Source organism: Nonomuraea fuscirosea (genome assembly GCF_035917475.1).
Classification (GTDB): Bacteria; Actinomycetota; Actinomycetes; order Streptosporangiales; family Streptosporangiaceae; genus Nonomuraea; species Nonomuraea fuscirosea.
In genome coordinates this window covers 6,873,653-7,104,338 of sequence record NZ_CP109074.1, presented here as the reverse complement: position 1 = coordinate 7,104,338, position 230,686 = coordinate 6,873,653, and the positions used below count along the sequence as shown (strand labels likewise).

The 230,686-nt window shown below is 72.8% G+C and carries 195 protein-coding genes and 1 pseudogene (2 of these 196 cut by a window edge); 91 read left to right on the top strand and 105 right to left on the bottom strand.

The annotated features are described in order from the left end of the window. Positions 1-599 carry the 3' portion of a GlxA family transcriptional regulator gene (locus OIE67_RS32460; RefSeq protein ID WP_326627610.1) on the top strand. Its footprint begins 367 nt before the window's first position, so only the last 599 of its 966 coding nucleotides appear in the window; its start codon lies beyond the left edge, outside the window; the stop codon is at positions 597-599. Beyond that, the gene (locus OIE67_RS32455) at positions 596-1,201 is read left to right on the top strand and encodes a DJ-1/PfpI family protein (protein WP_326627608.1); all 606 of its coding nucleotides are present in this window, start codon (positions 596-598) and stop codon (positions 1,199-1,201) included. The genes OIE67_RS32460 and OIE67_RS32455 overlap by 4 nt, the downstream gene beginning before the upstream one ends. Before the next feature lie 29 nt (positions 1,202-1,230). Here OIE67_RS32455 and OIE67_RS32450 read toward each other — a convergent pair whose 3' ends face one another. Then, positions 1,231-1,665: a MarR family winged helix-turn-helix transcriptional regulator gene (locus OIE67_RS32450; RefSeq protein ID WP_326627606.1), complete on the bottom strand. Its 435-nt coding sequence runs from the start codon at positions 1,663-1,665 to the stop codon at positions 1,231-1,233. 51 nt (positions 1,666-1,716) lie between these two features. Between OIE67_RS32450 and OIE67_RS32445 the strand changes: the two genes are divergently transcribed. Continuing rightward, the gene (locus tag OIE67_RS32445) at positions 1,717-2,124 is read left to right on the top strand and encodes an NUDIX hydrolase (protein WP_326627604.1); all 408 of its coding nucleotides are present in this window, start codon (positions 1,717-1,719) and stop codon (positions 2,122-2,124) included. Positions 2,125-2,131: 7 nt separating this feature from the next. Here the strand turns inward: OIE67_RS32445 and OIE67_RS32440 are convergent, their stop codons facing one another. The 4 genes from OIE67_RS32440 to OIE67_RS32425 form a co-directional block, all read right to left on the bottom strand. Continuing rightward, positions 2,132-3,127, bottom strand: coding sequence for a hypothetical protein (locus OIE67_RS32440; RefSeq protein ID WP_326627602.1), 996 nt, complete (start codon positions 3,125-3,127; stop codon positions 2,132-2,134). Between the two features lie 160 nt (positions 3,128-3,287). Next, positions 3,288-3,440 (bottom strand): hypothetical protein, encoded by a 153-nt coding sequence (locus OIE67_RS32435; RefSeq protein ID WP_326627600.1) that lies wholly within the window; start codon positions 3,438-3,440, stop codon positions 3,288-3,290. A gap of 140 nt (positions 3,441-3,580) precedes the next feature. Beyond that, positions 3,581-3,928 carry an STAS domain-containing protein gene (locus OIE67_RS32430; RefSeq protein ID WP_181307957.1) on the bottom strand — a complete coding sequence of 116 codons (348 nt, stop codon included), beginning with the start codon at positions 3,926-3,928 and terminating at the stop codon, positions 3,581-3,583. 217 nt (positions 3,929-4,145) lie between these two features. Further along, positions 4,146-5,777: a serine/threonine-protein kinase gene (locus OIE67_RS32425; protein ID WP_326627597.1), complete on the bottom strand. Its 1,632-nt coding sequence runs from the start codon at positions 5,775-5,777 to the stop codon at positions 4,146-4,148. A 285-nt stretch (positions 5,778-6,062) separates the two neighbouring features. On the opposite strand from OIE67_RS32425, the gene OIE67_RS32420 reads away from it, so the two are divergent. Both OIE67_RS32420 and OIE67_RS32415 read left to right on the top strand, forming a co-directional pair. Continuing rightward, positions 6,063-6,794, top strand: coding sequence for an FHA domain-containing protein (locus tag OIE67_RS32420; protein ID WP_326627596.1), 732 nt, complete (start codon positions 6,063-6,065; stop codon positions 6,792-6,794). A 62-nt stretch (positions 6,795-6,856) separates the two neighbouring features. Beyond that, on the top strand, positions 6,857-7,597 hold the full coding sequence (locus OIE67_RS32415) for a phosphatase PAP2 family protein (RefSeq protein WP_326627594.1): 741 nt from the start codon (positions 6,857-6,859) through the stop codon (positions 7,595-7,597). 15 nt (positions 7,598-7,612) lie between these two features. On the opposite strand, the gene OIE67_RS32410 is transcribed toward OIE67_RS32415, so the two are convergent. Further along, entirely contained in the window at positions 7,613-8,587 is a 975-nt protein-coding gene (locus tag OIE67_RS32410; protein WP_326627592.1) for an NAD(P)-dependent alcohol dehydrogenase, read from the bottom strand. A 57-nt stretch (positions 8,588-8,644) separates the two neighbouring features. Continuing rightward, the gene (locus OIE67_RS32405) at positions 8,645-10,222 is read right to left on the bottom strand and encodes an IclR family transcriptional regulator domain-containing protein (protein ID WP_326627590.1); all 1,578 of its coding nucleotides are present in this window, start codon (positions 10,220-10,222) and stop codon (positions 8,645-8,647) included. 72 nt (positions 10,223-10,294) lie between these two features. Here OIE67_RS32405 and OIE67_RS32400 point away from each other — a divergent pair, with 72 nt between their 5' ends. The 8 genes from OIE67_RS32400 to OIE67_RS32365 all read left to right on the top strand — a co-directional run bounded on the left by OIE67_RS32400 (position 10,295) and on the right by OIE67_RS32365 (position 17,327). Further along, a complete protein-coding gene (locus OIE67_RS32400; protein ID WP_326627589.1) occupies positions 10,295-11,074 on the top strand; it encodes a CoA transferase subunit A in 780 nt (259 codons plus the stop codon). Then, entirely contained in the window at positions 11,071-11,700 is a 630-nt protein-coding gene (locus tag OIE67_RS32395) for a CoA transferase subunit B (RefSeq protein ID WP_326627587.1), read from the top strand. Before OIE67_RS32400 ends, OIE67_RS32395 begins: the two co-directional genes overlap by 4 nt. Before the next feature lie 46 nt (positions 11,701-11,746). Further along, entirely contained in the window at positions 11,747-12,895 is a 1,149-nt protein-coding gene (locus OIE67_RS32390) for a thiolase family protein (protein ID WP_326627585.1), read from the top strand. 4 nt (positions 12,896-12,899) lie between these two features. Continuing rightward, complete coding sequence (gene pcaH, locus OIE67_RS32385; RefSeq protein WP_326627583.1) at positions 12,900-13,640, top strand: protocatechuate 3,4-dioxygenase subunit beta; 741 nt, start codon at positions 12,900-12,902, stop codon at positions 13,638-13,640. After that, positions 13,637-14,161, top strand: a complete 525-nt coding sequence (pcaG, locus tag OIE67_RS32380; RefSeq protein WP_326627581.1) for a protocatechuate 3,4-dioxygenase subunit alpha — start codon at positions 13,637-13,639, stop codon at positions 14,159-14,161. Before pcaH ends, pcaG begins: the two co-directional genes overlap by 4 nt. Beyond that, positions 14,148-15,443 carry a 3-carboxy-cis,cis-muconate cycloisomerase gene (gene pcaB, locus OIE67_RS32375; RefSeq protein WP_326627579.1) on the top strand — a complete coding sequence of 432 codons (1,296 nt, stop codon included), beginning with the start codon at positions 14,148-14,150 and terminating at the stop codon, positions 15,441-15,443. The genes pcaG and pcaB overlap by 14 nt, the downstream gene beginning before the upstream one ends. Further along, on the top strand, positions 15,443-16,600 hold the full coding sequence (pcaDC, locus tag OIE67_RS32370; RefSeq protein ID WP_326627577.1) for a bifunctional 3-oxoadipate enol-lactonase/4-carboxymuconolactone decarboxylase PcaDC: 1,158 nt from the start codon (positions 15,443-15,445) through the stop codon (positions 16,598-16,600). Before pcaB ends, pcaDC begins: the two co-directional genes overlap by 1 nt. A gap of 70 nt (positions 16,601-16,670) precedes the next feature. After that, positions 16,671-17,327 (top strand): TetR/AcrR family transcriptional regulator, encoded by a 657-nt coding sequence (locus OIE67_RS32365; RefSeq protein WP_326627575.1) that lies wholly within the window; start codon positions 16,671-16,673, stop codon positions 17,325-17,327. 7 nt (positions 17,328-17,334) lie between these two features. Here OIE67_RS32365 and OIE67_RS32360 read toward each other — a convergent pair whose 3' ends face one another. Together OIE67_RS32360 and OIE67_RS32355 are read right to left on the bottom strand one after the other, a co-directional pair. After that, positions 17,335-18,486: an acyltransferase family protein gene (locus OIE67_RS32360; RefSeq protein ID WP_326627573.1), complete on the bottom strand. Its 1,152-nt coding sequence runs from the start codon at positions 18,484-18,486 to the stop codon at positions 17,335-17,337. A gap of 69 nt (positions 18,487-18,555) precedes the next feature. After that, positions 18,556-19,131 carry a TetR family transcriptional regulator gene (locus tag OIE67_RS32355; protein WP_326627570.1) on the bottom strand — a complete coding sequence of 192 codons (576 nt, stop codon included), beginning with the start codon at positions 19,129-19,131 and terminating at the stop codon, positions 18,556-18,558. Between the two features lie 36 nt (positions 19,132-19,167). Between OIE67_RS32355 and OIE67_RS32350 the strand changes: the two genes are divergently transcribed. After that, positions 19,168-20,070, top strand: a complete 903-nt coding sequence (locus OIE67_RS32350) for an SDR family NAD(P)-dependent oxidoreductase (RefSeq protein ID WP_326627568.1) — start codon at positions 19,168-19,170, stop codon at positions 20,068-20,070. Between the two features lie 73 nt (positions 20,071-20,143). Then, entirely contained in the window at positions 20,144-20,692 is a 549-nt protein-coding gene (locus tag OIE67_RS32345; protein ID WP_326627566.1) for a hypothetical protein, read from the top strand. A gap of 8 nt (positions 20,693-20,700) precedes the next feature. Here the strand turns inward: OIE67_RS32345 and OIE67_RS32340 are convergent, their stop codons facing one another. From OIE67_RS32340 to OIE67_RS32310, 7 genes are all read right to left on the bottom strand, one after another. Further along, positions 20,701-21,717: an ABC transporter ATP-binding protein gene (locus OIE67_RS32340; protein WP_326627564.1), complete on the bottom strand. Its 1,017-nt coding sequence runs from the start codon at positions 21,715-21,717 to the stop codon at positions 20,701-20,703. Beyond that, a complete protein-coding gene (locus tag OIE67_RS32335; protein ID WP_326627562.1) occupies positions 21,714-22,715 on the bottom strand; it encodes an ABC transporter ATP-binding protein in 1,002 nt (333 codons plus the stop codon). The genes OIE67_RS32340 and OIE67_RS32335 overlap by 4 nt, the downstream gene beginning before the upstream one ends. Beyond that, positions 22,712-23,623 carry an ABC transporter permease gene (locus tag OIE67_RS32330; RefSeq protein WP_326627560.1) on the bottom strand — a complete coding sequence of 304 codons (912 nt, stop codon included), beginning with the start codon at positions 23,621-23,623 and terminating at the stop codon, positions 22,712-22,714. The genes OIE67_RS32335 and OIE67_RS32330 overlap by 4 nt, the downstream gene beginning before the upstream one ends. Beyond that, positions 23,589-24,518, bottom strand: a complete 930-nt coding sequence (locus tag OIE67_RS32325; protein ID WP_326627558.1) for an ABC transporter permease — start codon at positions 24,516-24,518, stop codon at positions 23,589-23,591. The genes OIE67_RS32330 and OIE67_RS32325 overlap by 35 nt, the downstream gene beginning before the upstream one ends. A 9-nt stretch (positions 24,519-24,527) precedes the next feature. Then, positions 24,528-26,111, bottom strand: coding sequence for a peptide ABC transporter substrate-binding protein (locus OIE67_RS32320; RefSeq protein WP_326627556.1), 1,584 nt, complete (start codon positions 26,109-26,111; stop codon positions 24,528-24,530). 135 nt (positions 26,112-26,246) lie between these two features. Beyond that, positions 26,247-27,689, bottom strand: coding sequence for an amidohydrolase (locus OIE67_RS32315; RefSeq protein WP_326627554.1), 1,443 nt, complete (start codon positions 27,687-27,689; stop codon positions 26,247-26,249). 125 nt (positions 27,690-27,814) lie between these two features. Beyond that, on the bottom strand, positions 27,815-29,467 hold the full coding sequence (locus OIE67_RS32310) for a PucR family transcriptional regulator (RefSeq protein ID WP_326627552.1): 1,653 nt from the start codon (positions 29,465-29,467) through the stop codon (positions 27,815-27,817). Positions 29,468-29,586: 119 nt separating this feature from the next. On the opposite strand from OIE67_RS32310, the gene OIE67_RS32305 reads away from it, so the two are divergent. After that, positions 29,587-30,948 (top strand): M14 family zinc carboxypeptidase, encoded by a 1,362-nt coding sequence (locus OIE67_RS32305; protein WP_326627550.1) that lies wholly within the window; start codon positions 29,587-29,589, stop codon positions 30,946-30,948. A 35-nt stretch (positions 30,949-30,983) separates the two neighbouring features. On the opposite strand, the gene OIE67_RS32300 is transcribed toward OIE67_RS32305, so the two are convergent. Then, positions 30,984-32,201, bottom strand: a complete 1,218-nt coding sequence (locus OIE67_RS32300) for an MFS transporter (protein ID WP_326627548.1) — start codon at positions 32,199-32,201, stop codon at positions 30,984-30,986. Between the two features lie 174 nt (positions 32,202-32,375). Here OIE67_RS32300 and OIE67_RS32295 point away from each other — a divergent pair, with 174 nt between their 5' ends. From OIE67_RS32295 to OIE67_RS32280, 4 genes are all read left to right on the top strand, one after another. Beyond that, positions 32,376-33,026 carry a TetR/AcrR family transcriptional regulator gene (locus tag OIE67_RS32295; protein ID WP_326627546.1) on the top strand — a complete coding sequence of 217 codons (651 nt, stop codon included), beginning with the start codon at positions 32,376-32,378 and terminating at the stop codon, positions 33,024-33,026. An 87-nt stretch (positions 33,027-33,113) separates the two neighbouring features. Further along, positions 33,114-34,697, top strand: a complete 1,584-nt coding sequence (locus tag OIE67_RS32290; RefSeq protein ID WP_326627544.1) for an ABC-F family ATP-binding cassette domain-containing protein — start codon at positions 33,114-33,116, stop codon at positions 34,695-34,697. Between the two features lie 22 nt (positions 34,698-34,719). After that, positions 34,720-34,905, top strand: coding sequence for a hypothetical protein (locus OIE67_RS32285; RefSeq protein ID WP_326627542.1), 186 nt, complete (start codon positions 34,720-34,722; stop codon positions 34,903-34,905). A 145-nt stretch (positions 34,906-35,050) separates the two neighbouring features. Then, positions 35,051-35,512, top strand: coding sequence for a proteasome activator (locus OIE67_RS32280; protein WP_326627540.1), 462 nt, complete (start codon positions 35,051-35,053; stop codon positions 35,510-35,512). 49 nt (positions 35,513-35,561) lie between these two features. On the opposite strand, the gene OIE67_RS32275 is transcribed toward OIE67_RS32280, so the two are convergent. Continuing rightward, positions 35,562-36,422, bottom strand: coding sequence for an SDR family NAD(P)-dependent oxidoreductase (locus OIE67_RS32275; RefSeq protein WP_326627539.1), 861 nt, complete (start codon positions 36,420-36,422; stop codon positions 35,562-35,564). 72 nt (positions 36,423-36,494) lie between these two features. Between OIE67_RS32275 and OIE67_RS32270 the strand changes: the two genes are divergently transcribed. Beyond that, positions 36,495-37,424, top strand: a complete 930-nt coding sequence (locus OIE67_RS32270) for a LysR family transcriptional regulator (protein ID WP_326627537.1) — start codon at positions 36,495-36,497, stop codon at positions 37,422-37,424. Here OIE67_RS32270 and OIE67_RS32265 read toward each other — a convergent pair. From OIE67_RS32265 to OIE67_RS55590, 5 genes are all read right to left on the bottom strand, one after another. After that, positions 37,414-38,013, bottom strand: coding sequence for a GTP-binding protein (locus OIE67_RS32265; protein ID WP_326627535.1), 600 nt, complete (start codon positions 38,011-38,013; stop codon positions 37,414-37,416). The two genes, OIE67_RS32270 and OIE67_RS32265, sit on opposite strands and share 11 nt — an antisense overlap. After that, complete coding sequence (locus OIE67_RS32260) at positions 37,994-38,344, bottom strand: DUF742 domain-containing protein (RefSeq protein ID WP_219912082.1); 351 nt, start codon at positions 38,342-38,344, stop codon at positions 37,994-37,996. Before OIE67_RS32260 ends, OIE67_RS32265 begins: the two co-directional genes overlap by 20 nt. Next, positions 38,341-38,766, bottom strand: a complete 426-nt coding sequence (locus OIE67_RS32255) for a roadblock/LC7 domain-containing protein (RefSeq protein WP_106245737.1) — start codon at positions 38,764-38,766, stop codon at positions 38,341-38,343. The genes OIE67_RS32260 and OIE67_RS32255 overlap by 4 nt, the downstream gene beginning before the upstream one ends. Next, positions 38,759-41,359, bottom strand: a complete 2,601-nt coding sequence (locus OIE67_RS32250) for a sensor histidine kinase (RefSeq protein WP_326627531.1) — start codon at positions 41,357-41,359, stop codon at positions 38,759-38,761. Before OIE67_RS32250 ends, OIE67_RS32255 begins: the two co-directional genes overlap by 8 nt. Positions 41,360-41,670: 311 nt before the next feature. After that, positions 41,671-41,937 (bottom strand): hypothetical protein, encoded by a 267-nt coding sequence (locus OIE67_RS55590; protein ID WP_364679458.1) that lies wholly within the window; start codon positions 41,935-41,937, stop codon positions 41,671-41,673. Between OIE67_RS55590 and OIE67_RS55585 the strand changes: the two genes are divergently transcribed. Genes OIE67_RS55585 through OIE67_RS55575 form a run of 3 tightly spaced genes read left to right on the top strand, consistent with a single transcriptional unit; the run spans position 41,930 to position 43,231 of the window. Then, positions 41,930-42,778: a calcium-binding protein gene (locus OIE67_RS55585; protein WP_407674766.1), complete on the top strand. Its 849-nt coding sequence runs from the start codon at positions 41,930-41,932 to the stop codon at positions 42,776-42,778. The two genes, OIE67_RS55590 and OIE67_RS55585, sit on opposite strands and share 8 nt — an antisense overlap. A 21-nt stretch (positions 42,779-42,799) precedes the next feature. Continuing rightward, positions 42,800-43,090 (top strand): hypothetical protein, encoded by a 291-nt coding sequence (locus OIE67_RS55580; RefSeq protein WP_407674765.1) that lies wholly within the window; start codon positions 42,800-42,802, stop codon positions 43,088-43,090. 12 nt (positions 43,091-43,102) lie between these two features. Further along, the gene (locus tag OIE67_RS55575; protein ID WP_364679449.1) at positions 43,103-43,231 is read left to right on the top strand and encodes a hypothetical protein; all 129 of its coding nucleotides are present in this window, start codon (positions 43,103-43,105) and stop codon (positions 43,229-43,231) included. A gap of 103 nt (positions 43,232-43,334) precedes the next feature. Here the strand turns inward: OIE67_RS55575 and OIE67_RS32240 are convergent, their stop codons facing one another. The 14 genes from OIE67_RS32240 to OIE67_RS32175 form a co-directional block, all read right to left on the bottom strand. Then, positions 43,335-44,339 (bottom strand): hypothetical protein, encoded by a 1,005-nt coding sequence (locus OIE67_RS32240; protein WP_106245732.1) that lies wholly within the window; start codon positions 44,337-44,339, stop codon positions 43,335-43,337. Next, on the bottom strand, positions 44,336-45,340 hold the full coding sequence (locus OIE67_RS32235; protein ID WP_326627527.1) for a protein kinase family protein: 1,005 nt from the start codon (positions 45,338-45,340) through the stop codon (positions 44,336-44,338). Before OIE67_RS32235 ends, OIE67_RS32240 begins: the two co-directional genes overlap by 4 nt. Beyond that, the gene (locus OIE67_RS32230; RefSeq protein WP_326627525.1) at positions 45,324-47,159 is read right to left on the bottom strand and encodes a hypothetical protein; all 1,836 of its coding nucleotides are present in this window, start codon (positions 47,157-47,159) and stop codon (positions 45,324-45,326) included. Before OIE67_RS32230 ends, OIE67_RS32235 begins: the two co-directional genes overlap by 17 nt. A 2-nt stretch (positions 47,160-47,161) precedes the next feature. Further along, entirely contained in the window at positions 47,162-50,275 is a 3,114-nt protein-coding gene (locus tag OIE67_RS32225; RefSeq protein WP_326627523.1) for a tubulin-like doman-containing protein, read from the bottom strand. 7 nt (positions 50,276-50,282) lie between these two features. Beyond that, positions 50,283-52,517, bottom strand: a complete 2,235-nt coding sequence (locus OIE67_RS32220) for a VWA domain-containing protein (RefSeq protein WP_326627520.1) — start codon at positions 52,515-52,517, stop codon at positions 50,283-50,285. A 272-nt stretch (positions 52,518-52,789) separates the two neighbouring features. After that, the gene (locus tag OIE67_RS32215; RefSeq protein WP_326627519.1) at positions 52,790-55,489 is read right to left on the bottom strand and encodes an MGH1-like glycoside hydrolase domain-containing protein; all 2,700 of its coding nucleotides are present in this window, start codon (positions 55,487-55,489) and stop codon (positions 52,790-52,792) included. 124 nt (positions 55,490-55,613) lie between these two features. After that, positions 55,614-56,357 (bottom strand): YoaK family protein, encoded by a 744-nt coding sequence (locus OIE67_RS32210; RefSeq protein ID WP_326627517.1) that lies wholly within the window; start codon positions 56,355-56,357, stop codon positions 55,614-55,616. A gap of 78 nt (positions 56,358-56,435) precedes the next feature. Then, positions 56,436-58,100, bottom strand: a complete 1,665-nt coding sequence (locus tag OIE67_RS32205) for a glycosyltransferase family 2 protein (protein WP_326627515.1) — start codon at positions 58,098-58,100, stop codon at positions 56,436-56,438. Positions 58,101-58,354: 254 nt separating this feature from the next. Continuing rightward, complete coding sequence (locus OIE67_RS32200; protein WP_326627513.1) at positions 58,355-59,068, bottom strand: TetR family transcriptional regulator; 714 nt, start codon at positions 59,066-59,068, stop codon at positions 58,355-58,357. Positions 59,069-59,206: 138 nt separating this feature from the next. Then, positions 59,207-60,412 carry a cytochrome P450 gene (locus OIE67_RS32195; protein WP_326627511.1) on the bottom strand — a complete coding sequence of 402 codons (1,206 nt, stop codon included), beginning with the start codon at positions 60,410-60,412 and terminating at the stop codon, positions 59,207-59,209. A gap of 175 nt (positions 60,413-60,587) precedes the next feature. After that, positions 60,588-61,424, bottom strand: coding sequence for a pectate lyase (locus OIE67_RS32190; RefSeq protein ID WP_326627509.1), 837 nt, complete (start codon positions 61,422-61,424; stop codon positions 60,588-60,590). 236 nt (positions 61,425-61,660) lie between these two features. Then, a complete protein-coding gene (locus OIE67_RS32185) occupies positions 61,661-61,861 on the bottom strand; it encodes a ferredoxin (RefSeq protein ID WP_106245718.1) in 201 nt (66 codons plus the stop codon). A gap of 28 nt (positions 61,862-61,889) precedes the next feature. Continuing rightward, complete coding sequence (locus OIE67_RS32180; RefSeq protein ID WP_326627505.1) at positions 61,890-63,101, bottom strand: cytochrome P450; 1,212 nt, start codon at positions 63,099-63,101, stop codon at positions 61,890-61,892. Positions 63,102-63,144: 43 nt separating this feature from the next. Then, entirely contained in the window at positions 63,145-64,338 is a 1,194-nt protein-coding gene (locus tag OIE67_RS32175) for an NAD(P)/FAD-dependent oxidoreductase (protein WP_326627503.1), read from the bottom strand. A 140-nt stretch (positions 64,339-64,478) separates the two neighbouring features. On the opposite strand from OIE67_RS32175, the gene OIE67_RS32170 reads away from it, so the two are divergent. Next, entirely contained in the window at positions 64,479-65,153 is a 675-nt protein-coding gene (locus OIE67_RS32170) for a TetR/AcrR family transcriptional regulator (protein ID WP_326627501.1), read from the top strand. Here the strand turns inward: OIE67_RS32170 and OIE67_RS32165 are convergent. The 3 genes from OIE67_RS32165 to OIE67_RS32155 form a co-directional block, all read right to left on the bottom strand. Next, entirely contained in the window at positions 65,110-66,903 is a 1,794-nt protein-coding gene (locus OIE67_RS32165) for an HAL/PAL/TAL family ammonia-lyase (RefSeq protein ID WP_326627499.1), read from the bottom strand. The genes OIE67_RS32170 and OIE67_RS32165 overlap by 44 nt on opposite strands. A gap of 210 nt (positions 66,904-67,113) precedes the next feature. After that, entirely contained in the window at positions 67,114-68,862 is a 1,749-nt protein-coding gene (locus tag OIE67_RS32160) for a DJ-1/PfpI family protein (RefSeq protein ID WP_326627497.1), read from the bottom strand. Positions 68,863-69,022: 160 nt separating this feature from the next. Continuing rightward, positions 69,023-72,100, bottom strand: coding sequence for a helix-turn-helix transcriptional regulator (locus tag OIE67_RS32155; protein WP_326627494.1), 3,078 nt, complete (start codon positions 72,098-72,100; stop codon positions 69,023-69,025). Between the two features lie 157 nt (positions 72,101-72,257). Between OIE67_RS32155 and OIE67_RS32150 the strand changes: the two genes are divergently transcribed. Then, complete coding sequence (locus tag OIE67_RS32150; RefSeq protein WP_326627493.1) at positions 72,258-72,878, top strand: SDR family oxidoreductase; 621 nt, start codon at positions 72,258-72,260, stop codon at positions 72,876-72,878. A gap of 57 nt (positions 72,879-72,935) precedes the next feature. Here OIE67_RS32150 and OIE67_RS32145 read toward each other — a convergent pair whose 3' ends face one another. Then, positions 72,936-73,526 (bottom strand): hypothetical protein, encoded by a 591-nt coding sequence (locus OIE67_RS32145; protein ID WP_326627490.1) that lies wholly within the window; start codon positions 73,524-73,526, stop codon positions 72,936-72,938. After that, positions 73,523-74,026: a hypothetical protein gene (locus OIE67_RS32140; RefSeq protein ID WP_326627489.1), complete on the bottom strand. Its 504-nt coding sequence runs from the start codon at positions 74,024-74,026 to the stop codon at positions 73,523-73,525. Before OIE67_RS32140 ends, OIE67_RS32145 begins: the two co-directional genes overlap by 4 nt. A gap of 178 nt (positions 74,027-74,204) precedes the next feature. On the opposite strand from OIE67_RS32140, the gene OIE67_RS32135 reads away from it, so the two are divergent. Then, positions 74,205-75,032: an alpha/beta fold hydrolase gene (locus OIE67_RS32135; RefSeq protein ID WP_326627488.1), complete on the top strand. Its 828-nt coding sequence runs from the start codon at positions 74,205-74,207 to the stop codon at positions 75,030-75,032. A gap of 17 nt (positions 75,033-75,049) precedes the next feature. Here the strand turns inward: OIE67_RS32135 and OIE67_RS32130 are convergent, their stop codons facing one another. From OIE67_RS32130 to OIE67_RS32115, 4 genes are all read right to left on the bottom strand, one after another. Then, positions 75,050-77,131 (bottom strand): iron ABC transporter permease, encoded by a 2,082-nt coding sequence (locus OIE67_RS32130; RefSeq protein WP_326627486.1) that lies wholly within the window; start codon positions 77,129-77,131, stop codon positions 75,050-75,052. After that, positions 77,128-78,120 carry an ABC transporter substrate-binding protein gene (locus tag OIE67_RS32125; RefSeq protein ID WP_326627484.1) on the bottom strand — a complete coding sequence of 331 codons (993 nt, stop codon included), beginning with the start codon at positions 78,118-78,120 and terminating at the stop codon, positions 77,128-77,130. Before OIE67_RS32125 ends, OIE67_RS32130 begins: the two co-directional genes overlap by 4 nt. Before the next feature lie 11 nt (positions 78,121-78,131). Then, positions 78,132-78,968, bottom strand: a complete 837-nt coding sequence (locus OIE67_RS32120; RefSeq protein ID WP_326627482.1) for an ABC transporter ATP-binding protein — start codon at positions 78,966-78,968, stop codon at positions 78,132-78,134. A gap of 215 nt (positions 78,969-79,183) precedes the next feature. Then, positions 79,184-79,327, bottom strand: a complete 144-nt coding sequence (locus OIE67_RS32115) for a hypothetical protein (RefSeq protein ID WP_181307945.1) — start codon at positions 79,325-79,327, stop codon at positions 79,184-79,186. 144 nt (positions 79,328-79,471) lie between these two features. On the opposite strand from OIE67_RS32115, the gene OIE67_RS32110 reads away from it, so the two are divergent. Both OIE67_RS32110 and OIE67_RS32105 read left to right on the top strand, forming a co-directional pair. Beyond that, entirely contained in the window at positions 79,472-80,371 is a 900-nt protein-coding gene (locus OIE67_RS32110; RefSeq protein WP_326627479.1) for a CHRD domain-containing protein, read from the top strand. Positions 80,372-80,539: 168 nt separating this feature from the next. Beyond that, positions 80,540-81,856, top strand: coding sequence for an FG-GAP repeat domain-containing protein (locus tag OIE67_RS32105; RefSeq protein WP_326627478.1), 1,317 nt, complete (start codon positions 80,540-80,542; stop codon positions 81,854-81,856). 117 nt (positions 81,857-81,973) lie between these two features. Here the strand turns inward: OIE67_RS32105 and OIE67_RS32100 are convergent, their stop codons facing one another. Then, positions 81,974-82,756, bottom strand: coding sequence for a class II aldolase/adducin family protein (locus OIE67_RS32100; protein ID WP_326627476.1), 783 nt, complete (start codon positions 82,754-82,756; stop codon positions 81,974-81,976). Positions 82,757-82,875: 119 nt separating this feature from the next. Next, positions 82,876-83,457 carry a TetR/AcrR family transcriptional regulator gene (locus OIE67_RS32095; RefSeq protein ID WP_326627474.1) on the bottom strand — a complete coding sequence of 194 codons (582 nt, stop codon included), beginning with the start codon at positions 83,455-83,457 and terminating at the stop codon, positions 82,876-82,878. A 151-nt stretch (positions 83,458-83,608) separates the two neighbouring features. Here OIE67_RS32095 and OIE67_RS32090 point away from each other — a divergent pair, with 151 nt between their 5' ends. Beyond that, positions 83,609-85,159, top strand: coding sequence for an MDR family MFS transporter (locus OIE67_RS32090; protein WP_326645526.1), 1,551 nt, complete (start codon positions 83,609-83,611; stop codon positions 85,157-85,159). 166 nt (positions 85,160-85,325) lie between these two features. Here OIE67_RS32090 and OIE67_RS32085 read toward each other — a convergent pair whose 3' ends face one another. Beyond that, entirely contained in the window at positions 85,326-86,933 is a 1,608-nt protein-coding gene (locus OIE67_RS32085; protein ID WP_326627472.1) for an amidohydrolase, read from the bottom strand. A gap of 92 nt (positions 86,934-87,025) precedes the next feature. After that, positions 87,026-87,823, bottom strand: coding sequence for an isocitrate lyase/PEP mutase family protein (locus tag OIE67_RS32080; protein WP_326627471.1), 798 nt, complete (start codon positions 87,821-87,823; stop codon positions 87,026-87,028). Between the two features lie 189 nt (positions 87,824-88,012). Between OIE67_RS32080 and OIE67_RS32075 the strand changes: the two genes are divergently transcribed. Further along, positions 88,013-89,161 carry a glycosyltransferase gene (locus OIE67_RS32075; RefSeq protein WP_326627470.1) on the top strand — a complete coding sequence of 383 codons (1,149 nt, stop codon included), beginning with the start codon at positions 88,013-88,015 and terminating at the stop codon, positions 89,159-89,161. Here OIE67_RS32075 and OIE67_RS32070 read toward each other — a convergent pair. Next, positions 89,125-89,328: pseudogene (locus OIE67_RS32070) on the bottom strand (hypothetical protein); the annotation flags it as partial. The gene OIE67_RS32075 and the pseudogene OIE67_RS32070 overlap by 37 nt on opposite strands. A gap of 7 nt (positions 89,329-89,335) precedes the next feature. Further along, positions 89,336-90,283, bottom strand: a complete 948-nt coding sequence (locus OIE67_RS32065; protein WP_326627468.1) for an iron-containing redox enzyme family protein — start codon at positions 90,281-90,283, stop codon at positions 89,336-89,338. A gap of 311 nt (positions 90,284-90,594) precedes the next feature. Between OIE67_RS32065 and OIE67_RS32060 the strand changes: the two genes are divergently transcribed. Next, positions 90,595-90,789 carry a hypothetical protein gene (locus tag OIE67_RS32060; protein WP_326627467.1) on the top strand — a complete coding sequence of 65 codons (195 nt, stop codon included), beginning with the start codon at positions 90,595-90,597 and terminating at the stop codon, positions 90,787-90,789. 313 nt (positions 90,790-91,102) lie between these two features. Here OIE67_RS32060 and OIE67_RS32055 read toward each other — a convergent pair whose 3' ends face one another. From OIE67_RS32055 to OIE67_RS32045, 3 genes are all read right to left on the bottom strand, one after another. Beyond that, complete coding sequence (locus tag OIE67_RS32055) at positions 91,103-92,101, bottom strand: NAD-dependent epimerase/dehydratase family protein (RefSeq protein ID WP_326627465.1); 999 nt, start codon at positions 92,099-92,101, stop codon at positions 91,103-91,105. A gap of 162 nt (positions 92,102-92,263) precedes the next feature. After that, complete coding sequence (locus tag OIE67_RS32050; RefSeq protein WP_326627463.1) at positions 92,264-93,538, bottom strand: DUF3500 domain-containing protein; 1,275 nt, start codon at positions 93,536-93,538, stop codon at positions 92,264-92,266. A 136-nt stretch (positions 93,539-93,674) separates the two neighbouring features. After that, complete coding sequence (locus OIE67_RS32045; protein WP_326627461.1) at positions 93,675-95,162, bottom strand: helix-turn-helix domain-containing protein; 1,488 nt, start codon at positions 95,160-95,162, stop codon at positions 93,675-93,677. 73 nt (positions 95,163-95,235) lie between these two features. On the opposite strand from OIE67_RS32045, the gene OIE67_RS32040 reads away from it, so the two are divergent. The 15 genes from OIE67_RS32040 to OIE67_RS31970 all read left to right on the top strand — a co-directional run bounded on the left by OIE67_RS32040 (position 95,236) and on the right by OIE67_RS31970 (position 116,245). Continuing rightward, on the top strand, positions 95,236-96,447 hold the full coding sequence (locus OIE67_RS32040) for a DUF917 domain-containing protein (RefSeq protein WP_326627460.1): 1,212 nt from the start codon (positions 95,236-95,238) through the stop codon (positions 96,445-96,447). Between the two features lie 34 nt (positions 96,448-96,481). Beyond that, the gene (locus tag OIE67_RS32035; protein ID WP_326627458.1) at positions 96,482-98,059 is read left to right on the top strand and encodes a hydantoinase/oxoprolinase family protein; all 1,578 of its coding nucleotides are present in this window, start codon (positions 96,482-96,484) and stop codon (positions 98,057-98,059) included. Continuing rightward, positions 98,056-99,663, top strand: coding sequence for an ABC transporter substrate-binding protein (locus tag OIE67_RS32030; protein WP_326627456.1), 1,608 nt, complete (start codon positions 98,056-98,058; stop codon positions 99,661-99,663). Before OIE67_RS32035 ends, OIE67_RS32030 begins: the two co-directional genes overlap by 4 nt. Before the next feature lie 4 nt (positions 99,664-99,667). Further along, entirely contained in the window at positions 99,668-100,714 is a 1,047-nt protein-coding gene (locus OIE67_RS32025) for an ABC transporter permease (protein WP_106245675.1), read from the top strand. Between the two features lie 4 nt (positions 100,715-100,718). After that, positions 100,719-102,443: a dipeptide/oligopeptide/nickel ABC transporter permease/ATP-binding protein gene (locus OIE67_RS32020; RefSeq protein ID WP_326627453.1), complete on the top strand. Its 1,725-nt coding sequence runs from the start codon at positions 100,719-100,721 to the stop codon at positions 102,441-102,443. Beyond that, positions 102,440-103,231: an ABC transporter ATP-binding protein gene (locus tag OIE67_RS32015; RefSeq protein ID WP_326627451.1), complete on the top strand. Its 792-nt coding sequence runs from the start codon at positions 102,440-102,442 to the stop codon at positions 103,229-103,231. The genes OIE67_RS32020 and OIE67_RS32015 overlap by 4 nt, the downstream gene beginning before the upstream one ends. A 58-nt stretch (positions 103,232-103,289) precedes the next feature. After that, positions 103,290-105,314 (top strand): helix-turn-helix domain-containing protein, encoded by a 2,025-nt coding sequence (locus tag OIE67_RS32010; protein WP_326627449.1) that lies wholly within the window; start codon positions 103,290-103,292, stop codon positions 105,312-105,314. A gap of 104 nt (positions 105,315-105,418) precedes the next feature. Beyond that, the gene (locus OIE67_RS32005; protein WP_326627447.1) at positions 105,419-106,690 is read left to right on the top strand and encodes a hydroxymethylglutaryl-CoA reductase, degradative; all 1,272 of its coding nucleotides are present in this window, start codon (positions 105,419-105,421) and stop codon (positions 106,688-106,690) included. Next, positions 106,687-107,664 carry a hydroxymethylglutaryl-CoA lyase gene (locus OIE67_RS32000; RefSeq protein WP_326627445.1) on the top strand — a complete coding sequence of 326 codons (978 nt, stop codon included), beginning with the start codon at positions 106,687-106,689 and terminating at the stop codon, positions 107,662-107,664. Before OIE67_RS32005 ends, OIE67_RS32000 begins: the two co-directional genes overlap by 4 nt. 23 nt (positions 107,665-107,687) lie before the next feature. After that, complete coding sequence (locus OIE67_RS31995) at positions 107,688-108,926, top strand: CaiB/BaiF CoA transferase family protein (RefSeq protein ID WP_326627443.1); 1,239 nt, start codon at positions 107,688-107,690, stop codon at positions 108,924-108,926. Positions 108,927-108,976: 50 nt separating this feature from the next. Then, complete coding sequence (locus tag OIE67_RS31990) at positions 108,977-110,497, top strand: amidohydrolase (protein WP_326627441.1); 1,521 nt, start codon at positions 108,977-108,979, stop codon at positions 110,495-110,497. A gap of 99 nt (positions 110,498-110,596) precedes the next feature. Beyond that, on the top strand, positions 110,597-111,403 hold the full coding sequence (locus OIE67_RS31985; protein ID WP_326627439.1) for an FAS1-like dehydratase domain-containing protein: 807 nt from the start codon (positions 110,597-110,599) through the stop codon (positions 111,401-111,403). Positions 111,404-111,532: 129 nt separating this feature from the next. Further along, complete coding sequence (locus OIE67_RS31980) at positions 111,533-112,381, top strand: fumarylacetoacetate hydrolase family protein (RefSeq protein WP_326627437.1); 849 nt, start codon at positions 111,533-111,535, stop codon at positions 112,379-112,381. Continuing rightward, entirely contained in the window at positions 112,382-113,395 is a 1,014-nt protein-coding gene (locus OIE67_RS31975; RefSeq protein ID WP_326627435.1) for a zinc-dependent alcohol dehydrogenase, read from the top strand. A gap of 78 nt (positions 113,396-113,473) precedes the next feature. Next, the gene (locus OIE67_RS31970) at positions 113,474-116,245 is read left to right on the top strand and encodes an FAD-binding and (Fe-S)-binding domain-containing protein (protein ID WP_326627434.1); all 2,772 of its coding nucleotides are present in this window, start codon (positions 113,474-113,476) and stop codon (positions 116,243-116,245) included. A gap of 66 nt (positions 116,246-116,311) precedes the next feature. On the opposite strand, the gene OIE67_RS31965 is transcribed toward OIE67_RS31970, so the two are convergent. Further along, complete coding sequence (locus OIE67_RS31965) at positions 116,312-117,100, bottom strand: MOSC domain-containing protein (protein ID WP_326627432.1); 789 nt, start codon at positions 117,098-117,100, stop codon at positions 116,312-116,314. 121 nt (positions 117,101-117,221) lie between these two features. Beyond that, positions 117,222-118,355: an FAD-dependent oxidoreductase gene (locus tag OIE67_RS31960; protein ID WP_326627430.1), complete on the bottom strand. Its 1,134-nt coding sequence runs from the start codon at positions 118,353-118,355 to the stop codon at positions 117,222-117,224. 114 nt (positions 118,356-118,469) lie between these two features. Between OIE67_RS31960 and OIE67_RS31955 the strand changes: the two genes are divergently transcribed. Continuing rightward, complete coding sequence (locus OIE67_RS31955) at positions 118,470-118,895, top strand: MerR family DNA-binding transcriptional regulator (protein ID WP_106245653.1); 426 nt, start codon at positions 118,470-118,472, stop codon at positions 118,893-118,895. Here OIE67_RS31955 and OIE67_RS31950 read toward each other — a convergent pair whose 3' ends face one another. After that, on the bottom strand, positions 118,896-120,380 hold the full coding sequence (locus tag OIE67_RS31950; RefSeq protein WP_326627428.1) for a glutamine synthetase family protein: 1,485 nt from the start codon (positions 120,378-120,380) through the stop codon (positions 118,896-118,898). A 151-nt stretch (positions 120,381-120,531) separates the two neighbouring features. On the opposite strand from OIE67_RS31950, the gene OIE67_RS31945 reads away from it, so the two are divergent. The 3 genes from OIE67_RS31945 to OIE67_RS31935 are packed head-to-tail and all read left to right on the top strand — an operon-like array spanning position 120,532 to position 124,819. After that, complete coding sequence (locus OIE67_RS31945; RefSeq protein ID WP_326627426.1) at positions 120,532-121,134, top strand: TetR/AcrR family transcriptional regulator; 603 nt, start codon at positions 120,532-120,534, stop codon at positions 121,132-121,134. After that, positions 121,134-122,870 (top strand): ABC transporter ATP-binding protein, encoded by a 1,737-nt coding sequence (locus tag OIE67_RS31940; protein WP_326627424.1) that lies wholly within the window; start codon positions 121,134-121,136, stop codon positions 122,868-122,870. Before OIE67_RS31945 ends, OIE67_RS31940 begins: the two co-directional genes overlap by 1 nt. Then, positions 122,867-124,819, top strand: coding sequence for an ABC transporter ATP-binding protein (locus tag OIE67_RS31935; protein WP_326627422.1), 1,953 nt, complete (start codon positions 122,867-122,869; stop codon positions 124,817-124,819). The genes OIE67_RS31940 and OIE67_RS31935 overlap by 4 nt, the downstream gene beginning before the upstream one ends. Before the next feature lie 95 nt (positions 124,820-124,914). Here the strand turns inward: OIE67_RS31935 and OIE67_RS31930 are convergent, their stop codons facing one another. After that, positions 124,915-125,952 (bottom strand): zinc-binding alcohol dehydrogenase family protein, encoded by a 1,038-nt coding sequence (locus OIE67_RS31930; RefSeq protein ID WP_326627420.1) that lies wholly within the window; start codon positions 125,950-125,952, stop codon positions 124,915-124,917. Between the two features lie 186 nt (positions 125,953-126,138). On the opposite strand from OIE67_RS31930, the gene OIE67_RS31925 reads away from it, so the two are divergent. After that, on the top strand, positions 126,139-126,378 hold the full coding sequence (locus tag OIE67_RS31925; protein WP_326627418.1) for a hypothetical protein: 240 nt from the start codon (positions 126,139-126,141) through the stop codon (positions 126,376-126,378). A gap of 88 nt (positions 126,379-126,466) precedes the next feature. Continuing rightward, positions 126,467-127,804 (top strand): hypothetical protein, encoded by a 1,338-nt coding sequence (locus OIE67_RS31920; RefSeq protein WP_326627417.1) that lies wholly within the window; start codon positions 126,467-126,469, stop codon positions 127,802-127,804. 59 nt (positions 127,805-127,863) lie between these two features. Here the strand turns inward: OIE67_RS31920 and OIE67_RS31915 are convergent, their stop codons facing one another. The 3 genes from OIE67_RS31915 to OIE67_RS31905 form a co-directional block, all read right to left on the bottom strand. Next, on the bottom strand, positions 127,864-129,780 hold the full coding sequence (locus OIE67_RS31915; protein ID WP_326627415.1) for a glucuronyl esterase domain-containing protein: 1,917 nt from the start codon (positions 129,778-129,780) through the stop codon (positions 127,864-127,866). Between the two features lie 179 nt (positions 129,781-129,959). Further along, complete coding sequence (locus OIE67_RS31910) at positions 129,960-131,171, bottom strand: cytochrome P450 (protein WP_326627413.1); 1,212 nt, start codon at positions 131,169-131,171, stop codon at positions 129,960-129,962. A gap of 66 nt (positions 131,172-131,237) precedes the next feature. After that, positions 131,238-132,671 (bottom strand): MFS transporter, encoded by a 1,434-nt coding sequence (locus OIE67_RS31905; RefSeq protein WP_326627410.1) that lies wholly within the window; start codon positions 132,669-132,671, stop codon positions 131,238-131,240. 121 nt (positions 132,672-132,792) lie between these two features. Here OIE67_RS31905 and OIE67_RS31900 point away from each other — a divergent pair, with 121 nt between their 5' ends. The 3 genes from OIE67_RS31900 (at position 132,793) to OIE67_RS31890 (ending at position 137,190) form a co-directional block, all read left to right on the top strand. Next, positions 132,793-133,401 carry a TetR/AcrR family transcriptional regulator gene (locus OIE67_RS31900; RefSeq protein ID WP_326627408.1) on the top strand — a complete coding sequence of 203 codons (609 nt, stop codon included), beginning with the start codon at positions 132,793-132,795 and terminating at the stop codon, positions 133,399-133,401. A 181-nt stretch (positions 133,402-133,582) separates the two neighbouring features. Beyond that, positions 133,583-136,153, top strand: coding sequence for a glycoside hydrolase family 2 protein (locus OIE67_RS31895; RefSeq protein ID WP_326627406.1), 2,571 nt, complete (start codon positions 133,583-133,585; stop codon positions 136,151-136,153). Further along, positions 136,150-137,190, top strand: a complete 1,041-nt coding sequence (locus OIE67_RS31890) for a LacI family DNA-binding transcriptional regulator (RefSeq protein ID WP_326627404.1) — start codon at positions 136,150-136,152, stop codon at positions 137,188-137,190. The genes OIE67_RS31895 and OIE67_RS31890 overlap by 4 nt, the downstream gene beginning before the upstream one ends. 78 nt (positions 137,191-137,268) lie before the next feature. On the opposite strand, the gene OIE67_RS31885 is transcribed toward OIE67_RS31890, so the two are convergent. From OIE67_RS31885 to OIE67_RS31875, 3 genes are all read right to left on the bottom strand, one after another. Next, the gene (locus OIE67_RS31885; RefSeq protein WP_326627402.1) at positions 137,269-138,048 is read right to left on the bottom strand and encodes an LLM class flavin-dependent oxidoreductase; all 780 of its coding nucleotides are present in this window, start codon (positions 138,046-138,048) and stop codon (positions 137,269-137,271) included. A 220-nt stretch (positions 138,049-138,268) separates the two neighbouring features. Next, entirely contained in the window at positions 138,269-138,724 is a 456-nt protein-coding gene (locus OIE67_RS31880; RefSeq protein ID WP_326627400.1) for a hypothetical protein, read from the bottom strand. A gap of 113 nt (positions 138,725-138,837) precedes the next feature. Further along, positions 138,838-139,770 (bottom strand): LysR family transcriptional regulator, encoded by a 933-nt coding sequence (locus tag OIE67_RS31875; protein ID WP_326627398.1) that lies wholly within the window; start codon positions 139,768-139,770, stop codon positions 138,838-138,840. Between the two features lie 93 nt (positions 139,771-139,863). Here OIE67_RS31875 and OIE67_RS31870 point away from each other — a divergent pair, with 93 nt between their 5' ends. Then, positions 139,864-141,171 (top strand): FAD-binding oxidoreductase, encoded by a 1,308-nt coding sequence (locus OIE67_RS31870; RefSeq protein ID WP_326627396.1) that lies wholly within the window; start codon positions 139,864-139,866, stop codon positions 141,169-141,171. 186 nt (positions 141,172-141,357) lie between these two features. Further along, positions 141,358-142,824, top strand: coding sequence for a serine/threonine-protein kinase (locus OIE67_RS31865; RefSeq protein ID WP_326627394.1), 1,467 nt, complete (start codon positions 141,358-141,360; stop codon positions 142,822-142,824). A gap of 54 nt (positions 142,825-142,878) precedes the next feature. Here OIE67_RS31865 and OIE67_RS31860 read toward each other — a convergent pair whose 3' ends face one another. Continuing rightward, the gene (locus OIE67_RS31860; RefSeq protein WP_326627392.1) at positions 142,879-143,202 is read right to left on the bottom strand and encodes a DUF3817 domain-containing protein; all 324 of its coding nucleotides are present in this window, start codon (positions 143,200-143,202) and stop codon (positions 142,879-142,881) included. Between the two features lie 153 nt (positions 143,203-143,355). Between OIE67_RS31860 and OIE67_RS31855 the strand changes: the two genes are divergently transcribed. After that, positions 143,356-144,255 (top strand): DUF817 domain-containing protein, encoded by a 900-nt coding sequence (locus OIE67_RS31855; RefSeq protein ID WP_326627390.1) that lies wholly within the window; start codon positions 143,356-143,358, stop codon positions 144,253-144,255. A gap of 92 nt (positions 144,256-144,347) precedes the next feature. Here OIE67_RS31855 and OIE67_RS31850 read toward each other — a convergent pair whose 3' ends face one another. After that, positions 144,348-145,301 (bottom strand): DUF3500 domain-containing protein, encoded by a 954-nt coding sequence (locus OIE67_RS31850; RefSeq protein ID WP_326627388.1) that lies wholly within the window; start codon positions 145,299-145,301, stop codon positions 144,348-144,350. A gap of 174 nt (positions 145,302-145,475) precedes the next feature. Between OIE67_RS31850 and OIE67_RS31845 the strand changes: the two genes are divergently transcribed. Next, positions 145,476-146,483 (top strand): LacI family DNA-binding transcriptional regulator, encoded by a 1,008-nt coding sequence (locus tag OIE67_RS31845; RefSeq protein WP_326627386.1) that lies wholly within the window; start codon positions 145,476-145,478, stop codon positions 146,481-146,483. 313 nt (positions 146,484-146,796) lie between these two features. Beyond that, the gene (locus OIE67_RS31840; protein ID WP_326627384.1) at positions 146,797-147,141 is read left to right on the top strand and encodes a hypothetical protein; all 345 of its coding nucleotides are present in this window, start codon (positions 146,797-146,799) and stop codon (positions 147,139-147,141) included. A gap of 139 nt (positions 147,142-147,280) precedes the next feature. On the opposite strand, the gene OIE67_RS31835 is transcribed toward OIE67_RS31840, so the two are convergent. Both OIE67_RS31835 and OIE67_RS31830 read right to left on the bottom strand, forming a co-directional pair. Continuing rightward, complete coding sequence (locus tag OIE67_RS31835; RefSeq protein ID WP_326645523.1) at positions 147,281-147,847, bottom strand: STAS domain-containing protein; 567 nt, start codon at positions 147,845-147,847, stop codon at positions 147,281-147,283. Continuing rightward, positions 147,847-150,675, bottom strand: coding sequence for an AfsR/SARP family transcriptional regulator (locus tag OIE67_RS31830; protein WP_326627382.1), 2,829 nt, complete (start codon positions 150,673-150,675; stop codon positions 147,847-147,849). The genes OIE67_RS31835 and OIE67_RS31830 overlap by 1 nt, the downstream gene beginning before the upstream one ends. 295 nt (positions 150,676-150,970) lie before the next feature. Here OIE67_RS31830 and OIE67_RS31825 point away from each other — a divergent pair, with 295 nt between their 5' ends. Further along, entirely contained in the window at positions 150,971-151,945 is a 975-nt protein-coding gene (locus OIE67_RS31825) for a M23 family metallopeptidase (RefSeq protein ID WP_326627380.1), read from the top strand. Positions 151,946-152,029: 84 nt separating this feature from the next. Beyond that, complete coding sequence (locus OIE67_RS31820) at positions 152,030-153,466, top strand: N-acetylmuramoyl-L-alanine amidase (RefSeq protein ID WP_326627378.1); 1,437 nt, start codon at positions 152,030-152,032, stop codon at positions 153,464-153,466. Between the two features lie 180 nt (positions 153,467-153,646). Here the strand turns inward: OIE67_RS31820 and OIE67_RS31815 are convergent, their stop codons facing one another. Together OIE67_RS31815 and OIE67_RS31810 are read right to left on the bottom strand one after the other, a co-directional pair. Further along, positions 153,647-153,772 (bottom strand): hypothetical protein, encoded by a 126-nt coding sequence (locus tag OIE67_RS31815; protein ID WP_281262627.1) that lies wholly within the window; start codon positions 153,770-153,772, stop codon positions 153,647-153,649. A gap of 347 nt (positions 153,773-154,119) precedes the next feature. Continuing rightward, positions 154,120-154,326 carry a cold-shock protein gene (locus OIE67_RS31810; protein ID WP_106245888.1) on the bottom strand — a complete coding sequence of 69 codons (207 nt, stop codon included), beginning with the start codon at positions 154,324-154,326 and terminating at the stop codon, positions 154,120-154,122. Between the two features lie 369 nt (positions 154,327-154,695). Between OIE67_RS31810 and OIE67_RS31805 the strand changes: the two genes are divergently transcribed. From OIE67_RS31805 to OIE67_RS31795, 3 genes are all read left to right on the top strand, one after another. Further along, positions 154,696-155,538: an SAM-dependent methyltransferase gene (locus tag OIE67_RS31805; RefSeq protein WP_326627372.1), complete on the top strand. Its 843-nt coding sequence runs from the start codon at positions 154,696-154,698 to the stop codon at positions 155,536-155,538. Positions 155,539-155,668: 130 nt separating this feature from the next. After that, positions 155,669-157,012: a cytochrome ubiquinol oxidase subunit I gene (locus OIE67_RS31800; RefSeq protein ID WP_326627370.1), complete on the top strand. Its 1,344-nt coding sequence runs from the start codon at positions 155,669-155,671 to the stop codon at positions 157,010-157,012. After that, the gene (locus tag OIE67_RS31795) at positions 157,005-158,234 is read left to right on the top strand and encodes a cytochrome d ubiquinol oxidase subunit II (RefSeq protein ID WP_326627368.1); all 1,230 of its coding nucleotides are present in this window, start codon (positions 157,005-157,007) and stop codon (positions 158,232-158,234) included. Before OIE67_RS31800 ends, OIE67_RS31795 begins: the two co-directional genes overlap by 8 nt. 16 nt (positions 158,235-158,250) lie before the next feature. Here OIE67_RS31795 and OIE67_RS31790 read toward each other — a convergent pair whose 3' ends face one another. From OIE67_RS31790 to OIE67_RS31780, 3 genes are all read right to left on the bottom strand, one after another. Next, positions 158,251-160,617: an FdhF/YdeP family oxidoreductase gene (locus tag OIE67_RS31790; protein ID WP_326627366.1), complete on the bottom strand. Its 2,367-nt coding sequence runs from the start codon at positions 160,615-160,617 to the stop codon at positions 158,251-158,253. Positions 160,618-160,794: 177 nt separating this feature from the next. Further along, entirely contained in the window at positions 160,795-161,412 is a 618-nt protein-coding gene (locus tag OIE67_RS31785; protein ID WP_106245608.1) for a VOC family protein, read from the bottom strand. Between the two features lie 46 nt (positions 161,413-161,458). Continuing rightward, positions 161,459-161,815 carry a VOC family protein gene (locus tag OIE67_RS31780; RefSeq protein WP_326627362.1) on the bottom strand — a complete coding sequence of 119 codons (357 nt, stop codon included), beginning with the start codon at positions 161,813-161,815 and terminating at the stop codon, positions 161,459-161,461. A gap of 280 nt (positions 161,816-162,095) precedes the next feature. Between OIE67_RS31780 and OIE67_RS31775 the strand changes: the two genes are divergently transcribed. The 4 genes from OIE67_RS31775 (at position 162,096) to OIE67_RS31760 (ending at position 167,890) form a co-directional block, all read left to right on the top strand. Then, positions 162,096-165,521, top strand: a complete 3,426-nt coding sequence (locus OIE67_RS31775) for a LuxR C-terminal-related transcriptional regulator (protein ID WP_326627360.1) — start codon at positions 162,096-162,098, stop codon at positions 165,519-165,521. A gap of 22 nt (positions 165,522-165,543) precedes the next feature. Then, positions 165,544-166,650, top strand: a complete 1,107-nt coding sequence (locus tag OIE67_RS31770; RefSeq protein WP_326627358.1) for an ROK family protein — start codon at positions 165,544-165,546, stop codon at positions 166,648-166,650. A 20-nt stretch (positions 166,651-166,670) separates the two neighbouring features. Next, the gene (locus tag OIE67_RS31765; protein ID WP_326627356.1) at positions 166,671-167,390 is read left to right on the top strand and encodes an N-acetylmannosamine-6-phosphate 2-epimerase; all 720 of its coding nucleotides are present in this window, start codon (positions 166,671-166,673) and stop codon (positions 167,388-167,390) included. Positions 167,391-167,482: 92 nt separating this feature from the next. Next, positions 167,483-167,890, top strand: a complete 408-nt coding sequence (locus OIE67_RS31760) for a DUF488 domain-containing protein (RefSeq protein ID WP_326627355.1) — start codon at positions 167,483-167,485, stop codon at positions 167,888-167,890. Between the two features lie 62 nt (positions 167,891-167,952). Here the strand turns inward: OIE67_RS31760 and OIE67_RS31755 are convergent, their stop codons facing one another. Further along, positions 167,953-168,897, bottom strand: a complete 945-nt coding sequence (locus OIE67_RS31755) for an alpha/beta fold hydrolase (protein WP_326627353.1) — start codon at positions 168,895-168,897, stop codon at positions 167,953-167,955. Between the two features lie 171 nt (positions 168,898-169,068). On the opposite strand from OIE67_RS31755, the gene OIE67_RS31750 reads away from it, so the two are divergent. Beyond that, entirely contained in the window at positions 169,069-170,019 is a 951-nt protein-coding gene (locus tag OIE67_RS31750; RefSeq protein WP_326627351.1) for a helix-turn-helix transcriptional regulator, read from the top strand. Between the two features lie 104 nt (positions 170,020-170,123). On the opposite strand, the gene OIE67_RS31745 is transcribed toward OIE67_RS31750, so the two are convergent. From OIE67_RS31745 to OIE67_RS31725, 5 genes are all read right to left on the bottom strand, one after another. Beyond that, on the bottom strand, positions 170,124-170,912 hold the full coding sequence (locus OIE67_RS31745; RefSeq protein ID WP_326627348.1) for an SDR family NAD(P)-dependent oxidoreductase: 789 nt from the start codon (positions 170,910-170,912) through the stop codon (positions 170,124-170,126). Continuing rightward, complete coding sequence (locus OIE67_RS31740; protein ID WP_326627346.1) at positions 170,909-171,583, bottom strand: VC0807 family protein; 675 nt, start codon at positions 171,581-171,583, stop codon at positions 170,909-170,911. The genes OIE67_RS31745 and OIE67_RS31740 overlap by 4 nt, the downstream gene beginning before the upstream one ends. Before the next feature lie 40 nt (positions 171,584-171,623). Beyond that, the gene (locus tag OIE67_RS31735) at positions 171,624-172,256 is read right to left on the bottom strand and encodes a TetR/AcrR family transcriptional regulator (protein WP_326627344.1); all 633 of its coding nucleotides are present in this window, start codon (positions 172,254-172,256) and stop codon (positions 171,624-171,626) included. 115 nt (positions 172,257-172,371) lie between these two features. Next, positions 172,372-173,304, bottom strand: coding sequence for a LysR family transcriptional regulator (locus OIE67_RS31730; RefSeq protein ID WP_326627343.1), 933 nt, complete (start codon positions 173,302-173,304; stop codon positions 172,372-172,374). A 96-nt stretch (positions 173,305-173,400) separates the two neighbouring features. After that, positions 173,401-173,883 (bottom strand): cation:proton antiporter regulatory subunit, encoded by a 483-nt coding sequence (locus OIE67_RS31725; RefSeq protein WP_326627341.1) that lies wholly within the window; start codon positions 173,881-173,883, stop codon positions 173,401-173,403. A gap of 254 nt (positions 173,884-174,137) precedes the next feature. On the opposite strand from OIE67_RS31725, the gene OIE67_RS31720 reads away from it, so the two are divergent. Then, positions 174,138-175,886 (top strand): potassium/proton antiporter, encoded by a 1,749-nt coding sequence (locus OIE67_RS31720; RefSeq protein WP_326627339.1) that lies wholly within the window; start codon positions 174,138-174,140, stop codon positions 175,884-175,886. 18 nt (positions 175,887-175,904) lie between these two features. On the opposite strand, the gene OIE67_RS31715 is transcribed toward OIE67_RS31720, so the two are convergent. Then, the gene (locus tag OIE67_RS31715; RefSeq protein WP_326627337.1) at positions 175,905-176,279 is read right to left on the bottom strand and encodes a hypothetical protein; all 375 of its coding nucleotides are present in this window, start codon (positions 176,277-176,279) and stop codon (positions 175,905-175,907) included. Between the two features lie 567 nt (positions 176,280-176,846). Here OIE67_RS31715 and OIE67_RS31710 point away from each other — a divergent pair. Continuing rightward, positions 176,847-179,294: an ATP-binding protein gene (locus OIE67_RS31710; protein WP_326627335.1), complete on the top strand. Its 2,448-nt coding sequence runs from the start codon at positions 176,847-176,849 to the stop codon at positions 179,292-179,294. 265 nt (positions 179,295-179,559) lie between these two features. On the opposite strand, the gene OIE67_RS31705 is transcribed toward OIE67_RS31710, so the two are convergent. The 3 genes from OIE67_RS31705 to OIE67_RS31695 all read right to left on the bottom strand — a co-directional run bounded on the left by OIE67_RS31705 (position 179,560) and on the right by OIE67_RS31695 (position 181,938). Next, positions 179,560-180,210, bottom strand: coding sequence for a hemerythrin domain-containing protein (locus OIE67_RS31705; protein ID WP_326627333.1), 651 nt, complete (start codon positions 180,208-180,210; stop codon positions 179,560-179,562). Continuing rightward, the gene (locus tag OIE67_RS31700) at positions 180,207-181,076 is read right to left on the bottom strand and encodes an SDR family oxidoreductase (protein ID WP_326627332.1); all 870 of its coding nucleotides are present in this window, start codon (positions 181,074-181,076) and stop codon (positions 180,207-180,209) included. The genes OIE67_RS31705 and OIE67_RS31700 overlap by 4 nt, the downstream gene beginning before the upstream one ends. An 88-nt stretch (positions 181,077-181,164) precedes the next feature. After that, positions 181,165-181,938, bottom strand: a complete 774-nt coding sequence (locus tag OIE67_RS31695) for an SDR family NAD(P)-dependent oxidoreductase (RefSeq protein ID WP_326627330.1) — start codon at positions 181,936-181,938, stop codon at positions 181,165-181,167. Positions 181,939-182,237: 299 nt separating this feature from the next. Between OIE67_RS31695 and OIE67_RS31690 the strand changes: the two genes are divergently transcribed. Continuing rightward, positions 182,238-182,681: a MarR family winged helix-turn-helix transcriptional regulator gene (locus tag OIE67_RS31690; protein WP_326627328.1), complete on the top strand. Its 444-nt coding sequence runs from the start codon at positions 182,238-182,240 to the stop codon at positions 182,679-182,681. A 784-nt stretch (positions 182,682-183,465) separates the two neighbouring features. Here the strand turns inward: OIE67_RS31690 and OIE67_RS31685 are convergent. The 3 genes from OIE67_RS31685 to OIE67_RS31675 all read right to left on the bottom strand — a co-directional run bounded on the left by OIE67_RS31685 (position 183,466) and on the right by OIE67_RS31675 (position 187,588). Further along, positions 183,466-183,903 (bottom strand): hypothetical protein, encoded by a 438-nt coding sequence (locus tag OIE67_RS31685; RefSeq protein ID WP_326627326.1) that lies wholly within the window; start codon positions 183,901-183,903, stop codon positions 183,466-183,468. A gap of 133 nt (positions 183,904-184,036) precedes the next feature. Continuing rightward, positions 184,037-185,575: a pectate lyase family protein gene (locus tag OIE67_RS31680; protein WP_326627324.1), complete on the bottom strand. Its 1,539-nt coding sequence runs from the start codon at positions 185,573-185,575 to the stop codon at positions 184,037-184,039. A gap of 414 nt (positions 185,576-185,989) precedes the next feature. After that, positions 185,990-187,588: an ATP-binding protein gene (locus tag OIE67_RS31675; RefSeq protein ID WP_326627323.1), complete on the bottom strand. Its 1,599-nt coding sequence runs from the start codon at positions 187,586-187,588 to the stop codon at positions 185,990-185,992. Between the two features lie 234 nt (positions 187,589-187,822). Between OIE67_RS31675 and OIE67_RS31670 the strand changes: the two genes are divergently transcribed. From OIE67_RS31670 to OIE67_RS31655, 4 genes are all read left to right on the top strand, one after another. Next, positions 187,823-188,398, top strand: coding sequence for a hypothetical protein (locus OIE67_RS31670; protein ID WP_326627321.1), 576 nt, complete (start codon positions 187,823-187,825; stop codon positions 188,396-188,398). Between the two features lie 126 nt (positions 188,399-188,524). Then, positions 188,525-191,134 carry a rifamycin-inactivating phosphotransferase gene (gene rph, locus OIE67_RS31665; RefSeq protein WP_326627319.1) on the top strand — a complete coding sequence of 870 codons (2,610 nt, stop codon included), beginning with the start codon at positions 188,525-188,527 and terminating at the stop codon, positions 191,132-191,134. Positions 191,135-191,300: 166 nt separating this feature from the next. After that, on the top strand, positions 191,301-192,521 hold the full coding sequence (locus OIE67_RS31660) for a site-2 protease family protein (protein WP_326627317.1): 1,221 nt from the start codon (positions 191,301-191,303) through the stop codon (positions 192,519-192,521). 53 nt (positions 192,522-192,574) lie between these two features. Continuing rightward, on the top strand, positions 192,575-193,834 hold the full coding sequence (locus tag OIE67_RS31655) for a cytochrome P450 (RefSeq protein WP_326627315.1): 1,260 nt from the start codon (positions 192,575-192,577) through the stop codon (positions 193,832-193,834). A 12-nt stretch (positions 193,835-193,846) separates the two neighbouring features. On the opposite strand, the gene OIE67_RS31650 is transcribed toward OIE67_RS31655, so the two are convergent. The 5 genes from OIE67_RS31650 to OIE67_RS31630 form a co-directional block, all read right to left on the bottom strand. Next, the gene (locus OIE67_RS31650) at positions 193,847-194,065 is read right to left on the bottom strand and encodes a cold-shock protein (RefSeq protein WP_326627313.1); all 219 of its coding nucleotides are present in this window, start codon (positions 194,063-194,065) and stop codon (positions 193,847-193,849) included. A gap of 17 nt (positions 194,066-194,082) precedes the next feature. Then, a complete protein-coding gene (locus OIE67_RS31645) occupies positions 194,083-195,201 on the bottom strand; it encodes a DUF917 domain-containing protein (protein ID WP_326627311.1) in 1,119 nt (372 codons plus the stop codon). Beyond that, positions 195,186-196,781: a hydantoinase/oxoprolinase family protein gene (locus OIE67_RS31640; protein ID WP_326627309.1), complete on the bottom strand. Its 1,596-nt coding sequence runs from the start codon at positions 196,779-196,781 to the stop codon at positions 195,186-195,188. The genes OIE67_RS31645 and OIE67_RS31640 overlap by 16 nt, the downstream gene beginning before the upstream one ends. Positions 196,782-196,817: 36 nt before the next feature. Further along, positions 196,818-198,143, bottom strand: a complete 1,326-nt coding sequence (locus OIE67_RS31635) for a purine-cytosine permease family protein (protein WP_326627307.1) — start codon at positions 198,141-198,143, stop codon at positions 196,818-196,820. Between the two features lie 143 nt (positions 198,144-198,286). Next, on the bottom strand, positions 198,287-199,678 hold the full coding sequence (locus OIE67_RS31630; protein ID WP_326627305.1) for an MGH1-like glycoside hydrolase domain-containing protein: 1,392 nt from the start codon (positions 199,676-199,678) through the stop codon (positions 198,287-198,289). Positions 199,679-200,090: 412 nt separating this feature from the next. Between OIE67_RS31630 and OIE67_RS31625 the strand changes: the two genes are divergently transcribed. From OIE67_RS31625 to OIE67_RS31615, 3 genes are all read left to right on the top strand, one after another. Further along, positions 200,091-201,197 carry a Zn-dependent alcohol dehydrogenase gene (locus OIE67_RS31625; RefSeq protein ID WP_326627303.1) on the top strand — a complete coding sequence of 369 codons (1,107 nt, stop codon included), beginning with the start codon at positions 200,091-200,093 and terminating at the stop codon, positions 201,195-201,197. Further along, positions 201,194-202,003: an SDR family NAD(P)-dependent oxidoreductase gene (locus tag OIE67_RS31620; protein WP_326627301.1), complete on the top strand. Its 810-nt coding sequence runs from the start codon at positions 201,194-201,196 to the stop codon at positions 202,001-202,003. The genes OIE67_RS31625 and OIE67_RS31620 overlap by 4 nt, the downstream gene beginning before the upstream one ends. 162 nt (positions 202,004-202,165) lie before the next feature. Further along, positions 202,166-203,200 carry a LacI family DNA-binding transcriptional regulator gene (locus OIE67_RS31615; RefSeq protein WP_106245878.1) on the top strand — a complete coding sequence of 345 codons (1,035 nt, stop codon included), beginning with the start codon at positions 202,166-202,168 and terminating at the stop codon, positions 203,198-203,200. A gap of 4 nt (positions 203,201-203,204) precedes the next feature. Here OIE67_RS31615 and OIE67_RS31610 read toward each other — a convergent pair whose 3' ends face one another. From OIE67_RS31610 to OIE67_RS31595, 4 genes are read right to left on the bottom strand one after another with little or no spacing between them, the layout of a single operon-like run. Beyond that, positions 203,205-204,149, bottom strand: a complete 945-nt coding sequence (locus OIE67_RS31610) for an ABC transporter ATP-binding protein (protein ID WP_326627297.1) — start codon at positions 204,147-204,149, stop codon at positions 203,205-203,207. A 43-nt stretch (positions 204,150-204,192) separates the two neighbouring features. Next, positions 204,193-206,094 (bottom strand): dipeptide/oligopeptide/nickel ABC transporter permease/ATP-binding protein, encoded by a 1,902-nt coding sequence (locus OIE67_RS31605; protein ID WP_326627295.1) that lies wholly within the window; start codon positions 206,092-206,094, stop codon positions 204,193-204,195. Positions 206,095-206,096: 2 nt separating this feature from the next. Next, entirely contained in the window at positions 206,097-207,134 is a 1,038-nt protein-coding gene (locus tag OIE67_RS31600; RefSeq protein ID WP_326627293.1) for an ABC transporter permease, read from the bottom strand. 5 nt (positions 207,135-207,139) lie between these two features. Next, positions 207,140-208,729 (bottom strand): ABC transporter substrate-binding protein, encoded by a 1,590-nt coding sequence (locus OIE67_RS31595; protein ID WP_326627291.1) that lies wholly within the window; start codon positions 208,727-208,729, stop codon positions 207,140-207,142. Positions 208,730-209,099: 370 nt separating this feature from the next. Here OIE67_RS31595 and OIE67_RS31590 point away from each other — a divergent pair, with 370 nt between their 5' ends. From OIE67_RS31590 to OIE67_RS31575, 4 genes are all read left to right on the top strand, one after another. Further along, on the top strand, positions 209,100-209,897 hold the full coding sequence (locus OIE67_RS31590) for an RraA family protein (RefSeq protein WP_326627289.1): 798 nt from the start codon (positions 209,100-209,102) through the stop codon (positions 209,895-209,897). 29 nt (positions 209,898-209,926) lie between these two features. After that, complete coding sequence (locus tag OIE67_RS31585; protein WP_326627287.1) at positions 209,927-211,084, top strand: mandelate racemase/muconate lactonizing enzyme family protein; 1,158 nt, start codon at positions 209,927-209,929, stop codon at positions 211,082-211,084. 99 nt (positions 211,085-211,183) lie between these two features. After that, positions 211,184-212,122: an aldo/keto reductase gene (locus OIE67_RS31580; protein ID WP_326627284.1), complete on the top strand. Its 939-nt coding sequence runs from the start codon at positions 211,184-211,186 to the stop codon at positions 212,120-212,122. Beyond that, positions 212,119-213,123, top strand: coding sequence for a Gfo/Idh/MocA family protein (locus OIE67_RS31575; RefSeq protein WP_326627283.1), 1,005 nt, complete (start codon positions 212,119-212,121; stop codon positions 213,121-213,123). The genes OIE67_RS31580 and OIE67_RS31575 overlap by 4 nt, the downstream gene beginning before the upstream one ends. 144 nt (positions 213,124-213,267) lie before the next feature. Here the strand turns inward: OIE67_RS31575 and OIE67_RS31570 are convergent, their stop codons facing one another. Both OIE67_RS31570 and OIE67_RS31565 read right to left on the bottom strand, forming a co-directional pair. Further along, entirely contained in the window at positions 213,268-215,589 is a 2,322-nt protein-coding gene (locus OIE67_RS31570) for a beta-glucosidase family protein (RefSeq protein WP_326627281.1), read from the bottom strand. Positions 215,590-215,619: 30 nt separating this feature from the next. After that, a complete protein-coding gene (locus tag OIE67_RS31565; RefSeq protein ID WP_106245550.1) occupies positions 215,620-216,639 on the bottom strand; it encodes an NAD-dependent epimerase/dehydratase family protein in 1,020 nt (339 codons plus the stop codon). Positions 216,640-216,942: 303 nt separating this feature from the next. Between OIE67_RS31565 and OIE67_RS31560 the strand changes: the two genes are divergently transcribed. Further along, complete coding sequence (locus OIE67_RS31560; RefSeq protein ID WP_326627280.1) at positions 216,943-217,815, top strand: NAD-dependent epimerase/dehydratase family protein; 873 nt, start codon at positions 216,943-216,945, stop codon at positions 217,813-217,815. A 77-nt stretch (positions 217,816-217,892) separates the two neighbouring features. Here the strand turns inward: OIE67_RS31560 and OIE67_RS31555 are convergent, their stop codons facing one another. Then, a complete protein-coding gene (locus tag OIE67_RS31555; RefSeq protein WP_326627279.1) occupies positions 217,893-218,999 on the bottom strand; it encodes a LacI family DNA-binding transcriptional regulator in 1,107 nt (368 codons plus the stop codon). Positions 219,000-219,433: 434 nt separating this feature from the next. Between OIE67_RS31555 and OIE67_RS31550 the strand changes: the two genes are divergently transcribed. Genes OIE67_RS31550 through OIE67_RS31535 form a run of 4 tightly spaced genes read left to right on the top strand, consistent with a single transcriptional unit; the run spans position 219,434 to position 223,924 of the window. Beyond that, a complete protein-coding gene (locus OIE67_RS31550; protein ID WP_326627277.1) occupies positions 219,434-220,810 on the top strand; it encodes an ABC transporter substrate-binding protein in 1,377 nt (458 codons plus the stop codon). A 15-nt stretch (positions 220,811-220,825) separates the two neighbouring features. Further along, entirely contained in the window at positions 220,826-221,764 is a 939-nt protein-coding gene (locus tag OIE67_RS31545; RefSeq protein ID WP_106245546.1) for a carbohydrate ABC transporter permease, read from the top strand. Then, positions 221,748-222,545: a carbohydrate ABC transporter permease gene (locus OIE67_RS31540; RefSeq protein WP_219912071.1), complete on the top strand. Its 798-nt coding sequence runs from the start codon at positions 221,748-221,750 to the stop codon at positions 222,543-222,545. Before OIE67_RS31545 ends, OIE67_RS31540 begins: the two co-directional genes overlap by 17 nt. A gap of 8 nt (positions 222,546-222,553) precedes the next feature. After that, entirely contained in the window at positions 222,554-223,924 is a 1,371-nt protein-coding gene (locus OIE67_RS31535) for a glycoside hydrolase family 5 protein (RefSeq protein ID WP_326627274.1), read from the top strand. On the opposite strand, the gene OIE67_RS31530 is transcribed toward OIE67_RS31535, so the two are convergent. Genes OIE67_RS31530 through OIE67_RS31505 form a run of 6 tightly spaced genes read right to left on the bottom strand, consistent with a single transcriptional unit; the run spans position 223,911 to position 230,465 of the window. Beyond that, positions 223,911-224,966 carry an ADP-ribosylglycohydrolase family protein gene (locus tag OIE67_RS31530; RefSeq protein WP_326627273.1) on the bottom strand — a complete coding sequence of 352 codons (1,056 nt, stop codon included), beginning with the start codon at positions 224,964-224,966 and terminating at the stop codon, positions 223,911-223,913. The genes OIE67_RS31535 and OIE67_RS31530 overlap by 14 nt on opposite strands. Then, positions 224,966-225,970: a carbohydrate kinase family protein gene (locus tag OIE67_RS31525; RefSeq protein WP_326627271.1), complete on the bottom strand. Its 1,005-nt coding sequence runs from the start codon at positions 225,968-225,970 to the stop codon at positions 224,966-224,968. The genes OIE67_RS31530 and OIE67_RS31525 overlap by 1 nt, the downstream gene beginning before the upstream one ends. Continuing rightward, positions 225,967-226,950: an ABC transporter permease gene (locus tag OIE67_RS31520; protein ID WP_326627269.1), complete on the bottom strand. Its 984-nt coding sequence runs from the start codon at positions 226,948-226,950 to the stop codon at positions 225,967-225,969. The genes OIE67_RS31525 and OIE67_RS31520 overlap by 4 nt, the downstream gene beginning before the upstream one ends. Continuing rightward, positions 226,947-227,933: an ABC transporter permease gene (locus OIE67_RS31515; RefSeq protein ID WP_106245537.1), complete on the bottom strand. Its 987-nt coding sequence runs from the start codon at positions 227,931-227,933 to the stop codon at positions 226,947-226,949. Before OIE67_RS31515 ends, OIE67_RS31520 begins: the two co-directional genes overlap by 4 nt. Continuing rightward, on the bottom strand, positions 227,930-229,426 hold the full coding sequence (locus OIE67_RS31510; RefSeq protein WP_326627266.1) for a sugar ABC transporter ATP-binding protein: 1,497 nt from the start codon (positions 229,424-229,426) through the stop codon (positions 227,930-227,932). Before OIE67_RS31510 ends, OIE67_RS31515 begins: the two co-directional genes overlap by 4 nt. 7 nt (positions 229,427-229,433) lie before the next feature. Then, entirely contained in the window at positions 229,434-230,465 is a 1,032-nt protein-coding gene (locus OIE67_RS31505) for an autoinducer 2 ABC transporter substrate-binding protein (protein ID WP_326627264.1), read from the bottom strand. A gap of 194 nt (positions 230,466-230,659) precedes the next feature. Here OIE67_RS31505 and OIE67_RS31500 point away from each other — a divergent pair, with 194 nt between their 5' ends. Next, a protein-coding gene (locus OIE67_RS31500; protein WP_106245532.1) for a GntR family transcriptional regulator crosses the window boundary here: on the top strand, positions 230,660-230,686 show its 5' portion. It continues 687 nt past the right edge of the window; 27 of the gene's 714 nt are visible here — the first part of the coding sequence; it begins with the start codon at positions 230,660-230,662; its stop codon lies beyond the right edge, outside the window.

The following is a 230,686-nucleotide window of genomic DNA, read 5'->3' as shown; positions in this document are numbered from 1 at the left end:
CCCACTGGGCCCGAGCGGAACGCCTGGCGGCGGAGCACCCCGAGGTCACCGTCGACAGCGACCCGATCTTCGTCAGGGACGGGCGCGTCTGGTCGTCGGCCGGCGTGACCGCCGGCATGGACCTCGCCCTCGCCCTGGTGGAGGACGACCTCGGCCGCGACGTCGCGCACGGCGTGGCCAGGCGGCTGGTCCTCTTCCTGCGCAGGCCGGGCAGCCAGTCGCAGTTCGGCGTGGGGTTGTGGTCCAGGCAGCCGGCCAGCGACCCCGTCCGTGCCGCCGTGTCGTCCATCCACGCCGACCCCGGCGCCAGGCACGACATCAGGGATCTCGCCCTGCGGGCCGGCATCAGCCCACGCCACCTGCAGCGCCGCTTCACCGCCGAACTCGGCGTCCCGCCCGGCTCGTACGTCGAGCGGGTCCGGGTCGAGGCGGCCCAGCGCGCGCTCGCCGAGGGCGACGACCCGGTCGAGGCCATCGCCCGCCGCTGCGGCTTCGGCACCGCCGAGACCCTGCGCCGGACGTTTCACCGCCGGGTCGGCATCACCCCCTCCGACTACCGGGACCGATTCCACTCCACCGCCATGGGAGGCGACCTGTGACCACGTACGGACTGCTCATCTTCGACGGGGCGGAAGAGCTCGACTTCGTCGGCCCCTGGGAGGTCTTCACCGTCTCCGCGCGGCTGCGCGAGGGCGGCGACACGGCGGTGCTGATCGCCGAGGACCCCGGCCCCGTGCGCTGCGCCAAGGGCATGCGCGTGCTGCCCGACCACACCCTCGACGACCATCCGCCCTTGGACGTGCTGCTCGTCCCCGGCGGGCGCGGCACGCGCGCGGTCGAGGCGGACCATCCTGACGTCGTCGCCTGGATCGCCAAGACCGGGGCCCAGGCGACCTGGGTGACGAGCGTCTGCACCGGCACGTTCCTGCTGTACGCCGCCGGGCTCGCCCGCGGGCGGCGGGTGGCCACGCACTGGAGCCGCGAGGACGACCTCGAAGCACGCGGTGACGTCACGGTCGTGCGGGACGCCCGGTATGTCGTGGACGGCAGCCTGCTCACCAGCCAGGGCATCTCGGCCGGCATCGACAGCGCGCTCTGGCTCACCGGCCGCCTGCACGGCCGCGAGCACGCCCGCGCCGTGCGCCGCGTCATGCAGTACGACCCCGCGCCGCCGTACCTCGCCGACGAGCCGCTCGCCTGAACCGGTATGGCGGGATGCTCCTGTTGATGTCAGAGGGTGAAGGCGGCGCGGATCGTCTCGCCGACCTGGCGCTGGATCGGATCGGCCGCGGCCCCGAACATCAGCTCGTCCACCCGCCCCACCGCCTCCTTGGCGGCGCTGAGCAGCCGCGCCCCCTCAGGCGTGATCTCGATCGTGGAGGCGGAGCCCGCGCGCGCGGTGTTGTCGCGCACCAGCCCCGCGCCGGCCAGCGACTTCACCGCCGCGTGCACGCTCTGCACCGTGATGCCCGACATCCGCGCCAGATCGCTGAACGAGACGCCGGGCACCGCCGCGATGTGCCCGAGCAGCCCCAGCCGCCGCACCGTGAGATCGAGCGGCGCGAGCGCGGCGTTGAGCTCGGTCTCGATCCGCCGCGCCAGCGTGAGCACCACGATGGACGCACTCGTAGCGGGCGGCCCCGGCCGGCCGTTGTCGACACTCACTCCCCAAGTCTCCCGCACTCGCCGGCATCGTCGCGGATAGGGTGCCGAGCCATGGCGAACGATGACAGAGTGCGGGAGAAGGTGGCCTGGGTCCTGCTGCGCGATCATCGGGTGCTGATGACGCGCAGCCGGGGCCGCGACGTGTTCTTCTTCCCCGGCGGGATGCGCGAGCCGGGCGAGTCGGACGGCCAGACCCTCGTGCGCGAGATCGACGAGGAACTGCTCACGGCGATCGACGCCGGTTCCATGGTGCACGTCGGAACCTTCGAGGTCCCGGCCGGCCATCCGGAGCGCGGGCCCTTCCGGATGATCTGCTACACCGCCGGCCACCGGGGCCCGCTCACTCCGTCCATGGAGGTCGAGGAGACGGCCTGGTTCGGCTACGCCGACCGGCACCGGGTGTCCTACGTCGACGCTCTCGTCTTTCAGGCCCTCCACGACGACGGGCGGCTGTGGTGAGGGTGGGTCAGGAGCCGGTGGAGCCGAGGTAGCCGGCGGTTTCCGAGGGGACACGGATGGGGCCGGACTTGGGGACGACGGCGAGGTAGAAGGCGGCGGAGGATACCGTGACCCGCTTGGTGTAGCGCCTGCCGTGGGTGACGGCGGCCGTCGGACGGTCGGTGAAGGAGAGCTGGCCGGCGCCGGGCCGGGCCACGAAGCGCTCCTTCGAGGTGACCCCGTACCAGACGAGGGCGCCCCCGGCGGCCGTCTTCAGCGCGTACGGCCCCGACGCCGGCCGGCACTGCCGGGTCATCGTCCACTGCCCGCGCGCCTTCTCCCGCAGGGCCAGCTTGGCCCGGCCGAGCCGGCGCGGCATGGCGTCCGACCGGAACAGGCGGCGGGCGCGTTCGTCCTGGTCGAGGGTGGCCTCCACGCGGGCGTGCGCACGCACGATCTCCTGCGGGGAGGCGGCCAGCCCGCCGCGTTCCCCGCCGGCCGGCACGGTCGCCAGCCCGTGCTCGTCGCGGGCCGCGACCGGCGGCCTGGCCCCGGATGTCGTGCCGGACACCGCCACCACCTTCCAGCCGGCGGACGTCTGCTGGAAGATGAGCTGGTTCCACCCTTTCTCGCCCTTGCGGGCGAAGTCGGCCATGAACCACGGCGGGTTCGCCGCCCCCTTGGCGGGGATCGCGAAGCGCGGCTTGACGATGGCGGCGTGCGAGGTGCGGACGCTCTCGCCGAGCATGCCGCGCAGCCGGCTGTTCGCCTTGTCGATCCGGGCGGCCAGTCCCGCCTCGACCGCGCCGTAGTCGGTGCCGCCCGCCAGTTCCGCCCGCTTGACGCCGGCGTCCCAGCGTTTGAGGAGGTCCTTGGCCTGCGCGACGGTCACCACCCCTGTGGGTCGCGCGAGCTGAGCCGCGGCGGGCCGCTCACCGCCCGGCCCGCTGCAGGCGGAGGCGAGGGCGGAGGCGGCGGCGAGGGCGAGCGCCAGGGGGGCGAGAGTGAGCCGGCGGATGGTCATCGTGGTCTCCGGGGGTGCCGATTTTCACGATGTACGCGCCCGCGTCCGGAGCGGGTTCACGCCATACCGGTTCGGTCACCTTGCCCCCGCGCCACGTCACGCCGCTGGTCCGGGACGGCGTCAGCCGGTGATGAAGGAGCGCAGCAGGGAGAAGAACCGGTCACCCTCGGTGGCCGCGGGCCAGGCGATCGTGCCCGGGGCCGCCGTGCAGCAGCAGGAGGGTCGGCTTGTCCCGCATCGCGTAGCCGTCGGGCTCCAGGGCGGTGCCTTCGACGTCCACGTACAGGGAGGTGCCGTTCCCTTGAACACGCATGGGGGCCTGCTCCAGTCGGTCGGGCGCTCGGCCGAACTTTCAAGATCAGTCTGGCCGGGCCCTGGCGGAGCACACCATGAAGAGCTCCCCCTTGGCGATGGCAGGGACAGCCTTACCTTCGCGGGGCTCGCGACCGCCGGTCAGGAGCCGGCGGAGGTGTCGCAGAGGGAGAAGCGTTTGTCCAGGCCCGTCAGGCGCAGCAGCCGGGTGATCCGCGGTTGCGCCCCGCTCAGGCTGAAGGTCCCGCCGGCCGCCTCGACGGTGTTGGCGGCCCAGATCAGCGTGTTCAGCCCCGAGGAGTCGCAGAAGGGGACGTCCTGCAGATCGACGACCACGAGGGGCGGCCGGATGCACTCCATGGCGTGGGTGAGCCCGTCTCGGAACTCTCCCATCGTGGACAGGTCCAGCTCTCCCGCGGGACTCAGCACAGCCGTGTTGTCACGCTGAGTGACGATCCAGGAGAAGCCGGTACGGTCGGCGCTCGCCATTCCACCCCTCCGTTCCTGGTGGTTCGCCGTCTTTATCATTGCATAGTGCAATAGAACTGGGAACCCGCGCGCGAGCCTGTAGGAGCATGTCGCGAAGGTGTGTGGACAACTGTGCCCAATATAGAGCGAGCTGAAGCCCTTGCAGAGTACTCATGCTTTCGGTCGCTCCCGCCCGGTGTCCGAATCCGGCCACCGCACCCGTTGACCGAGCACGTCCTCACGAAGGCTCGTAGTCGCGCATGTATCGGGCGACCTTGGCGGTGTAGCCGCGCCACTTCGGCGGGACACCGCCGGCCCGCTTGACCGGGTCGACGCCGCTGCGGAAGAGCGCGGCCAGGTTCATCGCCGGATCGCCTGGTACGTCGGCGACCCGCGGGCCCAGCCGGCACATGAACCGCCCCATGGACTGGATCGACAGCCGCGGGTCGAACGGCGGCGTCGGCATCGGGCTCTGCAGGCCGCCGGGCTGCCAGTGCCACAGCACCCTGGGCGTCCACCTGGCGATGCCGAACTCGTCGTTCGCCGGATCGGAGAGCGCGGCGTCGAAGCCGGACTCCGCCTTGAGCATCGCGGCGATCAGGGCCGGGCTCAGGCCCGGCAGGCTGCAGTACGTGCCCGCCTCGACGATCAGCGCCCGGTACCGATCCGGCACGTCGGAGCCCGGACGCAGCCAGCGGCCGGTGTCCGCGCCGGTGGAGGACGGGGTCGCGGTGGCGCCGGGGGAGGGGGTGCCGCCGGGCCGCTGGGCCAGCGTGACACCCACGGTGGTGGCGGCGGCCAGGACCGCGGTCAGCACCGCGACGCCTCCGACGAGCAGGTTGCGCCGCCTCTTCCCGGCCCACGCGCCATCGCCGGATGCCCCGCCGCCAGATGCCCTGTCACCGGATGCCCTGTCACCGGGTGCGCTGTCACCGGGTGCCCCGTCACCGGATGTGCCGTCAGCAGATGTCCTGCCGTTTGGTGTGCCGTCGTCCGGCGGCCGGTCGCCGGGTGGCTGGTGCCCTGGTTGCTCACGTTCGTCGGCTTCCTCCGGCCGCTCGGCGTCCGGCGCCGCGGGGAGGAGAGGCGTGGGGGACGCCAATGCCGCCGCATAAGCGGCGGCGTCCGGATAGCGCGACCGCCGGTCCGGGGCCAGCGCGGCCATCACGGCCACGTCCACCGCCTCAGGCACCTCGGGCCGCAGCGCGCTGGGCGGCACCCGTAGCTCCGGCTTGGCCGGGACCGTGCCGGTGAGCAGGCGGTACGTCAGCGCGCCGAGCCCGTGCACGTCGGCCCGCGCGTCCGGCGCCCCGTCGAAGTAGAGCTGCTCGGGCGCCTGGTAGCCCGGTGACCCCGCCGGCATCGTCAGCCCGCTGAGATGGTCGGTGGACCGCGCGATCCCGAGATCGGCCACCATCACCCGCTCCCCGCCCTGGGGCCGCGAGCAGAACAGCACGTTCGACGGTTTCAGGTCGCGGTGCACGACCCCGATGCTGTGCAGCACCGCGACGGCCTGGCAGATCTCGCCCATGAGGGCCAGCGCCTCGCCGACCGGGAGCGGCGGGCCGGTCAGCCGCTCGCCCAGGGTGCCGCGGTCGGCGTACGTCATCACGAAGTACGGCCGCCCGTCGTCCAGCTCACCCACGTCGTAGACCTGCACGAGCAGGTGGGAGTCGGCCCGGCGCAGCAGCCGCGCCTCCTGGAGGAACCGTTCGCGCACGCCGGCCTGACGGGACCAGTTGTCCGCGAGGATCTTGACCGCCACGGACGAGCGCAACTCCTCGTCGTGCGCGAGATGGACGGAGGCGAACCCCCCGACCCCGATGAGCTGCTCGATCCGGTAGCGGCCCGCGTGGGTTGGAGCCGTCATCCCCCTCATCATGGTCGATCACCGTGGATCCGTCCACGCGCCCTGGCAGCTACCAGGTTACGGAAACGGCCGCAGGACGGGACGATCGAGGCAGAGCGCCCGGTATCGGGAGGGAAGTCACATGGCCGACAACGACTGGGGTCATGTCGGGAAGAACGACCGCCGCGGGGGCGGAAACGACCGGCCGGCCGCCGCGCCGCGAGAGCGCTCGCGGCCGGACGGCCGGTCGTTGCCGGTCTGATCTTCCTGGACACCTTCGGGAGCGTACGAGTAGGGTCACGCGCGATGTCGCACAGCACGATCTTGATCCAGATGGCGGCGGCGCCCACGGACGCCCGGCCCTACTCGCTGGAGCTCGCGCCGGGTGAGCAGGCGTTCTTCGGGCGTGGGGCGCCCAACGCGCCCGTCGACCTGCTGCTCGACGACCCCGCCGTGTCCCGGCGGGCCGGCCGGATCACCGCCGTGGCCGACTACTGGATGCTGTCCAACCTCAGCACCTTCAAGACGTACGTGGTGGAGAACCCCGAGGGCGGCGGGGAGTTCGTCAAGGTGCCGCCGGGGCGGATGGGGGCGCCGATCCCGTTCGAGTTCTCCCGGGTGATGCTGCCCGCCGTGGACGGCACGGTGTCGTTCCTGGTGTTCGCGCCGCGGCACGTGCATGTGCCGCCGGGCAGCGCGGACGGCGGCGCGGTCACGCAGGTGGCCTACCCCCTCGACCAGAACGCCAAATACTTCCGCATCCTGGTCGCGCTGTGCGAGCCGCGCCTGCGCGACCCCTCGACCTCGCGCATCCCGACGGTCCCCGAGATCATGGAACGGCTGCCGGACCTGGGGCTGAGCCGGACCGCGATCGGGTTCCACATCGGCTACCTGGCCGAGAAGAAGCTGCACGTCAAGAGCCCGCAGAGCGGTGAGGGCAAGGCCGACTGGCAGCGCCACGCGCTCGTCTCGCTCGCTCTCAGGTTCGACCTCGTCACCAGCGACCACCTGGCGCTCCTGCCGGTACCCGGCCGCTGAAGGGCTGGTTCGCCGGCGTCCGGGCAGGCATCAACGCCGCCCGCCTGGGTAGCCGAGCGCGGATGCGTTTCGAGGAGGGGAGGTCGCGGCTCCCGGCCCACGCGCTGGGACCGCGGCTGACCCTGGCCGCTCTCGCCGCCGCGCTCGTCATGATCCCGTTCAGCCTGCTGCTGGTCGTGGCGAAGCTGCCGCTCAACGCGCTGGACGCGGGCGTCGCGGCGGAACTGCACGCGTACGCGCTGGCCAACCCGGACGTGACCCGGGTGCTCATCGTGTGGACGGACCTGTTCGGGCCGTGGCCGTGGCGGATCGCCGTGGCCGCGTACGCGGTCCGGCTGCTGCGCAGGGGCGCGCCGCGGACCGCTCTCTGGGCGGTCACCACCGTGACCGTGAGCGGGCTGCTCGCCTTCGCGATCAAGGTCGTCGTCGCCCGTGCCCGCCCGCGCCTGCCCGACCCCGTCGCGCTCGCCCCCGGCGACTCCTTCCCGTCGGGCCACGCGGCCGGCGTGACGGCCGGCGCGGGCGTGATCGTGCTGCTCATGCTGCCCTCGCTGCCCCGATGGGGGCGGTGGGTGGCCTGGGCGGTCGCCGCGTTCCTGGTGCTTTCGGTGGGTTACACGCGGATCGCGCTCGGCGTGCACTGGGTGAGCGACGTGGTCGCCGGGACCGTGCTGGGAGCCGCGGTGCTCGCCGCCACGGTGGCGGGCTTCGAGGCGTGGCGCCGGGACCAGGGTCACCGGCGCGGCTCGCCGGTCACCGAGGGCGTGGCGCCCGAGTCGGTACGGGCGGGCCATGAGCGCTGAGCGCGTACGCGCGTGCTATTCCTCAGGATGCGACACGGTGATCACCACGTTGCCGACCTTCCGCCCCGACTCGACGTACCGGTGGGCCTCGAGGATCTCGTCCAGCGGGTAGCGCCGGTCGATCACCGGCCGGAACGTCCCCGCCTCGATCAGCTCCTTGAAGTACTCCGCCATCCCCGGATCGTCCTTCGGGATGGGGAAGACCACCCGTCTGCCGCCGAACAGCGGGGTGACCAGCGCCAGGAGCAGGTTCTGCGCCCCCGGCCCCACGTCGGAGGCGACGAAGATCCCGCGTGGCTTGAGCAGCCGCCGGCACCGCCCGAACGTGGTCTTGCCGACCGCGTCGATGACGGCGTCGTAGGTGCGCTCGTCCTGGGTGAAGTCCGTGGCCGTGTAGTCCACGACCCGGTCGGCTCCCAGGCCGGCGACCAGGTCGAGGTGCTCGGTCGCGCAGACGGCGGTCACGTCCGCGCCCTCGTTCTTCAGCAGCTGCACCGCCGCCGACCCGATGGCGCCGGTCGCGCCGTAGACGAGCACGGACTGCCCGGCGCCGATCCGCGCCGACCTGATGACGTTGAGCGCGTAGTGCGACCCCTCCGTGCCGGGCACGACCTCCTCGTACGTGAACCCCTCGGGCACGAGCGCCAGCGCGACCTTCGGAGAGGCCGTCATGTACTGGGCGTGCGCCCCGAACCCGTCGTCGTTGTAGCCGAAGACCCGGTCGCCGGGCTTGACGGCGGTGACGTCGCGGCCCACCGCCTCGACCTCGCCGGCGAACTCGGTGCCGAGGATCGTCACCTTCGGCGTGATAAGGCCGGTGAAGAATCTCCAGATGAAGGGCTTGGCCGCGCGTAACGCGCAGTCCGTGCGGTTGACCGTCGTCGCGTGCACCTTGACGAGCACGTCGCCGTCCCTGACGACCGGCCGATCCACTTCAGCGATGCTCACCACTTCTGGCGGGCCGTATTCGGCGCGCACTGCGGCTTTCATGCCCGGGATACTAGCCAGCGTGCGGCCGTCCGGCGGCGGTCCGGCGATCCCGGATCCTCACTCGTCCGCCGCCGCCCGCGTGTGGGCCAGGTCGGCCTCCATCCTGGCCGCCGTCTCCCTGAGAGCGGGCAGCACGTCGTTCATGAGGGCGGCGGGGGTGGCGCGGCCGGCGTGGGTGGCGACGTTCACCGCCGCGACGACGCGCCCGGTCCGATCCCGTACGGGGACCGCGATCGACCGGACGCCCTCCTCCAGCTCCTGGTCCACCAGCGCGTACCCGTCGGCCGCCGCCCGGCGCAGCAGCGCCCGCAGCTCGGAGCGCGAGGTGACGGTCCTGGCCGACAGGCGGCGCGGCACGATCGACGCCAGCCGCTCCTCGGGCAGCTCGGCCAGGAGCACCCGGCCCATGGAGGTCGCGTACGCGGGCAGCCGCGTGCCCACGGTGAGGTTGACGCTCATGAGGCTCACGGTCTGGACCCTGGCCACGTACACGACGTCGTCGCCCGACAGCACCGCCACCGACGCCGACTCGCGGACCCGGGCCACCAGGTCGGCCAGGTGCGGCTGGACGATCTCGCCGAACGTCAGCCCGGACAGGTGCGCGTAGCCGAACTCCAGCACGCGGGGGAGCAGCGCGAACCGGGCGCCGCCGGTGGCGGTGGCGTAGCCGAGGCGTTCCAGGGTCTGCACCGCCCGCCGTACGCTCGCCCGGGGCAGGCCCGTGACCTTGGCGCAGTCCGCGAGCGTCAGCCCGCCGCGCGCCGACCCGAGCGCGACCAGCACCGCGAGCCCGCGCGCCAGCGACTGCAGGAACCCCATGCCGAGCTGCCGCTTGGCGGCCTGCGCACCGTCCGCCGCCTCGCGGCCGGGATCGAGGCGCGGCGGAGGCAGGGATGAGCGGTCGCGCAGGGTCGTCTCCATCTCCTCGACCGTCCGGCGCAGCGCGGGCAGGCAGTGGTCGCGCAGCCCGGCCGCCGTGTGCCTGCTGGTGTGGCTCACGACGCTGATCGCGCAGACCGCCGCGCCGCGGCCGTCCCGTACGGGCACCGCCACCGCGATCAGCCCCGGCTCGATGAGCTGGTCGTCCTCGGCCCACGGCGCGTCCGGATCGAGCAGCGCCAGCCCGGCCGCGCACCGGTCGACCGGCAGCACGTCGCCCACGCGGAAGCTGACCGACATGGTCCGCCGCCGGGTGACCTGCACCACGAAACGCACCTCGTCGCCGTCCCGTACGGCCAGCGACACGGACTCGTCCAGCTCCTCGGCCAGCCGTACGGCCGCCGGGGCGAGGGCGTCGCGCAGCCCGTCGCCGGCCAGGTACGCCTCGCCCAGCTCCATCAGGCGCGGGGCCAGCCGCACCTCGCGGCCGTCCGTGCGCAGGTAACCGAGGTGGACGAGCGTGCCGACGACCCGGTCCACCGTGGACCTGGCCAGCCCGGTCGCGCGGGCCAGATCCGTCGCGCGGGCGGGCCTGGCCGGGTCGGCGGCCACGGTGCGCAGCACGGCCAGCCCGCGCTCCAGCGTCCCGGCCGCTTCCACCGGCTGCTCCACCGGCTGCTCCAACGTCTCCTCCATGGGTTCCTCCGCCTGTACGGCCGCCGGGGCGTCGGGGACGACCTTTGACAGGCGAGCCACCCGGTACACATACTGAAGGCAATAATAGTGAACAAAAGTTCGCAGAGCGAACACGGTCTCGATCGGAGCGTCGTGCGGAGAGACAAGGTGCTCGCCACGGCCGCGGAGGCGCTGGCCGGCGTGCACGACGGAGCGTCGTTCGCCGTCGGCGGCTTCGGCCTCAGCGGCATCCCCAACGTGCTGATCCAAGCCCTCTACGACACCGGCGTGCGCCGCATCGGCGTCGTGTCCAACAACTGCGGCGTGGACGGCGGCGGCCTGGGCGTCCTGCTGGCGGCCGGGCGCATCGCCCACGTCACCGCCTCCTACATCGGTGACAACAAGGAGTTCGCCCGCCAATACCTGGCCGGCGAGCTGACGGTCGAGCTCACCCCGCAGGGCAGCCTGGCCGAGCGGCTGCGTGCGGGCGGCAGCGGCATCCCCGCCTTCTACACCCCGGCGGGCGTCGGCACGCCCATCGCCGACGGCGGCCTGCCGCTGCGGCACAACCCCGACGGCAGCGTCGCGCTCGCCTCGCCGCCCAAGGAGGTGCGCGAGTTCGACGGCCGCGAATACGTGCTCGAACACGGCATCCGCACCGACTTCGCCCTCGTCCGCGCGGCCAGGGGAGACCGGCACGGCAACCTCGTCTTCCACAAGGCCGCCAGGAACTTCAACCCCCTCGCGGCCCTGGCCGGGCGGATCACGATCGCCGAGGTCGAGGAGCTGACCGAGCTGGACCCCGACGAGGTGCACCTGCCCGGCGTCTTCGTCCAGCGGGTCATCGCCCTCACCCCCGAACAGGCCGCCGACAAATCCATCGAGAAGCGCACGATCACCCCATCGCCCGCACCAGGGACGGACTCCCGATGAGCTGGACCCGTGACGAGATGGTCGCCAGGGCCGCCGCCGAGCTGCGCGACGGCGACTACGTCAACCTGGGCATCGGCCTGCCCACCCGCATCCCCGGCCACCTGCCGCCCGGTGTGGACGTGGTCCTCCACTCCGAGAACGGCATCCTCGGCGTCGGCCCGTACCCGGCCGAGGACGAGGTCGACCCCGACCTGATCAACGCCGGCAAGGAGACCGTCACCGTGCTCCCCGGCGCGTCGTTCTTCGACTCCTCGCTGTCGTTCGGCATGATCCGCGGCGGTCACATCGACGTGGCGGTGCTCGGCGCGATGCAGGTCTCGGCTCGCGGTGACCTGGCCAACTGGATGGTCCCCGGCCGGCTGGTGAAAGGCATGGGCGGGGCCATGGACCTCGTGCACGGCGCCCGCAAGGTCATCGTGATCATGGAGCACAACGCCAAGGACGGCTCCGCGAAGATCGTCGAGGAGTGCTCGCTGCCGCTGACGGGGAAGGAATGCGTCCACCGGATCATCACCGACCTCGGGGTCCTCGACGTCACCGAGCAGGGGCTCACGCTCGTGGAACGCGCGCCGGGCGTGACCCTGGACGAACTGCGCGACCACACCGACGCGGAGGTGCGGGCGTGAGCGCGCAGGCGACGCGCGACCGTACCGACGCGGAGGTCATCGCGACATGAGAGACGTCTACATCGCCGACGCCGTACGCACGCCGTTCGGCCGCTACGGCGGCGCCCTGTCCGGGATCCGCCCGGACGACCTGGCCGCGCACGTCGTCTCGGCGCTGACCGAGCGCAACGAGCTGGAGGCCGTGGACGAGGTCGTGCTCGGCAACGCCAACGGCGCCGGCGAGGAGAACCGCAACGTCGCCCGCATGGCCGCCATCCTCGCCGGCCTGCCGATCACCACGCCCGGCGTGACCGTGAACCGGCTGTGCGGCTCCGGCATGGAGGCCGTCATCCAGGCCTACCGGGCCATCGCGCTCGGCGACGCCTCGGCCGTGATCGCCGGCGGCGTGGAGTCGATGACCCGCGCGCCGTGGGTGCTGCCCAAGCCGGAACGCGCCTTCCCGGCCGGCGGCCAGGAGCTGGTCTCCACGACGCTCGGCTGGCGGCTGGTCAATCCGGCCATGCCCGCCCAGCACACGGTCGCGCTCGGCGAGGGCGCCGAGCTGATCGCCGACAAGCACGGCATCACCCGCCCGGAGCAGGACGCGTTCGCGCTGGCCAGCCACCAGAAGGCGGCCAAGGCGTCGCTCGAACGGGAGATCGTCCCGATCGCGTCCGTCACCCGCGACGAGGGCATCCGCCACGACACCTCCCTGGAGGCGCTGGCCAAGCTCAAGCCCGCCTTCCGCAAGGACGGCGGCACCGTCACCGCGGGCAACTCCTCCCCGCTGAACGACGGCGCGGCGGCGCTGCTGCTGACCGACGAGGCGGGGCTGCGCGGCCGCGAGCCCCTGGCCAGGATCGTGGCCAGCGGGGTCAGCGCGCTGGAGCCGCGCTACTTCGGCCTCGGCCCCGTCGAGGCGGCGAACCGGGCGCTGGCCAAGGCGGGCCGGCGGTTCGGCGACCTGGCCACCGCCGAGCTGAACGAGGCGTTCGCCGCGCAGGTGCTCGGGTGCCTGGCCGAACTGCCCGACCTCGACCCGGCCATCGTCAACCCCGACGGCGGCGCCATCGCGATCGGCCATCCGCTCGGCGCCTCGGGAGCCCGCGTGACCGGCGCGGTGGCCCACCGGCTGGCCGCCGCCGGCTCGGGCACCGGGCTCGCCTGCCTCTGCATCGGCGTCGGTCAAGGGCTGGCCGTCGTACTCGAAAGGTAGCGGAATGTCTGAACCCCTCCAGCAGTCCGACATCGACCAGGAGATCGCCGCGCTCGCGGGCACGGCGGCCGACCATCCCGCGCGGGACTACACCCCCTACCGCAGCACCCGGCTCCGGCACCCCCGGCAGCCGCTGGTGCCCATCAAGGACCCCGAGGCCGTCGAACTGTCGGGGCCCGTCTTCGGCGTCACCGACGTCACGCCGACGGACAACGACCTCACCAAGCAGCACATGGGCGAGCCGCTCGGCGAGCGGATCACCGTACAGGGGCGCGTGCTCGACCGCGACGGCCGGCCGGTGCGCAACCAGCTCGTCGAGGTCTGGCAGGCCAACGCCTCCGGACGCTACCTGCACCAGCGTGACGACCACCCCGCGCCGCTCGACCCCAACTTCACCGGTGTCGGCCGCTGCCTGACCGGCGACGACGGCTCCTACCGGTTCACCACGATCAAGCCCGGCGCCTATCCGTGGCGTAACCACGTCAACGCCTGGCGGCCGGCGCACATCCACTTCTCGCTGTTCGGGTCCTCGTTCACCCAGCGCCTCGTCACCCAGATGTACTTTCCCGGCGATCCGCTGTTCCCGTACGACCCGATCCTGCAGTCGGTGACCGACGAGAGCGCCAGGCAGCGGCTGATCGCCTCGTACGCGCACGAGCTGTCGGTGCCCGAGTTCTCGCTCGGCTACCGGTGGGACATCGTCCTCGACGGACCCGCCGCGACCTGGATGGAGGAAGGCCGTTGAACCCCACCCCCTCACAGACCGTGGGCCCGTTCTACGGGTACGCGCTGCCGTTCCCCGGCGGCGGCGACATCGCGCTCGGCGGGATCGCCGTCCACGGCTACGTCTACGACGGCGCGGGAGAGCCCGTGCCCGACGCGCTGCTCGAGTTCTGGCAGGCCGACTCACGGGGACAGGTGCGTGGCGCGCCCGGCTCGCTGCGCCGCGACCCGACCAGCGGCGCCGTGCTCGGCCGCGACGGCGTCACCTTCACCGGCTTCGGCCGCGTCGCCACCGATCGGGACGGGCACTGGACCCTGCGTACGGTCGAGCCGGCGAACGGGTACATCAGCGTGTGCGTGTTCGCGCGCGGGCTGCTGCGTCATCTCTACACCCGCATCTACCTCGGGCGGGACGCCTTCCTCGACTCGCTTCCGCCGGAGCGCCGGCAGACGCTGGTGGCGGCGGAGGAACGGGAAGGGGTACGCCGCTTCGACATCCACCTGCAAGGAGAGAAGGAGACGGTCTTCCTTGACTTCGGCTGACCCCGGTCCGCACCCCGCCACTCCTGGCGGCGGAGGGACGGGGGGAGACGGCTCGTCCGCGAGCGCGGGAGCGGGGCGCGACGTGGCCTGCGCGAGCGCGGGGGCGGATCTCGGGTTGCTCTCACCGATGCGGGGCGGGGCCGAGGCGACCGGGGACGCCGCCGTGCTGCGGGCCATGCTGGACGCCGAGGCCGCGCTGACCCGGGCGCAGGCGGCGCTCGGGCTCGTCCCGCCCGAGGCGGCGGAGGCGGTGACGGCCGCCGCCCGCGCGGAGGCGTTCTGCCTGGAGGACCTGGTGGTGCGGGCGCGCTCCGGCGGCAACCCCGTCATCCCCCTCGTGGCCGACCTCCGCGCGGTGGCCGCTCCTTTCGGGGAGTACGTCCATCGTGGTGCGACAAGTCAGGACATTGTGGATACGGCCCTCATGCTCGTGGCGTACCGCGCGCTGGGGCCCGTGCTGGCCGATCTGGAACGGACGACCGGCCGGCTCGCCGCGCTGGCCGCCGAGCACCGCGACACCCCCATGGCCGCCAGGACGCTCACCCAGCAGGCCGTCCCCACGACGTTCGGGCTGAAGGCGGCGGGCTGGCACCGGCTGGCCGGCGACGCCCGCATCCGTCTCACCGCCGCCCGCCGCTCCCTCCCGGCGCAGCTCGGCGGCGCCGCGGGCACCCTCGCCGCCTTCCGACCCGCCCAGGAACCGGTGCCGGAAGCGGTGGAGGTGGCGTTGCGGTTGCCCGGACGGTTCGCGGCCGAGCTGGGGCTGGCCGAGCCGCTGCTGCCCTGGCACGTCCTGCGCACGCCGATCGCGGACCTGGCCGGGGCGCTGGCGTTCACCGCGGGAGCGCTGGGCAAGCTCGCGGCCGACGTGCTGGTCCTGTCGCGGACCGAGATCGGCGAGCTCTCCGAGGGTGTCGGCGGCGGCTCGTCGTCCATGCCGCACAAGCACAACCCGGTCCGGGCCACGATGATCGCCGCCACCGCCCGCCAGGTGCCCGCGCTCGCCGCCATCCTGTACGGCTCGCTCGCCGCCGAGGACGAGCGCCCCTCCGGGGCCTGGCACGCCGAATGGCAGCCGCTGCGCGAGGCGTTGCGCCTGGTCGCGGGCGCCGCGGGAGACGCCGCCGAACTGGTCGCCGACCTGCGCGTGCACCCCGAACGCATGCGCGCGAACCTGACCGTCACGGGGGACGCCGCCCCGGCCCCCGCCCTCGTGGACCGCGCCCTCGCCGCCTTTCCTCCATCCCCACCGGCTCCCTACCAGGACGAGGCACCTCACTGATGCTGCACTACCGGCTGGACGGCCCCGAGCAGGGGCAGCCGCTCATCCTCGGACCGTCGCTCGGCACCTCCCTGCGCCTGTGGCAGCCGCAGCTCCAGGCGCTCGCCCGCACCTTCAGAGTGCTCAGGTACGACCTGCCCGGCCACGGCGACTCGCCCGCCGACGGCAAGGCGAGCACCGTCGACGACCTGGCGGAGCTGGTCCTGGAGGTGGCCGCCGCCGAGGGCATGGACGGCTTCCACTACGCCGGGGTCTCGATCGGCGGCGCGATCGGCGCCACGCTGGCGCTCCGGCATCCGGGACGGCTGCGTTCCCTGACCCTGATCTGCTCCAGCGCTCGCTTCGGCGACCCGCGCGCGTGGCAGGAGCGAGCCGCCCTGGTCCGCACCCAGGGCACCGCGCCGCTGCTGGAAACCGCCCCAGGCCGCTGGTTCGCCCACACGCCTGACCCCGGCCTCCCGAACGACCGATCTCCGAACGGCGAGCCCAGGACCGGCCGGACTCTGCGGGGCGAGCTGCTCGGCGACCTGGCCGCCGCCGACCCCGCCGGGTACGCCGCCTGCTGCGACGCGCTCGGGGCTTACGACCTGCGTGCCGACCTGGGGGCCGTCACCGTGCCGACCCTGGTCGTGGCCGGGCGCGAGGACCCGGCGACCCCGCCGCCGCACGCCAGGGAGCTGGCCGACGGCATTCCCGGCGCCACCCTCGTGGAGCTCCCGGCCGCCGCGCACCTGGCGAACGTGGACCAGCCGGCCCACGTCACCCAGGCCCTGCTCACCCACCTGCCCGGCCCCACCGGCACGCAGGTTCGGCGCGAAGTGCTCGGCGACGCCCACGTCGACCGCGCCGCGGCCCGGACGACCGGCTTCACCAGGGACTTCCAGGACTTCATCACCCGCTACGCCTGGGGCGAGATCTGGACCCGTCCGGGGCTCGACCGCCGTACCCGCAGCTGTGTCACGCTCACCGCGCTGGTCGCCCGCGGGCACCTCGACGAGCTGGCCATGCACGTGCGCGCGGCCCTGCGCAACGGGCTCACCCCCGACGAGATCGGCGAGGTGCTGCTGCAGAGCGCCGTCTACTGCGGGGTCCCGGCCGCCAACGCCGCGTTCGCCGTCGCCCAGCGCGTGCTGACGGAGCTGGAGCAGGAACCCTGAGCAGCGGGAACGGGGCCGGCGCCGGCGGCCGGCTCGCCGTCAGGCCCGCGGGCGGATCTATGATGAGCCAATGACCTCGCCCCCCGCCGCCGCCGAACGCCAGCGGGACGCCGACCGGACCAAAGCGGAGATCCTGGAGGTCGCGCAGCGCGAGTTCGCCCGCGAGGGCTACGCGGGCGCGCGGGTCGACGAGATCGCGGCCCGCATGCGCACCACCAAGCGGATGATCTACTACTACTTCGGCAGCAAGGAGCGGCTCTACATCGCCGTGCTGGAGAAGGTGTACGCCGAGGTGCGCGCCGCGGAGCGCACGGTGGACGTGGAGCACCTGGCGCCGGTCGAGGCCATCCGCACGCTGGCCGAGCTGACCTTCGACCACCACGACGCGCACCGCGAGTTCATCCAGCTCGTCGCGATCGAGAACGTGCACCGCGCCGAGCACATCCGCAAGTCCGAGGTGCTGGCCAACCTGGGCACGCCGGTGCTCGACCTGATCGAGCGCATCCTGGACGCGGGGCAGGCGTCGGGCGACTTCGTCACCGAGGCCGACGCGATCGACGTGCACATGATGATCAGCGCGTTCTGCGTGTTCAGGGTGGCCAACCAGCACACGTTCGGCGCGCTGTTCGGGCGCGACATGACCGCCGCCGAGCACCGGGCCCGGCAGCGGCGCATGGTCGGCGAGATGGTCGTCGGCTACCTCAGCGGCAAGGGCGCCCGCTCCTGAGCGGCGCTTACCGCGGTGGTGGGGGTGAGGCTTCGGCCGGGTCGCCGCGCCCGCTCGCGATCAGCCGCCTGCCCAGCCGCTGGGCCGGAAGCTCGATCACCCGGTAGGTCAGCAGGCTGAGCGGGATCAGCACGAGGAGGTAGACCGGCAGGTTCGGGCTCGCGTACAGCAGCAGCGGATGCAGCAGATACAGGGAGAAGCTGATCACGCCGAGGCCCGCCAGCCAGCGCGGGAAGCGCCGCCGGCGCAGCGCGTACGCCAGCGCGAACGCGCCGAAGGCCAGCACGATCGCCGGCGCCCAGGCGGGATCGGCCTTGGCGGGCAGCCCGCAGCCGAGCGCCGCGGCCACCGCGACCGTGGCGGCCGGCCGGGAGATCGTCCCCTGCTCCGCGCGGTACACCGCCGTCCCCGCGAACATCGTGGCCAGGATGATCACTCCCTGCCAGGTGCCGCCCCTGCTGCCCAGGATCACCAGCGCCAGTGCCAGCAGGCCGCCCGCGAGCGCGCCCGCCGTACGCGCGGTGCCGCGGCCCAGCACGGTCAGCGCGACGGCCGCGACCACCGCGAGACCGAGCAGCGCGGCGGCCAGATCGGCCCCGCCGCCGATCGCGGCCCTCGGTAGCAGCAGGCCGATCGGCACGGCCAGCAGGGCCAGGACGATCGCGATCCCCGCCGACCTGTGCGCCTGCCGCACCGCGAACAACGCGACGCACAGCAGGTAGAAGGCCATCTCGTACGACAGCGTCCACGTCACACTGATGACCGCGGGCAGGTTCAGCAGTTCCTGCAGCATGGTCAGGTTGCCTAAGGCGACGAGCAGCGGCGGACGCTCGCCGAGCCCAGGAGGCGCGGGCAGCACGCCCGCCGCGACGAGCAGGAACGCCAGGCAGAACGCGGTCAGCAGCAGCGGCAGCAGCCGGAAGGCACGCCCGGTCCAGAAGGCGCGCAGGTCGCCGCGCCGTTCCAGGGAGGCGGGGATGATGTAGCCGCTGACCAGGAAGAACACGAACACGCCCCACGTGCCGAGATCGATCCTGCGATCCACCTCCGCCCAGACGCCCGGGATGAACGTCCATCCGGCGTGGTGCATGGTGACGGCCAGCGCTGCCGGTCCCCGCAGGGCGTCCAGCCAGGCCAGCCGGGCGGGGGCCAGAAGCATCTGCCGCAGTGTACGGCATTACCGACATAGCGCGGCTTGGCCCGTCCACCGGCGGGAATCCGCCCGAGATCAGGAGCCGGCGCAGGCGGGGCGGAGCCGGTCGAACGCGGTGTCCACCAGCTTCAGCCGCTCGTCCTCCGCGCCGCCGGTGCGGAGCCATTCGCGCGCCGCGCAGTCGATGGCGGTCGCGGCGGCCGAGGTCAGCAGGTCGACGGCGAAGGCGTCGAGCTCGGTGCGCTCGGCCAGCGCCTCGGCGATCCGTCCCCGCGCCTCCTCGCGCTTCTGCTGGAACCGGGCCCGCAGCGCGGGCGTGCTCTCGATCACCCGCAGGGCGGCCCTGCTCCCGGCGTCGATCCGGGCCACCCATTCGCGCAGCACCGCGTGCAGGCACTCCCAGGCCGGCTCGCCCGCCGGGCGGCCGGTGATCTGCTCGGCGATGTCGTCGCCCATGAGCCGCACGCCGCCGAACACGGCGTCCTCCTTCGCCGGGAAGTAGCGGAAGAAGCTGCGCTTGGACACCCCGGCCGCTCTGGCGATGTCGTCCACCGTGACGTCGTCGAAGCCGCGTTCGGTGAACAGCTCCAGCGCCACGGCGGCCAGTTCGGCCTGGACGGCCCGACGGGTGCGTTCTCTCAGCCCTGCCATGCGCCCGAGTGTACCGACTGGCATATAGTGACGTTCATGGCATCGAGTGACATGAATGGCAGAGTGGCCCTCATCACCGGCGGCACCGGGGGGATCGGCATGGAGACCGCCCGCGAGCTGGCCCGGCGGGGAGCGTCGGTCGTGCTCGCCGGGCGCGATCGCCGGCGCGCGGCCCAGGCCGTCCGCGAGATCGGCGACAGCGCGGGGCACGACAGGGTGGACGCCGTCACCGCCGACGTCACCGCGCTCGACGGGCTGCGCCACCTCGCCGCGGCGGTGGCCGGCCGGTACGACCGGCTGGACGTGCTGGTCAACAACGTCGGCGTCAACCCGCCCGGCCGCCGCCTGACCCCCGACGGCGTGGAACTGATGTTCGCGGCGCACGTGCTGGCCCCGTACGCGCTGACCCGGCTGCTGCTGCCGCTTCTGCGGCGCGCGCCCGCCGCCCGGGTGGTCAACCTGACCGGCGGCATCCCCGGAGGGCCCATCGACCACGGCAACCTGCAAGGGGAGCGCCGCCTGCGCGGCTGGACCTTCAGCCACTACAACCACACCAAGACCATGACGATGGCGCTGACGATCCGTCTCGCCCGTGAGCTGGCCGAATCGGGAGTGACGGCGAACGTGGTCTATCCGGGCCACGGCTACACGCCGATGAACCGGGACACGCCGATCCGGGCGTTCCCGTACCTCTACCGGCCGGTCGCGCCGCTGATCCTGAAGGTCGTCGCGCCCCTGCTGCTGTCCGATCTGACCAGGTCCGCCCGGTCCAGCGTGTACGCGGCCACGAGCGCCGAGCTGGACGGGGTGAGCGGCGAGTACGTCGACGACCGGTGCCGCAGGAAGCCGTGGCCCGCGAGCGCGCTGGACCCGGCCCATCAGGACGCCGTCTGGGACCTGTGCGCCCGGATCTCCGGGCTCGACAGCCAACCCCTGTGAAATACCAGGTTTCGGTAAAGTCCGGTCTCTTCTATCTTTACCGTGACCGAAGGTCGCGAAGGAGATGTTGACTGTGCAGAGACTTCCCCACCGTACTTCCCTGCGCGCGGGCGTCGTCGCGGCGGTCGCGCTGGCCGGTGGCCTGATCACCACCGCCCCGGCCGGCGCCGCCCCCACGACGGCCGGCCTGAGCGCGGCCACCTCGGTGACCGTCCAGGCCGAGAGCGCGGCGGCCGCCCGCCCGGCCAACGGCCGGATCCTCTACCACCGCCTCGGCGGCGGGGTGAACCAGCTCAAGATCAAGAACGGCACGTCGCGGGACGGCGTCGTCGCCCTGGTCAGGGGCAGGACCAAGGCGATCAGCATCTACGTGCGCGCCAAGTCCACCGCCACCGTCAGGGACGTCAGGGACGGCACGTACCGGATCTACTTCACCACCGGCTCCCGGTTCAGCGTCTCCAAGGGCAGGTTCGCCCGCAACCCCGTCTACCAGCGCTTCAACGACCGGCTGCGGTTCCGTTCGCCCGGCAGGCAGTACACCATCTACACCCTGACCCTGCACCCGGTCCGCGGCGGCAAGGCGCGGACCACCGGCGTCAACCCGAAGGACTTCCCCGCGTAGATCCGCCCTCAGGGCCCGTCACCACCGGGGTGGCGGGCCAGGTGGCAGGAGACCAGGTGCCCGGCCCCGGCGACGGGCTCCAGCACGGGCGCGGAACGCGCGCAGCCGTCCTCCGCCATGAAGCAGCGCGGATGGAACGAACAGCCGGACGGCGGGTCCACGGGGCTGGGCGGCTCCCCGTCGAGGACGATCTCCTGCCGGGTGCCGCGCGCCGCCGGGTCCGGCACGGGCGCCGCCGACAGCAGGGCCCGCGTGTAGGGATGCGCCGCCGACTCGTACACCTCGGCCTCAGACCCGGTCTCGACCACCTTGCCCAGGTACATGACGGCCACCCGGTCGGCCAGGTGCCGCACCACGCTCAGGTCGTGCGCGATGAACACGTACGCCAGCGAGAACCGCTCGCGCAGCTCCTCCAGCAGGTTGACGATCTGCGCCTGCACGGACACGTCGAGCGCGGACACGGGCTCGTCGCACACCAGCACCTCGGGCCGCAGCGCGAGCGCGCGGGCGATGCCGACCCGCTGCCGCTGCCCGCCGGACAGCTCGTGCGGATAGCGGCCGCCGTGGTCGGGGTTGAGCCCGACCGCCTCCAGCAGCTCGCGCACGAGCCGGTCCCGGTCGCCGCGCGGGGCCAGGTCCGGGTTGACGTCGTACGGCTCGCGCACGGTGGCGGCGACGGTCATGCGCGGATCGAGCGAGGTGTACGGATCCTGGAAGATGAGCTGCACGTGCCGCCTGGCCCGGCGCAGCTCCCCGCCGCGCAGGTCGTGCAGTGACCGGCCGAGCACGGTGACCCGGCCGGACGTGGGCCGTTCGTGCGCGGTCAGCAGCTTGGCCAGGGTGGACTTGCCGCAGCCCGACTCGCCGACGATGCCGAGCGTCTCGCCCCTGCGCAGCTCCAGCGACACCCCGTCCACGGCTTTGAGCAGGCCCACGGTCCGCCGCAGCGCGCCCTGCCTGACGGGGAAGTGCTTGACCAGGTCACGCACGTCGAGCACCGTCTCGCGTTCGGCAGCCGTCGTCATGGCGTGGTCACCCGCTCCCATTCGTGGCAGGCCGTGAGCCGGCCAGGACCGATCTCCCGCGCGGGCGGCTGCTGCCCGCACGCGTCGCCGGCGTAGCCGCAGCGCGGCCGGAACCGGCACCCGGGCTCGGGCCGGCCCGGATCCGGCGGCGCGCCCGGGATGACGGCCAGCCGCCGTCCCCGCAGCTCGGGCCGGGGGATCGCGCCGAGCAGCGCCTCCGTGTACGGGTGCGCCGGCCGCGCGTACACCTCGGCCGCCGCGCCCTGCTCGACCACCCGCCCCGCGTACATGACGGCGACCCGGTCGGCGATGTCGGCGACCACGCCCATGTCGTGCGTGATGAGCACCAGGGCGGTGCCGTGCTCGCGCTGGAGCTCGCCGAGCAGCCGGATGATCTGCGCCTGGACGGTCACGTCGAGCGCGGTCGTCGGCTCGTCGGCGATGATCACCTGCGGGTTCAGCGCGATGGCCAGCCCGATGCCCACACGCTGGCGCATCCCGCCGGAGAACTGATGCGGGTAGTCGCGGGCCCGCCGCGCCGCGGACGGGATGCGGACGAGGTCGAGCACTTCGACGGCCCGCCTGGCCGCCTCCTTGCGGGACAGCCCCTGGTGCGCCCGGAACAGCTCGGCGATCTGGTAGCCGACGCTGAGCACCGGGTTGAGCGCCGACAGCGCGTCCTGGAAGACCATGGCGATCGTGGTGCCGCGCAGCCGCCGCCGTTCCTCCTCGGCCAGCGTGAGCAGGTCGACCCCGCGCAGCCGCGCGGACCCGGCCGTGACGGCGCCGCGCGGCGGCCGGACCAGCCCCATGATCGCGCGGGCGGTCACGCTCTTGCCGCTGCCCGACTCGCCGAGCACGGCCAGCGTCTGGCCGCCGTCCACCTCGTAGCCGACGCCGTCGACCACCGTGGTGGCGCCGAAGCGCACGCGCAGGTCCGAGACGGCCAGCAGAGGGGCGGCGGCGTCGTAGCCGGGCAGGGATTCCAGACGGGTCACGGGCGGGCCACCTCCTGGCGCAGGCGGGGGTCGAAGGCGTCGCGGAGCGAGTCGCCGAGCAGGACGAAGCTGAGCACGGTGACGGTGAGGAAGATCGACGGGAAGATCAGCAGGTGCGGGGAGGTGACGAAGTACTGCTGCGCGGTGTTGAGCTGCACACCCCACGAGATCGCCGGGGTCTGCAGCCCGACGCCGAGGAACGTCAGCGCCGACTCCGAGGCGATCACGCCGCCCACGTTGAGCCCGGTGAGCACGGCGACGGGGCCGAGCGCGTTCGGCAGGACGTGGCGCAGCAGGATCCGGGCGGTGCCGGCGCCGACGCCGCGGGCGGCGGCCACGTACTCGCTGGTGGCGGTCTCCAGCACCGAGCCGCGCATGACGCGGGCCAGCACCGGCCAGCCGAACAGGATCAGCACCGCCGACACCGTCCATTCGTTGTGCGTGCTGGCCGCCTGGAGCAGCACGATCATGCCGACGAGCGCGGGGAAGCCGAAGAACACGTCCATCACCCGGCTGATCACCGCGTCCACCCAGCCCCTGAAGTAGCCGGCCAGGCTGCCCAGCACCACGGCGACGACGATCATGCCGGCCGTGACGAGCAGCGCGATGAGGACGGAGGAACGGGCGCCGTACACGACGTTGCTGTAGAGGTCGCAGCCCTGGATGTCGAAGCCGAACGGATGCCCGGGGGCGGGCGGCAGGCCGCTGTTCACCAGGTCGCACTTGCGCGGGTCCCCGCTGCCGAACCAGCCGGCGAACGCCTGCGGCACCGCCGCCATCGCGCAGACGACCAGCGCGATGGCGCTGGAGATCGCGAAGGCGGGGCGGCGGCGCAGCTTGGCGAGCAGGCCCGGCCGGGCGGCGGGCGGGGCCTCAGCCGAGGCGGATGCGAGGGTCGAGGATGCCATAGAGAAGGTCCACCAAGAGGTTCACCAGCAGGAAGACGAGGACGAGCAGGGTTCCCACGCCCACGACGACCGGCCCGTCGTGCTGCGGGATCGCCGTGAAGATCTGGTAGCCGAGGCCCGGCAGGTTGAAGATGCCCTCGATCAGCACGGTCCCGCTGAGCAGGTAGCCGAGGCTCACGCCGAGCAGCGACACGACGGGGATCAGCGAGTTGCGCACCACGTGCCTGATCACCACCGCGCGCGGGCGCAGGCCCTTGGCGGTCGCCGTGTCCACGTGGTCGGCGTTCAGGTTGTCCAGCACGCTCGTCCTGGTCAGCCTGGCCACCTGCGGCAGGCCGTAGAGGGCGAGGACCAGGCCGGGCATGACGTACGCCAGCGGCCAGCCCGCGTCCGTGCCCGAGACCGGCAGCCAGCCCAGGTTGACCCCCAGCACGATCTGCGCGACGTAGGCCACCACGAAGAACGGCACGCCCATGACGACCGTGGTGCCGCCCAGGACGAGAGCGTCGGCGAGCCGGCCGCGCCGCAGCCCGGCCACGGTGCCGAGCAGCACGCCCAGGACCGTCATGAACAGCCACGCCGTCACGCCGAGCTGGAACGTCACCGGCCAGCTCGCCGCGATGACCTCGGAGACCGGCCGGCCGGCGAAGCTCATGCCGAGGTCGCCGGAGAGCAGGCCCTTGAGGTAGCTCCCGTACTGCACGAGCAGCGGGTCGTCCAGGTGGAACCGCTCACGCAGCGCCTGCTCGACCGAGGGCGACAGCGCCCTGTTGGGCCCGGCCAGGGCCTGGATCGGGTCGCCGGGCAGGGCGTAGACGGCCAGGTAGATGAGGAAGGTGGTGCCCAGCAGCACGGGGAGCGCCATGAGCAGCCGGTGCAGCGCGTACTTCCCCACGTCCCCGCCTCAGCCGACCTTGACCGCGGACAGGACCGCGGCGCCGAGGAACTCCGGCTTCACGCCGCTCACCCTGGTGGAGTAGGCCAGGCCGCCCACGGGCTGGAACAGCGGTGTGAGCGGAAGCCCGTCCATCGCGAGCTTGGCCGCCTGCTGGGTCAGGCCCATCGCCTCGTCCTGGCCCGCCTTCGCCGCCCCGGCCATCAGCTTGGCGAACTCGGGGCTGTCGTAGCCGGTCACGTTGGACGCCGAGGTCTTGGTGAACAGCTGGTCGGCCAGCGCGTACAGGTGGGGGTAGCCGGCGCCCATGTAGAGCAGCACCGGGCCGTCGATCTTCTTGGCCGCCAGGTTCGGGTAGAGCTGGTCGACGGGCTGGGTCTGCGTCGTCACCGCCTCGATGCCGAGGTTGGCCCGCAGCTGGTTGCCGACCGCCTCCAGCACCACCGTGTTCACCGGGTCCTGGTAGGTCCACAGCTTGAGCGGGCCGCTCCAGCCGCCGGCCTCCGCCAGCAGCGCCTTGGCCTTGGCCGGGTCGTACGAGCAGGCCGCGCAGTCGGCCGCGCCGCCGCCCGGCACGCTCGCCCCCGCCAGCCCCGTGGCGGGCTGGCCGAAGCCGCGCAGCAGCGACTTGACGATGGTCTCGCGGTCGATGGCGTGCGCGAACGCCTGGCGTACCTTCACGTCGGAGAAGCGCTTGTCCCACAGCGGGAAGCCCAGGTAGATCACCGCGGGGAACGGCACGCGCACCAGCCGGTCCTTGAACCGGGCGGCGGCGTCGGTGAGGTTGTTGCCGGTGACCAGGCTGACGTCGAGCGCGCCCGCCTGCAGGTCGCGGTAGGAGGCGGCCTCGTCCTGGTACGACTTGACCTCGATCCGGTCCGCGTTGCCCGCCTGCCCCTGGTAGGCGCCGAACTTGCGCAGCGCGACCTTCGTCACGCCGGCCGCCAGCCCCTCGCCGTCCAGCTGGTACGGCCCGTTGCCGATCGGCTTGCGGTCGAAGCCGGGCAGGTCCGCGAAGGCCGCCTTCGGCATGGGGGCGAACGCCGTCTGGGCCAGCACGTACGGCAGCAGCGACAGCGGCTTGGTCAGCGTGATCTTCAGCGTGGCCGGGTCGGCCACCTCGACCCCGGACAGCGTCTTCTCAGACGGTTTCCCGTCGGCCGGGTTCAGCTCGGCGTAGCCCTTGAACGGCGCGAACATGAAGTTGTTCTCGAAGGCGTTGGGGGCGTACGCCGTCGCGTTCCACGAGTCGGCGAACGACTGCGCGGTGACCTGCTCGCCGTTGTGGAACGTCCACCCCGGCTTGATCTTGACCGTCCAGGTCACGTTGTCGTCGGTCTCGATCGACTCGGCCACGGCGTTCACCGCCTTGCCGCTGGTCGCGTCCACCGTGGTCAGCGGCGTGAACAGGGCGTAGTCCACGTTGCTGGCGACCGACCTGCCGGGCGTCAGGTGGGACAGGAAGTAGGTGGTGACGCCGACCGAGAAGGATTTCTCCCCCTGCGGGGTGCCGGCTCCGCCGGAGCCGCCGGACGAACAGGCCGTCAGCGCGACGGCCAGCGCGGCGGCTCCCAGGACTTTCTTGACGGACACCTGCTTGACACCTCCGAGGATGGGGGCCGTGCTTGGGGACGAGCGTCCCACAGCACTGCCGGGTGTTCATTGTCGGGAAGGTTCAACCGGGCGGCGCGGCTTTGTGAGCTGGAACAGCGCCGTCAACCCCGTGTTTCACAGGTGTTGCCGGTAGGTCCACCGCCCGCCGAGCAGCGTGCCCAGCACCTCCACGCCGCGCAGCGCGGCCGGGTCCGCCGCGGCGGGTTCACCGGCGGTGATCACCAGGTCCGCCGGGTCGCCCGCCCGGATCCCGCGCCGTCCCCTGGCCGCGGCCGCGAGCGCGTCGGGCAGCGAGATGGCCTGCTCCGGATGCCAGGGCGCGCGCTCGTCGTCGGTCCTGGCGACCGCGGCGGCCACGCCGTCCCACGGGTCGAGCGGCGCGACCGGCGCGTCGGAGCCCAGTTCGAGCGTGGCGCCGGCGGCCAGCAGGCCGGCGTAGGCGAAGGCGCGGCCGGTCCGGCCCGGCCAGTGCAGCTCGGCCACCTCCCGGTCGTCGGGCGCGTGCGCGGGCTGGACGCCGGCGACCAGCCCCGGCCTGGCGAACCTGGCGAAGTCGCCCGGCCGCAGCAGCTGCGCGTGCTCGATCCGGCCGGGGCAGCCGACCCGCTCGAACGCGTCCAGTGCGATGCTGGTGGCCAGGTCGCCGATCGCGTGCACGGCCGGCCGCAGGCCGTGCGCCCAGGCCAGGCCCATCGTGCCCGCCAGCTCCTCCGGCGGCGTCTCCAGCAGGCCGCGAGCCCCGGTGCCCGGGTACGGGTCGTCGCAGTAGGCCGTCCTGGTGTTGAGCGAGCCGTCCACGAAGATCTTCACCGGACCCACCTCCAGCAGCCCCCCTGACCCGGCGACCGGCTCCCCGGTGCGCAGCCCGCGCCCGACGGCCTCCTCCAGCCGGTCCTTCGGGATCGAGCAGGCGACCCGCACGTCCACCCGCTGCTCGGCGACCCGGCGGCTCCAGTCGGTGACGTTGTCGGCGAACTCGAAGTCGAGCACGCCGACCACGCCCCGCGCCGCCGCGGCCGTGGTCGCCTCGGCCACCCACCGGTCCAGCTCCCGCTCGGGCGGCAGCGGCAGCGCGGCCATCGCCTCGTAGCACTCGTGCTCGCGCAGCACGCCCGTCTCGTGCTCGCCCCTGCCGATGGAGGCCAGCGCGGCCGGGCTGAACCAGCCCGTGTGCAGGTCGTTGCTGAGCAGGACGATGGGCCGGCCCGGCGCGGCGGCCTCCAGCAGCGACTTGTGCGGCGCGTCCGGCCACAGGCCGTCGCGGAAGCCGTAGCCGGTGGTGCAGCCTTCGTGCGGGACGACCAGCTCGACGGCCTCCTTCGCGGTACGGGCGCCGCTGACGTCCACCCGGCGCCGCGTCTGCGCCCATTGCAGCATGTGCACGTGCGCGTCCCACAGGCCGGGCAGCAGCGTGCCGCCCGCCACGTCGACCGACTCGGCGGGCATCCCCGTGGTCACCTCTGTGGCCACCTCGGCGATCCGGCCGTCGGAGATCAGGACGTTGCGGATGGGGCCGCCCAGGCCGATCCGCGCGTTGCGCAGCAGCAGTGAAGGCATGCGACGAACGCTAGAGGGCGGGACGGAGCGCCCTCATCGTCGAAACCGGACATCTCACCCGCCGCCCGTTGTGGGCCGCCACAGCCCTCCGCTCACGGCCCGCCACCGCTCTCCGCTCCCGGGCGTCACAGCTCGCCGCGCAGGCGCAGCAGGCTCAGCTGGAGCCAGATCACCAGCCGTTCTGCCGGGTCGGCCAGATCGACCTCGAACAGCTCCTGCAGCCGGCGCACCCGGTAGCGCAGCGTGTTCTCGTGCACCGACAGCTCGGCCGCCGCCCTGGCCGCCTCGCCGAACGCGTCCAGGTAGGCCAGCAGGGTGACGGCGTGCGTGGTGGACTGGGTCCGGTCGGAGTCGAGCATGCGGCGTACTGGGAGCAGCAGCTGCTCGGCGGCCACGCCGCCGCGCTCGGCCAGGTCGTGCAGGGCGACGCGGCTGCGTACCTGCTCGTCCGTGGCGACCGCCGCCGAGGCGGCCGAGGTCTCGGCGAGCACGCGCAGGACGCGCTCGGCCAGCCTGCTGGAGGAACGCGCCTCGCCCAGGCCGGCGACCACGGGGCCGAGGCCGGCGTGCAGCGGGATGCGCATGGACTTGCGCACCGCCTCGGCCGCGCCGGTCGCCACCCGTACCAGCCGGTCGGCGGGGGTGCCCGGCGGGACGGGCAGCAGCGCGTACACCCGGCCCCAGCTCGTCGTGCACACGGCCTGCGGATGCCAGGACTCGCAGCTCAGGCTGACCAGGTCGGCGATGCTGGCCAGCGCGGTCCCCGCCTCGGCGGCCTGCCCGTGCACGGGCGCGAAGGCCACGATGCACACCGGAGACCCGGCCGGCAGGCCCAGGCGTACGGCCGCCGCCGACTCGCTGGTGGCGCCGTCGAGCAGAGTGCGCAGCGTCTCGGAGCTGTGCCAGCGCTGCGGGTTGCTGGGGATGCGGGCGCGCAGCAGGTGCAGCGCCGCCGTCCGCCCCGCGTCCTCCAGCAGCCGTACGGCGTCGGGCACCAGCGGCGGATCGCCGTCCAGCATCCAGATGAACCCGAGCAGCTGCGGCCCCGCCTGCACCGCCGTCGCGAGGCGGCGCATGTGCCCGGGACCCATGCTCTCGAAGCGCACGGGCACCCCGGCCTTGAAGACGCGGGTGTACTCGCTGCGGTTGGTCGGCCGCTGCGGCGTCTTGCGCCCGAGGATGCCGAGCCGGCGGATCTCGTCGATCTGCTGGCCGGGCAGGTTGGAGTAGGCCAGGACGTGACCTTGCGGATCCTCGATGCTGGTGGCTCCGCCGATCGTCGCGGCGATGGCGTTGGCCAGCGCGAACAGGTCGCCGATGGCGACGCTGGAGTACGTGGTGGCGGGGGCGCCCGGGCCGGAGACCGCCGCCGTGAGCAGCGCGTCGAGCTGACGCCAGGGCAGGTCCTCCGGCGCGATGAGCAGCGCGATGCCGGCCGCCCGCGCCGACTCGATGAGCGGGGCCAGGTCGGCGCCCCGGTCCTTGACGACCACGGCGTGGTATTCGAGGCGGGCCGCCCGGCGCAGCAGGTCGTGGGTGGCCGGGTCGGCCACCCGCGCGCCCACGGCGAGCAGCACGCAGCCGGGCCGCTCGTCGAGCGGGTCGTCGGGGTCGTGCACGATGGGCTCGCCGAGCGTGATCGCGGCCCCGTCGGGCACGTAGGCGGCGGAGAGCGCGTCGCCGCCCAGGGTTTCGAGCACCAGTTTCAGCGGCGGGTGGTACGGGATCGTCATCGAGGCGTCGGGCACCGGACCAGCAGACAGGTCAAATACCGACATTCCACTCCTTATCGCGACGAGCGCCCTTATTCAACCATTGACGGTGGCCACAAGGAGCAGGGCCTGACCTTGAGCTTCTCCACGATGCCGACCGTCGCCGGACATGCCCACACTGGGATGTGCTCGACCGCCTTGATGAAGAACTCGACACCGTTCCCGACTTCGACCGGTTCGCCACTGTGGACGAGGTGCATCACCGCCTCGCCGGGCTCGCCGCCGACCACCCGGACGTGGCCACGCTACGCCGGATCGGCACCTCCCGCCTCGGCGACCCCATGCTCTGCCTCACCGTCGGTGACGGACCCCGCCATGCCATCGTGGCCGCCGGGCCGCACCCCAACGAGCCCATCGGCGGCCTGACCGTCACTCACCTGGCCGGCCGCCTGTGCCGGGACGCGGAGCTGCGCCGCGCCACCGGCTGCACCTGGCACATCGTGGGCTGCCTCGACCCGGACGGCACCCGGCTGAACGAGGGCTGGTTCGCCGGGCCCTTCACCAAGACCCACTACGGCAGGCACTTCTACCGGCCGGCCGGTGACGAGCAGGTCGAGTGGACGTTCCCGTTCGCGTACAAGAGGGCCTATTTCGACCGCGTGCTCCCCGAGACGCTGGCGTTGATGCGGCTGATCGACGACGTCCGGCCCGCGTTCATGACCACCCTGCACAACGGCGAGTCCGGCGGCGTCTTCTACTACCTCAACCGCCCGGAGCCCGAGCTCCAGGACGTGCTCAAGACCCTGCCCGGCCGGTACGGCGTCCCGCTGCACGCGGGGGAGCCCGAGCACCCGTCGGTCAAGCAACTGGAGCAGGCCGTCTACCTGACTCCCGCGATGGAGGACGCCTACGACTACTTCGAGGCGCTCGGGCAGGACCCCGTCGAGCACATCGGTGGCGCGGCCAGCGACTCCTACATCAAGAAGTACGGCACGCTGGGCCTGACGGCCGAGATCCCCTACTGGACCGACGCCGCCGCCGACGACACGAGCCCGACCTCCACCCGCTACCGCGACCTGCTGCACGCGCACGCGGACGAGCTGCGCGGCACCTCCGACGTGCTCGAACGGGTGCTGTCGGCGGTCTCGCCCGACCTGGTCACCGGCTCGCCGTTCCTGCGCGCCAGCCGGTCCTTCATCCCCATGGTGGCCGGGATGGCCGACACCCACAGCGGCCGGGCCGGGGCGCCCGAGCACGATCGGCCCGCCACGGTCGCCGAGCTGGCCTCCTGCCGGGACACCGTGCACAGCGTCCGGCTGCGCTTCGGCGGCATGCTGCTGCGCGCCCTGGAGGGCGAGCTCGCCGTGGGCAACGCCACCAGGGCCGTCCGTGAGGGGGCGCGGGAGCTGGCGGAGACGTACGGGCGGTGGTGCGCGGAGGCCGAGGCGGGCGCGGCCGACGAGACGATCCCGATCCGGCACCTGGTGGCCATCCAGTACGGCGCCGTCCTGGCCGGCGCGGACCGTGCGGTACACGGGCCCAGCTAGCCGGGGGAGCCGGATACAGCTGACGTGCCGTCAGGTCAACGGGTGTCGCTGAGCTCCTCGTCGGCTCGGCGGCCAGGCCGTGGGCTGACGGCGCCACGGCCGGCGATCACGGCGGCTGCGCAGAGTGCGACCGCGCCGGAGACGACGAACGCGGCGGTGTATCCCGATGGTGCCGGCGGCTGTCTGGGGCCGGTCGCCGACGACACGAGCACGGTGGCGAGCACAGAGCCGACGGCGCCGCCCACAGTGCGCAGGATGGTGTTGACTCTCGTGGCCGCGCCCGTCTCCTCCTGGCCGGCGGCCTCGATGACCAGGCCGCCGAGCGAGGCGAGGCGAGGCCGTAGGCCAGACCCGGAAGAGCGCACCAGACGAGCAGTTCCGCGATGTGCTCGGGCAGCAGGCCAAGACCGCCCAGAGCGATCGCGGCCAGGACCGCGCCCATCTGGAAAGCGGCCTTCGCGTGCAGGGAACGGATGATCCGAGCGGCGAGCGGCGCCGCGACGAGCATGCAGACGGCCATCGGGACCATCAGGAGGCCGGTCCGGGCCGGGGAGTAGCCGAAGCCGTACCCGAGGGCGGTGGGCGTCTGGACGAACGACGGCAGGACGGTGACCGCCGCGAACATCCCCACGGCCACGACTGGCGAGCAGGAGGGCGACCAGCGCGCCCGCGAGCAGGGCCGCTCCCCCCAGGTCGACCCGGCCGGCGCGCGCGGGGGAGGTGGACGGCGAGGGCACGCGGACCATTGCGGCCAGGGCGAGCATGGCCAGCACGGCAACGAGCCAGAAGAGCGTCGCGGGACCGGTGACATCGGCGAGCGGACCGGCGGCGACCATGCCGAGCGCCCCGCCGAAGCCGAACATCGTGCTGAGTGCCGCGATGACGCCGCCCAGCCGCTCGGCGGGAACCGTCTGGCGGGCCAGCCCGAAGGCGCAGGGGAAGACCCCGCCGGACAGCCCCTGGAGAACCCGGCCCGTCACGACTCCTGGGTACGAGCCCAGCGGCGTGCTCACCGCGGCCACCACCGAGCCGACCAGCAGGAACGCGAGACCGATGACGAGGAGACGACGGTGGCCGAACTGGTCACCGAGCCGCCCGGCCACCGGAGTCGCCACCGCGGAGGCGAGCATGAAGGCGGTCAGAAGCCAGGTGGCACCTGTCGCGGACACGTCGAGCGTGCGCGTGAACACCGGCAGCACGGCGAGCACGATCGTCTGCGCGACGGCCACGCCGCAGGTCGCGAGCAGCAACACCGGCGTCCCACCTCCGGCCGGCCGGAGCGCGCCGCCCCGCCGGAGCGGCCATCGTGCGAGCGCGTGGTCGGTGGTTCGACTCACTGGTCTCTCCGCACTGCGGAATAAGGGTCCTGACTTATCAATGACCATCGGTCACTAATAAGAACGGGGCGGATTCGTAGACTGGGGTTCGTGGAAGCGAGGACACCCAGGCTCGGCCGCCCCGCGCGACTGAGCCGTGAGCAGATCGTGGAGGCAGCGCTCGGCTGCGACCTGCGGACCGTGACCATGCGCGACATCGCCGAGCGACTCGGTGTCTCCCACTCGGCCCTCTACCGCTGGGTGGGCAATCGCGAAGAGCTCCTCGACCTCGTCGGCGAGGTCGTCGTCGAGCGCATCCTCCCGACGGCCGATCCCACCGCCGGAACCTGGCGGGAGTGGCTGTCGGACCTCGCCTGGCGGATGCACGATCAGTTCCTCGCCGTGCCCGGCTACGCAGTCCACGTGGCGATGCCGCACCGCCACAACCCGCACGCCTTCGGCCGGCTGCGCGGCCGCGTCGTCTCGGCGTTCAAGCTCGCCGGCGTCTCCGACGACATGGCCGAGCAGAGCTGGCACATCTTCGGGCCGGGCATCGTGCAGTGGCTCGCAGCTCAGCAGATGGGCCACGACATCGGCCCGGACGCACCCCGCTTCGACCTCTTCCTCGACGTGCTGCTGCGCGGGCTGCCGGCACGGGAGCCCGGTTCGTCCGGGCGCGGCCAGCGGGGAACGGCTGGGGGCTCAGCCGGGGATCCCGGCGGATATTCCGTGGCGCGCGGTCGCGGCCCGTCCGTACACTGACGGCATGTCTACGCCCCGAACCTCCTAGCCAGGACACACGCCTCCCCGCCACCCGTGTGTCCGCTAGCAGTTCCGGAGCGAAATCCCATGCTGACCTTCCGTGACGTCGCCGTGCGCGCCGGCGCCGGCCTCCTCATGTCGGGCGTCACCGCCCACGTCGCCCCCGGCGACCGCGTCGGCCTCGTCGGCCGCAACGGCGCCGGCAAGACCACCCTGATGCAGATCATCGCCGGGCGGCTCCAGCCCGCGGACGGCGAGATCGTGCGTACCGGCCCGATCGGCTACCTGCCGCAGGACCCGGCCGCCGCCGACCCCGCCCGCACGGTCATCGACCGCGTCATGTCCGCCCGCGGCCTCGACCTGGCCCTGCGCGACCTGCGCGCCGCCGAGACCGCGCTGGCCGAGTCGGGCGACGAGCGCTCGATGGCCCGCTACGCCGCCGCCGAGGCCGAGTTCCAGGCCCGGGGCGGATACGCGGCCGAGGCGGGCGCCGCCCGGGTGGCCGCCGGGCTCGGCCTGCCCGAGCGCGTACTCGACCAGCGGCTGGGTACGCTGTCCGGCGGCCAGCGGCGGCGGGTCGAGCTGGCCAGGGTGCTCTTCGGCGAGCCCGGCGTCCTGCTGCTCGACGAGCCCACCAACCACCTGGACGGCGGCTCCGTCGCCTGGCTGCGCTCGTACCTGACGGGCTACTCCGGCGGGCTGGTGCTGATCAGCCACGACACCGGCCTGCTGGCCGACGTGATCAACCGGGTCTGGCACGTGGAGCAGGGCGCGCTGGAGGTGCACAACACCGGCTGGCACGCGTACCTGGCCGACCGCGAGGCCGACGAGCGGCGCAGGACGCGGCTGCGGGCCGCCGCCGAGCGCAAGGCCGCCGCGCTGCGCACGCAGGCCGACCGCATGCGCGCCAGGTCCGCCACCGCGGTCCGGGCCAGGGACATGGCCCGCCGGGCCGACCGCATGCTCGCCGGCACCCAGCCGGCACGCCGCGCCGAGAAGGTGGCCCGCGTCCGGCTGCCCGACCCGGCCCCCAGCGGCAGGATGCCGCTCGGCGCGATCAGCCTGACCAAGTCGTACGGGGGCCGTCCGGTGCTGGACGGCATCGACCTGGCCGTCGACCGGGGCAGCAGGCTCGTCGTCCTCGGCCCCAACGGCGCGGGCAAGACCACCCTGCTCAAGCTGCTGGCCGGGCACGAGCGGCCCGACTCGGGGCGGGTCGTGCCCGGCCACGGGCTGCGGCTCGGCTATTTCGCCCAGGAGCACGACACCCTGGACCCCGCCCACACGGTCGGCCGGCACCTGACCGAGGCCGCCCCGCAGTTGAGCGACGGGGAGGTCAGGACGGTGCTGGGGTCGTTCCTGTTCGGGGGCGACGACGTGGACAAACCCGTCGGGGTGCTGTCGGGCGGGGAGAAGACCCGGCTGGCGCTGGCCGGGCTGGTCAGCTCCCGGGCCAACGTGCTGCTGCTCGACGAGCCCACCAACAACCTCGACCCGGCGTCGAAGGCGGAGGTGCTGGCCGCCGTGGGCGCCTACCGCGGAGCCGTGGTCATGGTCACGCACGACCCCGAGACCGTGGCGGCGCTGCGGCCCGACCGGGTGCTGCTGCTGCCCGACGGGCTGGAAGACCTGTGGAACGACGGCTACACCGACCTGATCGGCCTCACCTGAGCCCACGCCCGCGCTCCCGCCGGTGGCTGACGTCCGGCGGGAACAGGACGGCGGCGTGACGGTCCTGCTCGCCACCGGCACCGTGAGGCAGGTGGCGCCCACCTGCCTCACGGACGCCGGCGGGGCGGGACCGGACAGGGTCGGCCGGCTGGAGTCCGGGCGAGCCGGGCGCGCGGGCATCAGGGGCGACGCCCGCCGCCTCGGCTGACGGAGGCCGGCGCTCGCCCGGCGGGCGCCCACAGCGGGAGCGGGAGGTGTCCCCGGGATCGCGCCGCCTGCGTGAGCTGGGCGTACGTGGGCAGGGTCCTTCATGACCGCGCTCTCGAGCGATCAGCGACCCACAGGACGCCGACATGACTTCAGCACCTGTTCCCCGCCCGCCGGACGGGCCCGCCGGGCCCGCCCGGCCCACCGATGCGCGCGCGGCCGTGGAGGCCGAGCTCGGGCGCGTGAAGGAGCCGGCCAGGCTGCTGCGCGTGAGCACCATGGCGCGCTCGCTGCTGGACGAGGCCCGCGGGCTCTCTCTCGACGAGCACGCCCGCGACCAGTTGCGGCACATCCACGCGCGGGTGGTCGAGGAGATCGGCGGGGCGGTCGCGCCGGAGCTGAGGGACGAGCTCGAACGCCTGCTGCCGCCGCCGTCCGAGGTGCTCAGCCAGGCGGAGATCCGGATCGCGCAGAGCCAGCTCGTCGGATGGCTGGAGGGCGTCTTCCAGGGCATCAAGATCGGAATGAGCTTCCAGCAACTCGCCGGCCCTCCACCCACCGGCCCCCAGGACCGCCCACCGGGCCCGGGCACCGGCCCCTACCTGTGAGCGGCGCCGGCTCGGCGGCCGCGGGGGCGTGGTGGAGCCGTTCCACGGCTCAGGGGCTCCAGGGCAGGGCCTTGCCGTAGCGGACGAGCTGGCCGTAGTGGGCCGGATCGACCGGGTCCAGGGCCAGGTCGAGCAGGGGCCCGGCGGCCCGGGCGGGGGAGGCGGCGGCGGAGACGTCCCACCACAGGCCCGAGGTCGGCGTGTTGATCATGCCGGGGCAGACGGCGGCCACCAGGATGCCCCGCCGGGCGTCCTCGTCGCGACGCAGGCCGGCCAGGGCCCGTACGGCGGCCACCTGGGCGACCTTGGCGGGGATGTTGACGAAGGCGGGCCACGCGCCGGCCCGCGCGCTCCCGTCCTTGACGGCGTCACGCCAGGCCGCCACCTGCTTGTCCACCTCCTCCAGCGACGTCAGCCCGTCGAAGTGGCGGTGCAGCACGGGCGCCAGGTGGTGCAGCGTGCCCAGGGAGCTGGCCACCACGATCAGCCGCCCGCCGTCCCGCACCAGGGGGCCGAAGGCGCGCAGCAGCCGGGTGGTGCCGAAGTTGCTCACCTCGGTGTACTCGTCCATCAGCGTGCGCGGGTCGTCGTCGGGGCCGATGCGCATGACGGCGTTGCCGAACACGACGTCCACGCCGCCGTGCCGGTCCCTGAGCCGGTCGGCCAGCCGCGCGGCCGTGTCCTGCCCGGTGACGTCGAACAGCTCGCCGCGCACCCGAGCCCCCGTACCGACCTCCTCGGAGAGGCGCTCGGCGGCCGCGGCGACCCGGCCGGCGTCGCGGCCGGTCAGGTAGACGGTGTCGGCCGGGGTCAGGCGGCGGGCCAGCCCTTCGACCAGGGCCAGGCCGAGGCCCTGCGTCGCGCCGGTGACCAGCGCGACTTTGGGGTGATCCGTTGTGGTTCGCGTCATGGTGGACAAGCTAAGGACGTCCGAGGGCATGCGTCCAACGAAAGTTCGTCACCTGTGGTATGCGTAATCGTCATGGCCCTCACCGATGCCCCGCTCACCGCCCTGCGTGTGTTCCGCGAGGTGGCCGAGCGCGGCACGCTCACCGAGGCGGCCTCCGCCCTCGGCTACACGCAGTCCGCCGTCTCCCGCCAGATCTCCTCGCTCGAACGCGCCGCGGGCGCATCGCTGCTCGAACGCCGCCACGACGGCGTCCGGCTGACCCCGGCGGGCCGGGTCGTGCTGCGGCACGCGGCCGTGGTGGTCGACCAGGTCGACGCGGGCGCACGCGAGCTGGCCGGGCTGCCCGACGATCCCGGCACGGTCCGCCTCGGCTGGTTCGCCAGCGCGGGCGCCGTCCTGGTGCCCCGCGCGCTCGCCGCCCTGCGTGAGAGCCATCCCGGGATCACCGTCACCACGCGGGAGGGCGGCACGCCCGCGCTCGTCCGCGCCCTGCGCGCCGGCGCGCTCGACCTGGCGCTGCTCGGCTCCGCGCCGCCGTTCCGGCCGCCGGACGCCGAGACGCCCGCGCTGGAGGTGCGTACGCTCGCCGAGCGTGCCCTGCGGGTGGCCGTTCCTGAGGGCCATCCTCTCGCCCGCGGCGACTACATCGACGCCGCCGACCTGCACGGGCAGCGCTGGATCGCCGGTCCAGGCAGCGCCGCCACCGGTGGGGCGGGCGACAGCACCGGCATGGGCGCGTGGCCGGGGCTGGACGAGCGCCCGGAGATCGCCCATTCCGCCCGCGACTGGCTGGCCAAGCTCAGCCTCGTGGCGGCCGGCTGCGGGCTGACCACCGTGCCCGCCATGCTCGCCGCCGTCGTGCCGCCCGGTGTCCGGGTCCTGCCCGTACGCGGCGGGCCGAAGGAGCAGCGCCGTCTCCTGCTGGCCAGGCTGCCGGGCCCGCTGCCCGAACCCGTCGCCCGGCTCACCCAGGCACTGCGCGCCGCCGCCCTCAGCCGCTGACCCCCGCTCCGAGGCCCTTCACCGCGTACGTGACCAGCGTCGTGAGCACGTCACGGACCGACGCGCGCTGCCGTACGTCGCACAGCACGATCGGGATGTTCTCGTTCAGCCCCAGCGCCCGCCGTACCTTGGCCGGATCGTAGCGGCGGGCGCCGTCGAAGCAGTTCACCGCCACCACGAACGGGATCCCGCGCTGCTCGAAGTAGTCCACCGCCGGGAAGCAGTCCTGCAGCCGCCGCGTGTCGGCGAGCACGACCGCGCCGAGCGCGCCCAGCGCCAGCTCGTCCCACATGAACCAGAACCGGTCCTGCCCCGGCGTACCGAACAGGTACAGCCACAGCCCTTCCCGGATGGTGATGCGGCCGAAGTCCAGCGCGACCGTCGTGGTGGTCTTCGACTCCACGCCCGAGGTGTCGTCCACGCCGATGCCCCGGTCGCTCAGCAGTTCCTCCGTGTGCAGCGGCCGGATCTCGCTGATCGTGCCGACCAGGGTCGTCTTGCCGACGCCGAAACCGCCCGCGATGAGGATCTTGATGGCCAAGGCCGAGGCGACCGCGGTCGTCCCCGGCTCAGAGGCTGCGTAGTCCATGCAGCACTTCCCTGTAGATGCGTTCATCGATCGTCTGGGCGGCGGGGCGCGGGCGGTCGATGGTGACCAGCCCCTCGCCCCGCAGGTCGCCCAGGATGACCCGGGTGATGTTCAGCGGCAGCCGAAGATGCGCCGCGACATCCGCGACAGGTGTCGGCCTGCGGCACAGGGCCAGCACGGCGCGATGCTCGGGGATCAGGTCCGTGGGATCGCCGGCCTCGGCGGCCGTCGTGACGATGGCCACCAGGTCGAACGCCTCCCCCTGCGGCCGCGCCCGGCCGCCGGTCAGCCCGAAGAGCCGGATCAGCGGCCCTGGATCCTCCCCACTCACGGTCTCACGCCGTTCCAGGCCGGTGCCGGTGCCGCTCCCCTCGGATGCGCGGAAAGGTGCTCGCCGACCCGCTTGACCATCAGGGCCATCTCGTACGTGACCATGCCCAGCTCGGCGTCGGCCGTGGCGATCACGGCCAGCCGGGCGCCCTGACCCGCGGCGGTGACGAACAGGAAGCCCTCGTCCATCTCGATGATCGTCTGCCGTACGCCGCCCATGCCGAAGTGCCGGCCCGCTCCCATGGCGAGGCTGTGGCTGCCGGCGGAGATGGCGGACAGGTGCTCGGCGTCCTCCCTGGTCAGCGCGCGGGAGCTGCCCATGGACAGCCCGTCGGCGGACAGCACGATGGCGTGCCGGACACCGGGGACGCGCTGGATGAGGTCGTCGAGCAGCCAGCTCAGTTCACTTCTGGGGTCAGGCATCGGGTTGGTCGTCCTTTCCGTTCCGCATGTCTCGCTCCTGCTTGGCCTGGCGGCGCCCTTGCTGCCAGCCGCGTTGCATGGACGACATGAGCTGTGCGAGCTCCTCAGGCGAGCGTCCGGCCCTGGCCCCGCGCTCGGGGCGGGCGTCGACGCGCAACTGGGGAGCGAGGCTTGCCTGCGGGATCCGCATCGGCAGGCCGTCGAGATCTTCGTCCGCCTCCTGCGCCGGAACGGTGACGCTCCAGCCGGTGGGCGGCCCTGCGGGCCTGGAGGAACCGTTGTCTCCAGGTCCGCCTTGAGGGGGTACGGTGCCGTTCCCCTGGCCCCGGGCGTGCGCGGGCCTGCGCGGGGGCTCGGCGCCGTTGCCGGGAGCCGGGCCGCGTACGGGCGCCGGGCCGGTCGGGGGCGGCGCCGCGGCGCTCGCCGGGCGGGGCCGGTCGGAGGTGGCCGGCGGTTCGGTGCGCATCGGGTCGGTGGCCCGGAGCGGGTCGGCGGCGCGCAGGGCGTCGGCGACGCTGATCGGGCCGGTGGTGAGCACCGGGTCGGGCTCCGCCGGATGCGGCGGGTTCGCCGGAGCCGCCTCGAACCAGGTCGCGCGGTCCGGCTCGGGCGCGATCGTCACCCCGCGCCCCCGCCCGTCGGACGGCGCCATGCTCAGCGCCCGCACCGGCCGGCCGGTGCCGGGAGCGGCGGCGATGGCCGGCGGCTCGGCACCCGCCAGCAGGGTAGCGGGAAGGAGCACGATCGCGGTGGTCCCGTCGTACGGGGACCGCCGCAGCACGATCTTGATCCCGTGCCGGGCCGCGAGCCGGGACACCACGAACAGCCCGAGCCGGTCGGTGTCGGCCAGGTCGAACTCGGGCACGTCGGACAGCCGCGCGTTCAGCTCGCTGAGCACGGCGTCGTTGAGGCCCAGGCCCCGGTCCTCGACCTCCAGGGCCAGCCCGTTGGCCGCCGTCACGCCACGCACGTGCACGGTCGTGTTGGGCGGGGAGAAGACGGTCGCGTTCTCCACCAGCTCGGCGATGAGGTGGATGACGTCGGTGACCGCCGCGCCGAGCAACAGCGGCGCGTTCGGCATGGGGGTGACCGTGACGCGGGTGTAGTCCTCGACCTCCAGCACGGCCGCGCGCACCACGTCGAACACCGGCACGGGGTCGCGCCAGCGGCGGGCGGGGGAGGAGTCGGACATGATGATCAGGTTCTCCGCGTGCCGGCGCATGCGAGTGGTCAGGTGGTCGAGCTTGAACAGGTCCTCCAGCACCTGCGGCTCGTCCACCCGCCGCTCCATGGTGTCCAGGAGCGCGAGCTGGCGGTGCAGCAGCGCCTGGTTGCGCCGGGCGAGGTTGAGGAAGACCTGGCCGACGCCCTTGCGCAGGGCGGCCTGGCCCACGGCCGCCTCGACCGCGGTGCGGCGTACGGCGGAGAAGGCGTGCACCACCCGGTCGACCTCGGCGGTCTCGGCCGGTGGCAGGCCGGGCGCCTCGGTGGCCGGGTCGACGTCCTCGCCCCGGCGCAGCCGCTCGACCAGCCGCGGCAGCCGCTGCTCGGCCAGCTCCACCGCCGAGCCCTGCAGCCGCATGAGCTCGTCGATCAGCGAGCGCCCGAACCGGTACGACAGCGCCAGCGACGCGACGACCACGGCCAGCCCGATCAGCAGCACGATGCCGATCCGCCAGTACGCCCCGGTCTTCTGCGACTGCGCATCGGCCGCTACCCTGGCCAGCTCGGTCTGGGTGTCGCGGTTGATGCCGCCGATGATCGCCTCGGTGTCCCTGCGCCACGCGGCGGGATCGACCGGCGGAGCCCCGTCGGTGTCCCAGCTGAACAGGATGTCCTCGATCGCGACCAGCCGCTTGTACGGCTCGCTGGCCACCAGCCGGTCGTAGTCGGCGCGCAGCTCGGGCCCCGCGTCGCGCTCGGCGTTGGCGAAGACGAGCCGGCGGGCGGTCGTCGCGGCCACGAACGCGCCACGGTCGGCGGGGGTCATGTTGCGGTGCACGATCGTGGAGGTGAGCACGGCGTGCTCGCGGCCGAGGTACTCCGACGTGGCGGAGAAGGCGGCCATGCCGCGCACCCCGCGGAAGGACGACACGTCGCTCAGCGCGTCGCGGTCGGTGAACTGGCGGTTGGCGGTGGCGATCAGGTTGTCGTACGCCTGGATGATCGTCAGCGGCGGCGCCAGCACGCCTCCGTCGGCCGAGGCCCGCAGCGCCTGCAGCCCGTCGAGCGCCTGCACCATGTTCTGGACCTGGGCTGTGGTCTCGCTGTCGTCACCGTCCACGTCCACGGTCGCGATGATCTCGCGCAGCCGTGTCACCTGGGTGTCGGTGATCCGCCGCTGGTCGGCCAGCGGCCGGAAGTCCGCGGTGCCGTCCGGCGCCTCCGCCGACAGCTGCCGCTCCTTCTGCAGCTCGACGATCAGTTGCAGCACCGGCGATCCGATGGCCTCCCACCGGTCCTGGTTCTGCGACACCGTGATGATCTCTTCGACGCTGGAGTAGGCGATGAACCCCCAGAGGGCCACCATGGAGACCAGCGGAAGCAGGAGAATCCTGAGCAGCTTCGTACGGATCGGCGGGGGCGAGCTCATCCTTGTGTCCAATTCTCGACATGGTGACGCGCGTCGCTGGGCGGTCGTGAACCTTGGAACCGCCCCCCGAGGTTGCCCGCCACGACCGAGTGCGCCTGTGGTTGCTCCACTATGCCTACGGGGCAGATGTACTTCAAGGTAGAGATGCGAAGATTCATCGCGAATGGTGGGTTGACTCTTTGTCAACATACGGTTCGTGACCGTAACTGCCCATCTCTCACCGACAGTGACGATATTTGAAGATTCACAGGCAGGCGCTCAGCCCCGTGACCGCCCGCCGCCGCGCGGGAATCGGGCCGGCCGGAACCTTTTCAGCGGAAGAACAGGATCACGATCTGGAGAACGAGCACGAGCGCCAGCGCCACCGCGACCACGAGCCACCGGGGTTCGCGCCAGTCGGACCCGCCGCGGCCCTTCTTCGGCGGGGTGTCCGGGGCCAGCAGCTCGCGCAGGATCGGGTTGATGTGACCGTCGGGCAGCAGGCGCTCCAGATCGGGGATCAGGTCGGGGATCCGGTTGCGCACCTCCGAGGGCTGGCGGGTGGCGGTCCAGACGCGGACGTCCCGCAGGATGTCCATGGCCTCCTTGGCGGTCCCCGCCTCGGCCAGGTCCTCCTGGAACAGCTCGAAGACGTCACGCGCGGCGGACGCCGCCGCCCGCCCCGCCCTCGGCCGCTGCTCCCGCGATGACGTCGGCTGCGACTTCTGCGCGGCCTGCTGCGGCTGGGCGTCGCCGGGCTGGGCGGCTCGCGCGGGCTGGGACCGCGCGGCCGCGGGCCGGGACGCCGGCTGCGCGGGCGAGGACGACGGGGGTGACGGAGCGGCCGAAGGGGTCGAAGAGGGCGTGCCGCCAGCGGCGGGGGTGCGCGTCGCCGGGTACGGGCTCTCGCGCGCCGGCGGCCGGGGAGCCCACGTGTCCTCAGGCGCCGCCCCACCTACGGGCTCAGCCGGCGTGGCCCGGCTCGCCGGTGCCGCCGCCTCAGACCGGCTCACGGGCGCGGCCGGTTCAGACCGGCTCACGGATGCCGCCGGTCGAGACCGGCTCACAGGCGGTGCGGGCTCGGACCGGCTCACGGGCGTGGTCGGTTCGGCCCGGTTCGCGGGCGGCGCAGGCTCAGGCCGGCTCGCGGGCGTCGTCGGCTCGTACGTGACGTTCTCCAGCAGCCGGATGCGCTCCTCCACCGGCGTCCCGTCGGTGATCCCCGCGCTCCTGACCACCGCCACCAGCTGCTTGCGCGCGTACGCCGCCACCGCCATGGCCGCGATGTCCCCGTACCTGTCGGCCTGGTCCGGCGCCCGCAGATCGACCCGGGCCCGGCGCGAGGCGCGCGACGACGGCCCCGGCCACCCCTGGAGGAAGACGACCTCGGCCCCCTGCTGCAGATCGTCGCTCTCGTACGTGGAGAACGTCTCGGGATAGTGCCCCAGCAGCAGGTCCAGAATGTCCACCAGCCCCCACAGCTGCACGACGGAGTCACCGCCCGACGCCACCGACAGGGCGGTCCTGCCCCGGGAGCGCAGCGCCTCGGAGACGATCGGCGCGAGCGCCGCCGCCCCGGCCCGCGCCTGCCGGTCGAGCGCCGCCCCCGCCTCGGAGTACGGCTCGATCATCCGGGCCAGGTCGAGCGGCACGTCGTCGTCGGGCAGCAGCGAGGACCAGCCGGGGGCCAGCGCGAGCGCCTGGCGCACGTTCGGCATCGGCGAGGGGAGCGAGGCCGAGCCGCCGAGGTAGGCCCGCACCTGGATGGTCCGCCTGCTGTCCGACCCGCCGGTCCGCGTGCGGGCGAGCACCACCACCCGGCCGTCCACCACGAGCCGGCAGATGCTGACGCCCGGCGCGGGCCCGGGGTCGAGCCAGGGCCCGAGCTGGTGATACCAGCCTCCGGTCTCCGGCAGGGAGGAGCGGACGGGACCGAGGCCCGTGCGCTTGTTGTCCCATTCGAACTGGATCCAGTCGATGCTCGAATAACGCCCCATCATGTCCCCACCTCGGGATAGCCGCGCAGGACGCCGGTCATGGCGAAGAGCGAGATCAGGGGCGCCAGGACCCGACGCGGGCGCACACCCCTGGGGAAGCGCCCGTCGGCCGCGGCGCCTCCCGTGGCCGAGACGAAGTGCAGGGTGCACTTGCGGCACTTGTCGTACGGGCTCAGCCACGCCTGCGCGCCCCGCCGGTGCAGGAAGGCGTAGACGTCCCTGCTCTCCTTCAGGACGTCGGCCGGGTCGAGCCGGTCGGGGTCGCCGTACAACCAGGTGTCGACCGGATCCTGGAAACGCACGGCGTCGCTCTTGGTGACCGCGATGACGGCGGGCACGTCGAGCCGCCCGCCGGTCTTGGGCAGCCGGTCGAGCACGGCGCGGAAGGAGTCGTCGCCCAGCCTGGCCGACCGGGTGGCGGCGTCGATCACGAAGAGCAGCCCGCCGAGCGCGGGCACGAACCTGGTCGCCTCGTGCGCGGTGCTGCGCAACTGCTCGCCGGCGATGTCGAAGAAGGCCACCGCCGTGGTGTGCTGGCCGTCGTTGACCAGCAGCGCGTCCACGGGTTCCGCGGTGGACCTGTGGGCGGTGCGCGACAGGGCCTCCCGCTCGACGACCAGCGGGTTGACGTAGGAGTCGACGTACTGGGCGTGCCGCTCGATGTCCACGGCGTCCGTGGTCAGCCCGTACGGGCGCAGCCCGCCCTGCTCGATGGCCCCGATCATCGAGGCCAGCAGGTGCGTCTTGCCCGTCTCCGGCCCGCCGACCAGGCCGATCACCAGCGGGCGGCCGTGCCGGACGTAGGTGTAGGGCAGGTGGTGTTCGAGGCCGGGGTCGGCGACGGGGGCGGGGCAGCGGACGTGGGCGGCCCGCAGCAGGTCCTCGCGCCGGGCCCCGGTCACGTTCGCCAGCGAGAGCGGCTGGTACCGGCCCGCCGGGGTGCGCTCGTAGAGCTCGTCCTCGCTCCAGTCGAACTCGTGCAGGCAGATCGGGCAGAGGATCACCGGTTCACCAGCCAGAGGACGAGGAGCAGGACGAGCAGCACGGCCAGGGGCAGCCAGCGGGTCAGCCAGGTGCGCCGCGGCTCCTCCCCGGCCGGAGCCGGGGGCGGTTGGACGCGGGTGCGGTCGTTCCCGGCGGTCTCACCGGTGGCGGCGGGGTCGCGCCTGGCCTCGCGGGCCCGGTCGAAGGCGGCCCGGCCCTCCTCCAGCGCCAGGTCCTGCTCGACGGGGATCGACTGCATCGGGTCGGGCGCCCGCAGCCGGCCCAGCACCTCGCCCGCCGTGGGAGGGGCGCCGGAGAAGACGTCGTGGAGGGGCTGCAGCGCCGGGGCGGCGGCGAGGTCGGGCCGGTCGGCGACCTCGCGGCCGGTGATCGTCCGGTAGAGCACCATGCCCGCGCTCCAGAGGTCGTCGGAGGTGGAGGCCACGCCCACGCCCTCGCGCTGCGCGGGGGAGGCGTAGGGCGCCTCGCCCAGCCGCAGCCGCCGGCTGCCGGCCAGGGTGGCGTGGCTGAGATCGGTGAGCTGCACGGTGGTCCCGTCCCAGCGCACGGTGGCCGGCTCGATCCGCCGGTGCACGATGCCGCAGGCCGACAGGATGCGTACGGCGCGGAAGAGGCTGACCTGCAGTCCCCGCTGCTCGGCGATCAGCAGCGCGCCGGAGAACCGGGTGACCGGCTCGCCCCTGCGGTCCGACAGGAGCACGAACGGCTCCTCCGCGTCGAGGCTGTAGCCCAGCAGCCGGGGCAGCTCGGGCGGGTAGTCCCTGCGCAGCCGGGTGAGCAGCCTGGCGCCCATGCGGGCCTCGTTCTCCAGCAGGTCGTAGAGGTATTCGCGCTCGCGGCCCTCGGCCCGCGGGACCCGCCGCTGCACGAGGCGGGTGCCCTGGACGACGAGGGTGAGCCGGCGTTCGAACGGGTCGTGCCACGGCTCCGCCTCGACCTCCCAGGTCACCGGATCGCCCTCGGGGGTGTTGAAGCTCAGCGGCTCAGGTTCCATCCCCACTCCAGTTCTCCTCCACCGTCCCCGGCCGCAGCGGCACCAGCCGCAGGGTGCCGGCGTACTGGCCGGACCTGGTCCACACGACGCCGGGTGGGTTGCCCTGGCCCCTGACGGCCCTGGGCGCGAACCGCACCGCGGACGCCTGCCGGAGCAGCACCGCGAGGTCGCGGTCGCCGCACAGCTGCAACATCTGGCCGCCCGGCTGCGCCCTGAGCGCCCGCACCACCTGCTGGGACTGCCGCCACACCGCGTCCACGAGCTCCTGGCGGCCCGCGTCGCCGGTGCCGAAGTCGGGCCGCTCCTGCACGCCCCGGTGGACCAGGTGGTAGCGGTACTGCCGCAGCGTCTCGTCGATCCGGCGATCAAGGCCCACCTGGACGTCGCGGTAGTCGCCGTGCTCAAGGGCGGTCCAGCCGGGCTCCAGCCAGCCCGTCACCGCGTCGAGCAGGTCACCGGTGATCACCTCGCGCAGCTGGCCGCCCCGGTCGCGCAGGCGCACGGTGACCTCCTCGTCCAGCGCCGGGCTGGCCGCGGCCTGGCCGGCCTCGGCCCGGCTCCAGTTCGTCAGCGTCCCCGCCACCTGCGCGCAGGCGTCGTTCAGCGCCGCCGCCAGGGTGCGGGCGGCGTCGGAGGTGTGCGTACGGGCCCCGCCGAGCATCCATTCGCTGGCCGCCACCCGTTCCAGGCGTGAGCGCAGCTCGTCCAGCGCCGTACGGGCCGGGCCGAGCGCCAGCTGCTCGCGCCACCACGCCCGCGACCGCCGCCAGAAGACGAACCGGTCGAGCAGCGTGGCGGGGAAGTCGGCCGGCGCGTGCAGCGCGTTGAGCAGCTCGTCGGGGCAGATCCGCCACAGGTCGGCGACGAAGGCGGCGCTGCCGATCGGCGCGCTGTGGTCGGCCAGCAGGCGCAGCCGGGACACCAGCCGGGTCAGGCTCCTGCGCTCGGCCAGCGCCGACTCCACGTCCGCGCGCAGCTCGGCGACGATCTCGGTGGCGCCCATGCCGGCCGGGGTGGCGAACTTGACGCCGTGCATGGCCAGCGTCTCCTTCGCGCCCTCGTCGGAGTGGTCGATGTCGGCGAACAGCCGCGCGACGGTGTCGCGGAACTCGGCCAGCGCCTTGCCCGCCGCGATCACCTCGCCGGCGATGGCCGCCCGCGCGGGGGCGGGGCTGAAGTAGGTCAGCTCCTCCAGTGCCCTGGCCGCCCGGTCGATCTGCTCGGCCGCGCGGCGGTGCATCCGGTCGAGCGGGCCGTCGGGGATGAGCGGGTCGAGCACGTCGGCGGGCAGGTCCACGGTGCCGCTGAGCACCGGCAGCGCGGTGGCCAGCGGCGAGCTGAAGCCGGCGGTGTCCTGCTGGGCGGGCCCGTGGAAGCGTTCCGAGACCTCGCGGAACGCCTGGGAGAGCACCTCGGGGTCGATCCGCCCGGCCACGATGCGCCATCCCGGGGAGGCGGTGCCGTACGGGATGTCGCCCAGCCCCGCGACCACCTCGTCGAACACCTCCGGCTGGCTGAGCAGGTCGATGAGGATGGCCTCGGAGCTGACCTCCGGCCCGAGCGCGGCCTCGCCGGTGTCGGCGTCCCAGAGGATGCCGCGCGGGTCGCCCACCCACAGCACCCGCCGGCGCTCGCCGTCCAGCGCCGGCGGCAGCCGCAGCCGCGGCCCCACCGCCACGACGAGCACCGCCCGGACCAGGCGCGAGCTGAACAGGTCCTGGAGCACCTGCTGCCCGGCGGCCAGCCGTTCGGTGTCGGCGACCACCAGGACCCGGGCGCCGAGCCGGTCCGGCTCACCCTTGCGCAGGTCGAGCACGACGACCATGCTCACTCCTCCACGAGCGCGTCCAGGTCGCGCAGGTTGTAGGCGACGGCCTCGGCGACCCGCTCGAACGGCAGGTCCAGCGCGGCAGGCAGGGTGTGCGCCCAGAAGGCGATGAGCTGGTCGGCCCGGTTGCGGGCGCCCGAGGGCAGCTTCGGCGCCATGATCTCCAGCAGGCCGAGCTGGTCCGCGGCCATGCGGGTGACCTCGTGGTAGAGCGGATGCGGCACGCTGAGCGAACCGGCCAGGCCGTTCGGGGTGGCGTCCATGAGCTGCGCGCTGACCAGGCTGCGGAACTCCTCGTCGCCGCCGAGCACCCACTGCTCGTACGCCCGCAGCATGCTCGGCCACGAGGACGCCTTGCCGTACCCGGTCAAGGGCAGCGTCATCGAGCCGCCCTCGATGTCGATCCTGATCCGCGACGGCGAGCTCGGCTCGCCCTCCGCCACGCTGACCTGCCCGTTCCACAGCAGGCAGAGCAGCCGGTGCAGGATGCGCACGCGGTGCTCCTCGGTGGTGGCGAGATAGCCGAAGTCGTAGCCGAGCCGCTGGCGCCACTTGAGGTAGTCCTGCGGGCGCTCGTCGTGCAGCGCCTCGGCCCAGCTGGCCAGCACCTCGCGCAGCTCGCGCACCTGGGTGACGCTCATCGAGGTGCGCAGCTGCACCACCGTGACCGAGTCGGCGTCGATGTTGCGGAAGTCGGGCGTGCCCGGCAGGTCGATCCGGTCGCGCAGGAACCGCTCCAGGTCCAGGTCCTTGCCCGGGGCCGGGTAGGAGACCAGCACCTTCAGCTCACCCGTGCCGTCGGGGGTGAAGCCGCCCGGCACCAGGTCGGCCAGCTTGAGCTGGAACTGCCGCACCTGCGGGTCGTCGCCGCCGCCCGTGGCGGCCTGGGCCAGGATGTCGGCCAGCGAGGGCAGCAGCGGCTGCTCGCCCAGCGCGGCGGCCTCGTCGCGGTCCTTGAACAGCTTCTTGACCTCCAGCTTGAGCCGCTCGCGCACCCAGTTGAGCGCGTCGGCCGGCTTGCCCGTACGCCAGGCCAGGTCGTAGGCGTGCCGCCAGCCCTCGGGGCCGAGCAGCGCGTTGACCACGCCGGCCTCCGTGTCGGTCGGGCGCAGGATCTGCCGGGCGACGAAGACGTCCACGAAGCGGCGCACGACCGCGTCGTAGAACGCCTCCGCCCCGGCGGGCGGCAGCAGGTGGTAGACGCCTACGCGCGTCTCGTACAGCTCGCCCGCCCGGCGGGCGAACCGCTCGGGGTCGTTCTCCGCGTGCTCCGCGAAAACCTGGGTGAACTCGCGCACCTCGCGCAGGAGCTGCTTGCGCCGCGGCTCCCAGCGGGGCATCTGGTCGGCCCAGGCCCGGTGCCAGAGCGCCTGGCTGCTCCACAGGTACCAGGCGTCCTGACCGGCGAGCCAGGCCTGCACCACGGGGTCGGACCACTGCACCTTGCGCAGCAGCCGGTCGCGCATCGGCCCGGGCTGCGGGGGAGCCTCGCTCATGCCCTCGAACGGCTTGCGCGGCTGCGCCCTGCGGTGGTCGAGCAGCCCGGCGAAGCCCAGCCGGTCGGCCTCGTGCACGTCGCCGGGCAGGCCGACCACCACGCGCCGCAGCCGGAACGGGTCGACGTGGCCGAGCCCCTCCATCGCGCCCCTGCGCACGTCCATCTCCTGGGCCATGACCGGGACGCTGCGGCTGAGCGCCCGTTCGAGGGAGACGAGGTTGTCCTGCATCTCCCGCATCCGGTTGGCCAGCGACTTCTGGATGTCGGCCGCGCCCGTGGCCGGGCGGGCCTCGGGCGGCGGCAGCGGCGCGCGGGTGTGCAGCGGCTCCAGGTTGGTGGTGGTGAACAGGCGGCGGATCTCGTCCACGTTGGTCTCGGCGGCGCCCGGCGGCACCGCGTCGAGCTGCGTCACCGCGCGGGCCAGCAGCCGCGAGCTGACCAGGTCGGCCAGCTCCTCCACGGGCACGGTCATGGAGGAGACGAAGGCCGTCGAGACGCCCCGGTTGCCGATGCCGGAGGCGGCGGGCACGTCGCGCTCGACGGCGCGGTTGATGAAGTCGTCGGCGAAGGACGACTCTCCCCGGTCCTCCATGCCGCCGGCGCTCTCGCCCGCGGTGCTCGGCCGGGTGCCGGCCAGCGAGACGACCAGCGAGGCGATCGAGCGGTGCAGGTCGTCGCGCTGCACGCCGGGCGGCATCGTGAACAGGAACGCGGTCTGCACCGTGCCGGTCGCCAGCCGTACGTCACCCCTGGTGGGGTAGCGCACGCCCAGCTCGCCGACGATGCCCTGCTCGTCCACCTGCGTGCCCGCGTGCGGCGCGTTCTGGTCGTCCACCAGCCGGAACAGGTCCAGCAGGCTCGAACCGGCGTTGAGCCTGGCCCGGCGCCCGCCACCCTTGCCCTCGGTGAACGCCGACGGCATGACGACCAGCGGGTGGATGCGCGCCCTGATGCCGCTGCGGGCGAAGGCGTCGCCGATGAGGTGCAGGTAGTCGTAGAAGATGCCGCTGCCGGTGCCGCCCGCGACCGAGTAGGCCACGAACACGTCACAGCGCCGCCGCAGCCGGCCGCCGAGCGCGGCCAGCTCGCCGCCGGAGTTGCTGATCGCGCCGATGGCGTCCTCGACGCCCTGGACCACCGGCCCGGTGCCGTGCCGCATCCGCTCGAACAGGGCCGCCCTGGCCACCGTGGGCAACTGGCCCGCGCCCCGCATCAGCGGCGCCACCAGCGGCTCCTGCTCACGCGGCGGCAGCCAGTCCTTCACGTGGTCGCCCAGCGTGGCCCGCAGGCTGCGGGCCACCTCCGGATAGGAGTCGAACTTCGGCACCACGTCGTGGATCAGATGGGCGGTGCGGGCCGCCGCCGGGAACTCCTTCTCGGTCGGCACCACCCGCCGCCGGGTGCGGTTCAGCTCGTCCTCGTTGAGGTCGACGTAGACGAACTGCAGGCAGGAGGGCAGCTCGTACGGCTGGTAGTTCTGCCAGCTGAAGTTCCTGATCAGGTCCATGCCGTCAGGGCCGCACAACTCGTCGCGCAGCCAGCGTTCCAACTCCACCCCGACCCGGCAGCCGGTGCCGCCGAGCCCTACGAACATCATCGGATCGAAGATCCTCATGCGCCCCTCACAACAGGTCGTCGCCTGGCATCGGTCTGTGGGTCCTGCTCGGCTGCGGCTCGGCCGGCCCGTACGCGGGTTGCTCGCCGCCCTTGGCCCGGCCGTCGTCCACGCCCAGGTAGAGGTGGTCGGTCAGGGCGATCGGCCGGCCGGGGATGAGCGGGTCGAGCCGCCGCCCCGAAGGGTCGGTCACCAGCACCGACCTGCCCTCCCCCCGGCGCACGGAGTAGCCGGTGCCGTACGTGTGCACCAGCCGCCTGTCGGTGACGTCGAAGCCGAACTCGGGGCCCGAGCCGAGCGGCGCCTGCAGCCGGCTGATGTGCGGCTCGCCCGGACGGTCGAACAGGTACAGCGTCAGCTCGCTCGGGTCGGCGGCCCGCTGCCGCCGGCGCCGCCTGATCATCAGGAACAGCAGCCCGGCGGCCACCACGACGAGGAGGATGAGCAGCGCCTGGAGCGCCCGCAGCCACATCGGCGTGGGCCGCTGGACCTCGACCTTCACGAAGTCCTCCGCGACCACCTGCCCGGCCGCGTCCACCACCTGCACCTGGCCGCCGACCTGCCCCTCGGCCGCCTCAGAGCCGACCCGGAGGGTGAAGGCGTGCTCGGAGGTGCCCGCGGGCGCCTGGAGCTCCTGGGCCGACAGGCTCACGGTGCCGGGGGTGTCGAGCAGCCGCAGGCCGAGCCGCGCGGGCTCGCCGTCGTTGGTGACGCCGACGGTGCCGGAGACCTCGCCGCCCGGCTCGACGACGGCCGCTTCGAGCCGCACCTGGCCGCGCAGCCGGTCGGCCGGCCCGGCGATCCGGGTCTCGTAAGGACGCTCGTCGCCCGCCACGCCCGGCCCGGTCACCTTGCCCAGGAAGGACAGCGTGCCGGTGGCCGTTGCCGGGACGGCGACCCGGCCGGAGAACTCGCCGTCGTCCTTGGCCCGGTCGGCGCCGTCGCCCGTGTCGCCGAGCGCGATCGGCGTCTCCTGGAAGCCCTCGCCGGTGAGCCCGGCGGTGAAGCGCAGGCCCGCGAGCGCCGCCGGGTCGGAGATCGTGCCCGTCCTGGTCTGCAGCCGCAGCCGCACGGTCACCTGCTCGCCAGGACGCGGCCGCGGGTTGCTCAGCGAGATCGAGGCACGCAGCGCGCCCTGCCACACGACGGTCGCGCTGACGTCCTGGCGGTCGACGCCCGGCGGCGACTTCAGCTGGATGCGCCACTGGCCGGGCACCGGGTTGCGGATGCGCAGCGACTCGACCGGGCCGGCCTCGCCCGCGGCCTGGAAGGTCGACTCGTTCTGCTCGCCCTGCTTGGGCACCTGGGTGCCCTCGGGGTCGAAGTAGGTGACCTGAATCCGCCGGTCGCGCTTGACCACCACGATCGAGCCGTCGGTCGCGATGATCGGGATGGTGACGTGGAGGTCGACGGTGGCGCCCGAGTCGAGTGAGTCGGTCACCGAGTCGCCGATGCCCGCGCACCTGGCGTAGGCGAACGCCTCCAGCAGCGAACGCTCGACGTCCTTCGAGTCGGCGACCACCCGGGCCCGCGGCGTGGCCGACTCCTGGCCGCCGCACGGCTCCCGCCAGCCGCCCGCGGCGAAGGCGTCGAGGCTGGACTTGTCGGCCGAGCCGAAGCCCAGCGGCCAGATCTGCACCTTCGCCCGCTCGGCGTCCTTGAGGCCGCTGTCGATCTGCTTCTGGGCGTTGCGGTTGCGGGATTCGGCGTCGGCGCCGTACTGAGGGCTGCCGGCGACGTCGAGCACGCCGTCGGTCAGCAGGAACACGATCTTCGAGCGCTGCTGGTCGTCGGGCTCGTTCATGATGTTCAGCGCCTGGTCGAGGGCGGCGGCGTGGTCGGTGTCGTTGCCGTCGCCGCTCTCCCTGCGGCGTAATTGCTCCACGCACCGGCTCAGCGACTCGCGGTCCTGGGCGGTCTCCACCCCGGTCAGCGGGCACACGATGTCGACGGCGGACTGCCCCCGGCCGTTGGAGCTGCCGAAGCCCACCACGGACACCTGCGAGCGCGGCGAAAGCTCGCTGAGGGCGATGAGCTGGGCGGCGGCGCGCTCACGCGCGACGTCGGCGCCCGACAGGCTGCCCGACTCGTCGACCAGGATCACGACCCGGACGGGCTTGACGTCGTCGGCGGGCGGCGCGGCCTGCGCCGCCGCCGGGACCGGCGCCAGGGCGGCGGTGACGGCGGCGGTCAGAGCAGCGGTCAGCGTGCGGAGGGATCTGAGGGATGGAGTGACGCGCACATTTCCTCACAGGTTCCGTTTTCTTATCCGCTGAACGGAGAGCGGCGCCGAGAAGTTTCTGCCGGGGTTGTGGACGTGTATTCCATCCGTTTGAGGATGTCCGAAAGTCAATCTTCATGCAAGGGTCAACAGGATCTTAAAGGGAGGCGAGGCGGTGCGGGGACCGGAGTGGCGGGCGGGTATACGGGTCGTCGCCAGTCACCTGACTTATCCGGATTTATGGCGATATTCCCGATTGCTGTAAATCCGGCGGTAAATCCGATCGGTCTTGGTCAGGCGAGGTCGTCCGGACGGAAGTCGGCGGCGGAGAGCCGGTCCTTCATGACCAGCAGGACGGCCACGAGCGCGGTCCACCCCGTCTGGTGCGCCGCCCCCAGGCCGGCGCCGTCGTCACCGTGGAAGTACTCGTGGAACTGGATCAGATCCCGCCAGTGCGGATCCTCCTGGAACGTCCGCTGCCCTCCGTACACCGGCCGCCGCCCGCCCGCGTCCCGCAGGAAGATCCGGACCAGGCGGGCGGAGATCTCCTCGCCCACCTGGTGGAGGGTCATCCGGTGGCCCGAGCCCGTCGGGCACTCCACCGTGAAGTCGTCGCCGTAGAAGGCGTACAGGTGCTGCAACGCCCGGATGACGAGGACGTTGACCGGGAACCACACCGGCCCGCGCCAGTTGGAGTTGCCGCCGAACATGCCGCTGTCCGACTCGGCCGGCAGATACTCCACCCGGTACTCGCGGCCGTCCACGTGGAACGTGTACGGGTGCGCGGCGTGGTGCCGCGACAACGAGCGGATCCCGTACGGGCTCAGGAACTCCTCCTCGTCGAGCATGCGCGCCAGCACCCGCCGCAGCTTCCGCTCGTCCAGCAGCGAGAGCATGCGCCGGCCGCCGACGCCGGGCCGGTCGGCCGCCGACATGCCCGCGGCCAGGTCGGGATGGCGGCGGGCGAACTCCCTGACCCGGTGGTAGAGGCGGGCGTCGCTCTCGTCCGGGCGCGGCGTGAACACCGTCGTCGCGCAGAGCGGCAGCAGCCCCACCAGCGACCGCACCTTGAGCCTGACCGCCTCGCCGCCGGGCAGGCGCAGCACGTCGTAGAAGAACCCGTCCGCCTCGTCCCACATCTCCTCCTTCACCTCGCCGATCCGGTCGGTCGAGGCGGAGATGCGCAGGAAGTGCGTGGCGAAGCGCACGGCCAGATCCTCGTACGCGGGCGAGCGGTCCGACAACTCCGCGGCCATCTGCAACATCGTCTGCGTGTAGAACGCCATCCACGCCGTGCCGTCGGCCTGGTCGAGCGTCCCGCCCGTCGGCAGCGCCGCGCTGCGGTCGAACACGCCGATGTTGTCCAGGCCGAGGAACCCGCCCTGGAACACGTTGCGGCCGTCCGGGTCCTTGCGGTTGACCCACCAGGTGAAATTGACCAGCAGCTTCTGGAACACCCGCTCGATGAAATCCAGGTCGCCGGCGCCGTCGAGCCCGCGGTCCATGCTGTCGATGAAGCGGGCGGCCCACGCCTGCACGGGCGGGTTGACGTCGCCGAACGCCCACTCGTACGCCGGCACCTGGCCGTTGGGATGCAGGTACCGCTCGCCGAGCAGCACCTCGATCTGGTGCTTGGCCAGCTCGGGATCCACCATGGCCAGCGCGACCGCGTGGAAGGCCAGGTCCCAGGCGGCGAACCAGGGATACTCCCACGTGTCCGGCATGAGCAGGATGTCGTCGGCGTCGAGGTCGTACCAGGCGTGGTTGCGCTGCCCGGTCCGGGTCCACGGGTCGGCGCCGTGCTCGGCCAGCCAGGTCTCCACGTCGAACTGGTAGTACTGCTTGCTCCACAGCAGGCCCGACAGCGCCCGCCGGAGCACGAGCGCCTCGTCCTGGCCCATCGTGTCCGAGGTCAGCCCGGCGTAGAAGGCGTCGGCCTCCGCCCGCCGCGCGCTCATCACCGCGTCGAAGCCGGCGCCGAGCGGGTCTCCCACGTCCGCCGTGCCGAGCGGATCCCGTACGCCTTCCGCGTCGTGCGCGTGCTCCTTGGTGAGGCGGACGCGGACGGTCGCCTCGCCGCCGGCGGGGACGGCCAGCGTGTGGTGCGCGGCGGCCTTCGTCCCGGTGAGCTCCGGGTTGACCGCCGCGGCCTCCCCGCCCACCACGTGCCGGCCGATGCCGTCCTTGACGTACGGGGTGGCGTTGCGGCTCCCGTGCAGGCGCTCGTGGTTCGTCTCGTTCTCGGTGAACAGCAGCGGGACGCCGGCCGAGCAGTGCAGCCGGTACGCGCCCAGCTCCTGATGCTCGGCCCTGATCACGCCCGGCCCGGCGGCCCGCATGACAGGCCGGTCCGCGCCCTGCCCCCACGACCAGGTGTTGCGGAACCACAGCGTCGGCAGGACGTGCAGCACCGCCTCCTCCGGACCCCGGTTGGCCACGGTGACGAGCATGAGCAGGTCGTCCGGGTCGGCCTTGGCGTACTCGACGAACACGTCGAAGTAGCGGTCGCCCGCGAAGACGCCCGTGTCGAGCAGCTCGTACTCGAAGGAGCGCCGGTCCCTGGCCGCGCCGGTCCGCACGAGGTCGTCGTAGGGGAAGGCCGCCTGCGGGTATTTGTAGAGGTAACGCAGGTAGGAGTGCGTGGGCGTGCTGTCGAGGTGGAAGTAGTACTCCTTCACGTCCTCGCCGTGGTTGCCTTCGCCGTTCGTCAGCCCGAACGGCCGCTCCTTGAGGATCGGGTCCCTGCCGTTCCACAGCGCCATCGACAGGCAGAGCCGCTGCTTGTCGTCGCTGACGCCGCCGAGACCGTCCTCACCCCAGCGGTAGGCGCGGGAGCGGGCGTGGTCGTGCGGGAAGGAGTTCCATGCGTCGCCGTCCGGGCTGTAGTCCTCGCGGACCGTGCCCCATTGGCGTTCGCTCAGGTAGGGGCCCCATCGGCGCCAGGGCGCGTCCGGAGCGGCCGACCGCGCCAGTCGAATCCGTTCGGCATCCATCCTCGCAGCATCCTCCTCGTACGAATCCCCGCCTCATCCCCGGAAGGTGAGGTCCCGGTGTGCCCCGCCGCGCACGCTCACGGCCGGTCTCCCTGACGGCCGGGAGCGCTCATGCCGGACGGGCTCATGGCGGGGGTGCGGGCGGCGGCCGGACGAAGGCGCTGGAGACCAGGGCGGTGGCCACGCCCGCGAGCGCGATCACGGGAGCGGCGGCGGGCAGCAGCCACACGCAGATCGTCGTGACGGCGGCCCCGCCGGCCAGGGCGAGCAGCACGGCGATCAGCCCGGCCAGGTGCGGCTCGCCGGTGCCGGGCGTGAGGTGGCGGAAGAGCGAGCTGGTCAGCGCACCGGTGATGAACGTCGTCGACCCCACGAACGTGTGCAGCCGATGCGTCACCGCGCTCTGGACGCCCATGGCGACCGCGGCCGCGGCGATCATCGCCAGCCGCACCCCTTCGGCCACCGCCTGACCCGCGTCCTGCATCGTCGGCCGCGAGCCGTCCGCCGGCGCCGGGTTCATGGCCTGCGCCAGCACGGACCCAGGGATCTGGGCCAGCGCCCAGACGGCGGCCAGGCCGGCCAGCAGCACCAGCTCGACGCCGACGGCCACCCTGATGCGGGCCGACCAGCCGGTGAGCCGGCCGAGGAAGCGGAAGGCGGCGCCCAGACCGCAGGTGAAGGCGATCAGCGCCACCACCGAGCCGACCGCGTCGGCCAGCCGGCCGTGGCCCGCCGAGACGCCGAGCAGGACCAGATTGCCGGTCATGTTCGAGGTGAAGACCTGGCCCAGGGCGAGGAAGGTGAAGGCGTCGACCGCCCCCGAGGTCAGCGCCAGGCTCAGGACGGACACCCGGTTGCCGTGCAGCATCCCCCCATGCTCCGCCGCCCGCCCCGCCACCTCCCGAAGGCGCGCTGACCAGCCCCGGGATCACCCGAGGCGATGGGGTCAGTTGCGGGTTCTGCGGCCGAGGGCGCGTTTCATCCGGCCGGCCAGGATCGCGCGCATGCCGCGCCGCGCCTGCTGGCCGCGCTGGGCGGCGTGGAGTTCGCGGCGCAGCGTGCCGACCTCCCTGCGCAGCTCCACCGTGCTCTTGCGCCAGCGCGCCGCCTCCTCCCGCCACTTGGCCACCTGGGCGCGCAGCCGCTCGGCCTCCTTGGCCAGCCGGGCCGCCTCGGTCTCGGCCTGCACCCTGGCCTTGTACGCCGAGCGCCGCCCCACCAGCTCACCAGGCTCGTCGCTGAAGTCGTACGTCTCCGCGTCCACCCAACGCACGCCCGAGACCTCGTCCACGACGTCGTCGAGGGACTCACCGGGCCGGGCGACCAGCCGGGCGCGGGCGAAGGAGGACACGCGTTCGAGCCGGGCCGAGACGACCCCTTCCGCCGACTCCCGCAGCAGCACCTCGACCAGGCCGAGCGCCTCGTTGCGGGCCAGCGCCAGCAGCCGGGCCAGGCTGTCCTCGCCGGGCGCCCATCCGGCGGGCAGGCGCAGCACGAAGGGCGTGGACGGGTCCACCTCCTCGGCGGTCGCCAGGCGTACCCGGCTCTCGTGCTCGTAGTGGCCGTGCACCAGGACCAGGTCCAGGTTCGGGTCCTTGAGCGGGGCGCGCCGGTCGCGGTCGAGGGTGTCCCAGGGGCCGACGACGACCACGGACAGGTCCGCGACCGTGGCGGCGAGCAGGGCGTCCACGCTGGCGCGCACGGCCTCGTACCCGGCCGTGCCGTCCACCACCGCGGTCACGTACGGCACCTTCCACTGCCGCGCCGGATGCGTGCGCAGCCACTGGTAGGCCGGGATGCGGTCGGCGACGAAGGCGTGGCTGACTCGGTCGATGCGCTGCTGCTCGCGCATGCGCATGGTCGGGCCGAGGTGGTACGCGCGTGCCCGCGGTTCCGGGATGAACACCGCCCCCGCCTGCGCGAGGCGGTAGCCCATCTCGGTGTCCTGGCCGAGGATCAGCTCGTCGTCCATGGGGCCGGCGGCTTCGACGAGGCGGCGGCCGACCGAGGTGGCCCCGCCGACGTGCAGGCTGAACGGCCGGGCCGTGTGGCCGACGAGACCATTGGTCCGCTCGACCAGCCCGACCAGCCACGCGTGCGGCTCCGCAGGCTCGAACGCCGCCTCCAGGTCCTCGGGCAGCTCGGCGGGCAGCGGCGCGGAGGTGAAGCGGATGTAGCCGGTGACGGAGAGGTAGGGGGCGGCGTGGTGCCAGCGCATGTGCGCCTCGACGGCGCCGGGCGTGAGCACCACGTCGGAGTCGAGCCAGTGGATGACGTCGCCGGTGGCCTCGGCCAGCCCGGCGTTGCGCGCGTTGGCCCGGCCGGGCAGGTCGCAGACGATCAGCCGGGCCGCCGTGCCCTCCGGCAGCCGCAGCGGGGGCGAGCTGCCGTTGTCCACGACGATGATCTCGGTCAGCTCCGCCGGGTACGTCTGCCGCCCCAGCCCCTGCAGCACCAGGTCCAGCTTCTCCTGGGCGCCGTAGGCGGGGATGATCACGCTCACCCGGAGCTCGGGGGTGAAGTGCTCGGGCGGCTGGAGCACCCGGTAGTCGTTGCCTCGCACCCGCCGGACGTCGCCCCCGCCGGCCTTGTCGAGAGGAGTGACGGACATGCGCGCAGAAGCTCCTTTTGATCGGCCCGGACGGACGGCGCCCTACTTTAAAGCACATAACTGGGAAAAGAGCCGACTTGTAAGGCGGTGCGCAAGTATTGTCCCACGTCAGACCTGTCAGAATTCACGCAGGAAATGGCCAGGTGTCCACCGCGCACTGACTTCCTCCCGACGCCTGCCGCCCGTCCGGCACCCGCCTGGAGGGCCGCCATCCGACGCCCGGTGTCGCGGGCACGACGGGACGCGCCGGCCCTTCAGCCCGCTTCCGTCGTCACCGGGGCCGGCCACAGACCGGCCAGGGCGTCGACGAGCCCGGTGGCGGTGGCCTCCCAGCTCGTCCGCGCCGTGCCGCCGCCCTCGTGCAGCGCCCGTTCGCGCTCGGCCAGCGTGTGCACGACGAGCAGGCGGCTCATGTCACTGCGTTCGCGGTGCACCTCCTCCGGCAGGTCGGGCAGCAGGCGGAACATGCCCTCCAGCGTCCGCCGCATCGAGGGCGTGGCCACGGACTCGTCGATGACGATCCGGCGCAGGGTGGGAACGGTGTCGAACTGCGCCAGGCACCGGGCCCGCCAGCACGGCACGCCCAGTGCGTCGAGGTGACCGGTGGCCGGGCGCACCAGGCACGAGATCCACGCGCGCAGGTCGTCGGATCCCCCAGGACCGCCGGGGCCGCCAGGACCGCCGAGGCCACCGCGGCCGCCGGAGCCGCCGGAGGAGTCGATGGCCGCCAGCATCCGCAGGCGCCGTCCCTCCGTCTCCGTGGTGTAGCGGCGCACGATCGCGCGGACGAGGTCGGGCTTGGTGCCGAAGTGGTAGCCGACGGCGAAGTTGTTCGCCTGCCCGGCCGCCTGGGCGATCTGCCGGTTGGACACGTCGCCGACCCCGTGCTCGGCGAACAGCCGTTCGGCGGCGTCCAGGATGGCCCCCCGCGTCTCCTGCGCCCGCTCGCCCCTCCCGGCCACGCTCACCACCGGCCTCCGCTCCCCGCACTCACGCGATCCGCCGCGCATCCGCCGCACGTCCTCCGCACATCGTGCGCACGACCGTACACGCACGCGCCGGCCGGCTGCCGCGCCCCACGATGCTCACCCGGCTCCCACGACGTATCACCATCGGACCTGGACCTCTTCCAACCCTCCCACGATCAGGCCCTCGCGGCGCCGCAACGCGGCGGCGGGGACGGCCGGCTCCAGCGTGGGCAGCCGATCGAGCAGGACCTTCAGCACGGTCTGCAGCTCGGTGCGGGCCAGCGCCTGACCGAGGCAGGAGTGCGGGCCGACCCCGAAGGCCACGTGCGGGTTGGGCGAGCGGTCCAGCCGCATCTCGGCGGCCCGCTCGAACTGCCGCTCGTCCCGGTTGGCCGCGGCCATGCTGCAGATCACGGTGGTGCCCCCTGGCAGCCGTTCGCCGCCCACCTCCACCTCCTCACTGAGGTAGCGCGGCATGCCGAAGCCGGGGTTCGCGTCGAAGCGCAGCGACTCCTCCACCGCCGGCCGGATCAGCCCGCGGTCGGCCAGCAGCGCCTGCCAGCGGGCCGGATCGGCGAGCAGCATCGACATCATCTTGCCGATCATGTTGGCGGTGGTCTCGTGCCCGGCGACCAGCAGCCCCTTGGCCGTGCCCATCAGCAGCTGCTCGGTCAGCCGCCCGTCCAGCCCCTCGACCATCGCGAGCAGCTCGCTGATCAGGTCGTCGCCCGGCTCGGCCCGCTTCGCCTCGACCAGCGCCATCAGGTACGCGTCGAACTCGGCCTGCGCGGCGTCGATCTCCTCCTGGGTGAACCTGGTCATGCTCAGCATGGTGTCCGACCAGTACGCGAACCGGTCCCGGTCGGAGTCGGGCACCCCCAGCAGGTCGCAGATCGCCCACACCGGCAGCGGGAACCCGACGGAGGACACCAGGTCGGCCGGCTGCCCCTCCGCGACCATCCGATCCACGAGCCGCTCGGTCATGGCCTGGATCCTGGGCTGCATCGCGGTCACCCGCTTGGCGGTGAACGCCCTGCCGACCAGCTGCCGCCAGGCCCGGTGGTTCTCACCGCTCATGGTGCTCGCGCCGCTGAGGGCGCCCCCGAACACGCCGCCGGACTCGTTCGCGGTGACCCGCGCCGCGTCCTCGGCGTCGAGCCGCCGGGTGAAACGCGGATCGGACAGAACCTGCCTGACGTCGTCGTACCGGGTCAGCAGCAGCGCCTCGTCACCACTGGCCAGCCGGATCGGCGCCACCGGACAGCCCTGCCGCAACTCGGCCCACTCAGGCGGCGGCTCCAGCGCGGTGGGATTACGGAAGGGGTATTCGGGCGCTCCGGTCACGGTCTTTCCCCCTGTCGGATGGCGGCCGACGCCTGATGGACACCGGCTCGATGCCATCTAAGTCACGACGATCACTTTAAGTCAAGCGACTCAAAGTCGTGTCGTGCCCCTTCGGATGCGGAAGGGCCGTGAGCGTGGTCGTGCTCACGGCCCTGGGGGCATCGCCCTCGCGGGGTCAGCGGTAGCTGATGTCCGAGCTGGAGTAGAGACAGTTGACGCCGTCGGCGCCGGAGCCGATCTTGCTGGGCTCGCCGCTGGTCACGCCCCGGTACTTCTCGCAGACCACGATCTTCCTGCTGGAGTCGCCGGCGATGGTGACGCCCGAGAAGCGCGCGGTGTCGCCGTAGTTGGTGTTGATCCCGGCGAGCGACTTGCCCGGGGCGGTGATCGTCACGTTCGAGATGACGACGTTGCGCTTGTGCTGGGTGGAGCAGTTGCCGCACGAGCGGTAGAGCTTGCCGAAGTTGCTCACCTCGAAGTTCCTGATGTACATGGTGCCCGGGCCGTTGTGCTGGAAGACCTTGTCGCTGGCCGAGCGGGCGCCGCCGCCGTCGATGGTCATCGTCTGCGACGACGACGTCCCCTTGAACGTGGCCGCGTCCTCGCCGACGTCCTCCCACCAGACGTTCTGCAGGGTGCAGGTGCCGGAGCAGTGGATGCCGTCGGCGGCGGGGGAGCCGAGGATGACGTTCTTCAGCACGGCCCCGTTCGCCAGCTTGAAGATCGGGTCCTGGCCCTCGTCCTGGCCGCCGCTGCCGAGGTCGCCGGTGCCGTAGTGGCGGACCATCCGGCCGTCGAGCGTGCCCGAGACGTTGATCGTGGCGCCGACCGCCTTCTGGCCGCTCGGCGTCGGCCAGGCGGCGGCGGTGGTGGTGGTCGCGCTTGTGCCCGAGGTGCTGGCCGCGTTCGGACCCGAGGCGGCGCCGGCGACGGGGCCGCTGCCGACGCCGCCGGCGACGGCCAGCGCGGCGACGAGCGCCGCCGCCATCCGGGTCAGGATCGTCCTGCTCACATTCGACTCCTTGTGTGCGGGCCCTCGCGCACGCGGGTGCGCGAGGGGCGGGCCGGTGGAGAACTCCTGTGAGGGTAGGAAAGCGCTTTCCGGGCGTCAACGAACGGCCGCGGGGCCGTACCTGAGGAACGGGCGTCAGGCCCGGTCAGGGCATGACACCCGGTATTTACGCGAGTGAAACTTTCAGGTCGGGACGGTCCGGCGCCGCCCCAGGACACCGGACCGATCCGCGGGCCTCAGGCGTCCTCGGTCACCTCGATGGCGGCGGCGGGGCAGACGGCGGCCGCCTCGCGGACCAGGGCGTGCTGGTCCGGCCCCGGCTCGGCGTCGAGCAGCAGCACGATGCCGTCCTCCTCGCGCTGGTCGAACACCTCGGGCGCGAGCAGCACGCACTGACCGGCGCCGCAGCACTTGTCCTCGTCGACGGTGACTTTCATGCGGGAACTCCCTTCTGATCGATCGGATTCACCAGCGGACGGGGACCGTGCGCAGGCCGCCGACGGCGAGCCCCTCCACCCGCTCCAGCTCCGCCACGGGCACGGCCAGCTCCAGGCCCGGCAGCCTGCGCAGCAGCACCTCCAGCACGACCTGCAGCTCGGTACGCGCCAGCGACTGCCCCAGGCAGGAGTGCGACCCCGAGCCGAAGGACAGATGCGGGTTCGGGCTGCGGGTCAGGTCCATCTCGGCGGCGGCCTCGAAGGCGCTCTCGTCGCGGTTGGCCGCGGCCATGCTGCAGATGACGGTCGTGCCCTTGGGCAGGACCGTGCCGCCGACCTCGGTCTCGACGGGCAGGTAGCGCGGCAGGCCGAAGCCGGAGTTGGCGTCCAGGCGCAGCGTCTCCTCCACCGCGGTGCGGATCAGCGCCGGATCGGCCAGCAGCGCCTCCCAGCGGCCGCGGTCGGCCAGCAGCATGGAGACCATCTTGCCGATCATGTTGGCGGTGGTCTCGTGCCCGGCGACGAGCAGCGCCATGCCGGTGACCAGGATCTGCAGGTCGGACAGGCCGCCCTCGTCGGGGCCGCCGGCCGCGATCAGCTCGCTGAGCAGGTCGTCGCCCGGCTGGTCGCGCTTGGCCGAGACGTGGCCGGACATGTAGGCGAAGAACTCCGTCTGCGCGGCCTCGATCTCCTCCCGGCTGTAGCGGGTGAGATTGAGCAGGGTGTCGGACCAGTACGAGAAGCGGTCCCGGTCCTCGGCCGGCACGCCGAGCATGTCGCAGATGACGTACACCGGCAGCGGGAACCCGAGCCCGGCCCGCAGGTCGCCGGGAGCGCCGCGCTCGACCATCTCGTCGATGAGCTCGTCGGCGATCCGCGCCATCTGCGGCCGCAGCGCCGCCATGCGCTTGGCGGTGAACCACCTGCCGACCAGGCGCCGCCAGCGCAGATGATCCTCACCGGAGTCGGGGATGATCTGCGACACCTCGCTGTCGAACACCCCGCCGCCGTCGGCCGACAGCCTGGCCGCGTCGGGGGCGCTCAGCTGGCGGGTCAGCCGCGGGTCGGCGAGCACCTGCTTGACGTCGTCGTACCGGGTCAGCAGCGTGGCCTGGTCGCCGCTCGGCAGCCTGACGTGCGCCACCGGGCATTCACCGCGCAGCTCCGCCCACTCCGCGGGCGGGTCGAGCGGCGCGGCGGCCGGGATCGGGTAGTTCAGGACCTGCTCGTCGATACTCATCAGGCATCTCCTCGTGTGCGACGGTTGATCGGCTGGTGGCTTCTCATGCGGATGAGAGGGGCTGGGAGCGCTGCCAAGCGCCGAGCGAGCGCTGCCGCAGGACGCGGGCTTGCTTGGGCATGTTCCAGCCCAGCACGCCGGTGATCTCGCCGTCCTCGCGGTAGACGGCCGCGAAGCGCCCCTGCTCGGGGTCGCCCTCGGTCACGCTCAGCTCGGCGTCCGGGGAGGGCAGCCCGTGCATCTGCAGCTTGACGTCGTACTGGTCGGTCCAGAAGTAGGGGATCGGCGTGTACGGGCGGTCGGCGCCGAGCACGTTGGCCGCCACCACCTGGGCCTGCTCGGTGGCGTTGGTGCGGTTCTCCAGCCGCAGCCGCCGGCCCAGCCCCTCGTGCTCGAACGCGGCCACGTCGCCCACGGCGTAGACACCCTCGGCGGCGCGGCAGCGCGTGTCGCACTCCACCCCGTCGCCCAGCCTCAGCCCGCCTCCGGCCAGCCAGCCGGTCGCCGGGCGGGAGCCGACGGCCACCACCACCGCGTCGGCGGGCAGCAGGTCGCCGGTGGTCAGCCGTACCTCGGTGACCCGGCCGTTCTCGCCGCTCAGCGACTCGACGGCGGCACCGAGCCGGAGCCGGACCCCGCGTGCGGTGTGCAGGCGGCCGAGCAGGGCGCCGATCACGTCGCCGACCTGGTCGCCGAGCGGGGTGTGGCCGAGGCCGGCGAGCGTGACGTCCAGGCCGAGGCCGCGGGCGGTGGCGGCGATCTCCGCGCCGAGCACGCCCTCGCCGACGACGACGAGCCGCCTGGCGCCGGCCAGGTGGGTGCGCAGGGTGAGCGCGTCGTCCAGGCCGCGCAGCGTGTGCACGCCCGCCAGCCCGTCCTGGCCGGGCAGCCGGCGAGAGGTCAGGCCGGTGGCGATCACCACGGCGTCGGCGCTCAGCACGCGGCCCGAGGCCGTGGTGACCGAGCGCGTCCCGGCGTCCAGCGCGACCGCGCGCTCGCCCCGGACGAACCGGGCGCCCAGCGCCTCCAGCTGCGCCGGCGAGCGGAGCCGGGCCTTGGCGGGTTCCCACAGTCCGGCCAGGACCTGCTTCGACAGCGGCGGCCGGTCGTAGGGGAGGTGCGGCTCGGCGTCCAGCAGCGTCAGGCGGCCCTCGTAACCGTGCCGCCGCAGCGCCTCGGCGGTGCTCAGACCGGCGGCGGAGGCGCCCACGATCAGGATGCTTCCGGGCGGGGTCACGCCGTCTCGCTCCGGTGGCGCGGGGTGGCCCGGCCGGCACAAGTCCGCATCAACAGTGGTCCTTTCCGTCGCGTCGCGCCCACCTTACCCTGCATCTGTAGGAAAACCTTCACATGTAGGCAGGCGGTAGGGTGCACGGTGTGGGCATCACGAAAGACGACCGAGCCCCTTCGGGCGACCGGCGCGTACGCCGCACCCACGCGGCGCTGGCGCGAGCGCTGATCAAGCTGGTCGAGGAGCAGGACCTGTCCAGGATCACCGTCGCCGACGTCGCCGAGCGGGCCGGCGTGAGCCGTTCGACCTTCTACGACCACTTCCGCGACGTGCACGAGCTGGCCGAGGCCGCGTGCACGGCGATGATCGACCGGCTGATCGAGTCCCTGCCCAGCCCGGCGCCCGGCGTCGTCGATCCCGAGTCGGAGGCGACCCAGTCCCTGGAGGCGTTCTTCGCCGCCCTCGCCGAGCACGCGGGGCTCTACCGGGCGTTGCTGGGGCCGCAGGGCAGCGCGCGGGTCGTCGACCACATCCGGCGGCGGGCCACGGCGGGGGTGCGCGAGCGGCTGAGCGAGGTGCACGCGGCCGGTGCGGGTGACTCCGCCGGGGAACCAGGGGAGCCAGGAGAACCAGGGGAGCCAGGGGAGCCAGGGGAGAACGCGCATGACGTGCCGGCGGCGTTCGCGGCCGGGGCGATCATCGGGGTGGCCGCCGACTGGCTCCAGCGCGGCTGCCCCCACACCCCGGTCGAGATGGCCCGGCTGGTGTGGCCGCTGTTCAGTGCGCTGTTCCGGCTGGACGCCGAGCCGCGGCAGCCCTGAGACGGGCGTCCCCTTCGCGCGGGCGAGGGGCCGCGGGAGTCTTGAGCCGGGCGTCCGCGTCGCGCGGGCGGGGCGTCGCGGCGGTGGGCGCGGGGCGGGGGACGACCGGGACCAGCCTGCGCTCGCGCACCAGCCGGATCACCTGCTCCAGGTCAGGGGTCAGATAGCGGTCGTCGGCCAGCGGCGGCACGTACCTCCTGAGCTCCGCGTGCAGCGTCCGCGTGACGGGGCCGAGCGGCAGGCCCGCCATCTTCGCCGCGATGAGGTCGATGCCCTGGGCCGCCATCAGGTACTGCACCGCCAGGACGATCTCCAGCCGGTCGAGGTTCTCGTGCAGGTGCCGTACCGAGGCCATGGCCATGGTGTTGTGGTCCTCCTGCCCGTCCTTGACCGGGCGCGACAGCGTGCCCGCGGGGGTCGCCCTGACCTGCATCTCCGGCACCAGGGCGGCGGCCACCGTCTGGACCTGCACCATCCCGGAGTTCAGCCCGACGGTCCCGCCCGCGAGGTTGGCCGGCAGGCCGTAGCTCCACCTGGGCGACAGCAGCCGTCCCGACAACCCCTCCGACAGGACGCCGACGTCGGTGAGCTCCGCGTTCAGGCTGTCGGCGAGATGACCCATGACGGAGCCGTCCCAGTTGCCGCCCATCACGAACTCGTACCCGCGGCCCTGCTCGCGCCGGAAGATCAGCGGGTTGGAGGTCGAGGAGTTGGCCTCCCGCACCAGCGCCTGGCGGGCGTCGGCGAGCACCTGGCGCAGCCCGGCCAGGATGTGCGGCGCCGCCCGCACCGACACGGCGTCCTGGATCCGCGGCTCGTAGTTCGCCGGGTCGAGCCGCCTGCGGCCCTCCTCCGTCATCCAGCCCGAGCCCGCCACCATCGCGCGCAGCCGCGCGGCGACCGCGTTCTCCTCGGGGATGTGCCGCTCCCTGTGCGTACGCGCGTCCAGCGACCCCCGCTCGGCCCTGGTCGCCTCCATGAACAGGGCGAAGGCCCCCTCCGCCTGGTCGGCGAGCGCGGTGGCCCGGTGCACGGCGTGCATCAGCGTGGCGGCCAGCACGGTGCTGCCGCTGACGATCGGCAGCGCCTCACCCGCCTGGAACGTGAAGTCGCGCGGCAGCCCCGCCCTCGGCAGCATCGCGGAGGCCGGCCCCTCCATGCCCCGGTAACGCACCGGCGCCTCCCCGCCGAGCGCCGCCAGCCCCGCCGCCGCCTGCGGTTGCAGGTCACCGGTGCCCAGCGAGCCGATCCCCGGCATCCGGGGCACGACCCCGGCGTTGACCAGGTCCAGCAGCCGCTGGGGCACCGCCGGCCGGACGCCGACCTTCCCCCTGGCCAGCTGGTTCGCCTTGATGATCAGGGCCAGCCTGACCACGTCGTCCGGCAGCGGCTCGCCGACGCCCGCCGCGTGCGAGCGCAGCACGTTGCGCTGGAACTGCTCGGCCTCCTCCAGCGAGAGCGGGCGGTCCTTCAGCGGGCCGAGCGCCTGGTTCCACCCGTACACCCGCTGGCTGTCCAGGGCGGCCAGCGCGCCCGCCCGCGTCCTGTCCAGGACGTCCGCCACGTCCGGGGCGAGCCGGGCGTGGATCGGGCGGCCGTCCAGGATCGCGAACGCGTCGCGCAGAGTGAACGACTTGCCGTCCAGCGCCAGGCCCAGCACCGGAGCCGGTGGGATCGCGGGCCGGTCGGGCTCGGCGGTCGCCTGGCCGGGCACGAACAGGGCGGCGAGCAGGCCCGCTCCCGTGGCCATCCGTCCCACTCTGATCATCCTGGTCCTCCGGGGCCTCATGGTGCCGATCGCTGCGGCTCCGTTATAGCGGCGGGGAGGGGGAGGGCCGGGGCGGCTCGGCGGGGGCGGGCTGAGTGCTTACCTCCCCTTCGGAGAGATATGGACGGGCACGCCGCACGCGGCTCTGAGGCGCGTCCGGGTGCGGCGCGCGGTTCTGTGCGTACGGGCGCGTCACGCGGTGCTGGGCGCGCGGGTGCGGAGGCGGCGTACCAGGGCGATGACGCCGATCGCCGCCGCCGCGCCCAGCAGCGCGAGCACCAGCGGCACCGCGGTCGCCGCCCACGGCCAGGCGCTGCCGCGCAGGTCGAGGTCCAGCACCGGGTACTCCAGCGTCTTCGCCGTCCACAGCGCCGTCCGCACGTCATACGTACGGGCGATGTCGCGCACCACCGGATCGAACGCGAACTCCTCCGTCGTGTGCGGGTACTCGGGCCGCACCTCGCCACCCGTCCCCGCGACCTGGCGGCGCGCCGCGTCCAGGCCGGGCACCAGCAGCCGGCCGACCCCGGCGGCGGTCGCCGCGCGCGGCACGAACGTCAGCCCGTGCCGGGACCGCACCGCGCCCTCGCCGATCGCGACCGTCCTGGCGACCATGGCGTGCTCGGTGTAGGAGATGAACGCCGAGGCCAGCTCCAGCTCCCCGACCCCTTCCACGAGCCGGACGCCGATGGTCGAAGGCCCGGTCTGATAGGCGGAGTTGACGCCCACGACCGCGTCCAGCGGCTCCAGCGTCGAGGCGGGGATGCTGCCCGCGGTGCCGGGGGAGTAGTACCGCCAGTGCACCCGGTCCGCCGCCGCCCGCGCGGTGTCCGCGTCGACCAGCCGCTCGAGGATCCGCAGGGCGCCGTCGACGCCGGACAGCACGCCGGCCGTGCTGATCACGTTGCCGTCGTCCACGTACCGCGTGCCGGCCACCCACTTCACCTGGGGGAAGTCGGCGCGCAGCCCGGCCAGGCGGAGCCAGTGCGAGGTGGCCGTCCTGCCGTCGAGCAGCCCGCTCCCCGCGAACGCGCGTGCGCCCCTGCAGACGCTGACCGTTAGCGTGCCCGAGGCCGACTGGCGGCGCAGCCAGTCGTTGATCGCGGCGTGCTCGGCCGGGGGCGGGTCCTGCAGCGCCGGGATCATCACGGCGTCCAGGCTGTCGTCGTGATCGGCCAGCACGCCCGCGAGCTGGTCGAACGTCAGGTCGGGCACCAGGTCCAGCCCGCCGGTCAGCGGCGCCGTCCCCGGGCCGGCGGCGACGATGTACGTGTTCACCCGGCCGGTGCCCGCCAGCACCTCGTACGGGCCCAGCAGGTCGGCCACGTTCGTGCCCTCGCTGCTGGTCAGCAGGGCCACGGTGGGCTTGGCCGGGTCGTGCGGGCGCGGGACGGGCTTGACCGACACCGTGTCCGGGCGCCGCTCGTACAGGTCGGCGAACTTGCCGATCGTGTTCACCGCGGCCACCGCCCCCGGGACGAGCAGCGCGACCAGCAGCACCACCGCCCGCTTCGCCCACTTCGGGTTGATGGTGAGCCGGTGGGTGTGGCGCGTGTACTCCTCCCGCCGCCGCAGCATGGCCAGCGCCATGAAGACGAACATGAGCACGTGGCCGGCCGACATCACCACATCACCCGCCAGCACGCCGAACCAGTAGGGGACGAGCAGGATCAGGAACGGCGCGAACATCGCCAGCCCCATCTCCGCGACGGCGGCCCAGCCGTGGTGACGCACCCGCATCCAGATCGACATGCCGATGACCATGTCGGCGGCCATGACCAGGACGTCCACATCCGTCCCGGGGTTCGGGGGGAGGAACAGGCCCCATAACGGGTCAAGCAGCAGCATTCCGGCGAACATCGCGATGACCATCTCGACGTAGTGCCCGACGAATCGGACTACAGGGCGGTTTCTGGTTTGCTGGGGGTCGTGGGCGGCCATGGCCGTGCTCCTGACGTACGGGGGATCGTGACGTCGCCGACGTTAGAGAACAAGGCGGCACGGCCGAATCAGTGAAGTCGCCGGTCCTCGTTCACGAGGTGTGGCGCCCGGTCGGTCAGGAGGCGTGGCGCTTGTTCACGAGGCGAGCCGTCCGGCCGTGTCAGGAGGCGAGGCGCTCGGCCAGGACCAGGCGGATGAGCTCGGCCCTGGAGGCGATGCCGGCCTTCTGGAAGACCTTGCGCAGGTGGTAGTCCACGGTGCGCGGGCTGAGGAACAGCCGGGCGGCGATCTCACGGTTCGTCAGCCCCTCGGCGACGGCCAGCGAGACCCGCAACTCCTGCGGAGTGAGCATGCCCAGCGCATCCCCGTATTCACCGGCGGCACCACGAGACTCGCCGGTGGCACCCCGCTGCGTCACCTCACCACCAACCCGGCCTCGCGCCGCGTCCGTGGACGTCGCCTCCCCGGACGTCTCCTCCGGCGCCGGCCCGTCGGCAACCCTCGCGCGTGCCGTATCAGCGGCGGCTCCCGCCAGTTCCGTCGTCTCAGCGGCGGCTCTCGCGCGTGCCGTCCGAGTGTCGGTCCGCCCCCGTGGCAGCTCCCCGGAGGCCCTGGGACGGGTCGACTCGCCGGTGGCGCGCAACTCGCCCTCCGCCCGCTCGGCCCAGGCACGGGCGCCCATCCGGCGGAAGCTGTCGGCCGCCTCCCGCAGATGCGCCTGCGCCTCGTTGCGCCGCCGATCCCGCCGCAGTTGCTCACCACGCAGTAGCTGGGTACGGGCGCACTCGAACGGCGAGTCGGACATCGCGTGCAGGCGCAGCGCCTCGGCGTAATGACCGTCCGCATCCCCATCGGCACCGACCAGTGCCCGGCAACGAGCCACCAGCGCCGCCACGTCCGCCGCGAGGCCGGCTCCCGTCGCCGCCGGTTCGGACCCGGCCGCCGCCGATACGGGCCCGGTTTCCATCGGTTCGAGCCGGGCGGTGTGGCCGGTCCACTTCTCGTAGCGGGTCGTCGCATCGGCCGCTCGGGCGATTTCGCCGGCGCGTACGAGGGCTTCGACGAGGTCGGGAAGGACGCCCATGGCCAGGTCGGGCGGGGGATCGGCGGTCCAGTCGCCGATCGACTCGAAGTGCCTGGCGGCCTCACCATGCCGACCGGCCACCAGCTCGATCAGCCCCAGCGCCCGCCTGGCGTACGCCATCGCGTCGCACAGCTTGCGGCCGCTCGCCTCGGCCAGCACCTCGGTGGCCAGCCGCGCCGCGTCCGGTCGTCCCCTGAGGGCGGCGCACAGGGCCAGCAGGCCCCGGTTGCGGCAGGCGGTGTTCGGCTGGCTGGCGTCGGCGGCGAACTGGCAGCCCTCCTCGGCATGGGCCTCGGCCAGCCCGAACCTGCCCCGCGCGAGCTCGTCGGCGGCCTGGTATTCGAGGTTCCACGCCAGCCCGCCCAGCGACCCACCGGCCCTGGCCAGCCGCCCGGCCTCGCGGTAGAGCCGCCGGCTCAGCTCGTGCTCACCGAGCTGCCGGGCAACGCCCCCGGCCAGGGTGAGCGTGGCCGGATCGGTGATCGCCTCGAACCCATCACGACCGTCGTGAACCCCCGCCCCACCCAGGTCAGGCGATGCCTCGCCGGACATCGGCGCCCGCCCGGTGGACGGTGGCCGGAGGGGGTGGCCCGTGCGGGTGAGGCTGAGGCGGTGGAGGAGGCGCAGGACCTCGTCCTCCGGCTCGTCCAGGGGGACCTCGGCGAGCCAGCCGGCCAGGTCGGCCCACGCTTCCGGCCGGTTGGCGCGCAGGCCGAGGTCGCCGTACATCGCGACGGTGGGGGTGAACAGCCGCCGGTCGACCCGCAGGGCGCGCGGGATCCAGGGCCTGATGAGCTCCAGCGCGTCCTCGGTCGAGCCGGCGAACTCCGCCACGATGGCCCGTACCGCCGCCAGCGCGATCCGGTCGGCCTCCTCCAGGTGCGGCTCGCGTACGGCACGGTCGAGCAGGTCGGTGGCGGCGGCGGTGAGCCCGCCCTGGACGGCGGCCAGGGCGGCGCCCCAGAGTCGACGCCCGCGGCGCGGGCCGTCGGCGGTGAGCTCGGCGGCCCTCGACAGCGCGGACATGGCCGCCGCCGGCCCGCCGCGCAGGGCGGCGTGCTCGGCCGAGCGTTCCAGTTCGGCGGCGGCCCGCTCGTCGTGCCCGACGGCCGCCTGCCCGAGGTGCCAGGCGCGCCGGTGCTGGTCGGCCTGCCCGTCGAAGGCGGCGGCGAGCGCCCGGTGGATCGCCGCGCGCCGGTGCACGGAGGCGCTGTGATAGATCGCGGAACGGATCAGCGGATGCCGGAACACCAGCCGCGTCCCGTCGTACGTGAGCAGCTCGTCGATCTCGGCGCGGTGCAGCGGCTCGGACGGGATCCGCAGCGTGGCGGCGGCCCGCTCGACGGTGTCGACGCTGCCCGAGCCGTCGGCGGCGATGAGCTGGAGCAGCGGCAGCTCCGCGGCGTGCCGGTCCATGACCTTGGCCAGGAACGAGCGCTGCAGCTCCTCGGTCATGGCCGGCGGCTGCTGCGCCCCTTCCGGATGCGGCTCGCGGCCGGCGAGTTCGAGCAGCGCCAGCGGGTTTCCGCCGGTGACGGCCAGCAGCCGGCGCTGCTCTCCGTCGCTCAGCTGCCGCCCGGCCAGCAGCGCCCTGGCCGCGTCGGGCTGGAGACCCATGAGGGGTACGCGGCGCAGCGCGGGCAGGTCGGTGTCGTGCCCTTCGTCGGCGCGTGCGGCCAGCGCCACCACCACGGGCTCGTTGTCCAGGCGGCGCGCGACGAACGCCACCGTCTTCAGCGTCGGCTGGTCCGCCCAGTGCGCGTCGTCGATGACGCACAACACCGGCTGCTCGCCGGCCCACAGCGACAGCAGCGACAGCGCGGATAATCCGACCAGGAACGGGTCCGGCGGCGTGCCGTGCGCCTGCCCGAACAGCACGCTCAGGGCCTGCGCCTGCGGTCCGGGCAGCTCGTCCACCGCGTCGAGCGCGGGGAGCAGGAGCTGGTGCAGGGTCGCGTAGGGAAGGTCGGCCTCCGGGGCGACGCCGACGGCGCGCAGCAGCCGGAAACCGGTGGCCCGCTCCTCGGTGTACGACAGCAGCGCGGTCTTCCCGATGCCGGGCTCCCCGTGCAGGACGACCCCGCCACCGCGCCCTTTGCGCGCCCGCCGCAGCAAGGAGTCGAGCAGCGCGGTCTCGCCGTCTCTCCCCAGCACACGGCGAGCATAGAAAGGGTCCGGCACCGGTGACAACGCCTTTCGGCCCGGCGGACCGGCGATTTCACTGATGCGGCCGCGACGGCCCGGCTCCTAGCGTCGGGAACGGAAGTCCAGCCGGAGTCCAGCGGACGAGCCGAGGGTGAGGATCATCTGTATGGCGTACGAGGCAGTGCACGAAGCGTCACACGAGCCGCTCCAGGGCCGTACCGTCCTCGTCACCGGCGCGGGTGGGGGTGCGGGCGCGGCGGTGGCCTGGGCGCTGAGCAGGGCCGGAGCAAGCGTGGTGCTCGCGGCCGGCGACGCGGAGCCGCTGGAGGAGCAGGCCGCGCGCATCGGTGCGGCCGGCGGCCACGCCATCGCCGTCCGCACGGATCTGACGGACCAGGTGGCGGTACGGCGCCTGGTCGAGCAGACACTCGGCGCCTTCGGCCGCCTCGACGCCGCCTGCAACGACGCCGCCTGCCACGGCGCCGCCCGCGCTGACGTCGCGGCGAACGACGATCGGGCGCGCGGGCTGGCTCTGGCGATGCGGTACGAGATCGCCTCGATGCGCACCGGCGGCTCCATCGTCAACCTGGCGCCCGGCCCCGCCGGCATCGCCCTGACCCGGGCGACGGCGCGGCAGCTCGCCGGCTCGGGGATCCGGGTCAACGCGGTGACCGCGGGCGGCCCGGACGAGGTCGCCGGCGCCGTCGTCTGGCTGTGCTCGGACGCCGCCACCCACATCACCGGCGAGACGCTGACCCCACCCTCCATGCGCCCCGCGACCCGCTGAACCGGCCTTCGGAAGCGGCCCTCGACCCCGAAGCGGCCCGCAGGTCGCTGAGCACGCTCACAGGGGGACACGGCACAGCAGCCGGGTCGCGTCCAGGTACCGGGCGTCCATGAAGCGCCCCGACAGGCGCCCCGCCACCACGAGCCAGTTCTCCAGCCACAGCCCCAGGCTGCCCACCGGCTCGGCCGGTCCCGTCGTGAAGAAGTCGATCAGGCCGGGACGGCTCGGCAGGAGGCCGGCGGCGTACTCGCGAAGGGCCCAGGGTGCGGCGATGTCCCTCGGGCTCAGCTCCCCGGCCGTGGCCCCGTCCGAGTAGGACAGGTCGTGCACGCCGATGCCGTGACGGTCCCACACCACCCGCACGAACCGGCGTCCGTCTGCGGCCGGCAGGTCGGTGCGGGGTGGCGGGCCCGCGATGGTGATGGCGTGGGTCCAGCCGGGGGAGTGCTCGCCGATCCAGAGCAGTTCCTTGAACGCGTACGGCTCGTACGACCGCATCGCCTCGCCGAACCCGCAGGCGACGCCGGCCGCCGGGTCGGCGCCCATCAGACGGGCCACGTCGTCCGGGTCGCCCTCGATCCAGATCCCGGCGAACAGGTCGCCGAGCCCGCGCGCCGCGAGCAGGGGCCACTGCGCCTCGTGCGTCATGAGGCCGTCACCCGGCGCAGCGTCCGCCGTTCGGCGAGCCAGCCGGCGTCGACGAAGCGGCCGGTGATCCGCCCGACGGCGACCAGGTGGGGTTCGAGGTCGTCCTCGCCGCCCACGTCGTCGTTGAGGTCGAGGTCGTCCAGTCCTTCCTCCTCGTAGAGGGCGCCGGGGCCGGAGAACTCGTCGATCTCGCGCGCGTACCACAGGTCGAAGACGCGCCGCTCCGTCAGGCCGAGGCGGGGATCCGCCTCGCCGAGCACGAGGGCGAACGTCCAGCCGGGCGCGTGCGGGCCCATCCAGGCGACGGTGGCGCGCGAGCCGAGCCCGTGCCAGCGCAGCGCGGTGGTCAGGCCGCAATCGAGGGTGTCGCCGGGGTCGCAGCCGGCCTCGGCGGCGATCGCGGCGACGTCGTCGCCCTCGATCCAGGCGGCCTGGAAGTCGCCGCGCAGCCCGGCGGCGGTCAGCAGCTCCCACTGGTTCGTCTCAGGAAATAAGCCCACGTGGCTCCTCGGGTCGGCGTACGGATGGGCAAGATCGTATAGCCCGGCCAAGGCCAGGCGCAGCGGTCCGGCAAAGGGGTGAATACCCGATTTTGGGAGACACGCGGTAGGCGTTCGTGCGGGGGTGGGTATCGCGCTCGTGGACAGGGCACGACCATCGAGCATGGGGAGCACGATCATGCCTTACGTCACCACGCGGGACGGCAACGAGATCTTCTACAAGGATTGGGGCACCGGCACTCCGGTGGTCTTCTGTCATGGCTGGCCGCTGAACGCCGACGCGTGGGACGACCAGATGAAGATGGTCGCCGACAACCGCTTCCGCGGCATCGCGCACGACCGCCGCGGCCACGGCCGCTCCTCCCAGCCCTGGGACGGCTACGACTTCGACACCTTCGCCGACGACCTCAACGACCTGATCACCCAGCTGGACCTGCGGGACGTCGTGCTGGTCGCCCACTCGATGGGCGGGGGCGAGCTGGCCCGCTACATCGGCAGGCACGGCACCGGCCGGGTGAGCAAGGCGGTGCTGCTGGCGGCGATCCCGCCGGTCATGGTCAAGTCGGCGGACAACCCCGAGGGCACGCCCGACACGGTGTTCGACTCCATCAAGGAGGGCATCATCGCCGAGCGCTCGCAGTTCTGGCGCGACACCGCGGAGACCTTCTTCGGCGCGAACCGCCCCGGCAACCGGGTGACCCAGGGCAACAAGGACGCCTTCTGGCTCATGGCGATGCAGGAGAACATCCAGGCGGCGGTGCGCTGCGTGGACGCGTTCGGCTACACCGACTTCACCGAGGACCTGAAGAAGTTCGACATCCCGACGCTGGTCGTGCACGGGGACGACGACCAGGTGGTGCCCATCGCGGCGGCCGGGGCCAAGTCATCGAAGATCATCCCCACGTGCACGTACAAGGTGTACGAGGGCGGCTCCCACGGGCTGGCCAACGTGCCGGGCACCAAGGAGCGCTTCAACGCCGACCTGCTGGAGTTCCTGCGGACCTGAGCCCCCGTGAAGGGGGCTCAGGCGGAGGCGCGCGCCCGCCACAGCAGGTAGATGAAGTACGGCGTGCCGATCAGCGCCGTCACCAGCCCCGCCGGCACCTGCGCGGGCGCGATCACGGTACGCCCGAGCGTGTCGGCCAGGCTCACCAGCAGGGCGCCGAGCAGCGCGGCCACCGGCAGCAGCCGGGTGTGGTGGGCCCCGACCAGGGCGCGGGCGGCGTGCGGGGCGACCAGGCCGACGAAGCCGATGACGCCGACCGCCGACACCGCCGTCGAGGTGAGCAGCACGGCCCCGGCCAGCGCGCCGAGGCGTACCGGCTCCAGGGGCACGCCCAGGACGCGCGGCGTGTCCTCGTCGAGGGAGAGCAGGTCGAGGTCCCGGCGCAGCCAGACCAGCAGCGGCAGCACGATCAGCAGCGCCAGCGTGACGGGGATGAGCTGGGCCGGCACCCGGCCGTACGTGGAGCCGGACAGCCACGTCAGGGCCTTGGCGGTGTTCCACGGGTCGGACCGCACGATGATCAGGATGGTGATCGCCGTGCACGCGGCCTGCACGGCCAGGCCGATCAGCACCAGCCGGTCGGAGCTCAGCCCGCCGCGCCAGGCCAGCCCGTACACGAGGGCGAAGGCGAGCAGCGCGCCGAGGCCCGCGGTCGCGGACATCATCCAGATCCCGGCCATCGGCGCCAGCGTGATCAGCCCGATCGCGCCGACCCCGGCTCCGGCGGTGACGCCCAGCACGCCCGGCTCGGCCAGCGGGTTGCGGCACACGGCCTGCACGGCCGCGCCCGCCACGGCCAGCGCGGCGCCCGCCAGGGCGGCGGCCAGCACACGCGGCCAGCGCTGGTCGAGCACGAAGGTCAGGGCCCGCCCGCTGCGGGCCTGCAGCCAGTTGGCGACGTCGCCGGTGAGCAGCCAGCGGTCCCCGCCGAGCAGGCCGAGGACGAGCGCGCCCGCCAGCAGCACCGCGCACACGCCGGCCACGGTGAGGAACGCCGCCCGCGAGCGGCCCGCGCCGGTGCGCACGGCCGGGGGCCGCCTGGTGGGGCCCGCGTCGCGGTAACGGCGGGCCAGCCACACCATGACGATCGCGCCGATGACCGTGGTGACCACGCCGGGCGGCACCTCGACCCCGGCCTGCGCGCCGAGCACCGCGCGCAGCAGGATGTCGGAGGCGAGCACGATGAGCACACCCGCCAGCCCGGACAGGGGGAGCATGGTGCGGTTGCGGTGCAGCGCCGGGATGGACCTGGGCAGCAGCCGCACGATCACCGGCGCGCACAGCCCGACGAAGCCGATCGGCCCGGCGATCGTCACCGCCGCCGCCGACAGCAGCACCGCCAGCACGGTCAGCCAGAGCCGCAGCCGCCGGACGTTCACGCCGAGCACGGTGGCGGTGTCGTCGCCCAGCCCGAGGATGTCCAGCCGGGGCCCGGCCAGCATCGCGGCGCCCAGCACCGCCAGGATCACCGGGCCGAGCTGGGTGACGGCGTTCAGGTCGCTCTGCACGAGCGAGCCGCTGCCCCAGGCGAAGAGCCCGACCGTCTCCTGCTGGAACAGGATCATGACCAGGTTCGTCATCGAGGAGAGCGCCAGCGCGGTGGCCGAACCGGCCAGGATCAGCCGGGTGGTCCCGCTGCGCCCGCCCGCCGACAGCGCCATCACCAGGGCCGCCGCGGCCAGCCCGCCGAACAGGGCCAGCCCGCCGGACACCGGCACCGGCAGCACCAGCCCGAACGCCGCGGCGGCGGCCACCGCCAGGTACGCGCCCGCGCTGACGGCCAGCGTGTCCGGCGAGGCCATCGCGTTGCGGGCGATCGTCTGCAGCAGCGAGCCCGCCACGCCCAGCGCGAGCCCGACGCAGACGCCGGCCAGCAGCCGGGGCAGCCGGGAGGCCAGCAGCACGCGGGCGGCCTCGTCGCTGCCGCCGAACGGCAGGGCCAGCAGGTCGAGCGCGCCGATCGACGAGGTGCCCTGCGTCACGTGCACGGCGGCCACCAGCACGGTGGCCGCCAGAGTGAGAAGGGCGACCCCGGCGGCGCCGATCCGCCGCAGCGGGGTGTCGGGCGGCGCCGCCGGGGTCAGGACGTCCGTGCTCAACCCGTGTACGCCTTCACCAGCGCGTCGGCGAACTGCCGGCAGGACAGCGGCCCGCCGAAGGTCCAGATCCCGTCAGGCAGCTTGACGACCTGCTTCTTCTCGACGAACGGCAGCGACTTCCAGATGGCGTTGTCCTGCAGCCCGTCGGTGAACACGTCCACGCCGTCGGAGGCGCTGTAGAAGAAGCGCAGATCGGGGTCCTTGAGCACGCTCAGGCCCTCGACGTCGGTGGTGCCGAGGCCCCAGTCCTTGTCGACCTTGCCGCTCCAGCCGTTCTTGAGCCCGAGCTGCTCGGCCACGTCGGAGACGAGCGCGCCCTTGCCGAACAGGCGGACGGAGATCGTGCTGCCCTGCTTCCAGCCGTCGGCCATGACGAACGGCTTGCCGCCCCCGCCCGCGGCCTCGATCTGCTGCTTGCCGGCGGCCAGGGCCGCCTCGAAGTCCGCGATCTGCTTGGTGGCCACGTCGGTCTTGCCGACGGCCGAGGCGATCATGTTGAGGTCGTCGCGCATGCGCTTGAGGTTGTCGCCGGCGTCGCTGCCCTTGGCCACCAGCACCGGTACGAACTTCTCCAGCTGGTCGATCAGCCCGGCGTCGTCGGACTCCATCAGGACCAGGTCGGGCTGCAGGGCGCTGATGGAGTCGATGCTGGGCTCCTGCCGGTCGCCGACGTCCTTGACCGAGGAGTCGAGCTTGACGGCGGTGTCCCAGGTGGCGTAGCCCTTCACGTCGGCCGCCCCGACCGGCATGACGCCGAGACCGGCCAGCATCTCGGTCTCGCCCCACTCCAGGCTGATCACCCGCGTGGCCGGGCGCTCGAACGTGACCTGCTTGCCGCGGCTGTCGGTGACGGTCACGGGGGTGGCGGTGGCGGACGGCGAGCCACTCGCGGCGGCCTGCTCCGGTACGGGGGCCTCGGTCGTGCCGCACGCGGCGAGAACGACCATGGCGGCGGCGGTGGTCAGGGCAGCCGTCAAGGCTCTGCGCATGGTGCTTCCTGTCATGTCGTGGCGGAGACGCCGGCGTCCTGGCGTCCGCTGGTGTTGTGCCGGCCGATCGGCCGGGTGATGACGGTTCCGGTGACCGGGTCGGCGCTGACCTCGATGCGGATGCCGTACGCGGCGGTGAGCAGGTCCTCGGTGAGGACCAGGGCGGGCGGCCCGTCCGCGCGGACGCGCCCCTGGTGCAGCAGGACGACGTGGTCGGCGATCTCGGCGGCCTGGTTGAGGTCGTGCAGGACGACGCCGATCGCCACGCCGTGCTCGTCGGCCAGATCGCGGATCAGTTCGAGCAGCTCCACCTGGTAACGCAGGTCGAGGAACGTGGTGGGCTCGTCGAGCAGCAGGACGCCGGTGTCCTGGGCCAGGCAGGTGGCCAGCCACACGCGCTGCAGCTCGCCTCCCGACAGCTCGTCCACGGGCCGCTCCGCCATGGTGGTGACGCCGGTCAGCTCCATCGCCCTGGCGACGGCGGCGGCGCCGTCGGGGTCACCGGCCTTCCAGCGGCGCCGGTACGGGTGGCGCCCGTACCCGACGACGTCGCGCACCTGGACGCCGCCCGGCGTGGGACGGCTCTGCGCCAGGAGCGTCACCCGCCGGGCGAAGTCACGGGCCGACAGGCCGAGCGCGCTCGTGCCGTCGGCCAGTGTCACGGTGCCGCCGTCGGGGCGGTGCAGTCGCGCGAGCGCGCGCAGCAGCGTGGACTTGCCGCTGCCGTTCGGGCCCACCAGGGCGGTCACGTGGCCGGGCCGCAAGGTGATGCGACCGTCCTCGACCACGGTGGTGCCGTGGTAACTGAGGGATAGCTCCGCGCCGCGGAGAGAGATCTCCTCGGTCATGGGGATAAGGTTAGGCTACCCTTGCCAAATCCGCCATGCCGGGGTCCCGATCAATGCTCGCTCCTCCACGAAGCACCCGTGGATCGGCGCGGTGGCGGCGAAGGAACGGGGTCCGGCGACCAAGGCGGCGACGACTGAGCCAGAAACCACCCGCATATGAACGCTCCGGTTCGAGAAATGGTCAACCTGCGCAAACCATGGATGACCGACGCGCCTCAGCCGGCGATCACCCCGGCGTCCGACAGGGCGGCCAGGATCAGGGCGGCGCACAGCAGGGCGACCGGCCACGCCTTCTGACTGAGGGCCACGACGACGCCGGCGAACAGCGCGACGACGGCCAGCACGAGCGGGACGTTCATACCTGAGGTCTCTGCCCGCCGCGGCGCCGCCTAGCCCTGCCCCGCCCTTCCGGCGCTCCGGGAAGCCGCCCCGGTCACAGGGGGTGGTTGAACCCGGCGAGCCAGGCAGCCGTACCAGGCCCAGAGAGCACCGAAAGGGTAACCATGACCAAGCGCACCCTCGTCCTTACCGGCCTGACCGCCGCCACGGCACTGATCGCGACCGCGCTCAGCCCCGTGTCCGCGCAGGCCGTCACCCCCATCTACCTGGCCGCCTCGCTCGACGGCGACAACGAGGTGCCCGCCCAGGGGACCAAGGTCGGCGACCCGGACGGCGGCGCCCTCGCCGTGTTCCGGATCCACGGCAACCGGGTCGACTACGCCGTCCGCTGGAGCAAGGTGAACGCGCCCAGCGGCTTCCACATCCACCGGGGCCGGGCCGGTGAGAACGGCGACGTCAGGATCCCGTTCATCGGCCAGGCACTGCCCGCCTCCCTGCACGCCGTCAAGGGCACGGTCCTGGTCAAGGACGGTCACCTGCTGCGCCGCATCCTCTCCAACCCGCGCAACTGGTACGCCAACCTGCACAACGCCGACTTCGGCGGCGGGGCCGTACGCGGCCAGCTGTACCGGATCCGCCCGGTCGAGCTGGAGTCGGTGCTGTCGCACGGCTTCGGCAAGACGCTCACCACGCAGGCCAACGGCCGGCAGGAGGTGCCCGCGCCCGGCATGAAGGTCGGCGACCACAACGGCCGCGCCGGATGGCTGGTGCAGCCGGAAGGCGACCGAGTGTGGTTCGCCTCCGCCTGGAAGCGGGTCGGCGCGCCGATCGGGGCGCACATCCACCGCGCCCCCAAGGGCAAGAACGGGCCCGTGGTGGTGCCCTTCTTCGCGGCCGACAAGGGCCTGCCCCCCAGCGTCAACGGTGTGGCCGGCAGCGTGAAGACCGACCGCGCGACCTCGCGCCGCATCTGGAACAACCCGAAGAACTGGTACGTGAACCTGCACACCGCCGCGTTCCCCGGCGGCGCGATCCGCGGCCAGCTCTACCGCGGCGACTGGTGAGCCGCGGCTCCGCCGCGTGCGGGTGAACGAGGCGCGGCGGCGCTCCGGCGTTTCGTGCGGGCGGGGCGGCGCTCCGGCGTTTCGTGAACGGGCGCGCCTGGGCGGGGCAGGGTCGCGGCGTGCCGCGTGCGCAGGGCGCGGCGGCGGGACGGCGGCTACGCTGTGGTCGTGCCGCGTAAGGTGATGATCTGGCCGGTGCTGGCCCTGCTGGTCACCGCGTGCGGCCCCGGGACGACGCCGCGCCCGCCGGCCACTCCGGCGCCCGCCACCTCCACCCCGGCGACGTCCGCGCCGCCCGTCTCCCCGGATGCCCCGCCCACCTCGCCGGATGCGCCGCCCACCTCACCAGGTGCGCCGCCCACCTCGCCGGATGCGCGGCGCGCCGACGACATCGACGGTGACGGCCGCTCCGACCTGGTCGTCCAGGTCGATCTGCCGCGCGAGGACCGGCGCTACCTGTCCATCGTCCACGGCTCGCCTCAGGGCCTCGACCCCCGCAGGCGCACGCTCATCACGTCCAAGACGTTCGACCCCTGGCTGATCGACGACGGCATCAGGGCCGATCTCGACGGCGACGGTTTCGGCGACGTCCTCGCGTACGGCCGGCCGGGCGGCGGCGAGCACCGGATGGGCCCGCACATCTTCTGGGGCGGCCCGCGCGGCATCGCGGCCACGGCGACGCCGACCCCGGTGCCGCTTCCCGTGGCCGGCGACGTGGGCAACTACCGCGCCGTCGCCGGTGACTTCGACGGTGACGGCGCCGCCGACGTGGCCATGTCCAGCCCGCCGGCGCCGGGCGCCTCCGACACGAACCTGGCCGTCCTGTACGGGCCCTTCGCCCGCGACGGCGCCCCGCGCAGGCGGAGCGTCCAGCCGTCCCCGACCGGCTCGGAGTTCTGGCGGATGAGCGTGGACCGGATCGGCGCCGGTCACGCCACCGCCCTGCTCGTGTACGAGGGCGACGACGGCGAGCAGACCTCCGGCTGGCTGCTCACCCCCGGCCGCGGCGGGCCCGCCAAGCAGGGGCGCAAGCTCAACAAGGGGATGTCGGCGGCGTTCGGCGACTTCGACGGCGACGGCTCCAGAGACGTGGCCGTCGGCGACGACGGCAGCCGCAACGACGAGCCCGGCTACGAGAGCGAGGCGCCCTCCGTCGACCGGACCCTGACCGTCTACTACGGCGGCGGGCGCACCGGCACGTTCAAGGGCACCGCGGGCCGGGCGGTGTCGGGCGACTTCGACGGCGACGGCCGCGACGACCTCGCCTTCGGCGGCGGGTCCCGGCCGATCCTGACCTTCTGGGGCGCGGCGGGCGGCCTGCGCGCGGGCGGGCGGCTCGCCGCGGCGGCCGGGTCCAGGCCGCTGGCGGCGGGCGACTACGACGGCGACGGGGACGACGAGCTCGCCCTGGCCTCCGGCGCGGACGACTTCCTGATCATCGTGACGGACGGCAGGAAGACCCTGACCACCCTGCCGTCCCGCTAGCCGCCCGGCAGGACAGTCACGCCCTGCCGGGCAAGCAGGCCCTGCCGGTCGGACAGGCCCTGCCGGTCGGACAGACTTTGTCAGCCCCGACGGACCCTGCCGATCGACCAGCTCTGGTCAGTCGAACAGGTCCGGGTCGGAGCGGACGATCTGGTCGTACAGCGGCTGGAAGTTGAGCCAGCCGGCGAAGTCGCCGCCGATCTGCCCGTGCGTCAGCTTGGCCTGATCATGCTCGATGGAGACCGTCGGCCCGGCCGCCTTGGCCAGCAGCTGCGCCTGGCACGAGCGTTCCATGGTGATGAACCACCAGGCCGCCGCGTCCACCGAGCCGCCCACGGTCAGCAGGCCGTGGTTGCGCAGGATGACGGCCTTGTGCGAGCCGAGCGCCCGGGCGATCCGGCGGCCCTCCTCGACGTCCAGCACCACGCCGGTGTAGTCGTCGAACAGCCCGTGGTCCTCGTAGAAGGCGCAGGCGTCCTGGGTGAGCGGTTCGAGCAGGACGCCGAGGGACGACAGCGCCTTGCCGTGCACGGAGTGGGAGTGGGCGGCGGCGACCGCGTCGGGACGGGCCTGGTGCACCATCGAGTGGATCGCGAACGCGGCCTGGTTGACGTGGTGGCCGCCGTGCACCACCTGCCCCTGGTGGTTGACCAGGATCAGGTCACTGACCCTGATGTGCTTGAAGCTCATGCCGAACGGATTGACCCAGAAGTGGTCCAGGTGCTCGGGGTCGCGGGCGGTGATGTGCCCGGCGACGCCCTCCTCGAAGCCGAACCTGCCGAACAGGCGCAGCGCCGCCACCAGGCGTTCCTGCCGGTGACGCCGCTCGTCCGCCACGTCGTCGAAAGTGGGCGGCATCCGGAAGGCGAGCTGGTCGGTGGGGATCGGTTCCAGGTTCATGGACGCTCCAGCGGTGAGGAGTGGCGTACGACCGGTCTGCTCAGTGTGTCCCAGAAGCGTTCCCACGAGCCATACGGCACGGCGGCGCACCGGCCTCCGCTCAAGTCGGCCCGCCAGGGTCAGGTGAACGGCTGGGCGATCTGGTCGAGGGCCAGGACACTCAGCTGGTGCAACGACCGGGTCTCCTGCTCGGCGCACCACCACTGGGCGGCGACCCGCAGCGCGGTCAGGAACGCGGCGGTGAGCAGCTCGGGGCCCGCGTCGCCCGCCTGCTCCCGCCCGGCCACCGCCGCGCTGAGCTCCTGCTCCAGCCGGATCCGGTAGGCCAGCTGCCGGGCCATCAAGGAGGGGTGGTTCATGGCCAGCCGGGCGCGCACGTGCTGCGCGCGGTCGGCGACGTCGCTCTCCTCGTGCAGGCTGTCCAGCGCGCCGCGCAGCGCCCGCCAGGCGGACCGGTCGGGCGGCTGCTCGCGTACCCGCCGGACCAGCGTGCCGAGGCGTTGCGACTCGCCGTACAGCAGCGCGTCCTCCTTGCCGTCGAAGTAGTTCGAGAACGTACGGCGGGAGATGTTGGCGGCGTCGGCGATGGCCTCGACGGTGACGTTCTCCAGGCCGTGCTCGACGGTGAGCCGCAGCGCGGCCTCGTGCACCGCCTGCCTCGTCTCGGCCTTCTTGCGCTCGCGCAGCCCTGTCATGCCCATGATGTGTCCAAGCTTACCCAAGGGGAATAAATGCTCAATGCGCAAAGTTGCCACATGAGCATGTAAGGTGTCCAGGTTGCATCCCTTTCCCCTTGATCGGAGGTTGCGTGTGAGTGCCCAGCCGGCAGTGCCGTCCGCGGCGGCGGAGCCGATGACCCACCGCCAGATCCTCGAAGCCCTCAGCGGCCTGCTCCTCGTCCTGTTCGTCGCCATGATCAGCGCCACCATCGTCTCGGTCGCGCTGCCGCAGATCATCGGCGCCCTTGAGGGCAGCCAGTCGCAGTACACCTGGGTCGTCACCGCATCCCTGCTGGCCTCGACCGCCTCGACGCCCATCTGGGGCAAGCTCGCCGACCTGTTCAACAAGAAGCTGCTGCTCCAGATCGCCATCGTCATCTTCATGGTCAGCTCGCTGGCCTGCGGCTTCGCCCAGAACACCGGCCAGCTCATCGCCTTTCGGGCGATCCAGGGCCTGGGCATGGGCGCGCTGCAGATCCTCACGCAGGTCGTGATCGCCGCCATGATCCCGCCGAAGGAGCGCGGCCGGTACAACGGCTACCTCGGCGCCGTCATGGCCGTGGCCACGGTCGGCGGTCCGCTGCTCGGCGGCCTCATCGCCGACACCTCGTGGCTCGGCTGGCGCTGGTGCTTCTTCATCGCCGTGCCGTTCACCGTCGCCGCCTTCGCGATGCTGGCCAAGACGCTGAACATGCCGACGGTGCGCCGCACCGACGTGAGCATCGACTACTGGGGCGCGACCCTCATCGCCGCGGGCGTCAGCGTCCTGCTCATCTGGGTCACGTTCGTCGGCAACTCCTTCGACTGGCTCTCCTGGCAGACCGCCGTGATGGCGGGCGGCGGCGTGCTGCTGCTCGTCGCGGCCGTCTTCGTCGAGTCCGTGGTCAAGGAACCGGTCGTCCCGCTGCACGTCATCAGCCGCCGCACCCCCGCGCTGGCCATCCTGGCCAGCCTCGCGGTCGGCATGGCCATGTTCGGCGGCTCGGTCTTCCTCGGTCAGTACTTCCAGATCGGCCGCGGGTACGGGCCCACCACCGCCGGCCTGCTGACCATCCCCATGATGGTCGGCGTGCTGTTCTCCTCGACCATCAGTGGCCGGATGGTCTCCAAGAGCGGCCGGACGAAGCCGTACATCCTGGCCGGACTGATCGTCCTGCTGGCGGGTTTCGCCGGTCTGGCCACCATCGACCACGAGACCCCGCTCGTGCTGGTCTCGGCGTACATGCTCTTCGTGGGCGTCGGCGTCGGCATGTCCATGCAGAACCTCGTCCTGGTCATCCAGAATACGGTCCCGCTGCGCGAGATCGGCGCGGCCAGCGGCGCGGTCACCTTCTTCCGCTCGCTCGGCGGCACCGTCGGCGTCTCGGTGCTCGGCGCCATCCTGGCCGGTCAGGTCGCGACCAACATCAGCGAGGGCCTGGCCAAGGCGGGCATCCCGGTCACGGGGGACGCCGCGGCGGCCGGCGGCAGCCTGAACATCGCGGCCCTGCCCGAGCCCATCAAGGAGATCGTCCGGGCCGCCTACGGCGACGCCACGGGGCACATCTTCCTCGTCTCGGCGGCCATCGCCGTCGTCGGGCTCATCGCCGCGATCTTCCTCAAGCCCGCCCAGCTCCGCGACAGCCTGGACATCGCGGAGCCGGGGCCGGCGCCGAAGCCGGAGGTCGCCGGCACCACCGCCTAGACCATGGGGCCCGGAAGGCCGCCTCCCCGCTTCGCCCGCGGGAAGGCGGCCTTCCGTCTGTCCACCGGTTTCGCGTACGGCCGCCGGGCGGCGCCCGGACGATGTCCGGCCCCGTTCGCGTGGATCCTCCAGGTTCGCCGCCGAGGCGGTTCAGGCTCTACCGCCGTCACCGCACGTCGTGCACCAGCCGGCCGCCCACGACCGTGGCGATCACCACGATGTCCCCGATCCGCTTCTGGCCGGTCGCGAGCAGGTCGTCGGAGAGCACCGCGAAGTCCGCCAGCATGCCGTGGGCCAGCGTGCCCTTGCGCTCCTCCTCGCGCACCGCGTACGCCGACCCCGTCGTGTACGCCCGCAACGCCTGCTCCACGGTCAGCGCCTCGTCCGGGTTGAACGGCTCCCCGGCCGCGGTCGTCTGGTTGACCAGGTCGTGGATGCCGAGCAGCGGCGCGCCCTCGACCACCGGGCAGTCGGAGCTGCCCGGCAGCACGATCCCCGCCTCCAGGAACGAGCGCTGCCGGTAGCAGCCGCGGATCCGGTCCCGGCCCAGCGCCGCCAGCATCCCGTCACCGAGCTCCGTCACGAACCGGCCCTGCGGGACCGGGATGACGCCGAGCTCGGCGATCCTGGCCACCTGCGCGTCGGTGGTCAGGCCGCAGTGCTCGATGCGGTGTCTCGCGCCGGGGCGCGGATGCCGCGCCTGGGCCTCGGCGTAGGCGTCCAGCACCACGTCCACGGCCGCGTCGCCGATGGCGTGCGTGGCCACCTGCCAGCCCGAGCCGTGGGCGTGCAGGATGAACGTACGCAGCGCCGTCTCCTCCTCCTGGAGGAAGCCCCGGTTGCCCGGCTCGCCCTCGTAGTCGTGGCACATGGCGGCCGTCCTGCCGATCAGCGAGCCGTCCGAGAACAGCTTCACCGGGCCGATCCGCAGCCACTCGTCGCCGAGGCCGGTGCGTACGCCCAGATCCAGCCCGAACCTGGCCTCCACGGCGTGCAGATTGGCCGAGCCCGGCATGAGCGTGGCGCGCTGCAGGAGCAGGCCGCGGTGCACGGCGTCCTGGAAGTCCGCGATGTCCCAGGGTCCGTTGCCCGCCAGGCCCAGACCGACGCCCGGCTCGGTGAAGCTGGTCAGGCCCTCGGCGGCGGCGGCCCGAGAGGCCAGCGCGATGCCCGCGACGAACTCCTCGTGCGCCAGGGGCCGCAGCAGCCGCAGGGCCAGCTCCTGGGCCTGCTCGGCCAGCAGCCCGTCCGGCAGCCCGCGCTCGTCGCGGCTCACCGCACCGCCCGGCACGTCGGGCACGTCCTCCAGCGCGGGGAACCCCATGAGCGCGAACGCCGCCGTGCTCGCCACGCCCATGTGGCACGAGGTGTGCTGGACCCAGACCGGCCGGCCGCCCGCCGCCCGGTCCAGGGCCTCGCGGTCGGGGTGGGCGCCCAGCTTGTACTGGTCGTAGCCGCCGCCGCGCACCCATGCGCCCTCGGGCAGCGTGGCGGCGCGCTCGGCCACCCGCGCGTACAACTCGTCCAGGGTGGCCACCCGCAGGTCCAGCTCACGCATCCGCTGGCCGCGCAGGCTCAGATGATGGTGGGCGTCGTTGAACCCCGGCACCACCGGCGCCCCGCCCAGGTCCACGACCACGTCCGCGCCCACGCCGTCGAGCTCGTCGTCCAGCCCGGCGACCCGGCCGCCGAACACGCCGAGGCGGCTGGCGTACGGCCGGTCCGGATCCAGGGTGGTGAACCGGCCGTTGACGAACAGCGTGTCCAGACGCATCGAACCTCCAGCTCGCAGCCCTCCGGAGGGTCGTGCCCCCGATCAACCCCCTGCAAAAGCCCGCTCAGGGTCGAGCGTGGTGGGCCGGCGGGTCAGCGCAGGGCGTCGTTCAGCGCGCCGTAGGCGAGGGCGTCCGCGAGCGTCTCGTACGTGCCGCCCGCCAGCAGTTCGGCCGCGGCCCTGGCGGCGACCGCGTACGCGGACTGGGCGATCGCCGAGCCCACGCTCACCCTGGCCACCCCGGCCGCCGCCAGCTCGGCCACCGGCGGCGCTCCCGGGCCGGCCATCACGTTCAGCGGCAGCGGCCCCTTGGCCAGACGGGCGATGACGTCCTGGTCGAGCAGCCCGGGCACGAACAGCCCGTCCGCCCCCGCCTCGGCGTAGACCCGCGCCCGCTCCTCCACCTCGGCCGCCTGATCCCCCGGAACACCCGCCAGGTAGACGTCGGTGCGGGCGTTGACGAACAGGTCCACGCCCTCCGCCTCGGCGGCGGCCCGGGCGGCGGCGATGCGCTCGGCCTGCTCGCCGGCCGGAAGCAGGGGAGAGCCGGGGGAGTCCTCCAGGTTGATGCCGACCGCGCCGGCCTGGATCACCGCGCGCACGGTGCCGGCGACGTCGCCGTACCCGCCCTCGATGTCCGCGGTGACCGGTACGCGCACCGCCGCCACGATCCGCGCGACCGCGGCGACCATCGCCTCCCGTCCCAGCCCTGAGCCGTCGGGGGCGCCGTTCGCCCACGAGACGCCGGCGCTCGTCGTCGCGACGGCCCGGGCTCCCGCGGCCTCGACGAGGGCGGCCGAGGCCGCGTCCCAGGCATTGGGCAGCACGAGGACGGCACCCTGGTGCAGGGCGCGGAACCGGGCCGCGTGGTCGATCGAAGTGGAGGTCACGATCAGGTCCTTCCGAAGAGATCAGCGTCGCCGGCGAGCAGCATCGCAGCCCCCGCGACGCCGGACCAGCGATTTTCGGACATGACCAACCATCAGGATGTTCGGATATCGTGACCATGATCGGGGCGGTCCGAAACACCTATTTCAACCGGCCGTTTAGCGGCACTCCCGGCGGGCAGGCGCGGCGATGTGGACTACGTGCTGCCGCTGCGCTGGGCGGACGACTCCGGCCTCGACGAGCTGACCGCCTACCTCGGCTCCCTCCGCCGGCACGTGCGGGTCATCGTCGTCGACGGCTCCGCCCCGCCGCTGTTCGAACGGCACGCCGCCGCCTGGCGCGGCCTCGCTGAGCACGTACGCCCCGCGCCCGACCTCCGCTTCGCCAACGGCAAGGTCAACGGCGTCATCACCGGCCTGCGCCTGGCCCGCGCCGAGCACGTGATCATCGCCGACGACGACGTACGGTACGACCGGCACACCCTCGCCAGGATGGACGCCCTCCTCGCCGGCGCCGACCTCGTCCGCCCCCAGAACCACTTCACCCACCTGCCCTGGCACGCCCTCTGGGACACCGCCCGCACGCTGCTCAACCGCTGCGTCGGCGCCGACTATCCCGGGACGTTCGGCCTGCGCCGCTCCTTCGTCGAACGGATGGGCGGCGGGTACGACGGCGACGTCCTGTTCGAGAACCTTGAGCTCATCCGCACCGTCCGGGCTCACGGCGGCAGGGAGCTCCGCCCGCTCGACCTCTACGTGCGCCGCCTGCCCCCCGACGCCGCCCGCTTCTGGGACCAGCGGGTCCGGCAGGCGTACGACGACCTGGCCCAGCCCGTCCGCATGGCGATGTTCCTGGCCGTGCTCCCCGCCGTGGCCGCGTGCCTGCTGCGCCGGAGATACGCCGCCCTGGCCGCGGGCGCCGCGCTCACCGTGGCCCTGGCCGAAACCGGCCGCCGCCGAGCCGGAGGCAGGCACGTCTTCCCCGCCGCCGCCGCACTGTGCGCCCCGATCTGGGTGCTGGAACGGGCGACGTGCAGCTGGCTCGCCCTGGCCGCCTCCGTACGCGGCGGAGTGCCGTACGCGGGCCGGAAACTCAGCCGCGCGGCCCACTCCGTCCGCCGGCTGCGCCGGGACCTGCGCGGACAGCGGGCCCAAAGGCTCGACCAGCAGCCGACCCAGCACGTGGGCCGGTCGCCGGGTCAGGCCGGCAGGTCGGGCTCGCTCGCCGCCTTGAACCCCGCCGCCTTGTGCGACCCGTCGCAGAACGGCTTCACCGACGACAACCCGCACCGGCACAACGCGACCGTGGCCCGCCCGGCCGGAATGGACTCACCGTCCTGAGTCACCAGCTCGAACGCCCCCCGCACCAGCAGCGGCCCGTCCTCACACGTCGTCACCGTCACCACCCCGGAACCCGCCTCCGTGCCCGGCTTCGCCTTCGTCTCCCCGTGCGGCTCCGGACCTGGTGCGGCGCCATGGTCGTCCACCGCCGCACCGTCCCTCTCCATCGCGGCGTCATCGTTTCGAGGCGGCATCGCATCCCTCCCGCGCGGGCACCTTCGCGGCCGGTGCCTCGACGAGGGAGGTGACCCCCCGTTCCCACCGGCCGAGGACGTGCCCCGCCCACAGGCGCTCCAGCTCCAGGGCGCACGCGGCTCCGTAAAGGATGTCCCGCGCGAGCGCGGGTTCACCGGCGGCCAGGTTCGTGCACAGGTCATGGGCGGCGATCTGCTCGTGCACCGCGTCGGCCTGCACGTGCTCGTCGTAGAAGCGGGCGGCGTCATCGTCGCCGCCGAGCCTGCGCAGACCGGTCGCGTAGCGGCGATTGGGCAGGGAGGAGGTCATCTCCAGCGCGGCCAGGTGCCCGGCGAGCGCGCCGCGCAGGCGCCGGTGCAGGCCGAACAGGGACATGGCGTTCGAGACGGCCAGCGTGACGCCCGGCACCTGCCCGAGGTAGGCGCCGTAGGAGTCGTCCAGGCCGAGGCCGCGCATGGTGGCGCGGAACAGCTCGGAGTGCATGCGTTCCGGCCGGCCGCCGCCGTACTCGTCGGCCTGGATCTCCACCAGCGCCGCCTTCGCCGCGCCACGCAGGCGCGGGATCGCCCAGGTGTGCGGGTCGGCCTCCTTCAGGTGGTAGATCGACCGATGCACGACGAACTCCCGGAACTGTCCGAGATCGGCGTGACGAGCCAGGAACGTGGACACGGAAGGTCCTGCGTCGTCGGCGGTCAGCTCGTTGAGCGCCCGCCGCACCCCTTTCGGCCCGTCCAGCGACGGCCGGGCCACGGCCCGACCCAGCGCCTCCTCGAACCGCTCCTCCAGTACGGCCCGCGCGGCCAGCAGCCACGGATGCCACTCCCAGCGGTCGTCCACGTCCTCGAAGCCCTGATAGTGCAGCTCATAGCAGACGAACAGGGCCAACTGGAAGTCGTCATCCCCCAGACCACTATGGCCGACGAGCAACGGCGAAGGCCACCCTTCCGCCCCATGCCCTGCGGCGAGGTGCGCGTACGCATGCGCCGACCGCCCATCGGCCGCCGGCCGCCGTTCGCTGAGGTGCCCATGCGGCGCTCGCGGATGCTGGTGATCCGTGAACCGCCCCTGACCCGCCCGCCCGTTCGCCCGGTACGGGTACGCCTCCGGCGGGTGAGCCAGCCACTCGAACAGCAACGAGGTGAGCGGACCACGCGGTGCAGGCAGTCTCACCACACCCTCCCACGGGCCACCCGACGACCCCACACGCCGCCATCACCCACCCACCCGCCATCAAGGCGGTGCCGCACGAACTCACAACGTCGCCCAAACCGCCCAAGCTGCCCGAGCTGCCCGAGCAGACAGCGTTGCGCCGGTTGACGGCGTTGCCAGAAGCCCCCGTGTCGGCCGGGGTCACGGCGCGGGCCTGGGCGGCGGTGCCGGCCTGGGTCAGGGTGCCGGCCCAGGTCACAGTGTCGCCCGAAGTCGCCGGGTAGCCCCAAGTCACCGTGCCGCCCGTGGGCACACGGCTGCCGGTGGCCGCGGGCCCGCGCATGGTCGGCTGCAGTCACAGGCACCTCCTCGACCTCGCCACTGCCCCCAGCCGCACGCGGGAAACCGCACCCCGCACGTCGTTGACCTGCGCAGACGAGACGCACACGCCAAGCGGGGCGCTGAGCGGCAGCGGCGAGCCAGGCGGACTCGTTGAGCAGACGAGGAGCGCTTGATGGACCGCCGACAGCGGAGAAACGGCCGACCAGCACAGAGGCGCCCGTCCCGGACGGGACTCCGCTTCCCGCTTCCCGCTACCTAGAGTGCCGTGTCGCCGAGGAGGGTGAGCAACTCCCGCTCCCGCCCCGCGCTGAGCCCAGCCCGCCGGTCCCGGTCGAGCCCCTCCTCCCGCTCCCACGCCAGCAGGTCGGTGAGCAGGTCGGCCCGGGGGCGGTGGCGGAGGCCGGCGGACAGTGCGGCCTGGCCGGAACGGGACGACCAGCCCTCCCAACCCTGCTCGACCAGCCACATCGGCAGCGACTCAGGCCCCATGTACTCGGCGACGCCCTGCTCGAGCAGCCACGCCGGATCGGCGGTGACCACCGGGCCGGTGTGCCCGCCGATGGTGCGGCACAGCTCGATCCACTCGCCGAAGGGCACCTGCGGCCCGACCGTGTTGTACGTGCCGGTGGTGCCGGTCTCGGCGCAGTCGAGCAGCCAGGCGGCCAGGTCACGAGCGTCGATCACCTGGGTGGGGATGCCGGCGGAGTCGGGCACCAGCAGCGGCGCGTGCGGGTCGCGGGCGGCCCGCGCCACCCAGTAGCCGGAGCGCCCGCTGTGGTCGCCGGGCCCGCCGATCAGCCCGGCCCGCGCGATGAGCAGCCGGTCGCCCAGAACCTCGGCCGAGGCCAGCTCGCAGGCGGCCTTCGCCTCGCCGTAGAGCTCCCTGTCGGCCTCGTCGACGTCGGTCGGCTCCAGCAGCGGCGAGGACTCGTCGGCACCGGGCACCCCGTGATCGGCATAGGCGCTGACGGAGGACACGTAGACCCAGTGCTTCGCCCGCTCACCGAGGGCCGCCAAGGCGCCGCGCACCAGGCCCGGCTGCCACGACACCTCCACGACCGCGTCCCAGTCCTGGCGCCGCACCTGCTCATACGCGTCCGCGGCCCGCCGGTCCGCCGTCACCAGCGTCGTGCCGCCGGCCACGGGACCGCTCTCGCCGCGCGCCAGGCACGTCACCGCGTGACCACGCCCGGCCGCCTGCCGCGCCACCTCGCGCCCGAGCCAAGCCGTCCCGCCAAGAATGAGTACGTTCATGCGAGCACTCAATCACCTGCGACGACGAGCTGCGGGCGAGGTTCGCAGGCGGCGTAACCTCGCGTGAGGCGGAGCGGACGGCGGCGATGAGGGCGGCAGGCCGGCCTCGGGAACGAGCCAAGCCCGGCGACGTCCATGACGTCCTCCTCCACCGAACCCGCCTCAGGAACTGTGGTCGGTCTCCAGGTGGAGGCGGAGCAGGTCGGCGCCGTAGTCGTTGCCGTTGGGGGTGCGGACGACGGTGTGGATGTGCTGGCGGGTCGGCTCCCCGCCGGGGCCGCGTTCGTCGCCGTACGCGATCGGGGCCTGGGCGTCGTACTCGATGAGCACGACCGGGCTGTGCACGCGGTAGTAGAACGCGGAGTCGTCGCCGGTCTCGCCGAGCCAGCAGAAGTACGTCTCGTCCAGGTGCTCCTCGACCTCCTTCATCCGTACGGCCGCGTGCCCCTCGGCCTGGTAGCCGACGTAGACGCGGAGGAGGTCGAGCAGTTTGCCGCGTTGTTCGGGCGTGAAGCGGGACGCGGCCAGGCCGGCGTAGGGGAGGCGGAGGTTGTCGGCGCCCGCGCCCGCCTTCATGTTGGCGCCGCGCTTCACCTCCGTCGTGGAGATCACCTCGGCGCGCTGCTCCGGGGTCAGCGCGTGCAGCAGCGCGAGCCCGGCCTCGGTCTCCCTGGTGAACACGGTGACGCGCTCGCCCCGGTACGTGGCCGACGTCGGCTCTGAGCCCATGAACGTCGGCGTCATGACCACCTGGTCCTTGAGCACGAAGTAGTTGACGGCCAGGTGGTGACCCTCGAACTGGAAGCCCCAGGGCTGCGTGGCGGACGGCGTGCCCATGACCGTGAAGAAGTAGTGGCCCTCGGTGAGGCTCTCCCTGCCGCCGCCGGTCTGCTCGCCCAGGAACGCGTTGAGCTTCATGATGTTGCGGGTCTGGGTCAGCCCGTCGGCGGACAGCGCCGCCTCCAGCACCGCGTAGCCCCGGGCGCGCTGGGCCTTGGTCAGGTCGCCCATGCGGACGCCCTTGCGCTCGAAGCCGTCGAGGTTGCTCCAGGCCAGCCACTCGTCGGCGCGTACGTCGTACAGCGTCTCCCGCCGCTGCGCCGCCGGGAGCCCCTTGAGGAACGCCTTGGCCGCCTTGACCAGCGCGGCGGTGGAGACGCCCGTGGAGTGGACCGCGTACAGGTCCTCGACCACCTTGCCGTCGGTGGTCACGCCGACGAAGTCGTCGTAGGAGATCTCGCCGGGTCCCGGGGCCGCCCCGCCGGGAGGAGGCGCGCCGGAGGAGCGGGCGGCGCTGGCCGGGGCGCCGCCGGGCGAGCTGGGGGAGCAGCCGGTCATGGCCGCCACCGCGGCGGCGCCGCCGAGCAGCAGCGCCCGGTTCAGCAGCCAGCGGCGGGAACGTTCGGTCTCGGGGTCGCGCGCAGTGTGTCCGTGCATGGGTCTCAACGTCTACCAGGCGAATGAGGGAAGGGTGAACAGAGCGGGCCAGGTCGGCGTCCCGATCCTACGAGCCGGCGAGGCCGGCGGTCCCGATCCGGTGAGGTCGGCGTGACGATGCGGCGGGCCCACGGGGTCAGCGGCCCGAGGCGGCGAGGCGTACGCGGCAGGCCAGTTCGACGGAGAAGCGCACGTCCGGCGCGGTGAGGTCGAGCCCGAGCGTCTGCTCGATCCGCCTGACGCGGTAGTTGACCGCGTTGGCGTGCAGGTTGAGCTCCGCGCCCGCCCGCGCCAGCGAGTTGCGGTGGCCGAGGTAGGCGACCAGGGTGCGCATGGCGATCGCCGCGCGTTCGGGGCCGAGCGCGTCGAGGGGGGCCAGGATGTCGTCCAGCAGCGACCGGTTCAGCGGTGAGGCGTAGAAGTCGAGCAGCACCCGGCGCAGCCCGGTGACGTCGGTGACCTCGATGCCGCCCGCCCGGCCGCCCGCGACGGCCGCGTCGGCGGCGATGTGCGCCTCCGTCGCGGACTGCCGCAGCCCGGCCGCGCCGCTCTGCGGCGTGCCGAGCCCCACGGTGAACGCCCACTCCTCGCCCGCGACAGAGCGGGCATGGGCGGCCACGGCCTCCATGACGTCGCGCAGCCGCCGCTGGTGGTCGGCGGCGCCGGTCTCCTCCGAGGCCACCATGACGATGTCGTCGTGGAAGGTGGCCAGGTGCCACACCTCGTCGCGCCGGTCCACGAGTTGCAGCGCGTGCAGCTCGACGGAGGACGCGAGCACGGCGGGCGGGCGCTGCTCCGGGTCGTCGCGGTGGGTGGGGATGAGCCAGGCGACCGCGTGGGACAGCGACACCGGCAGCCCGGCGCGGGTGGCCTCGATGGCGAGCCGGTCGATGCGCGAGGACTCGGCGAAGACGAGCTCGATGATGAGGTCGGCGCGCGAGCGTACCGGCCCGAACCTGGCCTGGAGCTGCCGTTGCAGGATGCGGGAGAGCATCGCGGCGATCACCGGGAGCGCCACCGTGACGGAGGCGTCGTCGCGGTCGGCGACCAGGCGCCCGACCGGCACCTCGCCCACGCAGACGGCGTGCGGCTCCGACCACGGCACGCCGGGGTCCTCGACGAGGGTGAGCCGGGCGCCGAGCGCCGCGCCGACCTCGTCGAGCACGGCCTCCATCGGCCGCCCCGGCGACTCTCCGGCTGCCTCCGTGGCCCGCGCGATGGCGTATTCGGCTCTGGACAGCGCCTCCTCGGCGCCGCCGCGGATCGCCCGGTCGAGCAGCACCGCCAGCTCGGACGGCGTCACCGCGCTCATCAGCACCGGCAGCCCGCCGCGCTCGGCGAGCGCGCGGGCGGTCTCGGCGATCGGGAAGTCGCCGGCGAACACGATGCCGGCGCAGCGCGCGCCGATGGCGTGTCTGATGGCGATGTCCACCTGGTACGGCCGCGGCACCGCCCCGTGCGGCATGGCCACGATCACCAGCCGGCCCGGCGACGCCTGCCGCAGGTCGTCCTTGGCCACGATCTGCACGCCCGACACTCCGACGCCCTCGGGATCGCCCGCGACGCACCGGATGCCCATTCTGTCGCCCTGGGCGACGATGTCCGCCAGGCTGGCTTGTTCCATGAGCACAGTGTGGCGTGTTTCTCTGGGTGCTTGGCACATTGTTGGGTTTGACCGGGCTCCCTAGCCTCAAGACATGCCCGACCAGGACCTGCCTACCGGAGGCGGCGGCGCGCCCGTGCACCCGCCCGCCGCCACGACCACGACCGCGCTCCCGCCCGCCGGAACCGCCGGAACCGCCGGAACCGCCGCGACCGCCAGGACCGCCGCGCCCGCGCGCCTGCGCGAGATCGCCGTGGACGACGTCGCCGCCCTCGCGGCCGGCGCCGCCATCTTCGGCACGGGCGGCGGAGGCGCCGTCCAGACCGAGCAGATGGCCGTCGCGGCGGCGATCGAGAAGCACGGCCCGGTGCCCGTCGTCACCGTCGGGGAGCTCACCGAGGACGACGCCGTGATCGTGCTGTCGGCGATCGGGGCGCCGTCGGTCGGCATCGAGATGCTGCCCGCCGAGGGCCAGACGGAGACGATCGTCCGCGAGGTCGAGCGGATCACGGGCCGCCCGATGACGGCGGTGATGGCGGCCGAGATCGGCGGCAGCAACGGCGTGGCCCCGGTGGGCTGGGCGGCGGGGATGGGGCTCAAGGTCCTCGACGCGGACGGCATGGGCCGCGCCTTCCCCCAGGGCACGATGATCTCGATGAACGTCGCCGGGCTGCCGAGCGAGTTCGCCGTCATGGCCGACACCATCGGCAACGTCTCGGTGCTGCGGACGATCAACCTCGCCTGGCTGGAACGCCACGCCCGCGCCATCACCGTGGCCAGCGGCGCGATCTCGCTCGGCGCCCACTACGTGCTCACCGCCGAGACCGCTCCCGGCGCCGTCATCGAGGGCACGGTGAGCCGCGCCGTCCAGGTCGGCCGCCGCCTGCTCGCCGCGTCCGAGCCCGTCCCGGAACTGGCCGCCGAACTGGCCGCCACGGTCGTCGTCTCGGGCAAGGTGATCGACGTCGAGCGCAACACCGAGGGCGGCTTCACCCGCGGGTCGGTGACCGTCGAGGGCGTCGGCGCCGACCGCGGCCGCCTCACCCGGGTCGAGATCCAGAACGAGAACCTGGTGATCATCGAGGACGGCGTCGTCGTCGCCAGCGTCCCCGACCTCATCACCGTGGTCGACTCCGAGACCGGCGAGGCGATCTCCACCGAGCTGCTCCGCTTCGGCCAGCGGGTCAGCGTGCTGGCGTGGGCGTGCGACCCGCTGTGGCGCACCGAGCGCGGCCTGGAGCTGACCGGCCCCAGGGCGTTCGGATACGACCTCGACTACGTCCCGTTCGACGGAGGACGCCGATGAGCACCCGCACCGACCCGTCCGTCGGAGGACGCCGATGAACGCCCGCACCGACCTGTCCGTCGGCATCGACGTCGGCGGCACGAACACCGACGCCGTGGTGATCTCCCCGTCGGGCGAGGTCATCGCCTGGACGAAGAGCGCCACCACCGGCGACGTCACCGCGGGCATCAGGTCGAGCCTGGCCGCCGTGCTGGACCAGCTCGGCCCCGACCGGGGCGCGGTCTCGCGGGTGATGCTCGGCACCACGCACGCGACGAACGCGATCGTGCGCCGCCGCGACCTGGGCCGGGTCGCCGTGATCCGGCTCGGCGCGCCGGCCTCCACCGTCTACCCGCCGCTCGCCGGCTGGCCGGCCGACCTGCGCCAGGCGGTCCTGGCCGGGTACGTACTGGCCGGCGGCGGGCACCTCGTGGACGGCTACCCCATCGCCGAGCTGGACCGCGACGCCGTCCGCCGGCTGCTCGACGAGCTGGACGGCCGTTTCGACGCGGTCGCCGTGTGCGGCATCTTCAGCCCGTCCTTCCCCGAGCAGGAGCTGGAGGTGGAGGCGCTCGTCCAGGACCACGTGGGCGTGGACGTGCCGATCTCCCTGAGCAGCGAGATCGGGGCGCTGGGCCTGCTCGAACGCGAGAACGCGACCGTGCTCAACGCCGCCCTCTACGCGGTGGCGCGCGACATCACCTCCGCGCTCACGACCGTCGTCGTCGAGCACGGCCTGGACGCGGCCACGTTCTTCGCGCAGAACGACGGCACGTTCATGGCCGTCGAGTACGCCGCCCGCTACCCCGTGCTGACGATCGGCTCCGGCCCCGCGAACTCGATCCGCGGCGCGGCCGCCCTGTCCGGCGCGGACGACGCCATCGTCATCGACGTCGGCGGCACCACCAGCGACCTCGGCGTCCTGGTCGGCCGCTTTCCCAGGGAGTCGACGCTGCCGCGAGAGGTCGGCGGCGTACGGACGAACTTCCGCATGCCGGACATCCTCAGCCTCGGCGTCGGCGGCGGCACCATCGTGGACGTGGCCGCGGGCACGCCGGGCACCGACTCGGTCGGTTACCGCATCGCGGAGGAGGCGCTGCTGTTCGGCGGCTCCACCCCGACCCTCACCGACGCGGCGGCCACGGCCGGCGCGGTCGTGGCGGGCCGGGAGCTGCCGCCGCTGGACCGGTCCGTTCGCAAGGGGCTGGCCGAGGCGCTGGCCGTCGCGCACGACCGGATCGAGTCGGCCGTCGAGCGCATGTCGCTCGGGCGCACCGGGCTGCCGCTGGTGGTCGTCGGCGGCGGCGAGTTCCTCGTCCCCGACCGGGTCCTCGGCGCCAGCGAGGTCGTCCGGCCGGAACGCGGCGCGGTCGCGAACGCGGTCGGCGCCGCGATCGCCCTCGCGGGCGGCCGGGCCGACCGGCTGTGCGCCGTCGCCGACCGCGTGGCCGCCATCGAGGAGGCCAGCAAGGCGGCGATCGACAAGGCCGTGCAGGCGGGGGCCGACCCCGCCCGCGTCGAGGTCATCGACGTGCTGGAGACGCCGGTGACGTACGTGACGCAGCCCACGCTCAAGGTCGCGGTCAAGGCCGCGGGGCCGGTGGCCCACATCGGACGGAAGGAACCAACATGAGCAGACACGGCAGGGCGTCCGCGACCGTCGCCGTCATCCTGGCCGCGACCGGCCTGACGGCGTGCGGCTCCGGGCAGAGCGGCGGCTCCGGCGACCCGGGCGGGCAGGCGGAAGCCGGTACGCACGTCTCCGGCGGCGTCTTCGTCAAGGCGATCTCCGCCGACCCCGGCCACCTCGACCCGCTGACCGGGGTCTCCCTGGCCGCCCGCGAGATGGTCGGCTACGCCTACGAGTCGCTCGTCTACTCCACCCCGGACGGGAAGTTCGAGCCCTGGCTGGCCACCCGCTGGGAGCTGGGCGACAAGAAGATCACCTACACCCTGCACGACGGCGTCACCTGCTCAGACGGCAAGCCGTTCACCGCCCAGACGGCGGCCGACAACATCAACTACCACGCCGACCCCGAGCACGCGACCTTCTACTACGGCTCGCAGATCCACAAGGGCGTCTCGGCCGAGGCGGAGGGGAACACGCTCACCGTCACCACCAAGGAGAACGACCCCTTCCTGCTCGCCAACACGGGGACGATCGAGATGGTGTGCGGGGCGGGCCTCGCCGACCCCGCGAAGCTCAAGACCACGACCGACGGCACCGGCCTGTACGCCCTGGGCGGCTCGACCCCCGGCGCCACGTACACCTACGCCAAGCGCAAGGGCTACACGTGGGGCCCGAAGGGCGTCACGAGCGAGACGAAGGGCCTGCCGGACAGCCTGGAGATCCGCGTGGTCACCGACGAGAGCACCGCGGCCAACCTGCTGCTGTCCGGCGAGATCAACGCGGCCGTCGTCCTCGGCACCGACCGCAAACGTCTCGACGGCGCGAAACTCGGCTCGGTCGGCGTGCGCAACCCGGTCGGCGAGATGCTGTTCAACGAGCGCGCCGAGCGCCCCACCTCCGACCCGCTCGTCCGCCAGGCCCTCGTCACGGCGCTCGACCGCAAGGCGATCGGCGACGTGGTGAGCGACGGCTCCGCGATGGACTCCCGGTCATTGGTGGTCAAGAACCCGCTCCTGTGCGTGGCCGGCGGCCCGAAGTGGACGCTGCCCGCCACCGACCTGGCCAAGGCCGGATCCCTGCTCGACCAGGCCGGCTGGCGGCTCGGCGCGGGCGGCAAACGGGAGAAGGACGGCAGGCCGCTGACCGTGAAGTTCATCTACGACGCGGCCACGGGTACGCACGCCCCCGCCGCCGAGCTGGTCCAGCAGACCTGGGACAAGCTCGGCGTCACCACCAGGCTCTCCGCGAACGATGCCAACGCCTGGTCGGAGCAGCTGTTCCAGACGTTCGACTGGGACACCGGCTTCGTCCAGATCGCGCCCGGCGGCCCGGTCACGGTGAGCACGTTCTTCGCCGGGGCGACCCCCGACAAGGGCGGCAACAACTTCATGTTCGTCGACAACCCCGAGTACGAGGCGCTGGCGAAGAAGGCCGCCACCGCCACGCCGGAGACGACGTGCGACCTGTGGCAGCAGGCCGAGGCCGCGCTCGTCGAGCGCACCGACGTGTTCCCGCTGGCCGACAACGAGCAGCGCACCTACCTGTCCGGGGTCGAGCTGGAGCAGCCGAACTTCGTCGCGCCCACCACGATCAGGATGCTGGGGTGACACCATGGCGATCTCTCCGGCCACCCCCACCGGGCCCACACCCGCCGGACCGGCCACCGGGCCCGATCCGGCGCGCCGGGGGGATCGTCACGCCCTGCCGCGGCTGTCGCCCCGCGCCTCGTTCGTGCTGCGCCGCCTCGGCCGGGCGCTGGTCTCGCTCGCCGTCGTCGTGGTCGCCACGTTCCTCGTCGTGCACCTCGTGCCCGGCGACCCCGTCCGCGCCGCGCTCGGCCCCAGCGCGACCCCCGAGCTGGTCGAACGCACCCGGGCGGAGCTGGGTCTCGACCAACCGGCCTGGCGGCAGTTCACCGGCTACCTGAGCGGCCTGCTCCACGGCGACCTCGGCGTCTCGCTGCGGTCCCACCGTCCCGTGGCCGCCACGCTCGCCGACCGGTTCCCCACCACGCTCGTCCTCTCCCTGCTCGCCTTCCTCGTCGCCGCGCTCGGCGCCGTGCCCATCGGCGTCGCCACGGCGGTCGCGGCGCGCGGCGGGCGCGGGCGCGCGGCCGGCGCCGGGGTCTCCTGGGCGCTCAGTGGCCTGATCGCGATCCCGAACTTCCTGCTCGCCGTCGGCCTCATCGCGCTGTTCGGCGTCACGCTGAACGCGCTGCCCGTGGCCGGATGGGGCGGGGCCGCCCAGGCCGTGCTGCCGGTCGCCGCCCTGGCCGTCGGGCCCCTGGCCTACCTCGCCCGGATCGTGCACGTGGAGATGCTGGCCGTGCTGGAGACCCCGTACATGACGACCGCGCGCGGCAAACGGCTGCCCGCGCGCCTGCTCTACCTGCGGCACGCGCTGCCCAACATGATCACCGCCGCGCTCACGACCGGAGGGCTCATCCTCACCGGGCTCGTGGCCGGCACCGTGCTCATCGAGGCCGTGTTCGTGATCCCCGGGCTCGGCTCGACGATCGTCTCGTCGATCACGGCGAAGGACTATCCGATGATCCAGGGGGTCGTCCTCGTCTACGCCGTGCTCGTCCTCGGCCTCAATCTGCTCATCGACCTGGTTCTGGCCACCCTCGACCCCCGTTCGTCGATCATGGAGGGCTGACATCGTGCGCTCCGGCCTCCCGCGCGGGCTGCGCGGCCCGCAAGGCGTCGTGACCGTTCTCGGCGCGCTCGCGCTGCTGCTCGTCATCGTGCTCGCGCCGTACGTGTGGGGCGACGCCGCCACCGCGACCTCCGTGGCCGACCGCGTCCAGGGGCCGAGCGCCGCCCATCCGTTCGGCACCGACGACCTCGGCCGCGACGTCCTGGCCCGCGTGCTCATCGCGGCCCGGCTGTCGGTGCTGCTCGCGCTCGGGGCCACGGCCGTCGCCGTGAGCGGCGGGATCGTGCTCGGCGTCGTCGCGACCGTGCTGCCCCGCCCGCTGCGGCGGCTGGTCAGCGCGTTCATCGACATCCTGCTGTCGTTCCCGTGGCTGCTGCTCGCGCTGTTCTTCTCCGTGATCTGGGGCGCCACCGCGAGCGGCGCCATGCTGGCCGTGGGGTTCGCGGGGGTGCCGTCGATCGCGCGGCTGACGTACACGCTGGCCTCCTCCGTGACCGGGCGCGACTTCGTCCGGGCCGCCAGGATCGTCGGCGTCGGGCCGGCCGGCGTCGTCGTCCGCCACGTGATCCCCAACATCGCGCCGCCGATGCTGGTCAACACCGCCGCGTACGCCTCCACCGCGCTGCTGTCCTTCGCCGGGCTGTCGTTCCTCGGCCTGGGCGTGCAGGCCCCCGGCTTCGACTGGGGCCGGCTGCTGCGCGAGGGGATCGCGCGCATCTACGTCAACCCGATGGCGGCGCTCGGCCCCGGCATCGCGATCGTCCTCACGGGCCTGATCCTCAACGCGATCGGCTCGCTGACCGGCGAGTCCGCCTCCAAGACGCCCCTGCGGCCCCGGGCGAGCAAGGCACGCGCACGGGCCGGGGCCGGCGATCCTGAGGCGCTCGTGGAGGTCGAGGACCTGCGCGTCAGCTTCCCCGACCGGCAAGGACAGCTCATCGAGCGGGTACGCGGCGTGAGCCTGACCATCCGGCCCGGGGAGACCGTCGGCATCGTCGGCGCCTCGGGGTCGGGCAAGTCCGTCACCGCCATGGCCGTCGCCGGCCTGCTCGGCCCCGAGGCCGCGATCGACGCCACCCGGCTCAGCTTCCAGGGCATCGACATGACCGCCGCGCCGCGCGCCGCCGACCGCCGCAGGCTCGGCCTGGAGCTGGCCGTGGTCTTCCAGGATCCGCTCACCTCGCTCAACCCCTCGCTCACGGTCGGCCGGCAGCTCACCGAGGTGAGCCGGACCCACGACGGCGTCCCCAGAGCGGCGGCCCGGCGCCGGGCCAGGGAGGTGCTCGCCTCGGTCGGGATCGCGCGGCCCGAGCGCCGCGCCCGCCAGTACCCGCACGAGCTGTCCGGCGGCATGCGGCAGCGGGCCATGATCGGGATGGGGCTCATGGGCCGGCCGCGGCTGGTCATCGCGGACGAGCCGACGACCGCGCTCGACGTGACCGTGCAGCGCCAGGTGCTGCGCGTGCTGCGCGACGCGCGGCGGCGGACCGGCAGCGCCATCCTGTTCATCTCCCACGACATCGCGCTGGTCAGCGGGTTCTGTGACCGGGTGCTGGTGATGAAGGACGGGCAGATCGTCGAGGAGGTGGCCGCGGCGCGGCTGGACGAGGCGCGGCACCCGTACACGCGGGCCCTGGTGGCGTGCGTCCCGCACATGGGCACCGACCGAACCCGCCCGCTGCCCGTCATCGACGAGAGCGGCGGCGTCGCCGAGGAGGCGCGAGCGTGAGCACTCTCGAATTCACCGGCACGACCGTGCGTTACGGGCACGGCGCCGGCGCGCACGTCGCCGTGGACGGCGTGGACCTCACCGTCGCCTCGGGTGGCGTCCACGGGCTCGTCGGCGAGTCGGGCTCGGGCAAGTCCACCCTGGCCGCCGCGGCGGTGGGACTCGTCAGGCCCGTGGCCGGCACCATCCGGCTGGACGGCGCCGACATCGCCGGGAGCTCCGCCGCCGCGCGCACCGCCCGCAGGCGCGTCCAGCTCGTCTTCCAGGACCCGTACGCGGCGCTCGACCCCAGGATGCCCGTCGGCGCCTCGATCGCGGAGGCCATGCGCGCCACCGGCCGCCGCCTGTCCAGGGCGGACAGACAGCGCAGGGTCGAGGAGCTGCTGGGCCTGGTCCACCTCGACCCGAAGCGGGCCGGCGACCTCCCCTCGGCCTTCTCCGGCGGCCAGTGCCAGCGCGTCACCATCGCCAGGGCGCTGGCCGCCGAGCCGGACGTCGTCATCGCCGACGAGATCACCTCCGCGCTCGACGTCTCCGTGCAGGGCGTCGTGCTCAACCTGCTCCGCGAGCTGCGCGCCGAACTGGACCTGACCATCCTGTTCATCTCGCACAACCTCGCCGTCGTCCGGTACGTGTGCGACACCGTGAGCGTCATGCGGCACGGCCGGATCGTGGAGTCGGGGGAGACCGAGAGCGTGCTGTCCGCGCCGGCGCACCCGTACACGCGCGAGCTGCTGGCCGCCGTGCCGGTCATGGGGGAACCGTTCGACCGGGAGGGGGCGGTCTGACCGCCGCGTGAGGAGGCAGCGGCGGCGGTCCGACCCGCCGCGTGAGGAGGCAGGAAACGTGCGCGACGACATCTCCGCGCGGTCGGCGGCGCTGGCCACCGTGCTCGGCGCCGTCACCGGCGACGCCGCCGTCAGCCCGCGCGACCTCGGCGCCGCCCTGGAGACGCTGGGCGTGCCCGCCCCGCGCCAGGAGCAGGCGCGCGAGCACGTCCACCGGGCCCGCGGCGAGCACGTACGGCTGCGCCGCCGTGAGCATGAGCTGGCCGCCCTGTTCTCCAGCGCCCGCGAGCTGGCCGCCGCGCGCGACGGGAAGGCCCTGCTCGAACGGCTGGTCCAGCGGGCCCACGAGATCCTCGGCTGCGACGTGACGTACCTGTCGGAGTACGACGCGCGCACCAGGGAGCTCAACGTGCGCGCCACCGCCGGCGCCTACAGCGGCGAGTTCCGCCACCTGAACGTGCCCGCGGGCTTCGGCCTGGCCGGCGAGGTCATCGGGCTGCGGATGCCCCGCTGGGTGCCGCGCTACAGCGAGTACCTGGCGGACCGCCGCGTCCCGGACATCGACCGGGCGGTCGAGCTGGAGGGCGTCGTCTCCATCCTGGGCGTGCCGATGGTGTCCGGCGGCGACGTGCTCGGCGTGCTGTTCGTGGCGACGCGCGAGGAGCGCTCGTTCACCCCCGAGCAGATCGCGCTGCTGTCGGCGCTGGCCGACCACGCCTCCGTCGTCCTGCGGACCGCGCACACGCTGCGCGACCTGTGGCGTTCCGAAGAGGAGGCGCGCGCGGCGCTGGAGCGGCTCACCGAGCACCTGGCCGAGCGGGACCGCGCCGGCGCGGTGCACCGGGAGCTCATCCAGGTCGTGCTGGACGGCGGCGGGTTCGGCCAGCTCGTGCGGGCGCTCTCCTCGGCCCTCGGGCGCGGCGTCACCGTGATCGACGCGGAGGACCGCGTCATCGCCGCGTCGGGGCCGGCCGCGCCGTTCATGAGCGAGCGGGCGGGCGGCCCGGTGGAGCTGACCCCGCCGGTCCTGGCCGCAGTCGCGGCCGGCGCGCGGACGGGCCGCTGCCAGGTGCTCGCCGGAGCGGATCGCGAGGTGGCCGCCGTGGGCGCGATGCGGGCGGGGGCGCAGGACTTCGGGGCGCTGCTGTTCGGCCCTGGTGACTTCGAGCTGGGCCCGGTCGACCGCCGTACCATCGAGCGCGCCGCGCAGGTGTGCTCCCTGCTGGAGCTGCAGCAGCAGGCCGTGGCGCGGGCCGAGGGCCGGCTGCTCACCGACCTCGTCGCGGACATCCTGGACGGGCAGCCCGGACGCCGCGACGATCTGGAGCGCCGCGCCCGCGCGTTCGGCGTCGAGCTCTCCCGGCTCGACACCGTGCAGCTCTACGTCGTCCCCGCCGGGCGGCGGGCCCGCGCACTGGCGGCGGCGCGGCGGTGCGTCGGCGCGGCCGGGCTGGCCGGGCTGAGCCACGAGGCCGTGGTGGTGCTGCTCGACTCGCGCCGGCCCGGTGTGGGCGCGCCCGCCGTCAGGGAGCACATCGCCCGCCACGCCGGCGGCCCGGTCCTCGCCGTGGTCCCGCCGCCCGATGAGCCGGCCCGCGCCGGGACCGGTGACCCGGTCGAGGCGGCGGTGGCGGGCCTCGTCACGCGCTTCACGCTCGCCCTGCGCACCAGCCGTCTGCTCGCGGTGTTCGGGGTGGACGACGAGGTGGCCGGCACCGACGACTACCTCCCGTACGTGAGCGTGTTCGACGCCGACGCCCGCTCGCTGACCTCGTTCGTGACCCGGCTGATCGGCCCTGTACTCGACTACGACGCCGAACGCGGCACCGAGCTGGAGGCCACCCTGCGCGCCTTCGCCCGCTGCAACGCCAGCCCCACCAGGGCCGCCAGGATGCTCGGCTTCCACCCCAACACGATCCTGCAGCGCCTCGAACGCCTCGACGCCCTGCTCGGCCCCGGCTGGCGCGAGGACGACCGCTTCTTCCGCATCTCCCTGGCCGTCCGCCTGCGGGAGCTGATGAGCGCGGCCAGTGGTCAAGCCGGCGGGGCATCGTCACACGAACAGCCGGGCGGGCTGGGGTGAACACCCATGGCCCGGCCGGGCAGGCGCGTCCTACGTTGACGGGACCAGCGGCGTCGCGTGGTGATCGGTCCCGCGGCGCGCCCACCGGACGACGAGGAGCACACGTGGCGGTCAACAGCCGGATCTCCGGGTTCAAGGACAGGAGCGTCGCCGAGCGGCGCGCCCTGGTGGCGGACGGCGCGGGCGTGGCGGCCGCCGCGCTCAGCGCGCTCGACACCGGCGGCCTCGCCCTGGACCAGGCCGACCACATGATCGAGAACGTCGTCGGCACGATCGGGTTGCCGCTCGGCGTGGCCACCAACGTGAAAGTGAACGGGCGCGACCGCCTGGTGCCGATGGCCACGGAGGAGCCGTCCGTGGTGGCCGCCGCGAGCAACGCCGCGCGGATCGCCCGCGTCCACGGCGGCTTCCACGCCTCGGGGAGCGGCCCGGTGATGATCGCCCAGATCCAGGTCGTGGACGTGATCGACCCGCACGGGGCGCGCAACCGCGTCCTGGAGGCCCGCGAGGAGATCCTGGCGCTGGCCGACGCCCAGGACCCCGTGCTCGTCCGGCTCGGCGGCGGCGCCCGCGACCTGACCGCCCGCGTCCTCCCGACCCGCGCCGGCCCCCAGGTGATCGCCCACCTGCTGGTGGACGTGCGCGACGCCATGGGCGCCAACGCCGTCAACACGATGGCCGAGGCGATCGCGCCGGTGCTCGCCGAGCGCGCGGGAGGCCGGCCGCTGCTGCGCATCCTGAGCAACAAGGCCGACACCCGGCTCGTCCGGGCGCGGGCCGTCTTCGACGCGGAGCTGCTCGGCGGCCCGCGGGTGGTGGACGACATCGTGGCGGCCTCGGCGTTCGCGGAGGCGGACCCGTACCGCGCCGCCACTCACAACAAGGGCATCATGAACGGCATCAGCGCCGTCGTCCTCGCGACCGGCAACGACACCCGGGCCGTCGAGGCGGGCTGCCACGCGCACGCCGCCCGCGACGGCGCCTACACCGCCCTGTCGCGCTTCGAGAAGGACCGCGACGGCAACCTCACCGGCACGCTGGAGGTGCCGATGCCGGTCGGCCTCGTCGGCGGGGCCACCCGCGCGCACCCGGTGGCGCAGGCGGCCGTCAAGATCCTCGGCGTCACCTCGGCGGCGGAGCTGGCCGAGGTCATCGTCTCCGTCGGCCTGGCCCAGAACCTGGCCGCGTGCCGAGCCCTGGCCGCCGAGGGCATCCAGCACGGGCACATGCGGCTGCACGCCAGGACGGTCGCGGCCACCGCCGGCGCCACCTCCGAGGAGGTGCCGCGGGTCGCGGAGCGGCTGGTCCGGGACGGGAAGATCCAGGAGGAGTACGCCCGCGAGGTGCTGGCGTCGCTGCGGGGTGAACGCGCGTGAGCACCCCGCCCCGCGAACGCTGGCGGCCCCGGCCGATCGTCGAGCGGATGGAGCGGGCCCCGGAGCGGGTGCGGATCTACGAGGTCGGGCCGCGCGACGGACTGCAGGCCGAGCCGGCCGTCATCCCGGCCAGGACGAAGATCGAGCTGTGCCGCCGCCTCGCCGCGGCCGGGCTGCGCGACATCGAGGCGACGAGCTTCGTCCCGCCGTCGTGGATCCCGCAGCTGACCGACGCCGCCGAGGTGCTGCCCGCCCTCGCCGACCTGGACGGCGTGCGTACGGTCGCGCTCGTGCCCAACCGGCGCGGCCTGGACCGGGCCGTCGAGGCGGGAGCCCGGCACGTCGCCGTGGTCGCGAGCGCGACGGAGAGCTTCGCCCGCGCCAACCTCAACGCGGCCAGGCAGGCGGCGCTCGACACCGCCACGGAGGTGACGCGGGCGGCGCGTGAGCAGGGGCTCGGGGTGCGCGGCTACGTCTCGATGGCGTTCGGCGACCCCTGGGAGGGGCCTGTGGACCGCGCCGTGGTGGCCGCCACCGCCGCCGCGCTCCTCGCGGCCGGCTGCTCGACCGTCGCGCTCGGGGACACCATCGGCGTCGCCACACCCGGCCACGTCCACGCGATCGTGCGCGACCTGGCCGCGCTCGGCGTCCCCGCCGGCGACCTCGCGCTGCACCTGCACGACACGTACGGGCAGGCGCTGGCCAACGTCGTCGCCGGGCTCGACGCGGGCGTGCGCGAGTTCGACTCCTCGGTCGGCGGGCTGGGGCGCTGCCCGTACGCGCGCGGCGCGACCGGGAACCTGGCCACCGAGGACCTGGTCTGGCTGCTGCACGGCATGGGGATCGCGACCGGGGCCGACCTGGACGCGCTGGCCGGCGTGTCGCGCTGGATCGGCGCGCAACTGGGCCGCGCCGGGCTGCCGTCCCGGGTCACCACCGCACTCGCCGCCGCAGTCCCCGCCGCTGGGCGATGACGACACGACATCAGGGAGAGAGAGTGACCGCTGACATCATTCCAGGGCTTCCGGAGCAGCCGGGCGCGCTGTCCGGGGTCGTGGTGCTCGACCTGTCCCGCGTGCTCGCCGGGCCGTACTGCGGGCAGATCCTGGCCGACTTCGGGGCGACCGTGATCAAGGTGGAGAACCCGAGGGACCCCGACGTCACGCGCGGCTTCCCGCCGTACGTGCGGGCGGGGGAGCGGGAGCTGAGCGGCTACTACGCCCAGTACAACCGCGGCAAGCTGACCATCACGCTCGACCTGTCCACCGAGGCGGGCCGCACGGCGCTCAAGGACCTGGCCGCCAGGGCGGACATCCTCGTCGAGAACTTCCGCCCCGGCACCATGGCCAAGCTCGGCGTCGGCTACGAGACCCTCGCCGAGGTCAACCCGCGCCTGGTCTACACGGCGATCTCCGGATACGGGCAGACGGGCTCGCGCAGCCGGCGGCCCGCGTTCGACAGCACCGCGCAGGCGGCCGGCGGGCTGTGGTCGATGAACGGCGACCCGGGCGGCCCGCCCGTCCGGGTCGGCACCGTGCTCGGCGACCTGGCCGCGACCCTCTTCGCCGTCACGGGCACGCTGCTGGCGCTGCGCCACGCCGAAGGCACGGGGCAGGGGCAGCTCGTGGACGTCGCCCAGGTGGACAGCGTCATCGCGCTCACCGAGAACGCCGTCGTCAACTACACGGTGGACGGCGACGTCGCGCGGCACACCGGCAACCGGCATCCGTGGGTGCGGCCGTACGAGCTGTTCCCCTGCCGGGACGGACACGTGTTCTTCGGCGCCTACACCGACAAGTTCTGGCGGCTGGCGTGCGAGCTGTTCGGCGAGCCCGGCCTGGCCGCCGACCCCGAGATCGACACCATGCGCAAGCGCTTCGACGAGGACGTCTACACGCGCCGCGTGCGGCCCGTCATCGCGCGGTGGCTGGCCGGGCGCACGGGGGAGGAGCTGGAGCGGATGGCCGGGGAGGTGCTGCCGCTCACGGTGGTCAAGTCCATCAAGGACGTGGTCGAGGACCCGGGGACCGCCGAACGCGACATGGTGGTGAGCGTCGATCATCCGGGCTTCGGTCCGGTGCGGATGTTCGGTCAGCCGATCAAGCTGAGCGCCACACCGGCGGACGTCGGCCGCCCGGCGCCGGAGCTCGGCCGGGACACCGAGGTCGTCCTGGGCGCGCTGGCCGGCTACGACCCCGACAAGATCGCCGCCCTCCGCGCCGCCGGCGCGATCTGAGGCCGGGGATGACGGACACGAACGGGCCGGCGCGAGGTGAGACGCCGGGGATGACGGGCACGAGCGGGCCGGCGCGATCCGAGGCGCCGGGGACGGACACGAACGGGCTGCTGTTGCGCGACGCCCGCCGCTACGGCGGCGACACCCTCATCGACGTGCACGTGCGCGACGGGCGGATCGTCGCGGCCGGTCCGGCCGGCACGGTGCCCGCACCCGGCGCCGAGCCGGTGAGACTCGACGGGCGCCACCTCGGGCCCGGCCTGTGGGACGAGCACGTGCACTTCACCCAGTGGGTGGTCCAGAGCCGCCGCGTGGACCTGTCCGGCGCGGCCGGCGCCGCCGAGACCGCCGCCCTGGTCCGCGCGGCGCTCGCCCGCACGCCCGTGCCCGCCGGGGGAGTCCTGTCCGGGTACGGCTTCCGCGACGCGCTCTGGCCCGACCGGCCCACCCTGCGCGCCCTCGACGAGGCCGCCCCCGGCACACCTGTCGTGCTGGTCAGCGGCGACCTGCACTGCGGCTGGATCAACTCGGCCGCCGCCGCCCGGATGGGCGTGACCGTGGACGAGTCGGGGGTGCTGCGCGAGGGCGACTGGATCGGCTCGCCCGGCCTGGACGCGGAGGGCTCGCTGACGGCGGCCGACTACCGCGACGCGGCGCGGGCGGCGGCCCGGCGCGGGGTCGTCGGCATCGTCGACTTCGAGCACGCCGACAACGTGCGGCTGTGGCCCGAGCGGGTGGCCGAGGGGGTGACGAGCCTGCGGGTGGAGGCGTCCATCTGGCCCGACCGGCTGGACGACGCCCTCGCGCGGGGCCTGCGGACCGGCGCGCCCCTCGACCGCGGCGGGCTGGTCACCGTCGGCCGGCTGAAGGTCGTCGTGGACGGCTCGCTCAACACCAGGACCGCGCTGTGCTGGGACCCGTACCCGGGGCTCGATCCGGGCAACCCGCACGCGTGCGGCGTCGAGAGCTACACCGTCGGAGAGCTGCGCGACCTGCTCACCCTGGCCTGGCCCGGCGGCATCGAGGCCGCCGTGCACGCCATTGGAGACCGGGCGAACACCCAGGTCGTCGACGTGTTCGAGGAGCTGGGGCGGCCGGGGGTGATCGAGCACGCGCAGCTCGTCCGGGCCGGGGACTTCGCCCGCTTCGCCCGGCTCGGGCTCGTGGCCAGCGTCCAGCCCGAGCACGCCATGGACGATCGTGACGTCGCCGACCGGCTGTGGGAGGGGCGGACGGGCCGCGCCTTCGCCTTCGCCTCGCTGCACGAGGCCGGGGTCGCCCTGCGGCTCGGCTCCGACGCCCCCGTCGCGCCGCTGGATCCGTGGCAGGCCGTCGCCTCCGCGATCAGCCGCAGCCGCGGCGAGCGCGAGCCGTGGCATCCGGAGCAGCGCCTGCCGCGCGGCGTGGCCCTCGCCGCCGCCTCCCGCGGGCGGACCGGCTTCGCCCCCGGCGACCCCGCCGACCTGGTCGTCCTCGACCGCGACCCGGCCACCGCCGACCGCGACGAACTGCGCACGATGCCCGTCGCGGGCACCCTCCTCGCCGGCCACTGGACCTGGAGAAACCTGTGACCGCCGACCCGCACGGGAGAGTCGCCCCGTGACCGGCATCTTGCGCGGAAGGGCCCCGCGATCATCATCCAGACCGACGTCCCGCACGGGAGGAGCCCTGTGAGCACGATCACCAGGACCGACACCATTCGCCTGTGGCCCGCGCGGGCCTATCGGGACACCTTCGCGCCGGACGACCCCGAGCCGGTCGAGGGCGGGGCGTTGCCGCCAGGCCGGCACGGGCTCTACTTCCTGCCCGACCTCGGTCTTGACGCGCTGCGTCCCGACGGCACCCCGGCCCGTGACGGCGTCGTGCCGGACATCGACCTGCCGCGCCGCCTGTTCGCGGGGGAGGAGATGACCTTCCACCGCCCGATCCGCTACGGCGAGACGCTCGATCTGACCGCCACGCTCGACCGGATGGACGACAAGCGGGGCCGCAGCGGCAGGCTCGTGTTCGTCACGATCGCCAGGACGATCGGCGGACCGGACGGGCCCGCCGTGACCGTACGCCAGCACGACGTCTTCCTCGGCCCCACCGCCCCCGCCCGTCCCCAGCCGGGCCCCGGCCCGGCCGAGCTGACCTGGGACGAGCCGCTCGATCTGGGCCCCGTGCACCTGTTCCGCTACTCCGCGCTGACCTACAACAGTCACCTCATCCACTACAACGACCCGTGGACCCGCGAGGTGGAAGGGCAGCCTGGCCTGCTCGTCCACGGCCCGCTCACCAGCATGCTGCTGCTCGACCTCGCCCTGCGCCGCAATCCGGGCCGTACCCCGGCGACGTACTCCATGCGCGCCCTCGCCCCCGTCCACCTCGGGACCCCCGTCAGGCTGGCCGGCCGGCCCGAGCCGGACGGGGCGCGGCTGTGGGTGCTCGACGCCGACGGCGGCGCGCTCGTCAGCGCCGAGGTGCGGTTCGCCTGATTCACCCCCGTATTCCGGCTTCGTGAACGGTGGTCTAAGGTTCGGAACATGCCCGATCCGGTGGCCGAGCCGGGCGTCACCCGCATGGCGGCCCCGGCCTCGCCGACCTCCTGACAGCGGAGATCCTTCGTGTACCTCATGCGCATCGGCCCGCCCGGCGCCGAGAAGCCCGTCGTCCGCGTGGACGACACCCACTACGTGGACGTCTCCGACGTCACCCCCGACTTCGACGAGAGGTTCTTCGCCGCGGGCGGCCCCGCGCTGCTCGCCGAGCGGGTGGCGACCGGGGAGCGCCGCGCGTTCGCCGGTGAGCGGATCGGCGCGCCGATCGCCAGGCCGCACCAGATCCTGTGCATCGGGCTCAACTACAGCGACCACGCCGCCGAGACCGGTCAGGCCGTGCCGGACGAGCCGATCCTGTTCACCAAGCCGCCCAACACCCTCGTCGGCCCGTACGACGACGTGCGCATCCCGCGCGGCTCCACCAAGCCGGACTGGGAGGTGGAGCTGGGCATCGTCATCGGCCGGCGTACCTCCTACCTCGACTCCGTCGAGGAGGCCGGCGCCGCCATCGCCGGCTACTGCGTGGTCAACGACGTCAGCGAGCGCGCCTTCCAGATGGAGCGCGGCGGCCAGTGGAGCAAGGGCAAGTCGGCCGAGACGTTCAACCCGGCCGGGCCGTGGCTGGTCACTCCCGACGAGATCGCCGACGTACGGAACCTGGGCATGTGGCTGGACGTCAGCGGCACCCGCCGCCAGACCGGCAGCACCGCGACGATGATCTTCGACCCGTATTTCCTCGTCCACCACCTGAGCCAGTTCATGGTGCTGGAGCCGGGCGACCTGATCAACACCGGCACCCCGCCCGGCGTCGGCATGGGTCACAAGCCGCAGATCTGGCTCCAGCCCGGCGACGTGATGGAGCTGGGCATCGACGGCCTGGGCAGCCAGCGTCAGCGGGTCGTGGGGCCCCGCTAGGTGCGCGCCCTCGTCATCACCGGTCCTGGCGAGGCCGCGGTGCACGACGTCGAGCCGCCGGTCGCCGGGGCCGGGCAGGTCGTCGTGGACGTGGAGCGGGCCGGGGTGTGCGGCACCGACGTCGAGCTGTTCACCGGCGAGATGAGCTACCTGCGCACCGGCCGCTCCTGGTACCCGCTGCGCCCCGGCCACGAGTGGTGCGGGATCGTCACGAGGGTCGGCGCGGGCGTGGAGCGCCGCTGGCTGGGCCGCCGGGTCACCGGCGACACCATGCTCGGCTGCGGGGACTGCGCGCGCTGCCTGGCCGGCCGCCACCACGTGTGCGCGGACCTGGCCGAGATCGGCATCAGCCGCGGCTTCGCCGGAGCGCTGGCCGAACGGATCGCCGTGCCGGTCACGGCCCTGCGCCCGCTGCCCGCCGAGCTGGATCCGGCGCTCGGCGCGCTGGTGGAGCCGGGCGGCAACGCCGTGCGGGCCGTCGAGGCCGCCGGGCTCGGCCGGGGAGGGCGGCTGCTGATCCTCGGCACCGGCACGATCGGCCTGCTGGCGGCGCTGTTCGCGCGAGCCAGGGGGATCGAGACGCACCTGATGGGCCGCGACCGGCAAGGGCTGCGCCTGGCCGCCACGCTCGGTTTCGCCGGCGTCTGGACCAGGTCCGAGCTGCCGCCCCTCGCCTGGGACGCGGTCGTGGACGCCTCCAACGCGCCCGAGTTACCCGCGCTCGCCGCCGACCTCGTCGAACCGGCCGGGCGCGTAATCTACATCGGCCTGGCCGGCACGCCGAGCACCCTCGACACCCGTGACCTGCTGCTCAAGGACGTCACCGCCGTCGGTATCCTGGGCGGCTCGGCCGGACTGGCCGCGGCGGCCGCCGCCTACGCCGACGGCTCGGTGGACGCCCGGCCGCTGGTGGCCACCACGGTCGGCCTGGCCGAGACCCCCGGCATCCTGGCCGGACACCGCCCGCCCGCCGCCGGCCCCGGCCCCAAGATCCACATAGACCCGCGCCGCTAGGCCGGAGGCTTCCACAACCCCGCGCCCGGTGGGCCGGAGTTCGGCGCGGATCGTGCCGATGAAAGAGTAGGAAACGTGATGAACGCGCCGGATCCCGCAGTCCTGGCCACGGTGGAGGCCGCCGTGCCGGGTATCGCCCGTACCCGGGCCGGCGACCGGCTCGGCATGGCCCACGACGCCTCCCACTACCTGCTCACCCCGCAGGCCGTCCTGGTCCCGGAGAGCGCCGAGCAGGTCGCCGCGCTGCTGCGGACGGGCCTGCCGCTCACCTTCCGCTCCGGCGGCACCAGCCTGAGCGGGCAGGGCGTCAGCGAGCACCTGCTGGTGGACACCCGGCGGCACTTCCGCGGCATCGAGGTGCTGGACGAGGGCGAGCGCGTCCGTGTCCAGCCCGGCGCGGTGCTGCGGCAGGTCAACGCCCGCCTGGCCCCGTACGGCCGCAAGCTCGGCCCCGACCCGGCCAGCGAGTCGGCGTGCACGATCGGCGGCGTGGTGGCCAACAACTCCAGCGGCATGACCTGCGGCACGCACGCGAACACGTACCGGACCCTGGAGTCGATGACGGTCGTGCTGCCCAGCGGCACCGTCGTCGACACCGGCGCCCCCGACGCAGACGAGCGGCTGCGGGCGCTGGAGCCCGCGCTCGCCGACGGGCTGGCCCGGCTGCGCGACCGCGTGCGCGGCGACGCCGAGTCGGTGCGCCGCATCACCGCCCAGTTCTCGCTCAAGAACACCATGGGGTACGGCCTCAACAGCCTCCTCGACCACGACTCGCCCGCGCAGATCCTCGCCCATCTGATCATCGGCAGCGAGGGCACGCTCGGCTTCGTCGCCGAGGCGGTCTTCCGCACGGTCCCCGCGCACCGCCTGGCCGCCACCGGCCTGCTCGTGCTGCCGACGCTGCGCGCGGCGATGGCCGCGATGCCCGAACTCGTCGCCGCCGGGCCGGCCGCGGTCGAGCTGCTGGACGCCGAGTCGCTGCGGGTGGCCCAGGCCGACCCCAAGGCCGACGACGTGCTGCGCTCCCTCGACGTCGCCGGGCACGCCGCGCTGCTGGTCGAGTGGCAGGAGTCCGACGCAGACCTGCTCACCGAGCGCGAGCGGGCCGCCGAGCGGGCGTTCGCCGGGCTGCCCCTGTCCGTCCCCGCCCGGCTCGGCAGGCAGGCCGGTGTCAGGGCCGCGCTGTGGCACATCCGCAAGGGTCTGTACGCCTCCGTGGCCGGCGCCCGGCCCAGCGGCACCACCGCCCTGCTGGAGGACGTCGCCGTTCCCGTACCCGTCCTCGCGGACCTGTGCGACGACCTCACCGAGCTGTTCGCCAAGCACCGCTACGAGCGCAGCGTCATCTTCGGCCACGCCAAGGACGGCAACCTGCACTTCATGCTGAACGAACGCTTCGGCACCGAGCTGCAGCGTTACGCCGACTTCACCGAGGACATGGTCGAGGCCGTGCTGGGGCGCGGCGGCACGCTCAAGGCCGAGCACGGCACCGGCCGCGTCATGGCCCCGTTCGTCCGCCGCCAGTACGGCGACGAGCTCTACGACGTCATGCGCGAGATCAAGCGCCTGTGCGACCCGGCGGGCACGCTCAACCCCGGCGTCGTGCTCACCGACCGTGACGACGCCCACCTGCGCGACCTCAAGCGGGTCGTCACCGTCGAGCCCGAGGTCGACCGCTGCGTCGAGTGCGGCTACTGCGAGCCCGTCTGCCCCAGCCGCGACCTGACCACCACCCCGCGCCAGCGCATCGTGCTGCGTCGTGAGATGGCCGCCGCCGAGGCGGCCGGCGATCACGCCCTGGCCCGCGCGCTGGAGGAGGACTACGGCTACGACGCCGTGGACACCTGCGCCGTGGACGGCATGTGCGCCACCGCCTGCCCCGTCCTGATCAACACCGGCGACCTGACCAAACGCCTGCGCGCCGAGCGGCACGGCCGGGCCGCGAAGAAGGGCTGGAACAGCGCCGCCAGGCACTGGGACGGACTCACCCGCGCGATGAACCTGGCCCTGGACGCCGCCGCCGCGACCCCGCCCGCCCTCCCCGAGGCCGGCAGCCGGGCCGCCCGCGCGCTGGCCGGCTCGGAGACGGTCCCGCAGTGGAGCCGCGACCTGCCCAAGGGCGGCACCAGGCGCCGCCCGGTCCCCGCCACCGACCCCGACGCCGTCTACCTCCCGTCCTGCCTGAACACCATGTTCGCCCCCGCCGGCGACGGGCCCGGCGTCATGACCGCCTTCCAGCGCCTGGCCGAGCGGGCCGGCGTCACGCTGCGCGTGCCCGCCGAGGTCGCCGGGCTGTGCTGCGGCACCCCCTGGTCGTCCAAGGGGTACGCCGATGGCCACGCGACGATGGCCGGGCGCGTCCGCGACGCCCTCGCCCGGGCCACCCGCGACGGCCGCGTCCCGGTCGTCACCGACGCCGCCTCCTGCACCGAGGGGTACGCCCACCTCGTCCCCGACCTGAAGGTGCTGGACGCCGTCGCCTACACCGCCGAGCACCTCCTGCCCCGGCTTCCCGCCGCCCGCCGGCTGCCGTCCCTGGCCCTGCATCCCACCTGCTCCTCCACCCGGCTGGGCCTGGATACGGCTATCGACAGCATCGCGCGGGCCGTGGCCGACGAGGTGGTGATCCCGGAGGGCTGGCAGTGCTGCGCCTTCGCCGGGGACCGCGGCCTGCTCCACCCCGAACTCACCGCCTCCGCCACCCGGGCCGAGGCCGCCACCGTGACGGCCGGGGACTTCGCCGCCCACGCCTCGGTCAACCGGACGTGTGAGTTCGGTATGACCCGCGCCACCGGAAAGCCGTACCAGCACCTCCTGGAACTCCTCGACCAGGCCACCACCGGCTCCTGACCGCCTTCACCGGGTCCGGGGGCCGAGGTCGTTCAGGCGGTCACCGGATGGAAGCCGCGGCGTCGTTCAGGCGGTCACCGGATCGCCGAGCCGGATCCGGCCGGGTCCCCTGGGCACGAGGCGGATGCCGAACCACGTCCTGCCGTCCCGGAGGCGATGCCGGGCCAGCGTCCTGAGCGGCTCCTTGCCCCTGGCCCCGGTGACCGGGTCGATCGTGGTGACCGCGCACCGGTCGCACGCCTCCGAGACGCGGAAGTCCACCTCGCCGATCCTGACCTCCTTCCACGCGTCCTCGGCGTACGGCTCGCCGCCGTCCACCACCACGCTCGGCCGGAACCGGGCCATGTCGAGCGGCGTGTCGCCGCCGATCTGCTCGTCCAGCAGCCGGAGCGACGCGGCGGACGTCAGCAGCAGCGGGGCGTCCCAGGCGAAACTGACCACCTCGCCGGGCAGGCCGCCGTGCGCGGGGTCGATGGATCGGCGGCCGGGGTCGTCCAGCCAGACGAGCCGGGCGGGGCGGCCGAGCAGTTCGGTGAACCAGGCGCAGGCGGCGTCACCGGCGGGCACCGCGTGGTCCAGGCCGGTGAACCTCACGGGGACCGGCTCGCCCGTGGGCGGGGAGACCTCCAGGTCGGGCCGTCCTGGGGCGGAGAGCAGGAGTTTGCCGCCGTCGAGGTTCCGCGCACGGACCGAGACCATCCGGGGGTAGTCGGCCAGCCAGAGGTGCTCGCCCGCCTCGTCGACCACCGCCCACCGGCGATCCCCGGCCAGCCCCCACGGCTCCACGGCGACGTCCGCCACGGGCAGCCCAGCCCCCGACTTGACCGGATAAACCCGGATATCAACCAGTCGCATGGCCGCATCGTAGATCTCCGCCCGGGCCCGGGACAGCCTTCACGGCCGCCGGATCCTCCCATTGACCGTCTTCGGACACCGGGCGGCCCCGCAGCCTCAAGGGGGCGGTCCCGGAGGTGGGTCAGATGCGGTCGCTGAGGGTGCTGAGGAGGCGGCCGAACACCCGGGTGGCCACACGTGGGGAGGTGGCCGCGTTCATGCGCATGACGTACTCGCTCTGCATCAGCGACCGTGGCCCCGACACCGCGAGCCCGTGCGTGGCCATCGTGGAGGCCAGGGCCGCGCGCCGTTTGCGCTTGGCGGAGTAGACGCCGACCACCTGGGCCGGGTCGGGCACGGTGGCCAGGCAGTGCACCAGGGTCGCCACGTCCTCCAGCGCCTGGTTCGTGCCCTGCGCCATGAAGGGCGGCATTCCGTGCGCGGCGTCCCCGAGCAGCACGCACCGGCCCGCGCCCCAGCGGGAGGGCACCTTGTGCCGGGTGTGCGGGAACCACTCGGCGTCGCCTTCACCGAGCGAGGCCAGCAGTTCCTCGACCGGCGCCGCCCAGCGGCCGAACCGCCGGCGCAGCAGCCGCACCGGGTCGGCGGCGGGCGCGCCCCGAACGTACGGCACGTCGAAGAACCATTGCATGAGCCCGTCACCGGCCCCCATGTACCCGAAGTCGCCCTGCCTGCCGATCATCAGCGTCGAGGTGGGCCCGGGGTCGAACGGCGCCGGCGTCAGCCCCTGCCAGATCGCCACCCCGGTCAGTGCCGCCTCGCCGTCGCCCAGCACCAGGGCGCGCACCCGCGAGCGCACCCCGTCGGCCCCCACCAGGAAGTCGCCGTCGTACTCCTGCCCCTCCTCGGTCCGCACCCGTACACCGTCACCGTCGGCCCGCAGGCCCGTGACCCGCGCGCCGAACCGGACGATGCCCTCGGGCAGCCCGCCCGCCAGCAGGCCGATCAGCGACGATCGCGGGACCACCCGGGCCTCCGAGCCGAACCGCTCCGCCAGCGCCTCCAGGTCCATCTCCAGCACCTCGCGCCCCCGCGAGGTCCGTAACCGCAGCGTGGTCAGCCGCTGCCCGGTCCCCTCCAGGCCGACGCCCAGGTCACGCAGGATGGCGGTGCCGTTGCACCACAGGGTGATGGCCCCGCCTCCGGTGCGCGGCCGCGGCGCGCGTTCCAGCACCGTCACCTCGTGTCCCGCCGCGATCAGCCCCCGCGCGGTGGCGAGCCCGCTGATCCCCGCTCCTGCCACGATCACCCGCATGCGCGGCCCCCGCTTCTGCTCTACCCATCGTAGTACTACGAGTTATAGAGCATTATCGCGCGTACGTCCACGCCGGGGCGCCGCCCCGCCTCCTGGCGTACGCTCGAAGGCACCATGGGCGAACGGCACCTGACGATCGGCGAGCTGGCGAGGAGCACCGGCGTCGCCACCTCGGCGCTGCGCTACTACGAGGAGCTCGGCCTGATCCCGGCCCCCGAGCGGATCTCGGGCCGGCGCCGCTACCCGGAGTCGGCGACGGCGCTCGTCGGCACGATCCTGCTGCTGCGCGACTGCGGATTCTCGCTGCACGAGTGCACGGAGTTCCTGGCCGCACAGACGCGCGGCGACGACTGGCGGGAGCTGGTCCGGCGCAAGCTCGCCGAGCTCGACGAGCAGATCGCCAGGGCCCAGATCGCCAGGAAGGCCGTCGCCCACGCGCTCGGCTGCCCGCACGACGAGCTGCCCGCCTGCCACAACTTCACCGCCGCCCTCGACGCCCGGCTCGCCGGACTGCCTCTGGAAGAGGCCCACCCGCACTGATCAGTAGAGCCAGCGGTAGGAGCGCACCACGTCCGCCGCGTCCCGGCCGGTCGCGCGGGCGGCGTCGGACTCGCGTACCGCGATGAAGGCGCCGACCAGCTCCTCGCCCAGCGCCGCGCGGATGCGCTCGCCGGCCCGCAGCTCGGTGAGCTGCTCCTCGACCGTGACGGGCAGCCGGCGGATGCCGTGCGCCGCGCGCCGTTCCTCGCTCCAGCCGCCGGGGTCCTCCTGCACCGGATCGGGCGGCGTGAGGCCGTCCTCGACGCCGGCGACGCCCGCCGCGATCACGGCGGCCAGCGCGAGGTAGGGGTTGGCCGAGGCGTCGGACGGCTTGAGCTCGACGTTGGCGTGCCCGGCGCCGAGCAGGGGAGTGGCCGGTACGAACCGCAGCGACGCCTCCCGGTTCTCGACCCCCCAGAACGTGTAGGCCCCGCACCAGTACCCGGGCCGCCTGCGCTGCAACGACGACAGGCTCGGCGCGCTGACGGCCACGATCGCGGGCAGGTCGCGCAGCAGGCCGGCCAGGTAGGCGCCGCCCTCGGCGGCCAGGCCCCCGGGCCCGTCGCCGCCCGACAGCAGGTTGGCCCCCGCGCGGGACACCGACGTGTGCAGGTGCCAGCCGTTGCCCACCTGCCCGAGCGTCACCAGCGGGGCGAAGCTTGCCCGCAGGCCGTGGGCGCGGGCCGCCGCGTGCACGGTCTGCCGCGCCAGCAGCTGCCGGTCGGCCGCGGTGACCGGGTCGGCGGGGGCGATGTCGAACTCGAACTGCCCGGGGCCGTACTCGCCGTGGAACTGGCCGACGGGCACGCCGTTGCGGTCGAGGTCGCGCAGCAACTGCTCGGCGAAGGCGTCCACGGCCAGCATCTTGGCCGGGCCGTAGGAGGGCCCGTCGTAGACCGGACGCACGTCGCCGTCGTCGTCGTCGCTCGCCCGGCTCAGGTGGAACTCCATCTCGTAGCCCGCCAGGAGGTCGAGCCCGAGCGCCGCGGCCCTGGCGACCTGCCGCTCCAGCACACCCCGCTGGTCGTACGGCCACGCGGAGCCGTCGGCCGCCACCTGCCGCCCCGGCACCCACACGAACCCGGGCTGCCCCGCGAGCCGGACGAGCCGGTCGGCGACGGGCATCAGCCGGATGTCGCCCGAGGGCGTGCCCAGCGGGATGTGCTCGAAGGTGATCCCGTCATGGGAGTCGAAGACCGCGAACAGCGGCGTGATGCCGACCCCGCGCTCGACTGCGGCGTCGTACTGGCCGGCCGGCACCGTACGGGAGCGCGGGATGCCGTTGTTGTCGGCCCACACGATCGTCACCCCGGCCACCCCGGCCGCCACCAGATCCGCCTGCGCCGCCCTGCCTCCCACCGGATCCCGCTGACCCGCCGCCGCCCCGGAGGCCGCCGGATCGCGCTGACCCGCCGCCCCGGCGGCCGGAAGGTCGCGTTGCTCTGTTTCCGTCTGCTGCGCCCCGGATCCCGCCACGTCCAGCATCGGCATCTCCCCCCGCGATCAGCCCGCTGACCTGGTCACTTTAACCCGGGACCCCCGGCACGGGCGGCGATACACGCGAAAACCATTTGAACGAGTGAGTACTCGCTCATTACGATTCGTCCCCATGACGAGAAGGCGAAGGGTGCCGGCCATGGCGCCTGAGGACCGCAGGGCCGCGCTCATCGCCGCCACCATCCCCCTCCTGCGCGAACACGGCACCGCCGTCACCACGCGCCAGATCGCCGAGGCCGCCGGCGTGGCCGAGGGCACGATCTTCGGCGTCTTCCCCGACAAGATCTCGCTGCTGCGGGCCGCCCTGATGGCCGCCTTCGACCCGGAGCCGGCGGTGAGCGCCCTGGCCACCGTCGGCACCACGCCGGAGCTGCGCGCGCGGCTGTGCGAGGCGGTGGCGATGCTGCGCAAGGGCATGCACGCCAACGCCAAGCTGCACGCCGCACCCAGGGAGTTGCTGACCGACGACCCCGAGTTCGGCGAGCGCATGCTGGAGAGCCGCCGCCGGATCATGGAAGCCATCGCCACAGTGGTCGAACCCGACCGCGAGCGGCTGCGCCGCTCTCCTGACGCCACGGCACAACTGCTGCTCATGCTGGTCGCCGTCACCGTCCACCACGGCCTCGGCGGCCTCGGCGGAGACGACCTGGGCGGCATGGATGACGAGGAGATCGTCTCCGTCCTGCTCGACGGGCTGCTCACGCGGCCCGATCTCACCCCTTTGACAGAAAGCCCCTGCTGATGCTGTTCCGCCTGCTGCGGGACCAGCTCAAGCCGTACGGGAAAGAGATCACGCTCGTCGTCCTCTTCCAGTTCGTGCAGACGCTGGCCACGCTCTATCTCCCCACCCTCAACGCCGACATCATCGACGACGGCGTCGTCAAGGGCGACACCGGTTACATCATGCGTGTCGGGATGGTGATGCTGGCCGTCACGCTGGTCCAGATCGTCTGCTCGATCGTCGCCGTCTACTACGGCGCCCGCACCTCGATGGCCCTGGGCCGCGACCTGCGGGCCGCGATCTTCCACCGGGTGCAGGAATTCTCCGTCCAGGAGGTCAACCGGTTCGGGCCGCCGTCCCTGATCACCAGGACCACCAACGACGTGCAGCAGATCCAGCTGCTCGTGCTCATGACGTTCACGATGATGGTGGCGGCGCCGATCATGTGCGTCGGCGGGATCGTGCTGGCGCTGAACCAGGACACGACGCTGTCCTCGCTGCTGCTCGTCGTGCTGCCGCTGATGATCGCCGTCGTGGGCACGATCGTGGTGCTGATGCGGCCGCTGTTCCGGACGATGCAGGAGCGCATCGACCGGATCAACCAGGTGCTGCGCGAGCAGATCACCGGCATCCGGGTGATCAGGGCGTTCGTCCGCGACCGGCACGAGCGCGAGCGCTTCGCCGTCGCCAACGAGCAGCTGACGGACGTGTCGCTGCGGGTCGGCCGGCTGATGGCGCTGATGTTCCCCACCGTCATGCTGGTGGTGAACCTGTCCAGCGTCGCCGTGGTGTGGTTCGGCGGTCACCGCATCGCCGACGGGAGCATGCAGGTCGGCGCGCTGACCGCGGTCATCTCCTACCTGATGCAGATCCTCATGTCGGTGATGATGGCCATGTTCATGTTCATGATGATCCCGCGGGCCGAGGTCTGCGCCGAGCGCATCGAGGAGGTGCTCGGCACCGAGCCGACCGTCCACCCGCCGGCCCGGCCCGTCACCCCCGACCGGCAGATAGGCGAGCTGGAGCTGCGCTCCGTGGCCTTCCGCTATCCGGGCGCGGAGGCGCCGGTGCTGAGCGACGTGAGCTTCACGGCCCGGCCGGGCCGGACGACCGCGATCATCGGCAGTACGGGCAGCGGCAAGACGACCCTGCTCAACCTCATTCCGCGCCTGTTCGACGCGACCTCCGGCGACGTCCTGGTCGACGGCGTCGACGTGCGCGACCTCGACCCCGCCGCGCTGGCCCGCGCCGTCGGGCTCGTCCCGCAGTCGCCGTACCTCTTCTCCGGCACCATCGCCTCCAACCTCAGGTACGGCAGGCCCGACGCCACCGACGAGGAGCTGTGGCGGGCCCTGGAGGTGGCCCAGGCCCGTGAGTTCGTCGAGGCGATGCCCGGCGGCCTGGAGGAGCCCATCGCCCAGGGCGGCACGAACGTCTCGGGCGGCCAGCGCCAGCGCCTGGCCATCGCCAGGACCCTGGTGCACCGGCCCGAGATCTACCTGTTCGACGACTCCTTCTCCGCCCTCGACTACGCCACCGACGCCCGGCTGCGCGCCGCCCTGGCCGAGGAGATCACCGACGCCACCATCGTCATCGTGGCCCAGCGGGTGAACACCATCCGCGACGCCGACCGCATCCTCGTCATCGAGGAGGGCCGGATCATCGGCAGCGGCGACCACGCCGAACTCATGAGCACGTGCCCGACGTACCGGGAGATCGTGCTGTCCCAGCTCACCGAACAGGAGGCCGCGGCGTGACCACCCAGGCGCCCCCGCGCCGTCCCCAGCCAGGATTCGGCCCGGGCCGGATGCTGAGCGGGCCCGCCGAGAAGGCCCTCGACTTCGGCGGCACCCTGCGCCGCCTGGTCCGCCTGCTGCGCCCCGAGCGGGCGATGCTGGCCGTCATCCTGGCCCTCGGCACGGCCAGCGTGGCGCTGACCGTGTCCGGCCCCAAGATCCTCGGCCACGCCACCGACCTGATCTTCTCCGGCATCATCGGCGCCCAGCTGCCCGCCGGGAGCACCAAGGCGGAGGCCGTGGCCGGGCTGCGCGCCCGCGGCCAGGACACCTTCGCCGACATGGTCTCGGCCATGAGCGTGGTGCCCGGTCAGGGCATCGACTTCACCGCGCTGGCCCAGGTGCTCGGCTGGGTGCTGGCGGTCTACGTGCTGGCGGGGCTGCTCGGCATCGTGCAGTTCCGGCTCACCACGATCGTGGTCCAGCGGGCCGCGTCCCGGCTGCGCGAGCGGATCGAGGCCAAGCTGGGCCGGCTGCCGCTGAGCTACTTCGACGGCCAGCCGCGCGGCGAGATCCTCAGCCGCGCCACCAACGACACCGACAACATCGCCCAGTCGCTGCAGCAGACGATGAGCCAGCTCATCTCCTCGCTGCTGACGGTCATCGCGGTGCTGGTCGTCATGTTCTGGATCTCGCCGGTGCTCGCGCTCATCGCGCTGATCTCGGTGCCGCTGTCGGTCTATGTCACCGCCGTCATCGGCAAGCGGTCGCAGCCGCAGTTCATCAAGCAGTGGTCGTCCACGGGCAAGCTCAACGGCCACATCGAGGAGATGTACGGCGGCCACACGCTGGTCAAGGTGTTCGGCCGGCAGAAGGAGGCCGCCGGCACCTTCGCCGAGCACAACCAGGACCTGTTCAACGCCAGCTTCAAGGCCCAGTTCATCTCCGGGATGATCCAGCCGGCCATGATGTTCATCGGCAACCTCAACTACGTGCTGGTCGCCGTGGTGGGCGGGCTCAAGGTGGCCTCGGGCTCCATCTCGCTGGGCGACGTGCAGGCGTTCGTCCAGTACTCGCGGCAGTTCAGCCAGCCGCTGACGCAGGTGGCCGGCATGGCGAACCTCGTGCAGTCCGGCGTCGCCTCCGCCGAACGGGTCTTCGAGCTGCTCGAAGCGCCCGAGCAGTCGCCCGAGCCGGAGAAGCCCGCGCGGCCCGCGGAGGTGCGCGGACGGGTCTCGTTCGAGAACGTGTCCTTCCGGTACGCGCCCGACCGGCCGCTGATCGAGGACCTGTCGCTGACCGTCGAGCCCGGCCAGACCGTGGCCATCGTCGGCCCGACCGGCGCCGGCAAGACGACGCTGGTCAACCTCGTCATGCGCTTCTACGAGGTGACCGGCGGGCGCATCACGCTGGACGGCGTCGACATCGCCGAGATGTCCAGGGAGGAGCTGCGCGCCAACATCGGCATGGTGCTGCAGGACACCTGGCTGTTCGGCGGCACCATCGCGGAGAACATCGGCTACGGGGCCGAGGACGCCACGAAGGAGCGGATCGAGGCCGCCGCGCGGGCCGCCCACGTGGACCGCGTCGCCCACACGCTGCCCGACGGCTACGACACCGTGGTCGACGAGGAGGGCAACACGGTCAGCGCGGGCGAGAAGCAGCTGATCACGATCGCCCGCGCCTTCCTGTCCGAGCCGGCCATCCTCATCCTGGACGAGGCGACCAGCTCGGTGGACACCAGGACCGAGGTGCTCATCCAGCGGGCGATGAGCTCGCTGCGCGAGGGGCGGACCAGCTTCGTGATCGCCCACCGCCTGTCCACCATCCGCGACGCCAGCCTGATCCTGGTCATGGAGAACGGGCGGATCGTCGAGCAGGGCACGCACGAGTCGCTGCTGGCGGCGGACGGCGCGTACGCCCGGCTGTACTCGGCCCAGTTCGCCCAGGCCGCCGTGGAGGTCGAGTGATCAACCAGTGTCGCTGATCGGCCGGCCTCGCTGATCGGCCGGCCCCGGTGATCGGCCGGCCTTGTGAGGGGGCCGGCCTTGTGACGGCCGGCCGGTCAGTCGCCGAAACCGGTGAGCGTCACCTTGCCGACGGCCGTGCCGGACTCCATGATCCGGTGCGCCTCGCGCAGGTGGGCGGCGTCGATCCGGCCCAGGTCCCTGGTCGCCGTGGTGGTCAGGACACCGCGGTCCACCAGCCGGGCGACCTGGGTCAGGATGTGGTGCTGCGCGATCCGGTCGGGCGTGCCGTAGAGGGAGCGGGTGAACATCAGCTCCCAGTGGAACGAGATCGCCTTCGACTGCAGCACCCCGACGGGCAGCGTGTCGTGGTCGTCGATCACGACGATGTCGCCGAACGGCCTGAGCATCTCGGCGTACGCAGGCAGGTTCCGGTCCGTGCCCGCGGTGCTGAAGACGTAGTCGAGACCGTCGGGCGCGATCCCGGCCACCTGCGGCGGCAGCGGCTCGTGGTGGTCGACCAGGTGGTGGGCGCCCATGCGCCGGGCGAACTCCACGGTCTCGGGCCGCGAGGCGGTGCCGATCACGGTGAGCGCGGTGAGTGCCCCGGCGAGCTGCACCACCATCGAGCCGACGCCGCCCGCCGCCGCGGTGACCAGCAGCGCCCCGGCCCGCTCCAGCGACGCCCGGCGCAGGCCCAGCCGTTCGAACAGGCCCTCCCACGCGGTCAGCGAGGTCAGCGGCAGCGCGGCGGCCTCGGTGAAGGTCAGCGTGGCGGGCTTGCGGGCGACGAGCCGCTCGTCCACGACGTGGTACTGGGAGTCGCAGCCGGGACGGTCGAGCGCGCCCGCGTAGTACACCTCGTCCCCGGTCCTGAACAGCTCGGCCCGGTCGCCGGTCGCGACGACCGTGCCCGCCGCGTCCCAGCCGAGCACCTTCGGCTCGCCTCCCGGGTCGGTGTTCTTGCGCGTCTGGTAGTCGACGGGGTTGACCGCGACGGCCTCCACCCGGACCAGCAGATCGGTCGGTCCCGGCTCGGGGACGGGCAGCTCGACGTCCACCAAACTCTCGCCGTCGTCCAGCGGAAGGCTCTTCCGGTACGCGACGGCGCGCATCCTGCCGGCGTTTTCCCCCATGACGCATCCCCCTTAACAGCCCGGCGTCGGCGGGCCATGAGGCGACCCCTGCCCGCAGGTCGTGCCCTTAACACGGGACGTTTCCCGCCCGTTGATCGAGGTCTCCGGGCAGGGGAGGAGGACGGCGGCGTGCAGGGGGCTGTCGCGGGAAGGGAGGGGGTTTGTCGCCTCGCGGAGAGTTAGGCGGTGCTCACTTCGCGCAATAAATGCCTGCATGACGGCAACCACGAAGAAGTCCTGCTCCTGCGGACACGGATCGTCCTGCTCATGTGCCGCCGGTTGCAGCTGCGGCTGCAACTCCTGACCCGCGCCGGGCGGCCGGGACAGATCGCCGGGATGTTCTCCGGTCATCCGGCCGCCCGCCGCACTCTCCGCAGCATTCTCGGCAGCATTCTCGGCTGGGGTCGCGTGCGGGTATCGCTCTAGTACGTACGGCCGCGCCGCGCTGGTTCACTCTGATGCCGGACTGCCGTGGAGCCGGTCCAGGGCCGGATCGCCGCCGCACAATGAGGCCATGACCTACCCTCCACCTCATCATCCGCAGGATCCCCGGGCCGCGCAGGGGACCCCGGACGGCAGGCCGCAGCCCGCTCCCGCCGCGCCATGGCCGGGCCACGGCCCCCGGTCAGCCGGGCCAGGCCCCGGCCGGCCCGGCAACGGCCCACAGCCCCGGCAGGGCGGCCCGCCACCCGGCTTCGGCTCACCCCGCTTACCCGGCCCGCCTCACCCTCACGAGCAGGCGGACCAGTACGGCCGGCACGGGCAGGCGGGCTCGTACGAACAGGGGGACCAGTACGCCCGATCGGGCCGGCATGGGCAGGCGGGCCCGTACGAGCCGCAGGACCGGTACAGCCGGCCGACCCGGCACGGACGCGCCGACACCTACGGGCAGGAAGACACGTACGGACAGAGCGACGCCTACGGGCGGGGCAACGGCCACGGACAGGCTGACGCCTACGGGCAGGGTGACGCCTACGGCCGGGCGACCCAGTACGGGCAGGCCGACCTGTACGGGCTGCCCCGGCACGACTACGGCACGGCGCCCCGGCGCGGCAACACCCTGGTCATCGGCCTGTCCATCGGGCTGGGCCTGCTCCTGCTGGCCGGCGGCACGGTGGGCGCGGTGACCTACCTCGGCTCCCCGGAGACGCCCGCCGCCCTGCCGAGCAGCGCGACCTCGTTCCCGACGACGGCGCCGTGGCAGTCCGACGCGCCCTCCGACGCGGCCGGCGACGCCGGTGACGAGCCGTCGGCCGGGCCCGCGGACGAGGCGTCGGCCGGGGCCTCCGACGAACCGGAGGCCGAACCGTCGGGTGAGCCGTCGGAGCCGGCCGCCGACCCCACGGCCACCCCGCCCGCCTCCGGCCGGGCCCGGCCGGGCTCGCCGATCGCGCACACCGAGTTCGGCGACTGGAAGTTCAACCTGAGCGGGGTCAGGTTCTCCGCCGCCAAGGTGGCCGGCTGGACGTACGACAGCTGCGACCCCGTGGACGGGCGGGGCGTGCTGGCCAAGAACAAGTGCACGAGCGCCGTCCAGGTCGCCTACACCGCCTACCGGGGCCACCTCAAGGCGGTGCAGGTCATGATGATGTTCCCGACGGACACGGCGGCCAAGGCCGCGGCGACCCGGCTGGCCAAGCTCAACTCGAACGCGGTGAACATCCGCAGCGACATGACCTTCTCCACGTTCGCCTACGGAGCGATCCGGACGAACCCCTCGAAGAAGTACGTCGTCGTCACCATCGTCACGGCGGACAAGACGGCCAAGGCCAGGGCCGAGAAGTTCCACCTCTACATGCAGGCCGACTCCATGAGCTACTTCATGCTGCGCGACGTGACCGTCACCAGCTGACCCTCCGTCCCGCGAGCGGGCCAGGAGGTCCCGGGCGGGCCGGAAGGTCCGGAAGGCGGTCAGGCGCAGGTGTAGCCGGACGGAAGGGTGGTGTCGCCGTTCGGGCGGGTGGCCTGGAAGCCGACGCTGGTGGTGGCCGCACCCGGGGCGAGCGAGCCGTTGTGGGCGGCGTTCCTGAAGGTCACGGTCTGCCCGCTGACGGTGGCGGCGACGTTCCACGAGCCGGTCAGCGTGTGCCCGGCCGGCAGCGTGAAGGTGACCGTCCAGCCGCCGATGGCGGACGTGCCGGTGTTGGTGATGGTCAGGGGCTGGACGACGTACCCGGTGGCCCACTGGGTCTGCACGGTGGCGAGGGCCGTGCAGCCCCCGGTGGCGGGGCCGGGCTGGGTGGTGACCTGGACGGTGGCCGACACCGGCGAGGCGTTGCCCGCGGCGTCCCGCGCCCTGACCTGGTAGCGGTAGGTGGTGCCGGGCGACAGCCCGGTGTCGCTGAAGGAGGTCGTGGCCGAGGAGCCGGCCTGCGTGAACGTGCCGCCGCTCGCGCCGGGCGCGCGCAGCACGTCGTACCCGGTGACGCCGGTGTCGTCGGTCGAGGCGGCCCAGGTCAGCGTGGCGCCGGTGGCGGTCACGGCGGACGCGGCCGGGGCGCCGGGCGGGCTCGGCGCGGTCGTGTCGCCGGAGCCGCCGCCGAGCGCGGGCGTCTGCCAGTCGCGCCACTCCGCCAGGTTGCCGGCCGCCCTGGCCGAGATCCGCATGGCGCCGGGCGCGTCGCCCGTCCGCAGCAGGAACTTCTGGATGTGCTGCTGCAGCGGGGTGCGCCATTCGGGCCGGTTGGCGCAGTGGCTGCCGTCCTGTACGTCGGACCAGTACGTGATGTTCTCGCCCGCCCCGAGCGCCTTGTACACCTCGGCTCCGCCCAGCGCCGCCACGCTCGCGGACCTGGGGCCGAGGTTGGTGATGTGCGGGTTGTCCATGACGAACAGCCCGCGCGGCGCGACCATGGCCACGAGCTGGTGGGTGTCCACGGGCAGCAGGGCCGGGCTGCCGGTGAACGAGCCGAACGCGTCGCCCAGCCACGGCTGCTCGCCGTACGCGCTGCTCAGGCTCTGGGCGCCCTCTCCTGGGATGCCCCGGAAGATCGGCACGCCGGCGCTGCCCGACTCGATCGGCATGGTGAGCGCGATGCGCTGGTCGAAGGCGCCGGCCACGAAGGCGCCCTTGCCGAAGCGGGAGCAGCCGGTGACGCCGGTGGCGTCCGCCTTGAGCAGATCGCTGCCCGACTGCTCGATGACGTCGATGATCCGGCTCACGCCCCAGCCCCAGGCGAGCAGCAGCCCGGTGCTGCTGGAGGAGCCGTAGACGCTGTAGAAGGCGCCCTGCTTGTTGCTGCGCGGCGTGCCCTCCCGGCCGACCGCGTACGGGTCGTAGCTGATGACGGCGGCGCCGGCGGCCCTGATGGCGGCCGTGTCCGCGCCGAACCCGCCGAGGACGACGACGGCGGGGAAGGGCCCGGTGCCGCTCGGCAGCGAGACGCTCGCCGAGAAACTGGAGCTTCTGCCGTTGTGGCTCACGTTCACGGTGATGCCGGTGCTCGAGACCGTCCCCGTGACGCTCGACGGCTTGGGCGGCTTCTCGCCGTAGACGAACTTCTCCGCGAGCCGCTTGGTCTCCTCGCGCAGGCACCGCCAGTCGGCCCTGCTGGTGATCCGCGACCCGTTCAGCTTCCTGAACGGGTCGGGCAGCCGGGAGATCGACGGCAGCGAGCCGGCGTCGGGCAGACCGGGCACCACACAGTCGGCGCCCTCGTTCTCGTCACCGGCAGCAGCCGCGACGGCTCCGTGCGCCGCGGCGGCCTGAACAGGCGGCACGGCCGCGGCCCCCGCCACCGGCGCCCCTCCGGCGAACGCGAGCGTCGTCGCGGCCGCCAGGGCGACGACTCGTGCGAGCATCCTGGAGCGGACCAAGCTGATGATCACCAGAGCTCTCCCTCCCGGGTGGGGGCGTTGGCGATCAGTGTGGAAAGCCCTCCGAAACATGTCAAGAAGACTCCGAAACCTTTCGGAGGGCTCGCCTGGTATTGAGCCGCTGTACAGCGCGTACGTGCCGCGAGTTTTCGATAACTATCGGAAACTAGCTGAAACTAACGCTTTGACGGTCACCAGGTGACCGGCAGCTCGTACATGCCGTACACCGTCGAATCCTCCTTGAACGCCAGCTCCTCCTCCGGCACGGCCAGCCGCAGCCCGGGCACCCGCCGAAGCAGCGTCTCGAAGACGATCTCCAGCTCCACCCGGGCCAGGTTCTGTCCCAGGCACTGGTGGGCGCCGTAGCCGAAGGCCAGGTGGTTGCGGGCGCCGCGGTCGACGTCGAAGCGCTGCGCGTCCGCGAACGTCTCCGGGTCGCGGTTGCCGGCGTTGGCCAGCATGAGCACCCCGGAGTTCGCCGGGATCACCGTGCCGCCGAGCTCCACGTCGGCCGTGGCCACCCGCACCATGGCGAACTCGGCGATGGTGAAGTAGCGCAGCATCTCCTCGACGGCGTTCACCGTCTTCGCCGGGTCGGCGCGCAGTGCGGCCAGCGCCTCAGGGTCGCGCAGCAGCTGGTACGTGCCGAGCGAGATCATGTTGGCCGTGGTCTCGTGCCCGGCGATGAGCAGCAGGAACGCCAGGCTGAGCAGCGCCGGGCCGTCCACGGCGCCGTCGTTCTCGCGCTGCTTGGCGATCTGCCGGCTGAGCAGGTCGTCGGTGGGCTCCTGCTCCTTGGCCTTGATCAGCTTGTCCAGGTAGAGGGCCAGCTCCAGCACGGCGTGCCCGCGCTCGTCCTGCGTGGTCCTGCGGTCCAGCAGCCGCGCCGAGTGCAGCTGGAAGAAGTCGTGGTCGGCGTACGGCACGCCGAGCAGCTCGCAGATCACCAGGGAGGGCACCGGCATCGCCAGCGCGCGGACCAGGTCGGCCGGCTTCGGCCCGTCGAGCATGGCGTCCAGGTGCTCGTCCACGATCTGCTGGATGCGCGGGCGCAGCGCCGCCATGCGCCGGACGGTGAACTCGCCGATCACGGCGCGCCGGGCCGGCCCGTGCTCGGGCGGGTCCATCTCCAGCATCATCTTGGGCAGCGGCGAGTCGGCCAGCCCGCTCCCGGTGTCCTGGGCCAGCCGCGGCATGCTGGGATGGCGGCGGTCGGCGGTGAAGCGCGGGTCGGTCAGGATCGTCCTGATGTCGTCGTAGCGGGCCGCGACCCACGCCTCGCCTCCGGCGGGCAGCGTGACCTTGGCGACCGGCTGCTCCCGCAGAAGACGCAGGTGCTGCTCGGGTGGGGCGTACGGGCAGCCGCGGGTGGTTTCGAGCGTCGCAGCGGGGTCAATCGTCAAAATTCTCCCCATTCGGTGTGCCATTCGATGTGGTTGCCGACGGCAAAGATAACCTACAGATGTACGTTAACGTGCCGGGTCCGCGCCCCGCGCGCCCGCCCCGCGCAGAGCGGCGACGGCGACGAGCACGCCGAGCAGGACCAGGGCGGCGTTCACGGCGACGGCGGCCCTGACGCCGTGCAGCACCGCCCCGCCGCTCACCGCCCCCGCCGAGGTGGCGGTGACGATCGCCGACATGATCGGCGTGCCCATGGTGATGCCCACCTGCTGCGACATCGACGCCAGCCCGGTGGCCAGCCCCTGCTCGCGATCGGGCAGCCCGGCCGTGGCGGTGACCATGAAGCCCACGATGACCAGCATGTTGCCGACCCCGCCGAGGAAGGTGGCGGGCAGTTGCAGCCACAGGGAGGCCGGCGTACCACCCAGGAGGAGCAGGACGGCGGTGAAGGCCGCCTGCAGCAGCCCGCCGCCGACCAGCGCGGCCCGTGCGGACGCGCGGGCGATGACCCTGGGGGCGAGCAGGCCGCCGAGCACCGTCCCGAGGCCGAGGCAGGCGAAGGAGACCCCGGCGGCCAGGGCGGAGAAACCGAGCGTCTTCTGCAGGTAGAGGGTGAGCAGGTACACCAGCGACGTCTCGGTCACGAACGCCAGCAGGCCGAGGACGTTGCCCCACGCCACCGTGCGCTTCCGCAGCACGTGGACGGGGATGAGCGGCTGCGCCGCCCGGCTCTCGACCGCGTAGAAGACCGCCAGCAGGACGGCGCCGGCGAGCAGGCCCGCGAGCGTGGCCGGATGGGTCCAGCCGTGCTCTCCGGCCTGGGTGAGGCCGTAGACCAGGGCGAGCAGGCCGAGGGTGACCGACAGCGCGCCGGGCAGGTCGATCCTGGGCCGGTCGGCGGGGCGTGACTCCTCGATGACGGCGGGGGCGACCAGCAGGACGGCGAGCGCGATGGGCACGTTGACGAAGAAGGCCCAGCGCCAGGAGAGCAGGTCGGTCAGCACGCCGCCGAGGATCGCGCCGGTGGTGAACCCGGCCGACATCAGGGCGCCGTTCAGTCCGAGCGCCTTCTGCCGCAGCGGCCCCTCGGGGAAGGAGGTCGTGAGCAGGGCCAGGCCCGCCGGCGTGGCGGCGGCCGTGGCGAGCCCCTGGGCGACGCGGGCGGCGATGAGGATCTCGGGGGTCGGCGCGAGGCCGCCGGCGAGGGAGGCGAGGCCGAGCAGGGCGAGGCCGGCGAGGAAGACGCGCTTGCGGCCGACGAGGTCGCCGACGCGGCCGAAGAGCAGGGTGAACCCGGCCGCCGACAGGGCGAAGGCGGTGGCGATCCACTGCAGGTTCGCCAGGGAGAAGCCGAGGCCGTCGCCGATGAGGGGGAGGGCGACGTTCAGGATGGAGAAGTCGACGGCGAGCGTGAACTGGGCGACCAGCAGGACCGCGAGGACGACTTTGAGCCGGCCGGTGAGCCGTGGTGGCCGGGCGGGGGCGGGGGCGAGGGTGGACATGACGGGACGTCCTTCCGGCAGGGTGGTCGGAGATGCTCTTAACGGGTCTGTGGTTCCGTTAGAGTGAATGTAGCACCGCGATGGCTGCTAATGGAACCTGAGTCCCGATAAGGAGTTCTGTATGGCCGACGTGCCAGCGCGCGGGGCCGTCCGTCCCGGCGGGCGGACGGCCCGCGTGCGCGAGTCCGTGCTGCGGGCCGCCGCCGACACCCTCGTGGAGAAGGGTTTCGACGAGCTCGACCTGGCCGAGATCGCCCGGGTCGCGGAGGTGGGCAAGACCACCGTCTACCGCCGCTGGGGCAGCCCGGGGGCGCTCGCCGCCGACCTCCTCGACGACATGGCCGCGCAGTCGCTGCCCCGGTCCAGGACCGGGAACGTACGGGACGACCTGCGGGAGAACGCGCGCCTGGTGGTCAGGACCCTGACCGATCCGCGCCAGGGGCGGCTGTTCAAGGCGCTCATCGCCGCCTCGCTCTGCGACGAGCAGGCGGCCCTGGCGCTGCGCCGCTTCTACGCCGTGCGCATCGACGAGTGGGCCGGCTGCGTCGCGGACGCCGTCGAACGGGGCGAACTGCCCTCGGGGACCGATCCCCGGCGGGTCATCGCCGGCGTCTCCGCGCCGCTGTACTACGCGCTGCTGAACACCGGCGAACCTCTCGACGAGGCGGCGGCCGACCGGGCGGCGGAGACGGCGCTGGCCGCCGCGCGCGCGGGGGTGTGGGCGGAATAGCGGCCCCCGTCGTCCGGGTGGCTTTACCGGGTAAGCACGGCAAGGGGACCGGCGCACGAGGGTGTCAAGGGCCGGGGTTCCGTGCTGGACTGAAACGGTCTAGACAGGTTCAGGGGCGCTCGGTACGTTGATCGTGATTTATCGGGACATTTGCCCCATTCTCGTGATTGAGGAGCAGGACTTGGCGAAGCAGAGCACGTCGTTGCACTCGGGATGGACGCTCCGCCTGGCGGGCGGTGCGCCGGCCGCCGGCCTCGACCGGCTCACCAGCGAGGCCGTACCGGCCCGGGTGCCCGGCTGCGTGCACGCGGACCTTCTGACGGCCGGGCTGATCCCGGATCCGTACCAGGGGCTCAACGAGCTGGAGGTGGCCTGGGCCGGCCGGGCCGACTGGCGCTACGAGACGGCTCTGGCGGCGGCGCCGGCCGGTTTCGAGCGGACGGACCTGGTCTTCGAGGGGCTCGACACGGTCGCCACGGTGCTGCTGGACGGGGAGGAGCTGGGCCGGACCAGGAACATGCACCGTTCGTACCGGTTCGACGTGACCGGGCGCGTACGGGACGGCTCGGCTTTGTCGGTGCTGTTCACCTCCGCCTACACCGAGGCCGAGGCGCAGCGCGAACGGCTGGGCGCGCGGCCGAACGCCTACCCTGAACCGTTCAACTTCATCAGGAAGATGGCCGCCAGCTTCGGCTGGGACTGGGGACCCACCCTCGTCACCGCCGGCATCTGGCGGCCGGTCCGCCTGGAGAGCTGGAGCACCGCCCGGCTGGCGCAGGTCAGACCCCTGGTCACGGTCACCGGCGGCGCCGGCGAAGGCAGCGGCGGCACCCGGGCCGACGGCAGGATCGAGGCGCACGTCGAGCTGGAACGCACCGAGAGCGGGGCGGACCGCGAGCTGACGCTGACGATCGAGACGGGAGGGCGGACGGCCACCCGGACGGTGCCCGCCGGCGCGGGCAGCGCCGTGGCGGTCCTGGAGATCCCCGCACCGGACCTGTGGTGGCCGCGCGGGCACGGCGATCAGCCCCTGTACGAGTGCGCGGTGGTCCTGTCCGACGCCACCACCGGCCAGGTCCTGGACACCTGGCGGCGGCGCGTCGGCTTCCGCGCGATCGTGCTCGACCGGACCCCGGACGAGCACGGCACCGCCTTCACCTTCCGCGTCAACGGCCGGCCGATCTTCGCCCGTGGCGTCAACTGGATCCCCGACGACGCCCTGCCCGCCCGCCTCACCCCCGAGCGCTACCGGCACCGGCTGACCCAGGCCGCCGAGGCGGGCGTCGACCTGGTCCGGGTCTGGGGCGGTGGCATCTACGAGGACCACGCCTTCTACGACGCCTGCGACGAGCTGGGCCTGATGGTGTGGCAGGACTTCCTGTTCGCCTGCGCCGCCTACCCGGAGGAGCAGCCGCTGCGCGGCGAGGTCGAGGCCGAGGCCCGCGAGAACGTCGTCCGGCTCGCCCCGCACCCCAGCCTGGTGCTGTGGAACGGCAACAACGAGAACCTGTGGGGCTTTCGCGACTGGGGCTGGGAGCCGGAGCTGGCAGGTGAGAGCTGGGGCGAGGGCTACTACCTCGGGCTGCTGCCGCGTGTGGTGGCCGACCTCGACCCCACCCGCCCCTACCAGGCGGGCAGCCCCTGGTCAGGCTCCTGGGACCGTCATCCCAACGACCCGGCGCACGGCCCGTCCCACTTCTGGGAGGTGTGGAACCGGCGCGACTACACCGGCTACCTCGACGACGTGCCGCGCTTCGCCGCCGAGTTCGGCTGGCAGGCGCCGCCCGTGCACGCCACCCTGCGCGAATCGATCGGCGACGACCAGCTCGACGCCGCCTCGCCCGCCATGCTGCACCACCAGAAGGCCGAGGACGGCAACGGCAAGCTGGCCCGGGGCCTGGCCCACCACTTCACCGCGCCGGCCGACTTCGACCACTGGCACTACCTCACCCAGGTCAACCAGGCCCGCGCCATCGCGACCGGCGTCGCGCACTGGCGCTCCCACTGGCCGCTCTGCGCCGGCAGCGTCGTCTGGCAGCTCAACGACTGCTGGCCGGTCACCTCGTGGGCGGCCATCGACGGCGAGGCCCGGCCCAAGCCGCTCTACCACGAGCTGCGCCGCCTCTACGCCGACCGGCTGCTGACGTTCCAGGTTCGGGACGACGCCCGCGTGCTCGCCGTCGACAACCAGTCGCCCGAGCCGTGGCGGGGCAGCGCGCTCGTGCGCAGGCTGCGCGCGGACGGGACGGCGCTGGCGGAGGAACGGCTGCCGTTCGAGGCGCCGGCCCGCACGGTCGCGCTGCTGCCCCTGACGGTCGCCGAGTTCAAGGACGCGAGCGAGGAACTGCTGGTGGCGGAGGCCGACGGGCTGCGCGACGTCGTGCTCGGCCGCCCGGACAAGGACTTCGCCTACCCGGCTCCCGACCTCGACCTGCGCCTCGACCCCTCCGGCGGCACGCTCGGCGTCGTGATCACCGCCCGCGCCTTCGTCCGCGACCTGCTGCTGCAGGCCGACCGGCTCGCCCCCGGCGCCGTGGCGGACCGCGGCCTGGTCACGCTGCTGCCCGGCGAGACCGTCACGATCACCGTGACCGGCCTGAACGCACGGGGAGCCGACGGAGCAGGCGGCGCCGACGGGGCCGACAGCGCGGGCGGAACCGGCGAAATCGGTGGAACCGGCGCGATCGACGAGGCCGCGGTGCGGTCGGCGCTGTTCAGCGTCAACGCGGCGGAGGAGGCCGCCCGGCCATGACGCGCGCCGCCCGGCCGGCGGGCAAGGTGACGATCGCCGAGGTCGCCCAGCTGGCCGGGGTGTCCAAGGGCTCGGTCTCGCTGGCCATGAACGACAAGCCGGGCGTGTCCGCCGCCACGCGGCGGAAGGTGCGCGAGGCCGCCCGCGAGCTGGGCTGGCTGCCCAACCAGGCGGCCAGGTCGCTGTCGTCGGCCACCACGTGGGTGAGCAACGTGGGCCTGGTCATCGCCCGGCCGGCCCGCATGCTCGGGCTCGAACCGTTCTACATGGAGTTCGTCTCCGGCATCGAGAGCGTGCTGGCCGAGCGGTCCCACTCGCTGCTGCTGCGGCTCGTCCGCGACGTGGCGGAGGAGATCGACGTCCTCGACGGATGGAGCCGCAGCAGGCAGATCAGCGGCTCCGTCATGGTCGACTTCACCCTCGACGACCCGCGCGTCGCCGCCGTGGCGGCGCTGGGCCTGCCGGTGATCGCCGTCGGGCATCCGGACCTGACCGGCGGGCTGCCGTCCGTCTGGACCGACGACGCGGCGGCCGTCACCGAGGCGGTCCGCTACCTGGCGGCGCTCGGCCACCGCCGCCTGGCCCGTGTGGGCGGCGCGGCCAGGCTCGGGCACACGGCGCTCAGGAGCGAGGCGTTCACCCGGGCGGTCGCGGACCTGAACCTCGAACCCGCCCGCATCCTGACCACCGACTTCTCGGGCGAGCAGGGCGCCCGCGCCACCCGCGCGCTGCTCTCCTCCGCCCGGCGGCCCACCGCGATCCTGTACGACAACGACATCATGGCCGTGGCCGGCCTGTCGGTGGCCACCGAGATGGGCGTGCCCGTGCCCGCCGAGCTGTCCCTGCTGGCCTGGGACGACTCCCAGCTCTGCCGGCTCACCCATCCGCCGCTGTCGGCCATGAGCCACGACGTGTTCGCCTTCGGCGCCGAGGTCACGCGCCGCCTCATGGACCTCGTCGGCCGGGGCGAGACGGAGCACGGCCCCGCCCCGACCCCCGTCCTCGTCCCCCGGGGCACCACCGCCAGAGCCCGCTGACCTCCCGGCCCGCCCGGTCTGCTCGCCCGGCCCGCCCGGCCGCCTGTGCGCCCCCGACCGGCCGCCTGAGCCGCCCCGCTACCGTGGCGGGCCGGCGGCGATGGTGGCTCGGGCGTCCGCGACGCCGCCGCGCCACCAGCCCATCGCCTCCACCCACCACGTCATGCCCGCCGCCGCGTACCCGTCGACCAGCCCGTCCGCGGCACGACCCTCCAGCGCGATGTCGAAGCCGTCCAGCGAACCCCGCTGCTCGGCCAGGAAGTCCACCACCCGCGCGAACTCGGAGACCGGCACCGGCGGCAGGTCCTGGCCGTATTCGTGGAAGGTCGGCATCGCGCCGTCCCACCGGGCCGCCCGCCGGAAACCGACCTTGGTCGGCCAGCGCCCTGGGCACCAGATCGGGATGCGCGGGCGCTGGACCGGCGACGGCGGCAGCTCCTTCCACAGCCGCGTCAGCTCCTCCAGCCCCTGGTCCAGCTTGGCGGCGCGCGCCTTCAGATCGGGGTCCTCGCCGAAGTCGGCGTACTCCGCGTCGACCGAGCCGAGGCCCGCGCCGACGACCAGCCGCCCCCCGGACAGCACGTCCAGCGTCGCGGTCTCCTTCGCCACCATCTGCACCCGCCGCCGCGGCAGCGCCGTCATCAGCACGCCGATCCTGATCCGGCTGGTCCGGGCCGCGATGGCCGACAGCACCACCGTCGGGTTGACCACGGGCCAGTCGCGGTCGTGGTAGAGCAGGTGGTCCCAGAGATAGACGCCGTCCCAGCCCCGTTCCTCGGCCGCCACGGCGAGCTCGACCAGCACCTGAGGATCCCCGAACTCGCCGAGATTCGGCAGCCCGACCGCGTAACGCACCATGCGCCCCAGGCTACGCGATCACAGCTCGGTGATCACGATCCGGCGTCCATGGGCCTGGCGTCGATGGTCAGGCGTCCACGGTCCGGTGTCCACGGCCCGGCGGCCACGGCCCGGCGTCCACGGTCGGGCGGCCACGGTCCGGCGGCTCCAGCAGGCCCCGTGCACGCGGACGAGCCCCCTCCCCGGCAGGGGGAGAGGGCTCGTCACCCCGACCGGCGCGCTAGGGGATTGGGTACTCCTGCGCCTTGCCGCAGTACCCGATCCCGATGGGCGAGTTGCTGCGGCGGCACACCTGCACGACCACCCGGTCGATGGTGCGCACCGACCCCTGGTCGGACAGCGAGAAGGCGAACTTGACCTGCTCGTCGTCCGCCTTCTGCGTCGCGCTGTCCACCAGCTCGCTGCCGCGGTAGGCGCTGAAGGTGGCCAGGGAGTGCATGTCGTCGGGACGGCAGATGGTCGGGGCGGCTTCGTCGGAGAGTAATCCTTCGACGTCGACGCGGGGCCGGATCACCGGCCCGTCGTACCGTTCGATCGTGCCCTCCGTGAACCCGCGGCGGCACGAGTCGCCCGAGTCGGCGGAGAAGGGGACAGCCTGGGCGGCCAGGGCGGGCGGAGCCGCCAGAAGCCCGGCGGCGAGCACGGTACTCATCGTCAACCCGGCGAGCAGACGCACGATTACACCTTCCGTTGGGTGCTGGATTCCGTCACCCATCGTGCGCAGCGCCGCCCCTCCTGCCAGTGCCCGCCGTTACAGCCGGCCCAGGAAATCCCGGATTGGGCGGCCGTTCAGGCGGAGAGCACCAGGTCGTGGGCGGCCTGGGCGAAGGCGCGGACCCGGGCGGTGGCGCCGTCGGCCCGCCACAGCAGGCCCCAGCGCAGCGGCGGAGCGTCACTGATCGGGACGTAGGCGACGTCGGGACGGGCGTAGTAGCGCCTGGCCTGGGCCCCGACGGGGAAGGCGCCCTGGCCGGCGCCGATGAGGGTCAGCATCTCGTTGAACGTCGCGGCCGAAGGGCCCGGCTCGATCGGCCGTCCCGCCGGAGTCGCGCTGGGGGTGCGGTCGGCCCGCAGTGTGACGGGCAGCGTGTCCGGCAGCTGGAGCAGCTTCACCCGGGCCAGGTCTTCGAGCGAGATCGACGTACGGCGGGCGAACGCGTGCCCGGACGGCACGGCCAGCATGCGCGCCTCCGACACCAGCACGGGACCCGTGGCGATGTCCGGCTCGTCGATGGGGAACGTGCCCAGCGCGAGATCCACCTGGCCGTCACGCAGCCAGGGCATCAGATCGACCATCTGCGCCTCGCGCAGCCGTACGTCGCAGCCGGGCAGCCGGCGGCGGAACGACTCGGCGGCGCCGGCGAGCAACTGACCGGCCGCCGCGCCGACGAAGGCCGCCCGCAGGACGCCGGTGAGACCGTGGCCGGTGTCGACCGCCCGCGCGAACGCCGCGCCGATCTGCTCCCAGGCGGGCCCGACCTCCTCGGCCAGCCGCCGGCCGACGGCGGTCAGCTCCACCCGGCGGCTGGTGCGGACGAACAGCGGCACCCCGGCCCGGCGCTCCAGCTTGGCGATGGTCTGGCTGATCCGGGCGGTGGACACGCGCAGCCGCTCGGCGGTGCGGCCGAAGTGCAGCTCCTCGGCCAGCGTCAGGAACGCCTCCAGCTCGTGGCGCTCCAGCATGACCCCCCCGATCGTTAACTCCAGCTTCACGATTCTCACACAGGGCCCCATTGATCGGCGCCTCCCCGCGGACCAGAGTGGAACGCGCCCACCCGGATGGCGACGTTCCCCAACCTCACGATCGGAAGACAGATGACCGACACGTTGCACGACCTGCGCGCCCTCGTCCGCGGACGGGTGCTGCTCCCCGGGGACGACGGGTTCGACGAGGCCAGGCAGCCCTGGAACCGGGCCGTCGAACAGCTCGTCCCCGCCGTCGTCGAAGCGGCCGACGTCGCCGACGTCGCGGCCGTGATCCGCTTCGCCCGCGCCCGCGGCCTGGCCGTCGCGGCCCAGCCGAACGGCCACGGCGCCACGACCGGCCTCGACGGCGCCGTCCTGCTGCGCACCCGCCACCTGGACTCCGTCGAGATCGACCCGGCCGCCCGGCGCGCCCGCGTCGGCGCGGGCGTGGCCTCGGGCGTCCTCCAGGCCGCCGCGGCGGCGCACGGCCTGACCGGCCTGCCCGGCAGCTCCCCGGTCGTCAGCGTCGCCGGGGTCGCGCTCGGCGGCGGGCTCAGCTGGTTCGGCCGCAGGTACGGCTGGGTCGCCGACAGCGTCACCGCGTTCGACATCGTGGACGCGGAAGGCGAGCGGCGGCGCGTCACCGGCGACACCGACCCCGGCCTCTTCTGGGCCCTGCGCGGCGGCGGCGGGTCGCTCGCGATCGTCACCGCCCTGGAGCTCACCCTCCACCCCGCGCCGCACCTGTACGGCGGCCGGATGATGTGGCCCGCCGAGCACGCCCTGGACGTGATGGACGCCTACCGCCGGATCACCGCCATCGCGCCCGACGACCTGACCGTCTGGCTGGACCTGCTGCACTTCCCCGGCTCCGACCCCCTCGTCGCCGTCGACGCCACCTACCTCGGCCCTGACGACGCGGCCCGCGACCTGCTCGCCCCGCTGGACCGGCTGCCCCGCCCGCTCGCCGACGGCAGGCGGACCATGACGGTCGCCGAACTCGGCGCCATCACCGCGGAGCCCACCGAGCCCAGCGCGGGCTCCTCGCGCGCCGAACTGCTCACCGAGCTGGACGACGCGGTGGCCAAGACCCTGCTGGCCGACCCGATCGCCCCGCTGATGAACGTGCAGCTGCGTCACCTGGGCGGCGCGTTCGCCCGCCCGTCCGACAGCCCCCACGGGCCCCTGACCGAGCCGTACGCGCTCTACCTGTTCGGCGTGCCGGCCGACCCGGCGACGGCCGCGGCCATCGCCGCCAGGCAGCGCGCGCTCGCCGGCGCGCTCCCGGTGAGCGGCCGCAAACCCTTCACCTTCCTCGGCCCCGGCGAGACGCCCGCCGACGCCTTCGCTCCCGCCGCGCTCCAGCGTCTCCGGGATCTCGAACGCCGGCACGACCCGGACGGCACCTTCCGCGCCAACTTCCCCGTCTCGACCTGAGGCCGGCCTTTCGGAGAAGCCCTCCGAGCGGGGCTTTCGGTGAGGCCGGCATCGACGGGCCCGCCGCGCCCGGGCGGATTCTCGCTTACTGTGCATCTCGGGGGATGCATTACGGGAGAATGTCCGGGCCGTCCCGAGTGGCGGGGCCGCGGCGTTCCGGGGGAAACACGGAGGATGAAGGCGGGAATGGGTGCTCAGACGCAGGAACAACTCGGCCCCTACCGGATGATCCGGAAGATCGGTGAGGGCGGTATGGGGGTCGCCCACCTCGGTCTCGACGCCGCGGGCCGGGAAGTCGCGATCAAAGTGCTGCACCCGCACGTCGCGGCCGACCTCAAGGCACGCGACCGGCTGTTCCGCGAGGTGGAGACCATGCGGCGGGTCCGCAGCCGCTTCGTCGCCGAGGTGCTCGACGCCGAGCTGGCCGGCGGCAAGCCGTACGTGGTGACCAGGTTCGCCCCCGGCCGCACACTTGAGGACACCGTGCTGGCCCAGGGCCCGCTGGCGGCGCACGAGGTCGTCACGCTCGCCCAGGGGCTGGCCCAGGCGCTGGTGGACATCCACGAGGCCGGTGTGATCCACCGCGACCTCAAGCCGTCCAACGTCATGCTGGTCGGCGGCCAGCCGCTGGTCATCGACTTCGGCATCGCGCACCTGGTGGACGCGGCCAGGCTGACGGCGACCGGCATGGTCGTGGGCACGCCCGGCTACCTGGCGCCCGAGATCATCCGCGCCTCCCATGTCACCCAGGCGGCCGACGTGCACTCCCTGGCCTCGACGGTGTTCTTCGCCGCGACGGGGTTGCCGCCGTTCGGCACGGGGACGTTCGAGGCGGTCTGCTACAACACCATGGAAGGGCGCTCGCAGATCGACAAGGCGCCCGCCTGGCTGCGGGGCTGGCTGAGCAACGCGCTCCAGGTCGATCCCACCGCCAGGCCCGACGCCCGCGAGCTGCTGCGCACGGCCAGGGCGCTCGATCCGGCGAGCGGCGCCCCGCGGCGCCCGGACCGCACCCAGGCCATGGACACCCTCTCCGACCTGCTGCCGCCGGTCACCTACGCCACCAGGCCGCGGGAGGAGCGGCCCGCCGTCCCCGCGCCGACCCTCAGCTCCGACTGGTCCGAGCACTCCGGCCAGTCCGATCAGCCCGAGCGGCGGCGTGCGCCCGCGCCTCCGGCGGAGCCGTTCGACCTGAGGCGGTTCGTGCACGGCAGCGGCTTCGTCGGCGTGCTCATGCTCGTGATCCTCATGGCGCTGACCGTGATGAACCCGGTCTCCGGCGGGCTGGGGGCGGCGGCGCTCGCGCTGGCGCTGCGCGCCGCCGACCACTACTTCGCCGAGGACCGGCCGCCGTTTTCCACGGCGGGGCTCGTGGCCGTGGGTCACCTGCTGCTGTCGGTGGCGTTCGGGCTGGCCGCCGGCGGCCTGCTCCACATGGCCGGACGGCTGAACGCCGGCCACGCGGAGAGCCTGGGCGCGGGCCTGTTCACGCTGGGACTGTTCGTGCTGCCGGGCGCGGCGCCGGTGCGCAGGGCCGCCTCGGGAGCGCTCGCCCGCATCCTGCCCGGCGGCAGCGCGATCGTCGTCTCGACCGCCGTGCTGGGCCCGATCACGCTGATCGCCGTCATCGTGGCAGTGGCCCAGATGTTCTAGCTCGGCGCCGGTGGGCGGTGGCATTCGCCCGGTCGAGCGGCACCGGCCAGACGGTCAGGTGGCCGCCGCCGCCGTGGCCGTGCGGGCCGCCATCCGGCGTTCGAACCACACCGAGGTGAACGGCGGCACCGCGCAGGCCAGGCCCAGCACCGCCGTGCCCCGGCTCCAGCCCGCCTCCCGCGCCGACAGCAGCACCCCGGCCGCGTACAGCACGAACAGCGCCCCGTGGATCGGCCCGAACACCTTCACCCCGAGCTCGCCGGTCTCCGTCACGTACTTGAAGAACATCCCGACCAGCAGCCCCGCCCACGAGCACGCCTCGGCCACCGCCACGAGTCGAAACCAGCGCAGCACGATCCACCCTTTCCGTCCGATCACCGAGGGCTTACTCTACAGCCTGTAGAGTGTGCGGTGCGGCGCAAGCGGCGGTCTCGCCCGCCAGGACCTCGCTCGTCATGGGCCTGCGTTTCTTCACAGGACCTCCCCGAAACCCGAGCAACTCCGGCAGGGTGCGGATGGTCGGATAAGGGCGTGAGGTTCTTCGTCGCGCAACTCTTCCGGTTCGCCTGGGCCGAGGCCAGATCGTGCCTGTTCGCGGTGGCCATGTTCGCCGGTCTGGCCGCCTCGTCCGTCGTGCCGCTGCCGATCCCGCGCTACGACGCGCTGCTGATCTACGCCGTCGCGGTCACCGTGACGCTGCGCGCGCTGCGCTGGGAGAGCAGCGGCGAGACCGCCGTCATCGCCGGGTTCCACCTGGTCGGGCTGGCCTTCGAGCTGATCAAGGTACGGCTCGGGTCGTGGAGCTATCCCGAGCCGGCCCATACCAAGATCGGCGGGGTGCCGCTCTACAGCGGGTTCCTCTACGCGGCGGTGGGCAGCTACGTCTGCACGGCCTGGCGGATCTTCTCGCTGCGCCTGGTGGCCTACCGGACCGTGCCGGTCACGCTGGTGGCGCTGGCGATCTACGTGAACTTCGTCAGCCAGCACTGGTGGATCGACCTGCGGCTGCCGCTGGCCGTGCTGCTCGTGCTGGCGACGTGGGGGACGGTGGTGCACTTCACCGTGGGCGCGCACCGCTACCAGATGCCGCTGGCGTTGTCGCTGACGCTCATCGGGTTCTTCCTGTGGGTGGCCGAGAACCTGGCGACCTACCTCGGCGCCTGGCAGTACCCGTACCAGCGGGAGACCTGGCAGCTGGTGCATCCGGCCAAGTTCGGGGCGTGGGCGCTGCTGGTCAGCGTCACGTTCGTGATCGTCGCCTCCTGGCAGGCGGCCCGGGGCCTGCTGCACCTGCCCGTCGCCTCCCGCGGCCTGCCGCGCGGCTGGGCGTTGCCGCTGCGCCGGGTCGGCCCGCTGGGAGGCGCGGCGTACCAGGTGGAGGCGGTACGGCCGGGGAGTGGGGCTCAGGCCTCTACCGGTCGGCGGTGCTGACCGGGCTCACCGTCCTCGGCGCCGCGGCCGACGACGACCGCTGAGCGGCCGCGCCGCCACGACCTCCCGGACCACCGAGGCGGCCGGGGCGATCAGTGCTGGTCGGCGTAGTGCCGGGCGAGCAGGTCGCCGCCCCAGTCGTGGCGCAGGTCCCGCCACACGGAGTGGACGTGGTTGGCGTCGTCCTGCGTGTTGTCGTACTCCAGCAGGAACGTCGGCCCGGTGACGCAGTAGTAGTGACCCTGCCCGCGCCGGTCCGAGCCCATCCAGGCGAAGGTCACCCGGTCCAGCCCGGCGTCGAGCGCGTCCCGCCAGCAGGTCTCGCCGTACCAGCCGGGGGCGCGGTCGAAGTAGCGGCGCACCAGCCGTTCGAGCATGTCCCGCGACGTCGCCGTCATGTCGGCGTACGGCAGCCCATGGGGGATGAGGGCGGCGTCGGCCGCCGGGTCGTTACGGGTCAGGACGTCGTCGGGAGCGACCGGGCTGGTGATCGCGATCGAACGCTGGTGCGGCGCGAGGTCGGCGAGCAGCGCCCGGCCCAGTTCCTCCTCCTCGGCGAGCAGCCGCAGGCCCCGCCGCGGCCCGGACGGCACCATGGCCGGCTCGGCGCCGAGGAAGCTCGGCGTGACCGTGATCGAGTCGCCGGCGACCGTGATGTGCACGGCGAGATGGTGGCCGTTGATCCGCCACATCCACGGGGCCGCACCGGCCGGATCGCCGAAGACGCGGAACCAGTAGCGGTCGCCGTCGATCTCGTCCACGCCGGTCACCAGGCGGCGGCGGACGCGTTCGAGCTCGATGACGCCCCTGGCCGTACGCGCGCCGCTGACGCCGCAGCCGATCTCCAGCAGGGAGAGCGCCAGCTCCTCCTGGGCCGGGGTCATCTCGACCAGCGGCAGGCCCGGACGGGGGCCGGGCAGATAGGACCACTCGGTACGCTCGGCCGAGCCGAACGCCGCCGTCGCCGCGGCCTTCCGCTCGGGGTCGAGCGAGCCGAGGAAGCGCAGCACCGCCTGCCGCATCACCTCGACGTCGGGGGCGCTCATGAAAGCTCTCGCAATGCCACAAACCGCAACATACTGCAAAAAACGCCGATATCCGCGCGCAAATAAGCGCATGCGGTGGCACTGAGACGGGGAACGGCGGCACGGCGGCGGGGGCACGGCGGCGGCACGGCGGGGGCGGGGTTTCGGGCCGTGAGGCCGTGAAAGGATGCTGGCGTGGTGACGATACAGGACGTGGCGAAGGCCGCAGGGGTCTCGCCCATGACCGTCTCCCACGTCATCAACGACCACCCGCACGTCAGGACCGAGACGCGCGAGCGCGTGCTGCGGGCCATCGAGGAGCTGGACTACCGGGTCAACGTCGCGGCCCGCAACCTGCGCACCGGGCGTACCGGGACGATCGGCCTGGCCGTCCCCGAGATCGACCGCCCCTACTACGGGCAGCTCGCCGCCGAGATCATCAAGGTGGCGGCAGGACACCACCTCAGGGTCGCCATCGAGCAGACCGGCGCCTCACGTGAGGGCGAGCTCGCCGCCCTCGCGCTGTCCCGCAACCGGCTCTACGACGGCCTCATCCTCAGCACGGTCGGGCTCGGCCCGGCCGACATCGACCTGCTCAGGGTCGACCACCCCGTGGTCATCCTGGGGGAGCGCATCTTCGACGGGCCCGTGGACCACGTGGCGATGCCCAACAGCGCGGGCGCCAGGGCCGCGACCCGCCATCTCCTCGAGCGGGGCTGCCGTCGCGTCGCGCTCATCGACGGCCCGCAGCGGGGCGAGGTCGACGTCTCCAGCCTGCGCTACGACGGCTACCGCGAGGCGCTCGAAGAGGCTGGCATCCCGTTCGACCCGGCGCTCGTGGCCCCCATCGAGCAGCTCACCATGGAGCGGGGAGCGGCGGCCGCGCGCCGCCTGGCCGGGTCGGGGGCCGGGGTCGACGGCGTCTTCTGCGTGACCGACACGGTCGCGCTCGGCGCGCTGCGCGGCCTGGCCGACAGCGGGCTGCGGGTGCCGCACGACGTCAAGGTCATCGGCTTCGACAACATCGCCGAAGGCGCCTACAGCGTGCCGTCGCTGTCGTCGATCGACCCCGACCACGCGCTCATGGCCGGCACGGCCGTCGGCTTCCTGGTCAAGCGGATGGCGGAGAAGGGCGCGGCCAGGCAGGCGCCGCGCGAGTTCGTCAGCCCCTTCTCCCTGGTCCCCCGCGAATCGACCGGCTGACCCGGCGTTCCCGGGCGAGCAGCCGGCGGAATCAGGCAGACAAGCGCGGCGGTTCGTCGCGCGGTGAGACGCTCGCAACGAATGGGGTCTGTGGGCTTTGACGGGTTGTTTGGGTTTAAGGAGGTAACTGAGAACATCTGCATGGGTACGTCTGCTTCCGTCTGGGCGCCCGCTTATAGGGCGGACGCCGGCTTCTGGCCGAAATATCCATGAACGGAAACGAGAGCACGTGAATACTAGAATTTCGCAATCGCGCGCGCCGCGCCATGGGCTGTTCGCGGCGCTAGCTCTGACCGGTGCCGCCGCCAGCGTCATGCTTCTGCCTCTGGGCATGGGGGTGGCCAGCGCGAGCGCCGGCTTCTCCACCGTCCAGGCCGGAGGCCCGCCGGCGCCGGTCAAGCACGTCTACAAGCCGAGTTACGTCCCGCGGGAGAAGCCGATCCTGCGCAACCCGCACTACCGTCCGCCGCGGATCGACGTCATCGTCGACAACCGCAACCACTCGCGCAACCACCACCCGAGGCACCGCTTCGAGCGCCGCGAGGAGGTCAAGCCGGCCCCGGTGGTGAAGCCGGTCAAGGAGGAGCCGGTCAAGGAGGACGTGAAGCCGGACAAGTACGACGACGGTAACTGGTGGTGGCCGGAAGAGCTGAGCTGACCTCCGTCAGGGACGCTCGCTGCCACGCCAGTGCGCTGACCCGCCGGACCGGGATGAACATCCGCCCCGGGACGGCGGGTCTGGTCGTGTTCGCGCCCATGTCGTGCGAAACCTGGCCGCGCCGGACGACCGGTGGCCCTCACACCTGTGCGGCGGCGGGCTCGCCGGGCTGGAGGGCGGCCAGGACGGCCTGTTCCACGGAGTCGTGGACGCTCAGCACGGTGTGCGCGCAGGTGATCCGCATCATGCTGGCCAGCTTGGGATGCGGCGCGGCCAGGCGCAGGCTGCCGCCGTGCTGGCGGGCGAAGGCGTGCGTGTTGAGCAGGACCCGGAGCCCGGCGCTGCCCAGCAGTTGCGCGTCGCTGAGATCGATGACCAGATGTTCGTGCGGCGCGCGCCGGCTCGCCTGAAGGTAGCGGTCCAGCTGACCGGCGGTGGCGGCGTCGATCTCACCCGCGACGGAGATCACGCTCACCCCGGGCAGTCTCTGTGTCGCGAACGTCAGTTCCCGCACGTGCACCCCCCTGACGTGAGGAGCCGGAAGCGGCCTGACCGGCCGCTGTCGATCCCTACCGTACCGAGACGGAGGGGCAGCGTACAGAGCCGTGAGGACGACCCTGACGTAACCTCTCGTCGGCTCCCGGTGACCCTCCGGCGGGCCACCGCGGGCCGGCCCCGGCACCGCACGCGACCCGGGCGCCGTCATCACAGACCGGCGCCCTCGCGCAGCTCCTGGCGCAGCTCGACGGCCCGGTGCAGGTAGTTGGAGGCCAGCGCGGTCCGCCCGGCCGAGCGGTACAGCTCGCCGAGCGTCTGGAACGTGGCCGCCTCCCCGCTGCGGTCGCCGAGCTGCTGGAAGACCGCCAGCGACGCCCGCAGCCGGTCGGATCCGTCGGACCGCTCGCCTCTGGCCACCTGGAGGCCGCCCAGGCTCTGCATCGCGTACGCGCCGCAGTGCCGGTCCCCGAGCGTCTCGAAGATGTCCAGCGCCCGGCCCTGGCAGCGCATCGCCTCGTCGGCGTCGGCCTTCAGGTCGTGCAGGCGGCCCAGGTGCATCGACACGCAGCCCTCACGGTGGGTGTCGCCGAGCTCCCTGGCCAGCCGCAGCGCCTCGGACAGCCACCGGGACGCCTGGCGCAGGTCCTGCAGCGACAGGTAGATGCGCCCGATCGCCTGCCGCGCGTACGCCTCGCCGCCGCGGTCGCCGACGGCCAGGAACATGGCCAGGGCGTGCCGGAAGGACCCGAGCGCCCGCAGGTGCTCGCCGGAGAACTGGCTGGCCGCGCCCAGCCCGCAGATCGAGATCGCCTCGCCGCGTACGTCCCCCAGCTCGTGGAAGATCGTCCGGGCGCGCTTGAGCATGTCGCAGGCCTCGGCGTAACGGTCCTGGTAGAGGCAGACCTGGCCGAGGCCGCGGAGCATGGCGGCCTCGCCGCGGCGGTCGCCTGCCGCGCGGGCGCTGTCGAGCGCCAGCCGGTGCGTGAGCTGCCAGTCGTCGAACCGGCAGTGCAGGTCGAAGTAGGGGACGAGGGCGGCGGCCAGTCCCCACGCGGAGGTGGCCAGCCCGGTGCCCGCGGCCAGCTGCACGGCCTCCACCAGCGACTGGCGCTCGGCCTCGAACCACGACAGCGGGTCGGAGGTCAGCCGGGCCAGTGTCTCCTCCGGCAGGCTCCAGGGGGCGGGCTCCTCGGGGGTCAGGCTGAACAGGGTGGTGGGCAGGCGCGCGGTGGCGTGCCCGGTGGCGCTGGTCCAGCCGCCGAGCACGCGGGCGAGCGCCTGCCGCTCCGCCTCGCCGCCGGTCTGCTGCCTGGCCTGGCAGCGCATCAGGTCGTACAGGCGGTAGCGGGGCTGGCCGAGAGCGTCGGTGCCGTCCAGCCGGACGAGGTTGGCGTCCACGAGGGAGTCCACGACGGCCTCGCCGCGCCGCCGGCCGAGCACGGCGTCGGCCACCCAGCCGGGCACGGAGGCGGGCCCGAGCAGGCCGAGCGCGCGGAAGGTGGCGGCCGCGTCGCTGGTCAGGCGGCGGGTGCTGCGTTCGAAGGAGCCGCGTACCTCCAGGTCGCCGGCGCGCAGCTCGTCCAGCCTGCTGGACTCGTCGGCCAGGCGCTGCTGGAGCACGCTGAGCGGCCAGCCGGGACGGCCGGTCAGGCGGGCGCCGGCGACCCGGACGGCCAGGGGCAGGTGGCCGCAGGAGTCGAGGATGGCCAGGGCCGCCTGCCGCTCGGCGGCCAGCCGCGCCGGGCCGACGATGCGCCCGAGCAGCTCCTCGGCCTCCTCCGGCGGCAGGACGTCCAGCTCCAGCAGGCGGGTGCCGGGCAGCTCGGTGATGCGGCGGCGGCTGGTGACCAGGACCGCGCAGCCGTTGCCGGGCAGCAGGGCGCGTACCTGGGCGGCGTCGGCCGCGTCGTCGAGGAAGACGAGCATCGGCCGTTCCGCGAGCAGGGAGCGGTAGAGCGCGGAACGTTCGTGCACGGTGGGCGGCAGGGCCGCGGCGCCGACGCCCAGCGCGCGCAGCGCCTCGGCCAGCAGCTCCGCCGGGTCGGCGGGGGTCGCGTCGGTGCCGCCGAGACACAGGTGCAGCTGCCCGGCCGGGTAGCCGCCCCGTACGGCGTGGGCGCAGTGCACGGCCAGCGCGGTCTTGCCGACGCCGGGCGGCCCGACGACCATGGCGATCGACGGCGGCCCCTCAGGCGCGAGCTCCTCGGCGGACAGCGACCTGGTCAGGGCGGCGACGGCCGCGGCCCGGCCGGTGAAGTCCGGGATGTCGGCCGGCAGCTGGTAGGGCGGGGGAGGGGCGACGGGCACGGGGGCGGGCACGGGGGCGGGCACGGGCACGGCGGCGGGCAGGAGGGCGGGCACGGGCTCTCCGGCCAGGACGCGGGCGTGCGCCTCGCGCAGGTCCTGGCCGGGTTCGACGCCGAGATCCTCGATGAGCTGCCGTCTGACGGCGGTGTAGGCGTGCAGCGCCTCGGCCCGCCTGCCGGTGTGGTGCAGCGCCAGAATGAGCCGCTGCCAGAGGTCCTCGCGGTAGGGGTGCTCGCCGACCAGCTCGCGCAGGTCCTCGGCGGCGGAGGCGTGCTCGCCCGCGGCGAGCTTGACCGCGATCAGCTCCTCGGCGGCGGCCAGCCTGGCCTGGGTGATCGAGCGCAGCCGCGCGTCCCACACGGGGCTCGCGGGCAGGTCGCCGAGCGGGGTGCCGCGCCACAGCGCGAGCGCCCGGCGCAGGTGGGGGGCCGCCTCCTCGGTACGCGCGCTCGCCCGCGCCCTGGTCACCAGGTCCTCGAACAGCAGCAGGTCCAGCCGCTCCGCCTCCACCTCGACGGCGTAACCGGACGGGTGGGCGGCGATGCGGGCCTCCGTCGCGCCGAGGACGCCGCGTAAGGAGCTCACGTACGTGCGCAGGTTGGCCGTCGCGGACGAGGGCGGGGTGCCGGTCCACAGCACTTCGATCAGGGCGTCGGAGGCGACCACCTGATTCGCGTCGAGCAGCAGCGTGGCGAGCAGCAGCCGCGGCTTGGTGCCCGCGATGCGCACGCTCTGGTCCGCGGCCCTGACCTGTAACGGGCCAAGGACGGCGAATGTTGGCTGATCAACCACTATGACCGCACCTACTCCTCAGCTGGAGGTATTGCAACCATTGCCGGGTTGTTCGTTCGGGCTGGCTGAGTCTTTATACCGATTTTGGATGTTCTCTGTATGCCGTACTCGCAATCTTGACCCCCAGCAAGCGCACGTCGTGAGATCCATTTGATCATGCTCGGCTCCGGGTCGACCTCGTCCCCGGAGCCGTACGGAAAGGATCCTTATGAGAGCCAGCAGGGTGCTTACGGTGGGGTTCGTCCTTACGTGCGGGCTCGTGGCCGGGCAGGCGGCCTCCGCCGCCCCCACGCCCGCTCCCACACCGAGCGCGGCTCCGAGCGGCACGCCGACCACGGGCCCTGGGCAGGACCAGAACAACCCGCCGGACCAGGTCGACGTTCCCGAGGTCTCCACCCTGGCCGCGCCCAGCTTCCAGCTGCCCTTCCCCTGCGGCCAGAGCTGGACCGGCAACTCCAGCGGCAGCAGCGCGCACCGCTCGTACGAGATCGACTTCAACCGCGGCAGCACCGCCTCCGCCGACCTCGGCGACACCGTCGTGGCCGCCGCGGCCGGCACCGTGGTCATCTCCGCCCACCAGGGCTCCACGAACGGCTACGGCAACCTGGTCAAGATCGACCACGGCGGCGGCTGGACGTCGTACTACGCGCACCTGAACGCGCGCTCCGTCAGCGCCGGCACCCAGGTCCGCCAGGGCCAGAAGATCGGCACGGTCGGCAACACCAGCAAGCCGGGCAACAACATCAGCCCGCACCTGCACTACGAGGTCCGCAACGGCGCCAGCTACCCGGCCAACGTGCGCAAGGCCGTCTTCAACGGCGCCACGTTCGGCTACCCGAACCAGACCCTGACCTCGAAGAACAGCTGCGGCGGCGGCAGCACCAACCCGCACACCGCGACGTCCGTGTGCGGCAGCGGCTACAAGGTGATCGACTCCGCCGCCCTGGGCTCGGCCGGCACCGCCTACCTGCTCTACAACTCGGGCAACGGCTACAACTGCGTGGCCACGATCAAGAAGACCTCGCTCAGCAAGAACACCGCGACCAGCGCGTACCTGGAGGTCAAGGGCAAGTCGCGGATCACCGACAGCGGCAACTTCGGCTACTACGCCGGCCCGGTGCGTGCCGCCGCGGCCGGTCAGTGCGTCAAGTGGGGCGGCAAGGCCGGGTCGAGCACGTACAACAGCGACTTCGAGCACTGCGGCTGACGCCGCACGGCGCCCGCGCGCACACCGTGCCGCGCCGGGCGCCCCGCGTTCCCGTACGACACCCCCCTTCCTGAGGAGAACACTGTGCGAGCCCGACTGCGCCGCTCAGCCGTGCTGCTGACCGGCGCGCTGATCCCCGCCTCGCTGCTGATCGGCCATCCCGCCGCGGCCACGGCCGCCGCCGACCCCGTGTCGGGGGCGTTCGCCGAGGCGGCGGCCACCTACGAGGTGCCGCGCGACCTGCTGGTCTCCCTCGCCTACGCCGAGACCCATCTGGACGGCCACGCCGGCGAGCCCAGCGCCGGCGGCGGCTACGGCGTGATGCACCTGGTCACCTCCCGCACGCTGGAGCGCGCGGCCAAGCTGACCGGGCGGCCCGTGTCCGCGCTCAAGAGCGACGACGCCGCCAACATCGCCGGCGGCGCCGCCGTGCTGCGCGCCTACGCCGACGAGGCCGGGCTGGACGCCGCCGCCCGCAAGGACGCCGCCCGCTGGTACGAGCCCGTCGCCCGCTACGGCGGCGCCACCTCCCCCGACGTGGCCCGCCTGTACGCCGACACCGTCTACGACCTGCTGGCCCAGGGCGTGCGCGGCACCACGACCGGCGGCGAGAGCGTCACGGTCAAGCCGCGCGCCGTCGAGCCCGACCGCGGCCCGTACGCCAAGGCCAAGGACCTGGACGCCCCCGGCACCCTCGCCGCCGCGGTCGACTACCCGCAGGCCACGTGGGTGGCGGCCAACAGCGCCAACTACGCGGTGTCCAGCCGCCCGTCCAGCGACGAGATCGACCGGATCGTCATCCACGTGGCGCAGGGCTCCTACGCCGGGACGATCTCCTGGTTCCAGAACCCGTCCGCGAAGGTCAGCTCCCACTACGTGGTGCGCTCGTCGGACGGCGCCGTCACCCAGATGGTGCGGGAGAAGGACCGGGCCTTCCACGCCGGCGACTACAACCGGCGCTCGGTCGGCATCGAGCACGAGGGCTTCGTCAACGACGCGTCCTGGTTCACCGACGCGATGTACCGCTCCTCGGCCGCGCTGACCCGCAACATCGCCGACCGGTACGGCATCCCCAAGGACCGCACGCACATCGTCGGCCACAGCCAGGTCCCGGGGACCGACCACACGGACCCGGGCGGCAACTGGAACTGGAACACCTACATGCAGTACGTCACCGGTGGCGGCGGCGGCCCCACCAACCCGCACACGCCGGAATCGGTGTGCGGCAGCGGCTACAAGGTGATCGACTCGGCCGCGCTGGGCTCGGCCGGCACGGTCTACCTGCTCTACAACTCGGGCAACGGTTACAACTGCGTGGCCACGATCAAGAAGACCTCGATCGGCACGGCCAGCGCGACCAGCGCGTACCTGGAGGTCAAGGGCAAGGCGCGGGTCACCGACAGCGGGAACTTCGCCTACTACGCCGGCCCGGTGCGTGCCTCGGCGGCCGGTCAGTGCGTCAAGTGGGGCGGCAAGGCCGGGACGAACGTCTACGACAGTCCGTCCGAGCACTGCGGCTAGGACGATGACAAGGGGCGGGTGCGGGCGGCGGCCCGTGCCCGCCTTCCGCACGCTCGGAGCGCGGCGCCGCAGCGCCCGCGGTGACCACGCGCCTGCGGATCGCGCGTGGTGCCGGCGCTCGGCGGTCGCGAGCGGTACGGGCGACGCTCAGTGGCGGCGTCCGGTGGTCGCGCGCGGTGACTACAGCTTCTCGAGCTTGGCGTACGGCGCGGTCAGCCGGTAGGTCTCCGAGCCGAAGTCGACGATCACGGCGACGTCCTGGTGTACCGCGATCACGCGGCCGAGGCCGTATTTGTCGTGGCTCACCCGGTCTCCCGTGACGAATTGCTCAATCGCGGGCGGGGGTACGTCGGGGACTTTGAAGGGGCTGGTAGGCAGCTGGCGCCGGGTGGCGGCTTGATAGGGCCTCATTGGCTTGATTATGGTCCTTACCGGGAGATAAAGCGACCGAAACCATCAGATACTGGTGGAATTCATACCCTGGCCTGTTGGAGATGGCCGGGAAGTGCCGGTAAGCCGGCCTTCCGGTTACCCGCCGGGTGCCGGGAACGGCTCGCCGGATTCGGGAAACGGTCTTCCGGGGTTCCGGAGACGGAACGAGAACGGGCCCGCCCCCCGAGGGGTGCGGGCCCGGCCTCATGCTGCTCGCCTGATCAGGCGGCTACGATGTTCTCCGCCTGCGGGCCCTTCTGGCCCTGCACGACGTCGAACGACACCTTCTGACCCTCGGTCAGCTCGCGGTAGCCACCGTTGGAGACGATGTTGGAGTAGTGCGCGAAGACGTCGGCGCCGCCGCCGTCCTGCGCGATGAAGCCGAAGCCCTTTTCAGAGTTGAACCACTTCACGGTGCCAGTAGCCATGTCGATCTCCTTCAGAAATTGCAGGAACGAGAGAATCCGCACCGCGCGGATCTCGTGTCGCCGCGATGAGCCCATCCGGAGAAGACCGGTAAACGAAAAACGCGCCTGCAGATCATGTCTGTCAGGCGCGCAAAGTCACTATGGGTGCCATAACTGCAACGTGTAGAACTCTATCACAGGTGTGACGCTGCCTTCAGCGGAAGCGACCCGTCGCGTCGCGCCCGTCTTGGGCCCCGTTGTGGGTGCCGTCCTCGGGGCGGTCCTGAGACGCCTGAGCCCGGTGGGAAACCGGGAGGAAGACCGCGAAAGATCCGATCACAGAACGCCGATCCCCCCTAAGATGCGGTCAAAGGCAGAGAAGGGTGACGCGTGACCGAGAGTGAGCGACCCGCGGGGAAGGTCGACCCGAACGTCCCCACCGTCGCCCGGATGTACGACTATTTCCTGGGCGGTAAGGACAACTTCCCCGCCGACCGCGAGGCCGCCGAGCGCATCGTGCAGCTGAGCGGCAAGGGCGGCGCCGACGTACGGGAGATGGCGCGGGCGAACCGGGGCTTCCTGGTCCGCGCGGTGGAGGCGGCCGCCAGGGCCGGCGTGCGGCAGTTCCTCGACATCGGCACCGGCCTGCCCACCCAGGACAACGTGCACCAGGTCGCCCACCGGATCGTCCCCGACGCCAGGGTCGTCTACTCCGACAACGACCCGGTCGTGCTGGTCCACGCTCGCGCGCTGCTGACCGGCGACCCGCACACGGTGATCGTCGAGGGCGACGCGCACGACCCCAGGGGCCTGCTCGACGCCGCCGCCCGTCACCTCGACTTCGGCGAGCCGGTGGCGGTCCTGGCCGTCGCGCTGTTCCACTACCTGGCCGACGACGACGAGGTGGCCGGCATCGTTCGGACCCTGCGCGAGCCGCTGGTGCCGGGCAGCCACCTGATCATCTCGCACGCGTACGTGGAAGAGGGGCAGAGCTCCGGCGAGCGCAAGGCCGGCACCGAGGAGGTCTACCGGCGCACCACCGCCGGCGTGCTGCACTGGCGCGACCGCGACAAGGTGCGCGCCTACTTCGACGGCCTGGAGCTGCTCGAACCCGGCCTCGTGCCGGTCCAGGACTGGCGCAACGACGACCCGATCATCGCCCCCGGCCTGGACAAGGGCGGCATTCTGGGCGGCGTCGGCCGTGTCCCGCTCGAAGCCCCACAGTCCGGCTGAGCGGAACCGCGACACACCACGCGAGAGCGCCCTCTCACCCCCACCTGCGGCGTAACCTGCGGAAACAGGGCCGTACGCAGCTCCGACCTCCCCCGCGTGCCGGCCAGGCACACAGCGAGGGGGAGTGCGGATGATCACGGCCGTCGCGGGCGCGTTCGCGGCAGTGGACCAGGAATACCTGTTCGAGGCGCGGCAGATGCAGGCGCTGTCGTTCATCGTGCACATCCCGCTGGTGTGCTTCGGCATCGCCTTCCCGGCGATGGTGCTGTTCTGCGAGTGGCGCTGGCTGCGGACCGGCGACGCGCTCTACCGCACGCTGGCCCGGCGCTGGGCGAAGGTGATGCTGGCGCTGTTCGCCATCGGCGTCGTGACGGGGACGATCCTCAGCTTCGAGCTCGGGCTGCTCTGGCCGGGCTTCATGGCGAGCTTCGGCAACGTGTTCGGCCTCGGCTTCACCATGGAGGGCTTCTCGTTCTTCATCGAGGCCATCTTCATCGCGATCTACGTCTACGGCTGGGACCGGCTGCGGCCGCGCACGCACTTCCTCATGGGCATCCCGGTGGTGGCCGCGGGGATCACCGGATCGTGGTTCGTGATCTCCGTCAACGGCTGGATGAACCATCCCGGCGGCTTCGCGCTGCGGGACGGCCGGGCGGTCGAGGCGCGCCCGTGGTCGGCGCTGTTCGCCAACGAGTTCTTCTGGCACGAGTTCGTGCACATGTACTTCGCCGGGTACATCGTGGCCGGTTTCCTGATCGCCGTCCCGTACGCGTGGAGCTTCCTGCGCGGCCGCTGGAGCCGGTACCACCGCACGGCCCTGACGGTCGGGCTGTCGGCCGCGGCGGTCGCCGCGCCCCTGCAGATCGTCATCGGCGACTGGGCCGCGCGTGAGATCGCCCGGCACCAGCCGGTGAAGCTGGCCGCGCTCGAAGGGCTCGGGAAGACCACCAGAGGCGCGTCCGAGCATCTGCTGGGCTGGTACAACGGCGCCGAGGTCGTCTACGGCATCGAGATCCCGCGGCTGCTGTCCCTGCTCGCCTTCCACGATCCGGACGCGACGGTCGCCGGCCTGAACACGGTGCCGGCGCAGGACATCCCGCCGGTCAACGTCGTCCGGCTGGCCTTCCAGAGCATGGTCGGCATCGGCACCCTGCTGGCCCTGCTCGGCCTCGTCTTCCTCTACGTACGCCTGCGCCACAAACGGCTGCCCGGCTCGCGCTGGTTCTACCGCGCGGTCGTGGCGGCCGGGCCTCTGTCGGTCGTCGCCCTCCTCGCCGGCTGGGTCACCACGGAGGTCGGCCGGCAACCCTGGATCGTGTACGGCGTGATGCGGACCGGCCAGGCGGTGACCGGCGCGTCCGGCATCCCCATCGGCTACGGCACGCTGATCGTCGTCTACCTGGGACTCGCCGGCGGAGTCTGGTGGCTGCTGCACCGCTTCAGCCGCGTGCCGCTGGAGGAGCACCATGACTGAGATCCCGATGCTGCTCATCCTCGCCGGTCTCGCCGCCTACACCGTGCTGGCCGGCGCGGACTTCGGCGCGGGCCTGTGGACGTTGCTGGCCGGCGGGCGGGAGAGCCGCGACGAGCTGCGCCATTACGCCCGGCACGCGATGGGCCCCGTCTGGGAGGCCAACCACGTCTGGCTGATCTTCGTGCTGGTCGTGTGCTGGACGGCGTACCCGGTCGCGTTCGGCTCGATCATGTCCACGCTGGCGGTGCCGCTGTTCCTCGCGGCCGTCGGGATCATCCTGCGCGGCGCCTCGTACGCGCTGCGCGGCCAGCTCGACGGCGCTCCCGGCGAGCGGCCGGTCGAGTACCTGTTCGCGCTCTCCTCGATCCTGACGCCGTTCGCGCTGGGCACGGTCGCGGGCGGGATCGCCTCGGGGCGCGTCCCGGTGGGCAACGCCGCGGGAGACCTCGTCACGAGTTGGCTGAACCCCACCTCGGTGTTCATCGGCGCGCTCGCCGTCGCCACCGGCGCCTACCTGTCGGCCGTCTACCTGGCCGCGGACGCCCACCGGGTGGGATCCCGGTCGCTGGAGTCGGCCTTCCGCACCCGTGCCCTCGTCGCGGGCGGCTGCGCGGGCGCGCTCGCGCTGGCCGGGCTCATCCTCGTCCGGTACGACGCGCCCGCGCTGTCCGCCGGGCTGACCAGTGACGGAGGCGCGGTGATGGTGGCCGTCTCCGGCCTCGCCGGCCTGGCCACCCTGCTGCTGGTCTGGCGGCACCGCTTCGGTCCCGCCCGCGCCTCGGCGGCGCTCGCCGTCGCGGCCATGGTCGCCGGCTGGGCCCTGGCGCAGCGGCCGTACGTGCTGCGCGGGCTCACCCTCGACCAGGCCGCGGCCGGGCGCTCGACCCTGACGGCCGTCATCGTCACGGCCGTGATCGGGGTGGTCGTGCTGTTCCCCGCGCTGTTCCTGCTGTTCCGGCTCTTCCTGCGCGGCGACCTCGACCACGGCGCCGCCCCCGCCGCCGCCGAAGCCGCCGCGGGGCCCTCCGCCGCGCCTGCCACCGGAGGCGCCGCCGGACGTTCGATCGCGCGCCGCCGGCACGCGGCGTTCGCCGGTGTCACGCTGGTCGCCGGCGTGGCCATGACCGTCCTGGCCGGTCCCGGCTTGGTCCTCGCCGTCGGCGTGATCCTGCTGGTCGCCTGCGCCGCGGCCACGTTCACCCTCGTGGCGGCGGAATCCTGATGCCGGTCCGCCGTCGTCAGCCGGCCGCGCCCGCTTCGCGGGCGGGTGTCACCTCCACGACGAGGTGTTTCGTGACGGGCTGGGCGCTCTGCGTGCTGACGTCGGCGATCCCGCACAGGACGTTGAGCTCCGGCATGTAGCCGGCGGCGCACCCCGGCGGGATCTCGTAGCCGATCGCCCGGTAGCCGTGCACCGTCCGCCGCGATCCGTCCCTGGAGATGCTGGTGATGTCGACCAGGTCGAACTCCCCGAGCCCGCGCTCGCGCATGTCGCCCTCGTTCATGAACACGATCGTGCGCAGCCCCTTGACGCCGCGGTAGCGGTCGTCGTTGGAGTAGATGGTGGTGTTGAACTGGTCGTGCGAGCGCACCGTGGTCAGCAGCAGCCGCCCCTCGCCCGGGTCGGTGTCGTCGGGCAGCGGCGGGCAGGCGAACTCGGCGCGGCCGGACGGCGTCAGGAAGACCCGCTCGCGGGCGAGCTGGCGGATGCGGAAGCCGTGCGGATGGCGGGCACGGGCGTTGAAGTCCTCGAACCCGTCCAGCACCCGGGCCATCGTGTCCCTGACCCGGTCGTAGTCGTCCACGTAGTCCTGCCACGGCGTCCGGCTGCCCGGCAGCGTCGCCTCGGCCATGCCCGCGATGATCGCGCACTCGGAACGCAGGTGCGGCGAGGCCGGGGGCTTCATCCCGTACGAGATGTGCACCATCGACATGGAGTCCTCGACCGTGACGCCCTGCACCCCGCCGGCCTGGTGATCCTCGTCGGTCCTGGCCAGGCAGGGCAGGATGAGCGCGCGCCGGCCGTGCACGAGGTGACTGCGGTTGAGCTTGGTGCTCACCTGCACGGTCAGCTCGCACGCGCGCAGCGCCTCGAACGTGTACGCCTGGTCGGGCGTGGCCAGCGCGAAGTTGCCGCCCAGCGCGACGAACACCTTCACCTCGCCCCGGCGCATCGCCTCGATCGTGCCCACGGTGCCCAGGCCGGGCTCGCGCGGCGGATCGATCCCGCAGACCTCCGCCAGCCGGTCGAGGAACGCCGCGTCAGGCCGGTTGTTGACGCCGCAGGTGCGGTTGCCCTGCACGTTGCTGTGCCCGCGGACGGGACACGGCCCGGCCCCCTCGCGGCCGAGGTTGCCCCGCAGCATCAGCACGTCGACGATCTCCCTGATGGTGTCGACGCCGTGCTCGTGCTGCGTCAGGCCCAGGCACCAGGCGATGATCACCCGTTCCGACGCCAGGTAGGAGTCGGCCAGCCGGCGGATCGCCTGCTCCTCCACGCCCGACCCGCTGACCAGGTCCGCCCACGGGGTTGCCGCCACGGCCGCGCGGTACTCCTCGAAGCCGTGCGTGTAGCGGGCGATGAAGTCGCGGTCGAGGACCTCAGGTGTCTGCTCCGCCCGCTCCAGCACGGCCTTGGCGACGCCGCGCATCAGGGCCAGGTCGCCGCCGATGCGCACCTGGACGTTCATCGTGCCGGTCCTGGTCGTCCGGAACGTGGCCATGTCGATGAACTCGTGCGGCACGATCGTCCGCCGCGACGCCGCCTCGATCAGCGGATTGACGTGGATCAGCTGCGCGCCGCGCCGGTCGGCCTCGGCCAGCCACGTCAGCATCCGCGGCGCGTTCGTCGCGGCGTTGTCGCCCATCAGCCAGATCGCGTCCGCCTGCTCCCAGTCGTTGAGGTCGACCGTGCCCTTGCCGGTGCCGATCGCCGCCGTCAGCGCCCGGCCGCTGGCCTCGTGGCACATGTTGGAGCAGTCCGGCATGTTGTTCGTGCCGTACTCGCGGACCCAGAGCTGGTAGAGGAAGGTCGCCTCGTTCCCGAGCCGCCCCGAGGTGTAGAACGCGGCCCGATGCGGGCTGTCCAGCCCGCGCAGCGTCTCGCCGACCAGCGCGAACGCGTCCTCCCAGGAGATCGGCCGGTACGTGTCGCTGCCGGGGTCGTACGCCATCGGCTCGGCGAGCCGGCCCACGGCCTCCAGGTCGTGGTCACTCCACTGGGACAGCTCGGCGACGGTGTGGGCGGCGAAGAAGTCACGATCGGCCTTGGCCGGCGCCAGCTCCCAGGTCGCGTGTTTGATGCCGTTCTCGCAGATGTCCAGCCGCAGCCCGCTCGGGTCGTCCGGCCATGCGCAGCCGGGACAGTCGAACCCGCCGTCCTCGTGGTTCATCACGAGCAGCGCGCGCAGGCCCTCCACGGGCTCGCCCGCGCGCCGCAGCACGTGCGCCACGCTGCGCGACGCGCCCCATCCCGCGGCCGGATGGTGGTAGTCGTGGCGCAAGTAGTCGCCGGGGGCGGGTCCGCGGCCGAGCGCGGGCTCGCCCGGCGCCCCGCCCAGCATCCGCCGCTCGGCGTCGGGCCGCCCGTCAGCCGGTGATGTCATCTGAAGGTCCCTCCGATCGGCGGGCACGGCGGCCTGGAGCCACCGCGTCCGGCCCTGCCTGGCGGGGGGAACGCGCTAACGCGTGGTCACCTACCCACTGGCGGGCACGGAAGACCTCGCCACCCTGCGGCCTCGCCTCGGACGGACGCCGCCGCTCCACGCGCGGCGTGCTCCGGCTCAGGCGGGCACGGACGCCGCTTCCCAGACGAACCCGTCCGGGTCGGTGCAGGGACCCGCGGCGCCGCCCATCACGATCCCGTGCGAGCCGGTGCCCTCCTGGGGCATACCGGTGTCCTTGGCGAGCGCGCGGCGCGGGTAGAGCGCGAGCGTGACGGCCGAGGACGGGGTGTCGAACTCGACGTACTTGCCGCCGAAGCTCTTGGCCACGGCCAGGCCGCGATCGACGTAGAAGCGCTTGCTCGCCTTGACGTCCGCCACGCCCAGCAGCAGCGCGACCTGGTCGATGCGGCGGGTGACGGGGCCGGAGTCCTTCTTCTTCGAGGTGGCGATCTTGCAGATCGTCCCGTCGGGGGCGCGGACGACGGCGCCGTACCCCCAGAAGCTCTTCGTGGCCGGCTTCAGCGTGGTGGCGCCGGCGTCGAGCGCGACGCCGACGAGGGCGTCCACGTCTCCGGGCTGGGACACCACGAGGGACAGCGCGAACCCGCGGAATCCGGCCGCCGGCGCGTCGGAGGCGCGCACGCTCACGTACGAGCTCAGGCCGAATGCCGCGTAGAAGGCGTCCGCGGACGCGGGGTCGGGGGTCTCCAGGGTGACGGAGGCGAGAGTGGTCATGACTGGTCCTTCCAGGTTTGTCGTGATGTGGAGTGGTCGAGTGTGCTCACTGGTCTTGGAGCAGCCCGAGAACGTTGCCGTCGGGGTCGATCACGGTGGCCGTCACCCGGCCGCCGCCGACCTCGTGCGCGGGCTCCTGCACGGTGGCGCCGGCGGCGGTCAGCTCGGCCAGCTTCGCCTCGATGTCCTCCACGTGCCAGTACGCCACCGGCGCCGTCATCCCCTGCGGCCCGCCGCCCGGCACCAGGCCGATGTGCTGGCCCGCGACGTCGAAGCCGACGTAGTAGGACGCGTCGGTCTGCGGCTGGACGCCGAGCAGGGCCGTGTAGACGGCCTTGGCCTTCGACAGGTCGGACACGGGGTGCAGCACGGTCTTGATGCCCTGGGCTGACGAGGCGGTCATGGTCGCTCCTGTGGTCGGGGGCCGGTGGGTGGCCCGCTGTCTTCGTGTCCACAGCCTCTCGCCGGGACCGCCCCGCCCACATCCGTGGTGACCACGGAACCGACCACGGATTCCCGGTACGGATGCACGGTACGGATGCACGGTACGGATGCACGGCACGGACCCCGTACGGATCGCTGCGCACGGGCACGCGCCCGAAGAGACGTACGGGGCGCCGCGAAGGGGTGGCGCAGGGGCGATGCGGAGGGGACATGCTGACGCGATGCGGCAAACTAGGACGGTGCTGGCAGAAGTGGAGATATCACCTCGCGAGGCCGAGGTACTGGAGCTGGTCGGTGCCCACCTCAGCAACGCCGAGATCGCGGCCAAGCTGTGCATCTCGGTCCGTACCGTGGAGAGCCACGTCTCCTCGCTGCTGCGCAAGCTGGAGGCGCCGGACCGGCGGGCACTGGCCCAGCGCGCACCCGAACCGGCCGGATCCGGCTCCTCGGGATCCGGCCCCTCGCGCCCGGCCCCGGTGCTGCCGGCCCCGCTGACCTCGTTCGTCGGCCGGGTGAGCGAGCGGGCCCAGCTGACCGACCTGATCAGAACGCACCGCCAGATCACCGCCGTCGGGCCCGGCGGGGTGGGCAAGACCCGGCTCGCACTGGCGGTGGCCGCCGACGCCGCCGGCGACTACGCGGACGGCGTCTGGTTCGTCGACCTGGTCCCGGTCGCCGACCCCGGCATGATCGCCACCGCGGTCGCCGGCGCACTCGGCCTCGGCGAACAGCCCGGCCGCGACCTGACCGATTCCGTCCTCGCCGCCCTGGCCGACCGGCACGCCCTGCTCATCCTGGACAACTGCGAGCAGGTGGTGGACGGGGTGGCCCTCTTCCTCGAACGCCTCCTCGCGGCCTGCCCCCGCCTCACGGTGCTGGCCACCAGCCGGGCCCGGCTGATGGTGCCGTTCGAACGGGTGTACCCGGTCCCACGGCTCTCACTGAGCGCCGACGGCAGCTCGGACGCGGTCGCCCTCTTCCTGGAACGCGCCGCCGCAACCGGCCACCCCCTGAACCTCCCCCCACCCCCCACCCACAACCACCCACCGCCCTCCAGGACCGCCCCTGCCCCGAACCACACGCCGACCCCCAGGGCCGATCCCGCGCCGGGCCGCACGCCGGATTCCAGCACCGATGCCGAGCCGGGCCGCACGCGGGATCCCGGACCCGGACCCAGATTCGGAACCGGAACCGGAACCGGGCCCGTAACCGGGACCGGAATCGGACCCGGAACCGATCCGTTGTCGGCCGGCCACGAGAGCCATCCTGCGCAGGGATCCGTGCCGAACCCCCGAAGCACCACACCCCTCTCACCAGACGCCCTCCCGGGGGCCTCGCTCAGGGAGCGGATCTCCGTGATCTGCGAGCGGCTGGACGGGATGGCGCTGGCGATCGAACTGGCCGCCGCCCGGTATCCCACGCTCGGCCTGGACGGCATCACCGCGGCCCTGTCCCATCCGCTCAGGATGCTCACCGGCGGGTCACGGGCCGACGAGCGGCACCGTTCGATGCGGGCGGCGCTGGACTGGAGCCACACCCTGCTGGAGCCGTCCGACCGTGCGCTGCTGCGCCGGGTGTCGGTGTTCGTGGCGCCGTTCACCGTCGCGGCGGCGGCCGAGGTGGCCGGTTCGGACGAGGGCCTGGTCGCCGACGGGCTGGCCCGGCTCGCCGAGCAGAGCCTGCTGACGGTGACGGCCTCCGCCGCCGGCACGGAGTACCGCGCGCTGGAGACCATCCGCCAGTACGGGACGGAGCGCCTCACCGAGGCCGGCGAACTGGCCGCCACCCGGACCCGTCACCTGCGCTGGTGCCTGGCCCAAGCCGCCGGGCTGGCCGTGGTCCGGCAGGACTGGCGGGCCAGATTCGACCTGGTGGCCGACGACCTCCGCGCGGCCCTGGCATGGGCGGCCGAGCAGCCGGAACAGCGCTCCGACGCCTGCGACCTGGCCCGAATGCTGGCGGAGCTGACCTTCACCCGCAACCTGACCGGCGAGTCCCAGCGGCGTTACGAGCAGGCGGCCGAACTCGCGACCGACCCCGCCGTCACCGCCGCGATGCTCCGGCAGGCCGCAGCCGTGGCCGGCTGCCGCACGGCGGGCGACGACATGTACCGCCTGCGCCGCGCAGCCGCGGAAGCCGCCCGCGAGGCAGGGGACACGGTCGGCACCGCCGTCGACCTGGCCACCGCCGCCACCATCGCATTCCGCTTCTCCAGCACGTTCACACGACTCCCGACCCGGGACGAAGCACTCACCCTGATCACCGAGGCACGCAGGGCAGCCACCGGCCATCCGCCCGGTGACCGTCCGACCGGCCAGGGTTCGGCTGGGGTGGATTCGGCCGATGAAGGTCTGGTCGGAGCGGATCCGGCTGTGCGGGCTGCTGTGGCGCTGGCCGAGGCGGCGGTGATCACCGATACGTTCGGGGCCGCTCAGGGGCCGCCGGGAAACGCCGTACCGGAGACGAACGCGCGCGCCGAGCGGGCGGTCGAGCTGGCCCGCGAGACCGGCGACCCGCTCGCCGTCTCGGCCGCACTCGACGCGCTCACCGGAGCGCTGAGCTGGGCCGGCGACACGTTCGCCACAGCGGCCACGGCCCGGCACCGGATCGCGCTCCTGTCGTCCCTGTCGACCGGCACCTACGAGACGATATCGCCTACCGGGATCCGTGAGACGGTGTCGCCGGCCGTTACTCACGAGATGTTCTCGCCGGCGGGCACCCGCGAGGCGATGTGGCCGGCGGGCACGCGCGAGGCGATGTCGCTGACCGGTACCCGTGAGCCGACGTCGCAGACGGGCACGCACGAGATGATCTCGCCGGCCGCCACGCACGAGATGATCGACGCGCTCGGCATCGCCGTCGAGGCCGGTCTTGGCGCGGGGGACGTGCTCGGCGCCCGTCAGTGGGCGCGTCGGCTGGCCGACCATCCGTCGCTGGCGGAGGCGGGTCATCGTGCCACGTGCCGGCTGCTGATGGTCGACGCGCTGGCGGGCGACGTGGGTGAGGTGCTCACCGGCAGCGTCCGGTTCCTCGACTCATGGCGGCGGGCCGGCAGCCCCTCCCGGCAGATCCTGTCTCCGGCGGCGGCCGGCGTGGCGATGATCCACGGCCTGCGCGGCGATCACGACGCCCGGCGCGAATGGCAGGAGGTTGTGCGGCAACTCGGCACCCCGCCGGAACACACCTACGGCTACGGGGCGGTCTTCGACGCGATCCTCCTGCTGCACGACGGGCAGGCGGCAGAGGCACTGGAGCGAATGGCCCCGGAGCCCCGCCAGGTGTGGAAGTGGGTCACCTGGATCTGGCTCCACTGGTACGTCGCACTCCGGGCCGAGGCCGCCGTACTAGCCGGAAGTCCCGACGCCCGCGCCCGCCTGACCGAGGCCGGAAACTTGGTCGAGGGCAACCCGGTCGCCGCCGCCATCGTGCGCCGAGCCGAGGCAGTGCTCGACAACGACGGGGAGGCGCTGGTCGCCGTGGCGGACGCGTTCGCCGCCGCCGGCTGCCCCTACCAGGCCGCTCGGACCCTGGTGCTCGCAGGCGGTGACCACGCCGAACGCGGCGCCTCCGCCCTCGCCGCCCTCGGCCTCACCCCCATGACCCCGTCCCCCGGCCCAATGCCCGGAAGCGGCCCGTCTACTGTGAGCCCCGGAGAGAGCTCGTAAAGAACGGAGGAAGGACGCCGCAGTGAAGGCCACAGGGATGATGAGCAGCGTGCCCGGGCCCGCCACCGGAACCGGCTTCGGCGAGACGAAGACCTCCGCCGGGCTGGTCGCCGGGGTGGACATCGGTGGGACGAAGACCGCTGCGGGGCTGGTCGACCCGTCCGGTGCCCTGCTGGCCGGCGCGACCCGGCCGACCCCCGCCGCCGAGGGGCGCGAGGCCATCCTCGACACCGCCGCCGAGCTCGTCCGTTCCGTCGCCGGTGACCGGTGGGGGAGCGTCACCGCGGTCGGCGTCGGCAGCGCGGGTGTCATCGATCCGGAGCGCGGGGTGGTGGTCTCCGCCACCACCTCCCTGACCGGCTGGGCGGGCACCGACCTGCGCGGCGGCCTGTCCCGCAGGCTCGGCGGCCTGCCCGTCGCGACCGCCAACGACGTGCACGCGCACGCCCTCGGCGAGCACTGGCGCGGTGCCGCAGCGGGATGCGCGGACGTGCTGCTGGTCGCCGTCGGTACCGGCGTCGGCGCCTCCATCGTGCTCGGCGGCCGGGTACGGCACGGGCCGCACGCCGTGGCCGGGCACGCGGGCCACGTACCCGTACCGGCGGCGGCCGGCGCGCCCTGCCCCTGCGGAGGAACGGGACACGTGGAGGCGGTCGCGTCAGGCCCCGCGCTCCTCGCCGAGTACCTGCGCAGGGGCGGGACGGGCGCCGCCGACCTGGCCGGGGTCGCCCGGCTCGCCGCCGCCGGCGACCCGCTGGCCACGGACGTCCTGGTCACCGGCGGGACCGCGCTCGGCCAGGCGATCGGCGGGCTGATGAACGTCATCGACCCGGAGATCGTGGTGATCGGAGGAGGCGTCACCGGCTGCGGCGACCCCTGGTGGCAGCCGGTACGCGCGGCCATCGCCGCCGAGACGCTGCCCGCCCTGCGCGACGTCCCGATCGTGCCCGCCGCCCTCCCCTCGACCGCCGCCCTCCTCGGCGCCGCCCGCCTGCCCCTGACCATCACACCGACGGCTATGACGACGGCCACAGCGACAGGCACGGCGGACACCTCGACAGGCACCTTGCCCCGATCAGTGACGGACGCGGCGGCGGAAGAACCACCATTCACCAGGAAGAACCCATGACGTCCCACCAGCAAGGCCCCATGACGTCCACGACCCCCGGTCATCCGGCGGTGCTGGAGGCGATCCGTGGCCGGCTCGTGGTCTCCTGTCAGGCCTATCCCGGCGAGCCGATGCGCGACCCCGGCACCATGTGCCGCATCGCCCAGGCCGCCGCCGAGGGCGGGGCCGCCGGGATCCGGGCTCAGGGCATCGAGGATCTGCGCCGCATCAGGGCCGCACTCGACCTGCCGCTCATCGGCCTGTGGAAGGACGGCGACGGCGAGGTGTTCATCACGCCGACCCTCGATCACGCCCTCGCCGTGGCCGGCACGGGGGCCGACATCGTGGCCGTTGACGGCACCCTCCGGCCGCGCCCCGACGGCCGTACGTTCGCGGAGATCGTCGCCGCCGTGCACGACCGCACGGGCAGTCTCGTCATGGCGGACGTCTCCACCTACGAGGAGGGCGTGGCCGCCGCCGAGGCGGGCGCGGACGTCGTCGGGACGACCCTGTCCGGGCACACCCCGTACTCACGGCCGGGACCGAGCCCGGACCTCGACCTGGTCGCCGCGCTCAGCCGCGACCTGCCCGTCCCGGTGATCGCCGAGGGTCGCATCCACACGCCGGAGCAGGCCGGTGCGGCCATCGAGGCGGGCGCCCACGCCGTCGTCGTCGGCACCGCCATCACGCACCCCACGACCATCACCCGCTGGTTCGCCGACAGCGTCACCCGATCGCCACGGGAGGTCCGTTCCGAGTGAGTACGGGTACGGTGACCCCCTTGTCAGGGGCCGCACCGCCGTGGAGGAGTCCCTGAACCCGGCTTGACGTCCACCGGCGTAGCGTCGATGCCATGAGAGGGACAGCGGCGGGCGTGAAGGGGCACATCATGGCGGGTGACGGCAGGGTGCAGGTGCGCCGGGTCTACGAGGAGCCGGCCGGCGACGACGGCACCAGGGTGCTGGTGGACCGGATCTGGCCGCGCGGGATGACCAAGGAGAGGGCGCACCTCGACGAGTGGTGCAAGGAGATCGCCCCCTCGACGGACCTGCGTACCTGGTACCACCACGACCCCGACCTGTTCGCCGAGTTCGGCCGCCGCTACCGCGAGGAGCTCACCGAGCCGGAACGGGCGGCCGCCCTGGCGCACCTGCGCGAGCTCGCGGAGGGCGGCGCGCTGACCCTGCTCACCGCCACCAAGCAGGCGGAGATCAGCGAAGCGGCCGTGCTCGCCGAACTGCTTCGGGGCGACGGGGACTGACCGTGGCCGGCCGGCGCCGAGCGGAACGGCCGCTTCCCGGATGCCGGCCGGTCGTATCGCGCTCAGGTGGCATCCTGCTGTTCCAGCCACTTCACCATCGCCTGGTTCGTTTCCTCCGGCTGCTCCTGCTGGATCCAGTGACCGCAGTCAAAGCTGATCACCTCCACGCCGGGTACGAACTCCGCCAGGTTCTCACCCCGTGCGATCACATCCCTGTCGCCATAGATCATGAGGGCGGGCTGCCGGATGATCGGGTCCACGTCCGCCAGCAGGTGCCAGTTGCGATCGAGGTTCCGGTACCAGTTGATGCCGCCCGTGAATCCCGATGATTCGAAGGCGGAGACGAGGACCGCCAGTTCGCCGTCGCTCATGATGGGCTCACCGAGTGGTGTTTCCGCTCTGGCGAGATCGATCAGCGCCATGCCCGGCCGAGGCTTTCCCGGGGGCTCGTTCTTCCGGTACAGGTTGCGGAGAAACTGGAAGGTGTGGTCGTCGAATACGGCGTCCGCGACGCCCGGCTGCCGATTGAAGTGGACGAAGTAGAAGTCGCCGCCGAACATCTCTTCCATGAACTCGATCCACGGCTTCTCTCCGCGCGCCTGGTAGGGCAGGCTCAGGTTGATCACCTTGTTCACCCGGCCGGGGTGCAGCAAGGTCAGTCCCCAGACGACGAACGCACCCCAGTCATGGCCGACGAAGGTGGCGTCTTCGTATCCATAGTGGTCGAGGAGCGCGACGAGGTCACCTGACAGGTGTTCGATGTCATAGTCCGTCACTTCGGCCGGGCGGGACGAGTTGCCGTAACCCCGCTGGTTCGGTGCGATGACGTGGTATCCGGCCGCGGCGAGGGCGGGCATCTGGTGGCGCCAGGAGAAGGCGTGCTCCGGCCAGCCGTGGCAGAGCACGATGGGTTTTCCCGCGTTTTCCCGGCCCGCTTCGAAGACTTCGAGTTCCACACCGTTGACCGGAACAAGAGTGGGCTCGGGAAAATCGGTGAGATTGAGCATCGCGTTTCCTCTCTGTCTTTTCGGGGCGATCGGGCGACGCAGGTTCCGAAGAAGGCGTCGGCGCACCCTTGGTGTTCGCTCGCGGTTGACCTCGTCGGTGAGATCAGGTCGCCATCTTGCCCACCGAAACCGGTCACCTCATGACCGGTTTTCTGTGGAAGTGTTGGCGGCGTGCGAACCGACCGGCTGGTGGCCATCCTCCTCATGCTGCAACGGCGCGAGCAGGTGACAGCGGGAGAGGTCGCCCGGGAGCTGGAGGTCTCCGAGCGCACCGCCCGCCGCGATCTCGACGCCCTGGCCATGGCCGGGGTGCCCGTGTACTCCATACAGGGCCGAAGCGGCGGCTGGCGCCTCGTGGGCGGCGCCCGCACCGACCTGTCCGGATTGACCGCGAGTGAGGCCCGCGCCCTGTTCCTGGTCGCCGGCCAGGCCTCGGTGGCGACGCCGGCCGTGAAAGCGGCGCTGCGCAAACTCGTCCATGCCCTGCCGGAGCCCTTCCGGGTGCAGGCCGAGGCGGCGGCGTCGTCGTTGGTCATGGACCCGCAACGATGGGGGTCGAGCCGGGTCGAGCACCGGCCACCTCGCCGCCTCGACGCACTCCAGGACGCGGTGATCCGCGGCGTCCAGGTGCGGCTCGGCTACGTCGACCGCGAAGGCGCCGAAACCGAGCGAACCGTCCATCCGCTGGGCATCGTCGCCAAAGGACCGACGTGGTACCTCGTCACTCACACCGACGCCGGCCGACGGACGTTCCGGATCGACCGCGTGTCATCCGTCGAGCCGACCGGCGATCCCGTGCACCGACCCGACGGGTTCAACCTCGCTGAGAGCTGGAGGGAGATCGCCGACAGAGTCGACCGCATGCGAACACCCCTCGAAGCCCGGGCCGTGTGCACTCCCGAAGGGGTCGGCAAGCTCCGGATGTCGCTCGGGGACCGGCTCGAGGTGGGCGGTTCCACGATCGACGGCCGCATCGAGGTCGTGATCCGCGGCTACAACGAGTACGCGCTCGCGGGCGAGCTCGCCGGGCTCGTCGAATGGCTCGAAGTGACCGGCCCACCTGGTGTGCGGGACCACCTCACCCTGATCGGCAACGCGCTCCTCGAGCGATACGGCACCTGAGACGGCCTCGACGATGCCGGCCATCAGCCGCGTAGTGGTCTCGATCCTGCCCGCTCCCCACCGCCGGCAGGCAACCTGGAGTCCTTGTCCACCACCACACCGACTCACCGTTCCGTGGTGGCGAGGGCGATGTGGGGCGGCTCTACCAGGGACGGAGTCTGGCCGGCCTGTGCGACCCAGACCTGTCCGGTACGGTCGTCGGCCAGGACATGCTCCACCGCCTCGGCGATCAGCCCGGCCGGGGCGATCCGGCAGCCCGCGTCCACGAGGGAGCGGCGGAACGGGGCGAGGATCGGCGTGTCCACCAGGCCGGGGCACAGGGCGTTGACGCGGATGCCGTCGGCGGCCAGCACCAGGGCGGCTGAGCGGACCAGTCCGATCAGCGCGTGCTTGGCGGCGGAGTAGAAGACGTCGGGGGAGGGGCTGAGCCCGGCGATGCTGGAGACCACGACGACGGAGCCCGACCCCTGCGCGCGGAATGTCGGCAGGGAGGCCTGGAGCCCGTAGACGGCGCCGTCGAGGTCGACGGCCATGGTCGCGCGGTAGCGTTCGGCGGTGAAGTCGTGCAGGCCGCAGCTCCCGGGGACGCCGGCGTTGAGCACGGCGACGTCCAGCCGGCCGTAGGCGGAGATCGTCTCGGCGACGGCGGCGTGATTGTCCTCGGGCCGCGTGACGTCCAGCCGGACGAACAGGCCGCCGATCTCGTCGGCGACGGCCCTGCCCCGGACGGCGTCGAGGTCGGCGACGGTGACCCGGACACCCGAACGGGCCAGCCGCCGGGCGACGGCGGAGCCGATGCCACCGCCCCCACCCGTGACGAGCGCAACGAGCCCCGTCCGGCGGCCGATCCCGGTCATGGGCCTGGGCATCGGGCCGGGTGTCGGTCCCGTCATGGGTGTGCTTCGTCGGAGAGGCGGTAGATCTCGGCGCCGCGCCGGCCTAGGCCGTGTTTGCGCAGGTGGCGGCCGCCGTACAGGCGCTGCGTCGCGACCAGGAACGCCAGGGTGACGACGAGCAGCCCGTCGTCGAGCGCGGGCACCAGGTCGATGGGCAGGGTGAGCGCCATGAGCACGCGGATCGCCGCGTCGGCCGCGAAGGCCGCGCCCCAGATGGCCGTGAGCCGCCTGAGCAACTGCCGGAAGGCCGGGAAGCGTCGCCAGCCGGCGTCCCAGGACGCCTGCTGGTCCGGCGGCATGAACGTGCGGGCCTCGTACAGGAAGGGGTGGGCGCGCAGCAGGGTGAGCAGCATCCACATGGCCAGGGCGGCGGTGCCCCAGGCGTTGCGCACGAGGAGCACCCGCGGGCTGCCGGTGACGAACGACATGGCGACCGTCAGCGACATCGTGGCCAGCACGAACAGGGCGACGCCGCTGACCCGCCGCTGGGTGACGATGCCGTGCACGGCGCGGGTGGCCGGCAGGACGCCGCCCGCCAGCAGCGCGGGCAACTGACCGGCGCCGGCGCCGCGCAGTCCGTAGAAGACGGCGAGCGGGCCCGCCACCTCGACGGCGATCAGCCCGATCGTCTTCCGCCGGCCGGCGAAGACACTGGAGGCGGCGGTCATCGCGTCGCCTGCCGGAATGTGGCGGTGAGGGAGGTGGAGGTCATCGGGTCGCCTGCCCGGTCGTGGCGGTGAGGAAGGTGGTGACGACCTCGCGGCTGTAGACGGCGAGGTCGAGGGCGTGGGGGCCGTTCAGCCGGGGTGCCGCCGCCTCGATCGCGCTGCGGATCATGACGGCCATGGACCTCGGGTCGAAGTCGCGGAACTCGCCGCTCCGCTGGCCCTCGCGCAGCAGCTCCTCCAGCTCCCGTACGCCCGGCTCCTGGTGGCCGGCCGAGCTGTACGCCTCTCCCGAGGCGTCGCGCAGGTGGGCGCCGAGCTCGGTGAGCGCCCTGATCTCCTTGGGGTGTTCGCGGAGGAACGCCAGGTTCGCCTCCACGTACGCCTGGAGCCGCCCGGCGGCGCTGTCCTGCTGCTCCATCCTGCCGATCATGAACTGGGCGCCCGCGCGGTAGACGCTCTCCGCGATGGCCTCGATGAGGTCCTGCTTGCCGGCGAAATGGTAGGAGATGAGCCGGGGGCTGCTGAGCCCCGCCCGCTCGGTGATGCGGGCGAAGGAGGCGCTGTCGTAGCCCAGCTCGGCGATCGTGTCGATGGCCGCCTTGATGATCTGCGCGCGGCGGGTGGCGTTGGTGACGGACTCACGGGACGCTTTGAGGGGCTGTTTTATCTGCATAGATAAAAAATGGTATGTCCAGATAAATGCTGATGTCCAATCGGGCGGCTCAGTCGGGCGTCTCGGCCGCGAGCAACTCGGCCGACAGCAGGATGGGCGAGCGGCCAGGCGCTGATCAGGCCGGGAAGAGGGCGCGGTCGGGGCCGGGCAGCCAGTGGTCCCCGGTGGCGTACGGGCGGAACCGCTCCTTCACGTACGCGATGAGCATCGGCAGCGACGGATGCCGGTTCGCCTCGTGCCACATGAGCGACCACGGGTACACCGGCGTGGGATCGACGATCGGAATCTCGACGACGTCGAGAGGGAACGGATACTGCCGCTTGTTGCCGAACGTGATGACTTCAGGCGAGCCCGCGACCCGCTCCGCGATGTGGTCCCGGCCGAAGAACGGGCCGGAGCTGTCGATGCGCACGCCGAACTCGGCGCTGAGGAACCGGTAGAAGTCCGCCCACTCGCTGTCGTGGGCGGCGTTGCCCGGCATCCACGCCGTCGAGCCCGACAACTCCTCCATCCGGACGCGCCTGCGCCTGGCCAGCCGGTGCCGCCGCCCGACCAGGACGGGGATCGGCTCCAGACAGGCGGGGACGCGCCGGATCCCCTGAGCGAGCGGCTCCATGGCGCGGCCGAACGCCGCGTCCACCGAGCCCTCGGCGAGCATCGACCCCCGCGCGCCGGCGCCGCGGGAGACGACGATGTCGACGTCGGCGTCACCCGCCTCGTAGAAGGCCCGGACCAGGTCCATGGAGGCCGTGTCACGGCCGAGCACGTCGATGCGCAGGGCCCGGCGGCGCGCGCGCAGCATCGCCGCGGCCTGGTCGGCCATGCTGATCAGCGCCCGGGCGTGCGGAAGGAAGGCCGCTCCGTCCTCGGTCGGCCTGACGCCGGTGCGCGACCTGAGCAGCAGCGACACGCCCAGATCGGATTCGAGCTTGGCGATCCGCTTGGACACGGCCTGCTGGCTCATGCCCACGCGGGCGGCCGCCTCGGTGAAGTGCCCGTCCTCGACGACGGCGAGAAAGGTCCTGACGGCGCCGAGGTCCAGCTCCATGAACCACTCCTGGTGGGGTACGTCGGGTGTCGGCCGCAGCACATCGTAGGACGGCCGCCGATCACGAGGCGACACCGCAGCCGGGAGCGGACGGGCCTACCCGCCCGTCAGGATGCCCGCGACCTCGTGCACGCTCTCCTCGCTGCCCACGACGACGATCACGTCGCCGGCGGCCAGCGTGAACTCGGGCCCAGGACTGGAGGCGATCTGCGCGCCGCGCACCACCGCCACGATCGACGCGCCGGTACGGGTGCGCACCCGCGCGTCACCCATGGGCCGGCCGGCGTACGGGGAGCCGGCCTGGATGGGGAGCTTCTCGCTGACCAGCCCCTCCACCTGGTCGTGCAGCGCGTCGAGCCGCCGGATGATGCGCGGCGCGCCGAGCAGTTCGGCCAGGGCGTCGGCCTCGTCGTCGTTCAGCACGACGACCGCGCCCGCCTGGTCCGGATCGTCGGCGTCGTAGATGACCAGGTCCCGGCGGCCGGTGCGGTACGACACCACCCCGATGCGCCGCCCCGAGCTCGTCCCGAACAAATGTCGTAGTCCGATCCCTGGCAACGCCGTCTGCTCGATCTCCACCGGCCACCTCACGTCATGTCCCGGTACGCGTAGACCGCGCCCCGCATCCCGATCATTTCCGAGACCGTACCTGGCCGAAACCGTGGACATCACTTCCGCTCCTGATGGGTACAGCCCCGGGATGGCGCCGGCGTGGAACCGTTCGCGCGCCGCTCACGCATCGACGACACCGTGATCCGGTACGTGCCGACGCGAAGCTATGCCCCGTATCGTCACAAATCCAGACACTTTCCGCCGTCACGTAAGGGTTCACGATGAGTCTGCAGCAGCTGTACGGGGTGTTACTGGCCGGCGGGATGGTGCTGCTCGCCGGCATCGCCGCGGCACGCACCGCCAGCAGGCTCGGGCTGCCCAGCCTGCTGCTGTTCCTGGCCCTCGGCGTGCTGCTCGGCGAGGACGTGCTCGGCATCGACTTCGACGACGCCCAGCTGGCCCAGACGCTGGGCACCTCGGCGCTGGCCGTCATCCTCGTCGAGGGCGGGCTGAGCACCCGGTGGGCCGACATCCGCCGGTTGCTGCTCCCCTCGGCCCTGCTGGCGACGGTAGGCGTCACGGTCAGCGTGGTGATCACGGCCGCGGGCGCGCACTACCTGCTCGGCATGAACCTGCAGCTGGCGCTGCTGCTGGGCGCGATCATCTCCTCCACCGACGCCGCCGCCGTCTTCTCCGTCCTGCGCGTCCTGCCGCTGCCCCGCCGCGTGGCCGGCATCGTGGAGGCCGAATCCGGCTTCAACGACGCCCCCACCGTCATCCTGGTGCTGGTGTTCTCCGCCGCCCCCGACAAACTGGGCGAACCGCTCGCCATCGCCGGGCAGATCTCGTTCGAGCTGGCGGCGGGGGCCGCGATCGGGCTGGCCTGCGGCTGGGCCGGCACCCTGGCGCTGCGCTACGTGGCCCTGCCCGCCACCGGCCTCTACCCGCTGGCCACCGTCGGCCTGGGCGTCATCTCCTTCGCCGCGGCGGGCGTCGTGCACGCCTCCGGCTACATCGCCGCCTACCTGGCCGGCCTCGTGCTCGGCAACGCCGTCCTGCCGCACCGCGCCGCCACCCGCTCCTTCGCCGACGGCATCGGCTGGCTGGCCCAGATCGGCCTGTTCGTCATGCTCGGCCTGCTGGTCACCCCGAGCGAGCTGCCCGGCGTGCTGCTGCCCGCCGTCGTCATCGGCGCGGTCCTGCTGCTGGTGGCCCGGCCCGCGTCCGTACTGGCCAGCCTGTTCCCCTTTCGCACCGGCTGGCGGCAGCACGTCTTCATCTCCTGGGCCGGGCTGCGCGGGGCGGTGCCGATCGTGCTGGCCACCTACCCCATCGTCGCCGAGGTGCCGGGCAGCCGTCAGCTGCTCAACATCGTCTTCGTCCTGGTCGTCCTGTTCACGCTGCTCCAGGGGCCGACGCTGCCGTTGCTCGCCCGCCTGCTCGGCATCGTCCAGCCGCACGAGGCCAGAGAGGTCGACATCGAGTCCGCGCCCCTCGACGTCCTGGCCGCCGAACTGCTCACGCTCACCGTTCCGCCCGGTTCGCGGCTGCACGGCGTGGAGATCTTCGAGCTGCGGCTGCCGAAACCGTCCATCGTCACCCTCATCGTCCGCGACGGCGACACGCTCGTCCCCGAGCCGGGAACGCTCCTACGGGAAGGCGACGAGGTCCTGATCGTCACCACGCCCGACACCCGTGACCGGGTCGAGCAGCGGCTGCGCGCCGTCGGCAGGGGCGGGCGGCTGGCCCACTGGCACGGCGAACACGGCGCGGCCGAGCCCGGCCGCACGCCCCTGACCGCCGCGCCGGCGTCCTCGACGCCGGTCTCCCCGGCCCGCGCCGAGCCCGTCCCGGCGAACGACGCGGAAGACGCCCCGGAAGGGGGTCCGGGAGGCGTCGAGGCAAGGCGGGGGCGTCCGTACTGGCGGACGAAGCTGGGCGGCCGGATCCGCCCCACGAAGATCACCCCGTCCGCCCCGCCCGAGGAGGAGTCGCTGCCCGAGGCCGAGTCCGACCGGGCCGTGAACTGACGCCCGCCGGCCGGCGGGTCAGGTGAACGTGTTGGTCTGGGTGTTGCCGTCGCCGATCTGCACGCCCTTCGCCTCGTGCAGCACGACAGTGGGGCGCGGCCCGGCATGCGGCGCCCGTACCAGCGCCAGAAGGTCGCGGGCGGCCTGGAGGATCTCCGGATCCCGATCCGCGCCCGCCGCCTCCAGCGCCGCCGTCAGGCGTTCCGGCCCGTCCGGCCGGTCCTGGGCGTCCTGGTCGAGCTCGGCGAGGGCGTCCTGATCGCCGGCGAGACGGCGGCGGACGGCGTCCCGCAGGCCCGCGTAGGCGTCCTGAACGGCCGTGGAGGCGGACGCGGTCACCCCGGCGGAGGCGCCGGCCGTCAGTGCGGCCACGATCAACTCGACTGCGGTCATGAGGCCCTCCCGCACGACGACGTGGTCACCAATCTAACGCGCGGCGCTGCCGGGTGGTCGGCGGCCGTCCTGTTTGGCCCGGCGCGGATCGGGGCAGCGCTACCACCTTGCGGTATCGGCGGGCTGACGGCGGGACGCGGACGACGCGACCGCCGGACGGCGCTGCCGGACGTCCGTCCGACGACGCGAAGGAGGCTCAATGGACACCGCAGGCTGGATCATCTCCGCCATCGGCATCATGATCGCCATCGGCATCGCCTGGAGGATCGGCAGAGGCAAGGACCGGACCCGCCGCTGACCCGGCTCCCCACCGCCGGAGGATCGGCAGCACGGAGGACCCGCCCCTGACCCGGCTCCCTCGCCCGGAGATCGGCAGCGAGGGAGGATCGGACCCGCCGCCGACCCGATTCCCCATCGCCCGGTGCATCGGCGGCGAAACCCGCCTCCCCAGGGCGCGCGGCCGTCGGGTGGAGTGCCCCGTCCATCCGCACTCGTGGGCGATGGCCGCGTGACATTGTGGTGTCATGGCGAGTGCCCGCCGCCGGCATCGGGGATCGAGGGAGTGTCATGTCAGCTGAGACAGCAGAGGGCTCCGGCGAGGCGGGCCGCAGCCTGGGAACACTCCTGCGCGCCTGGCGGGACCGGGCGCTGCTGACCCAGGAACAGCTCGCCGACCGTGCCGGCGTCAACGCCAGGACCATCCGCCGGCTCGAAGGCGACCTCGTGGAGCGGCCCCGCGCGGCCTCGCTCCGGCTGCTGGCCGACGCACTCGGGCTCGACCCGCGGGAGCAGGACGTGCTCACCGCCGTGGCCCGTTCGCAGGCCGTACCGGCTGCGGAGCCTGATGAGCGGGACGGCGACGAGCCGCCCGAGGTGGTCGTCCCCACCCCGCCCAGGCCCCGGCAACTGCCGGTCGGCGTGGCCGGGTTCGCCGGGCGTACGGGAGCGCTGGAAGAGCTGGACCGTCACCTCGACGCGGGCGCGGGCGGGACGAGGATCTGCGTCGTCACCGGCACGGCCGGCGTCGGCAAGACGTCCCTGGCGCTGCACTGGGCGCACCGGGCGCGCGGCCGGTTCGAGGACGGCGAGCTCTACCTGAATCTGCAGGGGTTCGGCCCGGCCGGCGACGCGGTCGATCCGCGGGAGGCGCTGGGGGCGTTCCTGGAGGCCATGGGCGTGCCGCCGCGGCGCATCCCGGAGGAGCCGGCGGCCAGGGCCGCGCTGTACCGGACGACGCTGGCGGACAAGCGCGTCCTGGTCGTGCTCGACAACGCCCGCGACGCCGAGCAGGTGCGCTGGCTGCTGCCCGGCGGCCCGGACTGCGGCGTCATCGTCACCAGCCGGCGCAGCCTGAGCGGCCTGATCACGGCGGAGGGAGCCGGTCTCGTCACGCTGGACCTGCTCTCGCGGACGGAGTCACGCGACCTGCTCGCCCACCGCCTCGGCCGCGACCGGATCGAGGCGGCCCCCGCCGCCACCGACGCGATCATCGACGCGTGCGCGCGACTGCCCCTGGCCCTGGCCATCGCCGCGGGACGGGCGGTCACCAGCCCCGTCCTGCCGCTCGACGCCCTGGCCGCGGACCTGCGGCGGGACGGCGGCGACCTGGGCGGGCTGAGCACCGGCGACCCGGCCACCAGCCTGCGGCTCGTGCTGGCCCGCTCCTACGACGTGCTGCCCGGCGACGTGGCCGGCCTGTTCCGGCTGCTCGCCGTCCATCCGGGACCCGACCTCACCGTGGCGGCGGCGGCCAGCCTGGCGGGCGTCGACGAGGCCCGGGTCTCGCGGCTGCTCGCCGCCCTGCTCGACGCGCACCTGATCACGGAGGTCACACACGGCCGCTACGCCTGCCACGACCTGCTCCGCGCCTTCGCGCTGGAGCCGGCGGACAGGGCCGTGAAGGCCGGCGAGATCGGCGCCGCGGACGGGGCTGCGAAGGCCGGCGAGATCGGCGCCGCGGACGTCGCCGGCGGGGCGGGGGAGGCGGCGGTGCGGCGGGCGGCGGCGGACCGGGTCCTGGATCACTACCTGCACACCGCGTACGAGGCCGCCCTGCGCCTGCACGTGCCCGCCGAGTGGCTGCTGCCCCCGGGGCCGCCCGCGCCCGGCGTCCGCGCCGAATCCCCGGCGGGACACCGGCAGGCGCTGGCCTGGTTCCAGGCCGAGCACGCGGTCCTGGCGGCGGTGCTCCGCCAGGCCATGGCCGACGGCCGCCACGCCCAGGCGGTCCGCCTGGTCTCGGCGCTGCAGTTCTGGCTGATGCGCAGGGGACACCGGCAGGAACACCTCGACTGCCTGCGCGTGGCCCTGGAGGCGGCCGCCCGCACGGGCGATCAGCGGGCGCGGGCGGCCACGCACCGCTGGCTCATCCCGGTGACCGCGGAACGCGGCGAGTCCGACCAGGCGTACACGCACTTCCGCCGGGCGCTCGCCTACGCCCGCGAGGCCGGCGACCTGGCCGAGGAGGCCTTCTCCCTCTTCGACATCGGCCTGGCCTGCGTGCACGGGGGACGGATGGAGGAGGCGCTGGGCCACGCGCGGGCCGCACTCGAACCCCTGCGCGCGGCCCGCCTGACCGCCACGGAGGCCTACGTCCTGAACCTGATCGCCTGGTGCCGGTGCGCCCTCGGCGACCACGAGAGAGCACTACAGGCCGGCGAGAAGGCGCTGGCCATCGCCACGGAACGGGGCGACGAGTCCGTGCGGGGCCACATCCTCGACACGCTGGGGATGATCAGGCACCACCGGGGCGAGCACGACGACGCGATCACGCACTTCCGCCGCGCCCTGGCCTCGTGCGGCGCGCTCGGCCACCGCTACGACGAGGCCGAGATCCTGCTCCACCTCGGCGACACGCTCCAGGCCGCCGGCCGGACCGGCCAGGCGGCGCACACCTGGCGGCGCTCCCTGGCCATCCTGGTCGAGCTGGGGCACCCCGCCGCCGACGACGTACGGGCGCGGCTGCCGGACCACGACCTTTCACCAGCCACGCCAGAACCCGTCTTTCCCGAATAGGCGCCCGCGTCGATTCACGGGGGTCCGCGAATCGATTCCGTCGCGGGAGTGTGAGCCGTTGTCCGGCCACCACCGAGAAGACCGGACAAACGACAGCGGGGCGTCGTCCGGCCCGGGGAATGGCGCGGAAATAAGCGGTGGCGCCGCCCACGCGACCCGACATGCGGACAGCGGCTTGTGCTGACATTGACCTTCTCCGTCACGGGGGATGCGGGCGATGACACGAAAAGATGGGCTCGGGCTGTCGTGTCGGACCGCGAGACGGTCAGCCGCGGATCGCGGTGGTTTCGCGGGTGAACTGGCGGCGGCCGATCAGCTTGTAGGCCAAACGAGCTGGGGCCGGCACGACCCGCATGAACCTCTGCCGTTCCGCGTCATCGGTTTCCTCGATGATGTGGCCGAGGACGACCAGCCGCCGAGTGAGCGGAATCGCGCTCATGCCGTGCTTGCCGAGCGCGTCCCATTCGCTTTGCGTCAGCGTGACCGAGACGATCGGGAGCAGTTTCTGCTCCTCCTCGGCCAGGTGATCGATCAGTGTCGGCATCGTGGCGTCGATGAGGGCCGCCATCCGCTCGCCGGCGGCGGCGTCCGCGCTCGCCGTCCACGCCGCAAGCTCCGCGCCGACGGCCGCGACGGCGGCGTCGACCTGCGCGTGCTGCGCGTCCATCCGGTCCATCAGCTCCGCGTCGAGCGCGGCTCGCTCGTGCAGCAAGGGAAAGAGCAGCTCGTCCTCGCCGGTGTGGTGCGTATGGAGGAAGTCCAACATCTCCCGGGCGTGCGCACCGATGACCTTGGATCGCGCACGGTCATTGGCCGCGGAGCGCAGCAGTTGGGGGAGCTGGCCGAACTCGCGCCGGATGACGCGGTGGATCAGCACCATCTCGTGGGTATCGACACCGGGTCCGGAGGTACTCACCGTGACTCCTGGGTGGTCATGGCGTTCTGGACGGCTTCGCGCGCCGTGGTTGCCGGCCGGCCGATGAGCTTCACCAGGTCGTCGCTAGCGGTGAACCACTCTCCGCGAGCCAGGCCGGCATCGGCGTCGGCGACGGCGGCGGCCATCTCAGGGGGCAGCCCCGCCGCGGTCAGGGCGCTGGTGTAGTCGGCGACCGACATGTCCTGGTAGGCGATGTGGGTGCCGAGGACGTCGCTGATCGTGGCGGCGAGTTCGGTCAGGGTGAACGGCGTTCCGCCCAGCTCGTAGGTCGCTCCGAGGTGCCCGTCCTGCGTCAGCACCGCGGCGGCGGCGGCCGCGTAGTCGCGTCGGCTGGCCGCGCTGACGAGGCCATCGTGCGCGCTGCCCAGCAATGCGTGGTATTGGGTGATCATCGGGAGCTGGTCGGTGTAGTTCTCCAAGTACCATCCGTTGCGCAGGATGACGAACTCCGAACCGCTGTCACGCAGGTAGTCCTCGGTGCGGCGATGTTCGTCGGCGAGTGTCATCTGCGCGGTCGAGGCGTTGACGATGCTGGTGTACACGATTCGGGACACACCCGCTCGCCGCGCTGCGTCGATGGCGTTGCGGTGGTTGTCGAATCGCTCACCGACCGTCGTCGTTGAGACCAGCACCATCGCTTCGGCGCCTGCGAACGCCTCGTCGAGCGTGCTCGGGTCGGCGAAGTCCGCGCGCCGCACCGTGACCCCGTTCTGCGCGAGGTCGGCGAGTTTGCCCATGTCTCGGCCGGTGGCCACGAGCTGCGCCGGCGGCATTCCGGCGGCGAGGAGTAGATCGACGACGAGCCGGCCGAGGTGACCTGATGCTCCAGTGATGACAGTGGACATGGTGTTTCCCTTCGATAGGGGTGCGGTGTGAGTGAATGACGGTGTCAGTGAATCGTCGGTGCCCCGCGGCGGGTGGCTGGGGGATTCGCTAGCTCCAGCCGCCGTCGGCCTCGATGGTGGTGCCGGTGACATAGGACGCGTCTGGGGAAAGGAGGAACGCGACTACGGCGGCGATCTCGTCAGGTTGGGCCAACCGGCCGAGTGCGCTCATCGAGCGGAGGAGCGCGGGAAACGGTACTTCGGTGAGTGCAGGGTGGATGTACTCGGGGGCGTAGCGGGCCATGCGGGTGGCGGTGGCGCCGGGGGCGATCGCGTTGATGGCGATGTTCCGCTCGGCCAGTTCGGGAGCCAGATTACGCACCATGGCTGAGATGGCGGCTTTGCTTGCCGCGTACAGGGCGTGATGATGGACCGCCAGGCGCACACTGACCGAGGAGCTGAGCACGATCCGGCCGCCATCGGTCATCGCGGCGACCGCCGCCTGGGTGACGAACAGCTGTCCGGCCACGTTGGTCTGAAAGAGGCGATCGAAGTCGGCCTGGGTGATGGTTTCCAGCGCTCCGAAGTGCTCGACCCCGGCGTTGCTGACCAGCAGATCCAGGCCGCCGAACTCGGATACCACCGCGCCGACCAGCTCGTGGGTCTGTGCCACGTCACTGACATCGGCCGGGAAAGCCGACACGGCACACCCGTTGTCGCGGAGTTCGCCGACGAGCGCATCGGCGGCGGCCCGATCGGATCGATAGTTGACCGCGACCGCGGCTCCCTGGGAGGCGAGCCGCCGCACGATCGCGGCGCCGATTCCGCTGCTGCCTCCGGTGACCAGGACCCGCTTGCCCGCCAGGCTTGATGTCGATGTCATGGCGCTACTGATGTTCTCTCTCTGTCTTCTCTGGATGTGAACAGTCCTCGGCCGCCCATCCCCCGATCGGAGCCGCCGCCCAAACTAGTCAGGAATCATTACTACTGCACCGTACTGTAGCACCGATGGCGACGGCAACAGGTGCGAGGCCGCCGCGGGGCGGATGGCGCGTGCGGAACGCAACGAGCGCAGCGCTGCGCACGCGCCGCCGCGGTCGGGCCGGCGGCGATCCGGCTCGGCGGCGTTGGCGTAAGGTGTGTACCTCGTGGGGCCAGGTGGGCGACGGAGGCGAAAGCGGCATGGACGACGAGCGGCGGGTTGATCTAGGAGTGTCGTTGTTCATCCCGTACCGGTACACCGAGGACCGGATTTTCCGGGCCCTGCAGGATGCCGGGTTCGACGACTGGACCCTCGCCCAGTGCCGGGTGTTCCAACGCGTCGCCCCGGACGGTTCGCGCCTCAAGGACCTCGCTGACCAGGCGCAAATGACCAAGCAGAGCGCCGGCGTGATGGTCGATCAGCTGGAACGCCTGGGCTATGTCCGCCGGGTCCCCGACCCCACGGATGGCCGCGCCCGGTTGATCGTGATCGAGCAACGCGGCCGGCGGGCGGTCGAGGTGGCCAAGGCGACACTCGACGAGATCTACTCGGAGTGGAAGGCCTACCTGGGCACCCGCAACTTCGCGTTGTTGCACCAGATCCTGGATCAACTCCGCGAGATCACCGACCCCTACGCGCGGTGAATCCGGCCCGCCCAGCCGCCGCCCCCGACTTCCGCCCCGCTGGGGCCGGCGGGCGCCGGCAGGCTTCGATTCCGCCTTGATGTAGTCAGCTTTATTTACTATATAATCAATAATCCTGACGATTGTGGCGATCGGCGGATGGTTGCCACGATGCACGGTGCCCAGCGAGGTCCCAGCCTCTGACCGCCGCAGGGCTGCCGGGTCCAGGAAACTCCTGGACCCGGCACAGGCCGGGCGGCAACTGGTCCAGTGGCTCGACAAGTGGACACCCTCGTGATCGCCTGGGTGTTCCGGTCCACAGAGATGTACCGACTGGTCGCCAGACTGCTTCCACCCGGTACGCCGGCCATTGCCGTTCAACTGCACGCCAGCCGTGAGACGTGGCACCAACGCTTCGAGCCGGACCCTGAGTGTCCGGGCCTGACCGGCTTCTACCGGAGCAGGTACACACAGGCCCCAACAACCGCGGCTGAGCACGTAGCTGACACCGGCCGCCTCACCCCCTTCGAGGTGGCTCGGCGCATGGCCGAACTGACCGGAGTCCTCCAACCTGGACCTTCCTGACTCAAGGCCGCAGCCCGATCGGGCATGACGAGAGGATTCGACACCCCCGCGCGCAAACACACTCGCCGGATCACGCGGGCTCTCCACCAAGCGCAGCTTGGCCGCCCTTGATGCCCGCTCCGCCGGCCTCCAGGCGCTTCACCGCACGAGCCGCGCCGCTCGCCGACGCGGCGTCCGGCCGGCCGGGACGGACGGCTCCCGCTTCCGCGTCGGCCAGCGCTCATGATCTGTGCGAGTGGTTCTCGATCTCGCCGCCCAGCCGGCCGCGCAGTTCGTTCAGCAGGACCGGCTCCGCGACGACGGCCCACCGGTCGCCGGCCAGATAGGTCCCGCCGTACGGCCGCGCCTCGCCGAGCCAGGCGTCCTTACCGGCCGCCGTGGCGAAGGTCATGATGGTGTACCGGCCCCGGGGTGACTGGCACACGACCTGGCGCAGCTCGGCCGAGTGCCCCTGTTCCTGCGTCCGCCCGCAGCGCGCCGCCGCGATGAGACGCTCCGCGGTCATCGCGGGCCGCGCCGCCGGCTCGGACCGGTGCCCGCCGTGACCGGTCGCGCTGAGCGGATGGGGATTCCAGATCGAGGACACGGCGAAGCCCACGCCCAGCGCCGTCAGGCAGCAGGCGACGATCGAACGCAGCCGATGCAGTACGCGTGTCACCTTGTACCCGGTCTGTCCGTACCCGTTTCCCCTGGATACGCAGCCGGCCCGGCCCGGGTTCAACGTCGCGTACCCGATTTCAAAAAGGGCGGGGGTCGTCGGACCGACGACCCCCGCCATAGGCGAACCCCCGCTACCCGGCGTAGGTCTCGAACTCGGCGACCCTCGGCGTGCCGTTCGAGCCGGTGATCCGGAACGTGATCTTGCTCAGGGAGACCGGCGTGAAGGTGATCGCGCCCGCCCCGCTGCCCGACTTCAGCACCGCGCCGTTGCCGGCGTTGAGCAGCTGCCAGGACCCGATGCCGCCGGTCGACCCCGACGGCTCGCGGATGACGACCTGGGAGACCGTCGTGGCGGAGCCCCACTTGATCGAGATGTCACCGGTCGAGCCGGAGGGTGACCAGTACGTGCTCATGTCGCCGTCGCGCACGTTGCCGTAGCTTGTCCCGCTCGCCTTGCTGGAGCCGTCGGAGCCGGCCCCGATGCTGAGGTTGGTCCCGCCAGGAGGAGGGGTGACCGTCGGCGTCACGGTGGGAGTCACGGTCGGGGTCGTCGTGGGCGTCTGGGGTGTGCAGGAGCCGTCCGACACCCGCAGCCCCTTGTTGGCGCCCGCCGTCTGCCGGACGACGTCCGGCACGCAGTTCGCCCCGTCGAGGCGGTAGGAGTACGGGACGCTGACGGAGGTGTTCGACTGCGGGTTGGGGCCGGCGGGGTTGTTGTCGCCGCTGCGGCTGGACCAGGTCACGTTGTCGAAGATGTTGCCGCTGACCTGCCAGTAGCCGGCCTCGTCGGTGTAGAACGTGCCGAGAACGTCCTTGGAGTCCTCGAAGTAATTGTTGTCCACCTTGGCGCGGCCGCCGGCCCGGGAGTTGATGCCCGACTCGTTCAGGTTCGCGTAGTGGTTGTTGTAGATGTGGGCGATGCCGCCACGCAGCAGAGGCGTGCGGGAGTCGATGTTCTGGTACAGGTTGTGGTGGAAGGTGACGTAGCCGTTCGAACGGTCGCTCTCGCTGGAGCCGATGAGCCCGCCGCGACCGGAGTTGCGCAGGGTGCTGTAGGACAGGGTCACGTACTGCGTGTCGTTCTTCATGTCGAAGAGGCCGTCGAAGCCCTCCGACTCCCCGCCCGAGGCCTCCAGGGTGACGTGATCGACCCACACGTTGCGCACGCCGCTCTCCATGCCGATGGCGTCGCCGCCGTTCGACGTGGGGGAGCCCGACTTCTTGACGTTCCTGACGGTCACGTTCTGGATGATGATGTTGCGGGCCTCGCGGATGTGGATGCCCAGCTGGTCGAAGACGGCGCCGTTGCCGACGCCGATGATCGTGACGTTGCTGATCTGCTTGAGTTCGATCACGCCGGCGGCGGTGTTGCAGCTTCCGCCCGACACCTTGGAGGTGTTGCCGTGGTTGATCGTCCCCTCGACCTCGATGGTGATCGGAGTGCTGCTGCCGGCCCGGCCACACAGGGCCGCGTGGATCGCGGTCCCCGTGGTGGCCCGCACCGTCTGCCCGCCGGCGCCGCCGGTGGTGCCGCCGTTGGCGCTCGCGTACCCGGTGACGGTGCCGACCGCCGCCGACGCCTGGATCATCGGCAGAGCCACCGCGGCGGCGGCCGCCGTGGCCGCCGCGGCCAGCGCCGCCCCGAGTCGTAACACGACTGCTCGTCTCATGCTCGTCCCGCCTTCGTCGTCGGATGCCGCACGCGGGTCTCACTGGCGCGGTCCCCGGCGCGGGCCGATCGCCGCGGGGCTCGCGGCGTCGGGCCGGCGTCGGGATCGCTTCAGTGCCCGGGGCGACCGTAGGAAAGCGCTTTCCTCATGTCAACGAGCGGTGAAACTTTCATCCCGGCATCGACACCCGGCGATCCGCGCTTCCCCGCACCCTGGAACACCGGCACGTCCGTTCCGGCAGCGGCTGTGAAAGCGCTGGTCAGCACCGGCCAAGGCGCGCTGCGGCCGTGCGGTGGCGGACCGTGCTCCGACGCGGGTCGGCCCGCCCCACCGCCGACCAGATACTGCAACAACTCGGCCGCGAGCTGCCGCGGTGACCCCGCTCCGGGTCGAACCCGTCCTAGGCGGACAGCCTCACACGCGCAGGAGGGTGACCTGGCGGCCGGAGGGCGTGGCGGCCTGCTCGAAGGCGCCTCGTTCCGCCCAGGGCAGGGCTTTGGAGCGTCGGTTGAAGACCACCAGGACGCCGGTGTCGAGGGTGAGGCGGTCGAGGTAGCGGTCGAGCTGGGTGAGGCCGTCGGGTGTGGGGTCGCTCTCGCCGGGCCGCCAGACCTTGAGCTCCATGGCCTCGCGTTGCAGTAGGCGTTCGCCGTCGGGTCCGGGGTAGGACCAGCGGATCAGCATGTCCAGGCGTTTGGTGCCCACGGCGTACTCGCGGTCGAGCTGGCCGCCGCCGTTGACGAGGCGGTGCAGGAAGGCCATGAGGATGATCTGGCAGGCGGCTTCGTGATAGCCCTCTTGCTGGATGAGGACCTCGCCGTGCTCACGCCAGAAGACGACGAACTCCTGGAGCACGCGCATCAGGTCGAACCGGCCGTCGGGCAGCACGAAACTGCGCGGATCAGCACGTACGAACCGCTCTGTGCGGTCGCCCAGCACCCGGAGCAGGACCTCCCGGTAGATGGGGTTGGCGATCTCCAGGGCCCGGGTGTCCCGGATGAGGCCCAGATCATGGACGTAGGCGACGTCCTGGTCGAAGGACATGTCCGTGCCGGGCGGCATGCCGGCCACGATCGGCTCGATCACCCGCTTGACCCGGGGGTCCTGCAGTCGGGCCGCCAGGGAGTCGAGGTGGGTGGCGCGGGCGCGGATCAGGCGTTCCTTGGCGACGTCCACCGATTCAGCGGTGATGGTGCCGGTCATCTTCATCTTGAAGGTGATCTCGTGGGCGAGGGCGTTGACCAGCCAGGGTTGTCCTTGGGTCAGCTCGAAAACTCGATCCACCGCGTCTTTGCTGAATTCCTGGCCGGTCGCCTGAGTGTGCTGGTCGTACAGCTCAGCGATCTGATCGGCGGAGAAGTCGTCCAGGCGCAGTGAGTCGGCGAGGATGTTGAACGGGCTGGCCGCGTTGTGCCGGTCGGCGGCGCCGCCGGAGGCGATCTTGTAGTCGCGCAGGTCACGCAGCCCGCACAGCACCACGGACGCGGGGAACGGGTAGCCATCTGGCCGGATGTTGTGGCCGTCGCGGAGCTGGTTGAGGATGCTGACCAGGCTGTTGCCCTGCAGGGCGTCGATCTCGTCGATGAGCAGTACCAGGCGGCGTGGGCAGCGGCGGCTCCACGCGCTCACCGCCTCTCCGAACTGTGTTCTTACCGGGAACTGCGGCCAGGGGTCCGGGGGTAGGAGTTCCTTCGGCCATTCCAGCACCTCGGTGGCCCGTCGCATGGATTGCAGCAGGATCGTCTCGGCGGCGCCGATGTCATCGCCGGTGGTTCCAGCGCGTTCGCAGGAGAACGTCAGGGCGGCGATGTCGCTCTCGGCGGTCAGGTCGGCGGCCAGGGTGCGCAGCATGGTCGTCTTGCCGGTCTGCCGGGGCGCGTGCAGCACGAAGTAGCGGTCCATCTCGATCAGCTCCCGCGCCTGGGGAAGCCGTGGCGTGGGAGGCAGCATGTAGTGCAGCCGCGGATCACAGGGGCCGGTGGTGTTGAAGTACTTCGCTCGGGGTGGCCGCATGGTCACATTGTGTCATCAACCTCGCGTTGTGGTGCCTGTTTCCAGATGAAGAGGACTCGACATACGGAGGTTCACGTCCGCTGTCGACCGGAGGAGAGGTGGCGTCGGGGCTCCATAACGCGCGCGGACGGCAAGAGCCAGGTGCCGAGGGGTGAATGCTTCCCCCTTGCGGGGGAGGCGCGACCCGCGCCGTGGGCTGAGAGTTGGTGCGGTGTTCGAGGGCTGGAGGGTGATGTGGCTGCTTCGTCGCGGGTCAGGGTGGTGGTCTGGCTGCTGCTGTGCGGGCTGGTGCCGTGGGCGGTGGTGAAGAGCGTGTGGACGCTCGGGGGTGATGTCCTGGGTGTGACCGGGCAGGCCTGGCGGCGGGGGATCGAGAGTGACGGGGGTGCCGTCTACCGGGCGCTGGCGGCCGTCGGTGTGGATCTGACGGTGGTGGCGGCGCTGCTCGGCGTGTTCCTCGCCCTCGGGCTGGTGTACCGGTGGGGGAGAGTGTTCCCGCGGTGGATGCCGCTGGTCGCCGGGCGGCGGGTGCCCGCGCTGCTGCCGCTGGTCCCGGCCTGGGGAGTGGGGGTGTGCCTGGGCGGGTACGGGATCGTCCTGCTGGTCATGGTGCCGCTCAGCCTGGTCGGGGTGATCCCGCCGTTCGCGCCGCCGGCGCCGTTCACCAGCAGCGGGGACGTCACGTGGATGATTCTCTTCGGCGGGCTGGCCTTCGGCGGGCTGGGCTGCGCGCTCGTGGTGGGGGCCTGGTCGTACGGGCGCCGGAAGGATCGAGGCGGTCCGTACGAGGGGCGTCGAGCCGGGAGGTAACGGTACCCTCCCCCAGTTTCACTGTATAGCAGATCCCCGTACCTCATGAGAAATCGAAAAGTGCTCCATACTGCCCGTTGCCAATCGACCAGACGAACGATGGAGCGACGGAAATTGGCTTATGTCATGCATTTCGACCAGATCAACTCGACGAAGGTCGCGGAGGTCGGCGGGAAGGGGGCGCACCTCGGCGAGCTCTCCGCGGTCGAGGGCGTCCGCGTGCCGGACGGCTTCTGCGTCACGACGGACGCCTTCCAGCGGATCATGGCCGGGACGTCGTCGCTCGACGCTCAGCTCGACCTGCTGTCGCGGGTGGATCCGGGCGACCGCGAGGCGATCGGCGCGCTGAGCGCCGAGATCCGCCGCGTCGTCGAAGGCGTCACGCTGCCCGGCGACCTGGTGGCGGAGATCGGCGCGGCGCTCGCCCGGCTGGGGGAGGGGACCTCCTGCGCGGTGCGTTCCAGCGCCACGGCCGAGGACCTGCCGACCGCGTCCTTCGCCGGCCAGCAGGACTCCTACCTCAACGTCGTGGGCCTGGACGCGGTCCTGCTGCACGTCCGGCGGTGCTGGGCCTCGCTGTTCACCGAGCGGGCGGTGACGTACCGGCGCCGTAACGGCTTCGACGACCGCAAGGTACGGATGGCCGTCGTCGTCCAGCGGATGGTGTTCCCCGACGCGGCCGGGATCCTGTTCACCGCGGACCCGGTGACCTCGAACCGTAAGGTCGCCACCGTGGAGGCCGGCTGGGGGCTCGGCGAGGCGCTCGTCGCCGGCCTGGTCGCCGGGGACGTCTACACGGTGCGCGACGACCAGGTCGTCAGCACGGCGGTCGCCACCAAGACGCGCTCCGTCCAGGCGTCGCGCGGCGGCGGCGTCGAGGACGCGCCGGTCGAGGCCGGGCGGCAGACGCGGCCGGCGCTGACCGACGCCCAGATTCTGCGGCTGGTACGGCTCGGCCGGCACATCGAGGCGCACTTCGGCCGCCCCCAGGACATCGAGTGGTGCCTGGCGGGCGACGACTTCCACATCGTGCAGAGCCGGCCGATCACCACCCTGTTCCCCATCCCCGAGGCCGCCGACGAGGAGAACCACGTCTACGTCTCCGTCGGTCACCAGCAGATGATGACGGACGCGATGAAGCCGCTGGGGCTGTCCATGTGGCAGCGGACGACCCTGCGCCCGATGTACGAGGCGGGCGGGCGGTTGTTCGTCGACATGGCCCCCTATCTGGCCACGCCGACCAGCCGCGCGAACATGCTGGAGATGATCGGAAAGTCGGATCCGCTCATGCGGGACGCGCTGCAGACCGTCCTCGGCCGCGGCGACTTCATCCGCACGGCGCCGGACGACGATCCCGCCGCCGCGCCCCCCACCGCGGTGCCGGCCGGGGTCGGCCAGGACGCGCCCGAGCCCGATCCGGCCCTCGTCACCGAGCTGATCCGGCGCAGCGAGGAGTCCCTGCTCACCCTGCGGCGCGAGATCGAGGACAGGTCGGGGACGGCGCTGTTCGACTACGTCGCGGACGACATCACCGAGCTGAGGCGCGTCCTGTTCGACCCACGGGGCCTTCCGCTGATCATGACGGGGATGGAGGCGAGCTGGTGGCTCAACGAGCACCTCGAGGAGTGGCTGGGCGAGAAGAACGCGGCCGACGTGCTCACGCAGTCCGTCCCGCACAACGTCACGTCCGAGATGGGCCTGGAACTGCTCGACGTCGCGGACACGATCCGGCCGCACGCCGGGCTGGTCGCGTTCCTGCAGCGTGTCGCGGACGAGGGCCGGGAAGGGGACGCCTTCCTGGACGAGCTGGCCGCGCTGGACGGCGGACCGGAGGCACGGGACGCTATCAGGAAATATCTGGACAAGTACGGCATGCGGTGCGCGGGCGAGATCGACATCACCAGGACGCGCTGGAGCGAGAACCCGGCCATGCTCCTGCCCGCCCTCCTCGGCAACGTCAGGAACTTCCCGCCCGGCGCCGCCAAACGGCACTTCGAGCAGGGCCTGGAGGAGGCGCTGCGCAAGGAGCGGGACGTGCTGGCCCGCCTGCGCGCCCTGCCGGACGGTGCGGGGAAGGCCGCGGAGACCAAGCGCATGATCGACCGCGTCCGCGCTTTCGCCGGCTACCGTGAATATCCGAAGTACGGCATGATCAGCCGCTATTTCGTCTACAAGAAGGCGCTGCTCCGCGAAGCCGACCGCCTCGTCCGGTCGGGCGTCCTGCGCGAGCGGGAGGACATCTTCTTCCTCCGGTTCGAGGAGCTGCGCGAGGTCGTGGGCACGGGTGAGGTGGACGCCGGACTCGTCCGGGAAAGGCGGGAGGCGTTCCGTTCGTACGAGACGCTCACCCCGCCCAGAGTCCTCACCTCGGACGGGGAGGCCCTGACCGGCGAGTACCGGCGTGACGACGCGCCCGAAGGCGCGCTGACCGGGCTGCCGGTCTCGGCCGGGACGGTCGAGGGCCGGGCCCGTGTCGTCACGGACATGGCGCGGGCCGACCTGGAGCCGGGCGACATCCTGGTCACCGCCTTCACCGACCCGAGCTGGACCCCGCTGTTCGTGACCGTCGCCGGGCTGGTGACGGAGGTGGGCGGCCTCATGACGCACGGCGCGGTGATCGCGCGGGAGTACGGGCTGCCGGCCGTGGTGGGGGTCGAACGAGCCACCCGGCTGATCAAGGACGGACAGCGCATCCGCGTGCACGGAACGGACGGCTACGTCGAATTCCTCGACTGAGCCCGCCGTAGGCCCGAAGAACGCGACCCCGGAAGGCGCCGTACGTCCAAGAATGCGGATATGCCATGTGACCTCCCGTTATGTCGGGGTAGGGGGAGGAGACGTTCACGCCGCGTGACATCCCGTCACGTCCGGGTACGGGATGCGGCACCGAACGGCAGGAGGAATGATGCGCTCCTCGATCCCTCTGGGCCGCATAGCCGGCGTCCAGGTCGGCCTCAACCTGAGCGTGCTCGTCATCGTCGTGATCCTGGTGGCCGGGCTGGCCCTCGGGCGCTTCCCCGTGGTCTTCCCCGGCTACTCGCCGGTGGTCTACCTGCTGGCCGGGCTGGCCTCGGCGGTGCTGTTCCTGGCGTCCCTGCTCGCGCACGAGCTGGCCCACGCCGTGACGGCGCGGCGCCACGGCATCGAGGTCGAGCGGATCACGCTGTGGCTGCTCGGCGGGGTGGCCGAGCTGCGCGGTGAGCCGCGCTCGCCGGGCGCCGACCTGAAGATCGCCGTCGTGGGGCCGGGAGCGAGTTTGCTCGCCGGCGTGGTCTTCGGCGTCCTGGCAGGGCTGGTCGCGGCCGCGGGAGGCCCGGCCCTGCTGGCCGGCATGTTCTCCTACCTCGCCGCGGTGAACGTCCTGCTCGCGGTGTTCAACCTCATCCCCGCGGCGCCGCTGGACGGCGGCCGGGTGCTGCGCGCGGCCCTGTGGGCGCGCTGGGGAGACCGGGCGCGGGCGGCGATCGCCGCGGCCCGCGCCGGCCGGGTGTTCGGCTACGTGCTCATCGCCCTCGGCTTCCTCCAGGTCGTCACCGGCAGCGGGTTCGAGGGACTGTGGCTCGCCCTGATCGGCCTGTTCCTGGTGAACGCGGCCAGCGCCGAGGAGCAGCACGCCCGGCTGGGCACGGCACTGTACGGCGTGCGGGTGGGCGACGTGATGTCCGGCCCGCCCGTCGCCGCCCACCCCGACGAGACCGTGTCGAGCCTCATCGAAGGGGTCGTGATGCGTCAGCGCCTGTCCACGTACCCCCTGGTGGACGAGAACGGCGCGTTCGTCGGGCTGGTGACGCTCAACCGCATCCGCCGGGTGCCCCCGGATCGCCGGCCGGACACCCTGCTGCGCGACATCGCCTGCCCGCCGCGGGAGGTGCCACAGGCGGCTCCGGAGGAGGCGCTGACCGACCTGCTCGACCGGATGGGCGGCTGCACGGACGGGCGCGCCGTGGTGCTGGATCAGGCCGGCCGCCTGATCGGCCTGATCACCCCCACCGACATCAGCCGGGTCATCCAGACCGCGGGGCTGGGCGCGGCCGGCCCTTACTCGGGGCTGCGCGGCGCGGATCTCGTCCCCGCGGCCCGCCCTCGTGACGGACGCGGCGGTTCCGATCATGACACCGTCTGACCGGCGGGCGCGCGGTCGTTTCGCCGGTGACCTTGAGGGCAGGGACTGATCTCATGCTGGTGCTGGACGACACGCTCTTCCTCCTCCTCGAAGGGTACGGGTGGCTGCCCGGCCTGCTGCGGCGCTCCCATGGGCCGGTGGCGCACACCCGGTTGCTGGGTCACCGGACCGTGGGCCTGCGCGGGCCGGAGGCGGCGCGCTTCTTCTACGACGACGACAACGTCCGCCGCCGTACCGCGCTGCCCGAGCCGATCAGGAGCACGCTGGTCGGGCGCGGCGCGGTGCACACCCTGGACGGCGCCGGCCATCGCGTGCGCAAGGCGATGTTCCTGTCGCTGCTGACCGGGGTCGGCGTCGGCTCGCTGGCGGCGCACACGGGCGCGGCCTGGGACGAGGCGGCCGGCAGGTGGGGAGCCGGCCGCCGGGTCGTGCTCTTCGAGCAGGCCGCGGAGGTCCTGACCGCGGGCGTGTGCCGGTGGGCGGGCATCCCGATCAGCGACGCCGAGGTGCCGGACCTGGCCGCCGACCTCACGGCGATGGTGGACGGGTTCGGCAGCGGCGGCCCACGGCACTGGCGCGGCCGGCTGGCCAGGGCCCGGCGCGAGGCGTGGCTGGCCGACCTGGTCGGCGACCTGCGCGACGGTACCGGCACCGCGCCGGCGGGCTCGGCCCTCGACGTGGTCGTCAACTACCGCGGCGCCGGCGGCAAGCCGCTCGACGCCGGGACGGCGGCGGTGGAACTGCTCAACATCATCCGCCCGACCGCGGCGGTGGCCTGGTACGTGACGTTCGCCGCCCACGCCCTGCACCGCTGGCCGGAACACCGCAAGGCGCTGCGCGACGGGGACGCGGCCCACACCGAGGCGTTCGCCCAGGAGGTGCGCCGGTTCTACCCGTTCGCGCCGTTCGTCGGCGGCATCGCGGCCCGTGACCTGACCTGGGCCGGGGAACGCATCCCCGAGGGCACCCTGGTGCTGCTCGACGTCTACGGGCAGAACCACGACCCCGAGCTGTGGGCCGAGCCGTACACCTTCGACCCGGGGCGCTTCGCGGGGCGCGAGCTGGGGCCGTACGAGCTGATTCCGCAGGGCGGCGGCGACCCGGGCACCGGCCACCGCTGCCCCGGGGAGCAGATCACCCTCGCCCTGCTCCAGACCCTCGCGGTCCGCCTGGCCCGGCTCGACTACGCCGTCCCCGACCAGGACCTGACCATCTCGCTGCGCCGCATCCCCACCCGCCCCGCCAGCGGCTTCGTCCTGACCGTCCCCCAGCCCACCCCCACCCAGCCACCGGCGTCCTCGCTGCACGGCTGACCGGCGCGGGCGTCACTGCTTGCGGATGTTCTCGGCCACGTAGCCGAAGCTGTCCTGTGACCGTTCGACGACGTCGAACTCGACCTCGTCGCCTTCCGCGAGGATCCGGTAGCCGCTTCCCACCACCTCGCTGAAGTGCGCGAACGCGTCGCGTCCCGCCGGAAGCTCAGGGGAGGAGATGGCTCCCCAGCCCTTGTCGGCCTTCCAGAACTTCACCGTGCCACGTGTCATCGCCCCATGATGGCCGATCACGCGGGCGACGGGGACGGCTCGCCGGTCAGCCGCTCGACCGGGACGTAGGGCTCGCTCAGCCCGAACGCCTCGGGGCCGAAGCAGGCCAGCGCCTCAGGGGTGCGCATGAGGCCGGGGGTCGAGATCGCGTAGACGGCCAGCCGCTGGCCGTAGGCGAGCGCCTCGGTGGTGACCGGCCGGCCGGTCTCGCTGTTCAGGGTGCAGATCAGGTCGGGCACGATCGCGGCCACCCGCCCGCCGCGGCGGGCGATCAGGTGCTCGTTCTGGAACGTGATCACCATCTCGTCGGCCGGGTCGTCGCCCGCGGCCAGCGTGACCGTGCCGCGGGCGAAGCCGCCGGTCGTGCGGCGGTCGACGTCCACCACCTTGCCGGTGAACAGCACGATGCCGTGCGTGTAGATCGTGCCGGCCAGCGCCTCGCTCAGCCGCTCGAACGGGTCGGCGTGCTCGGCGCGGGCCACGCGCAGCGCGGCGCCGAGCTTCATGGCGAGCGAGAGCGTCCCCGGGATGGCGGTACGGCGTACGGTCGCCGCGTCCATCGGGTAGTCGCAGATGTAGGCGGCCCCGCCCATCTCCACCGTCATGGCGCGCGCCAGCCGCTCCATGCGCCGGTTGCCGACGGCGTCGATGATGCCGCTGTCGCCGTGGTCGGAGGCGATCGACATGGGCGAGCCCGGCACCCCGTAGACGGCGAACGTCTCCATCTGCAACTCGGGGAAGGCCCGGCCCATGCCGTCCGCGTCCACGACGGGCAGTCCGGTCTGGGCGCCGAGCAGCAGCGGCATCATGGAGTTGATCCCGCCGCACTCGATCGGCATCGTGGCGGCCGCCGTACGGCCCAGGTGCCGTTCCAGCGCCCGCAGCGCTATCACGTTGCCCGCCCCCGACGGCGCCTTCTCCACGAACACCGTGGGAGCGCCCATCATGGCGCTGGGCAGCACGAGCGCGTCGTCGGGCAGTTCGTCCACGCCGATGACGCGGATGCCGCGCCCGGCGTGGAGCTGCTGTTCCACCAGCAGCCGGCCGATGTACGGATCGCCGCCACCGCCCGTCCCCAGCACGGCGGCGCCTTCGGCGAGATCGCGCAGCCCTTCCACGGTCAGCTCGTAGCCCACTGCTGCTCCTGTTCCTCGTCGGGAGAGGCCATCACACTCAGGTCGAGGTCGCCGACCGCTTTGACGCGCACCCGGACGGCGTTGCCCGGCAGGTACGGCACGTGCACCTCGCTGACGTCGGCGATCCGCACGCTGCCGGGCGAGGCGCCGGCCGCGACCGCCCGTTCGATGGCCTCGGCGCGGGCCTGTTCGAGGATGTCCTCGCGGGTGGCGGAGGCCGTGACGGCGAACAGCCGGTCGACGTCCCCGCCGATCTGCCCGATGGCGGCGCCGATGGCGTTGGCCACCGCGCCGTGCTCGGGCCGGTGCGTGGCGGGGATGCCGGGCAGGTCGGGCGGCATCAGCACGCCGCCGCCGCCCACGATGACCACCGGCAGCGGCTCGGGCGTGACCCGCATCCGGTCGACCAGGTCGGCGACCGTCGCGGACATCCGGGCGACGCCCCGCCGGACCAGCCCGGGATCCAGGCCGCGGACGAGGGAGGCGTCGCCGACGTCGGCCAGCCCGGCGGCCACGGCCAGGTCGGTCGCGGTCAGCACCTGGCCGCCGAAGACCAGCGCGTGCTCGGTGAGCTGGTAACCGACGCTGTCCGGGCCGATGGTGAGCTCCGGCGTGGAGGTGACCCGGCTGCCGCCGCCGAGCCCGATCGACAGCACGTCGGGCATGCGGAAGTTCGTCCGTACGCCGCCGATGTCGACCTCGCCGCTCGCCTGCCGGGGGTAGCCGCCGGACAGCATGCCGACGTCGGTGGTGGTGCCGCCGATGTCGACCACGGCGCAGTCGCTCAGCCCCGAGAGGAATGCCGCGCCGCGCATGCTGTTGGTGGGGCCGGACGCGAACGTGCGCACCGGATAGCGGCGGGTGTGCCCGGCGTCCATGAGCGTGCCGTCGTTCTGCGACAGGAACAGCGGCGCGCGTACGCCGACCGTGGCCAGGGCCTGGGCGAAGGCGTCCACGATCTCGCCGGCCAGGTCGCGCAGGCAGGCGTTGACGATGGTGGCGTTCTCGCGTTCCAGCAGCCCGATCCGGCCGATCTGGTGGGAGAGGCTGACGTGCAGGTGCGGCAGCTCCGCGAGCAGGATCGCCGCCGCGGCCTCCTCCAGCTCGGCGTTGACGGGGGAGAACACCGAGCTGATGGCGACGGTACGGATGTCGCGCGCGGCCAGGTCGGCGGCCACGCGCTTGAGCTCGTCCGGGTCGAGCGGCGAGATCGGGCGGCCGTCGAACTCGTGGCCGCCGTGGCACAGATGGACGCTCGGCCGGATCGCCTGGGCCAGCCGTTCCGGCCAGTCGACCAGCGGCGGCAGGGCGGCGGTCGCCGGCAGCGCCAGCCGGACGATCCCGGTCGGCGCCAGCCGGCGGCCGGTCACCAAGGCGTTGGTGAAGTGCGTCGTGCCGATCATGACGCCGTCGACGGCGCTCCGGTCGACGCCGCCGCCGTCGAGCAGCCGCCGCGACGCGGCGACGATGCCGCCGGTCACGTCGGCCGTGGTCGCCGCCTTCACCTCGGCCACCACCGTGGACCCGTCCATGAGGACGGCGTCGGTGTGGGTGCCGCCCACGTCGATCCCAACGCGCACGAAGAGCTCCTGTCTGAAGGGGGAGTGAAGGTCCGGTCAGGGGGAGGAGGGGGAGCCGGTGCGGCGGAGGCGGCCCGCGACGGCGTACAGGACGAACGCGACGAGCAGGGCGTTGAGCGCGGGGATGCCCCACGTCAGATAGTGACCCACGAGGGAGGAGACGAGCCAGATGAGCAGCGCGGCCGGAACCCAGCCGGGCGCGGACGCTGGCAGCTGTCCCGAGGCCCGGGAGGCGTCGAGGTCGCCGCGCCAGCGGCGCACCACGTAGTACTCGGCGACCATGATGCCCGCGATCGGGGGGATGGCCACGCCGAGCAGGGTGAAGAAGCCGATGAGGTGGTCGAGGATGCCGGCGGCGGCCAGGCCCGTGCCGACGACGCCGAGCGCGACGGTGACGACCGCGCGGTTGGCGCGCACGCCGAACGCGGTGTGCAGGGCGTTGGTGGTGCCGAGGCTGGCGGCGTACAGGTTCCAGTCGTTGATCTTGAGGGTGGCGCTGACCAGCACGATCGTGCCGACGGCGCCGGAGGTGGTGGTGACGATGGCGATCACGTCGCCGGTGCGCAGCGCGTGCGCCAGCAGCACGCCGACCAGGGCGATCACGTACTCGCCGAGGGTGATGCCGAGCACGGTCTGCTTGACGACGTCGGCGGCGCTGCGGTTCCACCGGGTCATGTCGGGCGAGATGACCGCGCCGACGATGAAACCGCCGGCCACGATGGTGGTGGCCTCAGCCAGGCTGAGGGCCGGGCCCGGCGGCGCCGAGGCGATCAGGCCGCCGAGGTCCTGCCGGCCCAGCTCGACGGCGATGGCCCAGCCGGCCAGCGCGAGGAAGGCGGGGACGGTGATCCACGCGGTCCAGGCCATGCCGGCGAACCCGTGCACGACGATGGCGGTGATGGCGAGCCCGGACAGGATCGCCCACACCCACACCGGAGGCCCGCCGAGGAGGGAGGCGAGCCCCTGGGCGAGGACGCCGGACTGCACGCCGAACCAGCCGAGCAGGGACACCGCGATCACCACGCCGATGATCCCGGAGCCGTACCGGCCGAAGCCCGACCAGCGGGCGAGCACGGCGGTGGACAGGCCCTCGCGCATGCCGGCGATGCCGATCGCGATGGCCACCACTTCGAGGATGACCGCGCCGAGGGTGATGGCGAGCACGGCGTCCCAGAAGCGCATGCCCATGCCGAGAGTGGCGCCAAGCAGGAACTGCGACAGCGCGGACAACATGCCGAACCGTTGTACGGCGACGGTGAGCCAGCCGTATCGGGCGTGGTGGGGGACCCGCTGCAGGGCGTAGTCGTCGCGGGCTAAACCGTCGTCGGAACTGGTGCCGTCCTGCGCCGCCGTATCCGTCATATCGGCCATCTCCTCCCCTTCTGTGTGACCGATGGAGGACCCCGATAGGAAAAGACGTTAGGTGGCGCAGGCGATCACGTGAATACCCCGAGAGCTTTTTCGCTCCTTTCACCGCGGGCGCATCGGGCTTCTCACCAGGCTCTTCAGGTGAGTGTGAGCCGGACGTCGTGGTGGCCGGTGAGGTCCGCCGGGATCAGGTCCGCCGGGCGGGCGTCGAGGCGGGCGTCGAGGCGGGCGTCGCGTACCCGGGTGCCGCCCCCTACGACGGTGAGGTCCAGGGTCATGCCGCGGTAGCGCAGGCCGCTCAGTGTGGCCTCGGTCCAGTGCGCGGGTACGGCGGGGGAGAAGCGCAGGCCCTCCGGCTCGAACCTGATCCCGAACAGGCCGTGGTGCACCAGGCCGAGCAGGGTCGTGGCCGACCAGGTCTGGTCGGGCTCCGAGGGCCACTGCCGGCCCTGCTGCCAGCCGCCGTCGGGGACGCCGGTGATCGCGTGGTAGACCTCGTACAATCCCGCGCCGCCGGTGGGGCTCGCGTCGGCCGGGTCGCCGTCGGCTGGCCCGCAGCCGTACAGGCCGAGCAGGTCCGTCAGCGTTTCCAGGAAGCGGTCCGGCCGGCCGCCGCGCGCCATCGCGTCGCCCCACACGCCCATCACCATCGGCCAGCAGATCGCGTTGTGGCGGCCGGGACGTTCGGGGCCGTACCGGTCGAAGTGCGGCCAGACGTTGACCACGCCGCGCGGCTCGCGGTGTGTGTTGGCCGCGACGAGGGCGGCCCGCCGTTCGTCCGCCACCCCGAACAGGATCGCCATGGCCAGCCCGAGTGCCTCCTGGTGCGGATCCAGCCGGCCGTCCTCGTGCAGGAAGTAGCCGTACAGTCCGGCCTCCTCGCGCCACAGCCACCGGTTCACCGCGGCGGCCGTGGCGTCGGCGCGCTCCAGGTGCGGCCGCGCGTCGGCGCCGAGCGCGGCCGCCATCCGGGCCAGCGCCCGGTGTGCCCCGGCGTAGACGGCGTTGGTGGACAGGCACATGATCCGGTGCGCCTCCGGATAGTCGAGCACGAAGCTGGAGCCGACGGCGGGGTCGTTGGGCGGCTCCGGGTAGCCGGAGATGCCGTCCTGCATGACGGCGCCGCCGCGGTAGAGCCCGTACCTGCCGTCGAGCCGCTCCTTGTCCAGGACCTCCATCGTCGCCGCGGCGATCGGGTACGCGCGGGCCAGGAACTCCTCGTCGCCGGTCACCAGCACGTGGTGCCAGGCGGCGACGGCCCAGATGATCTGGTCCCACCACTGGTCGTCCTGCTGGACGAGACCGCCGCCGGTGACGGCCATGAGGGTGTCGCGGGCGGCGTCAGGGGACAGGAGGCTGGCCGCGTACCAGGAGTTGATCGAGGCGTCCCTGGTCCAGGGGGTCGGGTAGCCGCCGCCGGCGCGGATGATCCCGCCGTTCGTGTTGACGTCGAGCAGGTTGCGCAGGGCGGCCTGGTAGACCGCGACGAGTTCGGGCTGGGGGCAGGTCAGCACGGTCCTAGGGGGCATTTCCGGAGGATACCCATGATGTCCGTGTTACTCCCCGGACGCCCGAGTCCGGGCCGCGGACCTCGGCTGGCGTCCGACTCTTCCAGTCGAGCAGTTCCGATCCTGTCGAAGCGAGTTTCGAGGCATCACGACCCAAGCGCCGGGCGGCGAACGCCCTCCCCATGCTCGACATATCCCCATGTCATCGGGCCATCCCGCGACGGATCGCCGCCGTCCGACCCGGTGGGACACCCGTACGGCGGCCTGACATTCTCCGACCAGGACGGTCGAAAGTTCCGAAACTGTTGACGTCAACTGTTCGTGACATCTACCGTTACAACGATCGAGCTCAGACCCGAGCAGCACGTCGCCGGACGAGTGACCCCGTCTCCTCGTTCGCCGGCCGGCTGGCGAGGGTGACCGGAGGGGGCAGATGAGAGCCGCACTGCTGGAACACGTCGGAGCCCCCCTTGCCGTCCGCGATCTACGCCTCGATCCGCCGCACGCGGGAGAGGTCCTGGTCCGGGTCGAGGCGGCGGGCGTCTGCCACAGCGACCAGCACTACTTGACCGGCGACCTGCGCTGCCCGCTCCCGGTCGTGCCGGGCCACGAGGGCGCCGGCGTGATCGAGGAGGTCGGCCCCGGCGTCACCGGGCTGCAGGCCGGCGACCGGGTCTGCCTGATGTGGCGGCCCCGGTGCGGCCAGTGCCCCTACTGCCTGGCCGGACGGCCCGCCCTGTGCGAGGCGGCGGGCATCCAGGCCAGCTCGGGCGGCCTGCTCGACGGCACCACCCGGCTCAGGGACGGCGACACGCGAGTCCATCACCTGCTCGGCGTGTCCTGCTTCGCCGAATACTGCGTCGTCTCCGAGCGCGCCGTGGTGCCGGTCCCGCCGGAGGTGCCGCCCGAGATCGCGGCCATCGCCGGGTGCGCCGTCATCACCGGCGTCGGCGCGGTGCTCAACGCCGTGGGGGAGTGCGCGGGCGACGCCATCGTGATCTTCGGCGCGGGCGGCGTCGGGCTGTCCAGCGTGCTCGGCGCCCGGCTGGCCGGCGCCAACCCGATCATCGTCGTCGACGTCGTCGCCGAGCGTCTCGCCATGGCGGCCCGGCTGGGCGCCACCCACACCGTGGACGCCTCCAGCCAGGACGTCGCCGCCGCCGTCAGGGACATCCGGCCGCGCGGCGCCGAATGGGCGATCGAGGCCATCGGCCGCCCGGCCACGCTGGAGACGGCCTTCGACGTGCTCCGCCCCGGCGGGACGCTCGTCGCGGTCGGCCTGGGCGCGGTCGGGACCACGTTCGCCGTCCCGCTGAACCTGCTGGTGCAGCGGGAGAAGAGGGTGGTCGGCAGCCTGTACGGCTCCGCCAACCCGCTCATCGACCTGCCCCGGCTGTTCGACCTGTACCTCGCCGGCCGCCTGCCGCTCGGCGAGCTCATCGGCCGGAGCTATCCGCTGGACCACGTCAACGCGGCCTTCGCCGACCTGGCCGGCGGCTCGGTCGGCCGAGGCGTGCTACTGCCCTGGGGGTCGCCATGACCATCGCATCACCTGCTGCCGAGGCCGCCGAGACCGGGGAGCCGCGCTACGCCGTCTATCCCAGCCTGCGCGACCGCGTCGCCTTCGTCAGCGGCGGCTCGACCGGGCTCGGATCGGAGTTCGTCACCGCCCTGGCCGCGCAGGGCGTCCGGGTCGGTTTCGCCGACATCGACGCCGAGGGCGCCGAACGGCTGCTCGGCCGGATCGCCGCCCTGGACTGCCCGAAGCCCCTGTTCGTCCCCGCCGACGTGCGCGACGTCGAGCAGGTACGAGCGGCGGTGGCGGCCGTGGAGACGGAGCTCGGCCCGATCTCGATCCTGGTCAACAACGCCGCCAACGACGAACGCCACGACACCGGGGCCGTCGACGCGGCGTTCTGGGACAACGGGATGGCGGTCAACCTGCGTCACCACTTCTTCGCCATCCAGGCGGTCACGGCCGGCATGCGGGAGCTCGGCGGCGGCTCGATCATCAACCTCGGCTCGATCAGCGCGCACGCGGACTTCGTCGGGCTGCCCGTCTACATCGCGGCCAAGGCCGCCATCGAGGGCATGACCCGCACCCTGGCGCGTGAGCTGGGCCCGGACCGGATCCGGGTCAACTGCGTCATCCCCGGCTGGGTCCTCACCGAGCGGCAGCTCGCGCTGTGGGCCACGCCGGAGACGCTGGAGAAGGTACGCGGAGCGCAGTCGCTGCGCGAGCACGTCATGCCGGCCGACGTGGCCCGCATGGTGCTCTGGCTGGCGGCCGACGACAGCGCGATGTGCACAGGCCAGAACTGGATCGTCGACGGCGGATGGATGTGAACGCGGTGACCGGGCGGCCGGCGCGCCGCCGTGCGGCGGACGGTGGCCGGCCGGCGGGCCGCCGTCGTAGCGGCGTTCCCGAGGTTCGGTCCGGCTGTCTCGCGGCCCCTACGATGGTAGCTGCGACAGTGAAGCCCGGTTTCCGCAATGGAGCATGTCTTGGTGTCTGACTCAGTCGAACGGCGGGTCACCGTCGCCGATATCGCCGCCGCGGCCGGCGTCTCGCGGGCCACCGTGTCGAAGGTGCTCAACGGGCGTGCGGACGTGGCGCCGGCCACGCGGGCCCAGATCGAAACGATGCTGGTCGAGCGCGGTTACGTCCCCACCAAACGGACGAAGCGGGCCGTGGCGGCGGGCCGGCGCGGCGGCCTGATCGAGATGCTGTTCAACGACGCGAGCACGCCCTGGGCCGCCGAGATGATCCGCGGCGGGGAGGCGGCGGCGCGGGCCGCGCGGGTCGGCATCGTCGTCTCGGTGCTGGACAGCGGGCCGAGACGGGCCCAGCAGTGGCTGGAGGACGTCTCCGACCGCGGCTCGCGCGGCATCGTCCTCGCGCTGTCGGAGCTGTCGCCGGCCGACCACAAGCGGATCGCGCAGCTCGGCGTGCCGGTGATCCTCGTCGATCCGGTCGGCGACGTCGACTCCGACGACCCGTCGATCGGCGCGGGCAACTGGGGCGGCGGACTGGCCGCCACCCGGCACCTGATCGAGCTCGGCCACCGGCGGATCGCGGCGATCACCGGGCCGATGCGCTTCCTGTGCAGCCAGGCCCGGCTGGCCGGCTACCGGGCCGCGCTGGAGCGGGCGGGCATCCCGCCGGACGACGGGCTCGTCGAGCACGGCGACTTCCACTACTCCTCCGGCCTGAAGTCGGCGCTGACCCTGCTCGACCTGCCCGAGCCGCCCACGGCGATCTTCGCCGCCAACGACGAGCAGGCGACCGGCGTCTACGCCGCGATCCAGCAGCGGGGCCTGTCCGTGCCGCACGACATGAGCGTGGTGGGCTTCGACGACGTGCCGGTGGCGCAGTGGATCTCGCCGCCGCTGACGACGGTGCGGCAGCCGATCGCGGAGCTGGGCGCGCTGGCCATCCGCACGCTCCTCGCCCACGAGGACGGTGCCGACCTGCCGCAGGGCCGCGTCGAGCTGTCCACGAAACTCATCGTCCGCGCCAGCACCGCCCCACCGGCCCGCTGACGGCTCAGCCGCGCGGGCCGACCGGATCGTCCAGTTCGCGGGCGAAGTGGCAGGCGGCGTGGTGCGCGTGCGCCGCCGTGGCGGCCGGCTCCGTGGTCACGCAGATCTCCCGCTCCGGGTTCGCGGCCGGCCCGATCGGGCAACGCAGCCGGTAGGCGCAGCCTCCCGCCGAGGCCGGGTCGGTGACCGCGGAGGCCTCCACGTCGGACTCCGACAGCAGCCGGCGCTGCCCGATCTCCGGTACGGCCGCCAGCAGGGACCGCGTGTACGGATGCTCGGGCCGCCCGATCACCTCGCCGACGGCCCCGTACTCGACGATGCGGCCGTCGAACATCACGGCCAGGTCGTCGCACATGTACTCGACGACGGCGAGGTTGTGACTGATGAAGATCATGGTCAGCCCCAGCTCGGCCCGCAGCCGGCGGAGCAGGTTCAGCACGACCGCCTGCACCGACACGTCGAGCGAGGCGGTCACCTCGTCGGCGATCACCACGTCGGGCCGGGCCGCGAGCGCCCTGGCGATCGCCACCCGCTGCCGCTGACCCCCGGACAGGTCGCCGGGACGGGACCCGGCGACGGCGGGATCGAGCGAGACCAGGTCGAGCAGTTCGGCCACCCGCGCCGACGCGGCCCGCCCGCGCACCCCCGTGAGTCCCTCCGCCACGCACTGCTCCACGGTGTAGCGGGGGTCCAGCGAGCTGCGCGAGTCCTGGAACACCAGCTGCACCCGGCGGCGCGCCTGGCGGGACGACAGGTCGGCGCCGTCGATCCGCATGCTTCCCGTGGCCGGCGTCAGCCCGACGAGGGCGCGGGCCACCGTGCTCTTGCCGGAGCCGGACTCGCCCACGAGGCCGAGCACGGAGCCGGCCGCGACGTCGAAGGAGACGCCGCGGACGGCCGTGACGGAGCCGTACCGGACCGTGAGGTCCCCGACCGACAGGGCGGCCATCAGATCGACACTCCTTCGCAGGTCAACGCGTCAGACGCGGCCATCAGATCGTCGCCCCTTCGCTGGTCGGCACGTCGCCGGGTTCGGTGAGCGGATGCCAGCAGGCGGCGCGGCGGCCGTCGGCCAGCTCGCGCAGGGGCGGGCGGTCGGACAGGCAGGTGGCGTCGGCGCGCGGGCAGCGCGCCGCGAAGTAGCAGCCGGGCAGGTCGGCGTCCGGGCCCGGCATGCGGCCGTCGATGGCGACCAGCGGCCGGCTCTTGTCCAGCCCCATGCGCGGGCTGGCCGCGAGCAGCACCGACGTGTACGGATGCGCGGGCGATTCGAGCAGGTCCGCGGTCGCCGCCTCCTCCACGATGAAGCCCGCGTACATGACGATGATCCGGTCGCAGAGCTCGGACACGACGGCGATGTCGTGCGAGATGAACAGCAGGCCCGCCTCCGTCCGCGCGCCGAGCCGGTCGACCAGCCGCAGGATCTGCCGCTGCACCGTCACGTCGAGCGCGGTGGTCGGCTCGTCCGCGATGAGCAGCCGGGCCTCGCCCATCAGGCCGATGGCGATGCCGACCCGCTGTTTCATGCCGCCGGACAGCTCGTGCCTGTGCTGCTCGAAGCGGCGCGCCGGGTCGGTGATGGCCACCGCGCGCAGGGCGTCCAGCGCCTTGCGCTTGGCGTCCGGCTTGGACTCGCGCAGGTGGATGACGGCCGGTTCGACGAGGTGCGTGCCGATCTTGATGGCGGGGTTCAGCGCTTCGCCGGGGTCCTGGAAGACCATGGCCATGTTGCGGCCGAGGACGTGCCGGGTGGAGTCGTCCGGCGTGAGCAGGTCGGCGTCCATGAAGCGCAGCCGCTCGGCCTCCACGTGGCCGGGCTCCTCGATGAGCTGGGCGATGGCGGCCGCGGTCAGGCTCTTGCCCGACCCGGACTCGCCGACGATGCCGACCCTCTCCTTCGGGGCCAGGGTGAAGGAGACGTCGCGGACGGGCGTGGTGACGCGGCCGTCCGCCGAGGCGTAGGTGACGCGCAGGTGGCGGACGTCCACGAGCGCGCCGCCGCCGTCCCCGGCCGGACCGGGCGCCGGCTCGGCCGGGCGCGGCTGGGGGCGCCGGGCGGGCGGCGCGGATCGGCGGCCGGCGATGAGGTCCGACAGCCGCTCGCCGGCCAGGTTGAACGTCAGGCCGGCCAGCACGATCGCGATGGACGGCGCGATGGCCACGCCGGGGGTCACGTAGATGCGGGTGAGCCCGTCGTTGAGCAGCCGGCCCCAGTCGTAGACGGGCGGCTGCACACCCAGCCCGAGGAAGCTGAGGCCGGACAGCGCCAGGACGGCCGTGCCGATGTGGATGGTCGAGTACAGGACGACGGGCTCGGCGATGTTGGGGAGGATGTGGCGGAATGTCCGGTAGATCGGGCCTCTGCCCAGCACGCGGGACGCCTCGACGTACTCCTTGGACACCACCGACGCCGTGAGCGTCTGCGTGATGCGGGCGAAGCCCGGCGCGAACGAGGCGCCCACCGCCAGCACGCTGCCCACGGAGCCGATCCCGAACAACACCGCGAAGAAGATCGCCAGCAGCAGCGCGGGGAACGCGATCAGCACGTTGATCAGCGCGCCGAGCACGCGGCCGAGGCGGCGCGACATCGCGGACAGCAGCCCGAGCCCGATGCCGACGCAGCCGCCCACGATCGTGGCGACCACGGCGAGCACCAGCGAGTTGCGCGTCGCCACGAGCGTCCTGGCCAGGATGTCACGCCCCAGGTCGTCGGTGCCCATCCAGTGCGCGGCGCTGATCGACTGGTTGGCCTCGGCCACGTTGCTCGCCGACGCCGCCTCCCCCCAGATCGACGGTCCCGCGACCGAGAGGAAGACGAACAGCAGGATCAGCAGCAGGGGTACGCCGCCCGACAACAGGCGGCCGGGACGTGGACCCCGGAAGGCAGCGGTCATGTCTAGAGCTCCCCCAGCCGGGATCGCGGGTCGAGCACGCCGAGCACGACGTCCACGACCATGTTGAGCAGCAGGACGGCGGCGCCGAGGACCAGCAGGATGCCCTGGATCAGCGGATAGTCCTTCTGGATGACCGCCTGCGAGATGACCGTGCCGACCCCGGGCCAGCCGAAGACGTTCTCCACCAGCACGGTCCCGGCGATCAGGCCGGCCAGGATCATGGTGCCGTAGGTCAGCGAGGCGGTCATCATGTTCGGCAGCACGTAACGCCAGTACCGCAGGCCCGTCGGCAGCCGGCGGGCCTTGGCGGCCCTGACGTACTCCGCGTCCAGCACCTTGAGCGCCTCCACCCTGACGATCCTGGACAGCGAGGCCGCCGGGCCCGCGACGAGCGCCAGGACGGGGAGCACGTACGAGCTGAGCCCCTCGTCGCCCGCCGCCGGGAACGCCTTGATCGTCACCACGAACACGAGGCTGAGTACGGTGGCCAGCACGTAGTCGGGGATCGAGTTGAGCAGGCCGGTCACGTTCACGAACCAGCCGCGCACGTGCCGCCCGCGCCCGCCCCTGGTGCGCACCGCCGTGAGCAGCCCGACCGGCATCGCGATCAGCACGACCAGCAGGAACGCCGGCCCGGCCAGCCGCAGCGTGTTCGGGAACCGGGTGGTCAGCAGGTCGGCCACCGGCGCCTCGGTGACGATGGAGCGCCCGAAGTCGCCGGTCACGACGCCGGTCACGTAGCGCCAGAACTGCTCGGGCAGCGGCAGGTCGAGGCCCAGCTCGTGCCGGCGCTGGGCCACCATCTGCGGCGTGGCCTGGTCGCCGAGCGCGGTCTGCACCGGATCGCCGGGGATCAGATGGACCATGATGAACGTCGCCGCCAGCAGGACGAGCAGTGACAGCACGAGCCGGACCAGCCGCCGGCCGGCGAACACCACCCAGCGGCCCGCCCCGGCCCGCCGGGGCGCCCCCTCACGCGCCGGGGGTTCCGCCCCGTCCTTGGCCGGCGGCGTCCCGGCGACCTCGTGGCCCGCGCTCATACCGGTCACTGGTACAGCCGCAGGCTCGTCGGCACCGCGAACAGGCCGACGGTCTGCAGCGAGGCCTTCGCGGTGTAGAAGGGCCGGTTGCCGACGGAGATCGGCAGCACGTCGACCCGCTTCAGCAGCGCCTGGTGCGCCTGCTTCCACAGCTCGCAGCCCTCCGATCCGGAGGCGGCCAGCGCCTTGGCCGACAGGGTGTCGAACTCCTCGTTGCGGATGCTGCCGGTGTTGCGGCCGCCCTTGTCAGGGGTGGCGCCGCCCCAGTACGCGGTCATCATGAAGGGGAACTCCAGGTTGATCCCGCTGTAGTAGGCGTCGAAGTCCTGTGTGGTGTAGAGCGCCTCGAGGAACGCCGCCTGGGTGAGGCCCTTGAGGTTCGTGCCGATGCCGACGGCCATGAGCTGCTGGCCGATCAGCTCGACCGCGGACACCGTCTGCGGCGCGCCGACCTGGTAGATCAGGTTGACGGTCAGTTTCTTGCCGTCCTTGGCCCGGACGCCGTCGGCGCCCTTGGCGTATCCGGCGGCGTCGAGCCGCTGGTTCGCCGCGGCCGGGTCGAACGCGGGCAGCGTCCCTGTGGTCTCGTCGCCGGGGCAGGAGACGGGTTTCTCCACCATCATGTTGTCGGCCACCTGACCGCTGCCGCTGGTGCCGACCTTGGTGACCTGCGCGCGGTCGAGCGCCGCCGCCATGGCCAGCCGCACCTCGGGGTCGGCGAACACGCGGCCCTTCGCCTCGTTCAGGTTCATCTCGCCGACCATCACCGGCACGTCGAACTTCTTCAGCGTCGGGGTGGCGTCCAGGCGGGCGCGGTCGGGGCCGGTGATCTGGGCGGCGTTGACCTGGCCGGACAGCAGCTGGTTGGCGGAGGTGGACTCGTTCTGCACGAAGGCGATCTTCACCGTCTTCGGGCTGCCCGCGGCCGCGTTCCCGGCGCCCTTCGGGCCCCACGCGTAGCCGGGGCGGGCTTCGAGCGTGTAGTGGTCGCCGGGAACGTAGTCGGTCACCTTGTACGGGCCCGTCCCGTTCGAGGCGTGCTCGATCGAGCCGGGGTCCTTCAGCCCCGCCGGGCAGACGATGGGCAGCGAGCCCGCGCCCTCCAGCAGGAACCCGAACGGCGTCTTCGTCTTGACGGTCACGGTGCCCGCCGCGTCGTCCGCGGTCACCGTGTACGGCACGGGGATGGTGAGGTTGACCCAGGCGGAGAGCGTCTTGGGGTCCTTGACGTAGTCGAAGTCGGCGGCGACGGCACTGGCCGTGAGCGGGGTGCCGTCCTCGCAGGTGACGCCCTTGCGCAGGGTGTAGGTGACCTCGTCGGGTGCCACCTTCCACTCGGTGGCCAGCTGTGGCGCCACGCTGCCGTCGGGCATCCGCCCGACGAGGGTGTCGTAGCTGAAGGCGAAGATCTGCCGGTTGGTGCCGCCCGTCGTCTTGTACGGGTTGATCGTCCCCGGGTCGGTGCCGAGGTTCATGGTGAACGTTCCCCCGGTTACCGGGGCGCCGGTGGGGGAGCCGCCGCCGCCACCACCGCATCCGCCGAGGAGGACCGAAACCGCCACGATCGTCAGCGCGACCGGATGTTTGCGCTTCATGTCGACCCATTTCTTGGAAGGGGGAGGGTGGAGGAGAAGGAGAGGGGGAGCCGCCGGACGGACTTCGGCTGAAGTTTCGAAGCGGTCGGTTGGAGTTTCGACTGCGTTCGAGCCAAGTTACGGCGGTGAAAATACGACGTCAAGACCTCACCTAGCCGTATGGAGGCCGGATCGCCGCTCTACACGGCGCTGCGGAACCGACATCGACCTGCGGGAAAGCTACCCGGGCAGCCCGGCGACCTGGAGGAATGATCCACGGGTATCGCGCTCGGGCGCCGATCGGGCTACGATGACCTGCAACGCCAGTATCGAAACTTCTCCGAAACTAATCCTGGCCGCCGCCCGGCTCACGACCCGAAAGAGAACCGACGTGATCGAGACCCACGACATCGTTCGCCCTCCCGAGGAGCTCGTCAGCGCTCTGGCGGCCATCGGGAGCGCGACCGCGAGCAGTGAGCTCAACCGGCTCGGGGTCCGCAGCGCGCACATCCGCGGCCCGGTCTCGTTCACCCCGGGCACCTGCGTCGCCGGACCGGCGCTGACCCTGCAGTTCATGCCGAAGCGCGAGGACCTCTACCAGGTCGACGAGTACGCCGAGCCGGAGAAGCAGCTGCACCGGCACGTGCTCTACCACACCAGGCCGGGCGACATCGTGGTGGTGGACGCCCGCGGCGACATGGCCAGCGGCGTCTTCGGCGAGATGATGATGATCTACTTCAAGCAGCGGGGCGGCGTAGGCGTGGTCGTCGACGGCTGCATCCGCGACCTCGGCAAGGTGCGCGAGCTCGGACTCGGGCTGTGGCTGCGCGGCACGACGCCGAACTTCCACTCGCAGACCGACATCTTCCCCACGGCCGTCAACGTGCCCGTCGCGTGCGGCAACACCGTGGTGGAGCCCGGCGACATCATCGTCGCCGACGACGACGGCGCGGTGGTCGTGCCGATCAAACTCGCTCCGGCGCTGCTGGCGGAGGCGGGCAGCCACGCGGAGTGGGAGGAGTTCTCCCGGCTGCGGCTGTCGCAGGGCGGCGACCTGCGCACCTACTACCCGCTGTCGGAGGAGGCCCGCCCCGAGTACGAGCGCTGGCGCGACGCCCAGGCCAACGGCGGCGCGAGCCTGGACGTGCGCGCGAGCCTCCGGGACGCGGACGGCGGCGCTTCCGCCTGAGGCGGCGGACGAGTGAGAGGATGGCGCGGATGAAGATCGTGGAGCTCGTGCCCTGGCTGATCAGGTCGGGCGGTTCCTACTGGGGTGAGTTCCTGTTCGTCCAGGTCCGCACGGACGAGGGCGTCGACGGCTGGGGCGAGATCACCACCACCACGCGCACGGCCAACCGCGGCATCGCCGCCATGGTGCGCCAGGCCACCGAACTGCTCGCCGGCGACGACCCCGCCAAGATCGAGGACATCTGGCACAAGGTGTTCCGCGCCTTCACCTACATGGGCAGCCGCGGCGCCGGGACGAACGTGACCAGCGCCATCGACATCGCCCTGTGGGACATCCGCGGCAAGGTGCTCGGTCAGCCGGTCTGCGACCTGCTCGGCGGCACCGTACGGGACGACCTGCTCCTCTACACCCACCCCGACCAGAGCCGCTTCGGCACCCGCGACGGGGTCGAGGACGAGATCAGGAAGATCGTCGACTCGGGCCACACCGCGATCAAGTTCGACCCGTTCCCGCACGCGCCCGGCGAGCCGGAGAGCAACGACCGCTACCTCGACGGCCGGCTGAGCCGCGCGCACGAGCGCGAGGCGATGGAGCTGACCGCGCTCATCCGCGAGGTCGCCGGACCCGACGTGGAGCTGCTGATCGACGCGCACGGCCGGTTCGACGTGCCCACGGCCATCCGCCTGGGCCAGTCGCTGGACGAGGCCGGCGGCATCCACTGGTACGAGGAGCCGGTCCCGCCGGAGAGCTACCACGCCCTCAAGCAGGTGCGCGAACGGGTCCGGGTGCCGATCTCGGTGGGGGAGCGGCTGCACACCCGATGGGACTTCGTCCCGGTCCTGGAGAACGGGCTCGCCGACTTCGTCATGCCCGACGTGACCTGGACCGGCGGCATCTCCGAGCTCAAGAAGATCGCCACGATGGCCGAGGCGTACTACGTGCCGGTCTCCCCCCACGACGCGAGCGGGCCGGTCAACCTGGTCGCCGGCGGCCACGTGATGATCACCGTGCCGAACTTCTACCGGATCGAGTCGAGCAGTCACGACCTGGGGTCCTACAACAGGTTCCTGCGTACGCCGCTGGACAACAGCGGCGGCCGGCTCAAGCTGCCCGCGGGACCCGGGCTCGGCCTGGACTTCGACATCGACTACCTGCGCGCCCACGCCCAGGACGGCTTCGGCGGCTGACCCCTCCTGAGCCGGCGCACGGCTAGGACGGGCGGCGAGAACGGGACGCGAAGAACCTCCCGCACGGCCGGGGCGGGACGCGAAGAAAGGACGAGGAGCATGCTCACCAAGCGCCCCCTGGGCTCCACCGGGCTGCTGGCCCCGCGGCTGTGCATCGGCACCAGCGCGATCGGCAGCATCCCCGGCATCTACGGCTACGAGGTGGACCGCGACCAGGCCCTGCGCACCCTGCGGGCGGTGTTCGACGGGCCGATCCGGTTCCTGGACACCTCCAACGGCTACGGCGGCGGGGAGAGCGAGAGACGGATCGGCGCGGTGCTGCGCGAGATCGGCGGCGTGCCGGCGGACTTCCTGCTGAGCACCAAGGTCGACCCCGACGCGAGCGGCGACTTCTCCGGCGAGCGGGTCAGGGCGTCGCTGGCCGAGAGCATGGAACGGCTCGGCATGGACCACCTGCCGCTCGTCTACCTGCACGACCCGGAACGCATCACGTTCGACCAGGCCACGGCCTCCGGCGGCCCGGTCGAGGCGCTCGTCCAGGCCAAGGAGGAGGGGCTCGTCGGCCACCTCGGGGTGGCCGGTGGGCCGGTGGACCTGCTGCGGCGCTTCGTGAACCTCGGCGTGTTCGAGGCGGTGATCACGCACAACCGGTTCACACTGCTCGACCGGTCGGCCGAGCCGCTGCTCGACCAGTGCGCCGAGGCCGGCGTCGCCGTGCTCAACGCCGCGCCGTTCGGCGGCGGCATGCTCGTCAAGGGCCCGGACACGGCTCCGCGGTACGCGTACCGGATGGCGTCGGACGAGGTCAGGCAGAGCGCCGCCGGGATGTGGCGCGCCTGCGAACAGGCCGGCGTGCCGCTGGCAGCAGCGGCACTGCAGTTCTCCATGCGCGACCCGCGGATCAGCACGACCGTCGTGGGCATCACCCGGCCGGAACGTCTCGCCCACACGCTGGAGCTGGCCGCGCTCGACATTCCTGACGACCTGTGGGCCGAACTGGACAAGCTGACTCCGCCGAGCGGGACGTGGTTGCGTTGACGGGCACGAAGACGTACGAGCCGGGGCCGCTGCGGTGGGGGATCATCGGCACCGGCGGCATCGCCGGCCAGTTCGCCGACGACCTGCGTCACTCCAGCGAGGGTGAGCTGGTCGCGGTCGCCTCCCGCTCCACCGCACGGGCCGAGGCGTTCGCCGCGCGGACCGCCGCGCCCCGCTCCCACGGCACGCACGCGGCCCTGCTGGAGTCGGACGACGTCGACGCCGTCTACGTCGCGGTGCCGCACACCGCGCACAGGGACGTGGCGGTGGCGGCGATCGAAGCCGGCAAGGCCGTGCTGGTGGAGAAGCCGTTCACGGTCAACCGCGCCCAGGCGGAGGAGCTGGTGAAGCTGGCCCGCTCGCGCGGCGTGTTCCTGATGGAGGCCATGTGGACGCGGTTCCTGCCGCACATGGTCCGGATCAGGGAACTGCTCGCGCAGGGGCGGCTCGGGGACGTCCGGCTGGTGACCGCCGAGCACGGGGTGTGGTTCCGCAGGAACCCGGCGCACCGCATGTTCGACCCGCACCTCGGCGGCGGCGCGCTGCTCGACCTGGGGGTCTACCCGCTGTCCTTCATGTCCATGGTGCTCGGCCGCCCCTCGTCCGTGCTGGCCACCTCGGCCGCGGGCGAGACCGGGGTGGACGCGCAGACCGCGGTCGTCCTGGGGTATGACGAAGGCCGCCAGGCGGTGGCGACCACCTCCATGGAGGCGTGGCTGCCCAACCGGGCGACGATCGCGGGCACGGAGGCGCGCATCGACATCGACACCATGTGGTACCGGGCGACGACGTTCACCCTGACCACGCGGGGCGGTGCGACCGAACGCTACGAGTTCTCCGTGCCGGGCAGCGGGCTGCGCTTCCAGACCGAGGAGGTGGCGCGGTGCGTGCGGGCGGGACTGCTGGAGAGCCCGGTGCTGCCGTCGGACGAGGTCTGCCAGATCATGGGCACGATGGACGAGGTCCGCGCCCAGATCGGCCTGCGCTACCCGGGCGAATGACGCATCAGGGCCCGGCACTCGCCCGAATGACGCATCAGGGCCCGACACTCGCCCGAATGACGCGGATGCCGGCCATCGAGGTGACGGCCGCCTGACGCGTACGGCCGGCGCCCCGTGCGGGGACGCCGGCCGTACACCGTGCTCTCAGCCCTGACCGACTGCCGCCTCCATCACCCGGTCGAAGCCGACGTGCCGGCGCGGGCCGGTCATCGTGACGGCGATGGTCTCGCGGATGTCGGCGCTGGACGCCCCCACCCGCAGTTCGACCGCGCCCGGATCCACCTGCCGCCGCCCCGACGCCCCCGTGTAGGAGGTCTGGTCGGCGTGCAGGGTGATGGTCACCTCGCGCGTCTCCCCGGCCGCCAGGTCCACCCGGGGCGCGGCGAGCAGCGCCTGCACGGGCCTGGCCACCTCGGCGACCGGGTCGTGCAGGTACACCTGGACGACCTCCGACACCGGGCCGGCCGCGCCGTTGCGCAGCGTGACGCGCACGTCGAAGGTGCCGTCCGTGGCCCACGTCCCCGACGGGTCCGCGGCGACGCCCGTCCACTCGACCGGCGTGTACGAGAGCCCGTGGCCGAAGGCGAACAGCGGCGTCGGGTCCACGGTGCTCACCTTGCTGCGCCGGGCCAGCGGCGCGGACAGGTACGTGGCCGGCTGGTTGCCGCCGGAGCCGGGGAAGCTCACCGGCAGCCGCCCCATCGCGTCGCTCCGCCCGGACAGCACGTCGGCCAGGGCGTGCGCGCCCTCCTCGCCGGGGAAGAACCCGCACACCACGGCCGCCAGCCGGTCCACCTGCCGCTCCAGCTCGTACGGCCGCCCGACGAGCAGCACCAGCACCACCGGCGTGCCGGTGGCGAGGACGGCCTCCAGCAGCTCCTCCTGCCGGCCGGGCAGGCGCAGGCTGGTGGCGTCGCAGCCCTCGCCCGAGGTGCCGCCGCCGAACAGCCCCGCCTGGTCGCCGAGGACGGCCACGCAGACGTCGGCGTCCGCCGCCAGCCCGGCCGCGGCGGCGATCCCGGCGTCGTCCCCGCCGACCACCGGGCATCCCTGCTCATAGCGGACGTCGTAGCCGGCCACGTCGCCGCGCAGCGCCTCGACCAGCGTCGGCACCTCGATGCCGAGACCGACGTCCGGGTGATGCACGCCGACGTGCATCGGGAACGAGTAGCAGCCCATCATGGCCTGCGGGGTGTCCGCGCGCGGCCCGACGACAGCCAGCCGCAGGCCCTGGGCCAGCGGCAACGTCCCGGTGTTGCGCAGCAGCACGACGGAGCGGCGGGCCAGCTCCCCGGCCAGGGCCCGCGCCTCCGCGTCGTCCAGCACGACGTCGCCGGTCTCGTCCAGCTCGGCGTCCCCCTCGGCGTCGAGCACCTCCGGTTCCGGCGTCCAGTCCTCGTCCAGCAGGCCGAGCCGGGCCTTCTGCGCCAGCACCCGGCGCAGGGCACGATCGACCAGGGCGACGTCCACCTCCCCGCGTTCGACCGCCTCGATGAGGGGCGGGCCGTAGCAGTGCACGGTGGGCAGCTCGACGTCGATCCCGGCGGCGAGCGCCAGCCCGGCCGCCTCGCCGGGGGAGCCCGCCACGTTGTGCAGGGTCTGCAGGAAGGCGATCGAGAAGTAGTCCGCCACGACCGTGCCGGTGAAACCGTAGGTGTCGCGGAGCAGGTCGGTGAGCAGCGCGGGATCGGCCGCGACCGGCATCCCGTCCACGTCCGCGTAGGAGTTCATCACCGAGTCGGCGCCCGCGCGCAGCGCCATCTCGAACGGCGGCAGCAGCACGTCGGCGATCTCGCGCCGGCCGGCCGACACCGGGGCCAGGTTGCGGCCGCCCTTCGACGCCGAGTAGCCGACGAAGTGCTTGAGCGTGGCCAGCACGCCCGCCGACCGCATGCCGCGGACGTAGGCGCTGCCGATCGTGCCCACCAGGAGCGGATCCTCGCCGATGGTCTCCTCGACTCGGCCCCAGCGCAGGTCGCGGGCGACGTCCATGACCGGGGCCAGCCCCTGGTGCACGCCGAGCCGCCGCATGGCGGCGCCGATCTGCGCGCCCATCCGCTCGACCAGCCCGGGATCGAAGCTCGCGCCCCAGCACAGCGGGGACGGGTAGACGGCGGCCCGCCACGCGGCCAGCCCGGTCAGGGTCTCCTCGTGCACCAGGGCGGGGATCCCCCACCGCCCGGCCGCCATGATCGAGCGCTGCGTCTTCGCCAGCGTGGCCGCGCCCTGGCGCACGCCGACGGGCGTGGTGCCGAACGGCCTGGTGATCTGGCCGAGGCCGTCGCGGATCAGGTCGTCCCACGCGGTGTGCAGCTTGGCGAACTCGTGCTGGTGCGGAGCCATCTCGCCGTCGGCGCCGTCGATGCCCACCCAGACGCCGTAGAGCTGCGCGACCTTCTCGGCCAGGCTCATCCGGGCGACCAGGCTCTCGACGATCTCCTCGCGGGAGGTGCGGTCACCTGCCATGTCAGATCGATTCCTCTCCGGTACGCCGGGTCACGGCGCCAGCTTGCGCACCGCGGACACCGCGGCCTGGTGTCCTTCGACGAGGCGGCCCAGCAGCGCGTCCGTCCCGGCGTCGGGACGGGCCTGCTCGGCGTGCCCGGCCCGCCACTCCAGCAGCCGCCTGGCACCGGCCGGCCAGGTGATCACCGGCCGGAACGCCGGGACGAACCGCTTGATCTTGCTGTTGTCGAACACCGCGCTGTGCGACAGGTCGCCGACGATCAGGCTGGACCAGAACCAGTCGGGAGCCACGATCGGCAGGAACTCCGAAGGCAGGTGCAGCAGCCGCGCCTCGGTCCCCGCCGTCTTCGCGATGACGTCGTAGATCTCGTTCCAGGTGAGCACCTCGTCGGAGGTGATGTGGAAGTCCTCGCCGATCGCCGGCCAGTTCCCGGCCAGGCCGACCAGGCCCACGGCGAAGTCCGACGCGTGCGTCAGCGTCCACAGGCTGGTGCCGTCGCCGGGCACGACCAGCTCGTCGCCGCGCACGATCCGGTCCCAGGCCGTCCAGTCGCCGGGCAGCGGCGGGCGGGCGTCGTCGTAGGTGTGCGAGGGCCGCACGATGGTGACGGGGAAGCCACGCTCCTCGTACGCGCGCCGCAGGACGTCCTCGGCGGCGATCTTGTCCTGGGAGTAGGCCGAGTAGGGGTTGTACCGGGTGGTCGACTCGACGAACGGCACCTTCCGCACCGGCTTGTGGTACATCGAGGCGGTGCTGATGTGGATGTACTGGCCGATCCGGCCCGCCAGCAGGTCCACCCAGGCCGCCGCGTCCTCGGCGCCGTAGCTGAGGAAGTTGATCACGACGTCGTACGAGGAGCCGCCGAGGGCGGCGCGCATCGACTCCGGGTCGTGGACGTCGCCGGTGACGGTGGTGACGCCGTCGGGCAGCGGCCGGACACCGGCGGTGCGGCCGCGGTTCAGCACGTGCACGTCCATGCCCTGGCGTACCGACTCGGCCACGCAGGACGAGCTGATCGTGCCGGTGCCGCCGATGTAGAGAACCTTCACTACGAGTCTCCGGAATCTGTGGGTCCTGACGCGCCCGGATCGGGATCCGAATCGCGTCGAAACGTTTCGAAAATGTCTCCGAAACTTCTACAGCTCATTCACAACGTAGAGCCGGATGTCGAAGCACGTCAAGGGACCCGGCCCATCGAGATTCCCCGGCTCCAGCCGTGTCTCCGCCGGTCAGAGCGCTTCCGGCGGGGACCGAACCCGGGGTGGGGAGTTTCGATGAAGTGTCCGGGTCTGCGACACTGCATCGACGACTCACCCGCAGCCATCGACACCATCGGGAAAGCGAGGCCGGCCGTGAACATCGCGGTGACAGGGGCGAACGGCAAAGCAGGGCGCGCCGTGGTCCAGGATCTGCTCGCCCACGGGCACGACGTCCGCGCCGTCGACGTGACCGGCGCGCCCGGCGACCGCGGCCCCTTCTACGAGGAGCTGGGCACCTCGCTGATGCGCGCCGACCTGACGGACTACGGCGACACCGTCGACGCGCTGACCGGCATGGACGCCGTCGTCCACCTCGCCGCCATCCCCGCGCCCGGCTTCGCCCCCGAGGCCCGCACGTTCACCGACAACACGGCCATGAACAGCAACGTCTTCCTGGCCGCGGCCAAGCTCGGCCTGCGCAGGGTCGTGTGGACGTCGAGCGAGACCACGCTCGGATTCCCGTTCGGGCCGCAGGCCCCGCCGCGCTACCTGCCCGTGGACGAGGCGCACTACCCGCATCCGCACTCGGCGTACGCGCTGTCGAAGGTCATCGGCGAGACGCTGGCCGAGCACGTCTCGGCGTGGTCCGGCATCCCGATCGTCGGCCTGCGGCTGTCGAACGTGCACGACGCCGCCGACTACCGCAAGCTCCCGTCCTGCTGGGAGGACCCGCTGGCGCGGGCGTTCAACCTGTGGAGCTACGTGGACGTCCGCGACGCCGCGCTGGCCTGCCGCCTGGCGCTGTCCGCCGAGGTCACGGGCGCGCCCGCGTACGTGATCGCCGCGCGTGACACGCTCATGGACCGGCCCTCGGCCGAGCTGGCCGAGTCGATGTTCCCGGGTGTGCCGTCGCGCCGTCCCCTGGAGGGGTACGAGAGCCTGCTGAGCAGCGCGAAGGCGCGCGAAGAGCTGGGCTACGAACCCCGCCACACCTGGCGCGAAGCCCTCGGCATCCCCCAGCCCTGACCCGCGAGCCCCTGCCCCGAGCACATCGGGCCCCCGAGAGCCCTGACCCGCATCCCGCAAGCCCCTGATCTGCCTGCCTACCTGCGCCGGCGTGCGGCCCGTGCCCGCGCCGGCGGCGGTCGCCACGGCGCGGTGCTCTCCCGCACCACCAGCCGGGTGGACAGCTCAAGGCGCGGCGGCGGCTCGCCCGGCGCGTGCGCGCGCTCCAGCACGTCGCGCACGGCGAGCACGGCCATCTCGGCGAGCGGCTGCCTGACCGTGGTCAGCCGCGGCGTCACCCACTCGCACATGTCGACGTCGTCGAACCCGACCACGCTGAGGTCGGCGGGGATGCGCAGACCTCTGGCGCGGGCCTCGTCGTACACGCCCATGGCCTGCTGGTCGGACCCGGCGAAGACGGCGGTGGGCGGGTCGGGCAGGTCGAGCAGCTCGGCCGCGCCGCGGCGGCCGCCCCCGGCGTAGAAGTCGCCCCGCCGCACCAGGTCCTCGTCGGGCGACAGCCCGGCCCGGCCGAGCGCGGCGCGGTAGCCGTCGAGACGTTCCAGGCCGCACGGCACGTCGTCAGGGCCGGTGATCATGCCGATCCGCCGGTGCCCGAGGCCGGTCAGGTGCTCGGTGGCCGCGAAGCCGCCCGCCCAGTTGGTGGCCCCGATCGCGGGAACGTCGTGGTCGTAGCCGCCCATCTGGTCGATCACGACGACCGGCGCGTCGATCGAGCGCAGCCGCTCGGCGGCGATCAGGCGGGTGCGGCTGGACAGCACGAGGACCACGCCGTCGGTGCGCCGCGAGGCGAGGCTCCTGAACCACTCGCGCGGGTGGGCCTGACGGTCGTGGGTGACGGTCAGGACCAGGCGGGCGCCCAGCCGGTACGCCTCGTGCTCGGCGCCGCGCAGCAGCTCACAGGCCCACGCGGTGTCGAGCTCGGTGATCACGAAGTCCACCAGCCCGGCCCGGCCGGGCTCCGACCTGCCGCGGCGCCGGTAGCCGGTCGCGGCCAGGGCGTCCTCCACCCGGCGCCGGGTCCGCGGGCCGACCGCGTCACGCCCGTTGAGCACCTTGCTCACGGTCGGCGCGGACACGCCCGCCGCGCGGGCGACCATCGCGATCGTGACCCGGTCGCCGCCGCGCCGCGTCACGTGCCGCGCCTGCTTCCGCCCGCCGGTGTCCTCGTGCTCGGTCGCCACGACACCTCTCATCATTCTCAGGCTCGAAGATTCGGAAACTTTCTTCCACCGTAGCATCGCCGTCGGCAGCGCCGAGAGTCCCGCCGAAGTGTGAATAATCCCAGGTAGAGTGGATGATCGCCGGATCTCTTCGCGGCGACGCCGCCCTGTACGTCCGTCGCCATCTCGCCGAAACGAGCGTCTGTGTCCGTGCGTTCTTCGAAACTTCTCGGAAACGAATTCGAGTGAGGTTCTTGACACTGTACGTCGTCCGGTGTTTCGCTGCTCACGAGCACAGACCCTTTTTCGAAACTTTCTGATACCGCAGAGCCCCCGGCCTCGTCGTCCGGCCGCTCTGTCTCCCCCGAGCCCGAGCCCGACCCGCGTCGTTTCCCCGGCGGGTGGCCCGGCGTCGAAACGACCCGTACGTGCCATCACGTGCAAGGAGAGATCACATGCTGGGATCCCCTCGACCCAGGAATCGCCGCCTCCGCAGAACCGCGGCCCTGTTCGTGGCCACCGGGCTGGCGCTCGCCGGGTGCGCGGGCGGAGTTTCGACCGAGACCGCGGACAAGGGCGCGGCCGACTCGGGCGAGATCACCTGGTGGGGGTGGACGCCCGACGCCGCGCCCGCCGAAACGTACATCAAGGCGTTCAACAAGGCGTATCCGAAGATCAAGGTCACCTTCAAGAAGCTGACCATCGACGGCTACGACGCCGCCATCCGGCCCGCGCTGGCTTCGACCGTCGGCCCCGACGTCTTCGCCGTCGCGCCGGGAGCGGCCAACGGCGCGGTCGGCATCTACGGGGTCAACGCCGTCGACCTCAAGCCCGCCGTGGAGAAGGCCCTGGGAGCGGACTGGGAGTCCAAGCTGGCCCCGATCGGGGTGTCGAGCCTGACCACGGACGGCAAGCTCGCCGGCCTGTCGGTCGGCTCGGTCTTCGCCGGCCCGGTCTGGGTCAACAAGGACCTGTTCGACAAGTACCAGCTGACGCCGCCGAAGACGTACGACGAGTGGAAGAAGGTCTGCGCGACCTTCAAGTCCCACGACGTCGGCTGCTTCGTGCAGGGCGCCGGCCAGCCCGCGTTCAACGAGGACACGCTGCAGGCGATCACCGACAACGTCAAGCCCGGCGTGTGGGAGAAGGCGCTCAAGGGCGAGGTCTCCTGGACCGACCCGGCCATCGTGCGGGCGCTGAGCATCTGGAAGAAGCTGTTCGACGACGGGATCATGCAGGAGGGCGCGCTCGGCGTGCAGCAGTACCCGGACGCCAACAACGGCTTCATGTCCGGCAAGTACGCCATGGTGATGATGGGCACCTGGTACATGCAGTACTCCACGGTCGAGGGCAGCACGAACGCCATCTCAGGAGCCGGCGTCGCCAACCCGAAGCCGTTCACCCAGCTCCCGATCCCGTTCCCCGACGTGGCCGGCACCGGCAACGTCGGCGCCCTCTACGGCGACGCGGACTTCGGGCTGGCCGTGAACAAGCGATCCAAGTCCATCGCCGCCGCCACCACCTTCGTCACCTGGCTCGGCACCTCGCAGGAGGGCCAGCAGGCCGTGGCCGACATCCTCAACGACATCCCCGCGCTGACCACCGCCCAGCCGAACTGGGACGCCGTCAAGCTGGTCAACCCGGAGGTGCAGCGGCCGGCGCTGGAGAAGCTGATCACCGACGCGGGCAAGTCGAGCGAACCCCGGCTGGCGACGGTGAGCGCCGACCTGCAGACCGCGATCGGGGTCGCCTCCACCACCGTGGCCGCCGGGCAGGCCACGCCGGAACAGGCCGCGAAGACCCTGCAGAGCACCGCCGAGAAGATCAAGTAGCCGCGCGGGAAGCTCATGACCTCCATCACCGAAACCCGGCCCCCGTCCGCCACGACTCCCACGGCCCGCCGGAACAGGAAGAACCTGCGTCCCTCCGGCCTGCCGTGGATCTCCCCGGCCTTCGTGCTCGTCGTCGGCCTCATCTACTACTGCATCATCGAGACCGGTTACCTCTCGACGCTCGACTGGGACGGCACGAGCCCGACCCCGACCCCGGTGGGGGCGCAGAACTACACCGAGATCCTGGCCGACCCGGTGTTCTGGCTCGCCCTCTGGCACACGGTGCTGTTCTTCGTGGTCACGTTCACCGTGCAGACCCTCATCGGGTTCGTCTTCGCGGCGGTGCTGCACTCGAAGATCAGGCTCACCGCCGTCTACAAGGTGCTCGTGTTCACCCCGGTCGTCATCGCGCCGGCCACGATGGCGCCGGTGTTCCGGCAGATGTTCGCCGCCGACGGCCAGCTCAACTGGACACTGGAGCACATCGGGCTCGGCTTCCTGGCCCAGCCGTGGCTGGCCCAGTCGAGCACGGCGATGCCGGTCATCATGTTCATCACCGTCTGGGAGTTCACCGGCCTGACCTTCGTCCTCTACTACGCGGCGATGGGGCAGATCGACCCCGAGGTCCTGGAGGCGGCCCGCACCGACGGCGCGGGCAACCTGCGGATCCTGGTCAGCATCGTCTGGCCCGGCGTCAGGGGGACCACGGTGGCCCTCGCCATGCTCGGCGTGATCGGGGCGCTCAAGACGTTCGACGTGCCGTACCTGGTGACGATCGGCGGGCCCAACTACAGCACCGAGTTCCTCGGCACCTACATCTACCGGGTGAGCATCCCGCAGGCGCACGTCGGCTACGGGGCGGCCCTGTCGGTGATGCTGCTCGTCCTGGCGCTGCTCGGCGCGATCGCCGTCGCCGCCCGTGCCAACAGGAAGGACCGTGAGCCCGGTGTTTGAGGCCCGTCGCCGCTCGACGCGGCTGCTGCTCCAGCTCGTCGCCACCCTGATGATCATCCCGTACGTGTTCCCCCTGGTCGCCATGGTCCAGGGGTCGCTGGCGGGCGAGGGGCTGGGCAACTACCAGGCGGTGTTCTCGGTCGGCGCGGTCGGGACGTTCTTCAGGAACAGCGCGATCATCGCCGTCTCGACGATCGTGATCGTGTACGTGCTGACCATGCTGGCCGCGTTCGGCTTCTCCAAGCTGCGCATCCGCGCCAAGGAGGTCTACTTCTGGCTGATCCTGGCCGCGCTCACGCTGCCCGAGGTCGTCCTGCTCACGCCGCTGTTCGCGACCACCCTGGCCCTCGGCGTGTACGACACGTACTGGGCGGTCGTGCTGCCGCTGGCGGCGCTGCAGATCCCCTTCGCCGTGCTGCTCACCCGCAAGTTCATCGACGGGGTGCCCGACTCGCTGTTCGACGCGGCGCGGGTCGACGGCGCCGGCGTCTTCACGGCCTTCCGTTACATCGTGCTGCCGATGACGCGGCCGATCGGCGCGGCGATCGTCGTGCTGACGCTGATCGGGGCGTGGAACTCGTACCTGCTGCCGCTGGTCCTCATCCAGGACCCGGCCAAGCAGACGATCACGCTGCTGCCGCAGTTCTTCGTCAGCCAGTTCAGCAACGACCAGACCAAGGTCCTGGCCAGCGCGGTGATCACCGCGATCCCCGAGATCGCGGCCTATCTCTGCCTGCAGGGACTGTTCGAGCGCGGCCTGGCGGCCGGCGCGCTGAAGTAGGAGAGGGCATGACGTTTCTGCGCACAGAGGGCCGCCGGTTCGTCGACGAGAGCGGCGCCACCGTACGCCTGCGCGGCGTCGCCGTGGGCGGCTGGCTCAACATGGAGAACTTCATCACCGGCTATTCCGGCAACGAGTCGCTGATGCGCGCCACCGTTCGCGCCGTGCTCGGCGAGGAGCGCTACGAGCTCTTCTTCGACCGGCTGCTGAGCGCGTTCTTCGCCGACGCCGACGCGGAACTGCTGGCCGGGGCCGGTCTGAACTGCGTCCGGATCCCGGTCAACTACCACCATTTCGAGGACGACCGCGCGCCGTTCGTGTTCAAGGAGGACGGGTTCCGGCACCTCGACCGGGCCGTCGAGGCGTGCGCGCGGCACGGCGTCTACTCGGTCATCGATCTGCACGCGCTGCCGGGCGGGCAGAACCACCACTGGCACTCCGACAACCCCACGCACCGGGCCGCGTTCTGGGAGCATCCGCACTTCCAGGACCGGGTGGTGGCCATGTGGGAGCACATCGCCGACCACTACAAGGACAACCCGTGGGTGGCCGGGTACAACCCGATCAACGAGCCGGCGGACGAGTCGCGGGAGGTGGTCGGGCCCTTCTACCGCCGCCTGGTCGAGGCCATCAGGAAGGTGGACGACCGCCACATCCTGTTCCTCGACGGCAACACGTACTCGACGGAGTTCGACGTCTTCGCCGAGCCGTGGGAGAACACCGTCTACGTCTGCCACGACTACGCCGCCCCCGGCCTGGGCCGCGGCGGGGACTACCCGGGTGTCACCGACGGCCGGCACTACGACAGGGCGGCGCTGGAGGCCAAGTACGCCGACCGCACCGCGTACTGCCGCCGGACCGGGACGCCGGTCTGGGTGGGGGAGTTCGGCCCCATCTACACCGGTGACGAGCGGGTGGACGCCATGCGCCGGCGGCTCCTCGACGACCAGCTCGACATCTACCGCCGGGACGGGGCCGGCTGGTCCATCTGGATGTACAAGGACCTCGGCCGGCAGGGCGTGGTCATGGTCCGGCCGGACTCGGCGTACCTGACCCGGTTCGGCGACTTCGTGGCGAAGAAGAACCGGCTGGGCGCCGACCAGTGGGGCAGCGACGGCCGGGGCGTCGCGGAGGTGACCGAGCCGTTCCAGGAGCTGATCGCGCGCGAGGTCCCCGGCTTCGATCCCTACCCGTGGGGCCGTTTCGACTGGGTCAGGACGCTCATCCTGAACATCGCGGTCGCCCAGCCGCTGGCGTACGAGTACGCCGAGCTGTTCCGCGGGCTCGGCGACGACGACCTGATCGCCCTCGCCGACTCGTTCGCCCTCGCCAACTGCGACATCCGCACCCCGCTCCTCGACCAGCTCAGGACCGGCTGACCCGATCGGCGGGCACCGGGCGGGCGACCGCCGTCAGGCGGGCCGCCACGCCGGCCAGGTCCAGTCCGTTGGCCTGCTCGACCCGGGCGACTGTCTCGGCGGGCAGCGCGGCGACGCCGTTGAGCGCGCCCGCGACGGCCGCCGCCATGCAGCCCACCGTGTCGGAGTCGCCGCCGGCGGTGGCCGCCGCGACCGCGGTCTGGAACGGGTCGCCGCCGGCCGCCACGAGCAGGCCGATGGCGGCCGGGCACGCCTCGGCCGCGGGCAGCCCGGTGCCGATGACGGCGGCGATCCGTTCGATGGCGTCGTCCAGGTCGCGCGACTGCACCGCGAGCGTGACCGCGAGGTCGATCCGCTCGGCGACCGACGGCCCGGGGACGTGCCGGCCCTGCTCGGAGCCCAGCCGCTCGCCGAGCTCCGCGCCGTGCCGCGCGGCCCGGACGACCTGGAACAGGTCGGCGCCGTCCACGCACGCCGCGGCGGTGGCGGCGGCGATGGCCGCGGCTCCGGCGACGCCGATGTTCGTGTGGTGGCTGGGCACGCACGTCAGGTGCGCGGCGCGCACCGCGCCCTCGATGTCGCCGGGGTGCACCAGGCCGGCGGGGGCGACCCGCATGGCGCCGCCGTTGCTGGCGCCCTCGCTCATGATGCGGCCCGACCGGCCGACCTCCCAGGGGTCCTCGCCGGCCTTGAGCCGCTCGATCGCCCGCCGGGTGGTGGGTCCGGCGAAGTGGGGGAAGTAGTCGGGGTTGCCGGACCAGCCGATCAGCAGGTCGGCCATGACCTCGGGGGTGACGTCCCCGTCGTGCGCGATGAACGCCTCGGCCAGCAGCAGCATCTGGCTGGAGTCGTCGGTGATCTGGGCCGGCCCGCGCCCGACCGCGTACGGCGCGTCGGGCAGCGGCGCGTGGAAGCTCTCCACCCGGTGCCCGAACAGCCGCCGGATCTCCGGGATGGAGCGTTCCTCGGTGGGGGCGCCGAGGGCGTCGGCGATGCAGGCGGCGGCCAGGCTGCCGTGGATGCGGTCCAGAAGAGTGATCATCAGAATCCTTGCAGGGGAGGAGCGGCGTCGAGAGTGACGTTCCGCACGAGAGAATCGATGCCGGTCCCGGCATCGAGATAGGCGCGTGAGCCGAGATGCCCGACGCAGTGCGAGGCCGCGGCGACCCCGGCGCGCAGGCTGTCGGCCAGGGACCGCCCGCGGATCCAGGACCCGGTGAACGCCCCGGCCAGCGTGTCGCCCGCGCCGGTGGTGTCCACGACCTCGATCTCCGGCCCGCGCGCCGACCAGCTCTGCCCAGGGGCGAAGCAGAGGGCGCCGGCCCGCCCCCTGGTCACCACGACGGCCCCGGCGCCGGCCGCGAGCAGCAGCGCGGCGCAGCGCGCGGGGTCGCCGCCGGCCAGCACGTCGGCGGCGCGCTGGTTGCAGAAGACGAGGTCGCTGAGCCGGGCCAGCTCCCGCACCTGGTCGAGCCGGCCGGCGACCGCGTCGGGCTCCAGGTCCACGGCCACCTTCGCGCCGCCCGCCCCGGCCCGTCCGGCCAGGGCGATGGCCCAGTCGAGGTCGTCCGCCAGCGGCGCGACCAGCCGCGCCGTGCGCAGCAACTCGTCGGAGATCTGGCCGACGGCCGGGATCTTCACCTCGGTCACCGCACCGACCAGGGACTTCTCGCCGCTGGGGTCGAGCTGGATCACGCAGAACCAGGTGTGCCCGCCGGGTACGGTGACGCTGGCGGAGACGTCCACGCCCTGGGCCGCGAGCCGGTCGAGGGCCTGCCGGCCGAGGTCGTCCGCGCCCACCGCCGTGGCCAGCGCCGCCCTGGCCCCGGCGAAGCTCGCGGCGGCGGCCAGGTTGGCGCTCATGCCGCCGCCGTGCACACCGGCCAGCCGGCCGATCGCCTTGTCGTCGGCCACCGCGATGTGCGGCACGTGCACGAAGTAGTCGACGCTGGCATCACCGACGGCCAGCACATCCACGGGCCGGTCGTCCACGGGCCGGTCGTCCGAGGCCCGTTCGTTGACGGGCCGGTCGTTCTGGGTCGTCATCCGGCGGCCTTCCTGCCGATCAGGTTGTTCAGCAGGGCCGCGCCGACGAGGACCAGGCCGAGGATGCCGGTCTGCACGGAGTTGCCGACCTGCGCCAGCTGCAGCCCCCACGACAGCACGACCACGACGGCGAGCGCCAGCAGGACTCCGCTGAGGTGCCCCCGGCCGCCGAAGATGTCGATGCCGCCGAGCACCGCGATGGTGATCGCCTGCAGCTCCATGCCGGTGCCCGCGCTGGGCCTGGCGGTGAGCAGCCACGCGTTGGTCACCACGGCGCCGAGCGCGGCCAGCGCGCCCGACAGGACGTAGAGCCGGAACCGCAGCCGCCGCACGTCGATCCCGGCCAGCCCCGCGGCCCGGTCGCTGGTGCCGGCCTGGTGCAGGCGGCGGCCGAACGCCGTGCGGTTCTGCGCCCAGATGGCCAGCGCGTACATCGGCGCCAGGACCAGGAGCACCTGGGTGGGGACGCCGAGGATCGCGCTCTGCCCCAGCGCGGGGAAGCCGCCTCCGTCGAACCCGCCGAGCTGGCCGCCGCCTGTCAGCACCTGCGCGAGGGCGCCGTACAGGAAGAGCGTGCTCAGCGTGACGATGAGCGGAGGCAGGCCGAGCCGGGCGATCATGAAGCCGTTCACCGAGCCGAGCAGGCCGCCGAAGACGACGGTGACCAGCGCGGCCACCCACGGGCTGAGCCCGGCGTTCTGCGCGAGCAGCCCCATGACGATGCCCGACAGGCTCAGCACCGACCCCACGGACAGGTCGATGCCGCCCCTGCCGCCCAGGATGACGAACGCCTGGCCGAGGGCCAGCAGGCCGATGACCGCGCCGTACTGCGTCATCGCCAGGAGGTTGCCCACCTGGAGGAAGTACGGCGACAGCACGCTCATCAGGGCACCGAGCGCGACGACGAGCACCGCGAGGAACACCCGGCGGTCGCTCAGCCGGTCGCGCAGCGAGCGCCTGGCCACGGCTGTCGTTGTCATTTCCGCGCTCCGATCCGCTTGTCGAGGGTGCGTCTGGTCAGGACGTCGAAGGCCACCGCGAGGGCGACGGCCAGGCCGACCAGCACCCCGTTCCACAGCGGAGGCACGCCCATGAGGACGACTCCGTTCTGCAGCAGCGCGATGAAGACCAGGCCGCCGAGGGTGCGCAGCACGCCGCCCTCGCCGCCCAGGATGCTGGTGCCGCCGACGACCACGGCGGCGATGGCGGGCAGGGTCAGCTCCTGCCCGGCGGTGGCCTGCACCACGCCGACCCGGCCCACGTAGATCAGGGCCGCGATGCCGACGAGTGCTCCCACCAGCACGTACGCCACGAACGAGGTGCGGCCGACGGGCACGCCCAGCAGCCGCGCGCCCTCGGCGTCGTTGCCGATGGCGAACAGCCGCCGGCCGAACACGCGGTGACGCAGGACGTACGCGAAGATCCCGAACACCACCAGGACGACCACGCCGACCAGCGGGAAGCCGCCCGCCCGCGCGGGACCGAGCACCGGCACGACGGGCCCGGCGAAGACGTCGGTGCTGTTCCACAGGACGAACAGCACGGTCTTGAAGACGGCGGCGGTGCCCAGCGTGGCGATGATGGGGGAGATCCGCCCGCCGACGATCAGCCCGGCGTTGACCGCGCCGAGCAGCCCGCCGAGCAGCACCGAGGCCAGCACCACGAGCAGCGGCGGCAGGCCGGCCACGAACAGGGAGGCGCCGACCCAGGCGACCACGCCCAGCATCGGGCCGACCGACACGTCGATCCCGGCCAGCAGCACGACCAGCGTCATCCCGGCCGCCAGCAGGGCCAGGTCGGCCGAGTTGATCACCACGTTGGCGAGGTTGGAGGCGGACAGGAAGTCGGGGGCGGCCAGGCCGAAGAAGATCACCTCGGCGACGAGGAGGATCGGCAGCAGCGCGTCGCGCAGCAGGGTCAGCAGGCGCGGCGACGGGGCCGTCACGGCAGACACGGCGCTCACCGGTTCACTCCCATCGTGGCGCGCAGCACGGCGTCCTCGGTCAGGTCGTCACCGTGCAGCTCGGCGGCCATCCGGCCCTCGCGCATGACGTAGACGCGGTCGGAGACGGCCAGCAGCTCCGGCAGGTCGCTGGAGATGACCAGCACCGCCGTGCCCTCGCGGGCGACCTCCACCAGCCGCTGCTGGATGTCGGTCTTGGTGGCCACGTCGATGCCGCGGGTCGGCTCGTCGAGGATGAGGATCTCCGGGCCGGTGACGAGCTGCCGGGCGAAGAGCACCTTCTGCTGGTGCCCGCCGGACAGGCCGGTGACGGGGAAGTCGAGCGTCGGGGCCTTGATCCGCAGCGAGCGCACCCACGTGGAGGCGAGCTCGCGCTCCTTGGCCCGCCGGATGACGCCGAAGCGTCCCAGCAGGGCGGGCAGCAGGACGGCGGTGAGGTTGCTCATCGTGTCCATGCCGGGGAAGAGGCCCTGCGTCTTCCTGTCCTCGGGCAGGTAGGCGATGCCGCGCGCCATGGCGTCGCGCGGGCTCTTCGGCGCGTACGGCTCGCCGCGCACCCGCATCGATCCGGCCGTGGGGCGCAGCATGCCGAAGACGGTCAGGGCCAGCTCCGTCCGCCCGGCGCCGACGAGCCCGTACAGGCCGACGACCTCGCTCTCGCGCACGGTCAGGCCGACGCCGGACAGCGAGCCCGGCACCGTGATCCCGTCCGCCTCCAGCACCACGGGGCCGGGGTCGGCGACCGACCGGCTGATCGTGGCGTTGACCGGGCGGCCGGACATCATCTCCAGGATCCGGTCGTGGTCGGCCGCGGCGGCGGGCAGGTCGCCGGCCAGGCGCCCGTCCTTGAGCACGATGAACCGGTCCGCGACGTGCTCCAGCTCCTCGAAGCGGTGGGTGATGTAGAGGATGGCCACGCCCGCCTCCGAGAGCCGCTGGACCACGCGGAAGAGCCGGCGGGCCTCGGCGTCGGTCAGGATCGAGGTGGGCTCGTCCAGGATCAGCACCTTGGCGTCGACGTCCACGGCCCTGGCGATCAGGGCGAGCTGCTGCTCGGCCAGGCTGAGCGCGTCCATCCGCCGGTTCAGCAGCTCCACGGGCAGGCCGAGCCGCCCGAACAGCTCCACGCCGCGCGTGCGCATCTCGCCCCAGTCGACCTGGGTCAGGCGGTCGCGCGGCTCGCGGCCGACGAAGAGGTTCTCCAGCACGGAAAGCCGCGGGAAGAACGACGGCTCCTGGTAGACGACGCTGACGCCGGCGGCCAGCGCGGCGCCGGGCGAGGCGGGCCGGTGCGGCTCGCCGTCGAGCGTCATCTCACCGGCGTCCGGCCGGTGCACGCCGGCGATGAGCTTGATCAGGGTGGACTTGCCGGCGCCGTTCTCGCCGAGCAGGGCCAGCCGCTCTCCGGCCGCCAGCGTGAAGCCGACGTCGGTGAGCGCGGCGGTGGCTCCGAAGCTCTTGGAGAGCCCGGTCACCGAGAGGATCGTCCGCACGTCGCTCCTAGTAGTCGAACTGCGCGATGTTCGACTTGGTGAAGACCATCGGCGGGCCCAGCACCAGAGTCTTGTCGCCGGCGTCGTACTTCACCGGCTGCTTGAGCCCCGGCACGGTGTTGTCCGCGGCGATCTGCTTGCCGTCCAGGAGCTGCTTCATCGCCCAGACGGTCAGGATGCCGAGCTGCGGCACGTCCCACAGGACCGTGGAGGTCATCGCGCCCGACTCGACGTACGTGCGCGCGGTCTTGGGCGAGCCGAAACCGGAGACGGCGATCTGCCCGGCCTTGCCGGCGTTCTGGACGGCCTGCGCCACGCCGGGCACCGCCGTCGAGGGCACCGCGACGAGCCCCTTGAGGTCGGGGTTGGCGGTCATGAGGTCCTGCGCCTCCTTCAGCGCCTGCGCGGTGTCGGTGGTGTAGCGCACCCCGCCCACGAGCTGCATCTTCGGGTACGCGGCCTCCTGCCGCTCGCGCGCCTCGGCCACCCAGCTGTTGAACGTCTGGGTGTCGGCGGCGCCGGAGACGATGCCGTACTTGCCCTGGCCGCCCATCTTCGCGGCGATCTGGTCCATGACGGTCGCGCCGAGCGCGGCGTCGGTGGCCTGCTGCACGAAGACCTGGCGCTCGCTGTCGGGCGCGTCGGCGTCGGAGGTGATGACCACGATGCCCTTCTTCCGCGCCGCCGCGATGGCGGGGTTCATCGAGCGGGGGTCGAGCGGGGAGACCGCGATCGCGGCGTAGCCCTGCTGGACCAGGCTGTTGAAGATGCGGACCTGCTCGGTCGCGTCCGCGGTGGCGGGACCCGCCTGCGTGTAGGACATGCCGAGCGACTTCGCCGTCTCCGTGGCGCCCTGCTTGAAGGCGGAGAAGTAGGGGACCCCCTCCACCTGGGAGACGAAGGCGACCTTCTTGCCCCCGTCGCCGCCGCCACCGCCGTCCGGAGCGGCGCTCGGGCTCGCCGAACCGCCCACCGTCGAGCAGGCCGCCAGCGCGAACGCTGACAGGGTGGCCACGATCCCGGCCTTGATGTTTCGCATATCGCATCCTCACGAGACGACTGACTGGTCACGAAGGCGCGCCCCGTGCCGCCTGTGGCCCCAGGCTAGAAATCAGTACCTAACAATGTCAAGAGTTGTAGGTACTAATCTGGTTCCTGTAGGTATAAGTTGTGTTGGTCGACTGTTACTGATACTTCGGTCTGCGCCGGCTTTGTGAGCGAGGGGAGACCCGCATGACCAAGCGCCATGCGCACGAGATC

Bases quoted from the DNA above. Each gene is read 5' to 3' on its own strand.
- OIE67_RS32445 (WP_326627604.1), top strand. From the start codon at position 1,717: ATGGCGAACGATGACAGAGTGCGGGAGAAGGTGGCCTGGGTCCTGCTG.
- OIE67_RS32440 (WP_326627602.1), bottom strand. From the start codon at position 3,127: ATGACCATCCGCCGGCTCACTCTCGCCCCCCTGGCGCTCGCCCTCGCC.
- OIE67_RS32435 (WP_326627600.1), bottom strand. From the start codon at position 3,440: ATGCGTGTTCAAGGGAACGGCACCTCCCTGTACGTGGACGTCGAAGGC.
- OIE67_RS32430 (WP_181307957.1), bottom strand. From the start codon at position 3,928: ATGGCGAGCGCCGACCGTACCGGCTTCTCCTGGATCGTCACTCAGCGT.
- OIE67_RS32425 (WP_326627597.1), bottom strand. From the start codon at position 5,777: ATGACGGCTCCAACCCACGCGGGCCGCTACCGGATCGAGCAGCTCATC.
- OIE67_RS32420 (WP_326627596.1), top strand. From the start codon at position 6,063: ATGTCGCACAGCACGATCTTGATCCAGATGGCGGCGGCGCCCACGGAC.
- OIE67_RS32415 (WP_326627594.1), top strand. From the start codon at position 6,857: ATGCGTTTCGAGGAGGGGAGGTCGCGGCTCCCGGCCCACGCGCTGGGA.
- OIE67_RS32410 (WP_326627592.1), bottom strand. From the start codon at position 8,587: ATGAAAGCCGCAGTGCGCGCCGAATACGGCCCGCCAGAAGTGGTGAGC.
- OIE67_RS32395 (WP_326627587.1), top strand. From the start codon at position 11,071: ATGAGCTGGACCCGTGACGAGATGGTCGCCAGGGCCGCCGCCGAGCTG.
- OIE67_RS32390 (WP_326627585.1), top strand. From the start codon at position 11,747: ATGAGAGACGTCTACATCGCCGACGCCGTACGCACGCCGTTCGGCCGC.
- pcaH (WP_326627583.1), top strand. From the start codon at position 12,900: ATGTCTGAACCCCTCCAGCAGTCCGACATCGACCAGGAGATCGCCGCG.
- pcaDC (WP_326627577.1), top strand. From the start codon at position 15,443: ATGCTGCACTACCGGCTGGACGGCCCCGAGCAGGGGCAGCCGCTCATC.
- OIE67_RS32365 (WP_326627575.1), top strand. From the start codon at position 16,671: ATGACCTCGCCCCCCGCCGCCGCCGAACGCCAGCGGGACGCCGACCGG.
- OIE67_RS32360 (WP_326627573.1), bottom strand. From the start codon at position 18,486: ATGCTTCTGGCCCCCGCCCGGCTGGCCTGGCTGGACGCCCTGCGGGGA.
- OIE67_RS32355 (WP_326627570.1), bottom strand. From the start codon at position 19,131: ATGGCAGGGCTGAGAGAACGCACCCGTCGGGCCGTCCAGGCCGAACTG.
- OIE67_RS32350 (WP_326627568.1), top strand. From the start codon at position 19,168: ATGGCATCGAGTGACATGAATGGCAGAGTGGCCCTCATCACCGGCGGC.
- OIE67_RS32340 (WP_326627564.1), bottom strand. From the start codon at position 21,717: ATGACGACGGCTGCCGAACGCGAGACGGTGCTCGACGTGCGTGACCTG.
- OIE67_RS32330 (WP_326627560.1), bottom strand. From the start codon at position 23,623: ATGGCATCCTCGACCCTCGCATCCGCCTCGGCTGAGGCCCCGCCCGCC.
- OIE67_RS32315 (WP_326627554.1), bottom strand. From the start codon at position 27,689: ATGCCTTCACTGCTGCTGCGCAACGCGCGGATCGGCCTGGGCGGCCCC.
- OIE67_RS32310 (WP_326627552.1), bottom strand. From the start codon at position 29,467: ATGTCGGTATTTGACCTGTCTGCTGGTCCGGTGCCCGACGCCTCGATG.
- OIE67_RS32290 (WP_326627544.1), top strand. From the start codon at position 33,114: ATGCTGACCTTCCGTGACGTCGCCGTGCGCGCCGGCGCCGGCCTCCTC.
- OIE67_RS32280 (WP_326627540.1), top strand. From the start codon at position 35,051: ATGACTTCAGCACCTGTTCCCCGCCCGCCGGACGGGCCCGCCGGGCCC.
- OIE67_RS32275 (WP_326627539.1), bottom strand. From the start codon at position 36,422: ATGACGCGAACCACAACGGATCACCCCAAAGTCGCGCTGGTCACCGGC.
- OIE67_RS32270 (WP_326627537.1), top strand. From the start codon at position 36,495: ATGGCCCTCACCGATGCCCCGCTCACCGCCCTGCGTGTGTTCCGCGAG.
- OIE67_RS32265 (WP_326627535.1), bottom strand. From the start codon at position 38,013: ATGGACTACGCAGCCTCTGAGCCGGGGACGACCGCGGTCGCCTCGGCC.
- OIE67_RS32255 (WP_106245737.1), bottom strand. From the start codon at position 38,766: ATGCCTGACCCCAGAAGTGAACTGAGCTGGCTGCTCGACGACCTCATC.
- OIE67_RS32250 (WP_326627531.1), bottom strand. From the start codon at position 41,359: ATGAGCTCGCCCCCGCCGATCCGTACGAAGCTGCTCAGGATTCTCCTG.
- OIE67_RS55585 (WP_407674766.1), top strand. From the start codon at position 41,930: ATGTCCATGGCCTCCTTGGCGGTCCCCGCCTCGGCCAGGTCCTCCTGG.
- OIE67_RS55590 (WP_364679458.1), bottom strand. From the start codon at position 41,937: ATGGACATCCTGCGGGACGTCCGCGTCTGGACCGCCACCCGCCAGCCC.
- OIE67_RS55580 (WP_407674765.1), top strand. From the start codon at position 42,800: ATGTCCACCAGCCCCCACAGCTGCACGACGGAGTCACCGCCCGACGCC.
- OIE67_RS55575 (WP_364679449.1), top strand. From the start codon at position 43,103: ATGGTCCGCCTGCTGTCCGACCCGCCGGTCCGCGTGCGGGCGAGCACC.
- OIE67_RS32230 (WP_326627525.1), bottom strand. From the start codon at position 47,159: ATGGTCGTCGTGCTCGACCTGCGCAAGGGTGAGCCGGACCGGCTCGGC.
- OIE67_RS32225 (WP_326627523.1), bottom strand. From the start codon at position 50,275: ATGAGGATCTTCGATCCGATGATGTTCGTAGGGCTCGGCGGCACCGGC.
- OIE67_RS32215 (WP_326627519.1), bottom strand. From the start codon at position 55,489: ATGGATGCCGAACGGATTCGACTGGCGCGGTCGGCCGCTCCGGACGCG.
- OIE67_RS32210 (WP_326627517.1), bottom strand. From the start codon at position 56,357: ATGCTGCACGGCAACCGGGTGTCCGTCCTGAGCCTGGCGCTGACCTCG.
- OIE67_RS32205 (WP_326627515.1), bottom strand. From the start codon at position 58,100: ATGTCCGTCACTCCTCTCGACAAGGCCGGCGGGGGCGACGTCCGGCGG.
- OIE67_RS32185 (WP_106245718.1), bottom strand. From the start codon at position 61,861: ATGAAAGTCACCGTCGACGAGGACAAGTGCTGCGGCGCCGGTCAGTGC.
- OIE67_RS32180 (WP_326627505.1), bottom strand. From the start codon at position 63,101: ATGAGTATCGACGAGCAGGTCCTGAACTACCCGATCCCGGCCGCCGCG.
- OIE67_RS32165 (WP_326627499.1), bottom strand. From the start codon at position 66,903: ATGGCCACGGGAGCGGGCCTGCTCGCCGCCCTGTTCGTGCCCGGCCAG.
- OIE67_RS32160 (WP_326627497.1), bottom strand. From the start codon at position 68,862: ATGGCCGCCCACGACCCCCAGCAAACCAGAAACCGCCCTGTAGTCCGA.
- OIE67_RS32150 (WP_326627493.1), top strand. From the start codon at position 72,258: ATGGCGTACGAGGCAGTGCACGAAGCGTCACACGAGCCGCTCCAGGGC.
- OIE67_RS32145 (WP_326627490.1), bottom strand. From the start codon at position 73,526: ATGACGCACGAGGCGCAGTGGCCCCTGCTCGCGGCGCGCGGGCTCGGC.
- OIE67_RS32135 (WP_326627488.1), top strand. From the start codon at position 74,205: ATGCCTTACGTCACCACGCGGGACGGCAACGAGATCTTCTACAAGGAT.
- OIE67_RS32125 (WP_326627484.1), bottom strand. From the start codon at position 78,120: ATGCGCAGAGCCTTGACGGCTGCCCTGACCACCGCCGCCGCCATGGTC.
- OIE67_RS32120 (WP_326627482.1), bottom strand. From the start codon at position 78,968: ATGACCGAGGAGATCTCTCTCCGCGGCGCGGAGCTATCCCTCAGTTAC.
- OIE67_RS32115 (WP_181307945.1), bottom strand. From the start codon at position 79,327: ATGAACGTCCCGCTCGTGCTGGCCGTCGTCGCGCTGTTCGCCGGCGTC.
- OIE67_RS32110 (WP_326627479.1), top strand. From the start codon at position 79,472: ATGACCAAGCGCACCCTCGTCCTTACCGGCCTGACCGCCGCCACGGCA.
- OIE67_RS32100 (WP_326627476.1), bottom strand. From the start codon at position 82,756: ATGAACCTGGAACCGATCCCCACCGACCAGCTCGCCTTCCGGATGCCG.
- OIE67_RS32095 (WP_326627474.1), bottom strand. From the start codon at position 83,457: ATGGGCATGACAGGGCTGCGCGAGCGCAAGAAGGCCGAGACGAGGCAG.
- OIE67_RS32090 (WP_326645526.1), top strand. From the start codon at position 83,609: ATGACCCACCGCCAGATCCTCGAAGCCCTCAGCGGCCTGCTCCTCGTC.
- OIE67_RS32085 (WP_326627472.1), bottom strand. From the start codon at position 86,933: ATGCGTCTGGACACGCTGTTCGTCAACGGCCGGTTCACCACCCTGGAT.
- OIE67_RS32055 (WP_326627465.1), bottom strand. From the start codon at position 92,101: ATGAACGTACTCATTCTTGGCGGGACGGCTTGGCTCGGGCGCGAGGTG.
- OIE67_RS32050 (WP_326627463.1), bottom strand. From the start codon at position 93,538: ATGCACGGACACACTGCGCGCGACCCCGAGACCGAACGTTCCCGCCGC.
- OIE67_RS32045 (WP_326627461.1), bottom strand. From the start codon at position 95,162: ATGGAACAAGCCAGCCTGGCGGACATCGTCGCCCAGGGCGACAGAATG.
- OIE67_RS32040 (WP_326627460.1), top strand. From the start codon at position 95,236: ATGCCCGACCAGGACCTGCCTACCGGAGGCGGCGGCGCGCCCGTGCAC.
- OIE67_RS32035 (WP_326627458.1), top strand. From the start codon at position 96,482: ATGAACGCCCGCACCGACCTGTCCGTCGGCATCGACGTCGGCGGCACG.
- OIE67_RS32030 (WP_326627456.1), top strand. From the start codon at position 98,056: ATGAGCAGACACGGCAGGGCGTCCGCGACCGTCGCCGTCATCCTGGCC.
- OIE67_RS32025 (WP_106245675.1), top strand. From the start codon at position 99,668: ATGGCGATCTCTCCGGCCACCCCCACCGGGCCCACACCCGCCGGACCG.
- OIE67_RS31990 (WP_326627441.1), top strand. From the start codon at position 108,977: ATGACGGGCACGAGCGGGCCGGCGCGATCCGAGGCGCCGGGGACGGAC.
- OIE67_RS31970 (WP_326627434.1), top strand. From the start codon at position 113,474: ATGAACGCGCCGGATCCCGCAGTCCTGGCCACGGTGGAGGCCGCCGTG.
- OIE67_RS31965 (WP_326627432.1), bottom strand. From the start codon at position 117,100: ATGCGACTGGTTGATATCCGGGTTTATCCGGTCAAGTCGGGGGCTGGG.
- OIE67_RS31960 (WP_326627430.1), bottom strand. From the start codon at position 118,355: ATGCGGGTGATCGTGGCAGGAGCGGGGATCAGCGGGCTCGCCACCGCG.
- OIE67_RS31955 (WP_106245653.1), top strand. From the start codon at position 118,470: ATGGGCGAACGGCACCTGACGATCGGCGAGCTGGCGAGGAGCACCGGC.
- OIE67_RS31950 (WP_326627428.1), bottom strand. From the start codon at position 120,380: ATGCTGGACGTGGCGGGATCCGGGGCGCAGCAGACGGAAACAGAGCAA.
- OIE67_RS31945 (WP_326627426.1), top strand. From the start codon at position 120,532: ATGGCGCCTGAGGACCGCAGGGCCGCGCTCATCGCCGCCACCATCCCC.
- OIE67_RS31940 (WP_326627424.1), top strand. From the start codon at position 121,134: ATGCTGTTCCGCCTGCTGCGGGACCAGCTCAAGCCGTACGGGAAAGAG.
- OIE67_RS31930 (WP_326627420.1), bottom strand. From the start codon at position 125,952: ATGGGGGAAAACGCCGGCAGGATGCGCGCCGTCGCGTACCGGAAGAGC.
- OIE67_RS31920 (WP_326627417.1), top strand. From the start codon at position 126,467: ATGACCTACCCTCCACCTCATCATCCGCAGGATCCCCGGGCCGCGCAG.
- OIE67_RS31905 (WP_326627410.1), bottom strand. From the start codon at position 132,671: ATGTCCACCCTCGCCCCCGCCCCCGCCCGGCCACCACGGCTCACCGGC.
- OIE67_RS31900 (WP_326627408.1), top strand. From the start codon at position 132,793: ATGGCCGACGTGCCAGCGCGCGGGGCCGTCCGTCCCGGCGGGCGGACG.
- OIE67_RS31890 (WP_326627404.1), top strand. From the start codon at position 136,150: ATGACGCGCGCCGCCCGGCCGGCGGGCAAGGTGACGATCGCCGAGGTC.
- OIE67_RS31885 (WP_326627402.1), bottom strand. From the start codon at position 138,048: ATGGTGCGTTACGCGGTCGGGCTGCCGAATCTCGGCGAGTTCGGGGAT.
- OIE67_RS31870 (WP_326627396.1), top strand. From the start codon at position 139,864: ATGACCGACACGTTGCACGACCTGCGCGCCCTCGTCCGCGGACGGGTG.
- OIE67_RS31865 (WP_326627394.1), top strand. From the start codon at position 141,358: ATGGGTGCTCAGACGCAGGAACAACTCGGCCCCTACCGGATGATCCGG.
- OIE67_RS31850 (WP_326627388.1), bottom strand. From the start codon at position 145,301: ATGAGCGCCCCCGACGTCGAGGTGATGCGGCAGGCGGTGCTGCGCTTC.
- OIE67_RS31840 (WP_326627384.1), top strand. From the start codon at position 146,797: ATGCTTCTGCCTCTGGGCATGGGGGTGGCCAGCGCGAGCGCCGGCTTC.
- OIE67_RS31835 (WP_326645523.1), bottom strand. From the start codon at position 147,847: ATGACGGCGCCCGGGTCGCGTGCGGTGCCGGGGCCGGCCCGCGGTGGC.
- OIE67_RS31810 (WP_106245888.1), bottom strand. From the start codon at position 154,326: ATGGCTACTGGCACCGTGAAGTGGTTCAACTCTGAAAAGGGCTTCGGC.
- OIE67_RS31800 (WP_326627370.1), top strand. From the start codon at position 155,669: ATGATCACGGCCGTCGCGGGCGCGTTCGCGGCAGTGGACCAGGAATAC.
- OIE67_RS31795 (WP_326627368.1), top strand. From the start codon at position 157,005: ATGACTGAGATCCCGATGCTGCTCATCCTCGCCGGTCTCGCCGCCTAC.
- OIE67_RS31790 (WP_326627366.1), bottom strand. From the start codon at position 160,617: ATGACATCACCGGCTGACGGGCGGCCCGACGCCGAGCGGCGGATGCTG.
- OIE67_RS31785 (WP_106245608.1), bottom strand. From the start codon at position 161,412: ATGACCACTCTCGCCTCCGTCACCCTGGAGACCCCCGACCCCGCGTCC.
- OIE67_RS31780 (WP_326627362.1), bottom strand. From the start codon at position 161,815: ATGACCGCCTCGTCAGCCCAGGGCATCAAGACCGTGCTGCACCCCGTG.
- OIE67_RS31765 (WP_326627356.1), top strand. From the start codon at position 166,671: ATGACGTCCACGACCCCCGGTCATCCGGCGGTGCTGGAGGCGATCCGT.
- OIE67_RS31760 (WP_326627355.1), top strand. From the start codon at position 167,483: ATGAGAGGGACAGCGGCGGGCGTGAAGGGGCACATCATGGCGGGTGAC.
- OIE67_RS31755 (WP_326627353.1), bottom strand. From the start codon at position 168,897: ATGCTCAATCTCACCGATTTTCCCGAGCCCACTCTTGTTCCGGTCAAC.
- OIE67_RS31745 (WP_326627348.1), bottom strand. From the start codon at position 170,912: ATGACGGGACCGACACCCGGCCCGATGCCCAGGCCCATGACCGGGATC.
- OIE67_RS31740 (WP_326627346.1), bottom strand. From the start codon at position 171,583: ATGACCGCCGCCTCCAGTGTCTTCGCCGGCCGGCGGAAGACGATCGGG.
- OIE67_RS31735 (WP_326627344.1), bottom strand. From the start codon at position 172,256: ATGCAGATAAAACAGCCCCTCAAAGCGTCCCGTGAGTCCGTCACCAAC.
- OIE67_RS31730 (WP_326627343.1), bottom strand. From the start codon at position 173,304: ATGGAGCTGGACCTCGGCGCCGTCAGGACCTTTCTCGCCGTCGTCGAG.
- OIE67_RS31720 (WP_326627339.1), top strand. From the start codon at position 174,138: ATGAGTCTGCAGCAGCTGTACGGGGTGTTACTGGCCGGCGGGATGGTG.
- OIE67_RS31715 (WP_326627337.1), bottom strand. From the start codon at position 176,279: ATGACCGCAGTCGAGTTGATCGTGGCCGCACTGACGGCCGGCGCCTCC.
- OIE67_RS31710 (WP_326627335.1), top strand. From the start codon at position 176,847: ATGTCAGCTGAGACAGCAGAGGGCTCCGGCGAGGCGGGCCGCAGCCTG.
- OIE67_RS31700 (WP_326627332.1), bottom strand. From the start codon at position 181,076: ATGTCCACTGTCATCACTGGAGCATCAGGTCACCTCGGCCGGCTCGTC.
- OIE67_RS31695 (WP_326627330.1), bottom strand. From the start codon at position 181,938: ATGACATCGACATCAAGCCTGGCGGGCAAGCGGGTCCTGGTCACCGGA.
- OIE67_RS31690 (WP_326627328.1), top strand. From the start codon at position 182,238: ATGGACGACGAGCGGCGGGTTGATCTAGGAGTGTCGTTGTTCATCCCG.
- OIE67_RS31680 (WP_326627324.1), bottom strand. From the start codon at position 185,575: ATGAGACGAGCAGTCGTGTTACGACTCGGGGCGGCGCTGGCCGCGGCG.
- OIE67_RS31675 (WP_326627323.1), bottom strand. From the start codon at position 187,588: ATGCGGCCACCCCGAGCGAAGTACTTCAACACCACCGGCCCCTGTGAT.
- rph (WP_326627319.1), top strand. From the start codon at position 188,525: ATGCATTTCGACCAGATCAACTCGACGAAGGTCGCGGAGGTCGGCGGG.
- OIE67_RS31660 (WP_326627317.1), top strand. From the start codon at position 191,301: ATGATGCGCTCCTCGATCCCTCTGGGCCGCATAGCCGGCGTCCAGGTC.
- OIE67_RS31655 (WP_326627315.1), top strand. From the start codon at position 192,575: ATGCTGGTGCTGGACGACACGCTCTTCCTCCTCCTCGAAGGGTACGGG.
- OIE67_RS31650 (WP_326627313.1), bottom strand. From the start codon at position 194,065: ATGACACGTGGCACGGTGAAGTTCTGGAAGGCCGACAAGGGCTGGGGA.
- OIE67_RS31635 (WP_326627307.1), bottom strand. From the start codon at position 198,143: ATGACGGATACGGCGGCGCAGGACGGCACCAGTTCCGACGACGGTTTA.
- OIE67_RS31630 (WP_326627305.1), bottom strand. From the start codon at position 199,678: ATGCCCCCTAGGACCGTGCTGACCTGCCCCCAGCCCGAACTCGTCGCG.
- OIE67_RS31625 (WP_326627303.1), top strand. From the start codon at position 200,091: ATGAGAGCCGCACTGCTGGAACACGTCGGAGCCCCCCTTGCCGTCCGC.
- OIE67_RS31620 (WP_326627301.1), top strand. From the start codon at position 201,194: ATGACCATCGCATCACCTGCTGCCGAGGCCGCCGAGACCGGGGAGCCG.
- OIE67_RS31610 (WP_326627297.1), bottom strand. From the start codon at position 204,149: ATGGCCGCCCTGTCGGTCGGGGACCTCACGGTCCGGTACGGCTCCGTC.
- OIE67_RS31605 (WP_326627295.1), bottom strand. From the start codon at position 206,094: ATGACCGCTGCCTTCCGGGGTCCACGTCCCGGCCGCCTGTTGTCGGGC.
- OIE67_RS31600 (WP_326627293.1), bottom strand. From the start codon at position 207,134: ATGAGCGCGGGCCACGAGGTCGCCGGGACGCCGCCGGCCAAGGACGGG.
- OIE67_RS31595 (WP_326627291.1), bottom strand. From the start codon at position 208,729: ATGAAGCGCAAACATCCGGTCGCGCTGACGATCGTGGCGGTTTCGGTC.
- OIE67_RS31585 (WP_326627287.1), top strand. From the start codon at position 209,927: ATGAAGATCGTGGAGCTCGTGCCCTGGCTGATCAGGTCGGGCGGTTCC.
- OIE67_RS31580 (WP_326627284.1), top strand. From the start codon at position 211,184: ATGCTCACCAAGCGCCCCCTGGGCTCCACCGGGCTGCTGGCCCCGCGG.
- OIE67_RS31570 (WP_326627281.1), bottom strand. From the start codon at position 215,589: ATGGCAGGTGACCGCACCTCCCGCGAGGAGATCGTCGAGAGCCTGGTC.
- OIE67_RS31550 (WP_326627277.1), top strand. From the start codon at position 219,434: ATGCTGGGATCCCCTCGACCCAGGAATCGCCGCCTCCGCAGAACCGCG.
- OIE67_RS31545 (WP_106245546.1), top strand. From the start codon at position 220,826: ATGACCTCCATCACCGAAACCCGGCCCCCGTCCGCCACGACTCCCACG.
- OIE67_RS31535 (WP_326627274.1), top strand. From the start codon at position 222,554: ATGACGTTTCTGCGCACAGAGGGCCGCCGGTTCGTCGACGAGAGCGGC.
- OIE67_RS31530 (WP_326627273.1), bottom strand. From the start codon at position 224,966: ATGATCACTCTTCTGGACCGCATCCACGGCAGCCTGGCCGCCGCCTGC.
- OIE67_RS31525 (WP_326627271.1), bottom strand. From the start codon at position 225,970: ATGACGACCCAGAACGACCGGCCCGTCAACGAACGGGCCTCGGACGAC.
- OIE67_RS31520 (WP_326627269.1), bottom strand. From the start codon at position 226,950: ATGACAACGACAGCCGTGGCCAGGCGCTCGCTGCGCGACCGGCTGAGC.
- OIE67_RS31505 (WP_326627264.1), bottom strand. From the start codon at position 230,465: ATGCGAAACATCAAGGCCGGGATCGTGGCCACCCTGTCAGCGTTCGCG.